This is a genomic window from Nocardia sp. NPDC005825 (assembly GCF_040630175.1).
GTDB lineage: Bacteria > Actinomycetota > Actinomycetes > Mycobacteriales > Mycobacteriaceae > Nocardia.
In genome coordinates, this window is sequence record NZ_JBEXXC010000011.1 from 1 (window position 1) to 230,686 (window position 230,686).

The following is a 230,686-nucleotide window of genomic DNA, read 5'->3' on the forward strand; positions in this document are numbered from 1 at the left end:
TCGCGGCGCAGGAGGTCTCGTTCTTCCCTCCCTCCGCTCCTCCGCTTCGCTCCCCCGCTCCACTCGGTCCAGAACGAGACGCGCCGCGAACCACTCTGCGATCGCCTGAGAAAGGCAGGTCGGAACGGTGTTTTCCGGCACGCGCCTAGGGCGGGGAGCTGCTCGGGCACAGTAGGCTCGCCGGTGTGAGCGAGGAGCAGGCACTGTCCAGCAGATCCGACGAGCCCGGCGGAGTACGGCGGCGCGATGCGGAGGCTGTGCACCCGCTCGTCCGGCAGACCGCGGAATGGTGCTGGCGGCTGCTCATCATTCTGGCGGCGGTGGTCGCGGTCGCGTATCTGGCGCGGCGGCTGTCGACGGTGACGATTCCGATTTCCATCGCGCTGCTGGGCGCGGCTCTGATGGCGCCGCTGGTCAATTGGATGCAGCGGTTCGGGGTGCCGCGGGCCATCGGCGTGCTGGTCGCGCTGATCGGGTCGCTCGGGATCCTGGCCGGGATCATGACCTTCGTCGTGGAACAGTTCGTCTCCGGTGTGCCGCAGCTGTCCGACGAGTTCAAGACCTCCGTGCACCAGGTGCAGGACTGGCTGATCAACGGGCCGCTGCACCTGAGCAACGATCAGATTCGCAATGCGGGCGACACCATCGTCAAGACCGTCGAATCCAACAAGGACGCGCTCACCAACGGGGCGCTCACCACCGCCACCGTCATCGGCGAGTTCTTCACCGGCACGTTCCTGACGCTGTTCATCCTCATCTTCTTCCTCTACGGCGGCGACCAGATCTGGGAGTTCTGCACCCGCATCGTCCCGACCGCGCATCGCGCCCGGGTGCGGGAGGCCGGGCGGCTCGGCTTCGGCACCCTCACCGGCTTCGTCCGGGCCACCGTGCTGGTCGCGGCGGTGGACGCCATCGGCATCGGCGCGGGCCTGGCGATTCTCAATGTGCCGCTGGCGCTTCCGCTGGCCTCGCTGGTCTTCATCGGCGCGTTCATCCCGATCGTGGGTTCCTTCATCGCGGGCTCGGTGGCGGTGTTCATCGCGCTCATGACCAAGGGCCTGGTCACCGCGCTCATCGTGCTGGGCATCACGGTCGCGGTCATGCAACTGGAAGGCCATGTGCTGCAACCACTGCTGATGGGCCGCGCGGTGCGCATCCACCCGCTGGCCGTGGTGCTGGCCATCGCGGCGGGCGTGGTGCTGGCCGGGCTCGCGGGCGGTCTGCTGGCGGTGCCGTTCGTGGCCGTGGTCAATACCGCCATGCGCTCGCTGCTCGCCGATTCGCCCGAGGAGGCGTATCAGGAACTGCACACCGGCGATCCGGACCAACCCATGTACGCCGCCAAACCCGACGGTCCCGACGGCCGAGCGGTCATGGAGGACTGAGTGGGGCGCGGGACCGAACCGGCGCCGAGCGGGACCGGGCCCGATCCCGCCTGGGCCGCCACCGCGCCGCTGTGGCGGGCGGTGCAGGCCTTCCGGCTGATCACCCTGCTGTACGCGGTCGGCCAGCAGGTGGCCTCGGTGCCGCACTACACCAATCAGCGGCTCAGCTGGGCGCTGATCGCGGTCATGGCGGTGTGGTCGGGCATCTCCGCGATCCTGTTGTCGCAGTGGCGGATCCGCAACGAGCCGCGGGTGCGCACCGGGGTGGTGATCGGCGACCACGTGGTGGTGATCGCCCTCATCTTCGCCACCCGGCTGGTCGCGCCGTACGACTGGTACCACGGCCATCAGACCCTGCCCACCACGCTGTGGGCCGCCAATGCCGTGGTCTCCGCGGCGATCCTGTGGGGGCCGTTCGGCGGTATCTGCTCGGGGCTGGTGGTCTCCGCCGCCGTCATCACGGCCCGCGCCCAATGGGATGTCGACGTCTGGCGCGACGCCACGCTGCCGGTGCTGATCTCGGTGGGCCTGGCCCTGGGCCTGGCCTCCAACACCGCTCGCCGCGCCCACGCGCAACTCCAGCGGGCCATCCGGCTCACCGCCGCCGCTCAGGAACGCGAACGCCTGGCCCGTCAGGTGCACGACGGCGTCCTCCAGGTGCTCAGCTACATCAAGCGGCGCGGGAACGAGATCGGCGGGCCGACAGCGGAACTGGCGCAGCGGGCGGGGGAGCAGGAGGTCGCCCTGCGGGTGCTCATCTCCGAACAGGGCGAACCCGCCGACGTCAGCGGGGTGGACGAGGATCTGCGGCCGCTGCTCACCGCGCAGACCACGCCGTCCGTCTTCGTCTCCACGCCCGGCGATCCGGTGCTGCTCGGGCACTGGGCGGCCCGCGAGGTCGCCGCGGCCGTCGCCGCCGCCTTGGCGAATGTGGTTCAGCACGCCGGACCGGGCGCGAAAGCCTATGTGCTGCTGGAGGATATGGGTGACGAGATGATCGTGAGCGTGCGCGACGACGGGCCGGGCATTCCGCCCGGGCGGCTCGCCGAGGCCGAAGGGCAAGGGCGCATGGGTGTTTCGCGCTCCATCATCGGCCGGGTCGCCGCGCTCGGCGGCACCGCGCAGCTGCTGTTCGAAGCGGTGCCCGAGGACGGCGACGAAGGGGCGGGCGCGGAATGGGAGTTCCGGATTCCCGTCGAACGGCCACAATCAGAGCGGAGGCGGACATGAGCGAAGCGGCGGACCGGATCACCGTGATGGTGGTCGACGACCACCCGATCTGGCGCGACGGCGTCGCCCGCGACCTGGCCGAGGCCGGATTCGACGTGGTCGCCACCGCCGACGGCGTCCGCTCGGCCGGAGCCCGCGCCGCCGCCGTCCGCCCGGCCGTCGTGCTGATGGACATGCAGCTCCCCGACGGCAATGGCGCCGACGCCACCGCCGAGGTGCTGCGGGTCTCCCCGCGCACCCGGGTGCTGGTGCTGTCCGCGTCGGCCGAACGCGATGACGTGCTCGACGCCATCAAAGCCGGGGCCACCGGCTACCTGGTCAAGAGCGCCTCGGCCACCGAACTCCTCGACGCCGTGCACGCCACCGCCGCCGGGCAAGCGGTGTTCACCCCCGGCCTGGCCGGGCTGGTGCTCGGTGAATTCCGCCGCATCGCCAACACCCCTGCCGATCGCGGCGAACCCCACCGGCCCGCGCTCACCGACCGCGAGACCGAAGTGCTGCGGATGGTGGCGAAAGGCTTGTCCGCCAGGCAGATCGCCACCCGGCTGGGCCTGAGCCACCGCACCGTCGAGAACCACGTGCAGTCCACGCTGCGCAAACTCCAGCTCGGCAATCGCGTCGAACTGACCCGGTACGCCATCGAACAGGGCCTCGAGTAGGGGAGCGGTTCAGGGATTGCCCTGATGCGATGACCTGCCCGGGCTCGCTAGCCTCGAAGACATGGGAGGTCCTGAAGCGGTTTCCGCGCTCGAGACCGGCACCGTGATCGGCGACCGGGATCTACGGGTATCTGATGTAGAACGCGAACATGTCGGCCGGCTGCTGCAGCGAGCGGTCGGGCTGGGCATGCTGTCGCTGGGGGAATTCACCGAGCGCATGGACACCGCGCTCGCGGCCAAGACCCGCGGCGAACTCAACGCGGTGTTGATCGATCTGCCGGGGGTCCGGCTGGTCGGGCAGCCCGCCCCCGCCGCGCCGCCGTACGTGGCGCCGCAGCCCCGATTCGTGAGCGGGCCGCCGCGCCTGCCACAACCCATGCCCGGCAATGTGATTCGCGCGCGCATGTCGAGCGTGCACCGCAGGGGCGTCTGGCACGTGCCGCCCAGCCTCGTGCTGAACAGCATGATGGGCAGCGTGCACCTGGACTTCACCCAGGCCGTCATGTCCACCCAGGTGGTGGAGATCCACGTGAACGACACCTGCAGCTCGCTGGAACTCATCCTGCCCGCCGAGGCGACCGTGGACCTCAATGCCATCGACCTGATCGGGTCCAGCGCCAACACCAAGGTGCGCAGTGGGCCGCCGATGGGTCCGCTGCACATCATCGTGCACGGGAGCCTGCGGTTCAGCTCCGTCACCGCCAAGCACCCGTTCGGGACGAACTGGAAGCGCTTCCTCAACGGGGCGTGAACCGGTCGGCGGGAGCCGGAGCCGGACGGTAGGGTCACGCCCATGGTGGAAGGCGTCCCGGCCCCCGAGGCAGTGCATCGAACCGGCCGCGGCGAACCGCTGTTGCTGTTGCACGGCGTGCTGCTCACCTGGCAGTCCTGGGGCGGCGTGCTCGACGACCTGGCGGCGAGCCACACCGTGCTCGCCCCCACCCTGCCGGGACATTGGGGCGGACCCGAGGCCGCGCGTCCCGCCACCGTGACCGCGCTGGTCGACCACTGCGAACGGCTGCTCGACGAATCCGGTTGGGACACGGTCCATATCGCGGGCAACTCGCTGGGCGGCTGGATCGCCCTGGAACTCGCCGCCCGCGGCCGGGCCCGCTCCTGCACCGCCATCGCGCCCGCCGGACTGTGGCGCACCCCCGCCGCCGCGGACTCGCTGCTGCGCCGGTTCCGCGCCTTCGGACCGCTCATCGGGCTGGGCCCCGGCCAGCAGCCGACCATGCCGTCGCTGTTGCGCAGCCTGCTGCTGCCGCTGCTCGCCTACCGGCCCGCCGCCGTGCCGAATCCGCTCGCCAAGGCCATGACCGCGGCCATCACCGAATGCGCCATCGTCGACGACCTCGCGACCGACGCGGAGCTGCCCGTCGGGTTCAATCGGCTGGCCGAGCTCGATATCCCCACCACGATCCTGCTGCCCGAACACGACCGGGTGCTGCCCCCGCATGTCTACGCGCCGCTGGATCCGACCGAGTCCGTCGAGGTGCGAAACCTGCCGGACCTGGGCCATGTCCCGATGCTGGAAGCTCCGGACCTGATCACGGCCGAGATTCGAGCCACCATCGCGCGGGCCACCGCACCGCATCCCGCCTGACCCGGTCCCGTTCACCCACCCGGCCAGGGTGGCCGGTGGTCTGATCAGTTGATATCCGGTCACCGGCTCAATACCGTCGGTCAGGTGATCCTGCAACCGATTGCCCGGGCGTCCATCGCGGACGAGGTCTTCGCGCAACTCAGCGAGCAGATCGTCAGCGACGCCATCGCCGCCGGCGAGACGCTGCCGAGCGAGCGCAAGCTGGCCGAGGCGTTCGGGGTGTCGCGGCCGGTGGTGCGCGAGGCGCTGCGCCGGCTCGAACAGGCCGGACTCGTCCAGGTGCGGCACGGTGACGCGACGGTGGTCCGGGACTTCCGGCGCGCCGCCGGGCCGGAACTGCTGCCGCTGCTGGTCGCGCCCGGCGGACGGCTCGACGCCGCGGTGATCGGCAGCGTGCTCGAAGCGCGGCAAGCCATCGGCACCGAGATCGCGGGCCTGGCGGGCCGCAAGGGCGGCACCGAGCAATTGCGCGCCGACCTGGCCGCGGCGGCCGCGGCCGTCGCGGGCGGCGCCGACCCGGTGGCCCGGCAGCGGCTGGCGCTCGAGTTCTGGGAGATCGTGGTCGACCTGGCGGATTCGCTCGCCTACCGGCTGATCTTCAACAGCCTGCGCCGGGTGTACGAACCGGCCATCGAGGCGCTCGCGGCGGTGATGGACGCCGAGACCGGGCGCGCCGACCTGTACGGCCAACTGCGCGAAGCGATTCTGGCCGGGGACGAATCGGGGGCGCGGGCCCGGGCCGCGGAACTCTTGACGCTCGGCTCGAACGCCTTCGCCGCCGCGCTGGCGGAATTGTCCTAGACCAACTCCTCGGTGAGGGGAAACAGCAGCTGGCAGTACTGGTCTTACCACTTGACATCTTACCAATACGCCTTCTAGGTTCGGGCAAGAACCGAATGGAGGCGCACATGCCCACACCACCCAGGAAGCGGCTCCCGCGCGAGCTCGGCGCGGCCGCCCGCGAATTCACCCATCACCCGTCGCCCTGGATGATCGGCGGCATGGCGGTGGCGGCGACCGCCGGACGCCTCGCGGTCGGGGACTGGCAGTACACCGACGCCCTCATCCCCCTGGTCGCGGTGGCGATCTTCCCGTTCGTGGAGTGGGTGATCCACACCAGCGTGCTGCACTGGCGGCCGAAAACCGTTGCGGGACTGACCCTCGACTCCCGGCTGGCCCGCGACCACCGCCGCCACCACGCCGCGCCCCGCGACGTTCCGCTGATCTTCATCCCCTGGCAGACCCTGCTGTGGCTGGTCCCGGTCCTGATCGTCCTCGCCGCGTTCGCCTTCCCGCGCCCGGGGCTCGGACTGACGTTTCTGATGACCGTCGGCGTCATGGGCCTGGCCTACGAGTGGACGCACTACCTGATCCACACCGACTACAAGCCCAAGTCGCGCCTGTATCGGGCGACGTGGATCAACCACCGCCATCACCATTTCAAGAACGAGCACTACTGGTTCACCGTCACCACCTCGGGCACCGCCGACCGGGTGCTGGGCACCTATCCGGACCCCGCCGCGATTCCCACTTCGCCGACCTCCCGCAATCTGTTCGACCTCGAGCCGCAGGCCCCGCGCGCGGGCGGGTAATAGTCGCCCGGCCGCCCGGGTGTTTCTACTCATGTGGTGAAACCGCCAGGTCGGGAGCATTGTCGGCATGAATCCCGCCATCGATCCCCGCCTGATCGCGCGGCTGTCGACCGAGTTCACCTCGCTCGGCGAGCACCTGAACGTCCTCGGCCGCGACCTCGACACCCTGCACAGGCAGGTCCTCGCCGAAGCCATGCGTACCGCGGCACAGACCGAGGCCGGCACGGGCGTCGCCGGAGCGGAGCAGGGCGGACAGCCCGTTCAGGGAACCGTTCCGACGGGGCAGGAGGTACCGGCCTGGAATGCGCCGGGGCCCGGTCCGGCCGGAGCTGTGCCCATGTGGGGGCAGCCACCCGTGGGTGTGCCGGGATGGCCTGTACAGCAGGGGGTTCCGACTCCGCCCGCTCCCGGCTGGATCCCGCCCACGGGTCCGATGGGAATGCCTGCGGGGCAGCCTGTTCCGGGTCCGGTCGGCGCGGCTCGGCCGGGGTGGGCCGGTCCGGGCGCGCAGCCGCTGTCGCCGATGCCCGGGTTGCCGCAGCAGCGGCGCGTGGTGGCCGGGCGGCCGGTTCGGGAGCCGTGGTGGCAGCGGGAAGGGGTGATCAGCCGGGTGCTGGCCGTGGCCGGGGTGGCGGTCACGTTGATCGGTGTGGTCATGCTGCTGGTGCTGGCGGCGCAGGCCGGGTTCTTCGGACCGGTGCCGAGAGTTGTTGCTGGTGGCCTGTTCTCGGCCGCTCTGGTGGGGGTCGGGGCGCGGGTGTTCGCCAAGCCGGGTGGCCGGGTCGGGGGAATCGCGTTGGCGGCCACGGGTATCGCCGGGGGATATCTGGATGTGGTCGCCATGACCACGATGTACCGGTGGCTGGATCCCGTGGTCGGGTATGTGGTGGCGTTCGGGATCGCGGCCGGGGGCGTGGCGCTCGCCATGCGGTGGAACTCCCAGGGTCTGGCCGTGCTGGTCACCGCCGGGGCGGCGGTGCTCGCGCCGTTCGTCTCGACCGAGTTGATGCTGTTGGTCGGCTTCCTGATCGTGTTGCAGATCGCCGCGCTGCCGGTGCAGGTGGTGCGGGATTGGCCGTGGCTGCACGTGATTCGGACGATTCCGGCGGTGCTGGTGACCCTGCTCGCGGTGGTCGGCACGGCCTTCGATTCGGGCGCGGGGCCGGACCGGTATCAGGCGCTGGCCGCGGCGATCGTCATCGCGGTGACCGGGCTGGCCGGTGCGGTGCTCGCCGGGCGGCTGCGGGCGGGCGACGTGACCGCGAGCCTGAGCTTCGGTGCGGCGACCGTGCCGATGCTGGCCGCGCCCGTGCTGTTCTCCGGGCGCACCGGGCCGACGGTGGTGGCCGGCGCCGTCGCGGCGGTACTGCTGCTGGTAGCGGCGCTGCCGTGGGTGCCGAAACTCGGTGCCGCCGTCCGGATTCCGGGCCACCTGGCGGTGGTGTCCGCGCTGGCCGGCGCGGTCGCGCTGCTCGAGGCGTGTGTCGGCGTGACCGAGGTGCAGACGCTGCCGACGGCGCTGTTCGTGGTCGCCATGGGCTTCCTGGCGGTGGCCGGACAGCAGCGGTCGCGGTTCGCGGCGGCGCTCGGCGCGGCGTACGGCGGGCTGGGCGCGCTCGCCTTCCTGTTCCGCGCGGACCCGGCCACCCTGGCCGGGCAGTCGGAAGCCGAAGCGCACCTGGGTATTCCGACCGCGTTGTCGGCGGTGTTCCTGCTCGCGGTGCTGGCGGTCGCGGCCTGGACCGCGCGTCGCCTGGGCCTGCTCGATCGGGAGTCCGACGCCACCGTCCTGTCGGTGTTCGCCGGGATCGGCGGGCTGTACGCGGTGACCGCCCTGACCGTCTCGCTCGGCGTCGCCACCGGCAGCCGCGACGGGTTCCTGGCCGGACACGGCATCGCCACGGTGATCTGGATGGCGGCGGCCACCGCCGCCCTGCTGTTCGGCCTGCGCCGCCTCTCACGCAAGTCGCCGCAGGCGAAGGTGGCGCTGGTGGCGGGCCTGCTGCTCACCGGCGCGGCCCTGGCCAAGCTGTTCCTGTTCGACCTGGCCACCCTGGCCGGACTGCTGCGCGCGGCCGCGTTCCTGGTGGTGGGTGTCCTGCTGCTGATGGTCGGCACCCGCTACGCGCGGGCCTTCGCCGACCTGAACGCCCGCACCTAGGGCGGCGAAAAAGGGAGGCCCGGCCGAGAATTCGGCCGGGCCTCCCCTTTTTCATGTCGCGTCAGTCGTCGTTCTGGCGCCGCAGCAGTTCGTTGACGCTCACCTGCCGCCCCTCACCACCGCGGTGCTTGGCGTCGTCCTCGTCCGGCTTGCCGGGGCGACGACGGGAGGTGCGCAGATCCGACATCCACTGCTCGATGCTGCTGCGCCCGCCGCCGTCCTCGGCCAGCTCACCGGCCGCGTGATGCGCCGGATGGTGTTCCGGGGGAGCGGCTTCCGGCGCGGGCTGCTCGCCCTCCGGCTGCGGCTGGTACAGCTGGGCCCGGGTCGCCGGATGCGGCGCGATCTTCGGCGTGGGCGGCGGGAGCACCCGCTCGGACCCGACCGTGGAGGTGGGCGGTGTCGCCTCGGGCTGCGGGACCGGGGTGGCCGGCGGTGCGGGCTGCGAGATCGACGGCATCGAACTCGGCGGCGTGACCGGGGCGGGCGGGGGCGTGAAACTCACGTCCTGGCTGTACGCCTGGCTCTCGGCGGGCTGTTCGGGCTTGCGCTGCGGCAGGCCGGGGGCGGAACCGCGTGCGGGCGAGGCGAAGTCGCCGATCGGGGTCACCGGACCGCGGGGCGCGGCGGACTCGGCGGGCCCGGCCGGGGCGACCGGCGGGACGGAACCGAGTTCGGTGGTCGGCGCTTCCGCGGCGGCCGCGCTGATCACCCGGCGCGGGGCCAGCGGCGGAACCGACTCCACGGGCGCGCCGTAGGTCTCCGACGCGGTGCCGAAGGTCTCCACGGACGGACCGAAGGTCGCCTCGGTGCTGGGTTCGCTGATGCCCGCGGGCTTGGCGAAGGCCGGGGGCGCGGTGGTCGACGGCGTGACGCCGAAGCCGGGACGCACTGTGGCGGAAGGGAATCCGGTCGGGGGGCGGTGTGCTTCCGGAGCGGGCGCGACGCTCTCCGCCTGCTGCTCCGTGTTTTCCGGCGGTTGCGGCGCGTTGTCGGCGGGCGGCGTGGACTCGGCCGGCGTCACCGTGTCGATGCGCTGGGTCGGGGCCTCGCTGTCCACGTCGACGGTGCGGCGCGGGCGCGGCTTGCGCGGGCGCGCGGGCGTGGAACCGTCGGAGACGATCGGGATCTGCATGGTGACCGGGTCGGTGATCGGGGTGGTCTTGACCAGGTCCACCACCTCGCCGCCGCCGGGCCGCTCATCGTCGAGGATGGGCTCGCCCAGGCCGATCTTCTGCTGGATCTTCTTCATCCACTTGGGCGCCCACCAGCAGTCGTCGCCGAGCAGCTTCATGGTGGCCGGGACCAGCAGCATGCGCAGCACGGTCGCGTCGATGAACAGCGCCGCCACCATGCCGTAGGCGATGTACTGCATCATCACCAGGTCGGAGAACGCGAACGCGCCCGTGACGACCAGCAGGATGAGCGCGGCCGCGGTGATGATGCGGCCGGTCTGCGCGGTGCCCGCGCGCACCGCCTCGGTGGTGCTCGCGCCTTGCGTGCGCGACTCCACCATGCGGGAGAGCAGGAACACCTCGTAGTCGATGGACAGGCCGTAGACCACGGAGATGATCAGCACCAGCACCGGCGACATGATCGGCTGCGGCGTGAAGTTCAACAGACCCGCGCCGTGACCGTCGATGAAGATCCAGGTCAGGATGCCGAGCGTGGACCCCAGGCCGAGCGCGCTCATCAGCGCCGCCTTGATGGGCAGCACCAGCGAGCCGAAGGTGAGGAACATCAGGATGGTGGTCACCAGCACCACCAGCGCGATCATCAACGGCATGCGGTCCAGCAGCGCGCTGATCGAATCCTGTTCGATGGCGGGCTGACCGGTGATCATCATGTCGACGCCCTCGGGCACCTCCATGGCGCGCAGCGAGTCGATGGCGGCGGCCTTGTCCGCGCCCTTCTCCAGGCGGCCTTCCGAGACCCACACGTTGGAGCCGTTCGGCGGCTTCGACGGGATCTGGAACTTGCCGCTGGACAGCAGGCCCGGCGTGCTCGCGTTGGCCTCGCTGATCAGCGGTCCGACACTGCGCGAATCGTCGGTGATGATGACCAGTTGCAGCGGATCGGACTTGCGCATCGGGAACACTTCGTCGAAGTGCTGCTGCGCCAGACGCGTCGAGTTGTCGGGCGGCAGATAGGTTTCCGAGATACCGCCGAACTGCAGGTTCTTCACCGGGATGATGAGCAGCAGCAGGCCGATGGTGATCGGGATGGCCACCTTCAGCGGGTGCTTCATGACCCACGCGGTCATCCGGCCCCAGAAGCCGTTCTCGATCTCCTCGGTGGTCTTCTCCTTGCGGAAGCGCTTGAGGCCCAGGGCATCCACGCGCGGCCCCAGAATGGACAGCAGCGCGGGCAGGACGGTGAGCGCGGAGACCGCGGCCAGCGCGACGGTCGCGATGGTGCCGTACGCCACGGACTTCAGGAAGCCCTGCGGGAACAGCAGCATGCCGGCGCTGGCGGCGATGATCATGGTCGCGGAGAAGACGACCGTGCGGCCCGCGGTCTGCACCGAGCGCCGCACCGCCGATTTGGTGTCGTAGCCGTCGGCCACTTCCTCACGGAAGCGACTCACGATGAACAACCCGTAGTCGATGGCCAGGCCCAGGCCGATCATCGAAACCACCGGGGAGACGAACGAATTCACCTCGGTGAACTTCGTGATCCCCATGACGATGCCGTTCGCGCCGAGCACGGTGAGGCCACCGATGATCAGCGGCAGCGCGGCCGCGACGACACCGCCGAAGATGAAGAACAGCAACACCGCGACCACCGGAATCGCGATGATCTCCATGCGCTTCTGGTCCTGCGCCATGGTGTCGTTCAGGGTGCCCGCGATCGGCTGCATGCCGCCGACCTCGACCGTCACATCCGGAACGGTGAAGGCGTTCTTCACATTCCGGTAGTTGCGCATGATCTCGGTGTCGTTGTCGCCCTTGATGGCGACCGTCGCGAAGGCGTGCTTGCGATCCGGGCTCACCGCCTGCGCCAGCTGCTGACCGGTCTCGGTCTTCCACGGCGACGCGTTGACCTGCGTGATCTCCGGGTGCTGCTTGGGCAGGTCGTTCAGGGACTGGATGACCTTCTGGCTCCACGCCGGATCGTCGACGGTCTTGCCGTCGGGCGCGGTGTACAGCAGCACCACGTCGCTGTTGTGGTCGCGGTTGTAAACCTTGTCCTTGAGCTGCGCGGCCGCGGTCGACTCCGAGGTCGGGTCGTCCCATCCGCTGGAGCTGAGATGGTCCTCCAGCCCGAACCCGAACGCTCCCAACGAGAGCAGTGCGGCGACGACCACACCCAGGACGGTGTAGCGCAGCTTGTAGACCAGGTCGCCCCAGCGGGTGAACACTAAGCGACTCCTTGAGCGGGGCGGGAGGTGAGCAGGGCCGACAGCGGCCGGAACGGCTGCAGCCACGCACCCTCGTCGGGCAGCGAGTCGAGGCTGACCCTGGGCAGCGGTTCACGGAACACGCCCGGGATGTCCTCGAGGTCGATGAATTCGAGAATATCCGACGTGACGGCCCAACTCGCGTGCTCGCGGAAACCCAGTACCTGAACAGGCACGCCGGAAGCGGCGATCTCCTCGAGGGGCGCGCGGAACGCCTGCCCGTCGGCGGAGGCCACCATGATCCCGGCCAGTCCGGCGCCGCGGCGGCGTAGCTCGATGTGGCCGAGCATGTCGCTGTCCACATCGGAGTCTTCGTCGATCTTGGGTTTGGCGAAGACGGCGTAACCGACATTGCGCAGCGCCTCGACCCAGGGTCGCACCACATCGGCGGTGCCGGGGGCGATATTGGTGAAGACGGTGGCCTCGGGCTCCACCCGGGTGGTGCTGCCCACCGAGAGTTCGGCGGTGCGGGCCAGCAGCCAGCGGCCCAGCGCGTCGAAGCGCGGGCGGTAGGCGGCGGTGGGGCGGCCGCCGAGGATGGCGCCCAGGCCCATATCGAGATTCGGTGCATCCCAGACCAACAGCACGCGGCGTACGTCGGTGGCGGTGCCGCCAATGGCTACGGCTGCGTTGCCGTGGAGCCCGGTGGTGCCCTGTAGTCCGGTCGAGTCGCCGCCGTGCATTATTCCGGCAACTTCCGCGACCTCCGGGGTCATCTCACTGACGCTCATGATTCGATCTTCCCCCAGATGAACTCGGTGATGGCGCTACCCGCGCGGAGTCCTTTGTTTTCGAACTTGGTAATCGGACGTTCGAAACCAATCGGTGCCTTGTTTCGATACGCCTCGGGGTCCCCGCCGGTGGGCTCGTTCATGCCGATGAGCTGGGGTTCCGCATTGCCGTACAGGCCGATCCACTCCGCGTAGTCCGCGTGGTCGGTCGCGACGTGCAACACGCCGCCCGGAATCAGCCGACTTGCGATGAGTGCGAAGGTTTCCGGCTGCAACAGCCGCCGCTTGTGATGGCGGGCCTTGGGCCACGGGTCCGGAAAGAACACGCGCACGCCTGTCAGCGATTCGGGAGCAATCATATTTTCCAGGACATCCACGGCATCGCCGCGCAGCAGCCGGAGATTGTCGATCTCCTCGCGCTCCACCCGCTGCACCAGCTGCGCCAGACCCGGCTTGTAGACCTCGATGCCGATCAGGTTGAACTGCGGCTCGGCCTGCGCCATCGCCGCGGTGGCCGTGCCGGTGCCGCAGCCGATCTCGATGATCAGCGGGGCCGAACGGCCGAACCAGGCGTCGGCGTCCAGCTTTTCGTCGGACACGTCCTTGCCGATCACCGGCCACACCCGATCCCAGGCGTCCTGGCGGGCGGGTGACACCGCGCCGCGGCGGGCGCGGAAGCTGGTGACCCGGGGATAGAGCCGGTTGCCGCCGACGGGGCGCTCGCGGCCGGCGGTCTGCTCCGACTCGGCGGCGGGGTTCTCCGGGTGACCGGGGTCACCGGCGGGGTCGGCGGACCGCGGCCCGGGAGCTGGCTCGGCAGAGGGGTTCGCGGCGTCGTTCACGGCGTCCATTGTCCAGTATTCGATCCTTAGCGCAGCAATCGACCACGGGTTCCGACGGCCAAGATCAATCCGGCTGCCAGGCCGGACGCCGCACCGGACACGCCGCTGCGACCACGCGCGATGGTGACTCACCTTGGGGTAGTTGCCATTTCCACCACCTTTCGCGGGGTGCGGGTGAGCCCGCTTCCCCGACCGCGTGGTCTTGATTGTGAGTTCCGTGAGAGTTTTCCGCCCCCACCTCCGCATCCGCCCGTTACGCTGCCCGCGTGCCGCCCCGGCGAACGCCGCGCATCCAGGTCGCCGGCCGCGCTCGCGCCGGAAAAACCACGCTCTGCCGCGCCCTCTCCCTGCTCACCGCCGAGGAAACCCGTCCGATCGACCGTCCCGGCCGTCCGAACCCCACCCTCGACGCCGATCTTCTCCTCTATGTCCTCCCCGGCCACGCCGACGCGGCCGACCGCCGCCTCCTGGCCACCCTCGCGCCCGACCGCACCCTGGTCGTCCTCAACAAGGCCGATGCCATCGGCGTGCGCTGGTCCGACGCGGCCACCGCGGCCGAAGCGCTCGCCTCCGATCTCGATCTCCCCGTCTTCCCCGTGGTCGCCACGCTGGCCGCGCACACCCGCTCGGGCACCCTCACCGACGCCGACCTGAACACACTGCGCCGCCACCGCGACGATCCGGACCCGCCGCTCACCCTCTCCCATGACCTGTTCGCCGCCCCGGACCGCGCCCCCGATCCCGAAGCCCGCCACGCTCTACTCGACCGCTGGGACCTGCACGGCGTCTCGTGCGCCCTGACCGCCCTGCGCCGCGCTCCCGAACTCCCCGCGTGGCGCCTTCTGCAAATCCTGCACTGCGCCAGCGGAATCGATCCGCTCCACCGCGAACTGCACCGCCGCTACGAAGCCGCCACCAGCGGCCGGCGAACCTCTCGCGGCCAAGCCGACCACACCCCCTGAAACGAATCAGCGGTGTTGATGTCAGCACCGAGCTCCGACGATTCACCGCTGCCCGAGCCGAAGCCGGACGCCGCGCGCCCGGATAACGGCCTCGAATTGCCGCCGCCGGTACGTGTTTCGGCAATGCCGGAACGCCGGCCGATGGAGGAGCCCGGTCCCGGGGCGTTCGGCGGTGGGCTGGCGCTGCCGCCGTTGTCCAGGGTGACGGTCACGGAGTCGGAACAGCCCTCGGCAGGTCACCGCAGCGCTGGTGCCGCCTCGAGGGACGTGGTTCCCGGTATCGCTCCGCGCGTGGCCGATGCGGCGGTGCCGACCGCCGCCACGGCGGGCGAGCTGCCCGAAGCAGTGGAAACCATTGTCATGCGCTGGAATCCGCACGGTCTGGCGTTGCTGCGGGGGATGGCGGCGCCGAGGCAGGCCACGGCGGTCGCGCTCATCGGCGGTGACGAATCGCACGCGGCGGCGTTGCGGGTGGAACTGGCCCGGTTCCGGCCGCACATCGATCTCGTCGGCGGTGACCCGGCCCGTCCGCATCGGGTGGCGCTCGTGGTGCTCGATGCCGGTGCCCTGATCGGGGAGGAGCTGCTGGGCCGGGTGCGGGGGTTGTGCGCCGACGGGACGCGGATCGTGTTCGCGTTGGACGGGATTCACGCGCATCGGGAGTGGCGGGAGGTGCGGAAGCTGGATTCGGAGCTGCTGGCCGAGGCGGGTGGCGGCGGGGAGGAGATCGTGCCGGTGTCGGCGCGGATGGCGGCGGTGGGGCGTGCGGCGGGGGATGCGGCGCTGCTGGATCGGTCGGGGGTGGGGTTGTTGCACGCGCGGTTGGTGGCGGCGGCCGGGGCGGGCGCGGTCGGGGATCAGGTGGCGATCGTGCGGGAGCGGGTGCTGGAGGAGACACGGCGGCGGATTCGGGGGCAGTTGGGGAAGGTGCGGGACGGCGGGGACGTGGCGGGGTTGCGGGCGGAGCGGGCGCGATTGCTGGCGGTGGGGGACGGAGGTCGCGGGGCGGCGTTGAGCGTGGTGCGGAATCGGGCCCAGTTGGCTCGCGTGGAGCTGTTGCACGAGGTGGGGGCGCGGATTCGCGGGTTGCACGGGGAGTTGCGGGATGAGATCGACGGGTTGGCGCGGAATGCGCTCGCCGAATTTCCGGCGCGGGTCGGCGATTGTGTGGAAAAACTCACACAGGAGATGGATCGGTCGATTCGGTCCCGGATCGGCGAATTGTGCCGTCAGGTCGAGGAATCCGTCGCGGAGGAATGGCATATATCTTTTCCGGCCGCCGCGGACCGGGTGTCGCGGGCCGCGCCGGCGCCGGGCCCGCGGCTGCGGGGCGTGGAGGACCACCTGATGCTGGTGCTGGGGGCCTCGGCGGGGTTCGGGCTGGGGCGGCTGCTGGTGACGCCGCTGGCCCTGTTGCAGGCCTTCGACTACGCGATCATGCCGATCAGTCTGGTCCTGGGTGCCGCCGGCGCGGGCTGGGTGGTGCGTGCCCGCCGACGCCTCGCCGAGGGCGCTCACCTGCGGCAATGGGTCGCCGACGCACTGGTCGACGCCCGCGCCGGACTGGAACAGCGGGTCGCCACCGCCCTGGTGGACGCCGAGGAGCGGCTCACCGACGAAGTGCTCGGCAGTGCCGCCGCCCGCATGGTGGAAACCGATTTGCGGGTCGGTGAATTGGAGGCGCAATTGCGGCACGCGGCGCAGCGGCGACCCGCGCTCGTGCAGGCATGCGAACGTGACCTGGCCGCACTCGAATTCGGATAGTGGCTGGTCGGAGGTTTCGACCCGGTACCGACTGGACAACCCGATTCCGTACAGCGCGATATATGGCGTTAACCTCTATGGCAGGAACCAGGGCATCCGCCGAGTTCCTGTACGTGCGTCCAGCCGGTATGGGCGCGCGTGCGGGACCGACGGGAGCCTTGCCGCAATTGGTGGCACTCGGTGTCGCGAGCCGCGCTCCTCGGCTCGATGCTCATCGGGGCCGCCCATCTCAGGAGAGTTTTCATGACCTCAGCGACCATTCCTGGTCTTCACGATGGCACCGCGCCCACCGAGCACAAGGAACTGCTTGCCTGGGTACAGGAGGTCGCAGAACTCACCCAGCCCGACCGCGTGGTCTGGTCGGATGGGTCCGAAGAGGAAGCGGCCCGTCTCTCCGAGCAGCTGGTCGCCGCGGGCACCTTCAAGAAGCTGAACGAGTCGAAGAAGCCCAACTCGTACCTGGCGCTCTCCGACCCGTCCGATGTGGCCCGCGTCGAATCGCGCACCTACATCTGCTCCAAGAACGAGGCCGACGCCGGCCCGACCAACAACTGGGTCGACCCGGCCGAGATGCGCGCCACCATGACCGAGCTGTACCGCGGCTCCATGAAGGGCCGCACCATGTACGTGGTGCCCTTCTGCATGGGCCCGCTCGGCGCCGACGACCCCAAGCTGGGCGTCGAGATCACCGACTCCGAGTACGTCGTGGTCTCCATGCGCGTGATGACCCGCGCGGGCCAGGCCGCCCTCGAGAAGCTGGGCACCGACCGCCCCTTCGTGAAGGCCCTGCACTCCGTCGGCGCCCCGCTCGCCGAGGGCCAGGCCGACGTGCCGTGGCCGTGCAACGACACCAAGTACATCACCCACTTCCCCGAGGACCGCGAGATCTGGTCCTACGGTTCGGGTTACGGCGGCAACGCGCTGCTGGGCAAGAAGTGCTACTCGCTGCGCATCGCCTCGGCCATGGCGCACGACGAGGGCTGGCTGGCCGAGCACATGCTGATCCTCAAGCTGATCTCGCCCGAGAACAAGGCCTACTACATCGCCGCGGCGTTCCCGTCGGCCTGTGGCAAGACCAACCTCGCCATGATCCAGCCGACCATCCCGGGCTGGCGCGCCGAGACCCTCGGTGACGACATCGCGTGGATGCGCTTCGGCGCGGACGGCCGACTATATGCCGTCAACCCGGAGTTCGGCTTCTTCGGTGTCGCCCCCGGCACCAACCGCAGCTCGAACCCGAACGCCATGGCCACCATGGAGGCCGGCAACACCGTCTACACCAACGTCGCCCTCACCGACGACAACGACGTGTGGTGGGAGGGCCTCGAGGGCACTCCGGACCACCTCGTCGACTGGAAGGGCAACGACTGGTACGAGCGCGAGTCGGAAACCCTCGCCGCGCACCCGAACTCGCGCTACTGCACCCCGATGTCGCAGTGCCCGACCCTGGCCCCCGAGTGGGACGACCCGCAGGGCGTGCCGATCTCGGCCATCCTGTTCGGCGGTCGCCGCAAGACCACCATCCCGCTGGTGACCGAGTCCTTCGACTGGCAGCACGGCGTGTTCATGGGCTCGACCGTGGGCTCCGAGCAGACCGCCGCCGCCGAGGGCAAGGTCGGCACCGTCCGTCGCGACCCGATGGCCATGCTGCCGTTCATGGGCTACCACGTGGGTGACTACCTGAACCACTGGATCACCCTCGGCAAGAACGCCGACGCCCAGGCGCTGCCGAAGATCTTCTACGTCAACTGGTTCCGTCGTGGCGACGACGGCCGCTTCCTGTGGCCCGGATTCGGCGAGAACTCCCGCGTGCTGGAGTGGATCGTCGGCCGCATCGAGGGCCGCTCCGAGGCCACCGCCACCCCGATCGGCAATGTGCCGGTCGCGGCGAACCTCGACCTCGAGGGCCTGGACGTGACCGCCGCCGACGTCGACGAGGCCCTCGCGGTCAACGTCGAGGAGTGGCGCAACGAGCTGCCCTCGATCGAGGAGTGGTTCCAGTTCATCGGCGACAAGCTGCCTTCCGGCCTGCGCGACGAGTTCGAGGCGCTCAAGCAGCGTTTGGCCTGACGACCGGTTGTGGGGGCTGCCGCCCCCACAACCCAGTCAGGGATACGCGGGGCTCGGCCCCCGCGCCCCCGATAGACGAAAACGGCTCGCCCGCACGGATTGTGCGGGCGAGCCGTTTCGTTTCAGGGGATCAGGAACCCATGGGCATGAGCAGGGACTTGGTCTCGCAGTAGGCGTCCAGGCCCTCGGGGCCGTTCTCGCGGCCGATGCCGGAGGTCTTGTAGCCGCCGAAGGGCGCGCACGCGTCGAAGGCGTACCAGTTGATGGCGTAGGTGCCGGTGCGGACCTTCGCGGCGACGGTCGCGCCGTGCTCGATGTCGGTGGTCCACACCGAACCGGCGAGGCCGTAGTCGCTGTCGTTGGCGATGGCGATGGCCTCCTCTTCGGTGTCGTAGGGCAGGACCGACAGGACCGGGCCGAAGATCTCCTCGCGGGCGATCGTCATGGCGTTGTCCACGTCCGCGAACACGGTGGGCTGGACGTACCAGCCGGGCAGGCCGTCCGGGCGGCCGCCGCCGCGGATCAGGCGCGCGCCCTCGTCCTTGCCCTTGGCGATGTAGCCCTCGACGCGTTCGCGCTGCGCCTTCGAGATGAGCGGGCCGAGCTGAGCGGCCGGGTCGTCGGGCAAGCCGACCGGGAAGAGGTCGACGGCCGCGGTGAGGGCCTCGAGGATCTCGTCGTAGCGGCCGCGCGGGGCGAGGATGCGGGTCTGGGCCACGCAGGCCTGACCGCTGTTCATCAGGCCGGAGAAGGCCAGCTGCGGCATGGTGGCGATGTCCATGTCGGGCAACAGGATCGCGGCCGACTTGCCGCCCAGCTCCAGCGAACAGCGCTTGAGCTGGCTGCCCGCGATGCTCGCGATCTTGCGGCCGACCGCGGAGCTGCCGGTGAAGGTGACCTTGTCGACACCCGGGTGGGAGACCAGGTATTCGGAGGCGTCGGCCTCGGCGGGCAGCACCGAGAGCACGCCCTCGGGCAGGCCGGCCTCGACGAAGATGTCGGCCAGCAGGTTGGCGGCCAGCGGGGTCAGCGGCGCCGGCTTGAGGACCACGCTGCATCCGGCCAGCAGGGCGGGCGCGAGTTTGTTGATGGCCAGGAAGATGGGGACGTTCCAGGCGATGACCGCGGCGACCACGCCGACCGGTTCCCGCGAGACGCGGGAGGTGCCGAACAGGCCGGTGCGGGTCTCGGTCCAGGGGAAGGACTTGCCGAGCCCGGCGTAGTAGTCGAGGGTGGCGCGGCCGGAGACGTAGTTGAGGGTGCTGGCGGCCATCGGCGGCGCGCCGGTCTCGAGGGAGAGCGCGTTGGCGAGGTCTCCGGCCTTCTGGTCCAGCAGCGCGACGACGCGGGACAGCAGGGCGGCGCGTTCCTCGGGCGGGGTGGACGGCCAGGGTCCGCTGTCGAAGGCCCGGCGGGCGGCGGCGACCGCCGCGTCGACGTCGGCGCGGGTGACGACGGGCACGCTGCCGACGGTTTCCAGGGTGGCGGGCGAGACGATGGTGAGGGTGTCGGGGCCGGCCGGCGCGGTCCAGCGGCCACCGATGAACAGACTCTGGTACTCCATGAGAACACGTTACAGTTTTGTGCCCCGGGTTGTCCGCGCCCCGGTGGGCGATTGTCCCGCTGGCCGGGATTTTCTTTGAAATTGGACCCCTCGGTTTCTAAGCACCCTTGTTACCGCCGGGGCAATACGCGGTTTGAAATCGGGGTTGCCCGGCGGTGGCCTATGCTCGGACCAGAACACCTTTCTCCACCACTTCGGTCGGTTGCTATTCCATAGCTCTTCGAAAGGTAGATCCCCCGTATGGCTGATACGCGGCTCGATGACTTCCTGGTGGATGAGTTGTCCGATACCGACTCGCCGGTGATCAGCACCCCCATGCAGCGGGCGGCGGGTCAATTGGAGCGGGTGCTGCCGCCCGGGTGGCGGGTGGAGGTCGTGGAGGCGACCTATCCGACTGTCCGGAAAGGGCAACCGGCACTGCGGCTTCTGATGCCGGCGGACTGAGCTACGCCGGACATGTAGGGACGCAAGCACTTCCGCATACTCGTGGCAAATCATCAGCACCCTCGGCAATCGAATCCCGACCTGTCGGTTCTGTTTTCACCGAACGCACTATTGCATTCGGCAGCCGTAGCGAGCATGCTTTATAGCTACCGTGGATAGCTCGCACGTAACATGAACAGTTACCGCACAGGGGAGTCCGAGTCATGGCGGTGCAAGTGGTCGGCAGAGCGCTGATGACCAGCGATCTCACGCCGCATCAGGCGAAAAGCGTCGGCGCGGGCGGATGGGTGGTGTCCTTCCTACCCGGCCGGACCCTCACCACAGCGCAAGCCACCGCCGCATTACTCGCGGCTGAAGCGGTTGCCGCCGTGAACGCCCTCGCCGGTCAGGTCGGCCTGACCGCGATGGAAACCGTGGGATTGGCTACCCAGGAGTCACCGTGGGGCGAACCCGAACCCTGCACCGGCTTCCGCCGGCTGTGGCGGCGCGGCGTCGCCCTCCGCTGAATCGCGCCCGGGTGGGCTAGCGCGGCCGCTTGGCGGCCACCACCACCAGGTTGCTGACCAGCAGCTCCCGCAGCACGGGAACCCGAACGACCCACCATGCCCAGCGCGGGTGGTAGCGCGGGAACACCGCCAGGATCTCGATGTCGTCCGGTGCCGCCGCGGCCCAGCGCACGCCCTCGGCCGCGCTGACCGCGAACAGCGAACGCCCGAAACGGTTCTTCGGCTCCCGCCCGTGCTTGCGGCGATACCGCCGGGCCGCGTACTCCCCGCCCAGGTAATGCCACGGCCCGGTCTCGTGTCCGCCGAACGGGCCGTGCCACACCGTGTACGAAAACACCATGAGGCCACCGGGTTTCGTCACCCGCAGCATCTCGGCCGCCATCACCCACGGCCGCGGCACGTGCTCGGCCACATTCGAGGAGACGCACACCTCCACCGCGTCGTCGCGGAACGGCAGGGCCATTCCCGACCCGCGCACCGCGCCCGCGACCCGCAATCCGGCGGCGTGCATTTCCGAGGGGTCCGGCTCGACCGGGAGATAGCGCGCGCCCGCGCGACCGAACTCGTCCGCGAAATAGCCGGGCCCGCCGCCCACGTCCAGCACCACGGTGCCGCGCAGCGACTGCCCGGTCAGATCCCGGTAGAAGTCCGACACCAGCTCGGCCGTATCGGTGGCCACACCGCCGTAGAACACGGCGGGATCGGTCTGCTCGAACCGGAAGCTGCCCAGCAGCCGCAGCGAGCGTCGCAGCGTTGCCCGGCGGGCGAATCGCGGACGGCGCACAGTGGTCTGCTCAGCTCGAAGCACGGCGGCAAGTCTCTCACGCGGAGAATCGCGGGCAATCGCAGGTCGGATCGGCACTGCTGGCCCGAGACCGGTCGGCTCGCTATATGGTGGAGCCCATTGTCTGTCCGTCCCCCGACCGTGCCCCCCTGGAGAATCGCCCGTGCGTGAAGTGCTGCTGCTGTGCTGGCGCGACACCGGGCATCCGCAGGGCGGCGGGAGTGAGCGGTACCTGGAGCAGGTCGGCGCGCAGCTGGCCGCGCGCGGCGTGAAGGTGACGCTTCGGACCGCCGGATATCCGGGGGCGGCGCGGCGGGAATCGGTCAATGGGATCGAGATCAGTCGTGGCGGGGGGCGGTTCACCGTGTACCCGCGGGCGCTGGCCGCCATCGCGCTCGGGCGGGCCGGACTCGGACCGTTGAAAGGGCTGCGGCCCGACGCGGTCATCGACACCCAGAACGGGATCCCCTTCTTCGCTCGCACCGTGACGGCCGCGCCGACCGTGGTGCTGGTGCATCACGGGCATCGGGAGCAGTGGCCGGTGGCCGGGAAGCTCGTCGGCCGGATCGGGTGGTGGATCGAATCGCGGCTCTCGCCGCGTGTGCACCGGGGCGACCAGTACCTCACGGTGTCGCTGCCGTCCGCGGAAGAGCTCACCGCGCTCGGCGTGGACGCGCCGCGGATCGCGGTGGTGCGCAATGGCGCGGAGCCCATCCCCGAATGCGTGCCCGCCGGTGACGAATCCGCCCGCACTCCGCATCCGAGCATCGTGGTGCTCTCGCGGCTGGTGCCGCACAAGCAGATCGAGGACGCCATGGCCGCGGTCGCCGGACTGCGCGACAGCATCCCCGGCCTGCACCTGGACGTGGTCGGCGGCGGTTGGTGGGACGAGAATCTGCGCGCGCACGCCCGCGAGCTCGGCATCGCCGACGCGGTCACCTTCCACGGGCACGTCGACGAGGACGAGAAGCATCGCCTGCTGGCCCGCGCCTGGGTGCACGTGCTGCCCTCCCGCAAGGAGGGCTGGGGGCTGGCCGTCATCGAAGCCGCCCAGCACGGGGTGCCGACCGTCGGGTACCGGAGTTCGCGTGGCCTCACCGATTCGGTCGTGGACGGCGTCACCGGGCTACTGGTCGACGACTCCGCCCAGCTCACCGCGGCCGTCGGGGAGCTGCTCCGCGATAGCGAGGCCCGCACCGTGCTGGGGGAGAAGGCGCGGGCGCGGGCGCGTGAATTCTCCTGGGAGCAAACCGGAAACGGCGTCTACGAGGTGCTCTCGGCCGTGACCCGCGGCGAGCGGGTGAGCGGGCTGATCGCGCCCGCGCGCGTCTGATTCGCCGAAGTCCCGGCGCGACGCCGGGATGATTCCTAGCATCGAGGCATGTGGATCATCGTCGTCATCGCGCTAATCAGCGTTGTCGTGATCGGTGCGGGATTCGCGCTCGGCTTCCCGAAGGACTGACCCGCGCCGTACCGAAAGGACTGCGGCGGTGAGGAATCCGCTGGCCAGCAGCGCGGCCCACAGCAGGTGCGCGGCCCCGGCGATCCGGCGGCTGCTCGCGGAAGCCACGTGGGTGGCGATCTCGCCGGGCACCTTGTACAGCTGCACATCTCGATCCGCGTAGACCGGAGTCAGCTGAGCGAGAACGGTTTTCGAGTCACCGACCGGACCGGGCGTACCACCCTCGACCAGCACCCATCCGACGCCGAGGCCCGCCAGCTCGCGTACGGACCCACCGTGCAGCAGCAGACTCTCCACCGTGCGGGCCCGCGCGCCCTCACCGGCCACACTGCCGCCGCGCACCGGAAGTTCCCCGGTCTGCAACACATCTCGCGGCAACATACGCGGCGCGGGATCCAGCACAGGTGTGCTCCCGGAGTACCGGAACTTGCGGAACATCCCGCCCGGCAACACCGCGACATCACCGGGCGCGCCCACTTCGGCCGCCACCTTTCGCCACCCGTCCGGATAGTGCACCGGCCGCAACGCGCCGCCGACGCCCCACGCCATATCCGGCAGTGCCAGGAACAGGATCGCGAGGAAAAGCACTGCGGCCCCACCGGTTCGGGCCCGCCCGTACGGGTCGCTCGCCTCGTCCGCGACCATGCGGGCGATCCAGCGCCCCACCACCAGGCACCCCGCCGCCGCGCACAACGCGTACGCCGGAACCGCCAGCGCCACGTACTTCTGGGTATCCCGCAGCAGCCCGGTCCCCGGCACCTCACGCACCAGGAACTCGCCCGCCGACAGCCCCCACCCGGTCGCCCCGAGCGCGGGCAACACGATCGCCGCGAGCCCCGACCACACCAGTCGGCGACGAACGACGAGTCCGTGGTCGGTCCCGGTATTCGGCACAGCCGCAGCCTCTTCCGGGGTTCGACTCACCACCGCGCGCACGCCGGTCGCCACCAGGGCGAGCAGCAGCAGAGTCCCGACCAGGGCGAAAAAGGTCGTGCGTGAGCCTGGAACAGCCGTGCCGTTCCAGATGCCGCCCAATCCGGCGAGGCTGCCCAGGGTGCCGAGCCAGGGTTCCGCGCGGGCCGCGAAGGCCGCGACGCCCGCCGGATCGGAGGGCTCCGCGGCGGCGCCGGAGAGCGCGGTCGCGGTGAGCCACGGGGCGGCGGAGATGATCCAGAGCGCCACCGCACCGGCCAGATTCCGGCGACCCACCAGCAAGAGCGTCAACGCACCGGCGAGCAGGGATCCGGTGGGCGTTAGCCCCGCCGCGGCCAGGCAGCCCGCCAACCCGGCCCACACACCCACGGAGCTCAGGCGTCGCGGGTGGGGTGACGTGATGCCCGCGATGGGTTGCGCCGGGTCCGAGCCCGCGCGTAACCGCCAGGCGAGCAGGGCGATCCAGGGCAATGCGGCGTAACCGGTGAGCAGGCTCCAATGCCCTTGGAGCAGCCGCTCGGCCACGTACGGATTCCAGATGGCGACGGTCGTCGCGACCAGTTGCGGGCCCAGCGAGACCCGCAACAGGTCGCGGGCCAGGACGGCCGCGCCCCAGCCGGACAACCAGAGGGCCGACAGGAGAATCGCTTTGACGATCAGTCCACCGTCGACGACCGCGGACAGGGTGGCGATCAGCGCGTCCTGCGGTACCGCGCGGGGTGCGGCGTCGCCGAGTCCGAGCGCGGAGTCGGTGAGATACGAGCGAGGGGTGCTGACGGCGTCGCGCAGGAGCAGGTAGCCGGGGCCGAGCAGCGGGCCCAGGACGATCACGGACAGCAGCAGGCTGTACCCGGCCGGGATCAGCCCGCGCCACCGCCGTTCTCCGCCCACCGCGTTCACACCGGCACCCTACGTTCCGGTCGGCCCGAGATCGGGGACCCGCGAAGGGGTCTCGGCGTCGTCGCGGGCCGTGCGCAGGGTGACCGCTGTCAGGACCAGGGTGGTGACGGCCGCGGTGACCGTGGCGATGAGGATCAGGGTGAGCACCGAGTGGGCGCAGGTGAGCATGACCGTCACTCCGGCGCCCAGCCCGATCCAGGTGATCGCCGCGGGCGCGGTGCGGTCCGCCGCGATCGCCGACAACAGCACCGCTTGCAGAACCGCCAGCAGGGCGCCGTCGAGCGCGAACAGCCACAGCAGTCCTTGGATCGGCGCGTAGTCGCGTCCCGCGAACAAGGGGGCGAGCGGGGCGGCCAGCGCGGCGCCGAGCACCGTGACCGCGCCGATCCCCATCAGCACCGCCAGCGCGGACCGCATCGCCCGCGCGGAGTGCTTGGGCTGCGCCATCTGCGGATACAGCACCACGCCGACGGCCTGCGGCAGCCAGAACGCGATCTTGGCCGCGATCGCACCCAGCGCGTACCGCCCGGCATCGTTCTCGCTGAGCACGATTCGCGAGATGAGCAGATCGGCCGACGACAACGCCATCAACGCCGCCTGCACCTGCGCGGCCCGGAAGACCGGCACCACCCCGAGCGCCAGATCACGGGCGCGTTCGCCGACGGGAACGGTGACGGTGTCGGCCACCCGCCGCGCCGCGACGGCAGCGGTCGCGGCTCCAGCTGCGCCCGCCCACAGCGCGGGCGCGGGCCCGCCGCCGACCGCGAGCGCGATCAGAGCCGGAGTCACCCGCAGGATCGCCGCGCCGCCCAGCACCCAGGCCAGCGGCCGGAATCGGCTGCCACCCTGGAGAATCCCTTGTTCGCCCGCGAGCAGGACCAGCAGGGGAGCGGAGCAGAGTGCGCCCGCGGCGGCCACGACACTCACCTTCAATACGAGGGCGACGATCGGCACCAGCACGACCGCGGCCGCCGCGACCAGTGCGGCGCAGCGCAGCGCGAGTATGCGCACGGCCGTCATGGGCGCGCCGCGCACCACTTCGCGCGCCACCACGTTCTGCAAGGCCAGCGCGGGCACCGCGCACAGCACCTGGATCGCCAGCAGGCTCGCGAAGGAGCTGTATCCCGTGACCCCCAGCCAGCGGCTGGCGAGCAATTGCAGCAGATACCCCGCGACATTCGCGGTCATCGCCCCCGCCGTCACCAAGGTCAGGTCCTTGACCACGGGCAGACGGCGTACAACAGACACGCCCGCAATGCTCCCATCCGCCCGGCGGCGACCGTTCCGCCACCCCGGCTGGGCCGCGAACCCGCTCGCGCCGCGGGCCTCGGCCCTCGGCCCGTGCCCCCGAACGACAGCGGCCCAGCATCTCGAAAGATGCTGGGCCGCTCGCTGAACGGGTGCCGCTAGGGGCGCTTGTTCATGTCGATCTGCTGGGTCGGCGGATCGAACGAGCCGGGGCCGGGGCCGCCCGCGGGGGCGGGGAAACGGCGGACCGGGGTCTGGCCGCCCTTGCCGAGCAGGCCGAGCACGATGCCGGCGATCAGGAAGAGCAGGCCGACGACGCCCAGGATGATCGGCAGGGTGCGGCCGTAGAGCGACAGCTTGTCGATGTTCTCCTTGGCCACCGAGATCTGCGACTCGATGGTGTTCTCGTCGAACACCAGGGTCGACTTGAGCGCGGTCACCTCGGGCTTGTCGCCGGTGCGGGCGTAGAACAGGTGAATCTGCTCCTGGCCCTTGATGACGGTGCCGGTGTCCGGCTCGACCCACAGGTCGCGGACGTTGGTGTAGAAGCGCGCCATGGTGACGTCGCCGTCGCCTTCCACGCCCCACTTGGCGGCGGGCAGGGTCAGCTTGTTGGTCGGCGAGTTCGCGACGGTGGACAGGTCGGTGACCGGCGCCGTCATCTGGAAGTGGTAGGTCTTCAGGCTGTTGATCTCGGCCTCGTCGACATAGTTGATGTCGTACGACTTACGCGTGTTGAGGTCGAAGTACGGGTACGTCTTCTTCTCGGTGCCGATCGGGAAGCGGTACTGCAGACCGGTGTGCTGCACCGGGTCCATGACCGACTCGCCCTTCTTGTCGACCGTGACGGCGATCGCGCCGTTCGGGCCGCCGTCCACCGACTCGACCGGCTCACCGGTCTTGCGGTCCACGGTGACGCGGTCGATGCTCGCGGTCAGCAGGCCGGTGTCGCCCTGCTTGTCCGTGCGGCGCAGGGTCTGACCGGCCTGAATGGTCATTTCCGAAGCGTCGGACGGGTTTTCGACGGTGAGGAAGCGCTGCGAGACGAGCGGGACGTTCTGGTCCACCTTCGCCGAGCCGGTCGTCGAAGTCAGCGACTTCGAGTCCAGCACCTCACTGGGCGCCCCGGTCTGCGGGTTGGTCGCGACGGTCGTGATCTCCAGATCCAACGGCGTCTTCGCGAGGCGGCTGACCGTGTAGGTGGGGATCATGATGGCGGCGACGAGCAGCATCGCGCCGAGCCCCACGAGTACGCAGGCAACCGTCTTTCTGGTACCGGCACTGAGTGCCATGCAGGTTCTCCTCGTCGTCGAACGCGTGTTTCTTCCAGTACTGCGGTCGCCGCGCAGCACTCGTGAGCCCAGACACTAACAGTCCGAGCGGTCCCTGAGTGCGGCCGAGGCAGGAAAACACCCCGAAACGCCCCCAAGTCAAAAGCCGGATGATCCGCGGATCACCCGCAAGGCACACTGGGACCCGATGACGACGACCACCCTCACCACCGCGGAGACGCCCGACCTGGACCCGGCGCAGGTCCGTCCGGGCCGCTTCGTTCCCGCACTCGAGGGCATGCGCGCGCTCGCCGCCCTGGGGGTCGTGCTCACCCACGTCGCCTTCCAGACCGGCGCCACCGGACAGCCGGTACTCGGCCGGGTGTGGGAGCGCTTCGATCTCGCGGTCGCGGTGTTCTTCGCGCTGTCCGGATTCCTGCTGTGGCGGCCGCACGCCGCGGCGGCTCGCGGGCACGGGGTGGCACCGAGCGCCGGACGTTATCTGCTGCACCGCGCGGCCCGCATCCTGCCCGCCTACTGGGTGGTCGTGTGCGCGGTGCTGATCCTGCTGCCGAGCGCCGCGCACACCGCCGGACTGCGGGTCTGGCTGTCGAATCTCGGCCTGCTGCAGGTGTTCGTGCCGTTCACGCTGACCGACGGGCTCACCCAGATGTGGAGTCTCTCGGTGGAGGTCGCCTTCTATCTGGTGCTGCCGCTGCTGGCGTTCGCGCTGGTGTGGTTGCGCGGGCAACGGGCGCGACTGCGGGTGCCGGTGGTGCTCGGCCTCGCCCTGATCGGTCTCGGCTGGAACTTCCTGCCCGTCCCCACCCCCGACGGCATCCACTCCGACAACTGGCTGCCCGGCTACCTGCCCTGGTTCGCGGTCGGCATGCTGCTCGCCGAACTCGCCGACCAGCCCGCGCCGACCTGGCGGCGGGTGGCGGGCAACCGCTGGTTGATGTGGCCGCTCGCCGTGGCGGCCATGGTCCTGGCGACCACCGACCTGGCCGGGCCGCGCGGACTGGTGCACGGGCAGCCCTGGCAGTACGCCGCCAAGATGGCGCTCGGCGCGATCGTCGGCTTCGGGCTGATCGCCCCGCTGGTGCTGCGGCCGGACCTGCCGCACCGATTGCTGGAGTGCCGGGTCGCGGCCACCCTCGGCCGCTGGTCCTACGGCATCTTCATCTGGCACCTCGCGGTGCTGTCGATCGTGTTCCCGGTGTTCGGCGTGGTGCCGTTCCGCGGGCATTTCGTGGCCGTCTACGTCTTGACCGTCGTCTTCACGCTGCCCCTGGCCGCCGCCAGCTTCGCCCTCGTCGAGGAGCCGGTCCGGAAGTGGACGCGCCGCCGCTTCGGCTGAGCGGCAGGGCGATTCAGCGGCGCGGCGGCAGGGCCGCGATCCCGACCGCGATGATCGCGACCAGCGCCGGGAACTGCACCCAGAGCGAACCGCCGACATAGCCCTCGAACGACCGCCACGGCCCGGTGGACAGCGCGGCCGCGCACACGGCGGTGCCGCCGCCCGCGAGCGCGACCAGGATGCGCGACCAGCCGCGCGGCCGCAGATGGTCGCCGATCAAACCGAACACGGTGAGCACCAGCGCGACCGGGCCCGCGATCAGACCGGCCCCGGCGGCCAGGCCGAGCCCGGCGAGGGTCCGGCTGCGCCAGGCGCGCGGCGGCGGGCCGTCCGCGCGGACCGGCGACCGCGCGCCTCGGAAGGCCAGCGCCAGCAAGGGAATCAGCAGCAGCAGGCCGCCGAAGATGGCCGCCCGGTACCAGCGGTCGGTGGGGAAGGAGACGGTGATCGGGCCGTGCGTGCCGGCCGGCACCAGCCACGCCTGCTGCCAGCCGTTGATCACCACGGGTTCCAGCGCGGTGCCGTCGGCCGTCGTGGCCCGCCAGCCGACATTCGTGGACAGCGGCAGTACCAGCACCTGGGTGCCGGTCGCCTCGGGCGTCTCCGTCGCGGCGGGCAGGGGAGGGGTCCGGTCGAGGCGCAGCTCGTCGACGGTGAACAGGTCGGTCGGCGCGACCGCGACATCCACGCGCCCGGAGGGGAATTCGAAGGAGTGGTCCTCCGACGCGCCGCCGCCGTTGTCGTCGACCCCGCACACGGTGGCGGGCAGCGGTGCGCCGGAACGCAATTCGGCCGCGGTCCCGGTGACGGTGGTGTGCAGGGTGCGACCGGCGGCCACGATGGTGGGCCCGTGCGCGCAGTCGATGGTGATGGGCCGATTCGGATCGGCGGATGCGGGATAGTCCGGGCCGAGCACGGTCACCTCGGCCAGGCCCGGCGGCTGTTCCTGCGCGAAACCCAGTGCGGTGCGGTCCAGTACGCCGTCCCAGCTCTGCACCGAGATCTCGATGCGGCTGGTGACGGTCGGGTACAGCTCCAGGCGGGTGGTGGCGCCGGAGTCCGGCTTCACTTCCCGCACCTGGGGGCCGTCGCCCAGGTTCACGGTGACGGCGGTCGGGTGCGCGGGGAGATCGCCGCGCGAGGGCGTCACGGTCAGCCCGGTCACCAGGGTGGGGGCCGGAAGTTCGATGGTGAGCGTGGGTTTGGGCCCGGCCGGATTGCGCACCGTGGTCTCGGGCGCGGTCCAGCTGGTGAGCGGGTCGCCGTCGGTGGCGGCGAGCGCGGAGCCGCGCGGGTCCGCGACATCGGCCCGGCCGCGGGCGATGGGCCGGTCCGGATCGGTGAGCAGGGCCTCCAGGGCGGGGCCGGGGCGGGTGTGCACGATCAGGTCCGGGGCCACGGTGACGGGTTCCGGAACCTGGAGGGTGCGCTCGAACAGGCTCGGTTCCTCGGCGGCCAGCGCCAGGCCCTTGCTGCAGCGGATCCGGTCGGGGGAGTCGAAACAGGCGCTGCGGCCGGGGAATTCCTGTCCCAGGTCCCAGCCCGCGACGGTGGCGCCGGCGGGGGCGGGCGGGAGCACGGTGCGATGCCGGATGTCGACGGTGACCGGGTTCTCGCGGTCGGCGTAGTCGTCCAGACTCAGTTCGGCGATCCCGAACTGTCCACCGGCGCTGCCATCCTCGGTGTGCACGGCGGTGATCTTGATCCAGTCGGTGCGGCCCGGCGGCAGCGAGATCGACACGGGTGCACCGGGTTCGGTGATCCGGCCCGCGACGGTGCCCTTGGCGGTCTCGACCTCGACCCACTTGATCGGACTGCCGATGGCGGCCGGGCTGGTGGTCAGCCGCAGCACCGCCGAACTCACCGGCTTGTCCAGGTCCAGCCGAAGCCATTGGCCGACAGCGTGTTCGGCACCGTTGCTGATCCACGCGGTGGCCGGGTCGCCGTCCACCACGGCGGCGGTGGAGCTGCCGGGCGCGGCCCCGCCCAGCTGGGTGGCGTCGCCCGCGGCGCTGGAGGCGGTGACGGTCGCGCCGGACCATTCGCCCTCCACCAGCGGTGCGCCGGGCACCGGATAGTCGGGGACCAGATTGTGGGTGCGGCGGGCGTCGCCGGGCGCGCGCAGCGCCGAGTTGTGGTTGTCGACGCGCCCGAAGTCGGCTTCGCGGTCCATCGGGGTGTCGGTGATGGTGACGCCGTGCTGCGGCAGTCCGGCGGTGTTCGCGTCGGCGGACAGCAGGACCGGTCCGGCGGGCACGGCCGGATTGCGCCGCAATCGTTCCACGACTTCCGGTCCGCCCTGCACGACAGGGAGATTCGCCAGCGGAACGGTGAACGCGCCCGGGAACGAATCCGGCGCGCCCGCGCCGCTGCGCACGCCGGTGGGCGTGCCGGGCGCGGGTACCTCGACGCGGTAGATCTCGACGGCCGGGTAGCCGGGCCGCAGATCCCCGTCCGAGACCAGGCCCTCGACCTTGCCGGTCTCGATGGGATCCCCGAATTCGGTGACCTTCCGGATCCCCGGCGACCCTTCGATGGCGCGGTGCGCCAGCATCGGCCGGGTCGAGCGCGAGGTCTCCGGGTCGAGGTCGTTGCGCAGCACCAGGACTCCGATGCCCTGTCCGGCCAGCGTGGCCGCCAGGCCCGCCGACGGCCGTCCGTCGGCGATGAGCCGCTGCACCGAATCCATGGCGCGGATCGCGCCCGGTGGGTTGAGCGGCACCGCGTCGCGTACCGCCCACGGGGTGCTCGCCAGCGCCTGCATCGGCTCGTCGCGGGTCAGACCCCACACCTGGGAGGCGAACGGCGCGCCCGGCACGATCAGCGCGCGGGTGTCGGAGGCGTTGTGCGCCAGCCAGCCCGCCGTCTGCCGCCAGTAGGCCGGGACCTCGTCGTAGCTGCCGCGCGGTGCGAGCTTGCCGGTCCAGGCCAGCGAGGTGGACAGGGCCAGCGCGGTCAGGATGAGCGCGCCCACCGCCACCATGCGATCGCGTTCCGGGTGCGCGAACGCCCTGCGCCACACCGGCATCGGCACGGAAGCGGGCAGCGGGACCCGGGCCAGCAGGTGCGCCAGCCCGAGCACCAGCGGTAGTCGGATCAGCGGTTCCAGCTTGTGCACGTTCCGCAGGGGCGCGCCGCCGGAGTCCAGGAACAGGCGCACCTGTTCGGCGAACGGCCCGCCCAGCGCGCCCGCGTAGCCCGCGCAGATGCCGGTGAGGCCGACGATCAGGATCAGCACCAGCCGACCGCGATTCGGCATGGCCCGCATGGCCAGACCCGCCATGCCCGCCGCCGCCAGCAGCCCCGTGGCCAGCACCGCCGCGGGCTGGGTGACCAGCACCGCGCCCGCGATGCGCTCCGGCGACACGAACGGCGTCCAGCTGTCGGTGCCGCGCAGCACCTCGCCGAGCGAGGCCCACTGCGTGGTCACGCCCGAGGACTCGATGTAGTCCAGGAACGGCGGACTCACCTTGCCCAGCAACAACAGTGGCACGACCCACCAGAAGGTGCCCAGCGCCAGCAGCGGGATCCAGGCGCGGGTGAACCGCCACCACATCCGATTCGGCCGGTACGACAACCACCACAGGGCCGCGGGCAGGAAGGCCGCCGCCGTGGCCACCGCGTTGACCGAACCCATCAGGGCGAGCGCGAGCGCACTGCCCGCCGGCGTCGCCATCCCGCGCTTCGGTGGTTCGGAGTTCCCGTCCCGCCGCATCGCCACCCCCAGCGCGGCCGGGGCCAGCAGCACCCACGGGGCCAGCATCATCGGCAGCGTCTCCGAGGAGATGGAGCCGAGGGTGGTCAGCACGCGCGGCGACAGCGCGAACGCGACCGCGGCGATCACCCGCGAACCGCGGCTGCCGATGCCGAGGGTCTCGCAGAGCCGGACGATGCCCCAGAATCCGGCGAGCAGCAGCAGCGCCCACCAGATGCGCTGGGTCGCCCACGCGGGCAGTCCGAGCACGTGCCCGAGCGAGAAGAACGCACCGTGCGGGAAGAAGTAGCCGTACGCCTGGTTCTGCACCTGGCCCATCGGGGCCTGGCTACTCCACAGATGCGAGGCGCGGGACAGGAAGCCGAGCGGATTCTGCGCCAGGTCGTACTTGGTGTCGGCGACGGTTTGCCCGGGGGCCTGCAGGAAGGTCAGCAGGAATGCTGCGATGACGCTGCCGAGCAGCCAGCGGCGGCCCAGCGGCGCGGTAGTCGGCGACCGGTCCTCGTCCGGACCGGTCGCGGACTGTGAGTCTTCGGTGTGGTCTGGTTCGGAGGTCGTCCGGTCAGCGCGAGCCGTACTCAACGTTGTTCAGCAGCGACGACGAGGCGTCACCGCTGCGGTCGATATCGGGCCGCTTGTCCTGCGAGGCCGCCATTGTGATGACCAGGACCGCCGCCAGGCCGACGAGGGCCCCACCGACAGCACTCGCTGCACCAGGAACGGCAAACTTCATCGCGGTACTCCCAACATCGGACGCATGCGTAACCCGGCCAACCTAGCAGGTTTTGCGCGCCGGGATTCGCGACGCTCGGTTACTCCGGAATCGCGCAGCCCGGCTACTCCGGAATCGCGCAGCTGAGTCCGCCCAGGAAGGTGCGGAGTTTGGCGGTGGTCTCGTGGAGTTCGGCGACCGGGTCGGAGGCCGCGACGATGCCGCCGCCGGCGGAAGCGTGCAGGGTGCGGGCGTCGGCGGCGAGCTCGGCGCAGCGGATCGCCACGAACCAGTCGCCATCGCCGGCGGCGTCGCACCAGCCGACCGCGCCGCCGTAGAAACCGCGGTCGCCCTCGAGCGCGGTGATGGCGTCCAGCGCCAAGTCGGTGGGGGTGCCGCAGACCGCGGGCGTGGGGTGCAGCAGCACGGCCAGGTCCAGGGCGGTCGTGGCCGGGTCGCGCAGCACGCCGCGGATGGGGGTGGCCAGGTGCCAGACCTCGGGGGTGGATAGCAGTTCGGGGGCGTCGGGAATGGATAGCTCGGAGCACACGGGGGCCAGCAGTTCCCGGATCCAGTCGATCACGTAGGCGTGCTCGTCCCGATTCTTGGTGCTGGCCAGCAAATCCCGGGCTTGCTCGGCGTCGGCGGCCGGGTCGGCGAGCCGGGGCAGGGTGCCCGCCAGCGGTCGCAGGGTGACGGCGCGGCCGTGTCGCGACACCAGGGTTTCCGGGGTCGCGCCGAGCAGGGTGTCGCCCGGTCGTCCGGCGGCGGTCAGGTCGACGGCGTAGACGGCGGCGCGCGGATGCCTGGTGACCAGGTGGGCCGCGATCACCTCGGGTTCCAGCGCCGCCGCCGCCGCCACCCGCAGCGCGCGGGCGGCCACCACCTTGCGCAGCGGCTCCGCGGGATCGGCCAGTTGCTCGACCAGTTTGGCGACCCGCGCGACATGGTCTGCGGCACTCGGTATTTCGGCGACGACCCGTACCTCGGGCAGCTCCGGCAGGGCGGCGGGCCGCCACGGACCGGCGGTGTGGAGGGCCTGCTCGGGGGCGGTCAGCGCGGCCCGCCCGCGCGGATCGAACGGCAGTGCGCCCACGATCAGCTCGGCCGCGCCGGACCGCAGCGCCGTGCTCGCGGCCGCCGCCGAGTCGAACGCGGCCCGGGTGCCGGAAGTACGCAGCACACCGTCCGGGGTCGCGAGCAGAAATCCGTCCATGATGGATCGACGATAGCCCCGCGCCCGCGCGCCCAACCCCCGGGAGCGACGCATCTCTCACCCCGCCGTCGGCGTGGTGAGACGGATCACCGTGCGGCCCAGCATCTTTCCCGCAAGCGGTGCGATCCGGCCCGCGAGTGGGGCGCCGACCAGGGCCGGAGCCTCACCGACCGGCGGTTTTCCGGTCGGGTTCGCGGCCCGGCGGCACCATCAGCACCGGCCGGTGGCAGTGCTTGAGCACGGCGTCGGCGACGCTGGAGTGCATGAGGGCGCGGATGCCGGTCGCCCCGCGGGTGCCCGCCACGATGATGTCCACATCCAGCTCGTCGGCGGTCTCGACGATGGCGGTCCAGATGGTGGTGCTGCACTCCACGGTGCGCGCCTCAGCATTGAGACCGGCCAGTTTGGCCAGCCGCACACCTTCGGCATTGATATTCCGGGCGTCCACGAGCGCGATGTCCTCTATTTCGTCGTCGGTCATCCACTCCGGCTGCATCACCCCGGACAACCCCGACAGCCGCGCGGCCTGTCGCACCATCGGCTCCCACGCCGTCAGCACCACGGCCCGATTCGCGGCCAGGAACCGTCCCGCGTATTCGACGGCCCGCCGGGCGTTCTCGGAGCCGTCGTAGGCGATCAGCATCAAATCGCAGGGCATGACGAACCTCCTGGTAGGAACGCCTCTCTGTCCCCGACAGTACCCCGTGAACCGTCCGTCGAGCCTGAACCGCGAACCGTCCGTCGAGCCTGAACTCGGCGTTCGCGGCCGTCTCGATTCTGGACTGCGGCTCGATAGGCCTCCGCCTTGGAGCGGGGGAGCGAAGCGGAGGAGCGGAGGAGGGAAGAATCGAGACCTCGGGGCCGCGAACCCGCCCGTAGCGGAGCGGAGGGCAAATAGATACGGTCGCAAGTTCTCCACAGTTTGCGAACGATTCACCCAAAGCGGTGGTGCGATGGGGGGTACGGGTTTTCACTGAAATTGTCGGCTGTCGCCGACGATCGACATCGCCGTCGTTGGAGCAGGGCCCGAACGAGGGGTGGATTGTGCGGTTGGACGAGCTGACGACCCCGCAGGAGTGGGCGCGTGTGTACCGCTCCCTTTTCGGTCTCCCCTACGTGCACGTGACCACCCCCGGCTTCGTGGTGCTACCGCTCAACGACTCGATCGCGGCGTTGAACACCCCGGAATCCTTGGGGGGCTTGATCCTTCACGAGATGGTGGGGCGCGGCACGCCCGGCCCGGTGCTGGTGCGCGACAAGCCGCCGCGCCGCACCTTCCTCGCGGTCTTCGACGGCTACCCCGCCGACGACCTGCTGGAGTTGCTGGAGCGCAACAGCGTCGACATCGGCCCGCACCGCAGTAATGTCATCCTGCCCACCGGATTCGGGCGGCACACCCACGAGGGTCGCTGGTGGGCGCGCGAGCCCCGGCGTGACGAATCGCTGCCGCTGCTCTCCGAGGTGGTCGCGGCCACCCGCGCGGTGCTGTGACCGCTGCGGTATCGAGGTGACGATCGAGGCGGCCATGTTCGGCCATCATGAGGCCGACCCCCGTGCCCTGCTGTATTACGAGTGGTGTCAGCGCGCCGAATCCGGTTATGCCGTGGACGACTTCGAGGAAGAAGTGCACGAGCTGGCGAACACCGACCGGCCGGTTCCCGCGGCCTGCTGGCGACTCCTGGACAAGATCGAACACGCGCCCCGGCTCCCGGACTGGCCGTACACGGAGTGGGCCGACGCGCCGCACCCCGGCAATCCAGCCGGGCGCGAACAGGATTCGGCCGGAACACTGCCGGAATCGGAACTGCTGGATCGCCTACACGGCGGCTGGCTCGGCCGCCACACCGCCCGCTCGCGTGCCGCCACCGAGGTCGACTACGCGATGCTCGGCCTGCACCTGCTGGAACGCCGCGGCCTCGACTTCAGCCCCGACGACGTTGCGGCCGAATGGCTCGAGCGCCTGCCCTTCCTGTGGACCTACACCGCCGAGCGGGTCGCCTACCGCAATCTCATCGACGGCTTCGCCCCTCCCGACACCGCCACCTACCGAAACCCGTACCGGGAGTGGGTCGGCGCCCTCGCCCGCGCCGACATCCACGGCTACACCCACCCCGGTCACCCCCGCCGGGCTGCCGACGCGGCCGCCCGTGACGCCTCGATCTCCCACACGGGCAACGGTTTATGGGCCGCCATGTGGTCGGCCGCCCTGATCGCCGCCGCCTTCACCGACCAGGTCCCGGCCTCGGCGCTGACCACCGCCGCGGCCGTCGTCCCGGCCCGTTCCCGCCTCGCCGTGGCCCTGGCCGAGGTGCTTGCCGACCACGCTCGCGACGACACCTGGGAGCGGGCGGTGACCGCCGTCCACGCCCGCCACGGCCACTACAACCGGGTGCACGCCATCGGCAACGCCTGCCTCATCGCGGCCGGATTGCTCTGGGGCGACGGCGATTTCGACCGGACCGTCACCCTGACCGTGCAGGGCGGCTGGGCCACCGACTCGAACAGCGCGACCGCCGGGTCGGTGGCGGGCATCCTGACCGGGGCCGCCGCGCTATCCGCCACCGACGGCAGCGGTCTCGCCGCCCTGGCCGACCGCACCCGAAACCTGTTCGTATAGCCCCGGATACGAGAAAGACGGTGCGATCCGAGGACTCGGGCCGCACCGCCTTCGCGGGGATGACGCGGTGTCGGCTAGCGCTCGACGATGGCGACGACGCCCTGGCCGCCCGCGGCGCAGATGGAGACCAGCGCGCGGCCGCCACCCTTCTCCGCCAGCTGCTTGGCGGTCTGGGCGATGATGCGGCCGCCGGTGGCGGCGAACGGGTGGCCCGCGGCGAGCGAGGAGCCGTTCACGTTCAGCTTGGAGCGGTCGATCTTGCCGAGCGCGCCGTCCAGGCCCAGACGCTCCTTGCAGTACTGGTCCGACTCCCACGCCTGCAGGGTGGCGAGCACCACGGAGGCGAAGGCCTCGTGGATCTCGTAGTAGTCGAAGTCCTGCAGGGTCAGGCCGTTGCGGGCCAGCATGCGCGGCACCGCGTAGGTGGGGGCCATGAGCAGGCCGTCGGGGCCGTGGATGTAGTCCACCGCGGCGACCTCGGAGTCCACCAGGTAGGCCAGCGGGGAGAGGTTGCGCGAGGCCGCCCACTCCTCGGAGCCCAGCAGCACCGCGGACGCGCCGTCGGTGAGCGGGGTGGAGTTGCCGGCGGTCATGGTGGCGTCGCCCAGCTTGGTGCCGAAGACCGGCTTCAGGGTGGCGAGCTTCTCCAGGGTGGAGCCCGGACGCAGGTTGTCGTCGCGGGTCAGGCCCAGGAAGGGGGTGATCAGGTCGTCCATGAAGCCGCGGTCGTAGGCGGCGGCCATGTTCTTGTGCGACAGGTAGGCCAGCTCGTCCTGCGCCTCGCGGGAGATGCCGAACTCCTTGGCGGTGATCGCGGCGTGGTCACCCATGGACAGGCCGGTGCGCGGCTCGGCGTTGCGCGGGATCTCGATGCCGACCATGGACGGGCGCAGGCGGCCGACCAGCTTCACGTAGTCGGAGTTCTTCTTGGCGCGGTTGGCGTCGAGCATCCACTCGCGCATGCCCTCGCTGACGCCGATCGGCGCGTCGGAGGTGGTGTCGGTGCCGCCGCCGATACCGTTCTCGATGCGGCCCAGGGCGATGCCGTCGGCGACGGTGACGATGGACTGCAGGCCGGTGCCGCAGGCGAGCTGCAGGTCGTGGGCCGAGGTGTACGGCGACAGGGTCGAGCCCAGCACGCTCTCGCGGATCATGCCGTGTTCGCCGACGCGCTTGAGCACCGCGCCGCCGACGACCATGCCCAGGCGCTCGCCCTGCAGGCCGAAGCGGGAGACCAGGCCGTTCAGGGTGGCGGTGAACATGTCCTGGTTGGAAGCGTGGGCGTACTTGCCGTCCGACCGCGCGAACGGGATGCGGTTACCGCCGAGGATGGCAACCGGGCGGGCCTGCTTGGTGTTCTTGGCCGCGGCCTTCGCCGAACGGGCTTTGGTGGTCACTCGAGTCTCCAGTGTCTCGTCGGTGGGAGTTTCCGCACGCGCAGCCCCGAGGGGTGCGCGTCAGTCGGTTTACATTAAACTTACTCTGGAGTAAGTTCATTGTCGACACCGTACCCCGCAGATGTGCGCTATGCCGCTTCCCGCGGACCTAGACAAGGAGAAGGTAGGAAACGTGGCTGCCAGCAAGAGCAAGGGCGCTCCCAACCTCTACGGATCTTTCGTTCACTCCGCCCCCGGCGCGTTCCTGGCCTCGAAGCTGGGCCTGCCGCAGCCGGAGACGCTGCGCCGCTACAAGGCGGGCGAAGCCGCCCTCCCCGGCCCCGTGCTGCTCGGCGGCAAGGGCCGCGCCGCGGACGCCGTGCGAAACCTGCTGGGCGACTACACCTTCGTCGACGCCGTCACCCCGGGTGTGAAGTTCGGCGCGCTGGTGTTCGACGCCACCGGCATCCGCACCATCGAAGAGCTGCAGCAGCTGTTCGAGTTCTTCCAGCCCGCCATGCGCAGCATCGCCCCGTCGGGCCGCGTGCTGGTCATCGGCACCACTCCGGAGCTGGCCGGTTCGGTCGACGGCCAGATCGCGCAGCGCGCGCTCGAGGGCTTCACCCGCTCGGTCGGCAAGGAGCTGCTGCGCGGCGCCACCGCCAACCTCGTGTACCTGCACCCCGAAGCCGCCACCGCCGCAACGGGTCTGGAGTCCACCCTGCGCTTCGTGCTGTCGGGCAAGTCGGCCTTCGTCGACGGTCAGGTCTTCCGGGTCGGCTCCGACGACGCCGTCGCCCCCGCCTCCTGGGACAAGCCGCTGGAGGGCAAGGTGGCCGTGGTCACCGGCGCCGCCCGCGGTATCGGCGCCACCATCGCCGAGGTCTTCGCCCGGGACGGCGCGACCGTGATCGTCGCCGACATCCCGGCCGCCGGTGAGGCGCTGTCCGAGACCGCCAACAAGGTCGGCGCCACCGCCCTCGCGCTGGACGTCACCGCCGCCGACGCCGCCGAGAAGCTGGCCGCCTTCGCCACCGAGCGCTTCGGCGGCATCGACATCGTCGTCCACAACGCCGGCATCACCCGCGACAAGCTGCTCGCGAATATGGACGAGGGCCGCTGGAACTCGGTCATCAACGTGAACCTGGCCGCGCCGCACCGCATCACCGAGGGTCTGGTCGCCGCGGGCGCGCTGCGCGCGGGCGGCCGCGTCATCGACGTGTCCTCCATTGCCGGTATCGCCGGTAACCGCGGTCAGACCAACTACGGCGCCTCCAAGGCCGGTGTCATCGGCATGGTGAACGCCGAGGCCCCGAAGCTGGCCGAGAAGGGCATCACCATCAACGCGGTGGCCCCCGGCTTCATCGAGACCGCCATGACCGCCGCCATCCCGCTGGCCACCCGCGAGGGCGGCCGCCTGCTGTCCTCCCTGCTGCAGGGCGGTCAGACCGTGGACGTCGCCGAGACCATCGCCTACTTCGCCTCCCCGGCCTCGAACGCGGTGAACGGCAACATCGTTCGCGTCTGCGGCCAGGCCATGATCGGAGCATGATGTCGCAGACCATCACGCTGTCCGAGGTGCCGAAGAACGGCGGCCTGTTCGTCAAGGCCGCCCTCGGCGCGCTGCCGGTGCCCGGACTCTCGGCCCGCAAGCCGACCCTGCCCGACCGCAGCGTCCGGCTGGAGGGCTTCCGGGTGAACCCGGACCACCTGGCCGCCTACTGCCGGGCCACCGGGCTGCGCTTCAGCGACTCGCTGCCGCTGACCTACCCGTTCGTGCTCAGCTTCCCGCTGGCCATGCAGCTGGTCGTCGCCCGGGACTTCCCGTTCGTGGCGGTCGGCGCGGTGCACGCGGAGAACGTCATCGAGCGCACCCGTCCCATCTCGGTCGCCGAGCCGCTGGACTTCGACACCCACATCGAGAACCTGCGCGAGCACCCGAAGGGCCTGCTCGTGGACGCCGTCACCGAGGTGAGCGTCGGTCGTGAGCTGGTGTGGCGGCAGGTCACCACCTTCCTGCACCAGCAGCGCACCTCGCTGTCCGGCGGGCCCAAGCCGGAGCCGAAGCCGGACGAGGTGCCGCCCGCGCCGCTGCGCACGCTGCGGGTCGATCAGAAGATGATCAACCGCTACGCCGCCGCCTCGGGCGACCACAACCCGATCCACACCTCGGCGTTGGGCGCCAAGGCCTTCGGCTTCCCGAAGCCGATCGCGCACGGCATGTGGTCGGCGGCCGCCATCCTCGGGTCCATCGAGGGCCGGGTTCCGGACCGGGCCACCTACTCGGTGAAGTTCGGCAAGCCGATCCTGCTGCCGTCCACCGTGAACGTGTACGCCGACCAGGTGTCCGATGGGTGGGACTTGTCCTTGAAGCACCCGAAGAAGGGCTATCCGCACCTCACCGCTACGCTGCGCTGAGTACGAGCCTGACACCCGAGGTTTCGGGCGGAGTCGTGATCACACGGCCCGCCCGACGGGGGTGAAGAGCCGCACGCTGAACCGAATACCGGATGTCGCCACGCAGGGGTTTCTACATCCGATACGAAACAGCGTGCGGCTCTTGTCATTTCGTGGGGGCCGACGGTGGTCCGGCGTCAGCAGTTGCAATCGCAACCGCAGTCGCAGCAGTCGCAGTCACAGTCGCAGCAGTCCCCGCAACCGTCACAGCCGTCGCAGCCGCAATTCCCGCAGCCGTCGCAGCAGTTCATCCACGGCTCCTTGCGGCGGCCGCTGCACGGGCCGGTGTGCTCCGCGCAGCACGCGTACCCGGTGCAGTACTGGGTGCAGATGATGCCGAGACCCTCGAGCAGGCTCGGTTTCTTGTCGAGGTCAACCGAATCCGGGCGCTGCGTGAACGCGGCCACCGGCTGCGCGGCGCCGTGGGTGCTGCACGCGCCCGTGGCGCAGGTGCGGACGACGCCCGCGGCGCGGCCGAGCCGCTTGACGACAGTCCCGAGCGGATCGAGCAGCGCCCAGCGGACGGTCGCGGTCCGGTCCAGGGCGACCCGGGTCAGGGCCGCGCGCAGGAGCGAATTCGATTCGGCCACCAGGGCATGCGCCTGCTCCGGCGTGGTTCCGGTGGCGGACAGCGGATTGAAGCGCCCCTCGGCCCGGTCGGCGTCGAGATCCTCGAGCGCGTCCGCGAGATGGGCGATCCGGCCGAAATGCCATCCGGCTTCGCGCAGCGCGTCAGCGTTCTCGGGGCGATCGGCCAGGATCGCGGTGTGCGCGAACAGTTCCGCGGCGCAGACCTGGGTCGGCTCGGTCAGTTCCGCCAGCGAGCTGCCGGGCGAGTTCTCCAGGCGCAGCTGCGATTCGATGGCCGCGATCAGGGGCTCCACGTCCAGGCCGAGCGGCGCGGCGGCCGAGCGGGCCCGGGCGTGCCAGCGGGTGGAGACGCGGGTCAGCGGACGGCGGGCCAGCCGGTAGGCGTCACCGTCGTCCACGTGATCGCGAATCTTGGCCGCGCCCAGCAGCAGTGACGCGGTGGCGGCCAGCCGGACGCCGGGCGCGTCCGCGGCGAGCACCTCGGCCCGGCGCATACCGCGCAGCGGGCACGGGCCCGCGGCCGTACGTGCCGAGGGCAGCGATTGCTGTGCCTCGGTGAGGATCTCGAGCACGATGGCGTCGGTATTGGTGGCCGCGCGGGCCAGCTGGCCGTGCCCGTCGCGCAGGCTCAGGCACAGGCCGCACAGGTGCGCCTGCCACGCCGACGGGTCGATTCCGTGCCGTGCCGCACTGTGCGCGCACGGCTTCAGCAAGCCGAACAAGATGTCCCCGCTCCCCGGCCGGAAGGGCCGTCCTGCAACACGATCGCAGCGAACTGTGGCAGGCGCGCGCCGGGACGGCAAGTCCGGCGGGCCGACCGGATCAGGCGGGCTCGGCCCGCTTCTTGTTGCCGGACAGACCGCGCCAGGCCAGATCGTCGAGCAGGTTCACCGCCACGTCCATGTCGATCTGCCCGCTCGCGACCCGGTCGGCGATGGCCTCGCCGGCGCCGATCACCGCCACCGACACCACCTCGAAATTGGTGCCCGGCTCGGCGTACTTGGCGCTGGACTCCAGCAGTTTCGCGGTCAGTTCGATGATCCGGTCGCGGCTGTTGGCGATCTCGGTGGCGAACGGCTGCTGGCCGAGCGCCTGCCGGTAGAGGACCTGCCAGGACAGCCGGTTCTGGTCCACGTAGGCGAGGAACGCCTCCAGGCCCGCGCGCAGCTGCTCGTGCGGGGTGAGCTTCGGGTTGCCCGCGACCGCGACCGCTTCGATGAACCGCGCGCTCTCGCGCAGGATGCAGGCGCGGAAGAGTTCGTCCTTGGAGCCGTAGTAGAGGTACAGCATCGGCTTGGAGATCTTCGCCTCGGCGGCGATCGCGTCCATCGAGGTGTCGTGGTAGCCCTTGCGCGAGAAGACCTCCACGGCGGCGTCGAGCATCTGCTGCTCGCGCACCGCGCGAGGAAGCCGTTTCGTTCCGCCTGCCATTCACTCTCCTCGGACCGGACAGTCAGCGCTCATCGCAAGCGCCGAAGCCCTTATCTTACTCCATGGTAAGTTCCGCCAGTGTGAATTGCCGGTGATTCGCCATGCCTGGACGGCGGCGTCGGGGCCGATCTCAGCAGTGCGGCGCGGAGCCCTTGAACTTTGCCATGCGCAAGACCGAGGCATCCACCTGGGATCCCGGTAAGCGGCCACTGTTCACCGCCGCCACGAGCCGGTCCAGCACCTTCGGCACCGCGTCCGTGGTGATCCACAGGGCATTGTCGGCGCCCGCGATGAGGGCGGCCTCCACCGCGTCCTCGATGCTCATCCGGCTGGTGATCGCGGCCATGCCGCCCAGGTCATCGGTGAAGATGACGCCCTCGAAGGGTGCTGCGCCGTAACCCGTGCCCTGACGCAGCAGCGCCATCGCCTGCGGGCTGATGCTGGCCGGCACATTCGGGGTGGTCAGACCCGGCACGTCCAGGTGCCCGACCATCACGGCGGCGCCCGAATCCACCAGATTGCGGAACGGCACCAGGTCCGTGGTCTGCATCTGATCCAGCGGCGGCGTGCGCACCGCGCCGGTGTGCGAGTCGCCCGAACCCGAGCCGTGACCAGGGAAATGCTTGATCACACTGCCCACCCCGGCGTCCTTCATGGCCCGGATCTGCGCGCCCGCGTACTGCGTCACCACATCCGGATCGTCGGAGAAGGAGCGGTCGCCGATCACCGAGTCGTCGGGCTGCGCGCTCACATCGGTGTCCGGCGCGAAGTCCACGGTCACACCGAGGGCCCGCAGCTTCTTCGCGCGGTCCAGGCTGAAGGTGTAGAACTCGTCGGGGCTCATGGTCTGGGCGATCACCCGGGCCGAGGGCGCGGGCCCGATCAGGTCCTTGGCCCGCGAGACCCGGCCGCCCTCCTCGTCGATGGTCACCATGAGCGGGGTCCGCGACGCCTGCTGAACGGCGTCGACCTGATGCTGGGCCAGCATGGCCTTGTCGGTCCAGCTGCCGATGAAGATGCCGCCGATCTGCTCGTTCCGCACCACGTTCTCGGCGTCGGCCTCACCGGTCACGCCGACGGTCAGCAGCTGCGCGAGCTTCTGCCGCAGGGTGAACTCCGAGAGGTACCCGGCCGCGCAGTCCTGCTTGCCCGTCGTCGGCGGCGGCGCGACGACGCTGCTGCTGCTCGGTGCCGCGCTACCGCTGGTCGGCGCGGCGTCGGTGGAGTCCTTCCCGCTCGAACAGGCGGTCAGGGCGAGGGCGGTTACCGCGACAACGATCCCCGGTGCAAGGCGCATACTTCGACGGTAGTCGCCCCCGTCGAAACCCATGCCATCGACACCGGGGTGTGGCACCGCCGAAGCCGGGTGTGCCACCGCGCGTGGCGAATTCAGCCCGGCGGCAGTTCGTGATGCCCGCCGAAGGCCTGGCGCATGGCCGACAGCGTCTTGTCCGCGAACAGGGCTTCGCCGCGGGAGGCGAAGCGCTGGAACAGGGCCGCCGACAGCACCGGCGCGGGCACGCCCTCGTCGATGGCGGCGTCCACGGTCCAGCGGCCCTCCCCGGAGTCGGAGACCCGGCCGCCGAAGGAATCGAGATTCGGGTCGGCGTACAACTCGGCGGCGGTGAGATCCAGCAGCCAGGACGCCACGACCGATCCGCGCCGCCACACCTCGGCCACCTCGGGGATATCGATGTCGTAGCGGTAGTACTCGGGATGTTCGAGCGGCGTGACTTCCGCGGAATGCTCATCGTCCTGCTCGTCGCCGACATTCGCCTTGTGCAGGATATTGAGGCCCTCGGCATAGGCGGCCATGGCGCCGTATTCGATCCCGTTGTGCACCATCTTCACGAAATGCCCCGCACCCGCCGGGCCGCAGTGCAGATAGCCCTGCTCGGCCTGGGACGGAGTGCCGCTGCGGCCCGGTGTGCGGGGCGCGGCATCGACGCCGGGGGCGATGGACCTCAGCAGCGGATCCAGGTGCGCGACCGGCTCCGGTTCGCCGCCGATCATCAGGCAGAAGCCGCGGTCGAGGCCGAACACGCCGCCCGAGGTGCCGATGTCGATGTAGTGAATCCCCGTGGGCCGCAGCTTGTTCGCGCGGGCGATGTCCTCGTGGTAGCGGCTGTTGCCGCCGTCGATGATGATGTCGCCGGGTTCCAGCAGCTCGGCGACATCGTCGATGACCGGGCCCGTCGCGCCGGCGGGGATCATCACCCACACCACGCGTGGAGTGTCGAGCATGGCCACGAATTTCTGGAGTTCGGTACTGCCCTGGAACTTGTCGCCCAGTTCCCCCGCGAGTTCCTCGATGTGCCCGGGCTTGCGTTCATATCCGACCGCGGTATGCCCGTCGCGCACGATCCGGCGCACGATATTCGCGCCCATCCGCCCGAGCCCGATCATCCCCAGCTGCATGGCCCAATCCGCCTCTCCGCGCCTCGAGCGGGCGGCTGAGAGCCGTTCACCGTCGTGGACCCGTGCCGGCGGTTGGGAGCCGCACCGACCTTGGGCGTACCCGGTGATTTACCCGCATCTCACGAGATCAGGTGTCGCCTTGATCAGTACGACGATAGCTCGTCCGGATCGATATCCCGATTCGTGAAATGGGTGTGTAACACCCTGGAACCGGTGTCGATAGAACGGGTGGCTCCGTGCTGTTGCCAGACCCCCGACCCGGCAACCGCACGGAGCTCTTTGCATCTCAGGACTGGCCCGAAACCGGACGACCGGTATCGTTGCAGCAGGTTTGCTGAGAGCTGGGGAGATGCTTCGTGACCGGTGAAATTGCTCGCGTACGCCACGTTCTGAATTCGAAGGCCGGGCGTCGCGCCGGAATCGCCGTGGGTGTGCTGGCCGCCGCTGCGACGGTCGGATACCTGGTTGACCTGTCCGTTTCGTCCGGAAATGTGCCGCGCGGTACCCAGGTGGCCGGGATCGATATCGGCGGCGAGGACCGGGCGGCCGCACGGGCCCGGCTGGAACCCGCGCTCGAACAGCGGGCGACCCGCCCGATCACCGTCCGCACCGGGGACACCGCCACCGACGTGGTGCCGCGGGCCGCCGGACTGGGCGTCGACTGGGACGGCACCTGGGACCGGATCGGCGGTCAGCCGCTCAACCCCGTCACCCGGATCGCGTCCTTCTTCACCACCCACGACGTGGAACCCGCCGCCACCGTCGACGCCGCGGCCCTGGACAAGCAGCTGGAGGCCCTGCGGGCGCACGACCGGCGTCCGGTCGAGGGCGGGATCGCCTTCGAGGGCGCGCGGCCCGTCGCGGTCCGCCCGGTGCCCGGCCTGACCCTCGACGCCCCGGCCGCCCGCACTGACCTGATCGAGCACTGGGCCGACGGATCGGCGATGACCCTGCCCATGGTGGAGACCCCGGCCACGGTGACCGCCGACGCCGTCGACCGCACCCTGCAGATGGTCGCCGAACCGGCCGTACGCGCCCCGATCACGTTCACCGGACAGGGCCGCGACGCCACCGTGGAACCGGCGCAGATCGCGGGCGTCCTCTCCTTCCCGCCGGATGGCCATGGCGGACTGAGCCTTTCGATCAACCGGGAGGCGATGATCGCCATCCTGGCCCCGCAGTTGCAGGCCACCGAGACGAAGCCGCAGGACGCGAGCTTCGACCTGAGCGGTTCTCGTGCCGGTGTGCGGCCCGCGGTGCCCGGGCTGCTGGTCGACTGGGACAAGACCCTGGAAGACCTTCCGGCCGTGCTGACTTCGCCCGGGATGCGGGTGAAACCGGTGGCCTACAAGGAGGTGCAGCCCAAGCTGACCACGGAGGAGGCGGGCAAGCTGGGCATCACCGAGGTGATCGGCTCCTTCACCACCGGCGGGTTCAGCGGGCCGTCCGGGGTGAACATCGGCGTGGTCGCCCGCAAGGTCAACGGCGCGCTGGTGCGGCCCGGGGAGACGTTCTCGCTCAACGGTTTCACCGGCCCCCGCGGCGTGGCCGAGGGCTACGTGGAGTCCGGCATCATCAACAACGGCCGTCCCGCCAACGCGGTCGGCGGCGGCATCTCGCAGTTCGCCACGACCCTCTACAACGCCGCCTATTTCGCGGGCATGGAGGACGCGGGCCACACCGAGCACAGCTACTACATCTCGCGCTATCCGGCCGCCCGCGAGGCCACCGTCTTCGACGGCGCGATCGACCTGAAGTTCCGCAACAACACCCCGTACGGCGTGATCATCGACGCCACCTCGGATGACTCCAACGTGACCGTCCGCATGTGGAGCACCAAGACCGTCGACGTCGAATCGATCACCGGCGACCGCTCCAAATACACCGAGCCCCAGACCATCACGCTGCCCGCCGGCAAGGACTGCGTGCCCTCCGGTGGCGGCTCGGGCTTCACCACCTCCGACACCCGCGTCATCCGCGACGCCAAGACGGGCAAGGAGATCTCCCGCAACACCCGCACCGTCAAGTACGACCCGATCCCGGTCGTGCGGTGCCAATAACGACCAAAAGCGATGCGGCCCGGAAGAATCCGGGCCGCATCGCTGTGTGCTGGAGGTTCGGGGGCTGAGCCCCCGGGACCTTCGTCAGAAGGCGGCTTCGTCCAGCTCCATGATGTCGTTGTCGAGGTTCGACAGGACGGTGCGGACGGAGGTCAGCTCCGGAAGCACGTTGCGGGCGAAGAACTGCGCGGTGGCGATCTTGCCGTCGTAGAACTTCTCGGTGGAGCCGGCGTCGAGGGCGTTGATGGCGACCTCGGCCTGCGACAGCAGCAGCCAGCCGATGATCAGGTCACCGACGGCCAGCAGGAAGCGGACCGAACCCAGGCCGACCTTGTAGAGCTCCTTCGGGTCCTGCTGGGCGCCCATCAGGTGCCCGGTCAGGGTGGCGGCCATGCCCTGGACATCCTCGAGGGCGGTGGCGAGCAGCTTGCGCTCGGCCTTCAGGCGGCCGTTGCCACCCTCGCGCTCGATGAACTGCTGGATCTGGCCGGCCACGTGGGCCAGCGCCACACCGCGGTCGCGGGCGATCTTGCGGAAGAAGAAGTCCTGCGCCTGGATGGCGGTGGTGCCCTCGTACAGCGAGTCGATCTTGGCGTCGCGGATGTACTGCTCGATCGGGTAGTCCTGCAGGAAGCCGGAGCCACCGAAGGTCTGCAGCGAGTCGGTCAGGTACTGGTAGGCCCGCTCGGAGCCGACACCCTTGACGATCGGGAGCAGCAGGTCGTTGACGCGGAACGCGGTGTCCTTGTCGGCGCCCGAGACCAGCTCGGCGACGTCGGCGTTCTGGTGCGCGGCGGTGTACAGGTACACGGCGCGCAGGCCCTCGGCGTACGCCTTCTGCATGGCCAGCGAACGACGCACGTCCGGGTGGTGGGTGATGGTGACGCGCGGGGCGGCCTTGTCGGTCATCTGGGTCAGGTCGGCGCCCTGCACGCGGGTCTTGGCGTAGTCCAGCGCGTTCAGGTAACCGGTCGACAGGGTGGCGATGGCCTTGGTGCCCACCATCATTCGAGCGTTCTCGATGACGTCGAACATCTGCGCGATGCCGTTGTGGACCTCGCCGACCAGCCAGCCCTTGGCGGGCACGCCGTGGCCGCCGAAGGTGACCTCACAGGTGGCCGAGACCTTGATGCCCATCTTGTGCTCGACATTGGTGACGAACACGCCGTTGCGCTCACCCAGGGTGTCGGTGTCGAAGTCGAAGTGGAACTTCGGCACGTAGAACAGCGACAGACCCTTGGTGCCCGGGCCGGCGCCCTCGGGGCGGGCCAGCACCAGGTGCATGATGTTCTCGAAGAGGTCGTCCGAGTCACCCGAGGTGATGAAGCGCTTGACGCCCTCGATGTGCCAGGAGCCGTCCTCCTGCTGGATCGCCTTGGTGCGGCCGGCGCCGACGTCGGAGCCCGCGTCGGGCTCGGTCAGCACCATGGTGGCGCCCCAGTTGCGGTCGGCGATCTTCTGAGCCCACTGCTTCTGCTCATCGGTGCCGTTGTTGTAGAAGACCTGCGCGAAACCCGCACCGGCGGCGTACATCTGGGCGGCCGGGTTGGCGCCCAGGACCATCTCGCCCAGCGCCCAGCCGACGACGGACGGGGCGCCGAGGCCACCGAGCTCCTCGCGGACGGGAACCTTGGACCAGCCGCCGTCCTCGAGGGCGCGGTAGGACTTCTTGAAGGACTCGGGGAGAGTGACCGTGTGGGTGTCGGGGTTGAACACCGGCGGGTTGCGGTCGGCATCGGCGAAGGACTCGGCCAGCGGGCCCTCGGCCAGGCGACGGACCTCGCTCAGCATTTCCTTGACGGTGTCGGCGTCGAGGTCGCCGTAGGCGCCCGCGTCGAGGAGCTTCTGGATGCCCAGGAACTCGAACAGGTTGAACTCGAGGTCGCGAACGTTGCTCTTGTAGTGACCCATGGTCGTACTCACTCTCCATTGAGATGGGTGCGGTTCGGTGTGTGCCGTTCCCGCCCGTAAGGTCTCCACCGGGTAGACACCGTAAAGCAGCGCTACTAGCGGGTAACTTATGCGCCATGTTACCGACCGGTAGGGGGCCCGCCAACCCGATCGAGGCCGAATGTGACCGAAAGCACGCGGGTAACCGGGGGCAGGGGTTCCGTTGAGTCCGTGGGGATCCCGTCGTCGCAGGTGAAAGCCCTGCGGGAGATCGATGCCGGGGCGCCGTGAGGCCCTCGACACAGTCCGCTCCGGGCGGGTGGGCAACCCTCGCGCACACCTCCGGTGTGCCGCGCGAAACCGGCCTGTGACGGTGGTTACGGTGCGTATATGCGGATCGAGACGAGTGCCGGACCGGCGGAGGTGGAGATCGCCGAGCCCGGGCGGAAGAAGCCCGGATTCCTGCTGGTGCTCACCCACGGCTCCGGCGGCGGGGTCGATGCGAAAGATTTGCTGGCCGTGCGGGATTCGGCTGTCGCCCGGGGCGGCGCGGTGGCGCTGGTGACCCAGCCCTATCGGGTCGCGGGGCGGCGCGCGCCCGGCAAGGCCGACGTGCAGGACGCGGCCTGGCTGGAAATCATCGCGGCCCTGCGGAAGAAGGTCCGGGGCGCGCCGCTGATCCAGGGCGGGCGCAGCAATGGCGCGCGGGTGGCGTGCCGGACCGCTCGTGCGGCCGGTGCGCGCGGCGTGGTCGCGCTGTCGTTCCCGCTGCATCCGCCGGGTAAGCCGGAGAAGTCGCGGCGCGAGGAACTGCTCGAGCCCGGCGACATCGAGGTCGTCGTGGTCAATGGCGCGCGCGACCCCTTCGGCATTCCCGACGCCGCCGATGCGGCCGAGGTGCATGTCATTGCGGGACAGGCGCATTCGTATCGCGCCGGGTTCGAGGAGATCGTCGCCGCGATCGAGCCGTGGCTGGAGCGCTGGTCCGCGAACTGAGCGGTTGCGCGCCGCCGGACGGGTCCGTCCTGCGGGCTCAGCGGGCCTTGTTCAGGTAGGCGAGCAGGTCGTCGACGAGGTCGGTCGGCGTCGCGTGCCCCTTGCCGTTCGCGTCCAGGTGGCCGGAGGAGGCGAGGTCGGCGGCCCCGTGGGCCAGCGCGCGGACCAGGGAGGCCATCCGTTCGGTGTCGCCGCCGGGCAGGCTGCCCGCCTCCTGTGCCAGCCCGACCAGGGCGATCAAGGCGTTCTGGGCATTGCGGCCGGTCTCGGCGAGTTCGGGGGTCTCGTCGGCCCAGTGGCCGAAGACCAGCTTGAAGCGGGCGGGGTGTTCCAGGGCCCACGCGATGTAGCCGTGCAGCACCCCGCGCAGCATCTCGACCGGCTCCGGGCGCTCCTGCACGATGCGCGCGAAATCGGCTGAGCGTTCCGACAATTCGCGGGCGGCGACCGCCGCGAGCAGCGCGTCCTTGTTGGCGAAATGTTTGTAGGGCGCGTTGTGCGAGACGCCCGCGCCGCTGCCGACCTCGCGCAGCGTGACGGCCTCGACCCCGCCGGCGTCGAGCAGGCGGAGGGCGGAATCGAGCAGCACGGTGCGGGTGGACGGCGGCATCGGTCCATCGTAATCAGCGGTTGACAGTGTCAACCAGCGCGCTTAGGTTGACAATGTCAACCTCTGATGGGAGCGGGTATGGACCGGGGAACAACAGCCGTCGTCACGGGCGCGACGAACGGCATCGGAGAAGCGATCGCGCGGCAGCTGGCCGCGGCCGGTGCGGAGGTGGTGCTGGTCGGGCGGGACCCGGGCCGGCTGCGCGCCGCGCGGGAACGGATCACGGCGGTGGTGCCCGACGCCGTACTGCGGGACGAACTCGCGGACCTCTCGCTGGTCGCGGACGTACGCTCACTCGCGGATCGCCTGCGGGACAGCCGCATCGACATCCTGATCAGCAATGCGGCGGTGGTGGCCGATATCGCCGTCCGCACCGCAGAGGGCTTGCAGCCGACCCTGGCCACCAATCACCTCGCGCCGTACCTGCTGCTGCGCACCCTGGGCGAGAACCTCGCCGACACCGGGCGATCCGCGCGACTGGTGGTGGTCGGTGCGTCACCGACCGCCTTGCGCTCGGTGCCCGTCGATCTCGACGATCTGGGATTCAGGAATCCACGCGCGCTCGGATTCCCGCCCAGTTTCCGGCCTTTCGTGGCCTACGGGCGCACCAAGAACATGAACGCGATGTTCGTCTACAGCCTGGCCGAGCGGCTCGCGGGCAGCGGCGTGACCGTCAACGGCGCGCATCCGGGGATCATCCGGCACACCGGGCTGGGCCGGGAATCCGCGCGCGGGCTGCTGCGGGTCTTCGGCTGGTCGCAGTGGGTCAACCCGCTGCTGCCCGGTCCCGACGCCGGGGCCGATACCCCGGTCTGGCTGGCCACCGCGCCCGAACTCGAGGGCGTGTCCGGTCGATTCTTCGTGCGCCGCAAGGATGTCGCGACAGCCGCGCACACCACCGATCCGGCGCGCCGCACGCGGCTGTGGGACGAGAGCGCGCGGCTCACGGGGCTGACCGTCGACCACTGACGGGTCGCGCGACGGTCAGAACATGTCCAGCGCCGGGGGCTGGGGAACCTCGAGGGCCCGCGGCGCGTCCGGATCCTCGACCGCCGGGCGGGTGGCGACCACCAGGGCGTCGATGGCGTCGCGATCCTCGGTGGGCCGGTGCACGCGGTCGGCGATCTGGACGCGAATGGCCGGTTCGGCGGCGGCGAGATCGGCGATGATGTCGGCCGGGGTGAAGGTGAGGGCCGGATCCTGTTCGCCGCCATAGCCTTCGGCCAGATTGAGGGTGTCGTTGCCGATGACCAGCAGGGTGCCCTCGGGGGCGAGCATCCCGGCCGCGCGCAGCAGCAGGATGCGACGGTCTTCGGGCGGCAGGTGCAGGAAGGCGACCAGGATCAGTTCGTAGGGACCGGTGATGCCCGCGCGGTCCAGATCGGTGACATCGCCGTGCACCCAGTGGATGCGCCCGCGCACCGAGCGGGAGAGCCGGGCGGCGACGGTACGGCCCTTGTCGATGCCGGTCTGGGAGAAGTCGACGGCGTCGACCTGCCAGCCGTGGGTGGCGAGCCAGAGCGCGTTGCGGCCCTCGCCGCAGCCGAGATCCAGTACTCGCGGCAGCTCGGGCCGGCCCTTGCCGACCCCGTGCACGCCGACCGGCACCCGGCGTTCCAGCCCGAAGACCTGCTCGACCACCGTGGCGTTCGGGGGCGCGCCCCACACCAGTTCGGTGGCGGAGTAGTGCTCGTCCCATGCGGCGGCATCCATGGGAACGAGTCTAGAAGTTGTGCCCGCCGACGAAAGCCGCCCGCGAACGGGGGCGTTCGCGGGCGGCGGGTCGAGCGGGGCGGAGTCCCGGGAGTCGGGTCCCGCTAGAGCGTCGTGTGCATCAGCAGCACGTTGTACTGGCTGTGGACGGTGGTGAGGAAGTACAGGTCACGCCCGGTCTGGTACGGGAAGATGTAGGGCGCGTACGCGGTCGGGAGTTCACGGGTGTCGATGAGCACCGACGGGGGGCTCCACGGCCCCTCCGGGCTCGGCGAGGTGTACATGACCACCGAGTTCCACGGGTCCGTGGTCAGCATGATGTATTGCCCGAGGTAGTCGTTCCACATCACCGACATCTCGGAGACGCCGCCGCCCACCACCGGCTGCGCGGCATTGACGTCCTTCTGCCACCTGCCGCCGTCCCAGTACTCGTAGGCGCCGAGATCGGTGGCGGCGCCCTCCGGGACGCGGGCCACGTAGGCCGGGTGGTTGCGCCCGGAGTCGGTGCCGAAGTTGTACAGGAAGCCGCCGCGCTTGACGAAGGCGTTCATCTGGAAGTTGGAGTTGCCGCCGTCGTCGGCGCGGCGGGTGGCCGGCAGTTCGACCCAGTTCTCGCCGTTGTCGCCGGATACCGCGAGGCTGGAGTAGTTGGTGGTCCACTGGCCGACGTCGTCCCAGCTCTTCACCGACATCAGGCTCATGATCTGGGTGCCGCCGACCGAGATGGCCGCGGTGGGGATGCGGCTGATCTCGATGAAGGGGATCTTGGGGCTGGGGATCAGGTCGCGGGCCTGGCCGAAGATGTCCCGCACCACGGAGTCGAAGTAGACGCCGTTGGCCGGGTCCTGGGTGTGCGAGCGGACCAGGATGTTGGAGCGCCAGGCCCAGGTGCTGCCGACCAGCAGGTTCGGCAGGCCCAGACCGGCGGTGTCACCGAAGGCGGTCAGCATTTCGCCGTTGCCGTTGTCCCACATGATGCCCAGGTCGGTGCCGAGCACGTTGTAGGCCTGGGTGTTGTTGGGGCTCGCCATGCCGGTGACCTGGAAGACGGCCTTGGTCCGGCCCGGTAGCTGTGGCAAACCGTTGGTTCCGTTGAGCACGGGAATCGGATTGATGGCGTTGGGGTTCGCTGCGGCCGGTGATGTCATCGCCAGGAGCAAGGCCGTGGCACCGGCCACAGCGGACAGCAGCAGCGGAGCGGTCTTGGTCAATTGCGTGCGTCCTCCGGGTCTCGCCGAATAATGCGCGGACCAAACGGTATGTGGCGGACCGCACAATGCGTTCGACTCGTTGGCAAAGTGTGAAAATGCTAACAGTGATCGCGAGTCGATCGTGACTGCACACCAGTGTGTTTGCCGTGAATTGGCTTACTTTCCATTCCTATCACGTCCGAGGGCCTGTCGGACGATAAGAGGCAGCTGGGTGGCGCGTTCGATCGACAGGGTCCGGCGCACCGAAGTTTGCCAGGTGCGGTCGAACATCTTCTTGGCGGCCGCCACCGCGTGCGGGGAGCGCGTCGCGATCCGATCGGCCAGCTTCTCGGCGGCCGCGAGCGGGTCCGCGGAGACCTCGGTGACCAGACCGATGCGCTCGGCGTAGGCGGCGTCGACCGGGTCGGCGGTCATGGTCAGCAGCAGCGCCTGATCGATGCCGATGAGCCGCGACAGCGTGGCCGCGCCGGTCATGTCGGGGATCAGGCCGTGCTTGGCCTCCATCACCGAGAACTCCGAATCCGGTGTGACGAACCGGAAGTCGGCCGCGAGCGCGAGCTGCAGTCCGCCGCCGTAGCAACGGCCGTGCACCACCGCGATCACCGGCTGCGGCAGCCGCCGCCACGCCCAGCACGCCTCCTGGAAGGTGTTGGTGCCGCGCCACGGCAGCGGGACGAAGTTGCGGACCACGTCGAGTGGGTTGCCCATCGCCTTGGCGACGTCCAGCCCGGAGCTGAAGCTGGGCCCGTTGCCGGTCAGGATGACCGCGCGCACGTCCGGGCGCTTGCCGATCACGCCCGCCACCCGGACCAGCTCCTCGAGCATGTCGATGGTCAGGCCGTTGTGCTTGTCCGGCCGGTCGAGGGCCACGTACGCCCGGTCGCCGTCGATGGTCAGGGAAACGTTGTGGCTCACGGTCATTCCTTATCCGAGCTGGTCCAGGAGCAGTCGCGCACAGCCGGCCGGATCGTCGGAGAACGGCGTGTGGCCGCTGCCGTGCAGGGTGACGTGCCGCGCACCGGGCAGCAGCGTGCGGGCGCGGCGAGCCTGGGTGGCGTACGTGAGCAGGATGTCACGATCACCCCAGGCGATGGTGACAGGGACATCGGCCAGGGCCGCCGGTTCGGGGAGCCGGAAGTTCGTGAAGGAGGCCAGCGCGGCGTCGAAGCCCTCCGCGCCGAGCAGGCCCTCGACGGTCTCCATCGACATCCGGGTGTCGAGCTGCCAGGGCTTGCCGAAGACCAGGCCGAGGGTGGCGGACCGGCCCACGGTATTGCCGACCACGGTGGGCACGGCCGGGCGCACCGCGGTGAGCAGCTGTTTCGCCCGCCCGAGCGCCTGCTGGCACCAGATCCGGCCGGACGTGTCCCAGCAGCCGATGGGGGAGAAGGCGGTGGCCGAGCGGGCCAGGCCGCGGGCGGCCAGGTCCAGGACGATGCCGCCGCCCATGGAATTGCCCGCCAGATGCGGCTGCTCGACCCCCTCGGCGGTGAGGAATGCGGCGAGCGCGTCGGCCAGGGTGGTGACGGTGGTGTCGGCCAGCGGCTCGCTGCTGCCGAAGCCGGGCAGGTCCACGGCGATCACATCGAAGGATTCGGCCAGTGTGCCGATGATCGGCTCCCACACCTCCCAGCGGCTGCCGACGCCGTGCACCAGCACGAGCGGTTCGCCGCTTCCGGTCCGGTAATGGTTCAACGTGGTCATCTGTCACTCCCCAGGCCGCGATCGCTGATGTCACCCTACAGTTGTTGACGTGTCGCCAACAGGCTGGAAAACCGGCCTCCAACGGTACGATAAAAGGTATGGCAACCCGGAAAGTGACCCTGTCGCTGGACGAGGCCGCCTGGTCCTATGCCCAGGACGCCGCCGCCCGCGCGGGCATGTCGCCGTCGGCGTGGATCTCCCGCGCCGCACGCCGCGAAGCCGTGCGGCTGGGGTGCGGCCCGGTGTCGGATCCGGTCGACCTCGCCGCCGCCGACGAGGCGGAAATACTGGCCGCCGAGAAGGAGCTGCGTGCGCAGGGGTGAACTCTGGGTCTACCACCCGCACGGCACCACCCGTACCCGCACCATCGTTCTCATCTCCAGCGACGGCATCAACGAGTCGCCGCGGCCCTGGCTGATCGCGGCCGAGGTCGAGGCCGTCGATCCACAGGACATCCTCGCGGTCCCGATTCCGGGCCACGGCTGGGTGCACGCCGGCAATCTGGGCCGCATTTATCGCGGCTGGCTGGCCGAGCGGGTCGCCGAGGTGGACGCCGAGACGGCCGAGCGAATCGATACAGCGCTGCGCGCCGCGATGGATCTGTGAGAAGGTGCCAGGCGTATTTCTCCCATCGAATCATGAGAGTCGAGGCACCGGTGCGTCTTTCTCTGAGCGGCACAGGCCTGATGGCTGCCGCGCTCGTCGCCCTTCCCCTGCTGGCCGGCTGCGGCGGCGGCGACAAGCCCGCCGACGTCAGCCAGGCGGACGTCTCCAAGGCGTTGCAGGACGGCGGCCTCAAGGACGCGAAGCTCGCCGACTGCGCCGCCAAAGTCTATGTGGATCAGGGTATTTCGCAGGACGGTCTGCGCATCATGATCAAGAATGACGCCAAGTCGGCGGCAGCCACCGATCCGGAGTCGCTCGGCATGAGCAAGGAGGACGCGGAGAAGGCGCGCGCGGCCACCAACAAGATCGTGACCGACTGCCTCAAGCAGCAGTAGCGGGTGGCTCCCCGGCGGCTCCGGCCGCCAGGGGCCTTGGCGGCCTGCGGTTTCCGCGCCGCCCTTGTTAACTCTCCGGTGCCGGTGTGCAATTTCTGAATCGACCGGGATCGACCCGGCATCCGGGAGGGATCACATCATGCGGAAATCCGTCGTCGTGGTGGCGCTGCTCGCGCTGCCCCTACTGTCCGCCTGCGCCAACAGCCAGCAGGCGGCCACGCCCACCCCCACGCCCGCGGGTGTGCCGACGTCCGTGGCGCCGACCAGCGGGTCCGGCCTGCCCACCACCCTCCCGTCCGGCCTGCCCACGCTCCCCTCCGGCGTGACCCTCCCGTCCTCGATCGCGGCGACGCCGGGCGCGGTCGGCGCGCTGACCGCCGCCGAGATCTCGAAAGCCTTGCAGGACAAGGGCAAACTCAGCCAGCAGACCGCCGACTGCGTGGCCGGGATCTACCTTCAGGAAGGCCTGTCCGACAGCGGCATCCAGAAGATCATCGAGAGCGCCAACGGCACCAACCCCACCAAGGTGAGCCTCGGCACCGAGGATCTGCTCAAGGCGGGCAAGGCCGGCAAGCGGATCGCCACCGAATGCACCAAGTAGGGCCCTGACATGCGAGAAGCCCCGCCCGAATCGGGCGGGGCTTCTCGTGAGAGCCGGTGACGGGAATCGAACCCGCAATTCGACCTTGGGAAGGTAGCGTGTTGCCACTACACCACACCGGCACGGTCCTGCTTGCGCACGCGACTCTATCAGACCACTTCTCCGCCGGTGCAAATTCGCGGGCCCGGGCCGCCGGGGTTTCGAGACGGTGGGAGTGCGGGGGCCCGGCCCCCATCCATCACCCGTGTCGGCGCGACGCGCCGAAGATCGCGGAGCTCTTTCGCCGAAGCACCGAGTTCCGCGCGCGGCCGGTCCTACACTGACCCGCAGGGTCGAAAACCCGTCCACCACTGGAAGTTTGGATGCGCTGAACGTTAGCTGGCGCTGGTTCGGTGCTCCTGCTCGGCGGTCGAGGAGGACGTATGACCGCGGTGCCCGCTCGTGAGATTCCCGAGCTCGAACCCGTGCGGCCGTTTCCACGTCGGATGAACCCGCAGGGCTCATACCTGTGGAAGGCCATCACCACCACCGATCCCAAGATGCTCGGGAACATGTATCTGTTCACGGCCATGGCGTTCTTCCTCATCGGCGGCCTGATGGCGCTGCTGATGCGGGCGGAGCTGGCCCGGCCGGGCATGCAGTTCCTGACCCCCGAACAGTTCAATCAGCTGTTCACCATGCACGGCACCATCATGCTGCTGTTCTACGCGACCCCGATCGTGTTCGGCTTCGCCAACGCGGTGCTGCCGCTGCAGATCGGCGCGCCGGACGTGGCGTTCCCGCGCTTGAACGCGCTCAGCTACTGGCTGTACCTGTTCGGGGCGCTCATGGCGACCGCCGGATTCATCACCCCCGGCGGTGCGGCCGACTTCGGCTGGACCGCCTACACCCCGCTCAGCCTGGCCGAACACGCGCCGGGCATGGGCGCGGACCTGTGGATCATGGGCGTGGCGGTGTCCGGTGTCGGCACCATCCTGGGCGGCGTCAATATGGTCACCACGATCGTGTGCCTGCGCTGCCCGGGCATGACCATGTGGCGGATGCCCATCTTCACCTGGAACATCCTGGTCACCAGTGTGCTTGTGCTGCTGGCGTTTCCGATTCTGACCGCCGCGCTGATGGGACTGGAGTTCGATCGGCACCTGGGCGGGCACGTCTTCGACTCGGCCAATGGCGGGGCCATCCTCTACCAGCATCTGTTCTGGTTCTTCGGGCATCCCGAGGTCTATATCGTGGCGCTGCCGTTCTTCGGGATCGTGACCGAGATCTTCCCGGTGTTCAGCCGCAAGCCGCTGTTCGGCTACACCACCCTGGTGTACGCGACGCTGGCCATCGGCGCGCTGTCGATCGCGGTGTGGGCGCACCACATGTACGCGACGGGATCGGTGCTGCTGCCGTTCTTCTCGTTCATGACGTTCCTGATCGCGGTGCCGACGGGGGTGAAGTTCTTCAACTGGATCGGCACCATGTGGCGCGGCCAGCTCACCTTCGAGACACCCATGCTGTTCTCGGTCGGCTTCCTGGTGACGTTCCTGTTCGGCGGGCTGTCGGGCGTCATCCTGGCCTCGCCGCCGCTGGACTTCCACGTGTCGGACTCGTATTTCGTTGTGGCGCACTTCCATTACGTGCTGTTCGGGACGATCGTGTTCGCCACCTTCGCGGGCATCTACTTCTGGTTCCCCAAGATGACCGGGCGGATGCTCGACGAACGGCTCGGCAAGCTGCACTTCTGGACCACGTTCCTCGGCTTCCACACCACCTTCCTGGTGCAGCACTGGCTGGGGAACGAGGGCATGCCGCGGCGGTACGCGGACTATCTGCCCAGCGACGGATTCACCACGCTCAACACCATTTCCACCGTCGGCTCGTTCATCCTCGGATTCTCGATGATCACGTTCGTCTGGAACGTCTTCAAGTCCTACCGCTACGGCGAACTGGCCACCGTGGACGACCCGTGGGGTTACGGCAACTCGCTGGAGTGGGCCACCACCTGCCCGCCGCCCCGGCACAACTTCTACGAGCTGCCCCGCATCCGCTCCGAGCGCCCCGCCTTCGAGCTGCACTACCCGCACATGGTGCCGCGGATGCGCGCGGAGGCGCACGCCACCTGGGGTCTGCGCAAGCCCGAGCAGGTGATCGAGGCCGGGGCAGTCGACTCGCCGACCGATCATTGACATACGCTCTAGCTCGTGCTGCTTAGTGATCGCGACATCCGTAAGGAAATCGCCAATGGACGTCTCGGGCTCGAGCCGTTCGACGAGAAGCTGGTGCAGCCGTCGAGCATCGATGTGCGGCTGGACAGTCTGTTCCGGGTGTTCAACAACACCCGCTACACCCATATCGACCCCGCGCAGCGGCAGGACGAGCTGACCTCGCTGGTCGAGCCCGCGGCCGGCGAGCCGTTCGTGCTGCACCCGGGTGAGTTCGTGCTCGGCTCCACGCTCGAGGTGTGCTCGCTGCCCGACGATCTGGCCGGGCGGCTGGAGGGCAAGTCCAGCCTGGGACGGCTCGGGCTGCTGACCCACTCGACCGCCGGGTTCATCGATCCGGGGTTCAGCGGGCACATCACCCTGGAACTGTCGAACGTCGCGAACCTGCCGATCACGCTGTGGCCGGGTATGAAGATCGGCCAGCTGTGCCTGTTCCGGCTGACCAGTCCGGCCGAGCACCCGTACGGCAGCGCCACCGTGGGCTCCAAGTACCAGGGGCAGCGCGGGCCGACGCCGTCGAAGGCCTACCTGAACTTCGCCTCCCGGCAGTGAGCCGCGACCCCGGCGCGCGTGAGTTGCGTTACGGGGTAGCCGGTTCGGCCGGGTGTCCGGCGGAAATCGGCCGCTGCCTGGACAGTTGACCGTCATGGAATGGCGCTATTACGCCGTCCGGTGGGCGGGTTCACCGGGTGTACGGATGGCCCGGCACGTCGTAAGGTGGCGACGACAGGTAGGTGTGAACGAGATGGGCTGGCGATGAGTTCGGTGCTGGGAGTGTCGGTGGGGGCGGGCGCGGTTCGCGTCGCACGTCCGTACACCGGTGATTCCGCCGAGCCCACCAGGAATTTCGCCGCGCCGCCCGCGCCCGGATACGGCCGGGCCCGTAGCGGATTCGACGGTCCCCCCGACGCGTTCGACGTGCAGGCCGTGCCGGTCGGCGAACGCCGGGTCGACGAGCTGGTCGCCGACGCGGTCGGAGCGGTGCTGGCCGCCGACTCGCGCATCAGCGCCACCGCCATCGCCTATCGCGACGAGAACCACGCGCGCGCCATCCGCGCCGAGCTGGCCCGCCGGCAGTTCACCAACTACGAGCTGGTGCCGGATGTGGTGGCGGCGCTGGAGTTCCTCGAATACTCCGGTGAGCTGCAGGGTTTCGGCACCGTCGCGCTCTACGACCTAGGCGCGTCCGGTCTGTCCGTGACGGTGGTCGACATCGGCACCCGCCAGGTCTGCTTCACCGAGCGCACCAGCGATATCAGCGGCGACTACCTGGACGCGCTCATCCGCGAACAGCAGATCGCCTCCGGGCGCATCGCCCATCCGCCGGATCACACCGGCCTCACCGCCCTGGACAAGCTGTGCCGCGAGGCCAAGGAACAGCTCTCCGGCAGCAGCGCGGTGGCTCTGCCCTCCACCGAGGGGCTGGTCCTGCTGTCGCAGGAGAACTTCGAGGCCCTCATCATGCTGGCCGTCGAATCCTCCGCGCGCATGACCCGCGATGTCATCCTGCGCTCCGAGCAGCCCGTGCAGGCCGTCGCCCTGCTCGGCGGCTGCGCCCAGATTCCGCTGGTGGCAAGGGTTCTGCGGCGCTGGCTGGGCGTCCCGGTGATCGTGCCCGCCGCGCCCGAGACCGTGGTGACCCGCGGCGCCGCCATGCTGGCCCGCCCGGTCATGCCGCGCCCGGCCCCCGCCCCGTTCCCGGCCGCGCCGCGCGAGGAGGTCGCGCCGCGACCCGCCGAGCCCGCCGCGGCCCGGTCGCTGGTCGCGGGCCCGGCCGACGGCCCGGGCCGCCGCCGCGAGGTCAGCTTCGCCGGTGTCGCCGTGGGCGCGCTGGTCGTGGTGGCCGCCATCGGCATCACCCTGGGCTGGGGAACCCAAGTGCTGAGCCACGATTCGCAGCGCCAGGACGCGGTCACCAGCTCGGTCCCGACCAGCACCACCCGCCCGAGCGAACCGGCCACCGTCGCCCCCAGCACCACCGACGCCACCAACGAGGCCCTCGCCGGCCCGCCGCAGCCGCAAAACGCGACCACCACCACCGAGGCCCCCACCACCACGGTCGGCCCCAACACCATCACCCTCATCCCCGGCCTTCCCCCGGTGATCGTGCCCACCCTCCCCCCGCTCTTCCCGCCCGCCCCGGCCCAGCAGCAACAAGCGCGCTGACACGCCGAGTCCGCCCCGTCGACTGCCAAGAAGGGGCGGACCCGGTGGTTCCGGCGCGGATCGCGCCGGTGCGAGGAAGGCTGCGTTCAATCCTCGCTTCCCGGTCCCACCGCCAGAGCTGTCGTGATGATCGCCGACAGGGGTGGGAGTTTGGAGTCTCGGGTGGGCGGGCGCACCCAGTGGCAGCCCTCGCGGGTCCAGCGGCCGAGGCCGGTGGGGAGCATGACCGCGCTGCCGATCGTCGGAATGCCGATGTCGAGGCGGTCCAGGACCTCCATGATCTGGGCGCCGGGGCGTGAATCCGGTTCGGCCAGAAAGCTCCAGCGAATCTGGCGTGCCAGCATGGGGCCGTCGGTCCGGCGCAGTTGCAGTGCGCTGCGGACCTTTTCGGCTCGGGCGACCGGTAGGTGCACGACCGCGACCTGCGTGGTGACGGGGAGCATGACGAATCCGCCGCGCTCGGTGACCGGCAGCCCGAACTCGTGCCGGTAGTAGGAAACCCAGTCGTCGACTGTTCGGAGCTTGTCCGCGTTCACTTCCCCGCCTCCTTCCCCTGGTCACCAGGGTCGCGCGCCGGAGGCGGATAGGAAAATGCCCGCACACCCGCCTTCCACTGCCTTTCCGCCGCCACTGTCGCGGCTACGTATAAAGCCTGGTACCAGCTAGGTTTCGGCTGTGGCCGCGGCCACTTTCCGCTCGTACCCTGGAGTTCGGAGTTCGTTCGGAAGGGATGGCACCGTGGTACGGCACTGGTCAGGCAAAGAGGCCCGTGCCCTCCGTGATGCCAAACGCATGAGTATCCGGGAGTTCGCCGCCCACCTGGGCGTACACGAACGACTGGTCTCGAAGTGGGAGGCCGGGGGCGATCGGGTGCATCCCCGCCCCATCAATCAGGCCGCCCTCGATACCTCCCTTGCCAGGTCCGACGATGTGGTGCGGGCACGGTTCGCGGCCTTGATCGACCAGCCCTCGAGTGGCCCCGCCGTTCCCGGTTTCGATGTGCGCCAAGGCGGTTCCGAGCTGTGGAGCGGCATGCCGGCGCAGGCCAGTTATTCCAGCGACGCGGAACTGCTGGCACTCGTCGACACGGGTGCGATGAGGGGCGATGCGTTAGCGGCGATTTCGGAGAGGGACTTGATCATGGCGGCTGCCCATGAAGCCAGCGAGCACGCCGGCCGGGCCGAGGGCACCAATGTGGGTGCCACCCTGCTGGAACAGCTCGATGCCGATGTCACGCGCATCGCCAACGACTACGTGCACATGCCTCCGGTGCCGATGATGGTGGAGATGTTGCGGGTCCGGCGGCGCGTGTACCGGTTGCTGGAAGGCCATCAGCGGCCGTCGGATACGGCGCATCTGTATCTGTTGGCGGGCACTTTGTCCGGTCTGCTGGCGAATGCCAGCACGGATCTGGGCTATTTCGACGCGGCCGGTGAACAGGCCAGGGCCGCATGGGCTTACGCCGAGCTGTGCGAGCACAATCCGCTGCGCGCCTGGACCCGCGGTATGCAGGCGCTCATCGAGTATCGCTCCGAACGCCCGCGCCGCGCGGTGCTGCTGGCCCAGAGCGGCCAGCGCTACACCGAATCCGCGACCTCGAAGGTGCGGCTGCTGAACATCGAGGCCCGCATCTGGTCGCGGCTGGGCAGCGCCGCCGACACCGAACGCTGCATCCGCGCCGCCGACGAGGCCCGCGACGGCGAATCCAGCGACACCCTGCACGACGACGTCGGCGGCGTCTTCGGCTTCGACCAGCCCAAGAGCCACTACTACGCGGGCGCCACCTACATCCACCTCGGCCAGGCCGAACCCGCGCTGGACGCCACCCGCCGCGCCATCGACCTGTACGTGAACGGCCCCACCGACAAGCGCTCCTACGGCGCGGAATCACTCGCCCGGGTCGACAACGCCGCCGCCCACCTGATCAACGGCAGCCTCGACGGGGCGGCGGCGGCCCTCGAACCGGTGCTCGAGCTGGACGAGGACAAACGCATCGCCCAATTGGAGGAACGCCTGTCCGTTCTCCGTCAGCGCCTCGCCAGTCCCGAGTTCCGCGCGGCGGGCGAAGCCCAAGACCTGGACGAGCGAATCGAGGAGTTCTGCGGCTCCACCGCCGCCCGCAGCGTGTTGCCGCCCGATACCTCGCGGTGAAAAAAGCTGGTTGCGGGCTAATGGCACCATTACTAGCGTGAGCCCTCAGAGTCACCTACCGCATCGGTCCCCGCGCATGCTGGAGCAGTCCACCAAGCTCCAGAACGTTCTCTATGAGATCCGGGGGCCGGTACACGCGCATGCGGCGCGGTTGGAGGCCGAGGGCCATCGCATCCTCAAGCTGAACATCGGCAATCCCGCGCCGTTCGGGTTCGACGCGCCCGACGTGATCATGCGCGACATGATCGCGGCGCTGCCGTACGCGCAGGGCTACAGCGAGTCGAAGGGCATCCTGTCGGCGCGCCGGGCCATCTTCACCCGCTACGAGGTGGTGCCGGGCTTCCCGGAATTCGATGTGGATGACGTCTACCTGGGCAATGGCGTCTCCGAGCTGATCACCATCGTCATGCAGGCGCTGCTCGACAATGGCGACGAGGTGCTCATCCCCGCGCCGGACTATCCGCTGTGGACGGCGATGACCTCGCTGGCGGGCGGCACCCCGGTGCACTACCTGTGCGACGAGTCCAACGGCTGGCAGCCCGACATCGCCGACATGGAATCCAAGATCACCGACAAGACCAAGGCGATTGTCGTGATCAACCCGAACAACCCCACCGGCGCGGTGTACTCCGCCGAGGTGCTGCAGCAGGTGGTGGACCTGGCCCGCAAGCATCAGCTGCTGCTGCTGGCCGACGAGATCTACGACAAGATCCTCTACGACGACGCCAAGCACGTGTCGCTGGCCACGCTGGCCCCCGACCTGCTGTGCCTCACCTTCAACGGCCTGTCCAAGGCCTATCGGGTGGCGGGTTACCGCTCGGGCTGGCTGGTCATCACCGGTCCGAAGGATCACGCGGGCGGCTTCCTGGAGGGCATCGACCTGCTGGCCTCCACCCGCCTGTGTCCGAATGTGCCCGCGCAGCATGCCATTCAGGTGGCGCTGGGCGGACATCAGAGCATCGACGATCTGGTGCTGCCGGGCGGGCGGCTGCTCGAGCAGCGGGATGTGGCCTGGCAGAAGCTGAACACGATTCCGGGTGTGTCGTGTGTGAAGCCGGAGGGCGCGTTGTACGCGTTCCCGCGGCTGGATCCGGAAGTCCATGAGATCCACGACGATTCGAAGCTGGTGCTGGATCTGCTGCTGCAGGAGAAGATCCTGATGGTGCAGGGCACCGGCTTCAACTGGCCGCATCACGACCACCTGCGCATCGTGACGCTGCCGTGGGCGCGGGATCTGTCGGTCGCGATCGAACGATTCGGCAACTTCCTGTCCAGCTACCGCCAATAACTTCCGGGCGGAAATAGCTACCGGTAGGGTTCATGGGGAATCCCGTGAGCCCTCTCGACCTGCGCCTATACGGTTTTGTCCAGGAACGGACACCCTCCCTCGCGGGGTGTGGCGTAGGTGAGACTCTGGCTAAAACAAACCGCTGGTACGAAAAAGTTGGGTTTTTAGAGACTTAGCTAGCGCAAAGAACCGTCTTTTGTGTACAGTGGTCCTCGGCACTTCGAGTGCCCGGCCGGACCGCCTACCCCCCCTGGGCCGTCCGGCCCTGGTTAGTCGGCCTACCCCCCCTGGGCCGCTGACCCCGGGCGGCGGAGACATCCCCCTGCTCTCCGCCGCCCCCTAAAAAATTCTCGCGATCGCGACCGCCTCACCTGGCAAAATGCCGAGACCTCTCAGCATGTCAAAAATCGTTTTCGTTTAGGCTCTCCGCGTGAGCGATCACCATCACCACCATCACGACCACTCGGGACCCATCGCGATCGGAGCCAATGCGGCCAAGGTCGTGATCGGACTGCTCGCGTTGATCGGCGTGGCGGTCGTGGCCGGGTTGATCTGGCTCTGGCCCAGCGCTCAGCACATCGACATCCCCCTGCCCATGCAGAACGGCGGCGGCGGCGCGGTGCAGACCGAGGCCGGCACGGTGATCAAGCAGGACATCGGCCCCTGCGGCAGCCCCTCCAACGGCCGCGTCTTCAGCGACGAACCGCAGGCCCCGCGCGCCAACGGCTACTCCTGCCAGCGCAGCATCGTCACCATCGACTCCGGGCCCAGCCAGGGGGAGAAGACGCTCTTCGAGATCGCGCCCGGGCCCGGGCAACCCGATCTGCGCGCCGGCGACAAGATCCGCATCGTGCGCCAAGTGGATCCGAAGGCGGATCCCAAGGCCGACCCCAGCCTGGTCACCACCTACTCCTTCGACGACTACGCGCGCGGACTGCCGCTGACCATCATCGGCATCGTGTTCGCCGTCGTCATCATCGCGGTCGCGCGGTGGCGCGGGCTGCGGGCGCTGCTCGGACTCGTGGTCGCGTTCGGCGTCCTGGTGGTATTCCTGCTGCCCGCGCTGCTGGACGGAAAACCCGCCATCCCCACGGCACTCGTCGCGGGCGCGGTGATCCTGTACGCGGTGCTGTATCTCGCGCACGGGGTGAATCTGCGCACCAGCTCGGCGCTGCTGGGCACGCTGTCGGCGATGGTGCTGGCGGCCGTATTGTCCTGGGCCGCACTGAAGATCACCCACCTGACCGGGTTCTCCGAAGAGCAGAACACCAATGTCGCCACCTATCTGCAGCATGTGAGCATCACCGGGCTGCTGCTCGCCGGGTTCATCATCGGCTCGCTGGGTGTGCTCAACGACGTCACCATCACCCAGGCGTCCGCGGCCTTCGAATTGGCGGCGCTGGACGAGAAGTCCACGCGGCGCGGGATTTTCGCGGCCGCCATGCGGGTCGGACGCGACCACATCGCCAGTACCGTCTACACCCTGGTGCTCGCCTACGCCGGCGGCGCGCTGCCGCTGCTGATGCTGTTCAGCGTGGCGGGGCGGTCCATGCGCGACGTGCTGACCGGCGACGCGGTGGGCATCGAGATCGCGCGCTCCGCGGTCGGCGGTATCGCGCTGGCGCTGTCGGTGCCGCTGACCACCGCCATCGCGGTGCTGCTGGCGCGGCCGCCGGGCACGGCGCGCGCGGTCGCGGCCACGGGCGGCAATCGGCCGCGGAGTGGTGGGCCGCAACGGAATACGCCGCGGCGCCCCGGCGGACCGGCAGGCGGTCCGCGCACCGGAGGTCAGCCCGCGGCGCGGCGCGGCGGCGATCCGAACGCGCCGCGCTCGGGTTCGCAGTTCGTGGTGCGGCTCGGACCGGATACCGACAACCCGCGCACCGGGCCGCAGCCGGAGCCGCGCCCGGCGCCCTCCGAGTCCGGGAACGGGGAACCGACGGTGCCGAGAACCAGTGTGGTGCAGCCGGGTCCGACTCCGGTCGAGCCCGCGCCGCCGCAGCAGCAGTCGTGGATCGACGGTGGGGCGCCGCCGCAGGAGCCGCGGTACACCACGTCGTCCTGGTTCCATCCCGACGAGCCGTGGTCGGAGCCGGGTGCGCGGCACCCGGGGCCGCCGCCCGAACCGCCGCGTGGCGGGCGGCATTCGCGGCCCGATTCCTGATCGAACGGTCTATCGACGAAAGACAGTGCGAGGGGCGTGTTTCCGCGGAAACACGCCCCTCTCCCGTTTCGCGAGTCCTCTCCGGGTTCGGATTCGGCGGTCACCGAACCCCTCACTCGCGGCGCGGGGGTTCTAGAGCGCCTGCCAGAGGGCGGGCGCGGCGGTCGGCGTCCAGCCCGGGTCGTACACGGTGTGCGCCTGCAGGCAGCGGTAACGCTTGCCGTTGTAGGTGACGACGTCGCCCACCGCGTAGCGGTCGCCGACCGTCCACGCGCCCGCGCTCGGCTGTGCCGTGGTGGTGGCCGGGGGCTGGTGGCTGTGGGTGGTGCTGGGCGGCGGCTGGTGACTGTGCGTCGTGGTCGGCGCCGTCGTGGTGGTGGCCGGAGGCGTCGTGGTCGGCGGTTTCGTGGGCGGGGTGGTGGTCGTGGTGGCGGGAGGCTTTGTGGTGGTGGGTGTTCCGCCACCGCTCCCGATCTGGAGGTCGACGCAGGAGTAGAAGGCGTTGACGGTGTCGCCGATGTTCCAGACGGCCAGCAGTTTCTGGCGGCCGCTGTACTTGCTCAGGTCCACGGTGTGGCTGACGCCGTCCTGGGGCGGGGGATTGTTGCCGCCGTCGAAGACCGCGACCCGGGTGCCGCCGATGAAGTACTCCCAGTTCAGGGTGCGGTGCAGGGCGGTGAACGTCCAGGTGAAAGTCACTGTGCCGCCGACGGATTGCACCTTCCACGGCTTGCTGTCGTCATCCAGTTCCGGGAAGCGGGAGTTGCCGCCGCTGCACTTGTCCGAGCCCTTGGGCGCTTCCACGCTCTGCGGCTCGTATTGGATGTCGCCGCAGGGCAATAGACCTTTCGCGCACTGGGCCTGGCGACTGAGCGGTGACGCCACATAGCCGTGGGCGCTCGCCGAGGCGGCGGGGAGGAGGGCGACGAGCAGCGGTGCGATGCCGGCGGCCCCGAGCAGGGACAGACTTCTTCTAGCTATCAACGTGAAACTCCTGGAGAGAGTGGGGCAGCGGAGGCCGGCGTGCTGTCCCGTGACGGATCTGTGATGTGATCCAGACCACTTTGTAGCAAGAGCGTGCTCAAAAAGATATGACCCGGCAACGCTTTGGTCAAGCGTCCTAGCTCAGATGACCGAATTATCCGTTTGCGCAGCAAACTTCAGGGGTATCACAGCAAACTTGTTGGATCGCAGTGGAGTTCGCGTCCGGTCAGACGGCCGTTCGCGCCGCCTCGCACAACGCCGCGACACCGTCGGCGTCCGTGGCGAAATGGTCGAAACCGCTCGGCACACCGAACTCGGCGAAGCTGACCTCGGTGTCGGGCTGCGGGCGGCCGGGCACCGGAATACGCACGGCCGCATGCAGATCCCGCGTGCCGGTCAGCTCGATCACCCGCCGGGCATTGTCGGCGCGCAGGCCGCCGCAGGCCATCACGTCGATGCGGCCGTCGGACAGGCTCACCATGCGCGCGATCAGGGACGCGCCGTCCAGCACCGACTCCTGTCGGCCGGAGGTGAGCAGTCGGGTGAAACCCAGTTCCAGCAGTTGGTCGAAACCCGCGTAGGGATCGGCGCACACATCGAACGCCCGGTGGAAGGTGACCTCCAGCTCGTCGGCGGCGGCCAGTAGTTCGGTATTGGCGGCCGGATCGACGTGGCCGTCCTCGTCGAGCACGCCGACCACCACGCCGTGCGCGCCCGCCGCGCGGACTCGCTCGACGTCGGCGCGCATGAGCGCCACCTCGTCGGGGGTGTAGCGGAAATCGCCGGGGCGCGGCCGGATCAGCACGTGCACCTGGGTGTGCCCGGCCGCGGCCACGGCCGCCTCGATGAGCGCGGGACCCGGCGTGAGCCCGCCGACCGTCAGGCCCGAACACAACTCCACGCGCGCCGCCCCCGCCTGTTCGGCGATCCGGACCCCGTCCAGAGACTCCACCCCGATCTCGACCCGCACCGCCCGCGCATCCGTCATACCTTGCAGTATGGCGAACTCCCGCCGAGTTTGTTGCCCGAGATTAGCCGCTGGGCGGTGAACGCCTCGTGAACCGGGCCACACCGGTGACCGGAAACGACGAGGGCGGCGCTACCGATTCGGTAGCGCCGCCCTGGTCAATCAGGTTCGGCAGCCCGGTGTTTCGGGCCGGAGCCTAGTTCTTCCGGCCCGGAGCCTTCATGCCCGACTTGAAGCCGAGACCACCCGGCTTCGCGGCGGGCGGGGTCACCCCATTGCCTTCCGACGTGCCATTGGCCTCCGAAGTGCCGTTGCTCTCCGACACGGCCGGTTCGGCCGGGGCGGCGGGCTCGGCCACGGGGGCCGGAGCGGCGACCGGAGCCGAATCGGCCGGAGCCGCAGGCGCTTCCGGCGCCGGCGCGGCAGCCGGAGCCGCGGCGCCCGGAGCCTTCGGGCCGGGGCGCTTCAGACCCGACTTCATGGCCAGACCCTTGGGCGCGATGGACGGCTTGGCCTCCGCGGCCGGGGCAGCGGCCGCAGCGGCGGGAGCCTCGGCGGCCGGAGCCGGAGCGGTGGCCGCGGGAGCCTCGGCGGGAGCGGCCTCGGCGGCGGGCTTGGCGCCCGGAGCCTTGGCGGCGCCCTTCATCTGCAGGCCCTTGCCGCCGGGAGCCTTCAGGCCACCCTTCATGGCGAGCCCGCCCGGCTTCGCGGCCGGAGCCTCCGGAGCGGCGGCGGCCTCGGCCGGAGCCGCAGCGGCGGACGCGGTTTCGGCCTTCGCGCCGGGCGCCTTGGCCGCGCCCTTCATGGCCAGACCCTTGCCACCGGGGGCCTTCAGGCCGCCCTTCATGGCGAGACCCTTGGCCGGAGCCGGGGCGGCGGTCTCCTCGGCCGCCGGAGCGGCTTCGGCGGCCGGAGCCTCGGTCTTCGCGCCCGGAGCCTTGAGCCCGCCCTTCATGGCCAGGCCCTTACCGCCGCCCGGCGGCTTCAGGCCACCCTTCATACCCAGTCCGCCACCGGCCGGAGCGGCCTTCGGGGCGGCCTCGGCGGGGGCTTCGGCGACCGCGGCCTCGGCCTTGACCGGTTCCGGAGCGGGCTCCGGCTCGGGGGCGGCCTTGGGCTGCTGGACGACCTTCAGGTTCTCGGTCAGGATCGCGGCGTCCACACGGTTGATGGACTGCAGCATGAGCTGCGCGACATCGACGACCTCGACGCCCTGGCCGACCTCGCCGCCGTCCTTGCGGGCGGTGACGCCGTCGGTCAGCATGACGCGGCAGAACGGGCAGCCGGTGGCGATCATGGACGGCTCGTTGCCGCCCTTCAGGGTGTCCAGCGCCTCGTCGACCCGGTCGATATTGATGCGCTTGCCGAGCTGCTCTTCCATCCACATGCGCGCGCCACCGGCGCCACAGCACATGGAACGTTCGGCGTGACGCGGCATTTCGACCAGGGTCGAGCCCGAGGCCTCCATGAGCTCACGCGGCGCGTTGTAGATCTTGTTGTGCCGGCCCAGGTAGCAGGGGTCGTGGTAGGTCACGTTCTGCGCGACCGGCGACACCGGCACCAGCTGCTTGCCGCGCACCAGGCGGTTCAGCAGCTGGGTGTGGTGCACGACCTCGTAGGTGCCGCCCACCTGCGGGTACTCGTTGTTGAGCGCGTTGAAGCAGTGCGCACAGGTGACGACGATCTTCTTCTTGGCCTGCTCGACACCCTCGAACACCGAGTTCAGCAGCTCGATGTTCTGCATGGCCAGCTGCTGGAACAGGAACTCGTTGCCCGCACGGCGAGCCGAGTCACCGGTGCAGGTCTCCTCCTGGCCGAGCACCATGAACTTGGTGCCCGCGGTGGCCAGCAGCTCGGCGACGGCCTTGGTGGTCTTCTTGGCGCGGTCCTCGTAGGCGCCGGCGCAACCGACCCAGAACAGGTACTCGTAGCCGTCGAAGCTGTCGGCGTCCTTACCGAAGACCGGAACCTCGAAGTCGACCTCGGAGATCCAGTTCAGGCGGTCCTTGGAGTTCTGACCCCAGGGGTTGCCCTTGTTCTCCAGGTTCTTGAACAGACCGGCCAGCTCGGAGGGGAACTCCGACTCGATCAGCACCTGGTAGCGGCGCATGTCGATGATGTGGTCGACGTGCTCGATGTCCACCGGGCACTGCTCGACGCAGGCGCCACAGGTGGTGCAGGACCACAGCACCTCGGGATCGATGATGCCGTTGACGTCCTCACCGCCGACCAGCGGACGCTCCGCCTCGGCGCGGGCCGCCTCCGAGATCTGCGCCAGCGCGCGCTCGTTCGGCTTGCCCTCGGCGTCGACCAGACCGATCTCGTCGCCGCCCATGTCCTTGCGGCCACCGGCCAGCAGGTACGGGGCCTTGGCGTAACCGTGGTCGCGCAGCGACATGATCAGCAGCTTCGGCGAGAGCGGCTTGCCCGTGTTCCAGGCCGGGCACTGCGACTGGCAGCGGCCACACTCGGTACAGGTGGTGACGTCGAGGATGTCCTTCCAGGAGAAGTCCTCGAACTTGCCGACACCGAAGGTGTCGTTGTCCGGATCGGCGGTCTCCATCTCGATCGCCTTGCCGCCCGACATCATCGGCTTGGCCGCGCCCAGGGCGACGTCGCCGTCGGCCTCACGCTTGAAGTAGATGTTCGGGAACGCGGCGAAACGGTGCCAGGCGACACCCCAGGTGACGCTGCGGCCGACTAGCAGCAGGAACAGCGCGCCGGAGCAGAGCTTGATGAACGCGAAGATCGACACCATGGTCGGGCTGGCAGGCAGCAGCTGGGCGACCTGCTCGGTGAAGAAGTCGCTCCAGGTGTGAGATTCGCCGTAGGTCGCGATCTTGCCGGCCTTCACGAAGACCATGCCGAGGCCCTCGACGAGGACGATGGACTCGATCACATACGCGGGCGCGAACTTCGAACCACTGAAGCGGGACAGTCGCGCGGGCACCCGCGGGTGGTTCAGCTGGCGGATGACGATCAGCACCACGATGCCGATAACCGTTCCGAGGCCGAGGATTTCATCGACCAGGTGGTAGATGCCCCAGCCGCCGATGATCGGCCAGTGGAACTCGCCGTCGAAGGTCTGGCCGTAGGCCTCGAACCACAGGATCATGCCGGCGAGGAAGCCGATCATGACGAGCCAGTGCGCCCAGCCGACCGTGCGGAATTTGTTCATGCGCGTATGCGCGAGGAACTCCACGAGCATGGTCTTGAAGCGGGGGATGAACGGCCGCCACCGATCAGGTGCGGACTGCCCGACCATCACGGTGCGCACGATTTTTCGTGTGCCTCCGATGAACGATGCCCAACAGAAGACTGTGAACACCGCCCCAATCGTGCCCAGTGTCACTGTCAGGGCATTCATGTCGCGACCTCTCTTACGGTTCTACGAGCGTTTCGCGAGGCAGCCTGGTACGCCTCGAGTTGCTCGTATCCTAATGGACGGTAAGTTACCCGCCGGTAACTTAGTTGTCCAGGGTTTCCCACACCGTAAATCCCGGCAAATCGCGCCCTTAACCAAGGGCAGGCTTACTTCCAAACATGGTGGCGTGCAGAAAGAAACCGATCTCGCAAATCGTAATGTGATCGACTAGGCTCACGCTGTCCGACAGCTGTGCGCGTCTTCACATGCTCGGGGAGGACTCGTCCTAGCGCGTAGAGGCATGGCCCGAGGGAAGCCGGGCCTCGCGTGGCGAAGAGCGCACAGCGGATACCTGATGACGGAATGGAAACCAACCCAATGAAGCTTCGCAGTACCACTGCGGCTGCTGCCCTGGTCATCGGCGCAATGACCATCGGGATGACGACCGCCCACGCCGACAACGCTCCCGCACAGCCTGCTGGAATCAACTACTCCACCAAGCTGGTCGACGGCAAGACGATCGTGTCCACCCTGAAGAACGGCACCTTCGAACTCGCGCAGCAGGACGGCGCGACGCCCGAGGACCCGAAGCAGACCGTGGTCAACGTCAAGGACCAGCAGGGCGCGGTCGTGATCTCGTTCCCGCTGTCCTACACCGCGGCGGGCACCCAGATCCCGGTCAAGTCCGAGGTCAAGGAAGACGGCAAGGTGCTCGAGGTCGTTCCGGAGAAGCCGGCCGACTTCAACCCCGGCACCCAGGTGCTGGCCGCCGCGCCGGTCGCCTCCGCCAAGCCGATCGCCTCCTCTGACGAGAACCAGAAGGCGATGAGCTACTTCTCCACCCAGTTCAGCCTCGCGCTGGGCATCGGCAGCTTCGTGGGCACCGCCCTCGGCGCGATCATCGGCTGCGTTGTGACCATCGTCGCCGGCTGCGTGCCGGGTCTGGTCGCGGGCGCCGGCATCGGCGGCATCCTCGGCACCATCGCCGCGGGTGGCCCGACCCTGGTCGCGGCCGGTATCGACCTGCTGAACACCATGCAGGCGCCGGACGGCACCACCAAGTGGGCTCCCGCCGCTCAGCAGCAGCAGGTCACCCCGAACTAGTGACGTCGCCGGGGCATCGCCCCGGCAGGTTCGAACACCAGGCCCGCCTCGCTCGTTGGAGGCGGGCCTGGTGTTTTTTTAGGCGGGGAGGTCCATTCGGCCCTCGAACACCACGGTGTCGCGGCGCCGGCCGAACCGGGCGAAGGTGCGCTCGGTCATCACGTAGCGGCCGTCCTCGCGCACCAGAAGGACTGTGCTGCACCGGGTTCCGTGCACCGGATGGTTGACGAAACGTGCCGAAGCCGAGCGTTCGGTGAGCCGGTCGAGGCCGGTGCGGGGCAGTTCGGCGGCGGGGGCCGCGGTGCGGTCGGCCAGCACCCCGAGGTAGCCCGCGACGTCGCCCGGCGGCACCGCGGCCAGCGCGCGCACGCCATTGCGGACCTTCGGCCACACGGGGGCGTCGGTGTCGGTGACGACCGTGCCGTCCGGTGTCAGCGAACCGACCAGTGCGTTGTTGGAGACGCCGTGGAAACCGGGCGGCAGTTCCCGGGGGCCGCCCTCGCTCCGATTGCTGTGCCACCACAGCGTTTCCAGATCCGAGACCAGCAGATTGAAACCGTTGTAGTCGTCGGGGGCGGCGGCGATGCCGCGCACGAACTTCTCCGGAACCGGGTCACCGCGCAGGAAGTCCATCAGCAGCGCGCCGCGGGAGCGGACGTCGGTGCGGAACTCGCCGGGTAGCCGCACATTGGTGACCGTGGCGAAGCGGTGCCGGTCGGGCAGCACGCCCAGCCAGGTGCCGGGCACCGGGCCGGTCGCACCCTGATCCCGGCCCGCGAGCAGGCCCGGCACCTCGTCCCAGCGGCGCAGCGATTCCGTTGGGCGGGTGAAGAACTCGTCCCGATTGGCGGCCAGGATCAACCGGTAGTCCGGATGGGCCCGCCAGCCGAGCAACGCCAAACACATAGGCTCTATTATCTGCCCTCCGCTTCGCTACGGGCGGGTTCGCGGCCCTGGAGGTCTCGTTCTTCCCTCCCTCCGCTCCTCCGCTTCGCTCCCCCGCTCCACTCAGTCCAGAACGAGACGGGCCGCGAACTTTCAGTGCTGCACACCCTCATGGCGTAGGTAGATGTACCCGGGAAAGCGAAAAGGCCGGTAGCGGTTGAGCTACCGGCCTTTCCGAGGATGCTGTGCCTAGCTGGTGCGTACCCGCAGACCCGGGTTGTCGGAGAGCACCGTGCTGATCGGCTGCGCGAACAGCTGCGGGGTGTTGCCGGTGATCAGACCGATCAGGTTCGGGATCTCGCAGATCGGGTAGTCGGCGACCGAGGAGGCGCTGGAGATGCCCAGGGCCAGGGTGCCGGTCACCAGCGGGCCGCCCGAATCACCGGGCAGGGCGCAGATATTCGAGGAGAACGACTGGGTGAGCAGGCGGTCGCCGACCTGGACGGTCTGGTCGACGGCGTTCACCACGCCGCAACTGAAGCCGGCGCGCGCGCCCGACTTGCAGACCGGAGCGCCCACCACCGGGACGGCCACACCGGTGACGGTGATCGGGGCCGCGTTCGGGACGCTCACCAGCGGGTTGGAGAAGCTGTCCCGGAACTGGTCGTTGATGCCGACGATCGAGTAGTCCTGGTTGCCCAGCACCGACTTCTGGAACGAGCCCATCTGCGGGCCCAGGCTCTCGCCGACCAGCTGGAACACGCCGGGGGAGTTGGCGCCGCCGGTGGCGGGGATGTTCGGGTTGCAGTGGCCCGCGGTGATGTTGACGACGTTGCCGTTGCCGTCCACGCCGTTGAAGCCCAGCGAGCAGCGCAGCGACATGCGGCCGGCCACCGAGGCGAAGGCGTCACCGGCGGCCATGGCGCGCGGGCCGGCTCCGGCGATCTCCGCGGCCTTCGGGACGTCCTGGCCCTCGCCGCCGACCGGCGGGGCGGCCATGACGATGACGCGCGCCGGGTCCACGAAACCGGGCAGCGGGAGGCCGGCCTTGTCCACGCGGACCGCGATGCTGTTGTTCAGGGTGTCGACGGCCACGCCACGGATCGACTTGGACACCGACTCCGGCTGGTCCTTGAGCCACTGCTGGAAGGCGTTCTTCTCGCCGCGCAGGGTGGTCTCGCTCTTGGAGACGTCCTTGGCGGTGAAACCGGCGTCCTGCACGGCCTTGCGGGCCTGCTCGTGCGCGTCGCCGGGGGCGAGCGCCACGATCGCCTTGCCGGTCTCGTCCAGCCAGGCGCCACCGAAGACATCCGGGAACTGGCGCTGCGCGGTGGTGGCGAAGGTGGCCACCTTCTGCGCGACGTCGGCGCGGTTCAGGTAGTCCTGCGGGGAGATCTTGAGGTCGCGGGTGATCGCGTTGATCAGCTCGGCCGGCAGATTCGGGGTCGCGGGGGTCTCGGGCTCCGCGTGCGCGCTCGCCGCCAAGGGTCCGGCGACGAGAACCGCGGTGGCCGCGATCGCCGCAGTTCGGACAAGGGACCGCGGGCGTCGGCCCGCGGCAAGCATGGAGGCGCGCATACGTGGCAGGAGCATGGCCCCGACTATATGGTGTCCGGACCGTTATGCCTACTTATTGCCAGGTGACGTTTCGGTATTCGCAGAGCAAACGGCAGGCATGGGAGATTGACCCTCCAATGCGGGGGATGTCCGATTTTCGCGGCCCGGCGCACCGGGCCGCGAATCCGTCACTCGGCGGGAATCGACGCACGGAGTGAATCACTCACGTGTGCGAGCGAGTCCGCACCTGAATTCCACTGCCGACGCCGCCGCCCGAATTGGCGTCGATTTCGTTCAGAATCGGCCGCAGCGGGATGCCCAGCGACGCGGTGCCGCCGTACTGCGCGAGCTGCGTGTTGGCCTCGTTGCAGTTCGGCGCGTCCGCCGCGTTGGAGCCGCTGGTAATGCCCAGCGCCAGGGTGCCGGTGACGATGGCGCCGCCGCTGTCACCGCCCAGGGTGCAGGCGCTGGAGGCGAAGCCGCGGATCGTCTTCGAATTGCCCTCGGTGGTGTAGAGCTGGGTCTCGACCCGGTCCGCCACCACGAAACCGCAGGTGAACGTGGACGACTGGCCCGACTTGCAGACCGGCGCGCCCGTGATCGGGTCGGCCACACCGGTAATGGTGAGGGTGGTGCCGTTGGCGCCGCGCACCGACGGCTGATCCATGCCCGCCTTCACCGCGTCGTCATTGAGCTTGATGACCGAATAGTCCAGTGCGCTACTACCGCCCAGGTTCGAGGTGACGAAAGTGCCGACCTTCGGACTGGACAACAGGTTTTTTACATTCGGCAGGTACACCTCGGCGCCGGTGCCCTTGTCCACATTCGGATTGCAATGCCCCGCGCTGATGTTCAGCGCATTGCCCGCGGAATCGACGCTGTTGAATCCGAACGAACACACATCCACGCCGTGCAGCGAGGTGTCGAGCGGAGTCGGCGCGGTGATGTAGGTGTCGCCGCCCATCGGCCGCCGCTCCACCGGGCCGCCGGAGTTCGGCGACAGGATCACCTTGATATTGGCGATCAGCGTGGGCAGGTTCAGCAAATGGCCGCCGGGGGTGTTGGCGACGCTGAGCACCAGCTGGCTGTTGAGGAAGTCGATGGCCACCGAATTGATCGCGCCCGAGATCTCCCGCGGCAGCGTGGTGATCCACTGGTTCAGCTGATCGACCGAGTTCTCCAGGCCGTCCGCGCTGATCGGGGCCAGCCGGGTCTGGTACCCGGCGGCCGCGGCGACCTTGGCGGCGTCGAGGGAGGTGACGGCCAGCACCGGCTTGCCGTCGGTCCCGATCCAGGCGCCCGCGAAATCGTCGGGGCGCTGGGTGCGGAATTCGCTGGCGTAGTCCCGCAACTGCTGGGCCTTGGCCGCGCGGTCCAGGTATTCGGCCGGAGTCATCTTCAGATCGCGCTGGATAGCGGTCACCAGTTCGGCCGGAAGGCTCTCGGCGGCAAGCTGATCCGGGGAGACCGGATCGGCCGTGGCGCTGCTCAGAAGGGGCCCGAGAAGAACGGTCGAGGCAACGGCGACGGTGGCTGCTCGGACCGTGGCGCGGCGCGCCATGAACTTGCGCATGGAGTCCCTTCGTAGTGCACCAGCAGACCGGCTTCGGCGGGGAAAGGTTCCGGGTTACCTTCCGGAAGGTCGGTCAGCGCACCACTTTAGGGCACAAACCTCGGATGGTCGCTACGAAATCAACGCTGACTCTGTCCCCACGGGTCCTGCAGCACCGGAGCCGGCGGCAGACCGAATGTCGGTAACGGCGGATTCTGATAAATCGGCGGATACGGGCGGGTGGTGGTACTCGGCACCGTGGTCGCCGGAACCGGCGGCAGGGTGGTCGTCGGCTCCGGTGTGGTGGTCGGCGGCGGCGTCGTGGTCGGCGCCTCGGTGGTGACCGGGGCGTCGGCCGGATCGACCGGCGCGGCCGCGGTCGGGTGCAGCGAACCGGTGGGCGGTAGCAGCGGCGGGGCCACCCCCGCGGTGGCGTCCGGTTCGTTGCGGACCTCGCCGCGCGGCGGGCCCGGGGTGGACTCGTCCTGGCGCAACACCGCCGCCACTCCGACGCCAACGAGCAGCAAACCGATCAGCGCGGCCGCCCCGGCGATGATGTACGGGCCCCGGGAGGCGCGCGGCGCGTGGGTGACCGCGGCCGCCGGAATCGATCGAGTGACCACCGGCTCGGCGGCGGTGGCGGCCGGAACCGCCGCGACCGCGGCCGAATAGGCCTGCGCCAGCGGCTCGGACGACTTCAGCGCGGGCAGCACATCGGTGACGTCGGCGGCGTTCACGGCGGACGCGGTGGCATCGGGCGGGGTCAGCCCGGCCGGAGTGGACAGCACCGCCGCCAGGGCCGCACGGGCCGCGTTGTAGGCGAGGGTCTTGCCGGTCTCCGCGTCCGCCTGCGGTAGGTCGCGCTCACTGACCAGCACCACCGACTTCAGGCCCAGGTAGTCCAGGGCCTCGCGCAGCGAGCGCACGTGCGGGTCGGTCCAGCCGGTCGGGTGCGCGAGATAGAACTCGGCGGGCCCGTTGAGGTGTTCGGCGGCCTGACTGATCAGGCAGAACACCGCGGTGGCCATCAGGTCCTCGGCCCGGTACGCCTCGCCGTCGTCCACCGCCAGCCCGGCCGGGTCGCCGACCGCGCCGACGAAGCCGCGAATGGAGTGCGAATAGCCCTCCGGCGCGTCCCCGCCCAGCACGGCGTCCCCGTCGTCGGACATGTGCAGCACCGATTCACGCACGGTGTAATGCACCGGGAGCGTGGCGTCGTCGCCAGTCACCACGGCTACGACGGATTCGTCGTCCGCGATCCGCAGGCCCACGCCAGTGGCCATCCTCGTTACCTCACTCGGTGCGTCCGGTCTCTCCGCGCCCGGATCAGACCAGGAGTGAACCGTGACCCATGGCGCGGAGCATTGACAATAACTCCGAACGCGACCCCGCACCGATTCGGCGTCTCATCCGGGCCACGTGATGTTCCACGGTTTTGGCCGAGATGTAGAGCCGGGCCCCGATCTCCCGGTACGTCAAACCCAGGAGCACCAGTTCGGCCACCTCGCGTTCGCGTTCGCTCAGCACGGTATCGGTGACCGGTTCCGGACGTGCCTGCGGGGCCGCGGCCTCGGGCACCCGGACCGGGGATTCCGGCGGCCGGGACTGCGCACGGACCGTGCGGGCCAGCTTCAGCAGGGCGGTCGCGGTGGCGGCGTCGCTCGCCGCCAGCGCGGCCTCACTGGCCAGCCGGGCCGCGTCCCAGCGCAGGCCGAGCCCGGCCAGTCGCGCCACCGCGCCCTCGACCCGATCCCGGACCACCTGTCCGCGCAGCACCAGCACCCAGGTGCGGCCCGCGTCGGCCAGTACCGCGGCCTGCGGATCGCCCGCCGAGGCGGCCGTCTTCAGCCGATGGGCGTGCGGCAGCAGGGCTTCCGGGCTCTCCTGGGCGATGGCGGCCTGAATCGCGTACCAGTGGAAGGCATTCGACCAGACCGGCGGTTCGCCGAGGCGGCGCAGCAGTTCGTCGGCGCCGGTCACCAGGGCGGTCATCCGGGCCTCGTCGCGTAAACGGATTCCGGCCAGCCACAGTTCGCCGATGGGCAGCAGTGCCAGCAGGTCCGCCCCGACCTCGTCGAACAGCGGAAAGGCCTGCTGCCAGGCCAGGGCCAGCGCGGCGTGGTCGCCGCTGCGGCGGGCGAGGCCGACGATCACGCCGTGCGCGAGCAGGCGATCCCGCGGATCCAGTTCCGCCACCGGCACTTCCGACATCAGGGCGGCGGCCGACTGCTCGTCGCCACCCAGCATGGCCACCCAGGAACCGAGCACCAGGCTCTGCGGCGTGGGGGCCGCGCCGCGCAGGGCGTCGGCGGCGCGGCGGGGGTCGCCCATGCTCAGGCACAGCAGCACCGCGATCGACACCGCCGAGCACGGCAGGAACCGATCGCCGCCGTCGTCGGCCGGGGCCGGACCGGAGTGCGCCGCGTGGATCAGCGCCGACGCCGCCGAGACGGCCGCGCCGCGGCGAGCCTGCGCCGGATTGGCGAACCGCTGCCCGGCGAGGGTCGCAGGGGGAACAGCCCGCATCTCCGCGGTGAAGCCGGTCGGGGCCGTGACGGTGCCGAAGCTGTTCGGCTGGCCCGCGGCGGATCGCACCGGCACGCCGGGGTTCGCGGGCTGGGTCCGGTCGCCGATGGCCGGCCGGACCACGCCGCCGGGTGCGGCGACCCGGGCGGTCGGGGAGTTGAACGCGCCGGACGCCGCTGGGCGTTCGGCACCGGACTGTCCGTTGCCGTAAGTCCGTGCGGGAGTGCCCTGCTCGTTGCCGCCGCGACCGCCGAAGGTTCCGGCGGCGCCATTGTGCGTCGCACCCGGGCGCTGGGCCGCGGGCGTTCCGGTGGCGCCGATCGAATCGGACAGGGCGTGCGCGATCGACGCCGCCCGGGAGGTGGCCTCGGTGGGCGGCCACTGCCCGGCATTGACCGAGAGCGCCTGCGCGCCACGAACATCGCCGGCCAGGCACAGCGCGGTCGCCGCGACCGCCCAGTCCGCGCCCACCCGGGCGGGACCGAGCCAGGTGTAGAGCTGCGCCGCCCGGTCGGCCAGACCGCGCCGGGTCCAGACGCCCGCGCAGATGCGGACCGCGACGGCGAGATCGGCGAGCGGAATCGACGGATTCGCCAGGCTCGGTTCGGCCAGGCGCAGGGCGGTGTCGCCGTCCCCGCTGCGCGCGGCCGCGTCGGCCCAGCGCACCGCCAGCCCTTCCGGATCCGCACCGGCGGCGGCCGCGGACGCGTAGTAGCGCACCGCCTCGTCACCGGCGCGTTCGGCTGCGGCGCACAGGAATCCGGCCAGCCGCTCGTCCCGGACGCCCGATTCGGCGAGCAGCAGCGCGGTGTGATCGCGCAGCAGTCCGGCATCCAGGCGGGCGTGCAACAGGCGGCGGGCGACGGTCAGGAAGCGGCGGTCGCCGACCAGGGTGCGCAGCGGCGCGACCGCGGGGGTCAGCAGCAGATCGGCATCGGTGACCAGGGCGCTGCCCCGGGCCCGGTCCACCAGACTCTGGGCGTCGGCGGAGGAGAGGTCGAGGACCTCGGTCAGTTCGCCGGTGTCCAGGCCCGCGCCGATGGCGGCCACCACCAGGGCGTCGAGCAGGTCCGGGTCGGAGTCGTCGAGCCGGGTCCGGGCCCACGCGGTCACCGCCTGATCGACCGCTGTCACGCCCGCGTCCAGGCGGGTCGCGCAGGCGGCGGTCAAAGCGGCCACCACGCCGCCGTGGATGCCGCCGGTCTGGCGATGGATGTGCTGGGCCAGGCCGCGCGGCACCATCATGCCCAATTCCCGTGCGAAGGGGGCGATCTCGGTCGCGCCCAGGGCGCGCAGATCGATCACGCGGCCGCGGCGGGCCACCAGATCGGTGAGTCCGCGCAGCCGGGCGTCGTGCGGCCGCGAGCGCAGCGCGATGACGACCGGGAACTCCCCGGATTCGGCCGCGGCGCAGAGCAGATCGAACTCGGCCGCGCCGAGGGTGTGCGCGTCGTCGACGACCAGGGCGGTCCGGGGACGGCCGGTGTCCGCGCCGCCGGGACGCGGCGCCTGCGCCGGATGGTCGGTGAGCGTGACGCCGCGGGCGCGCAGCCGCGCCCGGATCGCGCCCAGCAGGGTGGACTTACCGGTGCCGGAACGGCCGCGGATGAGGTACAGCACCGCACCGGAATCGCCGGAATCCAAGTCCCGGAATATCTCTCGCGCGCCCGGAAGTGAATCGAGCGCGACTGGGGTTACGCCTGTCACGAGGAACCAACTCTCAGCCGTGCGTACCGGGAATTTTCCCGAGTCCGTCGACGGCGTTGTTCAAGGCTCCCGTCGGGAGCTGGGGCGCCGGCACCTGCACGGGGGCGGGCACGGGAGGCTGCGGCAGCTGCATGGTCTGCACCGGCGGCTGCTGCTGCGCCGGGGCGGGCTGCGGCTGGGTCTGCGGCGCGGGTTGCGGCTGCGCCTGCTGGGTCTGCGGCGACTGCTCCGGCGCCGGATTCTGTTGCTGGGCAGGGGTATCCGACTGTCCGACCGGGGCGGCCGGAGCGCCCACGGGGGCGCCGGAGGCCGGTGTGCCGGGCTGGGTGGCGCCGGGCTGCTGCGGGGAGTTCACCGCGGCGATCGGACTGCCCGGCACGGCTGCGGCGGGCGTGCCGGAGGGGGTGACCCCGCCGTTCGGCGCGGCCTTGTCCAGGGCCACCGCGGAGGTCGAAGGGGCCGGTGTCCCCGCGGGATTCGCGGGGGTGGACCGATCGCCGGTGCCCATGGCCAGCGTGCCGGTCGCCACCGCGGCCACCGCGATGGCGGCCGCGCCGAACACGGCCAGCCGCTTCCAGTGCCGGAACCCGCTCCGGGGCTCCTCGACGGGCAGTTCGGGCAGCAGCGGAATACGCGCAGCCGCGGCGGGCGCCGTCGTCTCCTCGGGTCCTGCGGTGGCCGGCCCGGCGGCGTCGGCGGATTCGGGTAAGGAGCCGCCGCCGATGCGGCGGGGCGCGCCCGCGATGGTCCGGGGCGGAACGAGCGTGGTGCTGCCGTCGGCCTCGGCGTAGGTCGGGCCGCCGATCGCGATGGCCGGGTGAGCTTCGGTCTCGGTGATGTCGGCGAGCAGGTCGGCGGCCAGCAGGGCCGCGCCGTGCGCGCTCAGGTGGGCCGGATCGGCGGCGGCCGCGACCGGGACGCCGAACTCGGTGGACAGCAGCTCGGTTACCAGCGGGATGCTCGCGCCGCCGCCGGTGAGCAGGAAGCCGTCCAGGTCAGCGGCGCTCAGTCCCGCGCGGCGCAGCGCCTCGCGGACCAGGTCGGTCGAACCGAGGAGCGGACCCCGCAGCAGCTCCTCGATATCGTCGCGAACCAGTCGCACATCGGCGACGCCGAGCATGGGCAAACGCACCGGCACCATGGTGGCGGTATTTGTGGAGAGAGTTTCTTTCGCAATTTTGCAGCGTTCCCGGAGCGCCGCCAATTCTTGTTCCACTACCGGGTCGAAAGGATCGAAATCTTTTTCGCCGACCGCATACGCGAGGACATATCTCATCGTCAGCAGATCGAATTCCGAACCCGCCACCGCGGTGCTGCGGACCGGTTCGCCGAGCAGGCCCGACATGGCGCCCGTGCGGGCCACCGAGACGGTCAGTCCGGTGGCTCCGAGGTCGTACACCACCATCGCGCCGTCGCGGCTGGAGCCGTGCACGTCCTGTAGCCAGCGCATGGCCGCGGCCGGTTCCGGGACCAGGGCGACCTCGCCCAGACCGGCCTCGTCCAGCGCGGTCCGCTGCGTTTCCACGGTGTGCTGCGACCACCAGGCCGGGTAGCAGGCGACCGCGGCGCCCGCCGGGCCCATGTCCGTCACCACGCGGCCGATGGCGGTCGCCACCAGGTCGGCGGCCCGGACGACGGAGCCGTCACGGGTGCGGATGTCCACGGGATCCCCCACCCGGGACAGGAAACTCTCCGGAACCTCCGTCTCCGCGCCCAGCGTGCTGGGCCGGGTATGGAGCTTGTGTTGTCCCCCCGAAGTTGTCACGGCAACCGTGTTCGACGACCCGACCGTGATGCCGAGCGCCAGCCCCTGACTCATTCGAGTTCCCCTGTCATTACCGGACACGCGGTGGGTGTTGCGCGTGCCGCTCGAAAGCTCTTGGTCCGATATGTCTGAAAACCCTCTGTTAGGCCGGGCGGCCCACCGAGCCTGTCGGTTGCTGGGGGGCTCTCGTTACCGATTCCCCGGCAGGTTTGGGGGAATTCCCCTAATGTTCGCCGAACCCCCAAGGTGATCGATGGGGAAACCGGGGGACTTCACCCCTTACGCGTAACAACTCGTCTTCCTAACGTGAAAGTCAATTCGAGCAGTGCGGGTCAACGGGGCCCGCCCCACCAGGGAGACGATTCATCATGAGCCCCAACGCAATTCTCGAGTTCATCCTCAACCTGCTGCGCGACCACGAGGCCGCCGTCAGCTACTGCACCAATCCGGGCGCGGCGCTCGCCGCCGCCGGCCTGGACAACGTGACCCCGGAGGACATCGCGGCCGTGGCGCCGATGGTGGCGGAATCCGCGCTGGTTGCCGGAGGTTCGCAGCTGTCGAGCATCATCGCCGCGGGCGGGGCCACCGGCCTCGGCGCCGACGCCGGTCTGGACGCCGGACTCGGCGCGGACGCGGGCCTCGGTGCGAACGCCGGCGTGGGCGCGGCCACCGGAGTCGGCGCGAACATCGGCGCCGGTCTCGTCGACAACGCCGCCCTGAACCTCGGGGCCGCTACCCTCGCCGCCACCCAGGTCAACCTCGGCACCGAGGTCGGCACCGGCCTGGAGCTGGGCCTCGCCAACAGTGTCGGCGCGGCGGTGGACGCGGCCGCCGGACTCGGCGCGGGCCTGACCGCCGGACTGGGTGGTGCGCTCGGCGTGGCCGCCGACGTCGCCACCGGTGTCGAAGCCAATCTGGGCGGCGTCCTCGGCGCCCAGGCCGCCGCCGACCTGACTTCCGCCCTCACCGGCGGCCTGGCCGCGGGCGCTGGCCTGGAAACCGGCCTGCAGGGCGCGCTCGACGCGGTCGCCCACGGTGGCGCGGATCTCGCCACCGGCCTGACCGGCGCGATCACCACCGCCGCCGACCTCCAGACCGGCCTCGGCGCGGGACTCTCCACCGCCATCAACGCCGCCACCACCGCGGGCGCGGGCCTGCAGACCGGCCTGAACGGCGCCCTCGACACCGGCGTCGGCCTGCAGACCGGCCTCAACGGCGCGGTGACCACCGGCGCCGCCCTCGGCACCCAGGTCGGCGCCGGCCTGGAAACCGGCCTCTCCGGCACCGCCGACGCGCTCCTCGGCGCGGGCACCCAGCTGGGCGCGGGCCTGGACACCGGCCTGCACGCGGGCGCGGACCTCGGTACCCAGCTCGGCGGCAACCTCGGCGCGGGCGTCGACACCGCGGTCGGCGCCGGCACCCAGCTGGGCGCGGGCTTGAACACCGGACTCCAGGCGGGCGCGGATCTCGGCACGCAACTGGGCGGCGGGCTCGGCGCGGGTCTGAACACCGCGGTCGGCGCGGGCACGCAGCTGGGCGCGGGTCTCGAGACCGGCCTGAACACGGGAGCGCAGCTGGGTACCGGTCTCGACGCCGGGTTGCACACGGGTGCGGATCTCGGGACGCAGCTCGGTGCGGGCCTGAACACCGGATTGCACACCGGTGCGGACCTCGGGACGCAGCTGGGCGCGGGCCTGGACACCGGGCTGCACACGGGTGCGCAGCTGGGCACGGGTCTCGATGCCGGTCTGAATACCGCGGTCGGTGCGGGTACGCAGGTCGGCGCGGGGCTCGAGACCGGGCTCAATGGCGCGGCGACTGTGGGTACCGGGCTCGGCGCGCAGGTCGGAAGTGGTTTGGAGACGGGCATTTCCGGCGTGGGCGGTGCGGCGACCGGAATCGGCACGGGCGTGCAGGGCGGGCTCGACACCGGCCTTCACGGCGCGGTCGGGGCCGGGACTCAGGTGGGGACCGGTCTGGACGCCGGGGTGCACTCGGCGGTCGGTGCGGGTACGCAGGTCGGCACCGGGCTGACCGGGGTCGGGAACGCGGTGGCCGGGCTCGACACCGGGGTCACCGGGGCGACGCAGGTCGGCGGCGGTGCGCAGGTCGGGACCGGTCTGGATGCCGGAGTGCACGGCGGCAGCGCGGTGGATGCCGGGCTGCACGGTGCGGGCGCGAATCCCTGGGCCGGAGTGGATGTTTCGCAGGCCTTCGGCGGCGGGGTGCACACCACCGGTCCGGACGCGTCGCTGTTCGGCGACGGCGGGGCGCACACCGGGGCGGATCTCGGAGCGCACGCGGGCGGCGATATCGTCGGCGACATCCTGCACTCGTGACGCGAGCGGTCGCTCACCGCGGGTTCGCCGCGGTGAGCGACAGTCTCTCGACAGTGCACTCGGAACACGACGGCTGGAGCGGGTCGGTGAGCAAGCTGTGACAGGCATGGTGGCGGCGAATCCGCTGCTGACGATGGTCTCGGAGACCATCGCGGTGGCGCGGGCCGCGGAACGCGGCGACCTGGTCGCCCGGCTGGAGACGGTCGCGGGCAAGGTGCGCGATCCGCGCCGCCGGATCCTGGTGGCGGGCTTGGGGAATCAGGGTAAGAGCCGGTTCGTCAACGCGCTGGTCAATCTGGATGTGTGCCCGGTCGCCGACGATATCGCCACCGCGGTCACCACCGTCCTGTCCTATGCTCCGCAACCGCGCGCGACGGTGGTCGCGGCGGGCGCGGACGGCGGCGAGAACATCCGGGAGGCGGTGCCGTTCGAGGCCGTCCCCGCGCTCACCGCCCGCAGCCCGCAGGGTCGCGCCGTGCTCCGCCTCGAACTCGAGGCCCCGAGCCAGCTACTCGCCGACGGCATCGTGGTGGTCGACACGCCCGGACTGGGTGCGCACGGAACCACCGGCGCGGCCGGCGTTCTCGCGCAGGCTCCGGCCGCGGACGCGGTGCTGGTGCTCACCGACGCCTCCACCGAGCTGACCGATCCCGAGGTGGATTTCCTGCGGCAGGTGCGGGAGTTGTGCCCGGCCGTCGCGGTGCTGGTCACCAAGATCGACCTGTACCCGCACTGGCGGCAGGTGTTCGAGGCGAACCGGAAGCACCTGCGTGCCAATGAGATCGAGATGCCGATGCTGCCGGTCTCGGCGGTGCTGCGCGCCCACGCCATGCGCCTGCAGGACGAGGGTCTCGGCCGCGAGTCCGGGTTCGGCCTGGTCTTCCAGTTCCTGCGGGAGCAGGTGGTGGCGCGGGATCAGGCGGCCATGCAACGCGCGGTCGCGCTCGACATCTCCTCCGCCACGGAGCATCTCGCGCTGGCCTTGGGTAGTGAGCTGATCGCGTTGCGGGACCCGGCGCGCGGTGCGGCCGCCATCCGGGAACTGCACGCCGCCAAGGCCGAGGCGGAGAAGCTGCATCGCCACACCGCGGCATGGCAGCAGACCCTCGGCGACGGCATCACCGATCTGGCGGGCGATATCGACCACGATCTGCGCAACCGGCTGCGGGACATCGCCCGCACCGCCGAGGACTGGATCGACGACCACGATCCCGGCAAGCACTGGGACAGCATGGACGAATGGCTCACGGCGACTGTCGGTTCCGCGGTCGGCGACAACCTGGTGTGGACCGGCACCCGGGCGGTGAAACTGGCCGAGCGGGTCGCCACCCACTTCACCGATCTGGGCGCGGTGGATCTGCCCGAGGTCGGCGACACCCTCGACGACGACTCCCGCACCGGGTCCTGCACACTCGCCGATCTGGAACCGGATCTGGGTTTGAGCCACAAGCTGCTGGTGGGTGTGCGCGGCTCGTACGGCGGCGTGATCATGGCGGGCATGGTCGGCACCATGGCGGGGATGGCGCTGATCAATCCGCTGTCGCTGGGCGCGGGAGTCCTGCTGGGCGGCAAGGCGTTCAGCGACGACAAGAAGGCCCGCCTGGCCAAGCGGCGCGCCGACGCCAAGATGGCGGTGCGCCGCTATCTCGACGACATCGCCTTCCACAGCGGCAAGGAGACCAAGGACCGCCTGCACCGCATCCACCGGTTGCTGCGCGACCATTTCACCGCCATCGCCGACCGCACTCTGCGTTCCATCGACGAGTCCCTGCGCGCCGCCCAGGAGGCCGCGAATGTGGAGGCCGCGCGGCGCACCGAGCGGGCCGCCGAACTGGAACGCCGCCTGCACGTCGTGGGGGAACTCCGCCGCCACGCGGGCGCGCTCCTCGGCCCGGAGTCGCCCGGCGCACTGCCGCCGGGTAATCACCCCCAGCTCCCGCCCGCCGCGCGCTGAACGCCGCGCGCACCGGGCCGCAGGGGGGCTTGGTGCGCGCGGGGAGGCCGCGGCGCCGGCCGGAGCGGCACACCGAGGCCGGGTCGGGGGGATTCGCTCCGGGCCGGGCAAGATCAGGGTGTGGCGGACGGAGTCGTGTCCCCGGGCGGCGCGGGCCGAGGCCCGGGGCTGGGAATCGGCTGTGAGACCCGGCGGGGTCTGATAACGATTCCGCGTGTCCCGGCGAATGCCTTGCGGATGCGTGGAGGTGCGGTGTGCTTCGGAATCGGGAGCCTATGAGGGACGACGCGAGCGGTGTCGGATACGGGCTGGTACCGGAGACGCGCGGGCTGCTGGCCGCGGCCAGGCGGGCGCTCGGCGAGCAGCCGCGGGTGCGGGCTCAGCTGGACGAGTGCGCGCGGCGGTTGGACGAGCCGCTGCGGGTGGCCCTGGCGGGTCAGCTGAAGGCGGGCAAGTCGACCCTGTTGAACGCTCTGGTCGGCCAGGACATCGCGCCCACCGACGCCACCGAGTGCACCCGTCTGGTCACCTGGTACCGCAATGGGACCGCGCCCCGGGTCACCGCGTACAGCGTGGACGGCGCCCGCGCCGATGTGGTGGTGCGTCGCGGCCGCGGGGCCGAGGGGCTGCCCGGCGCGCACGGTCTCACCTTCGATCTGTCGGCGCTGCGCTGGAATTCGCCGACCCCGCGCGAGGTGGATCAGCTGGCGGTGGAGTGGCCGTCGGCGGAGCTGGCGCAGACCACCATCATCGACACCCCCGGCATCTCGTCGCTGTCGCGGGAGGTGTCGGCCCGCACATCGCGGCTGCTGACCCCCGGCGGCCCGGGTCCGGCGTTGCCGCCCGCCGACGCCGTCCTCTATCTCCTGCGCCGTCTGGACGCCGCCGACGTCGATTTCCTGGAGCGGATCGGCGGCGGTCACAGCGGTAACAGCGGTGCGCCGCAGGGCTTCTCGGGTCCGCTGGGCGTGGTCGGCGTGGTATCGCGGGCCGATGAGATCGGTGCGGGCCGCATCGACGCCCTGCATTCGGCGCGCGACGTGGCCTCCCGTTTCGCGACGGAGCTGGAGCGAACGGGGCTGTGCCAGTCGGTGATTCCGGTGGCGGGCCTACTGGCCTTCGCGGCCGCCACCCTCCGGCAGCGGGAGTACGACGCCTTCGAGGCGCTGGCCGCCATCCCCGTCGACGACCTGACCACCGCACTCCTCTCGGCCGACCGTTTCGCCCACCCGGACCTGTCCCTGCCGGTCCCCGCCGACCTACGCGCGCACCTGGCCGCGCGCTTCGGCCTGTTCGGCATCCGGCTGGCCGTCACCCTGATCCGCCTGGGCGTCCGCGGCTCGCAGGCGCTGGCCGCCGAACTCTCCAGCCGCAGCGGCCTCGACGAACTCCGCACCGTCCTGGATGTCCAATTCGCCCAGCGCGCGGACGAATTGAAGGCCCACTCGGCACTGACCGCCCTGGCCCGCATTCTCGCCGCCAACCAGGGTTCCCCCGCCGACGCCCTGCTCCCGCGCGTCCGCACCCTGCTCGCCGACGTCCACGGCTTCGCCGAACTGCGCCTGCTGTCGCACCTGCGCTCCGACGAACTCCCCTTGCCCCCGGAGGATCTCGCGGAACTCAACCGCCTGATCGGCGGCACCGGCGTGGCCCCGACCCTCCGCTTGGGCCTGCCCGCCCACACCGATGTCCCCACCCAGCGCGACGCGGCCTTGGCCGCGGTGCAGAAGTGGCGGAACCGCGCCCGCCACCCCTTGGCCGATCAGTTCACCGCGAACGCCTGCCTCACCGCCGCGCGCAGCGCCGAGGGCCTCCTGGAGATCCTCCACGAGCCCCCGACGACCCCGTTCCCGGCACTGCGCCCCGGCCGATAGCGCCCCCGATCAGGGAGCGGTGCGGTCGCTGCGCGGGTCGATCAGGATCTTGGCGTGAAGCTCGGGTGAGGCGAGGGTCGAGAAAGCGCCGTCGATGCCCGCGAGCCCCACGGTGCCGGTGATCAGCGGTGACGGGTCGACCTTGCCGTCGGCGATCATGTGCAGGGTGTCGCGGAATTCGCCGGGGTCGTAGCCGAGCACGAAGCGCAGCTCGATCTCCTTGTTGATCGCGGTGGCGGGATGGAAGGCGTCCTGCTGCATGCACACGCCGACGACCACGACCCGGGTCAACGGCGGTGCGGCGGTGAGGATCTGGTCGATGATGCCCGGTACGCCGACGCATTCGAAGACGACCGGACCGGAGGGTCCGCGCTGGAGCGTGTGGGCCGCGCGGAATAGGTACCACCAGGGAATATTGGGGATGCGCCGCAGGCGTTCCATGGCGTCGAAGCCGAGGTTGAGGATGTCGGCGGCGCCGGTGATGCGGGACTTCTTCGGCGTCGACTCCCACGGGGATTCGGTGGCGGGGTCGACCACCACATCGGCTCCGCAGGCCGCGGCCAGTTCCCGGCGGCGGGGAGAGAAGTCGCTGGCGACGACGGTGTGGACGCCGGCGGCCTTCAGCATGGAGATGACGGCCAGCCCGATCGGCCCGCAACCGATGACGAAAGCGGTCTGGCCCTTGGTGATCCGGCTCTTGCGGACCGCGTGCCAGGCCACGGCCATGGGTTCGGTGAGGGCGGCGAGGTCGGGGGAGAGCCCGTTGGGGACCGGGAAGGTCATGGGTTCCTGGATCAGGACCTGTTCGGCGTAGCCGCCCGGCGCGTGCGCGGACAGTCCCGTCAGTTCCGGCTGCCGCCCGGTGCGCAGGATCGGCAGGGCGACCACGGGCGTGCCGGGCTTCCAGCGGCGCCGGGTGCCGGGACCGTATTCCTCGATCTCCCCGGTGAATTCGTGACCCATGACGATGCGCTGTTCCGAGCGCATGAACCGGTCGTAGCCGGTGGCGGCAGCCAGGTCGGCGAGTTCGTCGCAGTGCAGGCGGGCATGCAGGTCGGAGCCGCAGATGCCGCAGCGGGTGACGGAGATGAGCACCTGGCCCGGCCCCGGCACGGGAGTCGGGAGGTCCTCGACCTGGAATTCGCCCTTACTGACCACGGCCGCGCGCATGACTGGCTCCTGTCGGAAGTCGGTGATTCGTCTGGAATTCTTCCCCGGAAGCGGCCGCCGGTCCGGGGAATTCCCCGAACCGGCGGCCGTCGCGCGTGGCGGTCAGACCCCGACCAGGTCCTCCTCGGCCGCCATCTCGTGTTGTTCGAGCCGGGTGTCGCCCGGCAGCACCAGGAATCCGACGCAGACCAGGGCCATCAGCCCGATGCCCCACCACAGCGTGTACTGGAAGGTGTGCGCGAAGTTCACCGCATTGGCGTCTTCGCCGGCCCGCGTGAGGATCGCGCCGATCGCGGGGTCCGCGGGAGCGGACTGGCAGCTGGCCGGAACGACCGACGGATCCACCGCACCGGAGCGGTCCCGCACGCAGGCGGAGAAGCCCGCGAGAATCTGCTCCCGCGCACCGTCCGGCACCCCGGCGGTGGCCAGCTCCGTGCGGGTCTGTGCCGCAACGGAATCCACGCCGCGCGCCGAATCGTGATCCAGCTGCCCGAAGAACAGGATCCCGACCAGCGCCACACCCAGCGCCAGCCCCAGCTGCTGTCCGGTGTTCAGCAGCCCGGACGCGGCCCCGGCCTCACGGTCGGGAATCTGCCCGAGCAGCATGTCGATGGTCGGCGCGACCACGATGCCGAATCCGATACCGGTCACCACCAGTGGGAACACCATCTGCCAGGAGGCGAAATCGGACTCGTAGTGGGTGGCGAGCGCACCGTAGAACGCGAACCCGCCCGCGGTGATCAAGCCGCCGACCAGCAGCACCCACTTGCCGAACCGTGGCGCGAGGGCGCTCACCGAGACGCCCGCCCCGATGCCCGCGCCGACCGCGAAGAACGCCGAGGTGAGTCCGGCCCGCATGGGCGACCAGCCGAGCCCGGCCTGCATGAACAACGTCCAGATCAGGAAGAAGCCGCCGAATCCGATCCAGAACAGCAGCCAGCTGGCCAGGCCGACCGTGAACGGACGCGACCGGAACAGCTCCAGATCGACCAGCGGCGACCCGACGGTGCGGGCCCGCCACCGCTCATAGACCAGGAAGGCCACGAAGGTCACCGCCGCCGCCCCGACCATGACGAAAGTCCAGGCGGGCCAATCCAATCGGCGGCCCTCGGTGAGCGGGTACACCAGCAGCAGCACCGCGGAGATGGCCAGCACCATGCCGACGATGTCCAGTCGCGGCGCGTGCGTGGACCGCGAATCCCGCATGACCACGGCGGCCGCGCCGAGTGCGAGCAGCCCGACCGGCACGTTCACCAGGAAGATCGGCCGCCAGTCCAGGCCGAACAGATTCCACTCGACGAGCAGCCCGCCCAGTGACAGCCCGACCGCCGACGCGGACCCGCCGACGCCGCTGTACACGGCGATCGCCTTGGCGCGCTCGTTCTTCGGGAAGGTGACGCGGATGATGGCCAGGATCTGCGGCACCATGAGCCCGGCCATCGCGCCCTGCACGAACCGGGAGCCGATGAGCATTTCGGGCGAGGTCGCCAGGCCGCAGGCCAGGGATGCCGCGGTGAATCCGGCGACGCCGATCAGGAACAGGCGTTTGCGGCCGTAGATGTCGCCGAGCCGGCCGCCGGTGATGAGCACGGCCGCGAAGGACAGCACGTACGCGGCGATGATCCATTCGATCTGCGAGTAGGCCGCGCCCAGGTCCTTCTGGATGCTGGGGACGGCGACATTGACGATGGTGACGTCGAGCAGGTCCATGAATCCCGCGGCCAGCACGACGGCGAAGGCGATCCAGCGGCGTGGATCGAGGGTGGGGGAGGTGTCGGTGTCCACTGCGAACTCTCTTCGATTCGGTGTGGGTGGAGGTCCGCTTCAAACTATGCACCTGAAGTGATTATCAAACAAGGGGGCAATCACTGATTGTGCGCATGGGTCGGGCTACGCTATGCGGGTGACCGACGTGGATCCCCAGCGCGCGCCCCTCTTCAGCAGCGCCGCGTTCCTTTTCGCGCAGCTGGGTTCCCATGCCGCGTACCGCTTCGACCAGCTGCTCACCCCGCTGGGCATCAAGCCGCCGCAGTACGGCACGCTGCGCATGCTGGAGGTCAATGACGGCCGTACCCAGCAGCAGCTCTGCGACGCGCTCGGGATCCACCGCAATGTGATGGTCAGCCTGATCGACGACCTGGAGAAGCGTGGCCTGGTCGAACGCCGCAAACACCCCGCGGACCGGCGTGCGCACGCCGTGCACCTGCTGCCGGCCGGGCGCGAGATGATCGCCCGCGCGTCGGCCTTGGCCGACCAGCTGAACGACGAGCTGCTGGGCATGCTCGACCCGGGCGAACGGTCGAAGCTCCTCGCCATGCTGCAGCGGGCCGCGGTCGGCAACGGCCTCACCCCGGGCGTCCACCCGGCGCTGACGGTCGAGCCGGGCACCGTGCCGATGTATGACACAGGTCACATCTAGGTCCGGTCACAAGCCGTCCCGGCGCGTGTCCAACCAGGTGTAGGCAACTCACCCGGAAGGACACCACGATGGCCACCATCGACATTCTGGACTCGTTCATCAACTACACCGACACCGGCAGCGGTCCCGTTGCGGCCGGCGCCGTTCCCGTCGTCTTCCTGCACGGCAACCCCACCTCGTCCTACATCTGGCGCAACGTGATCCCGCACGTGAGCGGTGCGGTATCCGACACGAGCGCCCGGGTCTTCGCACCGGATCTCATCGGCATGGGCGCCTCCGGCAAGCCGGACAGCGACTACCGCTTCGTCGATCACGCCCGCTACCTGGACGCCTGGTTCGAGGCCCTGGGCCTGGACCAGGTCGTCATCGTCGGCCACGACTGGGGCGGCGCGCTCGGAATGGACTGGGCCGCACGTCATCCCGAACGGGTGCGCGGCATCGCCCTGGTGGAGACCTTCCTGCGCCCCATGATCTGGTCGGACATGCCGCCGCAGGGTGCGGAACTGTTCCGCCGCTTCCGTTCCCCCGAGGGCGAGGAGATGGTGCTCGAACGCAATATGTTCATCGAGTTCAACCTGCCCGCCTCCACCCGCACCCTCACCCCGGAGGCGCTCGACGCCTACCGCGCGCCGTACCCGACGCCGGAGTCGCGCAAGCCGATGCTGGTGTGGCCCAGGGAGTTCCCGCTCGACGGCGAGCCCGCCGACGTGGTCGCCATCATCGAGAACTACGACGCCTGGATGGCGGCCAGCCCGGAGGTGCCCAAGCTGCTCATGCACGTCGAGGACGGGGTCGGGCTGGGCTCGCAGGAGGCGATGGAGTGGGCGGTGCGCACCTTCGCGTCCGCCGAGCTCGCGAACATCGGCCCGGCCGGGCACCACTGCCCGGAGGATCAGCCCGACGCCATCGGCCGGGCGGTCGCCGGCTGGTTGCGTCAGCACGCGCTGCTCACCGCGCCCGCCGTCGCCTGAGCGGCGGCCGGCCTGACGGCCCCGCGATGTCGGACCCGGTCCCTATGCTGGCGGGATGGAGACCGGATCGGAGATCGACGAGCGCGATCTCGTCGCGCGGGCCGTCGGCGGTGATCGCGCCGCCGTCGCGGATGTGGTTCGGCTGCTGCAGGATCCGATCTACCGGCTGGCGCTGCGCATGGTGTGGCGGCCCGCCGACGCCGAGGACGCCACCCAGGAGATCCTGTTGCGCGCGGTCGGCAATCTGGCGAGCTGGCGCGGCGAGGCCAAACTCACCACCTGGGCGTACCGCATCGGCGTCAATTATCTGCTGAATCTGCAGCGGCAGACGCCGCAGGAGCAGCGGCAGCTCAGCCTGGACGAGTTCGGCGAGGGATTGCGGGACGGCTTGGCGGAGGAGGACTATCGCGGTCCGGAGGCCACGCTGCTCACCCACGAGGTCCGCCTCAACTGCAGCCAGGCGATGCTGCAATGCCTGGGTCGCGATGAACGAGTCGCGTACGTGCTCTCCGATGTGTTCGAGGTGAACTCGGAGGAGGCGGCCTGGATCGTCGGCGCGACACCGGCCGCGTATCGGAAACGGGTGGAGCGGGCCAAGAAACGGCTCGGCAACTTCCTGCAGTCCACGTGCGGCCTGGCGAATCCGGAGGCCTTCTGCCGGTGCTCGCGGCGGGTGGAGAAGGCCGTCGAACTGGGTCGGGTGGATCCGCGGCGCCCGGCCTTCGCCGCGCATCCGGTGACGCCGGGCGGGCGGAGCGTGGCGGAGGCGGAGCGGCAGATGATCCGGCTGCACGACGCCGCGGCCGTGCTGGGCGCGCACCCGGATTACGCTGCGCCGCAGGCGAAGATGGAGGCCATCGCCGGGCTGTTGGCCTCGGGCCGGTTTCCGCTCCTGGAGTGAGGTTCGCTCCGGGACGAGGCTCCGCTAGGGGAGCGACGCCGAGGTCCCGTACTTCAATTCGTACGCCCACGGCGCGAGTTCCGCGGTCACGTCCGACAGCTCGGGTGCGGCGTCGCAGTCCGAGCATTCCAGGCGCACCGCGACTTTCCCGCCGCAGCCGGTGTGCCGGTAGGTGACCGGCGGCCCGTCCGGCGCGGCCCAGCGGTCGCCCCATTCGGTGAGCGCGAGGATGACCGGTTTCAGGTCGAGTCCCTTGGCGGTGAGCAGGTATTCGGGGTGGCCGCCGGTGCTGCGCTGCTCGAAGATCCCGGCCTCGACGAATTCGGCGAGCCGTTTGGTCAGGATGTTCGGCGCGATGCCGAGCGCGCGCTGGAACTCGGTGAACCGGGTCATGCCCGCGAACATGGCATTGCGCACGATCAGCAGGCTCCAGCGCTCGCCGACCAGCTCCAGCGTCCGTGCCGCCGAGCAGACCTCCCCTTCGTACATGCGTCCCAACATGACTCCAGGGTGACTTATCCGCTTGTGTGATGCAAGCAACGCCGCTATCGTGATGCAAGTAAGTTCTCGCGAGACAGTCCCCATCAACCCGCTGAACCACTGAGAGAGAAGTCGGGACCTGCCATGACTGATCAGAACTTCACCACCTCCATCACCGTCGACCGCACCCCCGCCGAGGTCTTCGCGGCCGTCCTGAACGCCCGCGGCTGGTGGTCGCCGGGCATCAAGGGCGGCACCGAGCGGGCGGGTGACCGCTTCGTCTTCGAGGCCCCCGGCGTGCACCGCAGCGAGATCGAATTGACCGAGGTGGTGCCGGACGAGCGCGTGGTCTGGCTGGTGAAGGACAACTTCATGTCCTACATCGAGGACCAGACCGAGTGGGTGAACACCGAGATGCGCTTCGATATCGCCGCGACCGACAGCGGCGCCCGGCTCACCTTCACCCACGTCGGCCTGGTGCCGGACTACGAGTGCTACGACGCGTGCTCCCCGGCCTGGACCTTCTACATCACCGAGAGCCTGCGCGACCTGGTCACCACCGGCGTCGGCCAGCCCAGCGAGTTCCCGGGCCAGATCGAGGCCGAGGCCGCCGCCGCGGCCGCGCAGCACTGAATCGGAACCGAGCCGAGTCGAATCAGAACTCCGCCAGCAGCTTTCGCGCGAGAGGCACCACCTGTCGCGCGAACCGCTGCACCTGGTCGACATCGAATCCGGGCGGCCAGTAGATGAAGGTGTCGAATCCGCCCGTGTGGGCGAGGTTCGCGATGATGCCGGCCCATTCCTCGGGCGATCCGTGGATCGGGTCAGTGCCCTGCGGATTCGGGTGCAGCGCGCGGTCGCTGACCACTCCGGGCAGCGCGGCCAGCCGGGCGATGGAGCGGGGGTCGCGGTCGTGCGCGCGGGCGGCGGCGTCGATGCGGGCATTGGCCGCGGCCCACTGCTCCCACGGCATCCAATTCGGCAGTGGCGCAACCCATCCGTCGGCGGTCGCGCCGATCAGGTCGAGGGCGTGCGGGCCCATGGCGCCCAGCCAGATCCCGATCCGGTGTCTGGGCGCGGGCCCGCCCTCGATGCCCTGCACCGTGTATTCGGTGCCGACCACCGACACCGGCTGTCCGGGCAGCCATTCGGCCCGGATGATGGCGATGCCCTCGGCGATGGCCATGAGCGCGGCCCGGCCCTTGCGGGCGGGGCCGCCCATGGCCACCACGCCGCTCTCGAAAGCGCCCGCCCCCAAACCCAATTCGAAGCGTCCGCCGCTGAGGATGTCGAAGGTGGCGGCCTGTTTGGCGAGCATGGCGGGTGTCCGCAGCGGCAGGTTGGCGACCCCGGGATAGAGGCTGACCCGTCCGGTCGCGGCGAGGCACGCGCCGATGACGGCGAAGGCGTCGCCGAACTGCGCGTTGTAGGGGTGGTCCTGGATGCCGACCAGATCGAGTCCCTCGGCGTCGGCGGCGAGGGCCATGTCGATGACGTCCGGCAGCGCGGACGCGACGGGCGGGATCGAAATACCGAACCGGGCCTGCATCGAACCTCCTCTACCAGGGGAAATCCATACTTCTGATCTTCGTGGGCGGCTACGCGCAACCCCGGCATTTCGGACCTCGACACGCTTCCCGGGCGTGTCCGCGGGTATGCCGGGGAAGAGAGGAGGCGATGCCGATGACCGCGCAGGACACCGTGCGCACCCTGCTGGCCCGGGCCGGGACCGGTTATGCCGCCGAGGCCGGAATCCGGCTGGCCGACAAACCCGCGCCGCTCTACCAGCTCCTGATGCTCGCCCAGCTGCTCAGCATTCGGATCTCGGCCCGCATCGCGGTGGCCGCCGCCCGGGAGCTCCGCGAGTCCGGCTACACCACCCCGCACCACGTGGCAGAGGCCGAGTGGTCGGATCTGGTCGCCGCGCTGGGCCGGGCCCATTACGTCCGCTACGACGAATCCACCGCCACCCGCCTGATCGCCAATGCCGCCGAGCTGATCGAGCGGTGGCACGGCGATATGCGCGGGCTCGCAACCGAATCCGGGCACGACCCCGCCGCCTTGGCCGAGCTGCTCCAGGGGTTCCGTGGCATCGGCCCCGTCGGCGCCGACATCTACCTGCGCGAGGTACAGGACACCTGGACCTGGCTCCGCCCCTACTTCGACGAGCGGGCCCGCCGCGGCGCGCGTGACCTGGGCCTGCCCACCGATCCGGCTGCCCTCGCCGCCCTGGCTCCGGCCGGCCACGACGCCGAACTGGCCGCGGCCCTGGTGCGTGTGACGCTGGACCACGGGCTGAAGGACGACCTCCGGATCGGTTGAGCCACGCGATTCAGGCGTGGATAAGGCGCGCGACCGGGCCGGAATCCGTCTACGATCCCCGCGTGAGCTCGACAACGTCCGGATCGGCCGGGGATTCCCCCGCGGCCGGACGTATGCGGGCGCGGGACATCGACCGCGTCAACGCGCGGACGCTGCTCGACGCCGCCTACGCCGAGGGCGAGCTCGGGGCCGAGGAGTATCACCAGCGGTCCGATCAGGCCCAGTCCGCGCAGACCCTCGGCGAATTGCAGCGGCTCATCGCCGATCTGCAGCCGAGCACCAAGACCGCCGACCTCACCCCCGCGCGCAAGTGGTCGCGGCGGTCCGCCTCGAGCGGGTACCCGCCGCGGACGCGGGCCCGCGACGCCGATCGGCAGGCCACCAGCGCCCTGCTCGACGCCGCGCTCGCGGACGGGCAGCTGACCGCCGCCGACCACCGCACCCTCACCGAACTGGCCGGTGAGGCCCGGACCCTGGGCGACCTTTCCCAGCTCACCGACGATCTGCAGCGGCACGCCGACGCCGCCCCCGACCCGGTCCCGCCGAAGTCGCGGCGCGAGAACTGGTTCGCCGCCGGCGTCGCCGCGATGAGCATCGCGGTGGCGGTGGGCACCTTCCTGGCGGTGGCCCGCCCGGCCACCCCGCCCGCCGGGCCGCCCGCGGTGGACCTGGGCATCATCCAGCCGCTGGTGCTGCCCCGGCCGAAACTCACCGAGGCCGAGGGCATCTCGTACTTCCGTGACGTCTACCGGGCGAAGTTCGGCGACACCGTGCTCGACGAGGTGGACTTCTACCCCGGCTACGCGGTGTTCACGCGCGCGACGCAGGCCAATCGGAAGGTGCACTACAACTATTTCGGCGGTTTCGACCAGACCGACCAACCCCAGACCCGGGACCCGAAGACCCCGACCGTGGACCTGGCGGCCTTGAACGTGCAGGCCGTCGCGGCGCTGGCGGCTCAGGCTCCCGCCCTCACCAAGGTCGATCAGGGCGTGGTCAACTACATCGACATCCAGGGCAGCGGCACCGGGCCGGTGATCCGGCTCTATGTCGGCAACCAGGCCAAGGAGACCGGCTACGTCGAGGCCGCCCTCGACGGCCGGGTCACGCGCACCGTGGCGTTCGGGGGATAGGCGAGACCATGGCTGACGCACGCTCCCGGGGAGTCCGGGCCCGCGACACCGATCGCGTGGACGCCTGCACCCTGCTCGATTCGGCGCGCGACGCGGGCGAGCTCACCGACGCCGAACACGCGCACCGGACCGCGAAAGCCATGGCGGCCAAGACCTTCGGCGATCTCGACGGGGTGCTCGACGATCTGCAGGTCCCGGCCAATCTGGTGAATTCGCCGGTGGTGCGGGCGAATCGGCGCGGCCCGTCCACCCGCTGGAAGGTGGCGGCCGCGATCGTGGTGGCGGCCGCCCTGCTGGGCGCGTTCGCGGGCTGCGTGTCCCGGGTAGCCGCGCCGAAGCCGGACCTGCCGGATCCGACCACGGGTCAGGGCCTGGCCAGTTTCGTCGAGGCCTACAAGGACCACTTCGGCGACACCAAGGCCGACGAGGTCACCCTGTTCCCCACCTACGCGGTGATCGAGCGGCGTCCGGCGGATCCGAACGCGCCGCGGGACGACTACTACCGCTACGACGGCAGTTTCCGCAGTACCGGCGACATTCCGCGGTCGCCGGGCACCGACATCATCGACCTGTCGGTCCTGGATCTGAAGAAGATCGCGGGCCTGCTCGCGGGCGCCCCGAAGTCGGCGGGCGTGCCGAACGGCCGGATCAGTCACATCATCATCGGGCGCGGCAAGGACGGCGGGCCGATGGTGACCGTGTACGCCGTGGACGGCGCCAAGTCCGGCTACATCAAGGTCACCGCCACCGGTGAGCCGATCATGCTCAACTGGCCCTCCTGAACGGTCACGATCCGGATCCATCCGTGGTTCCGGACCGGCCGGTATGGACACAATGGCAGGGTCCGCGCCTCGGCCGCGGGCGTCGGGCCGCGCCGCCCCCGAAGAAATTTTCTGTGACTCGTGGAATAGATGACGCGCGCCGCCCGTTGGGACAGGTCAGCAAGGTTGAGCGAGTTCGACTCAAGTTCAAGTTGCGTACCGCCGTCGGCGGAGGCAGGATTGAGCCGACCACGCTCAGTGTCACTGAGATGTAGTGCCAACTAGGAGGAATCACCATGGCTCGTGCGGTCGGTATCGACCTCGGGACCACGAACTCTGTCATCGCCGTTCTCGAAGGCGGCGAGCCGGTCGTCGTGGCCAATTCGGAAGGATCGCGGACCACCCCCTCGGTCGTCGCGTTCGCCAAGAACGGTGAGGTGCTCGTCGGGCAGCCCGCCAAGAACCAGGCCGTCACCAATGTCGACCGCACCATCAAGTCCGTCAAGCGCCACATGGGCGAGGACTGGTCGGTCGAGATCGACGGCAAGAAGTACACCCCGCAGGAGATCTCCGCGCGCACGCTGATGAAGCTGAAGCGCGACGCCGAGGCCTACCTGGGTGAAGAGATCACCGACGCCGTGATCACCGTCCCCGCCTACTTCGAGGACGCGCAGCGCCAGGCCACCAAGGAGGCCGGCCAGATCGCGGGCCTGAACGTCCTGCGCATCGTCAACGAGCCGACCGCGGCCGCGCTGGCCTACGGCCTGGACAAGGGCGACAAGGAACAGACCATCCTGGTCTTCGACCTCGGTGGCGGTACCTTCGACGTCTCGCTGCTGGAGATCGGCGAGGGCGTCGTCGAGGTCCGCGCGACCTCCGGCGACAACCACCTCGGTGGCGACGACTGGGACGAGCGCATCGTCGGCTGGCTGGTCGACAAGTTCAAGGGCACCTCGGGCATCGACCTGACCAAGGACAAGATGGCCATGCAGCGTCTCCGTGAGGCTGCCGAGAAGGCCAAGATCGAACTGTCGTCCTCGCAGTCGACCTCGATCAACCTGCCCTACATCACCGTGGACGCGGACAAGAACCCGCTGTTCCTCGACGAGCAGCTGACCCGCTCGGAGTTCCAGAAGATCACCTCCGATCTGCTGGACCGCACCCGCAAGCCGTTCCAGTCGGTCATCAAGGACGCCGGCATCTCGGTCGGCGACATCGACCACGTGGTGCTCGTCGGCGGCTCGACCCGTATGCCCGCCGTCTCCGATCTGGTCAAGGAACTGACCGGCGGCCAGGAGCCGAACAAGGGCGTGAACCCGGACGAGGTCGTCGCCGTCGGCGCCGCCCTGCAGGCCGGTGTGCTCAAGGGTGAGGTCAAGGACGTCCTGCTGCTCGATGTCACCCCGCTGTCGCTGGGCATCGAGACCAAGGGCGGCGTGATGACCAAGCTCATCGAGCGCAACACCACGATCCCGACCAAGCGCTCGGAGACCTTCACCACGGCCGACGACAACCAGCCGTCGGTGCAGATCCAGGTCTTCCAGGGCGAGCGTGAGATCGCCTCGCACAACAAGCTGCTCGGATCGTTCGAGCTGACCGGCATCCCGCCGGCCCCGCGGGGCGTGCCGCAGATCGAGGTCACCTTCGACATCGACGCCAACGGCATCGTCCACGTGACGGCCAAGGACAAGGGCACCGGCAAGGAGAACACGATCAAGATCCAGGACGGCTCCGGCCTGTCCAAGGAGGAGATCGACCGGATGGTGAAGGACGCCGAGGCGCACGCCGCCGAGGACAAGGCGCGTCGCGAGGAGGCGGAGACCCGCAACCAGGCCGAGTCGCTGGTGCACCAGACCGAGAAGTTCATCAAGGACAACGAGGACAAGGTCCCGGCCGACGTCAAGACCAAGGTCGAGGCGGCCATCGTCGAAGCCAACGACGCGCTGAAGGGCACCGACATCGGGGTCATCAAGACCGCGGTGGAGAAGCTCGCCACCGAGTCGCAGGCGCTGGGCCAGGCCATCTACGAGGCCTCGGCCGCCGACCAGGCCGCGCAGGGCAACGGCGCGGGCGCGCCCGAGTCCGATGACACCGTCGTGGACGCCGAGGTGGTCGAGGAGCCGGAGAAGAAGTGACGAACCAGAACCCGGACAACATGGTCGATCCGGCCACGGGTGAGGTCTTCGAGGCCGCGGCGGACGCCGCCGCGGCCGCGGGGGCCGAGGGGACTCCCGAGGTCAGCGAGGACGCCCTCGCCGACGCGATCACGGCCGAACTGGCCGAGCGCACCTCCGATCTGCAGCGCCTGACCGCGGAATACGCCAACTACCGCCGCCGGGTCGAGCGGGACCGCAAGGTCACCATCGACACCGCCAAGGCCGCGGTGGTCAGCGAACTGCTGCCGGTGCTCGACGATCTGGACCGCGCTCGCGCGCACGGTGACCTGGACAACGGCCCGCTCAAGTCGGTCGCCGACAAGCTGGTCACCGCCCTGCAGAAGCAGGGCCTCGAGGAATTCGGTTCGGAGGGTGAGCCTTTCGACCCGACCCTGCACGAGGCCGTGCAGCACGAGGGCAGCGGTGCGGACCCGGTGCTGGGCATGGTGATGCGCAAGGGCTACCGCTTCGGCGATCGCGTGCTGCGGCACGCGCTGGTCGGCGTCACCGACGGTGTGGCGGATCTGTCTGCGGCGCAGCCGGATTCGCAGAACGCTGGCACCGATGCCGCTGGCACTGATTAACAGCGATCGGACGTACCCCGCGTCCTCGACAACACGGAAAGGAGGAGATGCCCGGTGAATCGAGAATGGCTCGAGAAGGACTTCTACAAGGATCTGGGTGTTTCCTCCGGCGCCACCCAGGACGAGATCAAGAAGGCCTACCGCAAACTGGCCCGAGACCTGCACCCGGACAAGAACCCCGGGGACAGCAAGGCCGAGGAGCGGTTCAAGGCCGTCAGCGAGGCGAACGCCGTGCTGTCGGATCCGGAGAAGCGCAAGGAGTACGACGAGGCCCGCAAGCTGTTCGCGGGCGGCGGTTTCGGCCGCGGCGGATTCCCGCCCGGGGGCGGCTACGGCCAGCCCGGCGGCGGGTTCTCCGGTGGAGAGTTCAACCTGGGTGACATCTTCGGGGCCGGCGCCGGTGGCGCGGGCGGCGCGGATGGCGGCCTGGGCGACCTGCTGGGCGGACTGTTCAATCGCGGCGGCACGCGGGCGTCCTCGCGTCCCCGGCGCGGTTCGGACGTGGAGACCGAGACGACTCTCGGCTTCCGTGAGGCCGCCCAGGGCGTGACCGTCCCGCTGCGGATGACCAGCCCGGCCGCCTGCACCACCTGCCACGGCAGCGGCGCGAAGCCCGGCACCAGTCCGCGGGTCTGCCCGCACTGCAACGGAACCGGCGTGGTCAGCCGGAACCAGGGCGCGTTCGGCTTCAGCGAGCCGTGCGAGGACTGCCGGGGCACCGGGTCGATCATCGACGACCCGTGCGTCGACTGCCGCGGTTCGGGCATCCAGAACCGGACCCGCACCATCACCGTGCGCATTCCCCCGGGCGTGCGCGACGGGCAGCGGATCCGGCTGGCCGGTCAGGGTGAGGCGGGCCTGCGCGGCGCGCCTCCGGGCGACCTGTACGTCACCGTGCACGTCAGCCAGGACAAGGTCTTCGGCCGCAATGGCGACGACCTGACCCTGGTGCTGCCGGTCTCCTACGCGGAACTGGTGCTGGGCACCACGGTGTCGGTGCCGACCCTGGACGGTCGGGTGGGCGTCAAGGTGCCGCCGGGCACCGCCGACGGCCGCACCCTGCGGGTGCGCGGGCGCGGTGTGCCCAAGCGTGACGGCGGCGCGGGTGACCTGCTGGTCACCGTGAAGGTCGCGGTCCCCCAGAAACTGGACGACGATGCCACCGAGGCGCTGCGGCGCTACGCGGAGGCGGAGAAGACCAGTGGGTTCGATCCCCGTGCGGGATGGGCAGGTGCGTAATGAGTTCCGATCCGAAGCATTCCGAGGCCCAGTACTTCCTGATCTCGGTGGCCGCGCAGCTGGCGGGCATGCACGCCCAGACGCTGCGCACCTATGACCGGCTGGGTCTGGTTACGCCGCAACGCACGTCGGGCGGCGGCCGGCGCTACTCGAACCGGGATGTGGAGCTGCTCCGCGAGGTGCAGCGCCTGTCCCAGGACGAGGGCGTGAACCTGGCCGGCATCAAACGGATCATCGAACTCACCAACCAGGTGGACGAGCTGCAGCAGCGGGTGAGCGAGCTGACCGCCGAGGCGGAAAGGCTGCGGGCCGGGTACCGGCCCGCGCATCTGACCCCTCAGCCCAGCACCGCTCTCGTGGTGTGGCAGCCCCGAAACCGGCGCAAGCCGCAGTAGGCGAGACAAGCAGGAAGGCGGCGTCCCATTCGGGGCGCCGCCTTCCCGCTGTTCGGGACCCCGGTTCCCGCTGGGTGGACACCGCCTTCGGTCGTTCGCCCTGTTGCGATTGTTGCGGCCGATGTGCTGAGTTGCGGTACCGGACTGTGTTATTGGCGAAGTCCGGTGCTTGGGAAATAACAAACAGACCGGTAGGTTACAAATTGCTGCCGATCGTGAGTTTTGTCCGTATGCTGCAGGGGAATTCATGGCCTGCACGGTTGCGGCAGGATCGCTGTTTTCCTGAGTCTTGCAAAACGGATCAGCCAGAATCGACGACTGAAAACCCGTGTCGCACGGCGTTTTCCAGTTGATCAGTTGGTTTTCGGCTCAGAAGCCCCGCAACGTTCACGTTTCTGAGGAATAAAGGGCCTGTTATTGAAACGTCCCGTTCCGTTGCTGGCTAACCTCGCTTACACTTGCTTGGCAACGGCTGCTGTCGAGTGTCCCGCAGCACTTCACTCGCCGGTCACGCCTGCGTTCGATTGCGAAATGGGGTTGTGACACAAATGGATTCGCGGACCGTCGCATTGATAAGAACAACGTTCAAGGCGGTTGCTGCGGAAGAAGGTGGCCCCGAGAAACTCGCGCGATCGTTCTACGCCATCCTCTTCACGGAGTACCCCCACGTGCGGGACTTCTTCCCCGCCGCCCTGGACGCCCAGCGCGACCGGCTGGTGAAGGCCATCGCCTACGTGGTGGACCGGCTGGAGGAGCCCGACCGGCTGCTGCCCTTCCTGGCGCAGCTCGGCCGCGACCACCGCAAGTACGGAGTGGTGGCCGATCACTATGAGGCCGTGGGGAAATCGCTCAAGAGCGCGCTCGAGGCCTACGCGGGCACCGAGATCTGGACCGACGAGGTCGGCCGCGCCTGGGACGAGGGCATCGGCATCATCGCCGGCACCATGATCAAGGCCGCCGACGGCGAGACCACCCCGCCGGTGTGGACCGGCACCGTCATCGAGCACCGCGAAGTGCTGCGCAACCTGGCGGTCGTGCGCCTGAAGCTGGACCAGCCCATGCAGTACGCGGCCGGCCAGTACATGAGTGTGCAGATCCCGTCCCGCCCGCGCATGTGGCGCTACCTGTCCCCGGCCATCCCCGCCAATGCCGACGGCGAACTGGAATTCCATATCCGCGGCGTCACCGGCGGCTGGGTCAGCCCGGCCATGGTCGGGCACAGCCGGGTCGGCGAACAGTGGCTGATCGGATCGCCGCTGGGCGGTCTCGGCGTGCCCCGCAACACCCGCCGCAAGATGCTGATGATCGGCTGCGGCACCGGCATCGCGCCGCTGCGCGCCCAGCTCATGGCCATGACCTCGCGCCGATCCAACCCCAAGGTGGATCTGTTCGTCGGCGGCCACTATCCGTGCGACCTCTACGACCTCGAGGTGCTCAGCCAGTTGGCCTGCGCCAACAAGTGGCTCACCGTGCATCCGGTCACCGAGTCCACCGAGAACCCGTGGTGGCACTTCGACAATTCCGAGGAGCCCCGCGAATTCCCCGGCCTGCAGCCGCGGGTGGTCGGTCAGATCGGCAAGATCGTCGCGAGCCACGGTTCCTGGGAGGACCGCGACGTACAGATCGTGGGAGCCCCGTCCATGGTGCAGACCACCAAGTTCCGGCTCATGGCGGCCGGCACCTCCACCGAGAACATCCGCCACGACCCGCTGTTCTGATACCCCGGCCGCGGCGAGGGCTCAGAAGCCTTCGTAGCGAATGGCTTCCGCGGGAGCGCCGATGGCGACGAGCTGGTCGATGGTATTGCGCACCATGGCCGCGCCGCCGCACACCAGGATCTGGTGGTGGTCCAGCGGGCCGAACCGCTCCGGGATGTCGGCGATGGTGCCCGGCATCATCTCCTCCGGCTGGAAGCCGATGTCGACGCGGCACTGCTCGTACCAGGCGTCGACGAAATCCGGGTCGTACTCGTCCTGCACCACGGGAACCACGGTGAGCCAGGGCATTTCGCCGGTCAGCAGGTAGAGCATGTCGGAGGCGTACAGGTCGCGAGGGTAGCGCGCCCCGACGAACAGGTGGGTGCGCGGCGGCTGTTCGCGGCGTGCGAGATCCAGCAGCAGCGCGCGCATCGGCGCCAGCCCGACCCCGTCGGCGATCATGACCACCTCGGTGGCGTCCGGCTCCACCGCCAGCCAGCCGCCGGGGGCGCTGATCCGCCATTCGTCACCGGGATGGGAGTCGGCCACGATGGAACCGCTGCACCAGCCGCCCGGCAGGGTCCGCACATGGAATTCCAGCTTGCCGTCCAGCGACGGCGGCAGCGCGGAGTACATGCGGCGCACCATGTTCGGATGCTGCGGTGTGCGCACCTCCACCGACTGTCCCGCCGCGAACGGCACGAACTCGCCGATCAACCGCACCACCGTGGTGTCCTCGCGCAACCGGTGCGCTCCCACCACCGTGGCGGTCCACTCGGTCTGCGCGTCCAGGGGCAGCGCGCCGGTCTCATCGGGGCCGATCGTCAACGAAACTCCTCATCGAAAAGCCTTGCACCCCGGCCTGCTCGGGCCTGGGCGTACCCGGATCCACACTGTCACACGAGATCCGGTCCCTACCTGATCCGGTCCGTCACACCGGGTCGGAGCTGATCGCGGATTCCGGGGCGCCCACCGCGAGCAGCGCTCGCTTGGTGTCGGCGATCATGCGGGCCGAACCGGCGATCTGGATCTGCCGATCCGCCCAGGCGCCGAAGCTGGCTACCACCGCGCCCAGGTTCCCGATCAGCCGCCGATGCATACCGAAGGGCGGATCGGCGGGCGGGTAGGGATGCCACCAGGGATTGGTCTCGTTCTCGCAGACCGGGATCACCGTGAGCCACGGATTGGACTGCGAGAGCTGCCACATGTTCTCCACGTCGTAGAGGTCACACGGGTAGCGGCCGCCCATGAACAGGTGCACGCGCGGGTTGATGCCGCGCCGTCCCATCTCGATGAGCTGGGCCCGCAGCGGGGCGATACCGGTGCCCGCGCCGATCATGAGCACGTCCTTGCGGCGGCTCAGGTCGACGTGCAGGCCGCCGAGCGGGGCGGCGATCATCCAGCGGTCGCCGACCTGGGTCTCGTTCACGATGCCGGGGCTGACCCAGCCGGTCCGGACCTTGCGCACGTGGAATTCGATCTCGCCGTACGGGTTGGTGGGGATGGCGGGAGACAGGTAGCGCCACATCTTGGGCCGCTGCGGGATGGCGACCGGCACGTACTGCCCGGCCTGGTAGGGGATGGGGGTGTCGGTCTGCAGGCGCACGATGGCCAGATCGTCCACCACCCGCCGGTGCCCGACCACGGTCGCCTCCCAATAGGGTTGCGACTTATCGGAATTCGCTCCGATGGCCATGGACGCCGAGATCAGGATGGTGATGTCGCGCCAGCCCGCCTCGAGCGGCCGCGACCAGTTCGCAACCCCGTTGTAGCTGCGGAAGGCATGCAGCAGGGCGCGCCCGGCGATGTCGTAGTGCGCCGCCTCGACCCCGTACTTGCGGTGGTCGCGGGCGAGTTGCTCCAGGAAGCGCTGGGCACGATCCCAGTCTTCCAGGTTGTCGAGGACGAACGAGATGGCCGTGACCAACCGTTTCGCCTGCATGTCCATGGCGGAGGGGAAAAGTTCCCGCAAAGCGGGGATCTCCGCGAAAAGATGACCGTAGAACGCGCTGATCAGCCGTTCCGGCCCATTGGGGGCCTCGACGACTGTCCGAAAGTTTGCGCGGACCAGCGCTGCCGAACGCGCATCCACGACGTCGAGCTTTCCTTCCTGTCCAACTACCCCGAACCGCCTGCTGCCAGGCGGCCCTCCGCGTCAAGTATCCCTTAAAACCCGGTGGTCGCACGGATATAGCCGGAGGTGGATCGATTTCCGTAACCCAGGGTTCAGATCACCAGCACAGTCTTGCCGCGCGCACCCGACGCGCCGATCATGGCGGGCGCGTCGGCCAGCGGCGGCAGATTGCGGATCGGCACCGTCAGATCGCCGGTCGCGACCAGGCGCAGCAGTTCGCTCAATTCGGCCGTGCCGCCGCGGGATTCGAGGTTGCCGCCGGTGATGCCGCGCGCCCGCAGATCCGCCTCGTCGGCCGATTCGATGGTCGAGTAGGCGTGGCCGCCGGGCTTCACCAGGCTCGCGTTGTCGGCGAACACCGGCGGCGGACTGACCAGATCGAAGACCGCCTCGATGCCGCCCGGATCGGTGATCCGCACCGAGTCGGCGACCGACAGTTGGGCCGCCTCGGCGTGGGTGGGCGAGTCGGTGACGGTCATGCGGCCGTAGTTCACCACCTCCATGGCGCCCAGCCGGACCATGCGGTCGGTGTCGTCGGGGCGGGCGGTCGCGATGACGTGCGCCCCGGCCATGGCCGCCAGCTGCACCAGGTAGGAGCCGACGCCGCCGGACGCGCCGACGATCAGCACCCGCTGCCCGCGCTCGACCCCGGCCGCGTGCAGCAGGTCCAGGGCGGTGATGCCCGCGGTCGGCAGCGCGGCCGCGCGCACCGCGGTGACCTCGTCGGGGAGCTTGACCAGGGTGCCGCCGTCGGCGGTCACCAGGTATTCGGCGAAGGTGCCGTGCCCGAGCGGCGGCGACAGGAACTTGCCGACCACCCGGTCGCCGATGTCGAAGTCGTCGACGCCCGCGCCGACCGCGCTGACGGTGCCCGCGCCGTCGACGCCGGGGATCATCGGAAAGTCATGGGGGAGTTGGCCGTCCAGGAAGCCGTCGATGATCCGCTGGTCGACGGGGTTCACCCCGGCCGCCTCCAGATGGATCTGGATCTGTCCCGGTCCGGGCTCCGGGACCGGCATGTCGGCGGGTTCGGGGGTGCCACCGAATTCTCGGACGACGATCGCGCGCATTGCTGCTCCATTCGTTCGGGCGAACCGGGATGGATGAGCGGGTGTGATGCGTCAACGAATGGGGCCATCGTACGCGTAGCGTGTGGAGGGGCTCCTGGCCGTGAGAGAAAGGGCCTTGGTCACTGGTGCCGCCGCCGGAAATTGGTCAGACTTGAGCGGAACAGACTCAACTTCTACCGCGTTGTAGACAGCAACGACTAGTAGGAAGGTGACAGTGGACTCGTTCAATCCCACCACCAAGACCCAGGCGGCGCTGACCGCCGCGCAACAGGCGGCCTCGGTCGCCGGTAACCCGGAGATCCGTCCGGCTCACTTGCTGGTGGCGTTGCTGGATCAGACCGACGGCATCGCCGCACCCTTGCTCAAGGCCGTCGCCGTCGATCCGGCCACGGTCCGGCGTGAGGCCCAGGAGATCGTGGATCGGCTGCCCCGCGCCACGGGGGCCACCACCACACCCAATTTCGGCCGCGAGGCCATCGCCGCGCTCACCTCGGCGCAGCACCTGGCCACCGAGCTCGGCGACGAGTACGTCTCCACCGAGCACCTCGTCTACGGCTTGGCCGCAGGCGATTCCGATGTCCAGCAGTTGCTGCTGAAATACGGCGCGACCGCGGACGCGCTGCGTGAGGCGTTCACCGCCGTGCGCGGCAACGCCCGCGTCACCTCGCCGGATCCCGAGGGCTCCTACCAGGCGCTGGAGAAGTACTCCACCGACCTGACCGCGGCCGCCCGCGAGGGCAAGCTGGACCCGGTCATCGGGCGCGACACCGAGATTCGCCGCGTCGTGCAGGTGCTGAGCCGCCGCACCAAGAACAACCCGGTGCTGATCGGCGAGCCCGGCGTCGGCAAGACCGCCATCGTCGAGGGCCTGGCCCAGCGCATCGTCGCGGGCGACGTCCCCGAATCGCTGCGCGGCAAGAAGCTGGTGTCGCTGGACCTCGGCGCGATGGTCGCGGGCGCGAAGTATCGCGGTGAGTTCGAGGAGCGGTTGAAGGCCGTGCTCGAGGAGATCAAATCCTCTGCGGGGCAGATCATCACGTTCATCGACGAGCTGCACACCATCGTGGGCGCGGGCGCGACCGGCGAATCCGCCATGGACGCCGGCAACATGATCAAGCCCATGCTGGCCCGCGGTGAACTGCGCCTGGTCGGCGCCACCACCCTCGACGAGTACCGCCAGCACATCGAGAAGGACCCGGCCCTGGAGCGCCGGTTCCAGCAGGTGCTGGTCGGCGAGCCGTCGGTGGAGGACACCGTCGGCATCCTGCGCGGGCTCAAGGAGCGCTACGAGAACCACCACCACGTGCGGATCACCGACTCCGCGCTGGTGGCGGCGGCGACCCTGTCCGACCGCTACATCACCTCCCGGTTCCTGCCGGACAAAGCGATCGACCTGGTCGACGAGTCGGCCTCGCGGCTGCGCATGGAAATCGATTCCCGCCCCGTGGAAATCGACGAGATCGAGCGCGTCGTGCGACGGCTCGAGATCGAGGAAGTGGCCCTGGCCAAGGAGACCGACGACGCGTCCAAGGCGCGCCTGGAGAAGCTGCGCTCCGAACTCGCCGACGACCGCGAGAAGCTCAACCAGTTGATGACCCGCTGGCAGAACGAGAAGCAGGCCATCGATGCGGTGTCGGTGCTCAAGGAGGAGCTGGAGTCGCTCAAGGGCGAGTCCGAGCGGGCCGAGCGCGACGGCGACTACAACAAGGCCGCCGAACTCCGGTACGGGCGAATCCCCAAGCTGGAGAAGGAACTCGCCGAGGCCGAGGCGAAGGCGAAGACCGCCGCCGACGGCGACGTCATGCTCAAGGAGGAGGTCGGGCCGGACGATATCGCCGAGGTGGTGTCGTCGTGGACCGGTGTCCCCGTGGGCCGCATGATGGAGGGCGAGACCCAGAAGCTGCTGCGCATGGAGGACGAACTGGGCCGCCGGGTCGTGGGGCAGAAGGAAGCCGTGCAAGCGGTGTCCGATGCCGTGCGCCGGGCGCGGGCCGGGGTCGCCGACCCCAACCGGCCCACCGGTTCCTTCATGTTCGTCGGCCCGACCGGCACCGGTAAGACCGAGCTGGCGAAGGCGTTGGCGGACTTCCTGTTCGACGACGAACGCGCCATGGTCCGCATCGACATGAGCGAGTACGGCGAGAAGCACTCGGTGGCCCGCCTGGTGGGCGCGCCTCCGGGTTACGTCGGCTACGACCAGGGCGGCCAGCTCACCGAGGCGGTGCGGCGACGCCCGTACACGGTGGTCCTGTTCGACGAGATCGAGAAGGCCCACCCGGACGTCTTCGACATCCTGCTGCAGGTGCTCGACGAAGGTCGGCTCACCGACAGCCAGGGCCGCACGGTCGACTTCCGCAACACCATCCTCATCCTGACCTCGAATCTGGGTGCGGGCGGTGACCGGGACACGGTCATGAACGCGGTGCGCCGCGCCTTCAAGCCGGAGTTCCTGAACCGGCTCGACGACGTGGTCATGTTCCACGCCCTCGACGAGGAGCAGCTCGAGCAGATCGTCGACATCCAGCTGAACCAGTTGCAGAAGCGGCTCGCCCAGCGCCGCCTCACCCTGGACGTGTCCGACTCGGCCCGGTTCTGGCTGGCCGTGCGCGGCTACGACCCGGCCTACGGCGCGCGCCCGCTGCGCCGGCTGATCCAGCAGTCCATCGGCGACTCGCTCGCCAAGGAACTGCTGGCCGGCGAGGTGCAGGACGGCGACACGGTGAAGGTGAACGTCACGCCGGACGGTGACACCCTCATCGTCGGCCGCTGACCTGACGCGACGCGACGAATGGCCCCGAGACGAAGGTCTCGGGGCCATTCGTACGGCCGGAGCGAAGCGGAGGCGAATCAAACACAGCTCGAGTTCGCGGCTGGGTAGCCGTACTCCGCCTACCCTGGAGGCCATGACTGATCCGAGCGATCCGTGGTCGCGGCGGCCGCAACCGGGCCCCGGGGAGGGGCCCGCCGAGCAGGCCGTCCCCGGCGGCCACACCTCGGATAGCGCCGCGGCGTACGGGCCCACCGAGTCCATACCCGCTGGTCCGACCGACTATTTCGGGCAGCAGCCCGGGCCCGAGGCGACCCGGGTGTTCCCGCCCGCCGACGCCGGCTGGGGTGGGTACGACACCGGCGGCGGCTACGAGCCGACGGCTGTCTACCCGGGTCAGCCGGGGTATGCGCCCACGGCGGCCTACGGCGCTCCGGGCTATCCGCCCGCGCCCGGCGCACCCGGCTATCCGGGTGGCGCGGGCATGCCGCCGCCGGGCGGCTATCAGCCCGCGGGTTTCCCGCAGAATCCGGCGCCGCCCCCGCCGCCGCGCAAGACCACCATGTGGATCGCGCTGGGTCTGGCAGCGATCATCGCGGTCGCCATCGTCGGGGTGGTCGTGGGAACGCTGCTGAGCAACAACGACTCCGACAGCGCCTCGGGCCCCAGCACCTCCGGTCTCGGCCTGCCCGCCTTCCCGGGCAACACCTCGTCCTTGCCGCTGCCGAGCGGAGTACCCACCATTCCGGGCCTGGGCGATCTGGACCAGCTCGGCGCGGACATGGGCACCATCGCCTCGAACGACGGCGCGACGCTCACCATCACGGCGCTGTCCGGCAGTACGGTGACGGTGAAGACCGACGACAAGACGCAGGTAATCTCCCTGGGCAGCACCAAAGTCGCGGACCTGCCGGTCGGTGAAGTGGTGATGGTGCAGGGTGACAAGAACTCCGACGGATCCATTCAGGCGAAGTTGATCTTCAGCACGTCCCTGCCGAGCGGGACTCGATGAGCAAGAATGCTGTGGGCGTGCCGGGCATGACGCCCTCACTCTGGATAGGGTAGGCGGCGATGACGGCTATATGGTTCGGGCTGGCGGCGATCGCGCTCGTGGGTGCGATCGTGCTGCTCTATTTCGATCGGCTGCAGCGGCAGCGCACCGGGCATGTGCGACAGGTCTGGGCGAAATCCCAGGGCTACACCTATGTTTCGGTGGAGCCCGCGCTCGCCTCCACCTGGCGGCGCGGCGCGCTCGCCAAGCTGGGTTACCTGTCCGCGGTGGACGTGGTGTCGGGTAACCGCAAGGGCGAGAAGTTCGTGCTCTTCGATCTGGAGGACGCCGCCACCCTGGTCGCGGTGCGCCGTCAGATCGGCTCGGACATCGATATCGACCTGCGGCTGAAGACCGCGGCGCCGCCGAAGGATCACGATCTGGAGCTGCTCGGCGCCATCGGCGACCGGGTGGTCTTCGCGACCAATCCCGATGTCGCGCGGCACGCGGTGGATCAGCGCATGGTGGCGTTCATCGAGTCGCTGCCCGACGAGGTGCAGCAGCTGTGGTCCGAGGGCAACTGGACGCTCGGCATGCTGCCGGTCGGCGCGGTCGCCAAGGACTGGGAGACCGCCATCGACGCGGTGCTGCGGCTGTCCGGCCTGCTGCACGTGCTGCCGCCGGTCATCAATGCCGAACGCGGTCGCGACGAACTGCCCGAACCGGGTCGCTCGCAAGCGGTTCCCGAGGACGACGGCTACGACGGCCATGACGAGTTCGGCGACTACGGCGACCAGGAGCGCGACCCGCGCGCCCAGCGTCCCGCCCGCGACGACCGCCCGCGCGGCGACGCCGATGACTACGACTCCCCGCTGGTCAGCGATATCGCCGGGGGCGGGGAACCGGACGGCGAGCCCGAAAGCTGGCGTCCCGCACTGAAAGTCGTGCCGGATCCGCGCAATCGCCCGCGCCGCAACTGGCCGCCCGCCCCCGAGGGCGAGCAGGACGGCTACGACGCCGACGGCCCCGACCACGAAGACCGTTGGGACGAGCCGGAATCCGGCGACCGGCGCGGCGAATCGGATCCGGACCGCGAGCCCGAGGAGGGCTGGCGCCGGGATCAGGGCCGCAGCGCCCCGCCCGGCGGACCCTTCCATCCGGGCTTCCGCCCCTACCAGGGACCCGCGCCGAGGTGACGCCTCGGCCGTGTCTACGCGCGGCGCGCCGCAGCCACGAGGTGTCTGCGCGAATTCGCCGCGTGTGGGTCGGCCAGGGACCAGAATGAGGGCGCAGTTCAGGTCATCGCCGACCACTCCCCGATCGTGCGAGTGATGGGCCGTCGATGACCGAGAGTTCCCCTGATCAGGTGCGCCTGCCGGGCGCCCGCCGTCCGGTGGCCTTGGTCACCGGGCCGACCTCCGGCATCGGCAAGGCGTACGCCACCAGGCTCGCCGCCCTCGGCTACGACCTGGTGCTGGTGGCGCGGGATGAGGAGCGGCTGGCCGCGCTGGCCCACGACCTGCGGGTGCGGTTCGCCGCGCGCGCCGAGACGCTGCCCGCCGATCTGAGCCGGGCCGCGGATCGCGACCGGGTGGCCGCACGCCTGGCCGAGGGCGTCGAATTCCTGGTCAACAATGCCGGATTCGGCATGTCGGGTGAGTTCTGGACGCAGGACGCCGACGCCCTGCAGCACCAACTCGATGTGAACGTCACCGCTGTCGTGCAGCTCACCCGGGCGGCCCTGCCGCCCATGCTGCACGCGGCCCGTGGCACCGTGGTGAATGTGGCCAGCCTGGCGGGCCTGATCCCCGGACGGGGTTCGACCTATTCGGCCTCCAAGGCCTACGTCGTATCCTTTTCCCAAGGGCTGGCCGGCGGGCTGGCCGGAACCGGAGTCCGGGTGCAGGCCTTGTGCCCGGGATTCGTCCGCACCGAATTCCATGAGCGGGCCGGCATCGAGATGGCCTCGCTACCGCGACCCCTGTGGTTGAGCGTGGACGAGGTGGTGGCCGGTTCGCTGCATGATCTGGACAAAGACCGGGTGATCAGCGTGCCCGGAATGCAGTACAAAGCGATCGTCGCGATCGCCGGGCTCATCCCACGAACCCTGGTGACCCGCCTGAACCGGGGCCTGTTCAACGCACGCGGAAGGACATAGACACAGCAATGCAGGTAACGACGACCGACCGGGACAGACTCGCGGCTCTGGTGCGCGAACTCGCCGTCGTGCACGGGCGGGTGACCCTGTCCTCCGGCAAGGAAGCCGACTACTACGTGGACCTGCGCCGCGCCACCCTGCACCACGAGGCCGCGCCGCTGATCGGCAAGCTGCTGCGCGAGCTCGTGGCGGATTGGGACTTCGACGCGGTGGGCGGGCTCACCATGGGCGCCGACCCGGTGGCGGCCGCGGTCCTGCACGCGGCGGGCCGGCCGATCGACGCCTTCGTGGTGCGCAAGGCCGCCAAGACCCACGGCATGCAGCGCCAGATCGAGGGCCCCGACATCGTGGGCAAGCGGGTGCTGGTGGTCGAGGACACGACCACCACCGGCAACTCCCCGATCACCGCGGTGCGCGCGCTGCGGGAGGCGGGCGCGATCGTGGTCGGCGTGGCCACCGTGGTGGACCGTGAGACCGGCGCGGACGGCATCATCGCCGCCGAGGGTCTGGAATATCGCTCGATTCTGAGCCTCAAGGACCTCGCGTTGGGGTAGGACTTATGTCCCGGGTTCAGCGCGTGTCCTTACCGGACGGTTAACAAGACTTGGCTCTGGGCTGAAACCTTGCTCTGGGTTAGCCTGAGTCCTGGTCTTACGTCCGACAACGGTGTCGACAAATGATTGTGTGAAGGGTCGTGTGAGTCACCTGTGGTGAGCATTGCAATCAACAAGGGTCAGCAGAATATTGCGATGCTCGGCATCGGTGCCTACCGGCCCCAGCGCATCGTCAGCAATGCCGAGGTGTGCGAGGTCCTCGACTCCACCCCCGAGTGGATCTTCGAACGGACCGGCATTCACAACCGGCGCTGGATCTCCGGCGACGAGACGCTGCGCAGCATGGCGGTCGCCGCGGGCGAGCGGGCGCTGAAGAACACCGGCATCGACCGATCCAAGATCGGCGCCCTGATCCTGGCCTCCTCCAGCTGGCTCAAGCTGACCCCGCACGGCGCGCCGACCGTGGCCTCGGACCTGGGCATGAACGGCATCCCCGCCTTCGACCTGGTCTCCGGCTGCGGCGGCTTCGGCTACGGCCTCGGTGTGGCCGCGGACATGATCCGTTCCGGTTCGGCCGAGTACATCCTGCTGATCGGCGCCGAGACGATGACCGTCGGTCTCGACCCGACCGACCGCGGCACCGCCATGATCTTCGGTGACGGCGCGGGCGCGGTCGTAATCGGTCCGAGCGAGGAGAACGGCATCTCCCCGACCGTGTGGGGCTCCGACGGTGAGAACGCCGAGGCCATCGCGCAGGACGTGGACTTCCTGGAGTTCATGAACAAGGCGCAGCGCCTGCAGGGCACCGACCCGTCGGTCGAGGCCGTCGGCCGGATGTCGCTGCACATGGAGGGCCCCAAGGTCTTCCGCTGGGCCGCGGTCACCCTGCCGCGCGCGCTGTCCAGCGCGATCGAGCTGTCGGGTGTGGCCAAGGACGACATCGAGGTGTTCGTCCCGCACCAGGCCAATGCCCGCATCAACGAGCTCATGAAGAAGAACCTCGGGCTCCCCGACGATCTGCCGATGGCCAATGACATCGAGAACACCGGCAACACCTCCGCCGCCTCGATTCCGCTGGCCATCGAGGAGATGCTGGTGACCGGCAAGGCCAAGGGCGGTCAGCTGGCGCTGCTGCTCGGCTTCGGTGCGGGCCTGTCCTACGCCGGTCAGGTCGCGGTGCTGCCGCCCGCCCCGGCCGAACCCAGCTTCTGATGGCCCGCCCGTTCCGTGCCGCCTTCGTCGGCGCGGCCGCGGTCACCGTCTACGGCGCGGTCACCGGCCGCGAGAGATTGCAGTGGGCCGCGAAGCCGTTGCTGATGCCGCTGCTGGCCGCCGACGTGGTCGCCAACGGCACGCGGATGGATCCCGCCGACCGCACCGTGCTGCTCGGCTCGCTGGCCGCGGCCACCGTGGGTGACGTGCTGCTCATCGAACCCGACGACGATCGCCGATTGATCGCGGGCGCTTCGTCGTTCGCGGTCATGCAGACCGGCTACTCGTGGCTGTGGTGGCGGCGTGGGGCCCGGCCCCGGCTCGCCATCGCGGGCCAGCGGCTCGGCGCCTGGCTGGGCGCGGCCACGCTCATGCGGCTCGAGGCCCCGACGGTGGCCCTGCCGCTCACCGTGTACGGCGCGACCCTGGGCACGGCGGCCACCCTGGCCTCGGATCCGGAGCTGGCCCGCGACGCGAAGAACATTGCGGGCGTGAATGTTCCGAACGCGGATCCCCGCAGTCGATTGGGTCTGGGCGCACTGCTGTTCACCGTGTCGGACGGATTGATCGTGCTGCGCCGCATTTTCGCGCGCGGTGAGAAGTCGCGCCGGATCACCGAGGGCGTCATTCTCGGCACTTATGCCGCTGCGCAATATCTGCTCGCTGATCCGCGCGCGCATCGGTAGATATATCGGTCACCGAATAGGTCACTGAATAGGTCACCGGATCCGTCACCCGGAATTCGATACGAAAGAACCCCATCCAGAAATCTCTGGATGGGGGTTCTTTCGTATCTCGTCCCCGAGGGATCAGGGCAGGATCTGCGGAACGGAATTCGGGGCGATCGCGCCGACGAGCAGGCCGACCAGCGCGAGCTGCAGGCCGGGGCCGACGGCGCAGAGCGGGATCAGCGGAATTCCGATAATGGTGACGCCACAGATGACGGCGCCGGTCGCGGCCCCGATAACGAAGCCGAGTGCGGCGGCATTGGCCATCGGGTCGTGATTCTGGGCATTCGGGTCGGTGGCGATGTCCTGCGGCTGCGAGATCTCGGCGGCGGCCGGGGCGACATCCGAGGTCACCGGCTGCGCGGCCTCCGGAGCGATGGGCTGCGAGACCTCGGCCGCGACCGGGACCACCGGGGCAACCGCGGCGACCTGCACGATCTGGGCCGCCTGCGGGGCCTCGACCGGCGCGGTGGCGGAAGCCGTTCCCGCGCTGGCGAAGGTGGCGGCGACCGCCAGCGGCAGTGCCGCGACAACTGCCTTACGACCGAAATTACGAAGGGTGTTACGCATGATTATTCCTATCCTCCCGACCCCCGACGCACGCTGAACTCAGATGGCGTGCAGAACGATTCGCGTCGCGCAATGCAACGGAACAAGTTCTATCGGATGTCAGTCCAGGAATCAAGTTCGAACATTTCGGCAGCGGAATTGAGAATGCGCCTCGAACCTGTTCGGTCCGAGGCGCATTCACGGGTGCGTCAGTTGCTGACGGTGACAGCCGGGGGATTCCAGCTACCGTCGACGACCTTCTGGTCGGGCCAGTAGGTACGGATCATCAGGTTGAAATCGCCGGACTCGGGGGCCGGAAGCCAGTTCGATTCCTTTGCCGCGTCCGGCTTCTCGCGCTGCACGTAGATGTCGACCGAACCGTCGGGGTTCTTCGGCAGCAGTTCACCGCGCACGGCGTACCGGTTGATCGAATTCTCGACGAAGAAGCCCTTGCCGTCGTACATCGTGACCGACCAGAATCCGTGCACCGGCGGAATCTTGTCGGCGGCGAAGTGCAGCACATAGTTGTGCGACGAGTTCAGCTGCTGGTTCTTCTCGTCGACGAAGGTGCCCGGGTACAGGGCGTCCTGAGGCAGATTCGCACCCAGGCCGGCGTAGGAGACGATGGCGCGGGCGCTGTAATCGGTGCCGTAGTCGCCGATGTTCTTGCGGGCGGTCTTCCAGCCGTTGACCGGCGTCGCGCTGATATCGGTCTCGATCTGGCTCAGCGCCTTGGGGAACGCCTCGTTCCATCGGGTGCTGTCGGCGGTCGGAAGCTGCGAGAGGTCCAGCTTCTTGTCCGGGCTCCAGCCGACCTTGGCGAGCTGGTCGAGCAGGGCCTTGTCGTCCGGCCGAGGCTGCGCGTGCGACAGCGACGAGTAGTAGAGGTCCCAGTACTGCTGCGGGCTCAGTTTGTGGATGTACTCGGCGACCGGCTCCTTGGACGGCCAGTCCGGATGGAGGTCGGTGTTCTGCGGCGCGGTGTAGGGCTTGCCGTAGGAACTGAGCGGCACCGCGGTCAGCTGGTTTTGGATGGCGATCACGTTCGGGACGTCCTCGGCGCCGTCGACCTGGATCCGGCCGATCATCCAGCCGGAGTCGGTGGCGATCCGGGCCTCGCGGACGCCCGCGGGCAGTTCGCCCTTCCAGTTCGGGCCGACGATGGCGAATTCGTAGCCCTTCCCGGCGTCCTCGACGGTGCGGGAGCCGACCGAGGCGTCGACATTGGTCCACATGTCGAGAATGGGGAACAGGTGGTAGCGGTTGCCCATCGGGGGCACCTTGATCACCAGCGGTTCGGCGGCCACGTCGTAGAGCAGCGACGTGTAGAGGGTGTCGACGTTGGGGCGGACGACGTTCTTGAAGTTCGCGTCGGGTAGGAAGGCCAGCGGCGCCAACTGGTTCATCGGGGCCACGCCCATGGACGGGTCCGGGGCGGGAACATTCGTCTGTTGCCGCCGCGTCACCTCCACCGACACCAGCGGGTAGGTGTAGACATAGGCGTTCACCATCGCGTCGTCGCTGCTCGCGGCGGTCGTGGTGGTATCGGATGAGGTGGACGAGTTCGACGAGCAGGCCGCGGCGGTGGCGGCTACGGCCATCGTCGCGACCAGTGCCAGCGCGGCGCGGGCGGGGCGAAACCTCGGTGTTCTGGCCAACGCGTTCTCCATCGTTCGGGTGTGCGGTACTCGAAATGACTCAGCCGATTTCTAGCAAATTCTCAGCAAGGCTGGCGAGGATTAAGTGAACCCGATTTTTCTGGACATTGTTAGGCGAATTTCCGGCCCCGATCGGTACCAGCACTCGACGGTGTGCACACTGGAGCGTACGTTAGCAAATTGTTAGCAAGTCGCTGTTGTTGTTCCACCACTCGGTGTGGCCGAGGAAGTAGTCCGTGTACGCGATCTCGGCATTGCCCGTGTTGCCGCCCGGGACGACGGCGAGGAAGTAGTCGATCTCGGAGAGCTCGTATTCGCAGTGCACCAGCGGGAGCAGCGCGGGCAGGGCCCGGCGTTCGGCCCCGGACAGCGTCCGCACGGATTCGTATCCCGTGAGCAGCGCCCGGACCTGATCGGGCCGCGCGTGCGCCGGACCGCCCGACCGGATCGAAATCCAGTCCACCGCACAACGTTCGATGGCGGTGGCCAGATCGTGGACGGCCGTGGTCCGGTCGCACAGGCCGAAATCGATGACCGCCGAGACCGCACCGTCGCGCCAGAGCAGGTTGGTCCCGTGCCAATCATTGTGCGTCCACAGCGGTTCCAGGTCGGCGAGCAGGGGATACAGGCGCTCGTAGGCCGGGAGCTGGACGCGCTCCATATCGCCGCGCCAATCGCGCCGCGTCAGGAACGCCCCCAGCGCGGGTCGCTCGACGGCCCGATGCGCCACGGCCGCAAGGGGATCGGTGGCGGAGAAGACGGTGAACCCGGCCGACAGCGGACGAGGCGGGCGTCGTGGCGCGTCGTATCCCCCGGCGGCCAGATGGAGGCGGGCCAGGGCACGCCCGGCGGCGGCCGCCCCGGTGCGGGAATGATAGGGCGACCAGGAGAACACGCCCGCGTACTCGTCGGCGCCCGCGCCGAGTTCCTGTACCTCGTAGGCGAATTCGCCGAGGTCGATGGTGCGCGACACGGCGGGCACCGGAATCCCGCGCTCGCGCAGGTGATCCATGAACCGGTGTTCCTCGCCGAGCGCCGCGGCGTCCCGCAGCGTGCGGGGCAGACGCTTGACGATGACCTCCCGTGCGTCCGGCAGCCGCACCCGTGCGGTGGCCGACAGCGGTCGCGGACTGCGCCAGACGATGTCGGCGCCCGGGCCGAGGACCGCGTCCACCTCGGCGGAGGTGAGTGCGGGCCAATCGGGTTCGACCAGCGGGTCGAGCCCCATGCCGTAGACCCGGCCGTCGGTCATCCCCGGCGCAGCCGCACCAGGATCGCGGTCGCGGCGGCGGCCGCCAGGAACGAGTACAGCGACGCCGAGGCCCACCAGCCCGGATGCAGACCGAGCGCGTCCTGCGCCTTGGTCCAGCAGTCGCTCCACCAGCTGATCGAACCCGGGTTGAACAGCTGGTAGACGACGAATCCGAACGCCCACGGCAGCAGCATGAGCGGGCGGGTGGGGGCGTGCTCGGTGAGGTCCCAGCCGGTGCGGCCGCGGCCGAAGAAGTAGTCGACGACCAGGACGGCGCACAGCGGCACGAACACCGAGCCGATCAGGAACAGGAAGTTGGCGTAATTGCCGAAGTCGCGCACGGGCAGCGCCAGCAGCGTCACCAGTGCGCCGACCAGGGTCGCCAGCAGCCGCCGATCCACCCGGGGCAGCAGGTTCTGGATGGACATGGCCGTCGAATAGATATTGGCGAAGGACTGATCCGATTCGCGCAGCACCAGCACCGCGAAGAACAGCCACCCCGCGGTGACGCCGAGGAAGGTGTCGAAGATGTGGTCGGCGCTGCCCGCCTGCAGGATCGCGAGGATGCCGAGCAGATAGCACCAGACCTGCGCGACCGAGTAGCCGATCACGGTGGCCCCGGCCGCGGTACGCGCGGACCGCGAGTGCCGGGTGTAGTCGGCGGCCAGCGGCACGAAGGAGATCGACACCGCCAGCGTGCTGTCGACAGCGGGCCAGAATCCGCTCCAGCTGGTATCGGTGGGCATCGGAACCGGTTGGCGCAGGAGCTGAATCGTGAAGTAGACCAGCGCGATACCGACCGCGAGGGAGACGTATCGGCGCAGCGCCCGCACCGCGGACAGCGGCCACACGGCCATCACGGTGGACAGTGCGCCCGCGCCGACGATGACGATCCAGTGCGGCACCCGATCGTGGGTGAGCGCCGAGACGCCGAGCGTGATCACGGTGAGCTCGTACACGCCCCAGCCGATGCACTGCACGATATTGGCGACCGTCGGCACATACGACAGGCGCGTGCCGAACAGTCCGCGCAGCACCGCCATGGCGGGCGCGCCGGTGCGGGCACCGATGGCGGCGGGCCCGGCCACCATGGCCGCGCCGACCACGGTGCCGAGCACGGTGGCCAGCAGCGCTCCGGTCAGCGGCAGGTTCGCGCCGGCGGGGGTGAGCACGACCGCGGCGCCGCTGAACCCGATCAGGCTGACGCCGAGATTCAGCCAGAACGCCGCCTGATCGGTGAAGCCGAGGGTGCGCGGCGGCTCGGTGTCGAGTACCAGCGGCGCTTCCCGGCGGTCCGGTGTGTCGGCGATCGTCATGGTCAGGATGCTACGGCCCGGATCGGGCGAATCGGGCAGGCCGTCCCAGTTCAGAGGCACAGCATGATGCGGTCGCGGTTGCGCGGATCGACGCGGATCGAAATCGTGCCGCCCACAGCGATTCTCGGCTTGACCACGGGTTCGACGTCGAACACGATGCTGCCGTAGTAGGTTTCCGACCCCGGCACCACGAGCTCGAGGTCGAGTTCGGTGAGCTCGGTGCAGTGGTCGGTGCGCTGCAGCGGGTGCACGCCCTCGATGTTCGCCCAGCCTTCGAGCCCGTGCCGCAGCAGTTTCCGGTCCGAGCGGGTGGGGCGCTGGGCGAGCATCATGCCGAGTCCGAGGAAGGTTCCGTACAGACCGACCAGTGTGACGATCTGGACCGGGATGGTTCCGGGCGGGGTGAGCGGGACCAGCCAGCCCAGCCAGAGGCCGAGTGCGACGAGATATGCCGCCGTCACTCCGAGCACGGTTCTGGCTATGCGCGCGTGGTCCATGACACCCTCCAACCACGGCCTCCGGGATTCCAGGATAGTCCCGAATTTTGTCCAGCGTGGACCGATCAGGCGAGGTCAGAGGGTATGCGCGGCAAATCGAGAGCTGTCCGGGATCACACCGAGACGCCAGAGGGGCGTAGCGCGGTGAGCGCGTCCAGGTCCAGGGGCAGGCCGATGTCGTCGAGTTCCAGGGTCACCTGCCCGACATGCTCACCGGTCGGTATGTATCGGCCGTCCCGCAGTCGAAAGGTATACAGCCGCAACGCATCCTCGGTCTCCAGCAGCCAGTAGTGCCCGATTCCGGCCGCCGCGTACTCCGCGAACTTCATCACCCGGTCCACCCGCCGCGACCCCGGCGCCACGATCTCGATGGCCGCCAGCACATCCGGCGGCCGCACCCGGGTGGCGTGCTCGGCCCCGGCCGCCCCGCCGACGATCAGTACGTCCGGCACCCGCACCGTCGGCGGCGTGCCCTCGTCGATCACCAATTCGATGCGCGCCATGGCGGCCATGCGCCGCGGCAGCGCCCGCTCGAGCTGAGCTGCCAAGCGCCACACCGCGAGTTGATGCCGCGGCGGTTGCGGCGCCACCACCAGCACGCCGTCCACCAGTTCCTTGCAGTGCCGATTGTTCTCGGGGAGCAGCGACCACTCCGCGATGGACAACAGGTGATCCGGCCAGTATTCAACCGATTTCAGCAATTCCGCGGAACTCGACCGAGTCATGGTTCCAGTCTTCCACGCCCGGCAACCGCGCAGCGATGTTTCACTCCTCGAACCACGGAAGCGCCCACACCCGTTGCAACGCACCACCACCTAGCATTCAGCACATGACCTACGACGCGCCCCCGCCGGGCTGGGATCCGCAGTCCCAGGGCTACGACAAACAGCAGCCGGGCTATTACCAGCAGCCGGGCTACAACCCTGGCTATCAGCCGCCGGTCCCCGGCTACTACCCGCCGGGCGGCTACTACGGCCAACCCGTCCCGGATCATCCGCAGGCGGTCACCGTCCTGATCCTCGGAGTGATGAGCCTGGTGTTCTGCCAGCTGCTCGGACCGGTGGCCTGGATCATGGGCGGCAAGGCGCGCCGCGAGATCAACGAGTCGAACGGGATGATCGGCGGCAGCGGCATGGTGACGGCCGGCTGGATCTGCGGCATCGTCGGCACCGCGCTGATCGCCCTGACGATCGCGTTCATCGTGCTGATGGTCATCGTGGGCGCGGTCGGGGCGTCCCAGTAGTGATTCGCCCGGCAACTACCATCGCCGGGTGAGTTCCACCCCGATCGCCGACGAATCCGAAGCCCCCGGTCCGACCGAGTGGGGCGAGCATCCGCACGGCGTCGGTCCGTGGCGGGACGAGTTCGGCACCGAGCCGCCCGCCGATCCGCGCCTGGATCCGGAGCTGCTCGCGCACGGCGACCGCCGCAATGTGGTGGACGCGTACCGGTATTGGCGGCGCGAGGCGATCGTCGCCGACATCGACGGCCGGCGGCATCCGCTGCACGTGGCCATCGAGAACTTCGGCCACGACGCCAATATCGGCACCGTGGTGCGCACCGCCAACGCCTTCGCCGCGGCGGCCGTGCACATTGTCGGGCGCAAGCGCTGGAATCGGCGCGGCGCCATGGTCACCGACCGCTACCAGCACATTCGCCATCACCACGACACCGCCGAGCTGTTGGGCTTCGCGGCGGAGGCCGGGCTGAGCGTGGTCGCGGTCGACAATGTGCCCGGCGCGGTGCCGCTGGAAACGGTGCAGCTGCCGCGTGATTGCCTGCTGTTGTTCGGTCAGGAGGGGCCCGGGGTGACCGAGGCCGCGAAAGCGGGCGCGTTGCTGACCGTTTCGATCGCGCAGTTCGGTTCCACCCGCAGCATCAACGCCGGGGTGGCCGCGGGTATCGCCATGCACGCCTGGATCCGGCAGCACGCGGACCTCACTCGGGCGTGGTGAGGCGTACGACTCTCGGTAACAAATAAGCCACGAACACTCTTGTCCGATTGGCATTATTAGTCCCATGACATCGCGGACCGGACGCAATATCGAGCCGACGGCTGCCCTCTGGTCGCAGCGGGCCGATCTCGCCGAATCCGCGATTCTGTCCCGCCACCTGCGCAAACTCTGGGGTTGCCCGGGCACGCAGCTCGGGGTGGTGGGCTGGCCGGCCACCAAACGCGAGCGCACCTTCGCGTTCTGGCACTACTGGTGGCAGGCCCACCTGATCGACTGCGCGGTCGACGCCGCCAATCGCGCGCCGACCCCCGCGCGGCAGCGTCGGCTGTGGTCCATCGCGCACGGCATGCGGCTGCGCAATATCACCGGCTGGACCAACAACTACTACGACGACATGGCCTGGCTGACCATCTCGCTGGAACGGGCCGAGCGCACCCAGGGCGTCGAGGAGGTCCGGGGCGCGCTGCTGATTCTGGAGAAGACGCTGGTCAGCGGGTTCGAGCCGGAGTTCGGCGCGGTGCCGTGGCGGAAAGGCTCGGATTTCTACAACGCCCCCGCCAACGGACCGGTCGGGATTGCCATGGCGCGGCTGGGCCGCTACACCCGCGCCCAGGAACTGGCCGACTTCCTCGACACCAAGCTGCGTGACCAGGAGACCGGTCTGATCTTCGACGGCATCCATCTACCGTCCGGCGAGGTGGAGAAGCCCGTCTACAGCTACTGCCAGGGCGTCGCCCTCGGCCTCGAGACCGAACTCGCCGTGCACACCGGCGAACCCCGGCACGCCGACCGCGCGGTCCGGCTGATCGACGCCATCGACGAGCACCTGACCGAGAACGGCATCGTGGTCGGTGACGGCGGCGGCGACGGCGGCCTGTTCAACGGCATCCTCATCCGCTATCTCGCGCTGGCCGCGCTCATGCTGCCCGGCGACCAACCCGACCGGGTGAACGCCCGCCGCAAGGCCGCCGCCATCGTCCGGGCCTGCGCGACCGCGGCCTGGGAGCACCGTCTCGATGTCGAGGGCGAACCGCTGTTCGGCGCGGACTGGCGGCAACCCGCCCGGCTGCCCGGCATCGCGGGCGCGGGCGTCTTCGAGGGCGGTTCGGTGAGCGCGTCCAGCAGCCCGGAACGCGATCTGTCGGTGCAACTCTCGGGCTGGAAACTGATGGAGGCCGCGCACACGGTGACGGCCGCCGGCCTCTAGCGGCGGATCAGTTGTGCAGCCGGGGGAGCGGCACGGTCGCGGGATCATCCAGATCGACGTCGAAATCCTCGGCGGGTCGCGCCATTTCGGCCCGGTACTGCCGGACGCCGATCACGGTGCCGAGGATCAGCCCCACCACCAGCGTGCCGATCACCGCGGGCATCAGCCAGGAGATGTCCTCGATGAAACTGCCCGCGTAATAGCTGGCCAGCAGGATCACCGGCGCCCAGATCACCGCCCCGATCGACGAGGCGATGGTGTACTTGCGGTGATCCATCCCGGCCGCGCCCGCGACCAGCGGGCACAGCGTGCGCACCCACGGGATCCAGCGGGCCACCAGCACCGCCAGGAATCCGTGCTTGTGCAGCAGTTCCGAGACCCGCGCCAGATTGCGGGTGTTGATGTACTTGCCGTTCTTGCGCGCGACCAGGTGATGCCCGGTGCGCTGCCCGAACACGTACCCGACCTGATTGCCCGCGATGGCAGCGATCATGGTGCCCACCGACAGCGCCCACACGTGGCCCTCGCCATTGACCTGGGAGGCCAGCACCACGCCCGCGGTGATGAGCATGGAGTCACCAGGCAGGAACAGCCCGATGATGAGTGCGCACTCCAGGAACACGAACGTGAGGACGATGGTCCACACGAGCACCGGTCCGGCCGTCTCGAGCGGTCCGAACCCGCCGGAGGCGAGGGTCGTCGTTAGCGGGGTGGTCGGCACCGAATGGCTCAGCGGGTCGACTCGTTCGACGAGGTGGCGAGCTCGGCCTGCTCCGGGTGCTGACCGCGGTGCAGCAGGTTCTTACCGACCGCGATGATGCCCGGGAGAATGGACACGAACACGATCAGCAGGAAGATCGCCTCGACGTTCTTGCGAATGAATTCGACATTGCCCAGGAAGTACCCGAGCACGGTGACGCCGCCGCCCCACAGGATCGCGCCGATGATGTCGACGGTCGCGAACTTGCGGTAGTCCATCTTCGAGACACCGGCCAGCACCGGCATGAAGGTGCGCACGATGGGCACGAAGCGGGCCAGGACGATGGTCTTGGGGCCGTGCTTCTCGAAGAAGGCGTGCGTCTCGGTGATGTAGCGCTGCTTGAAGAAGCGAGAGTCCTCTTTCTTGAACAGCGCCGGGCCGATGCTTCGGCCGATCCAGTAGCCGCTCTGGTCGCCGAGCCAGGCCACGAACGCTGTCGCGGGCACCAGCAACCAGATGTTCATTCCGGCCGGGGGGTTCTCCCAAGCCGCCATCAAACCGCCAGTAAACAGCAGCGAATCACCCGGCAGGATCGGGAAGAGCAGGCCCGTCTCGATGAAGACGATGGCCAGGATCGCCGGGAGCACCGCGTGCGAGAGCCATGTCTGCGTCAGGAGGTGCTCGGGATTCAAGATCGCGGGCAGCGCGGCATGGGTCGTCACGGCATCGGATACGGCCAGCAAGGTCACGGCCACCACAGTACCGGTACCCCGGACATCACACCGAACGTCGAAGCAACCTCACAAACTTGTGGGGTTTCCGATGCCATTGCCCCGGAGAAAAAGGGCTGTCCTATCGTGTCAGCTGACAGAATTCTGTCGTACGCACCACACATACAAACGGAGGTCACTGTGCCCATCGCGACTCCGGAGATCTACGCCGAGATGATTGCTCGGGCCAAGCAGAACTCCTTCGCGTTCCCCGCCATCAACTGCACCTCGTCGGAGACGATCAACGCGGCCATCAAGGGCTTCGCGGACGCGGGCAGTGACGGCATCATCCAGTTCTCCACCGGTGGCGCGGAATTCGGTTCCGGCCTGGGTGTGAAGGACATGGTCACCGGCGCGGTCGCGCTGGCCGAATTCGCGAATGTGGTTGCCGCCAAGTACGACGTCACCATCGCGCTGCACACCGACCACTGCCCGAAGGACAAGCTGGACACCTTCGTGCGCCCGCTGCTGGCCATCTCGGCCGAGCGCGTGAAGAACGGCCTGAACCCGCTGTTCCAGTCGCACATGTGGGACGGTTCCGCGATCCCGATCGACGAGAACCTCGAGATCGCCAAGGAACTGCTGAAGCAGGCGCACGCCGCCAACATCATCCTCGAGGTCGAGATCGGCGTCGTCGGCGGTGAAGAGGACGGTGTCGAGGCCGAGATCAACGAGAAGCTGTACACCTCGTCCGAGGACTTCGAGAAGACCATCGACGCGCTCGGCGCCGGCGAGAACGGCCAGTACCTGCTGGCCGCCACTTTCGGCAACGTGCACGGCGTCTACAAGCCGGGCAACGTGGTGCTCAAGCCCGAGGTGCTGGCCGAGGGCCAGCGCGTGGCCGCCGCCAAGCTGGGTCTGGGCGCGGACGCGCAGCCGTTCGACTTCGTCTTCCACGGCGGTTCGGGCTCGCTGAAGTCGGAGATCGAGGACTCGCTGCGCTTCGGTGTGGTGAAGATGAACGTCGACACCGACACCCAGTACGCCTTCACCCGTCCGGTCGCCGGCCACATGTTCGGCAACTACGACGGCGTCCTGAAGATCGACGGCGAGGTCGGCAACAAGAAGGTCTACGACCCGCGCAGCTACCTCAAGAAGGCCGAGACCTCGATGGCCGCGCGCGTCGTCGAGGCCTGCAACGACCTGAACTCGGCGGGACGCTCGATCAGCGCCAAGTAAGCTCAACGCTCGGGATTCCGCGCAGCGCAGCGGAATCCCGGGCAATTTTCGAGCGGCGGGCGCGCCGCGGTCTCTATCGAGGCAGGTGGCATGACTGTCGATGTACGGGTCCTGGGCCCCGTGCAGCTGTTGGTCGCCGGCCGGTCCATACCGGTCGGCGGTCCCAAGCCCCGCGCACTGCTGGCGGCACTGGCCGTGAACCGGCGGCGTGCGGTGTCCTCCCAGGCCCTGGCCGACATCGTCTGGAACGATGATCCGCCGGACTCCTATCAGGCCAGTCTCCAGGTGTTCGTCTCGAACATCCGCAAGACGCTGCGCACCGCCGGGATCGACCCGGTGGCGTTGCTGCGCACCGAATCCTCCGGCTACCGCCTCGAAATCGAGGACGACGAGTGCGATCTCGGGCGTTTCGAGACGTTGCGCCGCGAAGGCTCCGAGGCCGCCGCGATCGGCGACCCGGCCGCCGCGTCCCGGCTCTTCGGCGAGGCCCTCGCCGAATGGAGCGGGCGGGCGCTCGACGACTTGTCGGGTCTCGGTTTCGCGGAGAGTTTCGCGACCGCCATGGACGAGGAGCGGCTGCTGGTCGCCTCCGCCCGCATCGACTCCGAAATCGCGCTGGGCCGTGCGTCTTCCGTGGTCGGCGAACTGGTGTCGATGACCAACGCCCACCCGCTGCGGGAACCGTTGTGGGCGCAGCTCATCACCGCGCTGTACCTGTCCGGCCGGCAGGCCGACGCGCTCGACGCCTGCCGCCGGGTGCGGACCGTGCTCGCCGACGAGCTGGGTATCGATCCGGGGCCCGCGCTGATCGCGCTGGAACAGAAGGTGCTGCGCCAGGAACCGTTGAGCACCGGGCAGATTCACGAGGTCGAGCGGATGGCGAAGGCCATGACCGAGACCGTCACCGAGATGCCGCGCGCGGTGCGTGCCGGGCAGCTGCGCCTGGCCGACGGACGCGTGGTGCCGATCGGCGCCAACGGCGTGAAGATCGGTCGCATGACCGACAACGATCTGGTGCTCGACGATCCGAAGGCGAGCCGGTACCACGCGCAGATCACGCCCAGCCGGGCCGGGCTGCTGATCAAGGATCTGCACTCCGCCAACGGGATCTACATCAACGAGCAGACCATCGAGTCGGCCGCGGTGCTCGCCGACGGCGATGTCATCCGGATCGGCACGACCGCGATCACCTTCCAGGCCATGCGCTGACCTGTGGGGTAGGGTCCTTGCCCGGATGATGTCCGGATGACCCTAATGTCGAGAGGGTTGAACGCATGGCCAAGCGGCTTGTGGCGGCTGCGGGAGCGGTGATCTTCGGGGCGGGAGTACTGGTCGGTGTGGGCCGGCCGGTGGCGTCGGCGGATTCGGAAACCGGTGCGACACCGGCGGTTCCGGGTATCGGCGCCTGCCGGACCGACCCCAGACCAGTCCACGAGTCGGTGGTGCCCAAGACCGTCGAGGTGCCGGTGGCCTATCCGGTCGTCACGGTCGACACCGGGCCGCTGCCGGAGAACACCCAGCGCGTGCGGATGGAACTGCCGCCCGACCCGTGCGTGAACCCGTGCCCGGACCTCACCGACACACCCGCCGCGCCACCGGGACTCGCCGAGCAACTCGGCATCCCGACACTCATCGTGCGGCCGCAGCCGTTCAATTTCGCACTGCCGAACCCGAATCCGCCCGCGCTGCCGCCCGGGCCCGAACCCGCGCACCCGTCCAGTGAGCCCGCCGAGCGCACCCCCGCCCGGCCCACACCGCAGGTCTCCGACGTGCGCGAGGTGTCCAAGCTGACCGGCGCCAACTCGATCAACCGCACCGACAAGCGCTGGCAGGTGCAGGGCACCGACCTCGGCATCATGTGGCAGAGCGCGCCCGACGAGATCGCCATCGCCTTCGGCGACACCGTCGGCCGGGAATTCCATCCGCCCGGCGGCATGGGCGAGGACTGGCGCTCGAACCTGCTGGCGTTCAGCAAGAATCGCGATCTCGCCAACGGCGTCGTCTTCGACCGCATGGTCGCCGACGACCGCTGCCACGCCTCGGAAGTGCTGAGCAGCCGCAAGCTGGACAATATCGAGATCACCACCATCCCCACCTCGGGGTTCGCGCTCGGCGACCGGCAGTACCTCAGCTACATGTCGATCCGCACCTGGAACAGCCTGCCCGGCAGCTGGTTCACCAACTACGGCGGAATCGCCTACTCCGACGACCACGGCGAACACTGGACCAAGGACCCGTACGCCAAGTGGGAGAACATCTTCGGCGTCTCCAGCTTCCAGGTCGCGTCCATGGTGCCGCAGGGCGACTGGGTGTACATGTTCGGCATTCCCAACACCCGGTTGGGCGGGGTCGGGCTGGCGCGGGTGCCCAAGGAGCAGGTGCTCAACCCGACCGCCTACCAGTACTGGCAGAACGGCTCTTGGGGGCCCGCAGTGAACGGAAACGTCAGCGCCACACCGATCGTCGACGCGCCCGCGGGGGAACTGTCGGTCCGCTACGACGAGAACCGCAAGGTGTGGCAGATGAGCTACCTCGACACCGCCAAGGCGGCTCTGGTTGTGCGGGAATCGGATTCCCCGCAGGGCGTGTGGTCCGACAGCGCGGTCACGGTCAGCGCGCTGCAATTTCCGGAGCTGTACGGCGGATTCATCCACCCCTGGTCGACCGGCGACGATCTGTACTTCACCATGTCGACCTGGAACGACTACAACGTCTACCTGATGCACGCCACGCTGAACTGAATCAACGAAAAGAGCGGGCCGGTACGGATTGTGCGGGCCCGCTCTTTTCGGATTCTGTACTCAGCTGAGCCGAACTTCGGCGATGGCGCGGCCGAAGAGCTTCTTGCCCTCCGAGGTCGCGCCCAGCACGACGGTCGCCGCACCGGTCGCCGCGTCCACCGACTTCACCTTGCCGGTGAACTCGACGAAGGTCGGGGCGGTCGGCTCCACCGGCACGAAACCGGAGAAGCGGACGCTGAACTTGCCCAGCGCCGACGGGTCGCCCAGCCAGTCCACCAGATAGCCGGCGGTCAGGCCCATGGTGAGCATGCCGTGCGCGACCACGGTGGGCAGACCGACCAGGGTGGCGGCGGTGTCGCTGAAGTGGATGGGGTTCGGGTCGCCGGAGACGCCCGCGTAGTTGACCAGGTCGCCCCGGGTGACCGGCACCTTCGCGGCGGGCAGCTCGGTGCCCGCGGCCACGCCCGCGGCGGTCGGGACGGTGTTGACCGGCAGCGGCGCGGCGGGGGCGGCCGGCTCGGCCACCTCCTCCGGGGCCAGCAGGATCAGGCCGTTCGGGTCGGTGTCGAACTGGCCGGGCTCGACGACATGGCCGTGCATGACCACGCCGGACACGGTCTCGACCGCGACCGGGTCGATCTCGACGCCCTTGCGGGCCACGATGGTGGTGGTGGCGACCAGCACCGGCCGCACGTCGGCATCGGTCAGGGTGACCTTGACGGTGATGAAGTCGTTGTCGCCGAAGCCGCGGATGTTCTCCACCACCACGTCCACGCCCAGCCGGTCCCCGGCCAGGATCGGGCGGTGGTACTCGAAGACCTGGTCGGTCTGGAGGATCTGCGAGACGTCGTACTCGGTGAGCACCGAGCCGATCAGCGAGCGGGTGGTGGCCGCGCCGATCACCGAGGCGAAGGTCGGCGAGGCCAGCAGGCCGCCGTAACCGAGCTCGGCGGCATCGGTCTCGCGGTGGTGGGCGGCGTGGTCGTTGCGCACGGCGCGGGCGAATTCGCGGATCTTCTCGCGGCCCACGTCGTAGTGATCGCGCACCCGGAAGTGGCGGCCGACCAGTTCGGCGGCGGTGGCCTTGGTCGACTCCACGATGGTCTCCGCTTCCAGCGCAGCCAGGGTCTCCGCCGTATCCGGCACGATGTGCTCAGCCGTATCCGGCATCCGTACTCAGCTCCTGCATTCGTAACTTTATGGACGGCGTACAACACCGCTGAAGTGCCGGAATGCCGAAATGGCCAGCCCAGACAACCCAGACACCCTACCGACGTGCAGGTCTATTGACCAGGTGTATGTGATGTTCATCGCGAGCACGGGCGAGAACGTGTCAGGCCATTTCGCCGAAGCTGTCGATACCGGATTTCGCCCCGGTCACTGACCGTTCTTGGGCTCACACACCTTCCACGAACCGCCCTCGTTGCGCAGGTCGAAGGTCCGTGAGGAGAACTTCGCAGGATCCGCCGCGGTGAACACAGTCGCCTGCGCCAGCGCGGCATCGCCGGTGACCTGGATGGCGTCCACGCTCTTCACCTGCGGGATGCTCTTCTGCTCCTGGGACGTCTTGTACACGCTCGCGAACTGGTCGGGCGAGATCTTCTGATAGAAGTCGTGCTGCGCACCGCAGGTCACCGCTCGCAGCGTGTCCAGGTTCCCACTGTCCAGGGCATCGACGTACGACGTGATCGTCCGCTGTACCAGCGCTTCCGGTGAATTGTCATCGTTGTGCTTCTTCACCCCGAAGACCACGCCGACGATCGCCACCACCGCGACCACCGCCGCGGCCACGCCGATCCACAACTTCTTCGCCCCGCCACCGGACTTGGCGGCGCCGTCGACCGGCTCGGCCGCCGGAACCCGCTGCGGCTGCGCCAGCCCGCCGATCCCGGGCACGCCCTGTGACCCGCCGATACCGGGCTGCGGCGCACCGAGACCCGGCTGGCCGCCGGGGCCCTGCGGAGCGCCCGAACCGGGCTGTCCCTGCGGCGCATTCGGCCCGTGCGGCGCGTTCGGTCCCTGCGCACCCGGCCCCTGCAGCGCGTTGGGGCCCAGCGGCCCGCCCGGTCCCTGCGGCCCCTGGGGCGCGTTCGGACCCTGCGGTCCGCGCGGACCTTGCGGCGCACCCGCCCCGACCCGCTGCGGCGACGCGATGCGCGGCCCGCCGATCGGCTGGCCCGGCGTGGTCGACTGGGTATCCGCCGGAGACGGCGCGGTCGCGGGACGACGCGGGCCCATCGGAGGAGCCATCGGCGGCCGCGGCGGCGACGGCCGCGTCTCCTCGACGGGCGCGTCCGGAGCGGTCCCCTTCGGCCCGACATTCCGCGGCCCCGCGTTCACCCGGGGCGTCTGCGGCGGCTTGCTGACCGCCCGGCCCTGCGGCCCCGAAACCCGGATCTTCTCGGTCCCGGCCTCACCCGACACCACCGGCAGGGCCGTCGTGGCGTCATCGGCCGGATTCGGGACCCGCTTGATCACGACGGTCGCGGCGTCGCCGGAGCCCTCGTCCCCGGAGCCCTTGCCCCCGGACTCGCCGTCCTTCGCTTCGGCCGGGGTCCCGGAATCGCCGGTACCGCCGGACTTCTCACCGGCCGCGGCGCCATCGCCCGGCTTCTCGTCGTCATCGGCCGAAGCGGCGGGCATGCCCTGCGTCGGAACATCCTCCGGCGCAGCCTTCTCCGACTCCGCGCCCGGACCGGCTGCGTCGCTCGAGGCCGCAGCGGCGCCCGCGGCGCCGACGGCCGCGGCGCCCGCGACGGTCTTTCCGGAATCGGCGGAGCCGGATTGCCCCTGCTCGCCGGGCTTCCCGGTCCCGGGACCGCTCGCACCTTGTCCGGGCCGCTGAATCTTGATCATCTGCGTGGTGGCATCGGCCTGTGCGTCGGCCGACTGCGCGCCTCCGCCCGCCTTCTCGCCGGCGGGCCGCTGAATCGGAATGAACTGGGTCGGAGCGTCATCGGCGGGCGACGGCGCGCCCGGCCCCTGCCCACGTCCGGCCGGCTGCTCGCCCGCATCGGATTGTCCGGCGCCGCTGGGCTTTCCACCGCTCGCGGGCGGCGTGGCGGACGCCGCGGAACCCTGACGTTCCTGGGGCTCGGCTGCCGGGGACTGCCCGGCCGGTCCGGATTGCGCGCTCGCCGAGGGACGTCCGCCCGCGGCGTTCCCGGAACCGGGTGCGGCAGTACCGGATTGCGCGGACGCACCCGGCTGTACGCCCGCCCCGGCGGGCGAGGGCTGCCCGCTCGGCGTGCTCTGCGGCTTGAACTCACCCGAGCCCTGACGAGCCGCCGACGGCTGTCCGCCAGGTCCGCCCTGCGCTCCGGCAGGCGTTCCCGGTAGTCCGCCGGGCGTGCCTTGCGATCCGCTGGGCGCGCCCTGCGGTCCGGCTGCCGTCCCCTGCGGTCCGACGGGCGGTTGCACTCGGCCCGCGCCTGCCTGGTCGGCGGGGGACTGGCCGCGGTTCGCCGCCGGGGGCTGGACGCGGTTCGCGCCTGGAGTGCCTGCGGGCTTGGAGGTTTCGTAGTGGATGGTGGCGAAACCGGAGGGGCCGGACTTGGCGGGCGGGGTCTTGGGTGCGCCGGGGGTGGCGTCTCGCGCTGCGCCGGTGCGGATTTCCTCGGTGCGCGCGTTGGGGGAGGGGATGGCCTCGGTGGCGGCGGTCGGGGGCGCGGCATCGGTGGGCGGCGGGGTGTTCTGGCCGTTCGCGGCCGCGGGGACAGACTGGTCGGCCGGGTTCGCCGGGCGTGCGGGGGTGGCGCTGGTGTCCGTGTCGCCTGCGGCGGGACCCGATGCCTGGTTGGCAGGGCCCTGCTGCTGCTGGTCGTCTTTCGGGTCGGACACGCGCTGCACCCCTCGGATCGGCGGAACTGTGATTCGAAGGTCAGCCTACTGAGCATTCCGGGTACCGGTGCAGAATGATCGGCATGACCTCCTTCGGCGATCTGCTCGGACCGCAGCCGGTCCTCCTTCCGGAAAACATCGACGCGGAGGACGCGCTGCTCCAGAAACAGGACCCGGTGCTGGTCGCCGCGGCCCACCCGACCGCCTCCATCGCCTGGGCCCACCTGGCCGAAGCCGCCCTGGAGCGGGGCGCCGCCGCCGACGGTGATGTCAACCTCGACATCATCTCCGCCTACGCGTTCGCGCGCACCGGCTACCACCGCGGCCTGGACCTGTTGCGCCGCAACGGCTGGAAGGGCTTCGGCCCGGTGCCGTGGAGCCACGAGCCGAACCAGGGCTTCCTGCGCAGCGTGGGCGCCCTCGCCAAGGCCGCCCGGGCCGTCGGCGAGACCGACGAGTACGCGCGCTGCCTGGACCTGCTCGAGGACTGCGACCCGCGGGCCGCCGCCGAGCTCGGCCTCGACTGAATTGACCGGTGGCCTAGGCGAAACCATCGACGCCGCCCGCGAGAGCGGCGTCACCCGCATGCGCAAGGCCGCCGGACGGGTCCGCTCGTCGCTGCTGCCGATCGTGCAGTGCGCCATCGGCGCGGGCGTGGCCTGGTTCATCGCCCACAACGTGATCGGGCACGAACACCCGTTCTTCGCGCCGATGGCGGCGATGATCTCCATCGGCGTCTCGTTCGGGGCCCGGCTGCGCCGCTCGATCGAGCTCATCGTGGGCGTGGCCGTCGGCATCGGCATCGGGGACCTGTTCGTCTCCCGGGTCGGCACCGGCGGCTGGCAGATCATGCTGCTGGTGGTGCTGGCCATGTGCACCGCCGTCTTCCTCGACGGCGGTCCCGTCATCACCATGCAGGCGGCCAGTTCCGCGGTACTGGTGGCGACCCTCTACCCGCCCGGCCAGGGCGGCGCGTCCCTGCGCATGATCGACGCCCTGGTGGGCGGACTGGTCGGCATCGTGGTGGTGGCGGCCATTCCGCTGCACCCGGTCCGCCGCGCCCGGGAGCAGGCGGCCGGAATCCTGGAGGTGATGGGCGCCTCCCTCACCGAATGCGCGGACGGCCTGCTCGAACACGACGCCGCCAAGATCAAGGCGGCCCTGGAGGCGGTGCGCGGCACGCAGGGCGCGATCGACTCGCTGCGCAGCACTCTCGAAGGCAGCCAGGAGATCATTCGAATCTCCCCGCTGTACTGGAACTCTCGCGCCCGCCTGAGCCGGTTGCGCGACGCCGCCGACCCGCTCGACAACGCGGTCCGCAATACCCGGGTGCTGCTGCGCCGCGCCCTCACCTCGGTCCGCGACGACGAGGTGCTCGACCCGGGGCTCATCGTGGAGGTCGAGAAGCTCGGTCAGGCGGTGGACGTGGTGCGGCGCATGATGCTCGCCGACCCCGACGAGAAACCCGATCCCGCCGAGGCGACCCGCGTGCTGCGGTCGGTCGGCAAGGGCGCGACCAAGGATCTGATCGACGGGGCGGGCCTGTCCGCGCACGTGGTGTTCGCCCAATTGCGGTCCATCGTGGTGGATCTCATGCAGGTGTGCGGGGTGCGCCGGCTGTCGGCCATGGCGCTGCTGCCCCCGACCGTCCGGCACCCGTACGTCACGCCGATCGACTGACTCAAAGCCAGAACCGCGTCAACCGGCTGCCCATCGACCACCACCCGCCCGGCAGCCCGGACAGCTCGAACAGTGCGTTCACGCCGTCGAAGAACAACCGGTTCAGCTGCGGCGTGAACAGCAGCGCGAACAGGATCAGCAGGCCGTACGGCTTGATCTGATCCAGCGACCGGCGGGTCTGATAGCTCAGCGACGGCTCCAGAATCCCGTACCCGTCGGTGCCGGGGATCGGCAGCAGATTCAGGATGGTCGCCGAAATCTGGAGGAAGGCAAGGAAACTCAGCCCGAACCAGAACGCCGCGTTCGTATACAGACTGCCCCACACCGACACGATCACCAGCAGCACCACCGCGCACAGCGCGTTCACCGCGGGCCCCGCGCCACTGATCATCCGCTGCGTGCGCGGACTGAAATTGTGCGAGTGCACGTACACCGCGCCACCCGGCAGCGCGAACCCGCCGAGCGCGATGAACACCACCGGCAATCCGATCGACAGCAGCGGATGGCTGTACTTGAGCGGGTTCAGCGTGAGATACCCGCGCATCTCCACTTCCCGGTCCCCGGCCCGCCACGCCACGAACGCGTGCGCGAACTCGTGCAGGCAGACCGTCACGATCCACCCGGCCACCACCAGGATGAACACTCCGAATTGGGCTTGGCGCGAATCGAGGTCGGCGTTCCAGGCGAGCACCCCGCCCAGGACCGCGACCGCCACCACCGCCAGGAATACGGGGCTGGGCCGGACCGCCCCGGAGGCCCGTCTCACCGCGCGCGCGTCATCCACCTGTCACTCCCAACTGGCCCGGCCTCGTTGTCGCTGTGCCGACACCCATTCTGGGGGTGAATCAGCGAACCAGCAGCCAAGGCTCGTGGTGTCGATAGAACGTGGAGCGCTTCACCACTCGGTCGGCGGTGATCCCGTCGCGGGTGACCAGCGCGCCCGGCGTCCCGAGCTGCATGGCGCGCCCGGCGACCCAGCGCTTCTTGCGCAGTCCGCGGTGCACGGTGGCGTGCAGGCCCGGCATCTCCAGCATGGGCGAAACATGCAGGGCCGCGACCTTTCCCGTGAACAACCGGGTGTCGTCGACGTAGGCCTCGCCCTCGAGTTTCGCGCCGCCCTCGCCGACGATGGTGGCGCGGCCGATGAGCACCTTGCCGGTGTCGTCGCGGATCAACGGGGTCTCGACGGCCCGGCCCTCGAGCGCGCGCTTGGCGGCGGCGGACCCGGTGCCGGTCTCGTAGGCGCGGGAGCCGTAGGTGCGGTCGATGGGCACGTAGCCGATCTCCACGCCGAGGCGTTCGGTGCGCATGAGGTGGGTGAGCACCGCGGCCAGTCCGGCGTCCTCACCGAGGACGATGAGGCGCGGCAGGCTGTCCGCCGCCATCACCGGCAGCAGCTCGTCCAGGGTCCCGGTGTCGGGAATGGCGGCGGTCTGCGTGAGGGACAGGGAAGCGAGCGCGATGGGAACGGGTGCGCCGTCGCAGCGGAGAACATGGGTACTCAACTGCCGAACACCCTCCTCTGGCCTGCCAACACCTAATTCCGCCTCGCTGCGTCCCGATGGAACCCCCTGCCGGTCCCTCTCCCCGTGCCACCATAGCCCTGTCTCATTTGCCCTGCTGTCCTCAGTGCGCATCCGTTATGTCTGGCTCACTCGGAGTCGGGGCGTGCACCTGGACGTATGTGGTCATCCAGTAAAGTGTGCCCACGGCCACCGCCTTCTGATGGCGGGTAGCTGCAGCAACATGGGTGCTGCGCGTCGAACCCGTAGGAGACACTCGCATGCCGGCAATCGTGCTGATCGGCGCCCAGTGGGGCGACGAAGGCAAGGGCAAAGCCACCGATCTGCTCGGTGACCGGGTCCAGTGGGTAGTTCGATACCAGGGCGGCAACAACGCGGGGCACACCGTGGTGCTGCCGAACGGTGAGAGCTTCGCGCTGCACCTGATCCCGTCCGGCATCCTCACCCCCGATGTGACCAACGTCATCGGCAATGGCGTGGTCGTGGATCCGGGCGTGCTGCTGGCCGAACTCGCCGGTCTGGAAGAGCGCGGCGTGGACACCTCCCGCCTGCTGCTCTCGGCCGACGCGCACCTGATCATGCCGTACCACGTGGCCATCGATAAGGTCACCGAACGCTTCCTGGGCAACAAGAAGATCGGCACCACCGGCCGCGGCATCGGCCCCTGCTACCAGGACAAGGTCGCCCGCGTCGGCGTCCGCGTCGCCGACGTGCTGGACGAGAAGATCCTCACCCAGAAGGTCGAGGCCGCACTGGAATTCAAGAACCAGGTGCTGGTGAAGATCTACAACCGCCGCGCGCTGGACCCGCAGCAGGTGGTCGACGAGGTGCTGGAGAAGGCCGAGGGCTTCAAGCACCGCATCGCCGACTCGCGCCTGCTGCTCAACGAGGCGCTGGAGCGCGACGAGATCGTGCTGCTGGAGGGCTCGCAGGGCACCCTGCTCGACGTCGACCACGGCACCTACCCGTACGTCACCTCGTCCAACCCGACCGCGGGCGGCGCGGCCGTGGGCGCGGGCGTCGGCCCCAACAAGATCACCACGGTGCTCGGCATCCTGAAGGCGTACACCACCCGCGTCGGCTCCGGCCCGTTCCCGACCGAACTCTTCGACGAGTCCGGCACCTACCTGGCCAAGACGGGCGGCGAGGTCGGCGTCACCACCGGCCGCGCCCGCCGCACCGGCTGGTTCGACGCCGTGATCGCCCGCTACGCCACCCGCGTCAACGGCATCACCGACTACTTCCTCACCAAGCTGGACGTGCTCTCCAGCCTGGACACCGTCCCGATCTGCGTCGCCTACGAGATCGACGGCGAGCGCGTCGAGCAGATGCCCACCACCCAGACCGACTTCCACCACGCCAAGCCCATCTACGAGGAGATGCCCGGCTGGTGGGAGGACATCTCCGGCTGCCGCACCTTCGAGGAGCTCCCGGCCAACGCCCAGGCGTACGTCAAGCGCCTGGAAGAGCTGTCCGGCGCGCGGGTCTCGTGCATCGGCGTCGGCCCGGGTCGCGACCAGACCATCGTCCGCCACGACATCCTGGGCTGACACGCCTCCCCGCGACTTCAGCGGGCGGCAGGGTGCCGTCGCAGGTCGCGCACCCGTGCCGGCGGCCGGGTGCCGAACCTATTCTGGGCGTACCCGGTGAGTTACCCACATCTCGCGAAATCAGTTGTCACTGAACATAAATCCCGCGTCGGCCGCGAATACGGTCGGCGCGGGATTTATGTTCAGTAGGTGATGAGCGGGGCCAGGGGATCGGCCGCGTGCGGAGTGAGGCCCTGGTAGGCCGCGGCGATCGACTTCACCGCGACGCGGATATCGGCCTCCTCGTGCGTGAACGGGAGGCGGATGAACCGCTCGAACGCGCCCTGGACGCCGAAACGTGGTCCGGCGGCGAGCAATACGCCGTGATTGGGCGCGGTGGCGGCGAGCGCCGTCGAGACCGGGGCGGGGAGCTGGGCCCACAGGGACATGCCGCCCGCGCCGGGGGTGACCCGCCAGTCGGGGAGTTCCTCGGCGAGGGCTTCCAGCAGGACCGCGCGGCGGGAGCGGAGTTGCGCCCGGCGGGTGGTGAGGATCTCGTCCTCGTTGCGGAGCAGGTGAACGGTGGCCAGCTGATCCATCACCGGGGTGCCGAGGTCGACGGTGGAGCGGGTGCCCAGCAGTTTGGTGATCAACGGCTGATTGGCGCGGACCCAGCCGACCCGCAGACCGCCCCAGAACGACTTCGAAGCCGAACCGATGGTGACGATCTCCGAACCACGGGCGAAAGCCGCCGCGGGCGGCGGGGATTCGACGCCGGACAGGTTCAGGTCGCCCATCGACTCGTCCACGATCACCGTCATCCGGGTCTCGCGGGCGATGGCGGCCAGCTCGGCGCGGCCCTCCGCGTCCAGCAGATGGCCGGTGGGGTTGTTGAAGTCGGGGATCAGGTACGCCATGCTGGCGGCGGTTTGCCGTGCGGCACTGCGGATTCCGTCCAGATCCCAGCCGTCCGGGCGCATCGGCACCGGCACCGGGCGCGCGCCCACATCGCGAATCGCCTCGATGGCGTTCGGGTAGGTGGGGTGCTCGATCAGCACCCGCTCGGCCGGGGTGGTCAGCACATTGAGCAGCAGGCGCAGGCCGTGCTGCGCGCCCAGGGTGATGAGGATCTGGTCCGGTTCGGTGGGCAGGCCGCGTTCGGTGTAGCGGCGGGCCAGCGCCTCGCGCAGCATGAGCACGCCCACCGGGTCCATGCCGTGCGTGCCCAGATAGGTCGGAAGACCTTGCAGGGCAAAGGAGTACGCCTCGGTCATCTGCGGCGGGGCGGCCATGGACGCGTAGGTCATGTCGATGGTCGGCAGTTCAGGCTGCGCCATCATGGCCAGGATGCTGCGGGCCGGCTTCGCGCCGTCGTGCACCACGGTCGGCGGCAGCGCCACCGTGCTGCGCGAACCCTGACGGCTGATCAGGTAACCGTGTTCGCGCAGTAGCGAATACGCGGAGGTGACGGTGGTGCGGCTGACCGCGAGGCTGGTGGACAGGTCGCGTTCGCTGGGCAGGGCCACGCCCAGCGGGGCGCGGCCGTCGTGGATGAGCAGGCGGATGCTCTCCGCCAGGGCCACGTACGCGGGCCGCGCGGACCGTTTGCCGTTCTCCGCGGCCGCGCCCGGTTCGTCATTACGCCACCTACCCAGGTCGCGGGTGAGGCTGGCCGCGCCGATCACTCGTGTCGCCATACAGGCCAGTATCCAGGCACTGGATATTTTCTTCAAGTCCAGGGTGGGTCCACCATGGGGTCATGGTCGCACTACTCGGTTCCTTCGTGATTGTCGCCGCGTTCGCCGGTCTCGTGTACCGGTTCGCGCCCGCACCCGGCGAGCGCTGGGGTGTGCTGTTGGAGCGGTATCGCCCGCATGCCCCCATGTCGGACTGGTCGGTCGGCGAATATGAAGCGGCCCGCCAGTATTCGGACCTCGCCGCCATCGCCTCCCTGCGCCCCGACCTGCCCTCGGAGCCCGCACGCCGGAGGCCGGGCCGCAGCGCCTCGGCCGCGGCGGCCCTCTCCGCCATCCCCTGCCGCAACGAGTCAGTCCAGTTCTAGCAAATTGGCCTTGAATCCGCGTTCTGTCGGTGCCACCGTGCACACTGGCCTTATGTCCGCCCCGGTCCGCCCCCAGGCGTCGGCGGCGCTCTTCGATACCGCGATCGGCGTCTGCGCCATCGCCTGGAGCGCCACCGGCGTCCTGCGTTTCGCCCTCCCCGACCGCGACCCGGCGGCCACCCGCTCCCACATCCTGCGCCGCCATCGCCGCGCCGATCTCCACGAGGCCGCCCCCACTCCCGAGATGGCCGAGGCCATCGCCCGCATCCAGGCCCACCTGACCGGCGACCTCGACGACCTGCGCTGGATCCCCGTGGACCCCACCCTCTTCAACGACTTCGATCGAGCCGTCTACGAGGTCACCCGGGCCATCGACCCCGGCCACACCCTCAACTACGGCACGGTCGCCAACCGCATCGGCGCCCCCGGCGGCGCCCAGGCGGTGGGCCAATCCCTGGGCCGCAACCCCATCCCGCTGATCATCCCGTGCCACCGAGTCCTCGCCGCCGATCACGCCCTCCACGGCTTCTCCGCGCCCGGCGGCCTCACCACCAAACAGCGCCTCCTCGAAATAGAGCGCACCCCCGGCTTCGGCGAACCCACCCTCTTCTGACCCACCCACCCGGGCGACGACGCCCGCTCCGAACAGGTCGGTGCGGGCGTCGCGACGAAATCAGCTGTCCTCGCCCCTACAGCGCGCCGCCCAGGAAGCCGCCGACGGCAGCGCCCGCCGCTCCGGCCACCGCCCCGCCGGCCAGCGCGGCCGGGATGCCCGCGGCCGCCGCACCGGCAGCCGCGCCGACGCCGCCACCGATGAGAGCTCCGCCGATCATTCCGCCGGGGACGTCGATGGCCGCGAGGCCTGGCATGACCACGGCCGCGGCCGTTCCGAGCCCGGCTCCGACGGCCGTTCCGATGGCGGCGCCCGCCAGTCCGCCCGCGGCAGCGCCGGCCACCGCCGCGGGGACGCCCGCGCCCACCGCGCCGAGGCCCGCGCCGATGGCCGCTCCGCCGAGGGCGCCCGCGGCGATCTTGTCGGAGCGGGTCGGGTTGACGCCGATGGAGTTGAGGCCGGTGGCGAGGCCCGCTTCGGCGTCGGCGGCGACGCCGTTCACGCCGTTGAGGATGTGGTCGGGGAGTTCGTCCGGGGCCGGGGTGGTGAAGTCGCCGATGCGGACGGTGCGCGGGGGCGGCGCGATGGGGAGGACCGGGGCGACCACGGTGGGGGCGTGCAGGGTTTGCACGTCCAGGGCCGGGGCCGCGTCCCGGGTGTTGGGGATGGGACGGAAGTTGGCGGGGACCGGGTAGTCGGCGAGCGGCGGCGACGCGGGCTGCGGGCGGACCGGGACGGTGACGCCGGGCTGCACGGTGGTGACGCGGACGGGATGGTCCTGGTCGCCGGTGGGGACCGCGACGCCCGGCTGGGCGGCGGCGGTGCGCGGCAACGGGAGGATGCCGGGGCCGGTGGCCTCGATGTCCTGGGGGTTCGGCCAGGCGGTTCCGGTCTGCGCGGCATGGTTCGGGGAGCTGTTGCCGCCCGGAACGGTGCTGCCGCTCAGCGGAACAGCGGCCTGGGTGGCGGCGCCGTCGGAGACCTTGGCCGGTTCGCCGTTGGAGCAGGCCACAGCCAGTGCCAGTGGAATGGCCCCGACCGCGAGCGCGCGCCGGGCGACGCTGCTGTTCATTTCACGAATTCGACCACGCACGCCGAAACACCAACCTTCCGAACATATTTCGTTTCACCGGTCCGGCGGACCGCCCATCGATGCCGGTGATTCGCGACCGTCCCGGCGTGAGCGTTGCCGCCAGTCCGGTGCGGCCGCGTTTATGCACGTCACAGCGCCGGATCGGGGGTGCGAAGTTTCTGACTGCGCGGAAGGGCTACTGCGAGCCGTTGGGGGCTGTGCGAATGATCCGACGTCAGGTCAGTTCGCGGTACTGCTGGAAGATGTCCCGCCCCGCATGAGATCCGCCAGTGCCTCGCGATCGGTGACATCGAGCTTGATGCACGCCCGGTACAGATGCCCCTCCACCGTCCGCACCGAGACGGTCAGCCGATCCGCGATCTGCCGGTTCGACAGCCCGGCCGCGACCAGGTTCGCGATCTCCCGTTCCCGCGCGGTGAGCGGCAATGGCTGCGCGGACTGCCGCAGCGCCGGGGTGGAGGCCCCGCCGCAGGCGGCGGCCAGCCGGTTGGCGGTGGCCGCGGATTCCAGCAGGCGGCGGCGATCCCCGGCCCGCTCGTGCGCGGACGCGGCCTGCGCGGCGGCGTCGGCGGCCGACAGCATCGCCCCGATGGATTCGAATTCCGCTGCGGCGGTGTCCAACCCGGGACCGTCGTGCGCGGCGACCGCGACCGCGTGCCGGGCCTGCACCTGCACCAGCCGCCCGTCGATGCGGGCCGCCAGGTCGGCCAGCCGCCCCGCCACCGAGGGGTCGCCGAATCGGGCCGCGGTGTGCAGCGCCATCGCCTCGACCGCGTGCTGGTGGGAGCGCGCGGCCAGGTCCGCGGCCCCGATGGCGAGCCGGACGGCGGGTGTCGCGGTGCCCTCGGCCCCGGCCTGCATGGCGCGCGCGAGCTCGAGCAGCGCTCCGTACACGGCGCTGTGCCGTCCCCCTCGGAAGGACGCTGCCGCAATGGCTTCCGAGGCCTCGGCGGGCCGCCCGAGCGCCGAATAGGCTTCGGCGAGCCGCAATTGCGCGGGGAACATCCAGGCCGCCGCGCCCTCGGTGGTGAGCGCCGCGAGCGCCTGCTCGAGATTGTCGATGCCCTGCGGGAACTTGCCCTGCGCCACGTCCACGGTGCCCTGCAGGATCTTGACCAGCCCCCAGGCCAGGTACTGCCCGGGGGAGGAGAAGGGGTAGGGCCGGCTGGCGCACTTCCGGGCGGTGTCGAGCTCCCCGGTGAAGGTGAGCGCCAGCACCTCGGCGTGCGTGAACATGAACCGGTTCAGTCCGTCGATGTGGGGTTCGACGCTGTGCCCGCGCGCGGCGTACTGCCGGGCCGCCTCGCCGCGCCCCATGAGCGCCAGTGCGAGTCCGCCGCCGAACGCCGCCCAGTACACCGCCCACGGCGGCGCCTCGGGCGTGGACATGACCGATTCGGCGAGGGTGAACGCCTCCTCGATCCGGTTCTCGTTGACCGCGCAGGCGGACGCCAGACCGTCCAGTGCCGCAATGATTTTCGGGTGGCTGACCCGGCTGCGCACCGATTCCAGCACGGCGTCGGCGCGGTCGGCGTCACCCATGGACCACAGCAGGTTCGAGACCCGGGTGCTGCCCCAGCGCGCCAGCTGGACCTCGGTGAGCTGGTCGGGATCGAATCCGGCGAGGGTGCGTTCGGCCTCGATGCGATGCCCCTGCCAGAGCAGGGCGCGGGCGAGCAGATCGGCGGCTTCGACGCCGCCCTGTCGTTCCACGGCGGCGCGCGCGAATCGTTCTCCCAGTGGCAGATTCGCCAGGCTGATGGCGTCGGCGGCCGCGGCCAGGAACAGTTCCAGGTCGGCGGATCTGTCGCTGTCCAAGGCCAATTCGGCGAGCCGGATGCGTTCGGACGCGGATTTGACCGGCCGGTCCTTGAGCGAGGAGTACAGCCGTCCGCGCAGCCGCCGCGCCGACGCGATGCCCAGCCGCCGCCGGATCACCTCGCCGAACAGCGGATGGTTGTAACGCACCAGCAGCTGGTGCCCGTTCTCGACAATCCTGATGAGCCCGCGGGTTTCGGCCGATTCGACGGCTTCCTCGCCCGCGATCTCGGATAACACGTCCAGGTCGATGGGCTCGCAGAAGGTGAGCAGTTCCAGCACCCGCAGCACCGATTCGGGCAGCTGTTCCACCCGATCCTCCAGCAGCGCAGCCAGTTCCGAGGTGACGGCGGCCCGTCCGCGCAGCTGCCACACCCCGTTGACCTGCCGCAGCGTGCCCGCCTCGAGCGCGCCGTCGACGAGGTGGCGCAGGAAAAGCGCGTTGCCGCCGGAGGATTCCCACATCAGGTTGGCGGTGAAGCCCTCGAGCTGCCCGCCCAGCATGGATTCCACGAGTTCGACGCTCTGCCGCTGGGTGAAGGGGGCGAGGTCGATGCGCAGCAGGTGCCCGTCCTTCCACAGCGAGGTGATGGCGTCGGGCACCTGCACCCCGCTGCGCACGGTGGCCACGATGTGCGCGGCCTTGTCGATGGCCAGCTGCAGCAGCAGGGTGGCGGAGAGCTGGTCGAGCAGGTGGGCGTCGTCGACGCCGATGATGGTGTGCCCGTCGGCGAGCAGCGCTTCGCGGGCGGCGGCCATGAAGGTCACCGGGTCGTGGGCGGTGTACACCCCCACCATGTGCGCGAAGACCCCGAGCGGGATGCTGCGGGCGGATTCGGTGCCGGCCACCCAGCGGACATTTCCCGCGGAGGCGGTGGCCATCCGCGCCAGCGTGGTTTTCCCGACCCCCGCGTCACCCGTGAGCACCACACCGACGAAGTCGCCGCCGGTGAGCGCCGACCTGATCGATTCGAGCTCGTTCTCCCGTTCGACCATCGGCCAATTCCGAGCCATGGATCAACTGTAGTTCGCCGGACCCGCCCCGGCGGTCGGAACGCGGGCCTGCGAGCTGCGGTTTTTATTCGTTGACCAGCCGCAATCCAGGGGTTCGGGCGTGTCGGCGGTCGACCAGCCAGATCATGACCGTCTGGTCTGCGGCCGGATCCAGGGTCTCCACTTCGACCTCCACCTCGCCGCGCAGCGGGTGCTGCAGGCGCACCACGACGGAACGGAAGTCGGTGAGCCGGTGCTCACGCCAGCGCCGCTCGAATTCGGGATTGCGGCTCAGGGTCTCGATGATCCCGGCGACCGACGGGTCGTCGGGGAATCGGGTGGCGGCGGCGCGCAGCGCCGAGGAGGCCATGTCGGCGACGTCGGTCCAGTTCAGGAAGGTTTTCCGGGCGGCCGGGTGGTCGAAGACGTAGATCGCGAAGTTGTTGTGCGCCTCGGTGTCGAACATGCCGAGCGGTTCGGCGAAGTCGCGGAAGGACGGGTTCCAGGACAGTAGGTTCAGCCAGCGGCCGAGCACGAAGGCGGGCGTGGGCTGCAGCGCGTCGATGACGGCCTGGATGGTGTCGGAGACCTGTTCGCGGGCCTGTCCGGCGGCCGGGCAGGTGGTCTTCTGTTCCAGGCCCAGGGCCAGCTTGCCGAAGTGGTGCTTCTCGACGTCGTTGAGCCGCAAGGCATCCGCGAGCGCGGCGAGCACGGCGGTGGAGGGGTTGGTGTCGCGTCCCTGTTCCAGCCGGGCCAGGTAGTCTGCGCTGACTCCGGCGAGCGCGGCCACCTCCTCGCGGCGCAGGCCGGGGGTGCGCCGGCGGCGGCCGCTGGGCAGGCCGACATCCTCGGGCTGCAGCTGGGCGCGTCGGGCGATCAGGAACTCGGCGAATTCGGAACGGGACACGCTTCCATACTGCCTGGTCCGAGTTCCGTTATCCCAGCCCTGCCAGTCCCCGGATAACCACGGTGTGGATAAACGGACCAGAGTCCACTTACGGTAGGTGACATGACGACTTCCGAGCAGACCACCCTCGCCCCCGGCTCCTGGACCCTGGACGCCGCCCACTCCTCGGTCAACTTCACCGTGAAGCACCTGGGCATCTCCAAGGTCCGCGGCCGCTTCAACCGCTTCGAGACCGGCTTCGTGGTCAACGAGGCCGGCGCCGCCGCCATCGAGGCCACCATCTACTTCGACTCCTTCGACACCGGCAACGAGATGCGCGACGGCCACGTCCGCAGCGCCGACATCCTGGATGTCGCCAACCGCCCGCACCTGACCTTCCGCATCCCCGAGCCGATCGCCCTCTCGGAGGAGTTCGAGGTCACCGGTGAGGCCACCATCGGCGGCATCACCAAGCCGGTCACCCTGGCGGTCGAGTGGGGCGGCGTGCAGGTCTTCCCGCAGGACAACAAGGAGCACGCGGGCTTCAACGCCACCGGCTCCATCAAGCGCAGCGATTTCGACGTCGCGCCGGGCCTGCCGACCGCCATGCTGAGCGACAAGATCGCCATCGAGCTGGACATCCAGCTGGTCGCCCCGTAATTCCCGAGCCACTCTGCCGCATCGGAAAAGTCAACGCCCCCTGTGGAATTCCACAGGGGGCGTTCGGCCGTCTACCGGAAGGTCAGTCGGCCCAGACGTGCTCGATCGGGGTGCCCTCGTTCGGCGGCGGCGTCGGAACCGCGGCCGGAGTGCGCGAGAAGCGCGGGGCCGGGGCGTGCTGCACGACGCCGTCGATCTCGACCAGGCCGGTGCGGGCCTGGATGTGCGGGTTCTGCTCGGCCTCGGTGAAGGTCAGCACCGGGGTGGTGCAGGCGTCGGTGTGCTCGAAGATCGCCCACCACTCGTCGCGGGTCTTGGTCTTGAACTTCTCGGTGAACAGCTTGCGCAGCTGGTCCTGGCCGTTGGGGTCGAGCTGGTTGGGCAGGCCCTCGGGCGAGATCTCCAGGCCCTGCAGCAGTTCGGCGTAGAACTGCGGCTCGATGCAGCCGACGGCCATGTACTTGCCGTCGGAGGTCTCGTAGGTGTCGTAGAACGCCATGCCGGTGTCGAGCAGGTTGGTGCCGCGCTCGTCCGACCACAGGCCGACGCCCTTCATGCCCCAGATCATGTGCGAGAGCGCGAGCGCGCCGTCGATCATGGCGGAGTCGATGACCTGGCCCTTGCCGGAGTTCTGGCGTTCCACCAGCGCGGCCAGGATGCCGAAGACCAGGAACATGGAACCGCCGCCGAAGTCGCCGACCATGTTCAGCGGCGGGACCGGCCGCTCGCCCTTGCGGCCGATGGCGTTCAGCACACCGGTCAGGGAGATGTAGTTGATGTCGTGGCCCGCGCGGTCGGCCATCGGGCCGTACTGGCCCCAGCCGGTCATGCGGCCGTAGACCAGGCGCGGGTTGCGCTCCAGCGCGGCGTCGGGGCCCAGGCCCATGCGCTCGGTGACGCCGGGGCGGAAGCCCTCGAGCAGCACGTCGGCCTTGTCGATGAGGCCGAGCACCTTCTCGATGTCGGCCGGATCCTTGAGATTGGCCTCGACGATGGTGCGGCCGCGCCACTGCGGGCGTTCCATGAAGCCGGGCAGCATGCCGGGCCGCTGGACCCGGACCACGTCGGCGCCGAGGTCGGCGAGCAGCAGTGCCGCGTGCGGACCGGGGCCGATGCCGGCCAGTTCAACAACCCGGATGCCCGCGAGCGGGCCCTGCTTGGCGGTGGATGGAGTGCTCACGCCCTACCTCGGTTCGTCGTCGAATGCTGCGCACCGGCTCACCCGCCGGTGTTGACGCTATGACAATAACGCGAAGGTTCGGAAGCGCGGAGGGCGCGGCCTATCGATCGATGCGGGGCAGCGGGAGCGTGGCCGGGTGCTGGGGACCGGGTAGTTCCGAGCGCGGCAGCCGCAGCGTCGGCGGTTCCCCGGTCGAGCGGTTCGCGGCGGGGTCCTCGAAGTCGCGGACCTTGGCGGGCAGGCCGTAGAAGGCGCGGGCATTGTCTTCCAGGACCTTGTGCAGATCGGAGCCCACCGAGTCGGCGAGCAGGGAGATGTCGGCGTCGCGGAAGGGCCGCCCGGCCCGGGTGCCCGGCAGGTCGGTGCCGAACATGAGGGCTTCGGGGTTGACCGTGTGGATCTTGCGCAGGGCCGAGCCGACATTCATGGCCACCCGCCCGAACCCGGAGGCCTTCACCTTGGCTCCCCGGTCGACCAGGTTGAGCAGGTACGGCAGGCAGTCGTCGGACATGCCCAGGTGGTCGATGGACAGCTTGGGCAGCTTGGTGATGACCGGTTCCAGCGAGCCCAGCATGGACCCGTCGATGTAGAGCTCGACGTGCCACCCCGCCAGTTCGTAGGCGCGCAGGGCCAGCATGGTGAGCCCGACGATGTCGCCGCCCGCCCGCTTGAGGTTGAACCGGATGGCCCGCACCCCGGCCTTGCTCAGCGCGAGGATCTCGGCGTCGCTCGCGTCGATGTGGAGGTTGGTGACGCCGACCCAGCCCTCGCCGAGTTCGGCGAGGGCGGCCAGCAGATAGCTCTGATCGGTGCCCTGGAAGGACCCGCTGACCACCGCGCCACCGTCGATATCGAAGCGGGACATGCGCTTGCGATAGTCGGCGATGGTGTACGGGTCGGGCAGGTAGCCCTCGTTCTCGACCAGCGGGAACCGCGGATCGAAGATGTGGAGATGGGCGTCGAACACGTGATCAGCATGCCTCAGAACGGTGACAAGTGTGGACAACCTTGTCCGGCAGGCGGATTCACGCTGGTCAGGACGTCGGGTCGATAACCGCTCAGGAGGCCTTGTCGGGCTCGGAGGCGGCCAGCATCTCGTCGCGCTCGACGACCTTGACCCGCTCGCGGCCCTGCGGCTCGCCGAGGGCGCGCTCGTGCGCGTCCAGGCGGTACCAGCCGGCCCAGGTGGTGAACGGGATGCCCTTGCCCTCGAGGAACTCGGTGACTGCCTCGAGCTCCGGCTTGGCGGCCGGGGCGAAGTTGGCGGCGTCGTCGAGCAGGCAGGCGATGGTCTCGTTGGCGTCGCCCTTGGTGTGGCCGATGAGGCCGACCGGGCCGCGCTTGATCCAGCCGGTGACGTAGGTAGCGGGCATGTAGCGAGCCGCGCCGTCGGCGTCCTCGTCGATGATCACGCGACCGGCCTCGTTGGGCACGGTGCCGGCCTGGTCGTCGAAGGGCAGGGCCGGGATGTTCTGCGACAGGTAGCCCACCGCGCGGTACACGGCCTGGATGTCCCAGTCCTTGAATTCGCCGGTGCCCTTGCAGTTTCCGGTGCCGTCGAGCTGGGTGCGCTCGGTGCGCAGGCCCACGACCTTGCCGTCCTCGCCGAGGATCTCCGAGGGGTTCTCGAAGAAGTGCAGGAACAGCTTGTGCGGGCGGTTGCCGACGTCGCGGATGGCCCACTGCTCGAGGGTGTTGCAGATCATGTCGACCTGCTTGGAGTGCCGGCGCGCGGCCTCGGAGCCCTCGTCGTAGTCGATGTCCTCGGGGTCGACGATGACCTCGATGGTCGGCGAGTGGTCGAGCTCGCGCAGCTCGAGCGGGGTGAACTTGGCCTGCGCGGGACCGCGGCGGCCGAACACGTGCACCTCGAGCGCCTTGTTGGCCTGGAGGCCCTCGTAGACGTTCGGCGGGATCTCGGTCGGCAGCAGCTCGTCGCCGGTCTTGGCGAGGACGCGCGCCACGTCGAGGGCGACGTTGCCGACGCCGAGGACGGCGACCTTCTCCGCCTCCAGCGGCCAGGTGCGGGCGACGTCGGGGTGGCCGTCGTACCAGGACACGAAGTCCGCGGCGCCGTAGGAGCCGTCCAGGTCGATGCCCGGCACGCCCAGCGCGCGGTCGGCGTTGGCGCCGGTGGAGAAGATGACCGCGTCGTAGAACTGCTGCAGGTCCTCGAGGGTGATGTCGACGCCGTAGTCGATATTGCCGAGCAGGCGGACCTGCGGCTTGTCGAGCACCTTGTGCAGCGCGGTGATGATGCCCTTGATGCGCGGGTGGTCCGGCGCCACGCCGTAGCGGATCAGGCCGAAGGGCGCGGGCATGCGCTCGTAGAGATCGATGCTCACGTCCGCGTCGGACTTCATCAACGCGTCGGCGGCGTAGATGCCGGCCGGTCCTGCGCCCACGATCGCAATGCGTAGCGGGCGGGTCGCTGCACTCTGTTCGGTCATTCTTCCGCGCACCCTTTGGGTCGAAACTAACTTGCCGTCAAAACTCAGCCGTCGCTCTTAGCTTAGGCTAAGTTGACGCTCTGGCCTCGGCGGCCTCCGTTGGCCCCCGACGCTGCAGCGTTGCTGCGTAGTCTTGCTATTCCCGCGCTGGGGCGGGAAATTCTGCTGATTCTATCGATGGCACGCGGCGGCCCGCACAAGGGGACCAGGCATGATCTACCCATGAGCGACGCCGAGGAGACCCCGATCCGGATCGACCAGAACGAGACCCGCAGCATGTGGCCGTTCCTGGTGGCCGCGGGAATCATCGCGGTGGTGATCCTGGGAATCGTGATCGCTTCGGTCGTGTCGCCGGTTGAGAAGAATGTCACAGATTCCGATCGGCTCTCGCTGGCGGCGACCAAGTTCGTGATGGCCCGCAACGACTCCGGCAAGTACGACCCGGTGCTGTCCTGCAAGGGATTCGACGAGAACGCCTCGCCGCTGAAGGCGGCCACCGCGACCGGCGGCTCGATCGCCTTCGACAAGCTGACCGACGCGGCCGTCACCGGCGACCAGGCCACCGCGCAGGTCACGTTCACCGTCGCCGGGGCGCCGACGACGTCGACGTGGCACTTCGCCAAGGAGAATTCCCGCTGGTTGGTCTGTAATTCGTGAGAACGGCCGAATACCGCATTGGGGTTTGACAGTGGGGACGGTTCTTCGGCAATCTCAATCCCAGGTCATGAGTACCAGCGCCAAGCCCCGGCTGGCTGGTCGGCAACCCTCCTCCGCGGTGGGGTGCTCCGGGTGACGACCTGGCCTCGCATCGGACAGCGGTGCGGCAAGTGCGGATTCTCAGGAGGTACAAGGTGAGCTACGCGGGTGACATCACGCCCAAGCAGGCGTGGGAGTTGTTGCGCGACAACCCCGATGCGGTCCTGGTGGACGTGCGGACCGAGGCCGAGTGGCGGTTCGTCGGCGTGCCCGACACCAGCGGCATCGGCCGGCCGACCGCGCTGATCGAGTGGGTCGACGTCACCGGTACCCCCAATGCCCGGTTCACCGACCTGCTGAGGCAGTCGCTGGCCCACCGGACCCCGGACTCGGACGCGCCCGTCATCTTCATCTGCCGCTCCGGCCAGCGTTCGATCGGCGCGGCCACCGCCGCCACCACGCTCGGCATCACCCCTTCGTTCAATGTGGTCGACGGCTTCGAGGGTGCGCTCGACGGTCAGGGCCACCGCGGCAGCACCGGCTGGCGCGCCGACGGACTTCCGTGGAGGCAGTCATGATCACCGGCGGCTCTTTCGAGAAACCGCTCCCCGAGGGCGTCGGTCCCGCCACCCAGGCGGTGCGCGGCGGCACCCGGCGTTCCGGCTTCGACGAGACGTCCGAGGCGCTGTTCCTCAATTCGGGTTTCGTCTACGAGAGCGCCGAGGCGGCCGAGGCCTCCTTCACCGGCGATATCGAGCACTTCGTGTACTCGCGCTACGGCAACCCGACGGTCGCCATGTTCGAGGAGCGGCTGCGCCTGATCGACGGCGCGGAGGCCTGTTTCGCGACCGCGTCGGGCATGTCGGCGGTGTTCACCGCGCTGGGCGCGCTGCTGTCCGCCGGTGACCGGCTGGTCGCGGCGCGCAGCCTGTTCGGCTCCTGCTTCGTGGTGGCCAACGAGATCCTGCCGCGCTGGGGTGTGGAGACGGTGTTCGTCGACGGCGAGGACCTGAACCAGTGGGAGCAGGCGCTGTCCGTCCCCACCCAGGCCGTCTTCTTCGAGACCCCCTCGAACCCGATGCAGACCCTCACCGATGTGCGCGCGGTCTCGGATCTGGCGCACGCGGCGGGCGCGAAGGTGGTGCTGGACAACGTCTTCGCCACCCCGCTGCTGCAGCGCGGCTTCGATCTGGGCGCGGACATCACCGTCTACTCGGGCACCAAGCACATCGACGGTCAGGGCCGGGTGCTCGGCGGCGCGATCCTGGGTCCGCGGGACTACATCGACGGCCCGGTGAAGAACCTGATGCGCCACACCGGTCCGGCGCTGAGCCCGTTCAATGCCTGGACCCTGCTCAAGGGTCTGGAGACGATGCCGCTGCGCCTGCGCCAGTCGGTGGACTCGGCGTTGAAGATCGCCCAGTTCCTGGAGTCGCATCCGGCGGTGGCGTGGGTGAAGTACCCGTTCCTGTCCTCGCATCCGCAGTACGAGCTGGCCAAGCGTCAGATGTCGGGCGGCGGCACGGTGATCACCTTCGAGCTGAAGGCCGGTGACAACGAGGCCAAGAAGCGCGCGTTCGAGGTGCTGAACCGGCTGCGGATCATCGACATCTCCAACAACCTCGGTGACGCGAAGACGCTGATCACCCACCCGGCCACCACCACCCACCGGGCGATGGGGCCGGAAGGCCGTGCGGCCGTGGGCATTACCGATGGCGTGCTGCGCGTCTCCATCGGTCTGGAAGACGTGGAGGATCTGCTCAACGATCTGGATCACGCGCTGAGCTGAGCCGGCGAGTGGTCGACAGGGCCGGAACCCATGGGGTTCCGGCCCTTCGTCGTTTTCCGGACCTTCATGATCATTGACAGCATGCTGTCAATCATGACAGCATGCTGTCATGATGAAAACAGTGCACATGGCCGTCTACGACACCTTCTCGGACTGGGAGGTCGGCCACGCGACCGCACACATCAACCGCGCACTCTGGCACCGTGACCCGGGAACATGGCAGGTCAAGACGGTCGCCGTCACCGCAGAGCCGATCACCTCGATGGGCGGCATGCGCATCCTGCCCGACCTCGCCCTCGACGATCTGAAGCCGGGCGACAGCGCCATGCTGATCCTGCCGGGCCTGGAGACCGAGCTCGATCCCGAGACCCCCGCCGCTTTCGCCCGCAAGGCCCGCGAGTTCGTGACGGCCGGGGTCCCGGTGGCGGCGATCTGCGGCGGAACCTTCGCGCTGGCGCAAGAGGGGCTGCTCGACGACCGGCCGCACACCAGCAATGCCGCCGAATACCTGGCCTACAGCGGCTACGCGGGCGGCGAGCACTTCGTCCAGGCGCCGGCCGTCACCGGTGGCGATGTGATCACGGCGTCCGGCACCAGCCCGGTCGAGTTCGCGCGCGAGATCCTCGCTCGCCTGGACATTTTCGAGCCGCACGTGCTGGAGGCCTGGTACAAGCTGTACGGAAACAATGATCCGGCGGGCTTCTACACGCTCTACGAGTACGAGCAGCAGCAGGCGGCGGCGCGGTGACGCGCACCGGGCAGGAACTGTTCGCGACGGCGGCGGTCACGTCGTTCAAGCTGAACGGCCAATTCCTCGGTATCGCCGAGGAATTGGCGAGGCCGTCCGGGATCACGGTGGCGTGGTGGCAGGTGCTCGGCGCGATCCTGCACCGGCCGTTGCCGGTGGCGGGCATCGCCCGCGAGATGGGCATCACCCGGCAGAGCGTGCAGCGCATCGCGGATGTGCTGGAGGGCAAGGGATTCGTCGAGTATCAGCCGAATCCGGCGCATCGGCGCGCCAAGCTGGTGGCCATCACCGAGTCCGGTCACGACGCGGTCCGCGCGATCGACCCGCAACACGCGGCGATGGCGAAACGCCTTGTCGCGCAACTGGGCAGGGATGAGCTCGAGCGGGCCGTGGACGCGCTGACCGCCCTGTCGGCCGCCCTCGACGCGCTCGAGGACGACGCGACGGGCGCCACCTGACTACAGCGCGAACGGGTCCTTGGTCTTGCCGACCAGCGAGGCGACCGACGGCAGGATGGCGGTCGGGCGGTACGGGAACTGTTCGACCAGGGCGGGCGTGGAGATGCCGGTGGTGACCAGGATGGTCCGCATGCCCGCCTCCAGGCCGGAGATGACGTCGGTGTCCATGCGGTCGCCGATCATGACGGTGGACTGCGAGTGCGCGCCCAGCCGCCGCAGCGCCGACCGCATCATCAGCGGATTGGGTTTGCCCACGTAGTACGGCTTCTTGCCGGTGGCCTGGGTGATCAGCGCCGCGACCGAGCCGGTGGCCGGGAGGATGCCCTCGCGCGAGGGCCCGGTGGCGTCGGGGTTGGTGGCGATGAAGCGCGCGCCGGCCGCGATCAGGCGGATGGCGGTGGTGATGGCCTCGAACGAGTAGGTGCGGGTTTCGCCGAGCACCACGTAGTCGGGGTTGGAATCGGTGAGGACGTAACCGATTTCGTGCAGCGCGGTGGTGAGCCCGGATTCGCCGACCACGTAGGCGGTGCCGTCGGGTCGCTGGTCCTTCAGGAAGGTGGCGGTGGCCAGGGCGGAGGTCCAGATGGATTCGACGGGGATGTCGAGGCCGGTGTGCTGGAGCCGGGCCTGCAGGTCGCGCGCGGTGTAGATGCTGTTGTTGGTGAGCACCAGGAACGGGATCTGATTGTCGCGCAGTTCGGCGAGGAACTCGTCGGCTCCGGGCACCAGGTGGTTCTCGTGGACCAGGACGCCGTCCATATCGGTCAGGTAGGAGAGGATCGGTTCTCGGCTCGCGTTGGTCACGCGCATATTCTCCGCTATCCGCGGATCGAAAGCTCATATATTCCTGCGGTGTGACCGCTGCCGCACCGTCTTCCGGTGCTGACTAGTGTGCGAAGGAGGCCGTTCGCGCCGACCGGCGCGAGCGCAGCATGGCGACAGGAGTGCCCAGGTGAAGGACCTCAAGCTCGGTTACAAGGCGTCCGCCGAACAGTTCGGCCCGCGTGAGCTGGTGGAGCTCGCGGTGGCGGCGGAGGAGCACGGCCTCGACAGCGCCACGGTCTCCGACCATTTCCAGCCGTGGCGGCACAATGGCGGGCACGCCCCGTTCTCGCTGGCCTTCCTGGCCGCGGTGGGGGAGCGCACCCATCGGATTCAGCTCGGCACCTCGGTGCTGACCCCGACCTTCCGCTACAACCCGGCGGTGATCGCGCAGGCGTTCGCCACCCTGGGCTGCCTGTACCCGGATCGCATCATGCTGGGTGTCGGCTCGGGTGAGGCGCTCAACGAGATCGCGACCGGTTTCCAGGGCGAGTGGCCGGAGTTCAAGGAGCGGTTCGCCCGGCTGCGCGAGTCGGTAGAGCTGATGCGCGCGCTGTGGACCGGCGAGCGCGTGGACTTCGACGGCCAGTACTACAAGACCGTCGGCGCCTCCATCTACGACGTGCCCAAGGGCGGCATCCCGGTGTACATCGCGGCGGGCGGGCCGCTGGTGGCCCGGTACGCGGGTCGCGCGGGTGACGGTTTCATCTGCACCTCCGGCAAGGGCATGGATCTCTACACCGAGAAGCTGATGCCCGCCGTAGCGGAGGGCGCGGCCAAGGCGGGCCGTTCGGTCGACGACATCGACCGCATGATCGAGATCAAGATCTCCTACGACACCGATCCCGTTCTGGCGCTGGAGAACACGCGCTTCTGGGCCCCGCTCTCGCTGACCGCGGAGCAGAAGCACTCCATCACCGACCCGATGGAGATGGAGGCCGCCGCCGACGCCCTGCCGATCGAGCAGATCGCCAAGCGCTGGATCGTGGCCAGCGACCCGGATCAGGCCGTCGAGCAGATCAAGCCCTACCTCGACGCGGGCCTGAACCACCTGGTCTTCCATGCCCCGGGCCACGACCAGCGCCGCTTCCTCGACCTCTTCGAACGCGACCTGGCCCCCCGCCTCCGCGCGCTCGGTGCTTAATTGCCCCTTCGCTTCGCTACGGGGCGGGTTCGGGGCGCTGGAGGTCTCGTTCTTCCCTCCCTCCGCTCCTCCGCTTCGCTCCCCCGCTCCACTCAGTCCAGAACGAGACGCGCCCCGAACACTGGGTGGGCGGCATGTAACTGGACGTGAGGTGGTCTCAGTCGGGGGCGGGCATCGAACCCGGATGCCCGTCCCTGCGGAAAACCGGCCATAACGGTCGGTAGGCTTTCGGCCATGGCTGCCACACCGGTCTCCAGTGTGTACATCGCGTCCCCCGAGGGCGACACCGGCAAGTCGACGGTGGCGCTCGGTGTCCTCCAGGCTCTGGCCGCCACCACCCCGCGGGTGGGCGTGTTCCGGCCGATCACGCGGTCCTCGACCGCGCGGGACTACATTCTCGAGCTGCTGCTCGAATACTCGACCGCCGACGTCGACTACGACCAGGCCATCGGCGTCACCTACGAACAGGTGCACGAGGATCCGGACGCGGCGATCAGCGAGATCGTCATGCGCTATCACGACGTCGCCAAGCACTGCGACGCCGTGCTGATCCTGGGTTCGGACTACACCGATGTGGCCAGCCCCAGCGAACTGCGCTTCAACGCCCGCATCGCGGTGAACCTGGGCGCGCCGGTGCTGCTGGTGGTGCGCGGAATCGGCCGCACCCCGGACGAATTGGGCCAGCTGGTGGAGGTGTGCCGGAACGAACTGGTGGCCGAGCACGCCAAGCTGGTGGCCGTGATCGCCAACCGCTGCGAGCCCGGCCAGCTCGAGGCCGATGCCGAAGCGCTGGCCAAGGCGTGCGCGGTGCCGTCCTGGACGCTGCCGGAGGTGCCGCTGCTGCAAGCCCCCACCATGGAGGAGCTGCGCGAGGCGATCCACGGCGAGATCTACAGCGGCGACCCGGAACTCATGCACCGCGAGGCCCTGCACGTGATGGTGGGCGGCATGACCGCCGAGCACATTCTGGAACGGCTGACCGACGGCGTCGCCGTCATCGCCCCGGGCGACCGCTCCGACGTGCTGCTGGCGCTGGTGAACGCCCATGAGGCGGAAGGCTTCCCGTCGCTGGCGGGCATCATCATGAACGGCGGCATCCGGCCGCAGCCCGCGATCGCCCGGCTGATGGCGGGTCTCAAGCCCCGGCTGCCGATCCTGTCCACCGATCTGGGCACCTACGAGACCGCGAAGGCCACCGCGCTGACCCGCGGCCGGGTGTCGCTGTCCAGCCTGCGCAAGGTGGACACCGCCCTGGCCGTCATGGAGGAGCGGGTCGATCCGCGGGAACTGTTGCGGCAGATCGAGGTTCCGATTCCGAACATCGTCACCCCGCAGATGTTCGAATACCAGCTCATCGAGCGCGCCCGCAACGACCGCAAGCGGATCGTGCTGCCCGAGGGCGATGACGACCGCATCCTGCGTGCCGCGGGCCGGGTGCTGCAGCGCAAGATCGCCGACCTCACCATCCTCGGCGACGAGGCCACGGTGCGCGGCCGCGCCGCGGAACTCGGCGTGAACATCGACGCCGCCGAGGTGCTCGATCCCCAGACCTGTCCGCTGCGCGACGAATTCGCCGAGGAGTACGCCCGCCTGCGCGCCCACAAGGGCATGACGGTGGAGCGGGCCCGCGAATACATGTCCGACATCTCGTATTTCGGCACCATGATGGTGCACATGGGGGTCGCCGACGGCATGGTGTCGGGTGCGGCGCACACCACCGCGCACACCATCCGACCGTCCTTCGAGATCATCAAGACCGAGCCGGGCGTCTCCACGGTGTCCAGCATCTTCCTGATGTGCCTGGCGGACCGGGTGCTGGCCTACGGCGACTGCGCGGTCGTGCCGGACCCGACCTCGGATCAGCTGGCCGACATCGCCATCTCCTCGGCGCGCACCGCCGCCCAGTTCGGCATCGAGCCGCGCGTGGCCATGCTCTCGTACTCCACGGGTGAATCGGGCACCGGCGCGGACGTCGACAAGGTCCGCAATGCCACCAAGCTGGTGCACGACCGCGAGCCGGAACTGCTGGTGGAGGGCCCGATCCAGTACGACGCCGCCATCGAGCCCGCGGTCGCCAAGACCAAGCTGCCGAATTCGGCGGTGGCGGGCCAGGCGACGGTCTTCATCTTCCCGGACCTCAATACCGGCAACAACACCTATAAGGCCGTGCAGCGCAGCGCGGGCGCGGTGGCGATCGGCCCGGTGTTGCAGGGTTTGAACAAGCCGGTCAATGATCTGTCGCGGGGCGCGCTGGTCGCCGACATCGTGAACACCGTCGCGATCACCGCGATTCAGGCGCAGCAGGAGGCGTAAATGAAGGTCCTGGTGATCAATTCGGGTTCCTCGTCGATCAAGTACCAGCTGCTGGAGCCCGCCACGGCCGACGTGTGCGCGCACGGCATGGTGCAGCGCATCGGCGAGGCGGTCGAGCCGGATGTGGTGACGGTCGAACACCACACGGGCGAGAAGACTTTCGAGTACCAGGGTTCGATCGCCGACCACGCGCAGGGCCTGCGGGTGGTGTTCGACCTGTTCATCGCGAGCGGCCAGGATCTGGCGCACGCCGATCTGGGCGCGGTCGGGCATCGGGTGGTGCACGGCGGCGAGGTGTTCTACGAGCCGACGCTCATCACCGACGATGTCGTGCAGGCCATCACCGACCTGTCCGCCCTGGCGCCGCTGCACAATCCGCCGAATGTGATCGGCATCGAGTCCGCGCGGGCGCTGCTGCCGCGGGTGCCGCAGGTCGCGGTGTTCGACACCGCCTTCTTCCACAATCTGCCCGCCGCCGCCAAGACCTACGCCATCGACGCGGAAACCGCCGCGGCGCACGGGGTTCGCAAGTACGGGTTCCACGGCACCTCACACGATTACGTGTCCGGGCAGGCGGCGGAGTTCCTCGGCAAGGATCGCGCCGAGCTGAACCAGATCGTGCTGCACCTGGGCAATGGCGCGTCCGCCTCCGCCATTCGCGCGGGGCAGGCGGTGGACACCAGCATGGGCCTGACGCCGTTGGAGGGCCTGGTCATGGGCACCCGGTCCGGGGATCTGGATCCGGGCATCATCTTCCATCTGATCCGCACCGCCGGCATGGATGTCGACGATGTGGACGCCCTGCTGAACCGGTATTCCGGGATCAAGGGCCTGTCCGGGGTCAATGACTTCCGCGAGCTGGGGCGTCTCATCGAAACCGGCCATCCCACCGCGAAACTCGCGTTCGATGTCTATATCCACCGGCTGCGGCGCTACATCGGCGCGTACCTGATCGAGCTGGGCCGGGTGGACGCGATCACCTTCACCGCCGGGGTCGGCGAGAACGACGCGCGGGTGCGCGCGGAGGCGCTGGCCGGTCTGGAGCGCTACGGCATCCGGATCGACGCGGACCGGAACACCGCGAAAGACCGGACCGCACGCCGCATTTCGGCCGAAGACTCGGAGATCTCGGTGCTGGTGGTGCCGACCAACGAGGAGCTCGCCATCGCCCGCGCGGCCGCGCGGCTGGTCGGCTGAGGCTTCCTCACGAAAACATCATGATGCGTTCGGCACAGTGGTGTCCGGACCCGGTTCCCGCCGGTCCACCGGAACCCGTGTCGCACCACGCACAACCGCGGTGGTGGCCGAAAATCCCTCGCCGGTCACTTGGTCTCAGGCTGCCCTCGAGACCGCCGCGGGCGGCACGGGACTCCTCCGGATTCCTGAGAACGGTTGTCAGAACCAGGATTTGGCGCGCACCGCGTTGGCCAGGTCCACCAGCGCGTACCGGTGAGTGCGTTCGGGCGCGGACCGGGCCAGCCCTCGCAGCCCCGTTTCGATGCCGCGCCGCAGATCCCGCTCTGTGAACGGCGACCCGAACAGCGTGGAGCCGGCCGACTTCGGCATGTTGCCCGCCTGCACCCAGCCCAGCGCGATGCCCATCGACAGGATCCGCAGTTGCACCGCGCGCCCCTCGCCCGGCGGCAGGTCCTGTACGCGCGCCGCCGCCACCTGGAGGGTCGACTCGTCGAGTTCCGCGGCCGGAGCACAGGTCAGCAGCATGAGGATGGCCGTCATCCGGGCTTCCGCGTAATGCCGGGAGGCGGGCGGCACCTGGTCGAGGGCGTGTACCGCGGCGGTGATGTTCCCGGCCGCCGCGAGCTGCCGGGCCAGACCGAACGCGGCGCTCACCACGCCCCGGTCGGTGCGCCACACGGTGGCGTAGTAGTTCTCGGCGTAGGAGCGCCATTCCTCGGGGTCCGGCGAATCCCAGTGCTGGAGTATGAGTTCCGCGGTGGCGGCGAGCGCCAGCTTGGGCGCGATCTCGCCGGGCAGCGCCTCCAGCACCGCGTCGAAGCGGGCGAAGGCGCGTTCGTACTCCAGTTCGAGCAGTTCGGTGAGCCCGAGATACCAGTCGATGCGCCAGTCCCAGGCGGGCGGCTCGGGTTCGTCGGTGAGGCGGGCCAGCAGCATGCGCGCGGCCGCGGGCTCGTTCAGGTCCAGGTGCGCGCGGGCCTCGGCGAGGGTGACCTCCAGTTCGAGGGTCTCGGGCGCGCCGCCGGGTTCGGCGGCCCCGCGCTGGCGGGCGTGCCGCAGCTCCTCGAGCGAGTGCCGGGGTTCGGGGTGGGCCGCGCCGGCCAGCAGCGGCGCGGACGGGTCGGCCGGATCGATGATGGGCACCGGCAGCGCGGCCACCACGTCACCGGGTCGCAGCAGGGTGCCGCGGCCGACGCCGTCGATGATGCCGTCGGTCTGGGCGATGAGTTCACCGGTGCCGAAGCTGGTGCGCGGTGGGCTGAACAGCGTCGACAGCTGCGGATGCTCGTTGCCGGTCTCGGCGGCCAGGATCTCGCGCAGCACGCCGGTGAGCTGGGCGGCCAGCACGCGCGCGGACGGGAAGCGGCGATCCGGATCGGGGTCGGTGGCGCGCAGCAGCAGCCGGTAGAGGAACGGATGCTGGGCCAGCATCGGCTCGTCCTTGGGATCCGGGATGCCGTCGACGTAGGCGCCGCGCTCCATCGGCAGGTGCAGGGTGAGCACGGCGAGCGCGCGGCCGACGGTGTAGATGTCGGAGGCCACGGTGGGCCCGGTGTGCGCGATCTCGGGGGCCTGGAATCCCCTGGTGCCGTACAGGTTTCCGTACGCCTCGAACTGGCTGACCGCGCCCAGGTCGATGAGCTCCACCCGGTCGCTGGTGATCATGATGTTGTCCGGCTTGAGGTCGTTGTAGGCCAGCCCCACCGAATGCAGATAGTCCAGGGCCGGAAGAATTTCCAGCAGGTAGGCGATGGCCACCGAGACCGGCATGCGGGCGGGCGCGTAGTGGTCGAGCAGGTGGCGCAGCGGGTGCCCGCCCACGTACTCCATCACGATGTAGCCGATCGGCGTCCCGTCCGGACCCGGATGCTCGACGAAGTTGTGGATCTTCACGATGCTCGGGTGCACCACTTCGGCGAGGAACTGCCGTTCGGCCAGCGCGACCGCCTGTGCTTCGGCGTCACCGGCGTGCAACAGGCCCTTGAGCACCACCCAGCGGTCGCTGACATTGCGGTCGATGGCCAGGTAGATCCAGCCGAGGCCGCCGTGCGCGATACAGCCCTGGATCTCGTACTGGCCCGTCACCCGGTCGCCGGGGTAGAGGGAGGGCCGGAAATCGTAGGGGGCGCCGCAGGTTTGGCAGTCGCCCGCCGTGGTGGACGGCAGCGTCGGGGTGGCCCGGCCGACCGGTTTGCCGCAGCGCCAGCAGAAGCGGCGGCCCTCGGCGACCACCGGATCGTCGAGCACCGCCTTCTCCGGATCCACCGGCTCCACGGTCGGGATCGGCACCAGGCCCGCGCCGAGCCGCCGCACCACCGGGCGCGGACGGGCCATGCGCGCGGTGCGCTGGGACGGCCGGGTGGGGGTGCGCGGTTCGCCCTCGGAGACCGGAACCTCTTCCGCCGGGGAAACTTCCGGTTCGTCCTCGATGCGCGGTGCGCGCTGGGTCATCTCGGTGCGCGGGGTGGCCTGGGTGGCGGCGGGCCCGTCCGGCTCGACGGCGTGGCGTGCGCGTTCGCCCGGTGGGGGCGCCTGCCGGGTGGTGACCTCGGTGCGGGCGGGCCAGTGCGGTCCGACGCTGGTGGCGTGGGTCGGGACGCCCTCGGCGTCGCCGCGGTCGGGGTGCTGCGGATCGGACGGAGTGCTCATCGTCAGTCCTGATACCTCGGGGGCGGCGGGATGGCGGCGTCGCCGAGTTCGGCGCTGAGCCAGCGGCGGTAGAGCCGGTTCCAGGTGCCGTCGGCGCGAATGCGTTCCAGCGTGCCGTTGACGAAGCGCACCAGATCGTCGGAGCCCTGCGAGATTCCGATGCCGTACTGCTCGGTGCTCAGGTTGGGCCCGACCACCTCGATGGCCGGATCCTGCTGGGCCAGCCCGGCCAGCACGGTGTCGTCGGTGCTGATCGCGTCGACCTGCCGCTGCTGCAGCACCACCAGGCAGTCGGCCCAGCTGGGGACGGTGAGGATGGAGACGGCGGGCTGGGTGCGCCGCACCAGGTCCAGGGAGGTGGTGCCGCTGACCACGCACAGCCGCTTCCCGGCCAGGTCGGTGAGTCCGTTGATACCGGAATTGCGCACCGCCAGCACGCGCTGGTGCGCTTGGAGATACGAGGTGGAGAACGTGACCCGTTGCCGCCGTGCGCAATTGATGGTCATCGTCTTGACCACGACGTCGACGGTGTGTTCCTGCAGCGCCTTCTCGCGGTCGGCGGAGCCGAGGATCCGGTATTCGATGGCGCCCGGATCGCCGAGCAGGTCGCGGGCCAGTTCCCGGGCGATCTCCACGTCGAAGCCAGCCAGCGCCCCGGTGGTGGGGTCGCGGAAGCTGAAGAGGTTGCTGCCCGGGTCCAAGCCGACCAGCAGTCGGCCCCGGGCCCGGATGGCGTCGAGCGTCGGCCCGCTGCGCACGCCGGTGGGGCGCAGGCTGGCGGTGGGGTCGCCGCAGTCGGTCACCTCGGGCGGCGGGGTGGCCTGCGGCTGGGCCGCGACCGCGCCGGAGGGCAGCGGTGGTTCGACGTAGCTGGGGACCCGGGTCGAGGGCGCGGGCGGGGGAGGGCTGTTGTCCCCGCAGGCGGCGGTGGCGGCCACGGTCGCGGCCAGGGCCGCCACGGCCAGGAAGCGGACCGGTCGGCTGGTCATCGGTACTCCCGCAGTCGCGGCCAGAGCCCGACCGCGATCAGCACGGCGGCGGCGGTGCTGAGCACCAGCGCGCCGGGGCCGAGCAGATCCAGGGTGCGGGCGGCGTGGGATGTGTCGGCGCGCAACTGGTTCCGGGTGTCGGCGATGCCGTCGCCGAGCGCGCGGTCCAGGGCGTCGGTCTGGGCGGCGGCCTCGACCGCGCCCGGCCCGGTGGCCACCGCGGCCGCGCCGATGAAGTCGCCCTTCGAGAGGGCGTCGTTCATCCGCTGGTGAGCGGCCCGCCAGCGGTCCAGAGCGGCCGCCGCGACCTTCACGTCCCCGCTGCCCGGCGCGTCGGATCGGTAGCCGGACAGGATGTTCCGCAGTTTCTCGATGGCCTGGTCGTAGGTGCGGTCGTAGTCCGCGCTGGTGTCGCGGCGCACCAGTTTCAGGGTTTCCGCGGTGCGGGCCTGCTGGGCCAGGATGCGGCTCTCGGTGAGCGCGGTCGTCGGCACGCTGCCCTTGTCGCGGGCGTGGGTGGTGTCGACCGCGGAGATGAAGCCCGCGATCACCGTCCAGGACAGCAGCACCACCATGGTCGCGGTGGCCAGCAGCAGCCCGAAGTTCAGCACCCGGTGCCAGCGCCGGAACAGGAGCAGCTGGGCCGCGATCAGCGCCGCCACCGCCAGCAGCGGCAGCAGGATGGCGGGCCACGGCGGTCGCACGTGATTGCGCTGGGTCTCGGTGATGGCGGCGGCCCGGTGCTCCTGCAGTTCCTGCGCCATCGGCAGCACCGACTTCTGCATGAGGTTGGAGGCCTCGCTCAGATAGGCCGCGCCGACCGGCTGCCCACTGCGATTGTTGGCCCGCGCGGTCTCGACGATGCCGGTGTAGACCGGCAGCCCGGTCGCGATGCCGGTGCGCAGTTGCGCGTCGGTGTCGGCGTCGCCGCCGGTGGACTGCACCACCAGTTCGGCGGCGGCCTGGCCGACGGCCTGGTTGTAGCGGTCGCGGACCGGCTTCGGTTCCAGCCCACCGGAAATGAAGGCGGTGCCGGCGGAGGCGTCGGCCACCGACAGCGAGGTGTAGAGCCGCTGCGCCGAGTAGGCGTCGGGTTCGGACTGGTCGAGCAGGACGTCGAGCGCGTGTTGCCGATCGGTCACCGCGGTGGCGGTGACCATGCCCGCGGACACGCACAGGGCGAGCAGAACCAGCCCGACCGCGATCAGCTTCGCGGGCGACGATTCGGCGAAGGCGCGCAGTTCAGTGGTAGCGAACCGTTCGCGCCACGCTGCCGCGGCGGCGCGCGGGGAAAGCTCGTCCAGCCTCAATTCCTCGGCTCGAGCCATCCTCACCTCCCACTGACCGAAATCGAACGACCGACTTGTTCCTGCCGGATGAGCTTATTGTGGACGTACCGCCGCCGTGACGCGGGAATCCCCGTGGTAGTTCTCGGCGCGGTCGGACGATGGGATTGCGAAGATGCGTGGTGACGGCGACGGGTGGGCGGAGAGCTCGGACGGCACCCGCCAATGGGGTCGTTTCGGGGCTGCCGGATTGTTGCTGCGCGCCCCGCTGGCCGATGGTGGTTCGGCAGTGCTGCTGCATCACCGGGCCGCCTGGACCCATCAGGGCGGCACCTGGGCGCTGCCCGGCGGCGCCCGCGACTCGCACGAGACCAGCGTCCACGCCGCGGTCCGCGAGGCCGAGGAGGAGGCGGGCATCGCGTCCGGCTCGATCCGGGTGCGGGGTTCCCGGGTGACCGCGACCGCGCCCAGCGGCTGGACCTACACCACGGTCATCGCCGACGCCGCCGACCGGCTGCGCACCCGCGGCAATCTGGAGAGCCAGGATCTGGTGTGGGTGCCCGAGGACGAGGTCGTGGACCGGCCCCTGCACCCCGGATTCGCCGCCGCCTGGCCCACCCTGCGCGCCACCCCCACCCGGGTCAGCCTGGCCGGGATCAGTGACAGCGGCGCGGTGGCGGCCGCGTTGCCGCGCACCCTGGATCTGGCCGAATTGGGTTTCCTGTGGCTGCACTCCGCCGGCGACGGGACCGGCCGCACCGCCCGGATCGGGACCGCCGAACCCGGCCTGGAACAGACCGATTTGGCCGGAAATGTGTTGTTCCTCACTCTGGATCAGGTGTTGTCTTGAGGCGTGAGCACGCGCGAGCTTCCCACGTACTGCCGGATCTGTGAGCCGCTCTGCGGCCTGATCGCCACCGTCGAGGACGGCAGGCTGGTGCGGTTGCGCGCCGACAAGGACCATCCGCTCTCCCGTGGCAATGCCTGCCCGAAGGGCATCGCCTTCACCGAGATCCAGAACGACCCGGACCGGGTGCTGTATCCCCTGCGGCGCACGGCGTCCGGTGAGTTCGAGCGGGTGTCCTGGGATACCGCGCTCGACGAGATCGGCGTGCGGCTGCGCGCGCTGATCGGTGAGCACGGAATCGACAGTCTCGGATGGTATTTCGGCAATCCGTCCACCTTCTCCTACTCGCACACGTTGTGGATGGTGGGTTTCCAGCTGGCCGCCGGGCTGAAGCACGTGTATTCGGCGGGCTCGCAGGACATCAACAACCGCTTCGTGGCCAGCGAACTGCTCTACGGGTCCGCGACCTCGGTGCCGGTCCCCGATCTGGACCGCACCGGCTTCCTGCTCATGCTGGGCGCGAATCCCCTTGTCTCGCACGGCAGCGCGATGAGCGTTCCCCGGGTCCGCGACAAGCTGACCGGGATCACCAAGCGCGGCGGCCGGGTGGTGGTGGTCGATCCGCGCAAGACCGAGACGGCGAAACTCTTCGAGCACGTCGGTATCCGGCCCGACGGGGATGCCTGGCTGCTGGCCGCGCTGCTCCAGGTGATCTTCGCGGAGGGCCTCCAAGACGAGCAGGCGCTCCGCCGTCAGGCGCGCGGCGTCCGCGAATTGCGCTCCGCCGTCAGCCGTTTCACCCCCGAGGCGACCGCCGGGATCACCGGCCTGGACCCCGATCTCGTCCGCGCCCTGGCCCGTGATCTGGCCCGCGCCGACTCCGCCGCAGTCTACGGTCGCACCGGCACCTGCCTGGGTCGCCACGCCACCCTGGTGGCCTTCCTCGTCGACTCGCTCGCCCTGGTCACCGGCAATCTCGACAAGCCGGGCGGCAGCGTCTTCGGCAAGGAGCTGGTGGCGGTCTCCGAACTGAGCGCCCGCCTGGGGTTCGCGGGCTACGGCCGCAACCACTCCCGGGTCGGCGGATTCCCCGACGTCCTGGGCACGTTCCCCGCCGCCGTCATGGCCAAGGAGATCACCACCCCGGGCCCGGGCCGCCTGCGCGCCCTGTTCACCTCCGCGGGCAATCCGGTCTCCTCGGTCCCGAACGGGCGCGAACTCGCCGCGGCCCTGCCGGAACTGGACCTGTTCGTCTCCATCGACCTCTACATCAATGACACCAACCGCATCGCCGACTACGTCCTCCCCGCGACCACTTTCCTCGAACGCGACGACATCCCGCTCCCGTTCACCGCGCTCTCGCCGACCCCGTACACCCAGTACACCGAGCGGGTCGTCGAACCCTACGGCGAGGCCCGCGAGGAATGGCGGATCATCGACGCTATCGCCACCCGAATCGGCGTGCAGCCCTTCGCGGTAGGCCCCGCCCGCCCGCTCGGCCGCGCGCTGAGTTCGGTGCGCCGCCGCATACCCGGCCTGGCGTCGGCCCGTCCGACCCCGCCGCTCCTCGCCGATCTGGCCCTGCGCACCGGCCCCTACGGCGACCGTTTCGGTCTCCGCCGCGACGGCCTAAGCCTGCGCATGCTGCGCCGCCACCCGCACGGCGTGGTCCTGGCCGACAGCATCGCCACGGGCGTCCTGCGAAACATCGTGCGCCACAAGGGCAGCCGCGTCCGCCTCGACCCCGACGAGATCATCATCGAACTCCGCACCCTCACCGACCGCCCCGCCGACCCCACCTACCCCCTGCGCGTGATCGGCCTCCGTGAACTCAAGTCCCACAACTCCTGGATGCACAATGTCGAACCCCTCATGCGAGGCGACCGCGAACACGCCGCCCGCATCAACCCCAAAGACGCCGCGGTAGCGGGCATCTCCGACGGCGACCGCTGCCGAGTAACCTCCCCCCACGGCTCCATCGAAGTAACGGCCCGCCTCACCGAAGATCTCACCCCCGGCGCCATCGCCATCCCCCACGGCTGGGGTCACACCGGCGGCTGGCACCGAGCCAACGCCGCCGGTGGCGCCAACGTGAACGACCTGATGTCAACCGATCTCGCCGACGTAGAACGCCTGGCAGGCATGGCCAACCTCAACGGCATCCCGGCCCGCCTGGATCCGGTGAACTGACCGCGAATGTCGCGGCGTGTCAGCCGGCGCTGCCGCTGCCGATCTGTTTCGGTTCGCCGCTGCCGGTGGAGAGGAAGGTGGCGGAGAGCTGGGTGTCGCCCTGTTTGACGGTGACGCTGTGGACGCCGGCGGCGAAGAGGGGGATGCTGGCCCAGTAGTGCTTGCCGTCGATGGTGACGGGGGTGGCGGGGCTGCCCGGCATGAGTTTGCCGTTGTCGTAGAAGTACACGGGGGCGGTGCTGTCCACGTCCGCGGCGAGGTTGGATTGGGCGTCGCTGACCTGCTGGATCCAGATGCGGGTGACCGACGCCTGTGCGGGCGCGGCCGTGATGACACTGCCGACCGCGGTGGCGGTCAGCAGTAGCGCGCCGAATCCATTGCGTACCACAGAACTTGCGAGCATTGGCAACCTCCGGAGGATGCGGCGATCGGGCTGATCGCCATCGCAGCCGAACCTAGGCGATATCCGGATCGTTGAAATGCCGCCAGTTCCAATGGCACGACGGAAGTTCGCGCCACCCGACAGCACTCGAGATCCGTGTTACCGGTCGTTCTCCAGGATTCGCTGCTTGATCGCACGGGCGGCGGCTTGGGGGTTGTCGGCGGCGGTGATGGCTCGGACCACGACGATGCGGGTAGCGCCGGCGGCGAGGACTTCGGGGAGGGTGTGCTCGTCGATGCCGCCGATGGCGAACCAGGGGCGGGTGGGGTGGGAGTCCGTGGTGGAGCGGACGAAGTCGAGGCCCGCGGGGGTGCGGCCGGGTTTGGTGGGGGTGGCGTAGACCGGGCCGGTGCAGAAGTAGTCGATGTGTTCGTCGATGGCGGCCAGGCCGGCTTGGGCGCGGTTGTGGGTGGAGCGGCCCAGGACCACGTCGGGGCCCAGGATCTGGCGGGCGTACCAGGGTGGGAGGTCGCCCTGGCCGAGGTGGAGGACGTCGACGCCGGCGGCGAGAGCGATGTCGGCGCGGTCGTTGCAGGCGACCAGGGCGCCGTGGCGGCGGGCCACCGCCTTCAGTTCGGCGAGGGCGGCGAGTTCGGCCTTCGCCTCGAGCGGGCCGAACTGCTTCTCACCGGCGGAACCCTTGTCACGGAGCTGGATGATGTCGACGCCGCCGGCGAGGGCCGCGTCGGCGAAGTCCGCCAGGTCGCCCCGGTCGCGGCGGGCGTCGGTGCACAGGTAGAGCCGCGCGGTCGCGAGGCGTTCCCGTGGGGTGGCGGGCCGGTTCGGGTGGGGTTGCACAGGGGTGACGGTAGTCGCGCTACGGTTGTCGGGTCGAAACGACCCGAGGGAAGCGCTTTTCCTCGCGGCCGATGTTTCGCATCGGATATATGCGGGTCCCCGAGAATGCGGGGACGAGTTAGGCGGATTCACATGCGGACTCTGGCCGTCGTCGGCGGCGGTGTGATCGGACTGTCGGTGGCCTGGCGGGCCGCCGGAGCGGGCTGGACCGTCACCCTCTTCGACCCGGCCTCGGGTACCGGATCCTCCTGGGTCGCGGGCGGGATGCTCGCGCCGCTGTCGGAGGGCTGGCCGGGGGAGGACGCGGCCCTCGCGTTCGGTGCCGCCTCGCTGGTCCGCTGGCCCGGGTTCGCGGGTGATCTGAAGGCCGTCACCGGGACCGATGTCTTCGTCGCCGACGCCACCCTCACCGTCGCCCTGGACGCGGCCGACGCCGCCGACCTGCGCACCATCGCCGACTGGGTGAACGCCCGCGGCCACGAGCTGAGCCTGCTGGATCGCGCGGGCGTCCGGGCGGCCGAGCCGAGCCTGGGCCGCGGCGTGCGCGCCGGACTGCTGGCCGCCGCCGAACCCGCCGTCGACAACCGGGCCCTGGTGAACGCGCTGAAATTCGCCTGCCTCGAGGCCGGGGTCGAGTTCCGCCGGGAGCGGATCGAGGACCTGGCGGCGCTGCCGCACGATCGGGTCGTGCTGTCCGCGGGCGCCGCCTCCGCGCAGCTGTGGCCGGGCCTGCCGGTGCGTCCGGTGAAGGGTGAGATCCTGCGCCTGCGCCGCCGCCCGAGCGCTCCCGCCCCGCCCAGCCGGGTGATCCGGGCCCGCGTGCACGGCCGCCCCATATATCTTGTGCCGAGGGCTGACGGGATCGTCCTGGGTGCAACACAATACGAAGTCGGGTTCGACAACGCCGTCACTGTCGCCGGCGTCCGGGACCTGATCACCGATGCCGAGGCCGTGCTGCCGGGCCTGGGCGAATACGAGTTCGCCGAGGCCGTCGCGGGTTCGCGTCCCGGCTCGCCGGACAATCTGCCGTTGATCGGATACCTCGACGACAAGGTGATCGTGGCCGCGGGCCACGGCCGCAACGGCATCCTGGACACCCCGGTCACGGCGGACGCCGTACTGGCCCTGCTCGCCGACACCGAGCTGCCCGAGGCGCGAGCCGCGGACCCGCACCGTTTCATCTCAGGAGGAGTTCGATGACCGCAATTCCGGTCGGCGTCACCGTCAATGGTGAGGACCACGTGTTCCCGGCGGAGCTCACCGTCCGCGAGCTGCTGGAGCGCCTGAACCTGCCGTGTCAGGGCGTGGCGCTGGCGATCGACGGCGCGGTCTTCCCGAAGTCCCGCTGGGACGAGCCGGTGGGCCGCGGCTGGGAGATCGAGGTGCTGACGGCGGTGCAGGGTGGATAGCGCGGTCGAGCCGCTGGTCATCGCGGGCCGCGAGTTCGGTTCGCGCCTGATCATGGGCACCGGCGGCGCGGAGAACCTGGCCGTGCTGGAGGAGGCGCTGCTGGCGTCGGGCACCGAGCTGACCACGGTCGCCATGCGCCGGGTGGACGCCGCGGGCGGCACCGGCGTGCTGGACCTGCTGAAGCGACTGGAGATCGCCCCGCTGCCGAACACCGCGGGCTGCCGCACCGCCGCCGAGGCCGTGCTCACCGCCCAGCTGGGCCGCGAGGCCCTCGAAACCGATTGGGTGAAGCTGGAAGTCATCGCCGACGAGCGCACCCTGCTCCCGGATGCCATCGAATTGGTGTCCGCCGCAGAGCAATTGGTGGACGACGGCTTCACGGTGCTGCCCTACACCACCGACGACCCGGTGCTGGCCAAGCGCCTCGAGGATGTCGGGTGCGCCGCGGTCATGCCGCTGGGTTCGCCGATCGGCACCGGCCTGGGCATCGGCAATCCGCACAATATCGAGATGATCGTGGCCGCCGCGGGCGTCCCGGTGATCCTGGACGCGGGCATCGGCACCGCCAGCGATGCCGCACTGGCCATGGAACTGGGCTGTTCGGCGGTGCTGCTGGCGACCGCGGTCACCCGCGCCCGTCAGCCCGCGGTGATGGCGGCGGCCATGGCTCGCGCGGTGGAGGGCGGCTGGCTGGCCCGCCGGGCGGGTCGCATCCCGAAACGCTTCTGGGCGCAGGCTTCCTCGCCCGGTTTCTGATTGCCCGGTCCGCGGCCTGAACCCGGAGCCGGGTCCGGGCCGTAATCATCCCCGAGGATGAGCGACGCGCGACCTTTTAGCGATAGTGCGCGCTCACGACATGGGGAAGACTGGGCAGCATGATCGAACTGAGAGGCCTGACCAAACATTACGGCCAGACCGTCGCGGTGTCGGATCTGTCGTTCACGGTCCGTCCGGGGCAGGTGACCGGCTTTCTCGGCCCGAATGGGGCGGGCAAGTCGACCACCATGCGCATGATCCTGGGGTTGGACACCCCGACCTCGGGGACCGCGCTCATCGACGGCAAGCCGTACCACGACCTGAAACGTCCCCTCGACACCGTCGGCGCGCTGCTGGACGCGAAGTGGGTGCACCCCAATCGTTCCGCGCGCTCGCATCTGCGCTGGATGGCCGCGTCCAACGACATTCCGCTGTCCCGGGTGGAGGAGGTGCTGCGCCTGGTCGGCCTCCACGAGGTGGCCGGGAAGAACGCGGGCGGCTTCTCGCTGGGCATGTCGCAGCGGCTGGGCCTGGCGGGCGCGCTGCTCGGCGACCCGCAGGTGCTGCTGTTCGACGAGCCGGTGAACGGCCTGGACCCGGAGGGCATCCTCTGGATCCGCCGTTTCATGCAGCGGCTGGCGTCGGAGGGCCGCACCGTGCTGGTGTCGAGTCACCTGCTCTCCGAGATGGCGCAGACCGCTGAGCATCTCGTCGTGATCGGCCGCGGGCGGCTGATCTCCGACACCTCCACCAAGGATTTCATCGAGAAGGCGTCGGAACAGTCTGTGCGCGTGCGCAGTCCGCAGCTGGATCAGCTGCGCAGCCTGCTCACCTCGAACGGCATGACGGTGCGCGAGGACGGCGCGGAGGCGGACGGCCCGGCGCTGATGGTGGCGGGTGTGACCAGTGACGCGGTCGGAAAGCTGGCCGGGGCCAATGACATCACGCTCTACGAGCTGTCCCCGCAGCGCGCGTCGCTGGAGGAGGCGTTCATGCGCATGACCGGTGGTGCGGTGCAGTACCACGGCGAAGGCTTCGATCAGGTGATGGGAGGTGGCCTCTGATGGGAGTGCTCACCGCGGAACGAATCAAACTGACCTCGACCAAGTCGCCGGTGTGGTGCACGGTGCTGCTGGCGGTGTTCGCGCTGGGGATCGCCGCCCTGTTCAGCCTGGCCTTGAACGCGTCGTGGCGGGTGTTCCAGGACCAGCTGGCCGAGGGCAAGATGCACCCCTCGGACGCGCCGTACGCGGAGAACTCGATCGCGGGGCTGGGTATCACGGGTCTGGCGCAGGGTATGCCGGGCTTCGGCTACCTGATGGTGATGATCCTGGCGGCGCTGGCGGTCACCAGTGAGTACCGCTTCGGCACCATCAAGACGACCTTCCTCGCGACCCCCAGCCGGACCACCGTGCTGCTCACCAAAGCGGGCCTGATTGGTGTTGCTATGGGTTTGCTGAGTTTGGTGCTGACCTTCCTCGGCTTCTTCATCTTCAAGGCCATGGTCACCCACGACGCGGGCGCCCACCTCAGCCTCACCAGTGGTGACCTGCGGGTCTTCTACGCCGTCCCCATCTTCATCCTGCTCATCGTCTTCCTGGCGGTCGGCGTCGGCACCCTGATCCGGCAGTCGGCGGGCGCGCTCTCGCTACTGATCGTGTGGCCGGTGATCCTGGAGCCGATGGTCGGCGCGTTCGGCAAGGTAGGCCGTGAAATTCAGGTGCTGCTGCCCTTCCAGAACGCGGGCCTGTTCCTCGGAACCGTGGACGAGAAATCCGAGTATTGGCATTGGGGTCCTTGGGGTGGTCTCATCTACTTTGCGGCCTTCGTCGCAGTCGTGTTCGGAGCCGCTCTCTTCGTGGTGAACAAACGCGATGCCTGACTCGTGTTACGAGTGATATAGACCCTGCCCGGGGAGCCGCCGGCCACTGCCCGGCACGGCGGCGCGCATCGGCCCGATACGGATTCCGTATCGGGCCGATGTCATTCGGCGGGGTGGTTCATACCGGGCCGAAAGTGTGGTCCAGCTAACGTTTGATTCGGGCCGTGGTGGTGTGGCGCGTTGTGCTGGACGGTCGGTAGCATCGGTTCAGCAACCAAAACACTCAAACCTTCGGCGGGTCCAACGATGTGGCCGCTAGCACCGATCGGGAGGTGTCCGGTGGCAATCGTTGATCCATCCCATGACGGAGCGCTGGGATACGCTCTGGGCGTGAGCGAACGACCCTCCGACGGCGGAGACCGCGCCAAAGACGCGAACCGCACGGACGGACTGGGGACCGATCGCAACCGCTCGCGTGACGCGGGCGGGAACCGGGGGCGGGACCAACCGCGTATCGACCCGGATGTGGTCATCCCGCTGATCCCCGCAGAACTCTCCGAGGACCCGGAGGACCCGGACGAGCTCGATGGGCAGCCGCGCCGCCGCGGCCGCTTCCCGGGCCAGCTCTCGGCCCTGGTCAATGCCGCCAATCAGCGCGGCGACATCATCGGCGCCATCCGTAAGGCGCGCGAGAATCTGCCCGGTGACCCGGGTTTCGGCGATCCGCTCTCGGTCTCCGGGCCGGGCGGGGTGCGCGCGGTGGCCCGCGCGGCGGACAAGCTGGTCGGCGATTCGCCCAGCGCCGCACGCGAATTGGGGCTGGGCGCGCTGCAGGTGTGGCAGGCCATGCTGGAGCGGGTCGGCAAGGGCCGCGGCAGCGACGAGATCACCATCATGTTCACCGACCTGGTGGCCTTCTCGAGCTGGTCGCTGGCGGCGGGCGACGAGGTGACCCTGGACCTGCTGCGCCGGGTGGCCAAGGCCATCGAGCCGCCGATCGTGGATCGGGGCGGTCAGGTGGTCAAGCGGATGGGTGACGGCGTGATGGCTGTCTTCCCGTCCGCGGACCGGGCCGTACGAGCCGCCATCGCGGCCAAGGAGAATCTGTCCGCCGTGTCGGTGGACGGCTACCGCCCGCAGATGCGCCTGGGCCTGCACACCGGCAGCCCCCGCGAGATCGGCGGCGACTGGCTCGGCATCGACGTGAACATCGCGGCTCGCGTCATGGAGGCGGGCGGCAATGGCAACACCATGCTCTCGGGTGCCACCCTGGACGCCCTGAAGCCGGAGACCCTGGAAGAACTCGGCCTGGGCGTGAAGCCCTACCGCCGCAGCTTCTTCGCAGCCCCGCTCAGCGGCGTCCCCGAAGACCTGCGCATCTTCCGCCTCGAAGCGGAATAACTAGTTCGCCATCCACAGGATCGCGCCCACGGCCGCGAGCACGCCACAGACGGCGAGTGCCACGGCCAGTGGGCGCGAGGTCTTGAACAGCGAGTACGCGCCGCCGAAGAGGAATCCGGCGAGGGCGAGCAGGATGAGCGCGCTGACGTCTGTGGACACCCGTTCAGTCTGCCTGACGGTTGCTCGCGCCCCGGTACCCGGCCCTGACCGGGCTTTTTCGCAAATAACAAGCACGCGGGCTTGATTTTTTCTGCTCCTGATGTGACCCTGTAACCGACCGCAGCACCGAGGCTGCGCCGGCTTCGGGCGCACACAGGGAGGCCCTTCATGAGTCAGCTCGCCGACACTCCGGATCTCATCCGGATCGGCAACTGTTCCGGGTTCTACGGCGATCGCATGAGCGCCATGCGGGAGATGCTCGAGGGCGGTCAGCTCGACGTGCTCACCGGCGACTATCTGGCCGAGCTCACCATGCTCATCCTGGGTCGCGACCGCATGAAGGACGAGAACCTGGGCTACGCCAAAACCTTTGTGCGGCAACTGGAGGACAGCCTCGGGCTGGCCCTGGAGTCGGGCGTCAAGATCGTCGCCAACGCGGGCGGCCTCAACCCGGCGGGCTTGGCCCAGCGGGTGCGCGAGGTCGCCGAAAAGCTCGGTCTCGCACCGAAGGTCGCGTACGTGACCGGTGACGACCTGCTCGCCCGCGCCGGGGAACTGGGCCTGGGCGCACCGCTGACCGCCAACGCCTATCTGGGCGCGTGGGGCATCGCCGAATGCCTGACCGCCGGCGCGGACATCGTGGTGACCGGCCGGGTCACCGACGCCTCCGTGGTGGTCGGCCCGGCGGCCGCGCACTTCGGCTGGGCCCGAACCGATTACGACGCCCTGGCCGGCGCGGTGGTAGCGGGTCACGTCATCGAGTGCAGCACCCAGGCCACCGGCGGCAATTTCGCCTTCTTCACCGAGATCGCGGATCTGGGCCGCCCCGGCTTCCCGATCGCCGAGGTGCGCCGCGACGGCAGCAGCGTCATCACCAAGCACGAGGGCACCGGCGGCGCGGTCACCGTGGACACGGTGAAGGCGCAGCTCATGTACGAGATCCAGAGCGCGCGCTACGCGGGCCCGGACGTCACCACCCGCCTGGACAGCATCCAGGTGAGCCAGGAAGCCCCTGATCGGGTGCTGATCAGCGGCGTGACCGGTGAGGCCCCGCCGCCGCGGACCAAGGTGTCCACCAACACCATCGGCGGCTTCCGCAACGAAATGCAGTTCATCCTCACCGGTTTGGACATCGAGGCCAAGGCCGCGCTGGCCCAGCGTCAGCTGGAGTCGTGGCTGACGGTGCGTCCCGCCGAACTGGACTGGACGCTGGCGCGGCTCGACCGCCCCGACGCCGATACCGAGGAGCAGGCCAGCGCGCTGCTGCGCTGCGTGGTCCGCGACCCCGACCCGAACAAGGTGGGGCGCGCGTTCTCCAGTGTCGCGGTGGAATTGGCGCTGGCCAGCTTCCCCGGCTTCTCGCTGACGGCCCCGCCCGGCAATGGCGGTCCGTACGGCGTGTTCACGCCGGGATACGTGGATTCCAAGGAGATCCCGCACACCGCCGTGCTGGCGGACGGCTCCGAGGTGGCGATCGCGCCCGCCGGGGAAACCCTGGAACTGGACGTGGTCGCGGAACCCGCACTGCCGCAGCCGCTTCCGTCGGGCGCCACCACCCGCGCACCGCTGGGCGCCATCGCCTTGGCCCGCAGCGGCGACAAGGGCGGCAACGCGAATATCGGCGTCTGGGTGCGCACCGACGAGCAGTGGCGCTGGCTGGTCCACACCCTGACCGTCGAGGAGCTGCGCCGCCTGCTGCCCGAGACCGCCGACCTGCCCGTCACCCGGCACGTGCTGCCGAACCTGCGGGCGCTGAACTTCATCGTCGAGGGCCTGCTCGGCGAGGGCGTGGCCTATCAGGCCCGCTTCGATCCTCAGGCCAAGGGGCTCGGGGAATGGCTGCGAGCCCGGCACATCGAGATTCCCGTGGAGCTGCTGCCATGAGTTACGTGAGTCCCTGGAACACCCCCGAGCGTCGCGAACTACGCGCCACCGTCCGCGGTTTCGCCGAGCGCGAGGTGCTGCCCTACCTGGACGACTGGGAGCGTGACGGCGAGATCCCGCGGGAGCTGCACAAGAAGGCGGGCGCGCTGGGCCTGCTGGGCATCCAGTTCCCGGAGTCCGCGGGCGGTTCCGGCGGTGACGCCATCGACGCCGCCATCGTGGCCGAGGAGATGCACTACGCGGGCTGCTCGGGCGGCCTGTTCGCATCCCTGTTCACCTGCGGTATCGCGGTGCCGCACCTCATCGCCTCCGGCAATGCCGAGCACATCGAGCGCTGGGTGAAGCCGACGCTGGCGGGGGAGAAGATCGGCTCGCTGGCCATCACCGAGCCGGGCGGCGGTTCCGATGTCGGGCACCTGCGTACCGCCGCGGTCCGCGACGGCGACGACTACATCGTGAACGGCTCCAAGACCTTCATCACCTCCGGTGTGCGCGCCGACTACGTGGTGACCGCGGTGCGCACCGGCGGTCCGGGCGCGGCAGGTGTGTCGCTGCTGGCGGTGGAGAAGGGCACGCCCGGTTTCACGGTCAGCCGCAAGCTGGAGAAGATGGGCTGGCTGGCGTCCGACACCGCCGAGCTCTCGTATGTCGACGTGCGGGTGCCGGCCTCGAACCTGGTGGGTCCGGAGAACAGCGGATTCGCCCAGATCGCACAGGCTTTCGTGAGCGAGCGGGTGGGCCTGGCGGTGCAGGCGTACGGTCACGCGCAGCGCTGCCTGGACCTGACCCTGCAGTGGACCCGCGACCGGGAGACTTTCGGCCGCCCGCTGATCAGCCGCCAGGCGGTCCAGAACACGCTGTCGGAGATGGCCCGCCGCATCGACGTGGCCCGCGTCTACACCCACGTGCTGGCCGAGCGCGCCGCGCAGGGCGAGACCGATCTGATCGCGGAGGTCTGCTTCGCCAAGAACACCGCGGTGGAGACCGCCGAATGGGTTGCCCACCAGGCGGTGCAGCTGTTCGGCGGCCTGGGCTACATGCGCGAGTCCGAGGTCGAGCGGCATTACCGCGATGTCCGCATCCTCGGCATCGGCGGCGGCACCAATGAGATTCTGACCAGCCTCGCGGCCAAGCGATTGGGGTTCCAGTCTTGAGTATTCTGCGCACATCCGTGGACCCGAGTTCGGCGGAGTATCAGGCCGCGGCCGAGGCGATGAGCACCAAGCTCGCCGAGGTCGAGGTCGAGTACGCCAAGAACATCGCGGGCGGTGGCCCCGACAAGATGGCGCGGCACCGCAAGCGCGGCAAGCTGACCGCGCGCGAACGCATCGAACTGCTCATCGACGAGGATTCGCCGTTCCTGGAGCTGGCCCCGCTGGCCGCCTGGGGCAGCGACTTCCATGTGGGCGCGAGCGTGATCGCGGGCATCGGCATCGTCGAGGGCGTCGAATGCATGATCGTCGCGCCCGACCCGACGGTGCGCGGCGGCACCTCGAACCCGTGGACGCTGCGCAAGACGCTGCGGATGAACGACATCGCGCTGGAGAACCGCCTGCCGTGCATCAGCCTGGTGGAGTCGGGCGGCGCGGATCTGCCGACGCAGAAAGAGGTCTTCGTCCCGGGCGGACGCATGTTCCGCGACCTGACTCGGCTCTCGGCGGCCGGGATCCCGACCGTCGCACTGGTTTTCGGCAACTCGACGGCGGGTGGCGCGTACATCCCCGGCATGTCGGACTACACGGTCATGATCAAGGAGCGCTCCAAGGTGTTCCTGGGCGGCCCGCCACTGGTGAAGATGGCCACCGGTGAGGAGTCCGACGACGAATCGCTCGGTGGCGCGGAAATGCACGCGCGCGTGTCGGGTTTGGCGGACTACCTGGCCGTCGACGAGCAGGACGCGATCCGCTTGGGCCGCTCCATCATCAAGCGCCTGAACTGGTCCAAGCAGGGTCCGGCCGCGCGCCCGCTCACCGAGGTGATCGAGCCGATCTACGACCAGGACGAGCTGCTCGGCATCGTGCCGGGCGACCTCAAGATCCCCTTCGACCCGCGCGAGGTCATCGCCCGCGTGGTGGACGGCTCCGACTTCGACGAGTTCAAGCCGCTCTACGGCTCCAGCCTGGTCACCGGGTGGGCCGAACTCCACGGCTACCCGGTCGGCATTCTCGCCAATGCCCGCGGCGTGCTGTTCTCGGAGGAGGCGCAGAAGGCCACCCAGTTCATCCAACTGGCGAATCAGTCGAATACGCCACTGCTGTTCCTGCACAACACCACCGGCTACATGGTCGGCAAGGAGTACGAGCAGAAGGGCATCATCAAGCACGGTGCGCAGATGATCAACGCGGTCTCGAACTCGAAGGTCCCGCACATCTCGCTGCTCATGGGCGCGTCCTACGGCGCAGGCCACTACGGCATGTGCGGTCGCGCCTACGACCCGCGCTTCGTATTCGCCTGGCCCAGTGCGAAATCCGCCGTCATGGGCGGCGCCCAGCTGGCGGGCGTCATCTCCATCGTGGGCCGGGCCGCCAATGAGGCGCGCGGCATCCCGTTCAACGAGGAGCAGGACGCCGGGCTGCGCGCCATGATCGAGGCGCAGATCGAGGCCGAATCGCTGCCCATGTTCATGTCGGGCCGCCTCTACGACGACGGCGTCATCGACCCCCGCGACACCCGCACGGTATTGGGAATGGCCTTGTCCGCCATCCACAATGCCCCGATCAAGGGCGCCGAGGGCTTCGGCGTCTTCCGGATGTGAGGCCAGACATGGAGATTTCGAACGTTCTGGTCGCCAATCGTGGCGAGATCGCGCGGCGCGTGTTCGCGACCTGTCGCCGGATGGGTATCGCCACGACCGCCGTCTACTCGGACGCGGACGCCAACGCGCCGCACGTCGCCGAGGCGGACGCGGCGATTCGCTTGCCGGGCAACACTCCTGGCGAGACCTACCTGCGCGGTGAGCTGATCATCGAGGCCGCACTGGCCGCCGGCGCCGACGCCATCCACCCCGGCTACGGATTCCTGTCCGAGAACGCCGAATTCGCGAAGGCGGTACAGGCCGCCGGGCTGACCTGGATCGGCCCGCCGGTCGCGGCCATCGAGCAGATGGGCTCCAAGGTCGAGTCCAAGAAGATGATGGACGCCGCCGGTGTCCCGGTGCTGAAGCAGCTGGACCCGGCCGAGGTCACCGCGGACATGCTGCCCGTGCTGATCAAGGCGTCCGCCGGTGGTGGCGGCCGCGGTATGCGCGTGGTGCGCGATGTGGCCGAGCTGAACGATCAGATCGAGGCCGCGCAGCGGGAAGCCCAGTCCGCCTTCGGTGATCCGACCGTGTTCTGTGAGCGCTACCTGGAGACCGGCCGCCACATCGAGGTGCAGGTCATGGCCGACACCCACGGCACCGTGTGGGCGGTCGGCGAGCGCGAGTGCTCGATCCAGCGCCGCCACCAGAAGGTCGTCGAGGAGGCCCCGTCCCCGCTGGTCGAGAAGATCGACGGGATGCGGGTGCGGCTGTTCGAGGCGGCCCGGCTGGCGTCGGAGGCCATCGGGTACGAGGGCGCGGGCACCGTGGAATTCCTCGCCGACGAGAAGGGCGACTTCTTCTTCCTGGAGATGAACACCCGTCTCCAGGTGGAGCATCCGGTCACCGAGCAGGTCACCGGCCTGGACCTGGTGCGCCTGCAGGTGCAGGTGGCCGCCGGTCGCCCGCTGCCCACGCGGCAGCCGGAGATGCGGGGCCACTCCATCGAGGTGCGGCTCTACGCCGAGGACCCGGCCCACGACTGGCAGCCGCAGTCCGGCGCGGTGCACCGCCTCGACATCCCCGGCACCCTGGGCGAATTCACCGTGCTGACCGAGCCGGGCGTGCGCCTGGACACCGGCATCGTGGACGGCTCGGTGGTGGGCGTGCACTACGACCCCATGCTGTCGAAGGTCATCTCCTTCGCCGAGACCCGCGACGAGGCCGCGCATCTGCTGGCTTCCGCCTTGCAGCGGGCCAAGATCCACGGCCTGGTCACCAACCGCGATCTGCTGGTGCGCGTGCTGCGGCATCCGGCGTTCCTGGCGGGCGACACCGACACCGCCTTCTTCGCCACCCACGATCTGGAGAAGCTGTCCGCACCACTGGTTTCCGAGGCGGACGAGCAGCTGTCCATCGTGGCCGCCGCGCTGGCCGAGGCCGCCGCGAACCGGCGCACGGCCCGGATCGGCGGCGGTCTGCCCAGTGGCTGGCGCAACCTGCCGTCGCAGGCGCAGTCCAAGTCCTACGAGTCCCGCCTGACCGGTCGCCACGACGTGCGCTACCGGATCACCCGGTCCGGCCTGGAGGTCGAGGGCCACGAGGGTCTCGAATTGCTGGAGGCCACACCGGATCTGGTGATCCTCCAGGTGCCCGGTGAGCGCGGCCCGGTGCGCCGCCGGTTCGAGGTCGCCCGCTACGGCGATCTGGTGACGGTGGATTCCCCGCTCGGCCCGGTGGCGGTGCGCCGCCTGCCGCGCTTCGAGGATCCGGCCGACCAGGTGGCCGAGGGCTCGCTGCTGGCCCCGATGCCCGGCGCGGTCATCCGGCTGGGCGCGGCCGCCGGCGACCGGGTCGAGAAGGGGCAGCCGATCCTCTGGCTGGAAGCCATGAAGATGGAGCACACCATCGCCGCCCCCGCCGCGGGCGTGCTCACCGAATTGAACGTTTCCGCCGGCCAGCAGGTCGAAGTCGGCACGGTGCTCGCCGTCGTCCACAGCGAAGATCAGGAGTAGGCAATGGGTTTCATCGAGACCGACGAACAGAAGGCGCTGCGGGAGGCGGTGGCCAAGCTGGCCGCCAAGTACAACTTCCGCGACTACGCCGGGCCCAAGGCCCGCAAGGGTGAGCCGTTCGACGAGCTGTGGGACGAGGCCGGCAAGCTCGGCTTCCTGGGTGTGAACCTGCCCGAGGAGTACGGCGGCGGTGGCGCGGGCATCTACGAACTCGCCCTCGTCCAGGAGGAATTGGCGGCGCAGGGCTGCGGCCTGCTGCTCATGGTGGTCTCGCCCGCCATCTGCGGCACCATCATCACCAAGTACGGCACCGAGGCGCAGAAGCAGGAGTGGCTGACCAAGCTGGCCGACGGTAGCGGCAAGATGGTCTTCGGCATCACCGAGCCGGACGCGGGCTCCAACTCGCACAAGATCACCACCACCGCCCGCCGCGACGGCGAGGACTGGATCCTCAACGGCCGCAAGATCTTCATCTCCGGCGTGGACCAGGCCGAGGCCGTGCTCATTGTGGCCCGCACCGAGAACGCCAAGACCGGCAACCTGCAGCCCGCCCTGTTCATCGTCCCCACCGACACCCCCGGCTTCGTGAAGACGAAGCAGGAGATGGACATCATCGAGCCGGACAACCAGTTCACCCTGTTCCTCGACGACGTCCGGCTCCCGGCGACCGCGCTGGTCGGCCAGGAGGACGCGGCCATCGCGCAGCTGTTCGCGGGCCTGAACCCGGAGCGCATCATGGGCGCGGCCATGGCGGTCGGCATGGGCCGCTACGCCATCGACCGGGCGGTCTCCTACGCCAAGGAGCGCGCGGTGTGGAAGGGCGTGCCGATCGGTGCGCACCAGGGCATCTCGCACCCGCTGGCCCAGGTCAAGATCGAGCTCGAGCTGGCCAAGGTGATGGTGCAGAAGGCGGCGTTCCTCTACGACGCCGGTGACGACTTCGGCGCCGCCGAGGCCGCCAATATGGCGAAATACGCCGCGGCCGAAGCCAGTATCAAGGCGCTCGACCAGTCCATCCAGACCCACGGCGGCTCCGGCCTGACCTCCGATGTGGGCCTGGCGGGCATGCTGGCCGCCGCCCGCATCGCGCGGGTGGCTCCGGTCAGCCGCGAGATGATCCTCAACTTCGTGTCCCAGCACTCGCTCGGTCTGCCGCGGTCGTACTGACCGCGGTGCCGGGTGGCGGTGTGCGCGCGGCCACCGCCACCCGGCTTCCAGTGTTCGAAAGCCACACAGCAGCAGGAGTATTCGATGACCGACCCAGCCGGCGCGGAGGCGCCGTTCGTCCGCTACGAGGTGAGCGACGGATTCGCGGTGCTGACCCTGGACTCCCCGCACAATCGCAATGCCCTGTCCTCGCGGCTGGTCACCGAACTGCTCGCGGGCCTGGAGCGGGCGGCCGCCGATGACGCGGTGCGCGGTGTCGTGCTCACCCACACCGGCAACACCTTCTGCGCGGGCGCGGATCTCAAGGAAGCCATGGACGCCGACCCGGCGGCCGCCGCCGAGATCCGCACCCGCTGGATGATCTCGGTGCTGCGCGACATCCTGGCCATGCCGAAACCGGTGCTGGCGCAGGTGAACGGCAATGTCCGCGCCGGCGGCATGGGCATCATCGCCGCCTGCGACCTGGTCGTCGCGGGCCGCGACAGCAGCTTCGGCCTCACCGAGGTCCGGATCGGCCTGGCCCCGTTCATGATCTCCCTGACCCTGCTGCCCCGCATGTCCCCGCGCGCCGCCGCCCGCTACTTCTCCACCGGCGAGACCTTCGACGCCGCCGAGGCCGAACGCAACGGGCTCATCACCGTGGCCGCCGACGACCCCGCCGCCGAGGTGGCCCGCCTGCGCGCCGAACTCCGCAAGGGCTCGCCGCAGGGTTTGGCCGAGGCCAAGCGTCTGGTCAATACCGACCTGCTCGAGGTCTTCGACCTGCGGGCCGAGGAACTGGCCAAACGCTCCGCAAGCTACTTCGGCACCCCCGAGGTGATCGAGGGCATGACGGCCTTCCTGCAGCGCCGCCCACCGAGCTGGGCACAATAGGTCACCATGGCGACACCTCACGAACCCAAGCAGGACCGCAGCCGGGCCACCCGGCAGCGGCTGCTGGAGGCGACCATCGACTGCCTGTCCCAGATGGGCTGGGCGGCCGCCACGGTCGCCGTCGTCGCCGAACGAGCCGGGGTGTCCCGAGGCGCCGCCCAACACCACTTCCCCACCCGTGAAGACCTGATCACCGCCGCCCTCGAGTACATGTTCGAGACCCGCATGGCCCAGGCGAAGGCGGACGCGCTCGCGGTGGCCGAGGTCGCCGAGGGCGTCGCCCGCACCGAAGCAGTCGTAGCGGGCCTGGTCGAGTCCTACACGGCCCCGATCTTCAAAGCGGCGCTCCAGGTGTGGACGCACGCCGCCGCGGACCCGGTCCTGCGCGAACGAATCGTCCCCATGGAAGCCCGCTTCGGACGCATCTCCCACCGCATGGCGATCGAAGCCCTCGGTGTGGACGACGCCGACCCGGTCACCCACCACCTGGTCCAGGCCACCCTCGACCTCGCCCGCGGCCTCGGCCTGGCCGACGTCCTCACCGACGACTCCCTGCGCCGCAAGGAAATCGTCCAGCAGTGGGCCGCCACCCTCCACACCGCCCTCCGCGCCCGCTGACCCTCACCCCGGCCGGCGGGCGCGGAAGCCGAGGGTCAGCCCGCGATCAGGTAGCTGTGGATCGGTTCGAACGAGATGCGGGGCTCGGTGGTGATGCCCGCCTTCTGCAGGGCCGGGGCGAGTTGTTCGTTGGCGAAGCGCTGGAAATCCTCGGCCGAGCTCCAGACGTCGGTCACCCGGAGTCCCCGGTCGGTGGTGGTCGCCCAGTGGAAGAGTCCGCCCGTAGCCATGGGGCCGCCGGGCGCGAATCCCAAGATCTCGAGTATTGCGTCGTACTCCTCGACCGTGGTGTCGTCGAGTTCGACGATGACGGCGACGGCCATGATGATCTCCTTTCGCGGTAGCGGCCCGACGCGGGTGCAGGGCCCTGGGTCGAGAGTAGATCCGGCCTCCGGACACACCGATGACTTTCCGGGCGATTCGTCGTCTGTACAGCGGGGTGAACCGACAGACAGGAGTTCGGCATGACGGGACCGATTCGTATGGGCGTGACCTCGGTGCGGGCGAACGGTGTGGACCTCGGCATCGAGAGCTTCGGCCGGGCCGACGATCCGCTCGTCGTCCTGGTCGGCAGCCCGACGATGCTGTCCTGGCCGGACGAGTTGTGCGGGCGGCTCGCGGCGGGCGGACGGCACGTGGTCCGCTACGACCTGCGCGACTCCGGTGCCTCGACGACCATCGACCCCGAAAAGCCGGGCTACGACCTGCGGGATCTCGTCGCCGACGCGGCCGCGCTGGTCGGGGCGCTCGGCGCCCGGACCGCTCATCTCGCCGGGATCGGCGTAGGCGGCATGGTCGCTCAGGTCGCCGCGCTGGACCACCCGGACGTCTTCACCGCGCTCACCCTCGCCAACACCCGCCCGGTCGCCCCGGGCCCGGTCGACGACGACCTGCCCGACCACGACCCCGCGGTCATGGGCGCGCTGTTCTCCAGCCCCCAGCCGGACTGGACCGACCGCGACGCAGTCGCGGCATTCGCCGCCGCGGGAGCCGAGCTGATGAGCAACGACCCGGAGGACGCACGGGCGACCGCGACCCGAATCTGGGACCGCACCCCATCGGCCGATCCCGCGGTCCACCAGGCCAACCAACTCGGAATGGCCTTCGCCCGCATCGATTGCACCCCACGCTGGCGCTCCCGGCTCGCCGAGCTCACCATCCCCACACTCGTGGTGCACGGCCGCGCCAACCCGTTCTTCCCGGTCGGCAACGGCGAGGCCCTCGCCGCCGAAATCCCTGGGGCACAACTACTCGTCCTCGATGGCGTGGGTACCGCCCTGCCCGACAACGCATCCGACCGGATCGCCGTCGCGATGCTCGCGCTCTAACCGCCCGATCGGGCCCATCCGGGCTTTAGCGGCTGCTACCGGTACCGCTGAGCAGCAGGGGGATTCGGGCTGCCATGTCGACCGGGAGGTAGGTGGTGGCGCTGGTGGTCCAGGCCTGCCCGGATTGGGTGTCGTACTGATTGGGCATGGCGATCCCGGCGGGGGCATAGGCGTGAAGGCCGTTGTTGCGGGTGGTGTACGTAGCGCGCCACAGGTGGTCCTTGAAGGCGATAACGCCTGCCACATCGGTGGATTGGGTGGTGGCACGGAGCCCGGAGACCTTCTTGGCCACGCCGTCGGTGGACAGGTAGGTCAATGTGCCGTCCGGATTGCGGTCCGCCTCGATCGGAATGACGTCCGTCATCCCGTATTTGGCGCGGAGCACGTCGGCGATGACGGTTTGGGCGTAGACCGGAATGGCCCTGGTGCCCCGGGCAGCGATGACCGCGTCGGCGAGGGCTTCGTTCACCGGGCCAGGCTCACCCTCGGTGCGAGCGGGATCAGCGCCCGCGGGGATGCGATTGCCGAAGCTGTAGGCGATCAGGTACGTGAACTGGTCGGCGGACGCAGTGGGAACGGGCCACAGGTCACTGGACCCGGAGGCCGAACCACTGGCGGAGCCGGACGCGGAGGAGCCGGTGTCGGCCAGGGCGATGGGTGCTTGGGCCATGAGGCCGACGGCGAGAGCAGCGACCAGGGCAACACGTGAAGACCTCATGTCCGCGGAACCTAACAGCACCCATTCGACCCGCAGCCATTTCACCTTCGCTCGCCCACTCATCGGGACGCGCGGCTCTGAGACTGTGGATAAGGGCGCGCAGGATTGAGGCTCTGTGCCAGAGGGGTTCTCCACCCGTTCCGACGGGTCACCGTATCGCCTCGCCGCGGGCCAAGACGCTCTGCTGCTGAATGCAGCTGATCAAGCGTGCGGTCGGGCTGTACAAGCTGTGTTGTGGGGCAACCGGAGTTGGCTCGAGCAGTCTCTGCCGAGCAGGGCAGAAATTTCCGAAGGCCGGTGTAAAGAGTTCGCTCGCGGCGCGCCACTTAGTAGGTGTACAGCCGTGACACCGAGAGCTCGGCGGCAGATCCTGGAAGGAAGTGCCTCGAGATGATGGAACTCGTGATGGTCATCGCAGTGATCACCTGCGCCCGCAGCGTGTCTCAACTGACGGATGCTCTTGCGCGCCGACTGGAGGCACCTCCACTGAGCCCGACATCTGGCCGCCGGTCGCGGAGACCGCGCGGGACAGCGCGCGGTTAGCAGGCAGGGCCGGAGAATGAGCGAGGAGGCCGATCTCTGTGGCGATGTCCCGCCGATGATGGAGTTCGGGGAGTTCTATACCAGATACCGGGGGCGGGTGCTGCGCTTCGTGCGAAAGATCGCGCACACCAACGACCTTGCCGAGTCGCGCCTCGACGCCGAAGGCGTCGTTCAGGAGGCATTCGAGCAGGCGTGGCGAACCTGGGACAAGATCGAGCACCCTGAGCGGTGGATTTTCCGGGTCGCTGCCCGGATAGTGCAAAAGCTGGCCCGTGCCGAGTGGGCCGAGCAGCAGCGGCTCCGACAGAGATGTCCCCTGCGGCTCAACTTCTCGGTTGCCGACACCGACCCTGTCCACACCTCGGTGGTAGCGAAACAGGCGATGAACCGGATCCTGACCTTGCCGACCAACCAGCGCATCGCCACCTATCTGCACCATGTCGAGGGATGGAAGGGCAGCGAGATCGCCGCACTGCTCGAGATCTCACCCGGTACGGTCGCCTCGCACATCCACCGTGGAACGGCACGTACTAAAGACGCCCTCCTCGACGAGCGCTACCCCGTGCGTAGAGCCTGGGCTGACAGCGACGACCTTCGCGACTCTGGGCGGGATCTGTTCTCGTGGGAGATCGATCGACCACTTCCTGTCTGGGTTCGGTCTATTCCGGTGGCGATTCTGGTGGGGCTGGTACTGGCGGTCGTGTATGGACCGACACTGCTGGCCTGGATCGCCGGTCTGATCCTCGGCACGGTGATACTAGGTCCGGTATTGCTGGTCGCTGGGTTGCGCGGACAGCAACCCGGTTCGTGGGGCGGCCTGCGCGACCGGCCCTCTCACGAGCTTGGTAACGGCGCCCTCGGAAGGCTCCCGGGCGTATACGGCTTCTCCTTATCCGGACGAGAGGCCGGCACGCTGACCGCGTTGGTCAGCGCGATCACCGGCATGACAGGGCGTTCGTGGATGACCGTTTCTGTTGGAAGGACAGACTCATCCGTTCCGCGACGGAAACTGGGCATCGATTGCCGACCAAACGGCAATCATGATCGGGCATCAGATCCCCAACGCGCTCGATGAAGCCGATGCCAGTTGCGGGACCACGTGTGAGGTACACGGTGTCGGGTGTGGCATGCGTTAGTTGGAGCGCCTGGGGATGCCGGTCTCGATGATGGTGGTCGCGGCAAGGACCAGCGATTGCGGGGTGACGGTATCCGGTCGCATGGCATCGGTGCGCAACGCGACCGACAGCATGCCGTTGAGCATTCCCCAGAGGGCGGTGGCGGCGGATTCGGGGTGCAGGTGGGCGGTGAATTCGCCGGTGTCGATCCCTTCGCGCAACAGGTCGGTCAATCGCTGGTGCTGTTCGGTGGCCAAGGCGGCGATTTTCTCGACGGACTCGGGGTCCTCGGGTGGGTTCGCGAAAATCTTGAATGCTTGCGGCCGGTCGAACGCCAGCCTGATGTAGGTCTCACCGACCCGGCGGAGCCGCTCGGACACTGACCCGTCACCGTCGTAGGCGGTCTGCATGAATTCCCGAGTTTGTTCCAGCGCTCGTTCGGCCACCGCCAGCAGCAGCGCCTGCTGGCCGCCGACGCGGTTGTAGACCGTCTGCAGCGAGACATCGGCCCTTTGGGCGACCACTTCCGCGGTCACGGCTCGAGCTCCGCCCTCGAATAGCAAGGTTTCGGCGACGTCGACCAGCCGGGTGCGCATCTCGGTGACGCGGCGCTGCATCCGCGTAGACGTTCCAGAGGTCTCGGACCTTGACTGCAGAGCCATGCGTTGACTATAGCCCACTCCAATATTAGAGTCGACTCGAATATTAGAGTTAAATCCATTTCTGGAGGTTCCGGCCATGTCCACACGCACCACCATCCAGTTCTCCTCTCACGGCGAACGCTGCACCGGGTGGCTGTACCTGCCCGACACCTCGACTCTGCCGCCGGTGATCGTGATGGGGCACGGACTGGGCAGCGTGCGCACCATGCGCCTCGATGCCTACGCCGAACGGTTTGCCGCCGCCGGATATGCCTGCCTGCTGTTCGACTACCGCCACTTCGGCGACAGCGATGGTGAACCTCGCCAACTGCTCGACATCACCAAACAACTCCAGGACTTCGCCGCCGCGCTGGCCTACGCCCGCACCCTTCCGTCCGTCGACAGCAACCGAATCATCGTGTGGGGCACGTCATTTGGTGGCGGCCACGCCATCGCTACCGCCGCTGAGGACGGCCACGTCAGCGCGGTGATCGCCCAGTGTCCGTTCACCAGCGGTCAGGCCTCTGCTCAGGTGATACCGGCTTGGACCTCGCTCCGCCTGACCACTCTGGCCGTCATCGACCAAATCCGCGGCACCCTGGGCGCTGCGCCGCTGCTGGTGCCCACTGCCGGAGCCCCCGGGACAGTCGCAATGATGACCGCCCCGGACGCCGAAGCGGGTTACCTGAACCTGGTACCCGCCGATGGTGCCGGCGGCTTCGAGAACAAAGTGGCCGCCCGGATCGCGCTCAACCTGGTGCGCTATTCCCCGGGCCGCCGCGCCGCCGACATCACCGCCCCGATCCTGTTCGCGGTCTGCGACACCGACTCCGTCGCTCCCGCCGGACCGACCCTCAAATACGCGCGCACGGCCCCCACCGGCGAGATCAAGCTTTACCCCGAGGGTCACTTCGATATCTACGTCGGCGAACCGTTCGAGCGCGTCATCGCCGACCAACTCGACTTCCTGGCCCGCACGGTCCCCGCCAACTGAACGCCCCCAACCGCACCCGCCCTCACCGTGAGGAGACCGCAATCATGGCAGCCGCCAGCCTACTGACCAGGCTGTTGTTTCCCGCCTGCGCGCCCGACCCGCATCGCCCCACGCCCCTTCAGATCGACGGCGTCACCGTATATTTCCGCCTCCAACTCCAACCGCACCGCACCAGTGCCGACGTACGTCGAGCTCTCGCCCCGCTCCTGGCCCCCGAATCGACGTCTCTCGCCGCACTGGAGGCTACGCAGGTCTACCTGTACAGCGACGCCACCCACCGCGGTCTGGAACTGGCACCGTTCATCCTCGGACGCACCCACACCGCGCTGACCCTGCTCAGCAAGGCCGCCGGAAAACCGGTACCGCCGAAATTCACCACCCACGTCGCACCGGCGCCAGCAGCAATGCTCGAGATTCAATTCGACGCACCACTGACCAGCCCGCAAGACGAAGCGCTCGACAAGATCAAAGCCGCAATCGCGCCGCTGGCGAACCACCTCAGCAGCGTCGAATGCGACCGCCGCTACATCGTTGTGGACAGCCGCGCCAGCGGCCCCCGAGCAGCGTTCCTGACCGTCCTGACCCGAGTGCCGTGGAACCGCACCCTCGATCAAGCCCAGCACTACTGGATCAACGAACACGCCGCGCTCGTGCACGACAACCTCTCCCGCACCAACATGGTTGGCTACATCCAAGTGCACACCACTGCCGACCCGCGCAGCACCTATGACAACCACTTCGCCGGCGTCGCCACCATCGAATTCGACACCATCAACGACTATCGGCGCCAAGGCCTACGGCCAGCGTCCATGGGTTTCAACAACACCCTGGCCCTCGATGAAATCAATCTCACTGTCGACTCCGAGATCTATCTCTGTCACCGCGCCGCCCTACTGACCGCAGCCACCGACTAGACAAAATCCACCCAAACCACGAGCCATCACCAACCACCAGCAATTTCGATGGGCCAATGCGCGATGGCCAACGGTGTTTCCTACCAGGAGGACTCCCATGCGGGTGCTGATGCCCTTGCCTGACACCGATTTCGATGTCACCGAAGTCGCCGTGCCGTGGCGCCTGATCACCGACGCCGGGCATCAGGTTGTGTTCGCCACCGAGCACGCCGGGGTAGTGCCACAAGCTGATCCGCGCCTGCTGAGCGGCGTGCTGTTCGGACAACTCGGCGCTGAGCCCGAAGCAAAGAAGTTCTATCGCGAACTGACGGACTCGCCCGAGTTTCACGCCACACGCTCGTGGCCGGAGCTGGACGTGACGCAGTTCGACGGGGTGATCCTTCCAGGCGGCCACGCACCAGGCATGCGGCAATACCTCGGCTCAGAGTCGTTGCAGCGCCAAGTCGCGCAATTCTGGAGCCTGAACAGGCCAGTTGGTGCAATCTGCCACGGTGTCCTCGTCCTCGCCCGCGCCCAGGACCCGATGACCAACACCAGCGTCCTGGCAACCCGCAACACCACCTGCCTGCCCAAGTACATGGAACGCAGCGCGTATTTCGCGACCGCTTGGCGACTGGGCCGCTACTACCGCACCTATCCCGCCTACGTAGAGGACGAAGTCCGAGCGGCGCTCACCAACCCGCGAGCGCAGTTCCACCGAGGTCCGCGCGAACTCTCCCGTCGTGGAACTGCCACCGATCACACCCACGCATTCACGGTCACCGATGGCAACTACCTCTCCGCCCGCTGGCCTGGCGATGCGTACTTGTTTGCCGATCGCTACCTGGAACTACTCACCGCGAGTCACTGATAGGCACCGGCACGCACGGACGTCGCTCGAACAGCTCACTGCGACTGACGGCAGGGAAGGCGACCGACCACGGCATACGGGACAGGCCGCCCGCAATGTCCAGTGCCACACGCTCCCAAAGAAACCCCGCGATTTCGGCCTGCCGCAAAAGCCTGGACCGGACCACTTTCGACGTGAACCCCGTGTGGTTCTCACAAGAGGTCAAGGCTCTGCACCATGCTCAATTCGGCATTCTGGTGCGTTTGCTCGCTTTGAGACGCACCCACGACTGGAAGCTCCATTGAGCCGCAGGCCCACTGAAGGGCACTCCAGCCATCGCTGAATCCGACTTCGAACACTGACACTTGGCGTATCGGCCTGACGTTTCGGCGGAGTTGCGGATTCGATGGCAACGGTGCGGACGGGGTCAGAAGCCGAAGATCTCTGCCAGGGTGATGGATTCGTCGTCCCAGCGGGATTCGATGGCCGAGCGGTCGGGGTCGGGGAGGAGGGGGTCCCATCCGGCCTTGCGCCAGAAGGCTTCTCGGTGCTCATCGGGGAGGGGGTGCGGGGTGCTCATGCGGGGTCCCTGAATCGTGACTGGCGTCACATAATTCTATCCAGCGGAGCTGAGCGCCTGGACCGGATCGGTCCAGGCGCTCAGTCCTTTTCGCGGCGGGGGCAAGCCCGCCGGTCAGTTGGTTTTGGGGGCGGTGAGGTCGTAGAGGGTGATGCCGTCGACTTCCTCGGCGGTGAAGTGGTCCTTGACCCAGGCGGTGATCTGGGAGCTGGTGCCGTTGCCGCCGCGTTCGCCGCCCATCTGGCTGCCCGCGATGAAGTAGTGGATGCGGCCTACCTGGACGTACTCCTGGAACTGGGCGAGGGTGGGGGAGGGGTCGCTGCCGTTGAAGCCGCCGATGGGCATGACCGGGAGTTCGGTCGCCAACTGGAAGCCGGCCGCCGAGTTGGAGCTGACGGTGGCCGCCACCCAGGTGTAGTCGGAGCCGTCGGCCTTCAAGAGGGCGGTGACCTTGGCGCTCGGGCGGCTCGCCATCATCATGTTGCCCGCCGCGCCGCCGAATCCCTCAGGCCCGCCGGGGGTTCCGCCCGGGCCGCTGTTCGTGGAACCGCCGTGGTTCATGCCCGCGCCGTGCTGGCTGCCGCCGGGCTGGCCGCCGTTACCGCCGTTGCGCTGGCCGCCGTTCCCGCCGTTGCCGGGCGCGAATCCGTTCCCTTCGCCGAAGGCGTTGCCGGGGAGCCCGTTGGGACGGTCGCCGCCGCGCGGTCCGCCCGGACCCCAGCCGCCGCGGACCGCCGGACCGGCCGAGGGCATCGGTCCCTGGTGTGCGGTGGCGATCCCGTCCACGGCGTACGCGGTGGGAGCCGCCAGGCCCAGGATCACCGCGGCCGCCGCGACGGACAGACCGGCCTTGCGGGGCAGTCGGAGGAGCAGCAGCAGGGTGACGGCGATGCCGCCGACCAGGACCGTCCAGCGCAGCCACGGCACGAAGGAGATGCTGCGGGACAGGATGATCCACGCGGTGGCGGTGGTTAGGGCCATGGCCGCGACCAGGGCCAGCCGCACCCGGAGTTGGTCGCGGTGCCGCCAGGCGAGCACCGAGCCCGCGCCGATCACCGCGGCCACGCCGGGGGCCAGCGCCACCGTGTAGTACGGGTGGAAGATGCCCTTCATGAAGCTGAACACCAGTCCGGTGCCGACCAGCCAGCCGCCGAACAGGATGAGTGTGGCGCGCTGCGGGTCGGTGCAGGTCAGCTTGCCGCGCAGGACGATTCCCGCCACCAGCAGGACGAGTGCCGCCGGGATGAGCCAGGCGATCTGACCCGCCTGCTGCGGCTCGAACAGTCGCCCGATGCCGGGCGTGCCCCACATGCCGCCCCCGCCGCTCGGCATGTCACCGCCGAAACCGCCGACGCTGCCCCGCTCCTCACCGTTCAACCGGCCCAGGCCGTTGTAGCCGAGGGTCAGTTCGATGATCGAATTGTGCTGCGAGCCGCCGAAGTACGGCCGGTCCGCGGCGGGCCACAGCTCGGCGAGCAGCACCCACCAGCCCGCACCGGCCACCATGGCGGCGCCCGCCGCGAACAGCTGCGCGATCCGCTTGCCCAGCGCGGGCGGCCCGGCGATCAGGTAGGTCAGCGCCAGCGCGGGCACCACCAGCAGCACCTGCAATTGCTTGGCCAGGAAGCCCAATCCGATGAACGCGCCGGTGAGCGCCAGCCAGCGCCACCGCCCGTCGGCGACCGCCCGGGTCATGGCCCAGGCCGCCGCGAGCATGAGGAACACCAGCATGGCGTCGGGGTTGTTGAACCGGAACATGACGGCCACGATGGGAGTCAGCGCGAGCACCAGCCCCGCCAGCAGTCCGGCGGTCGCCCCGAAGTTCCGGCGCACGATCGCCCACAACAACGCCACCGACGCCACACCCAGCAGCGCCTGCGGCAGCAGCATGCTCCAGCTGTGCAGCCCGAAGATCCGCACCGAGATCTCCATGGGCCACAGCGACAGCGGCGTCTTGTCCACGGTGATCGAATTGGCCGCGTCGGAGGAGCCGAAGAAGAACGCCTTCCACGACACCGAACCCGCCTGCACCGCGGCCGAGTAGAAGGAGTTGGCCCAGCCGTTGGCGGACAGGTTCCACAGGTAGGCGACAGCCGTGCCGACCAGGAGGACGGCCAGGGTCAGGTACTCCCGGCGGTCGCCGCGCGCGGCGGGCGGCTCGGCCGAGGGCGGGGCGACCCGGGCCTCGGTCAGTGTCGCGGTCATCGGTCGCCTCCTCGGCTGATTCGATCCTGTGGATCGTCGGGGATGGTCCAGAAGGGCAGTTCGCCGTGTTCGGGGCGATGACGGTGCGGGAAGTCGACAGCGGTGAGCCGGAAGCCGTCCGGAAGTCCTTGCCGCGCAGGGGAGAACGAGGTCAACGCGTCACCTCGGGCGTGGTGTGCTTCCCGGCATTGCGGAACACCCAGCGCAGTCCGACGAACCGCAGCAGCGTGGCGACCAGGTTGGCCACGACCAGCACCACCAGTTCCAGGTGGACGGCCGCGTCGGGAGCCCAGTGGTGCAGAGCGAACAGCGAGCCGGAGGTCAACGCCAGCCCGACACCGAAGATGGCCAGGCCCTGGAAGTGATGCGACACAGCCTGATTGGACCCGCGCACCCCGAACGTGAAGGCCCGGTTGGCGGCGGTATTGCCGACCGCGGTGATCAGCAGCGCCAGGAAGTTGGCGGCCTGCGCCCCCGTAATCCCTTGCAGCAGTACATAGAGCAGCAGATACGCCAGCGTCGAGGTGACACCCACGATGCCGAACCGCACCAACTGCCCGACCATGCCCAGCGGCACGCCCTCGACCAGCGGTTCACGCCCGATGGCCGCCCGCAGTTCGTTGATCGGCAGCCGCCCGGTGGTGAGCGCGCGCCCGACCCGCCAGATGCCGAGCAGGTCCTTGCGGGCGGTGTCGACGATGTCGACCCGCGAGTCGGGGTCGTCGATCCAGTCCACCGGCACCTCGTGGATGCGCAGCCCGATCTTCTCGGCCAGCACCAGCAGTTCGGTGTCGAAGAACCACTCGCCGTCCTCCACCAGCGGCAGCACCAGCTTGGCCACCTGGGAGCGCATGGCCTTGAACCCGCACTGCGCGTCGGAGAACTTGGCCTGCAGCGAGGTCCGCAGGATGAGGTTGTAGCAGCGGGAGATGATCTCGCGCTTGGGTCCGCGCACCACCCGGGACTGGGAGGCCAGCCGGGTGCCGATGGCCACGTCGGAGTGTCCGGACACCAGCGGCGCGACCAGCGGCAGCAGCGCGTTCAGGTCGGTGGAGAGGTCCACGTCCATGTAGGCGACGACCTGCGCGTCGGACGCCTGCCACACCTCGCGCAGCGCCCGGCCGCGGCCCTTGCGGTCCAGGTGCACCACGCGCACCCCGTCCAGCTGGGCGGCCAGCTGCCGCGCCACGGTGAGGGTGGAGTCGGTGGAGGCGTTGTCGGCGATGGTGATTCGCGCCGTGAACGGGAAGTTCAGGGTCAGGAAGGCGTGCAGCCGGCGCACGCAGGGGCCGAGGTCGACCTCTTCGTTGTAGACGGGAACGACCACGTCCACGACGGGCGCGGTCACTGCTGCAGTGGGTTCCGCCGCCCGGACGGCGGTCACGGTGTCGTTCATGGTGACCAACCTCGATCACCAGACTCACATCAGCCTGCGCCCTGCCTGGGAGGTTCCTGGGAGCGGGATTCCGCCAACCGGCGAGCTCAGACGTGCAGCCGCCACAGCGGCGACACCGGACCGTGCCCCGCGCCCAGGTCGTAGGAGGCTTCCAGGCAGCGGAAGGTCCACTCCTTGGCGAAGGCGACCGCGTCGGGCACCGAGTACCCGTGGGCGAGCGCGCAGCAGATGGCCGCGGCCAGGGTGTCGCCGCCGCCGTGGTCGTTGCCGGTGGCGAGGCGCCGGGCCGGGAGTTCGTGGTAGGTGTCGCCGTCGAAGAGCAGGTCGGTGGACTGCTCGGAGGTACGCAGGTGCCCGCCCTTGACGATCGCCCACTGCGGGCCGAGTGCGATCAGCGCCTCGGCGGCCTTGCGCGCGGACCGGTCGTCGACCACCTCGATGCCGGTGATGAGCCGGACCTCGTCCAGGTTCGGGGTGACCACGGTGGCCAGCGGAATCAGCGTGTGCCGCACCGCGTCCAGCGCCTCGGCGTGCAGCAGCGCGTCGCCGTGCATGGAGGCCGCGACCGGATCCACCACCAGCGGGATGCTGCCCTGCCGCCCGATGCCGACCTCGCGGCACACCTCGGCGACCGCCTCGATGATGGCGGTGGAGGCCAGCATGCCGGTCTTGGCCGCGCCGATCCCGATGTCGCCGACCACGGTTCGCACCTGGTCGGCGACGATCTGCGGCGGGATCTCGTGGAACCCGCTGACACCCAGGGTGTTCTGCACGGTCACCGCGGCGACGGCCACGCACGCGTGCACGCCGCACAGGGCCATGGTGCGGGAGTCGGCCTGGATGCCCGCGCCGCCGCCGGAGTCGGTGCCCGCGATGGTGAGGGCGCGAACCGGGGTGGTGCCATTCGGGGCAAGCGGTAGGAACTGCACGTCACAGACCCTACCGATACCCGCGCGGACCCCGATTTCCCGTCCTCCGCGGCCAGTTCCGGGCCGTCCGAAAATTCCTTCCGAATGAAATGATCAAAACTAAAACACGTTCTAGTCAGACCATGCATACTGGCGGCGTTTAGTTCGGATTGTCCGGTTCCGTCGATGTGACCGGGCGTAAGGAGTCCCTGTGAACCATTCGTCCAAGCGGCTCGCCGTCGTGCCCGTCACCGGCGCGGCCATGCTCGCCGGGGTGCTGCTCACCCCGGGTACAGCGAGCGCCGGTGACACCAGCTTCACCAGCTCGTGCCAGGCGAAGTCGATCATCACGGTCGACAAGTCCGTCGCCGCCACCATGAGCGTCACCGCGCCCGCCTCGGTCGCGGCGGGGGAAACCTTCACCTATCGCATCCAGCCCAACGCGTCCTCGTACCCGGACAAGGACTCCGGCGCGACCACCACCAACCTGTCGCGCATCAAGTACGACTACGCGATTCCCGACAACGCGACCTTCGTCAGCGCGGCGATCGTGCCGGGCACCGCCGTCAATATCGACAATGTGGCCCCGAACGTGCTGCGCGTCAACGATTCCGGCGCCGTCGACAATGCCGGCGGCATCCTGCGGCTGTCGGGCAATAACGAGGTCGTCGGCAACAGCCCGACCAGCAGCACCAATTCCGAGGGCGGCATCCGCGCGCCGAAGCTGAAGAAGAACCTCGACGGCACCGCCAACGGGGCGGGCGAATCCTGGTACCGGCTGCCCGCCGTCGACGTCACCGTCACCGCCGTCGCGGCCGGTGTGATCACCCCGAAGGTGCGGACCGCGGGTAGCGCCGCCAGCTACGGCAACGACCAGAACTTCAGCACCTCGCTGGCCAAGGCCTCGCTGCTGGGCACCCAGTGGGCCCCGACCCGCTGCATTCCCAGCGACGACAAGAGCACCCTCAACGCGGGCGCGGGCCCGCTGGCCACCATCACCGTGACCGGCGCGGTCAACAGCGACACCACGACCACGCTGACCGCGCCCGCGACCGCGACCACCGGCCAGGCCGTCACGCTCAGCGCCACCGTGGCCCCGGCCGCCGCGACCGGCACCGTCCAGTTCAAGGACGGCGACGCCAATCTCGGTGCGGCCGTGCCGCTGAACAACGGCACCGCGACGCTCTCGCAGAGCTTCACCACCGCCGGCGCGCACTCCATCACCGCCGTCTACAGCGGTGACTCGAAGAACCACCCGTCGACCTCGGCGGCCTCGGTCGTCACCGTCACGGCCGCGATCGTCGACACCACGACCACCATGAACGTCCCGAGCACCGCGACCACCGGTCAGGCCGTGGATCTGTGGGCGACGGTGAACGGTCCGGGCAATGTCCCCGCGGCGGGCGGCACCGTGCAGTTCAAGGACGGTGGCGCCGACATCGGCGGCCCGATCGCTCTCGCCTCCGGCGGCGCGAAGCTGACCTACACCTTCAATGCCGCGGGCGCGCACGCGATTTCGGCGGTGTACTCCGGCGCCGAAGGCTTCAACCCGTCGACCGGCGCCGCCACCACCGTGACGGTCAGCGATCCGGCTCCCGTCGAGCTGAACACCACGACCACCCTGACGGTTCCGGCCTCGGCCACCAAGGGTGACGCGGTGGCCTTCACCGCCGAGGTCAAGACCGAGGCCGGCGCGGCCGTCACCTCGGGCACCGTCCGATTCATGGACGGCGGCACGCCGATCGGTGACGCGGTGACCGTGGTCAACGGCAAGGCGACCCTGCAGTACACGCTCGGCCAGACCGGCAATCGGGTGATCACCGCGGTCTACACCGGCGGCACCGGGTACAAGGGCTCGACCTCCGCGCCCTCGACCCTGAATGTCAAGGACGCCACCACGCCCGGCGGCGGTGGCGGTTCCTTCGGTCTGCCCGGTCTGCCGACGGGCTCTCTGGGCAAGTGATCGAACGCTGATCTGATCGAACGCCGAACGCCCGGCCGGACTTGTTCCGGCCGGGCGTTTCGCATTTCCCGGACTCCTATCGTCTGCTGCAAATGAAAACCGTTACCATTAACGCCATGATTTCGAATCCGCAGACCCAGCCCCTGCCCGTGACCGTGCTGTCCGGCTTCCTCGGCGCGGGCAAGACGACCCTGCTCAACCACATCCTGGCCAATCGGGAGGGTCGCCGGGTGGCGGTCATCGTCAACGACATGAGTGAGGTGAACATCGACGCGGCCCTGGTCGCGGGCCAGGGGCACCTGGACCGGACCGAGGAGAAACTGGTCGAACTCACCAACGGCTGCATCTGCTGCACGCTGCGCGAGGACCTCATCGAATCGGTGGGCACGCTCGCCCGCGAAGGGCGTTTCGATCAGCTGGTCATCGAATCCACCGGCATCTCCGAGCCCATGCCGGTGGCCGCCACCTTCGAGTGGGAGTTCGAGGACGGCTTCCGGCTCGGCGAGCTCGCCCGGCTGGACACCATGGTGACCGTCGTGGACTGCTCCACCTTCCTCGCCGAAGTCGTCAAGGGGCAGGCGCTGGCGGAACGGAATCTGGAGGCGGGGGAGGGGGATGCGCGCACCATCGCCGACCTGCTCATCGAACAGGTGGAATTCGCGAATGTGCTGGTGCTCAACAAGACCGACCTGGTGAGCGCGAACGCGGTGGGCACGGTGGAGGCGACCGTGCGGCGACTGAACCCGGGCGCGCGCATCGTGCGGTCCGCGCGCGGCGTGGTCGATCTCGCCGAGGTGCTCGACACCGGGCGCTACAACCCGGATCTGGCGGCCCAATTCGACGGCTGGACCGAGGAATTGGCGGGCGGGCACACCCCCGAGACCGAGGAGTACGGCATCGGCAGCCTCACCTTCACCGCCGATCGCCCCTTCCATCCGCAGCGTCTGGACGCGGCCCTCTCCCAGCTGGAACGGTTGCTGCGCAGCAAGGGCTTCTTCTGGCTGGCCAGCCGTCCGGACCTGGCGGCCATCTGGTCGCAGGCCGGTCCGAACCTGACCTTCGAGCCGGGTGCGCACTGGGACGCGCTGGATCTGGCTCCGGGACAGGAGATCGTCTTCATCGGGGTGAAGCTCGACCGGCCGCATGTGCGGGACCTGCTGACGGCCGCGCTGCTCACCGACGCCGAGTGGGAGGCCGGGCCGCAGGCGTGGCTGCGGTACCCGGATCCCTTCCCGTCCTGGGGTGACATGCACGAGCACGCCTGACCTGATCAGTGCGAAATGCCCGGCGTGCGACGCACATACACGGTGTCGGTGAGCTGTTCGACCAGGAACCCGGCCACGTCGGCGCGCGAGATCTTCAGCTTCAGACCGGATTCCGTGCCCGGGAAGCCGCGGCGGTAGTCGCCGGTGGCCGGGCCGTCGGTGAAGGCGCTGGGCCGCACGATGGTCCAGTCCAGATCGCTGGCCAGCACGTACTCCTCCTGCCGCACGTGGTCGGCGAAGGCCGGGCGCAGCAGCATGCCGAACATGATGTACTTCCAGACGAAGTTCAGGTTCCCCGCGCTGTCGCCGACGCCGAGCGAGGACTGGCAGATCAGCCGCTTCACCCCGGTCCGGTTCATGGCCTCGATGACGTGGCGGGTGCCCTCGGCGCGCACCACACCCTTGCGGCCCGCGCCGAGCGCCACGATCACCGCGTCCTGTCCGATCACAGCGCGCTCGACCGCGGCCGGGTCCAGGACGTCGCCGGTGACGACCCGCAGCCGCTCGTGGGTGACGGTCAGTTTGGCCGGATCGCGGACCAGGACGGTGACCTGGTGCCCGGCCGCGAGGGCCTGGGTGACCGCGTGGCGGCCGACGGTTCCGGTGGCTCCGAAAAGGGCGATGTTCATGTCTCTCACCTCGGGTTATTCGTTGTTGCGAAGGTGAAATAAGTACATCAACGGAAGCAGTCGGGGAACATCGCCGCGCGTCTCGCGAACATGCGCGGGGGTCCAGACATGCGACGGGCCCGCAACCCCGGGGGGTGCGGGCCCGTCGGCGACGAATCAGCGCAAACCGGCGAAGAATCCGCGGATGTCGGCGACCAGCACGTCGGTCGCCTCGTGCGCGGCGTAGTGCCCGGCGGCGTCGTTGGCGCTCGTCGAGGTGGACGAATTCACGTCGTACGCATGCCAGCTCACGATGTTCTTGTGATCCCGCTCGGCGAAGCGGCGGATCGACTGGAAGTCACCCTTGAACATGGCCAGCCCGGTCGGCACCGTGGTCGGGCCCTGCGGCTGCTCGGCGTGGGCGTCCTCGTAGTAGAAGCGCAGCGACGACCCGGCCGTGCCGGTCAGCCAGTAGATGGCCGTGTTGCCGATGACGAAGTCGTTGTCCAGGCCCTCGCTGAACAGCTGCGCGTTCCAACCCAGCAGGCCCACCGGCGAATCCGCGAGCGCGAACGCGATGGTCTGGGGCTGCTGGCTGTGCAGGGTGTTGAAGGCCATCTTGTTCTCGTAGAACCACTGCAGGTGCGCCAGCGCCGCCATGTCCTCCTCGGACAGGCCGGCCATCTCGGCCGGATCGCCGGACGGGAACGAGAACAGCTGTGTCACATGGACTCCGACCACCTGATCGGGAGCGATGCGGCCGATCTCGGGGGAGACCATCGAGCCGCCGTCATTGCCGATCGCGCCGAATCGCTCGTACCCGAGCCGGTTCATCAGCTCCACCCAGGCGCCGGCGGTGCGGTAGCGGCTCCAGCCGGTGGACCGGGTCGGGCCGGAGAAGCCGAAGCCCGGCAGCGAGGGGATGACCACGTGGAAGGCGGGCGCCTCGGCGTCCTCGGGCTCGGTGAGCGGCGCGATCACGTCCAGGTACTCCAGGACCGAGCCGGGCCAGCCGTGGGTGAGGATGACCGGGGTGGCGTCCGCCCGCGAGGACCGCACGTGCAGGAAGTGGATGTCCTCGCCCTCGATCTCGGTGGTGAACTGCGGGTAGGCGTTGAGCTTCGCCTCCAGCGCCCGCCAGTCGAACTCCTCCAGCCAGTACTTCGCCAGCCCGCGCACCCGGTCGTTGGTGACGCCGTAGGCGTCCGCGACGCCGGGGAGCTCGTTCGGCCACAGGGTCTTGCGCAGGCGGTCGGCCAGATCGTCCAGCTGGGCCTGGGGGACGTCGATGCGGAACGGGCGGATCGCGGTGGTGGCGGTGGTGGGCTGGGCGTTCATCATTCTCTCCTTTTTGGAACGGAATGCTTCGTTCTGTTTAAACCATAACGGAACGGATCGTTCCGTTCAAGTGGTATTCTCGATTCATGTCGAAAACAGCCGAAACCACAGCTCAGCGGGCCCTGCCCGGGCGCAAGGCGCAGGCCGCGCGCAATGACGAACTCATCCTGGCCGCGGCCCGCGACGTGTTCCTCGCCGAACCCAAGGCCCCGATCTCGGCGGTCGCCGAGCGCGCGGGCGTCGGCATCAGCGCGCTGTACCGCCGCTATCCGAGCAAGGAGGACCTGCTGCGCACCCTCTGCTACAGCGGGTTGCGTCGCTACAACGCGGAAGCCGAAGCGGCCCTGGAGAATCCCGACGGCTGGGCGGCGCTGGTGGAGTTCCTGCGCAATGTCGTCGACGCCGACGTCCACTCGCTGGCGGTGCACCTGGCCGGCACCTTCACCGCCGACGACTCGATCCTGCCCGATGTGATGCGCAGCGCCGAGCTCAATGACGAACTCCTGCGCCGCGCACAGGAATCCGGCACCTTGCGCCCGGAGGTCACCGTCGCCGATCTGGGCCTGATCCTCGAGGCCTGCGCCGCCGTCACGCTGCCGGATCCGGAGCGCACCGCCCAGCTGCGCCGCCGTGTGCTGGCTCTGCTCGTCGACGGCCTCACCGCCACCGGCGACCTGCCCGGCCCGCCGCCCGCCCCAGGCGAATTCGCGCACCGCTGGCAGCGTCGTGAGCAGTGACCGGTAGCGCCGTGACCTGTGAACGGTAGCGTTGGCCGGGTTCTCGCCGACATTCGTTTGTCCCCGTAATCAATTCGAGGAGTCGCGATGCGCTGGATCCGTCCCCTGTTCGCCCTGCCGCTCGCCGCGGCCGCGCTGTTCGCGGCCACCGGCACCGCCGCCGCCGACCCGGTCACCACCTTCACCCCCGCCTACACCGCCGGGTCGGGCGCCTTCCCCTGCTTCGGCCAGATCCAGGCGTTCCACGATCCCCAGAACACCTACTACGGCAAGCAGACCGTCTGGGTGCGTGCCGAATTCACGTTCCTGCCCATCCCGAACCCGGGTTGCGGCGCGACGGCGACCCTGAGCTGGCGCAATCTGGATACCGGTGCGAGCGGCAGCTTCCCGCCGGTTCCGCTGGGCGACGGCACGCCGTTCGGGCCGAGCAACGCGCTGTGGGTGCCGGAGACGCTGCCGACCGGTCCCGGACGGGTCGAGGTCACCATCGACACCGATCTCCCCCACATCGCGGGCAAGGGCACCTTCTACTCGCCGGAGTGACGCCCTCGGGCGATACCCTGGGTGCATAGGCCGGGCCGCGATCGAAATCGATTGCGGCACTGGCGGAAAGCGCGTGGGGAGAGCGATGACAGCGCCGGGGGTTCCGGTCAGGAATTCCGGTCCCGCCGTGCTGACCTGCGGGGATATCCCTCCTGGCGGGGGCATGCACTGGACCGTGTGCCCGCCCGGTTCCATCGTCGAACCATGTACAAGCTCGTCACCACCCTGGCCATGACCGGCGTCGCCCTGCTCGCCTCGGTCGCTCCCGCCAACGCCTACACCTACAACCACGGCGCGATCTCCATCGGCAACAACGGAACCTACGCCGCCATCGCGGTGGACTACCCGACCTGGCAGGAGGCCGCGACCGCCGCCGACAACCGCTGCGGCTACACCGACTGCGGCTGGGTCATCACCTTCATGAACCAGTGCGCGGCCGCGGCCGTCTCGTCGTCCGGCCACTGGGGCTGGGCGCGGGAATCCTCGCTCGGCTACGCCGACCGGGTCGCCCTGGACTGGGCGGGGGCCGGAGCCTCCGTGATCGTGCACGGTTGCACGTCCGGCGCCTGAACCGGATCGCGGGGGTAGCGTTCACGATGATTTCCGTGCTGTCGCTCCGACTACTGGGAGAAACACTCGATTCGGAAGGATCCGCCGTGAATTGGACACTCGAAGTGGTGATCGTCCCGGTGTCGGACGTGGACCGTGCCAAGGACTTCTACGCCGGCAAGCTGGGGTTCCACGTCGACCACGACACCCAGCCCGCGCCGGGGATCCGGATCTGCCAGCTGACGCCGCCGGGGTCGGGGTGCTCGATCATGATCGGCGAGGGCGCCGTCCCGAAGATGGAGCCCGGGTATCTCAAAGGGCTGCAGCTGGTCGTGTCCGACCTGAAACAGGCGCACGCCGAACTGGTCGAGCGGGGGGTCGAGGTGAGTGACATCCAGGTGCTGCCGGGGCCGACCACCGAGGGAGATCCGTTGAACAACAACGGGTTCGTCTTCTTCGACGACCCCGACGGCAACAGCTGGGCCGTTCAGCAGATCTCGAATCGCGCCTGAGCCGGATCGGGGCGGGCGGCCCGAAAGCCACCCGCCCCGACTCGGATTCGATCGTGACTACACGACCGGCAGGTACACCTTGTTCCCCGCATCGGCGAATTCGGCCGACTTCTCGGCCATTCCGGCCTCGATGGCGTTCACGTCGGTGAGGCCGTGCTTCTCGGCGTAGTCGCGCACGTCCTGCGAGATGCGCATCGAGCAGAACTTCGGACCGCACATGGAGCAGAAGTGGGCGGTCTTGGCGGGCTCGGCCGGCATGGTCTCGTCGTGGTACTCCCGCGCGGTGTCGGGGTCCAGCGAGAGGTTGAACTGGTCGGTCCAGCGGAACTCGAAGCGCGCCTTGGACAGCGCGTTGTCGCGGTCCTGGGCCCGCGGATGCTGCTTGGCCAGGTCGGCGGAGTGGGCGGCGATCTTGTAGGTGATCACGCCGACCTTCACGTCGTCGCGGTTCGGCAGACCCAGGTGCTCCTTCGGCGTCACGTAGCACAGCATCGCGGTACCGGCCTGGGCGATGATGGCCGCGCCGATGGCCGAGGTGATGTGGTCGTAGGCGGGCGCGATATCGGTGGCCAGCGGGCCGAGGGTGTAGAACGGAGCCTCCTCGCAGAGCTCCTCCTCCAGCCGCACGTTCTCCACGATCTTGTGCATCGGCACGTGGCCGGGGCCCTCGATCATCACCTGCACGCCATAGGATTTCGCGATCTTGGTGAGTTCGCCCAGGGTGCGCAGCTCCGCGAACTGGGCCTCGTCATTGGCGTCCGCGATGGAACCCGGCCGCAGACCGTCACCCAGGGAGAAGGTGATGTCGTACTTCGCCAGGATCTCGCAGAGCTCGCGGAAGTTGGTGTACAGGAACGATTCCTGGTGATGCGCCAGACACCACGCGGCCATGATCGACCCGCCGCGGGACACGATGCCGGTGACGCGCTTGGCGGCCAGCGGCACGTAGCGCAGCAGCACGCCCGCGTGCACCGTCATGTAGTCGACGCCCTGCTCGGCCTGCTCGATCACGGTGTCGCGGTAGATCTCCCAGGTCAGCTTGGTGGGATCGCCGTTCACCTTCTCCAGCGCCTGGTAGATCGGCACGGTGCCGATCGGGACCGGGGAGTTGCGCAGGATCCACTCGCGGGTCTCGTGAATGTTCTTGCCGGTGGACAGGTCCATGATGGTGTCGGCGCCCCAGCGACTGGCCCACACCATCTTCTCGACCTCCTCGGCGATGGAGGAGCTCACGGCCGAGTTGCCGATGTTCGCGTTGATCTTCACCGTGAACTTCTTGCCGATGATCATCGGCTCGGACTCGGGGTGCTTGTGGTTGGCGGGGATCACCGCGCGACCGGCGGCCACCTCGTCGCGCACCAGTTCGGGCGAAACGCCTTCGCGGGCGGCGATGTAGTGCATCTCGCTGGTGATGACGCCCTGGCGCGCCCAGTTCAGCTGGGTCGGCGGGCCGTCGACCTGCGGCTTGGCCCACTCGTCGCGCAGCTTGGGCAGACCCGCCTCGAGATCGATGGTGGCGGTGTCGTCGGTGTACGGACCGGAGGTGTCGTACACGTCGAAGTGCTCGCCATTGGTCAGGTTGATGCGCCGCACCGGAACCCGCAGCGTGGCGCCGTCGACCTCGACCTGTTCGTAGTGCTTGACGCTGCCCTCGATGGGGCCGGTGGTCACGGTGTCGACCGGGGCGGCCGAGCTGGAGACACGACTCGATGACATGGCAGATCCTCCCTACGCCGGCATTACCCGGTCAGGTTCATACGGTCGACGGCCCGCTAGCCGTCCTCTCAGCCCGCTGGTGCGAGCCCCCGTTGGCAAACTTTTTCCGAGCCGACCATACCCGGCCCCGGGGTACGGCAACCCCGGGACCGTGGAATATACGATCCGGTCTGCTCCGGGCGGGTATCCCGCCGCTCAGTTCTCGCGCGGCCCGATCGGCCAGCCCAGCGCGCCGAAGAGGGCGTTCAACTGGATCTCGGTTTGGGTCGCGAGCGCGTCCGGACTGCCGAGCATGGTGACCACGTCCTCGGTGCGGCAGCCCACCGGATCGGGTGCCGCCGGGGCCAGGCGCGACTTCACCCAGTTGAAGGCGTCCGCCATGCCGAGCGTGGTCAGGGTCAGGTGCTCGCTGAGGTGGTCGCGCTTGTAGTAGACCGGCGAACCGCCGTCACACCAGCGCCGCACCATGCGGTCGTTCGTGAACCACGGCACGGCTTCGTCGTACACGCCCTGATAGACCATGGTCGGCGCGGTCGGCGGGGTGCTGCCCAGCACGGTCGCGTCGAAGACCTCGCGGATCTCCGGCAGGGCCAGGTAGTCCGCGATCGGGATGGTCAGCAGGCGCTGGTAGTCGGTGAACATGAGGGTCAGGGCATTGCGCACCAGGCACTGGCTCGCGGTGCGGTCCATGAGCGCGCGGCCCTCGGGGGTCAGGTATTTCTCGGTGGTCTCCGCGAACCGCGGGTACGCGTTGCGCAGCGACGCGATGCCCACGCCGATGAGGGCGGCGAACATGGAACCGTTGACGTGCAACAGGGATTCGACATCCGAGACCGGCGCGCCCAGTGCGATGCCCTTGATGTTCAGCTCCGGCGCGTACCCCGGCTGCATCTCCGCGGCCCAGCCGCTGCCCATGCCGCCGCCGGAGTAACCCCACAGTGCCACCGGGGTATTCGCGCCGTCCAGGCCCAGCGGCGCGAAGCTCTCGGCGGCGCGGACGCTGTCCAGAATCAGGTAGCCGGGCTCCTTCGCCACCGCGAGATGCCCGTCCACTCCCTCGTAGTCGGGGATATTGATCGCATAGCCCTGGCTGATGGAGGCCGCGAGTTCCAGGTACTCCGTGGTGGAGTGGATGCCCTCCAACGCGGGTAGTCCGCCACCCTCTTGCAGTACATAAGACGGCGCACAGGCCGGTGAGGTGCTGTCGTAGAAGAACTGGTGCGAGACCAGCGGCCGACCGTGGGAGGTGTTCGCCCCCTCGGGAACCGCAACGGTGGTAGCCGCCACGGCCGGCTGCCCGAACAGGTCGGTGGTGCGGTACAGCAGCTGCCACGACCGCACCTGCACGGGCAGCACGGTGAGTACCGCGAGTCGCACCTCGCGCGTGCGCAGCACGGTGCCCGGCGCGGTCGATTCGAATCCGTCCGGCGCTCCGTAGAACGGATCCTGGTTGACCGGAAGTGGTTGCGCTGCAGCGATTCCCGAGTTCGCGCCGCCCAGTAGTACGGCCGCGCTGGCCGTCAGCGCCGTCGCGAGCGCGGCCGCGAGCAGCCGCCCCCCTCGCGGTCGGCGGTCCCCATCGATTGCCACGTCCCTGTTCCCTTCCTCGACGTGACAGCGATTACAGCACGGCCTCGGGTTACCAACAAGATGTCTTTCTGAAATGTGCTTGGCTATCGTTTAGGTATGTCCCGCAGCAAATCTGCCGCGTCGACCGGCGCGCCCCCCGTCCGGCGTCGCATCCGCGGCCTCGACGCCGGCGAGCGCAGCGCCCAGCGCCGCCGTCAGCTCCTCACCGCCGCCACCGAACTCTTTGCCCGGCAAAGCTATTCGGGCACCTCCATCGAACAGATCTGCCAGCACGCCTTCGTCGGCACCAAGGGGTTCTACGACCACTTCGACAGCAAGGAGGCGTGCTACACGGCCCTGCTGGAACAGATCACCACCGGCATCCAGCAACGCGTCGCCGAGGTGGCCGTCGAGACCGCCGACGCCGACTGGCCCGCCCGCCGCGCGGCCGTCCTCGCGGCCTTCGTCCACGCCATCGCCGACGACCATCGCCTCGCGAAGGTCACCTTCGGTGAAGCGGGCGGCATCTCACCCGCCGTCGAGGCCATGCGCCGCGCCAACCGTCGCTGGTCCGCCGAATTCCTGAAACATCAATGGCTGCAAGCCGACCCGCACGAGGAACCCCGCCTGCCGGCGCTGGCCCTGGCCACCATCGGCGGCATGTTCGAGCTCGTCGCGGACTGGCTGCATCACCACGACGACGGTGGCGCCACCGAATCGGTCGACACCCTCATCGCGGACCTGGAGAACTTCGTCGCCGTGGTCGACGCCGGCCGCGCCGCCCGCCGCTAGCGGGCCAGCGCGACCTCGCGGTCCTCGTCGTCGGCCGCCGCGCCCGGCTCCTCCTCCAGCCCGATCCGCTTGTGCAGGGCGGCAAGGGGTTTGGGAGCCCACCAGTTGGCGGTGGACATCAGGCGCATGAGGGCCGGGGCCAGCAGGCCGCGGATGACGGTGGCGTCGGAGACGACGGCCAGCGCCAGGCCGATGCCGAAGAGCTTCATGGGGGCCACTTCCGAGGTGGCCACCGCCAGCAGGACCACCGCCATCAGCCCCGCGGCGGCGGTGAAGATGCGGCCGGTGCGCGCCACGCCCAGCGCCACCGAGCGGGTGTTGGCCTCGGGCGAGCGGTCCGAGGCCAGCCACTCCTCGCGGATGCGGGAGAGCAGGAAGACCTCGTAGTCCATGGACATGCCGAAAGCCAGGCAGATCATCAGGATCGGCATGAACAGATCGATGCTGCCCGTCGAGGTGAAGCCCAGCAGGCTCGCGCCGTGACCCTGCTCGAAGACCCAGATCATGGCGCCGAAGGTGGCGGTCAGCGACAGCAGGTTCAGCAGCAGGGCCTTGATCGGGAGGACCACGCTGCCGGTGAACAGGAACAGCAGGATGAGGGTGATGATCGCGATGATCGCGCCCGCCAGGGGAAGCCGGGTGATCACCGAATCCATGGTGTCCTCGTTCAGGGCGGCCGCGCCGCCGAACAGGACGTCACCGGGGGCGGGCACCGCGCGGAGTTCGGCGAGCTGCTGCTTGCCCTCCGCGGAGTACGGGGCGAGCCGGGTGCCGACCGACAGGTACGCGCCGTCCGGTCCGGCCATCTGCTGCACGCCGGGAGCCATCTTCGCGCCGTTCACGTAGACGCCGTCACTGGACAGCACCGCCGGAACCCCCGGCACCTGCGACAGCCGGGCGGCGTACGCGCCGATCTCCTTGGCCTCCCCGTGGAATCCGGGCAGCGCCACGACGGCGCTGGAAGCCATATCGGCACTGAAGTCGTGCCGCAGCGCGTCACCGACCTGACGACTGGAAGCGAAGGTGCCGATCACCCGGTCGTCCGGCGTACCGAAATGCGCCTTCAGGAACGGGGATCCGAGCGCCAGCAGCACCGCCGCGGTGACCACGGCGACCGGCAGCGCCCGCCGCATCACGCCGGTGACCAGCTTGTACCAGAAGGTCTCCTCCGGCTGCTTCGGCGCGGGCTCGCCGCGACCCAGCAAGCGGCGCACCGGCTTCCGCAGATCCCAGGCATTGACGCGATCGCCGAGCAGCATCAGCGCGGCGGGCAGCAGCAGCACCGACGCGCCCACGGCCGCGACCACCACGGCGACACCGGCGTAGGCGAAGGACTTGAAGAACGGCTGCGGGAACACCGCCAGCGCCGCCAGCGCCAGCGCGACGGTCAAGCCGGAGAACACCACGGTCCGCCCGGCCGTCTGCACCGACCGCAGGATCGCCGCCCGGGTATCGCGGCCATGGGCCAGCTCCTCCCGGTACCGGCTCACGATGAACAGGCTGTAGTCGATGGCCAGGGCCAGGCCCAATGCGCTGGTCATGTTCAGCGCGAAGATCGACACGTCCATGAACGTGGTCATGGCGCGCAGGATGCCGAGGGTCGCGGCGATCGCGAACAGGCCCACGCCCACCGGCAGCAGGGCCGCGATCACGCTGCCGAACACCAGCACCAGCAGCAGCGCCGACACCGGCACCGCGATGGACTCGGCCAGCACCAGATCCTTCTCGACCTGGTGGTTGATATCGGCGAACGATCCAGCCATGCCGCCGACCCGCACCTGCACGCCGCCGCGATCGCCATTGAGCTCGGTGGACAGGTCCGCGGCCCGGCTCTGCACCTCGGTGTCGGTGCCGGTCACCGTGGCCATGATCAGCCCGCGCTGCCCGTCCTTGCTCTTCAACGCGGTGGCCAGATCGGGCCGGGTGGCGCTGTTGGCCCAATAGGACTGCACGCCGGTGACCGTCGAGTCGTGGCTCAACGTGTCGGTGATGCGCTGCGCCTCCGCGCGCACCTCCGGACTGTTGACGCCGCCGTCACCGCTCACCATGACGATGAGGTTCGGATTGCCGCCCGGGAAGCTCTTGGTGATGAAGTCGTTGGCCTGCACCGACTCCAGCTCGCCGGTCAGGTATCCGCCGCCGACCATGTGCGATTTCACGGTCGCCCCGAAGCCGCCGCACACCAGCATCAGCAGCAGCGCGGCCACCAGCACGGCGCGTGGGCGCGCCATGGCGAACCGGGCAGAAGTGGTCAACATCGACGCCGCCCTCCGAAAGTCCCAAACTTTCGGAACGGTACTTTCCCTGATCGACCGACCGGTAGGTTCAGTGACCATGCTCATGGGCATGCGCTCCGGCTATTACTCGGCTTTCGCTATGCGCCCGCGGACTTCGCCCAGCTCCAGGCGTCCGCCGCCGACCGCCGGGGCGGTTGCCGTGAGCACCACCTCATCGCCGTCCTGCAGGAACGTCCGCTGCACGCCGTTCAATTCGAGGGGCTCGGTGCCGCCCCAGCTGATCTCCATCAGCGACCCGCGCTCGCCGCGATCCGCGCCCGAGATGGTGCCGGAGGCGAACAGGTCGCCGGTGCGGGTGGAGGCTCCGTTCGCCGTCAGGTGCGCCAGCATCTGCGCCGGCGACCAGTACATGCGGCGGTACGGGGGAGTGGAGACCAGCTGCTCGTTCCAGGCCACCCGGACCGTGATGTCCAGACCCCAGGCCGCCGCGTCGCGCAGATACGGCAGCGGCTCGGGATGCTGCGGCGGGAGCGGAATGCGGGCCGCGGCCAGGGCGTCGAGCGGAGTCACCCACGCCGACAGGCTGGTCGCGAAGGACTTGCCCAGGAACGGGCCCAGCGGCTGACCCTCCCACGCCTGGATGTCGCGCGCCGACCAGTCATTGACCAGGGCCACCCCGAAGACGTGGTCGGCGAATTCGCCGGTACCGATCGGCGTGCCGAGCGGGGAACCCGCGCCGACCACGAAACCCATTTCCGCCTCGATGTCGAGGCGGCGGCTCGGCCCGAAATCCGGTGTGCCGGAGTCGGTCCGGCGCTGCCCGTGCGGCCGGATCACGTCCGTCCCCGACACCACCACGGTGCCCGCCCGGCCGTGATACCCCACCGGCAGATGCCGCCAATTCGGCAGCAGCGGTTCACCGTCCGGGCGCAGCATGCGACCCAGGGCGGTGGCGTGATCGAGGCTCGCGTAGAAGTCGACGTAGTCGCCGATCTCGATCGGCAGATCCAGGCGGACCGCGCGCACCTCGTGCACGGCGGCCGCGGGGAGTTCCGCTTCCGCGGCGGTCCGCACCCGCTCCCGGATCTCGCGCCAGCACCGCGGTCCCTGGGTCATGAAGGCGTTCAGGCTGGGCTGATGGAACATCGGATCGTCGAGCGCCACCGCCAGATCGATCACGGTGTCGCCCAGCCGCGCGCCCACCCGGGGTTCCAGGCCGGCGGGGCGGAATACGCAGTACGGCAGATGATCCAGGCCGAAGCCGGAATCCGCGGGGACCTCGATACGCACCCGGCTGCTCAATTCAGATCCATTCCGACGGCCCCTTACCCGACCAGGTCCACGCGTAGCGCGGGTCCTCACACGCCAGCGCGCCCTCACCCAGCTGCAACGGATGGAAGGTGTCCACCATGACCGCCAGTTCGTCGAAGAAGTCGATCCCGATGCTGCGCTCGTAGGCTCCCGGCTGCGGACCGTGCGCGTACCCGCCCGGATGCACCGACACCGAACCCTGCCCGATCCCGGATCCCCTGCGCGCCTCGTAGTTTCCGCCGCAGTAGAACATGATCTCGTCGGAGTCTACGTTCGAGTGGTAGTAGGGCACCGGGATCGACAGCGGGTGGTAGTCGACCTTGCGCGGCACGAAATTGCAGATCACGAAGTTCTGGCCCTCGAACGCCTGATGCACCGGCGGCGGCTGGTGCACCCGGCCGGTGATCGGTTCGAAGTCGGCGATGTCGAAGGTGAACGGGTACAGGCAGCCGTCCCAGCCCACCACATCGAAGGGATGGGTGGCGTAAACCATGCTGGTGCCGACGATCTCACCGGCGGGACGGTGCTTGACCAGCACCTCCACATTCTCTCCGTCGGCCTGGACCGGCTCGGTCGGCCCGTGCAGATCGCGCTCGCAGTAGGGCGAATTCTCCAGGAACTGACCGTATTTCGAGAGATACCGTTTCGGCGGGGTGATGTGGCCCGAGCCCTCGATGATGTAGGCGCGCAACGGTTCCGGGCCGTCCGGAATCCAGCGGTGGGTGGTGGCGCGCGGCAACAGCACCTGATGACCCTGCCGCACCGGCAGCGTGCCGAACACGGTTTCCACTCGCCCCGAACCGGATTCGACATAGGCCAGCTCGTCGCCGATGGCATTGCGGTACAGCGCCGATTCTCGTAGCGCCGCCACGTAGGAGATGCGCACGTCGGCATTGCCGAGCAGCAGCCGCCGCCCGGTCACCACATCGCTGTCGCCCGGCTTGTCGCCCAGGAACAGTTCGTGCAGCTTCAGATGCCGGTGCCGCAGTGGATGATTCGGGAACAGCCGCTGCTGCGGCAGCACCCACACCGACGAATCCACGATCGCCGGTGGTAGTCCGCGGTGATAGAGCAGCGAGGAATCGCCGGAGAAGCCCTCTTCTCCCATCAGCTCTTCGTAATAGAGCCGGCCGCTCTCATCTCGATGTTGCGTGTGCCGCTTGGGCGGCACCGAACCAACCTGCCGATAGAACGTCATGGCGTCCTCCCGCTGACCGATGGTCGATTTCCATCGTAGTCAGGCGTGACGCAGCGCGCGGTAGACCGCCGCGCCGACGAACTCTCCCAGAGTGTCGGGATTCCAGCCGCCCGGCTCGGTCAGCAGCGTGCGGACCGCGCCCTCACCGGCCGACACCCACAGCTCGACCAGCGCCGGAAGCTTGTGTTCGGCGTCGGCGGTGCCCCAGGCCGCCAGGGTCGGGCGTAGTCGGCGGGTGCAGCGTTCCACCGCCAGCAGACGGCCCTTGCCGAACGAATCCGCCACGGCCGGATCGGGATTGCCGTACAGCAGCCGCCAGGTGTCGGGGCGCCGGGAGACCGTGTGCAACAGGGCGCGGAAGCCCTCCACGAACACCGCCTCGTCCGCTTCCACCCGGCGGCGGGGCAGCGTCTCCAGCACGCCCTGCACCAGGTAGTCCTCCTCGCGCCGGATGAGCGCCTCGAGCAGCTCGACCCGATCGGCGAAGCAGGCGTAGACCACCGGGCGGGTGACCTTCATGCGGTCGGCCACCGCGGCGATGGTGACCGCCGCGATGCCGTCGGCGACGGCGATCTCCAGAGCGGTGTCGAGGACCTGCGGGCGACGACGTTCGGGACCCAGATGCCGCGCGCGCTGGCGTGGTCGTGTCGCCGAATCGGTGCCCATGCGCACCGACGATAGCAGTGGCCTCGGAGATCATTTCCTGCAGTCGTGAACAAAAATGCTACATTCACGAATGAAAGCACCCGGAGGAGCCGAGCGAGCCCCCGGCCGGAGGAGAATAAGACTCATGACCCAGTCCCTGTTCAACCCGAAGACCTGCGAATTCACCGAATTCGACGCGGAGACCCGGCGACTGCTGCGGGCCACCGTCGACTACTTCGAGGCGTTCGGCAAGGTCCGGCTGCTGGCCGAGAACCGCGACCGCGTCTGGTACGCCGACTTCCTCGACTTCATCAAGCGCGAACGGATCTTCGCGACCTTCCTGACCCCGGCCGCGCAGGCCGGCGGCGACCCGCACAAGCGCTGGGACACCGCCCGCATCGCCATGATGAGCAAGATCCTCGGCTTCTACGGCATGCAGTACTGGTACGTCTGGCAGGTGACGATCCTCGGCCTCGGCCCGATCTGGCAGAGCGCCAACGCCGAGGCCAAGGCCCGCGCCGCCGGACTGCTGGAATCCGGCGAGATCTTCGCCTTCGGCCTCTCCGAACAGGACCACGGCGCCGACATCTACTCCACCGACATGGTGCTCGAGCCGACACCGCGCGGCGGATACACCGCCACCGGCGGCAAGTACTACATCGGCAACGGCAATCTCGCGGGCATGGTGTCGGTCTTCGGCCGCCGCGCCGACAAGCCGATCATCGACTCGTCCGACTTCCTGCGGAAGATGACCGACGAGGAGTACTCCGGCTACCTGTTCTTCGCCGCCGACTCCCGGCACAAGAACTACAAGCTGCGCAAGAACGTCGTCGACTCCCAGATGTACGTCGCCGCCTTCGATCTCGACGAGTATCCGGTCGCCGAATCCGACATCCTGCACACCGGCCGCGCCGCCTTCGACGCCGCCATGAACACCGTCAACGTCGGCAAGTTCAACCTCGGCTTCGGCGCGGTCGGGGCCTGCGAGCACGCCATGTTCGAGGCGGTGACGCACGCCGAGAACCGAATCCTGTTCGGGCACCGCGTGACCGAGTTCCCGCAGGTGAAATCGCTGCTCGCGGACAGCTACGCGCGTCTGATCGGCATGAAGCTCTACAGCGAGCGCGCCATCGACTACCTGCGCTGCGCCGACGAGAACGACCGGCGCTATCTGCTGTTCAACGCGATCGAGAAGATGTCGGTCACCCGCCACGGCCAGCAGCTGTACGAGGACCTCGCCGACGTGATCGCCGCCCGCGGCTTCGAGAACGACATGTACTTCCCCATGGCCATGGTCGGCATGTTCGGGCTGCCGCGGCTCGAGGGCACCGTGCACGTGAACATGGCATTGTCGCTGAAGTTCATGCCCAACTACATGTTCCATCCCGCCGACGCGGGCCTGGCCGCGCTGCGCTACCTGCCCGGCGCGGGTCTCGCCCCCAAGGGCGCGGTGCGCGCGGTATCCGGCGCGCTGAGCTGGACCAGCCGCCGCGCCACCGGTCCGGCCGCCAAGGCCGTGCCCGCGCTGAAGACCGAATTCGCCCGTGCCGCACACGCTCCCGTGCCCACCCGCCGCGACGCCGCCGACGACGAATTCCTGTTCCGGCAGGGCCCGAGCAGCGGGCTGGGCAGGATCCGCTTCGCCGACTGGCGTCCGGTGTTCGAGAAGTTCGCGCACATCCCGAATGTCGCGGTCTTCCTCGAACAGGCCCTCGCCCTCCAAACCCTGCTGGCCGCGGCCACCCCGACCGCCGAACAGCAGCGGGACGTCGACTTCCTCTTCGGCCTCGGCGAGCTGTTCACCACCCTCCCGTACGCGCAGCTCATCCTCGAGCAGGCCGAGATCGCGGGCGCCGACGAGGCCGTCCTCGACCAGCTCTTCGACCTGTTCGTGCGCGAATTCTCCGAGCACGCGCTGACGCTGCACACCAAACCGACCGCCACCAAGGCCCAGCAGGTCCGCGCCCTGGACCTGATCCGCCGCCCGGTCGCCGATCCCGCCCGCGCCGAGCACGTCCTCACCCAGGTCCGCGCCCTGGCCGGAACCTACGAGATGAACCCCTGACCCGAGACCGCGGCGTGGATGGAATTGGTCGGATGACCGGTCTGCTTCTTGCGGAACATATGCGAGCCCGGGTTCCCGTGAATCCGGTCACGGTCACTCCGCAGCAGGCCAACGAGTTTTTCGGACGCATATCCAGCTCGAGCGCATAACGGCACGGTTAACTTTTCGGGATCGGGCCGGGTCGGCGAGCGCCCGAAAGGTTAAGACGTCTACCTACGCTTGCGTAACAGGACAGGCGTACGGCAACGTTCGGGTCGATCCCAGATCTTGATCTGCAGACCCGCGTCGAAAATTCAGCCGAGGAGGCCCTTCCGTGTCCCATTACAAGGCGAACCTACGAGATATCGAGTTCAACTTGTTCGAAGTACTGGGGATCGGGGAACTGCTGGACGGGGGCGCCTACGGCGACCTCGACGGCGACACCGCACGGGAGATGCTCGCCGAGGCCAAGCGCCTCGCGGAAGGCCCGATCGCGGAGTCCTTCGCCGACGCCGACCGCAACCCGGTCGTGTTCCTGCCCGAACAGCACACCATCACCGTGCCCGAATCGCTGAAGAAGACCGTGGCCGCGGTCAACGAGGCCGGCTACTCCGGCCTGGGCATGGCCGAGGAGATGGGCGGCGTGGCCGCCCCCAACGCCCTCATCTGGGCCATCCAGGAGATGCTGGTCGCCGCCAACAACTCGGCCTCCTTCTTCAACATGGGCCCGCTCATGCACAAGGTCCTCTTCGACGAGGGCACCGCCGAGCAGCAGCGCTGGGCCGCGCACGCCTGGGAGAGCCGCTGGGGCGGCACCATGGTGCTCACCGAGCCCGACGCCGGCTCCGACGTCGGCATGGGCCGCACCAAGGCCATCGAACAGGCCGACGGCACCTGGCACATCGAGGGCGTGAAGCGCTTCATCTCCGGCGGCGACGTCGGCGACACCGCCGACAACATCTTCCACCTGGTGCTGGCCCGCCCCGAGGGCGCCGGCCCCGGCACCAAGGGCCTGTCGCTGTTCATGGTGCCGCGCTTCCTGTTCGACTCGGAGACCATGGAACTCGGCGCCAAGAACGGCGCGCTGGTCACCGGCGTCGAGCACAAGATGGGCATCAAGTCCTCGCCCACCTGTGAGATCACCTTCGGCGGCGACATCCCGGCCGTCGGCTACCTGGTCGGCGGGGTGCACAACGGCATCGCGCAGATGTTCAAGGTCATCGAGAACGCGCGGATGATGGTGGGCACCAAGGCCACCGGCGCGCTGTCCACCGGTTACCTCAACGCCCTCGAGTACGCCAAGCAGCGCGTCCAGGGCGCGGACCTGACCCAGATGACCGACAAGGCCGCCCCGCGCGTCACCATCACCCACCACCCGGACGTGCGCCGCTCGCTGGCCACCCAGAAGGCGTACGCGGAAGGTCTGCGCGCGCTGTACATGTACTGCGCCTCCTACCAGAACGCCGATGTGGCGCAGGCCAATTACGGCGCCGACGCCGAACTGGCCGAGCGGGTCAACGACCTGCTGCTGCCGATCGTGAAGGGCTGCGGCTCCGACCGCGCCTACGAGTCGCTGACCGAATCGCTGCAGACCCTCGGCGGCTCCGGCTACCTGCAGGACTACCCGATCGAGCAGTACATCCGCGACTGCAAGATCGACTCGCTGTACGAGGGCACCACCGCCATCCAGGCGCAGGACTTCTTCTTCCGCAAGATCATTCGCGACAAGGGCGTAGCCCTCGGACACGTCGCGGGCCTGATCCAGCAGTTCGTCGACGGCGGCCCCGACCAGTTCAAGATCGAACGCGGACTGCTCGGCGCGGCCCTGGCCGACGTGCAGGCCATGGCGGCCGCGCTCACCGGCTTCCTGATGGCCGCGCAGCAGCAGGTCGACGAGCTCTACAAGGTCGGCCTCGGCTCGGTCCGATTCCTGTACGCCGTCGGCGATCTCGTCATCGCGTGGCGACTGCTCGAGCACGCCGCCATCGCCCAGGCGGCGCTGGACGCGGGCGCGGCCGAGAAGGACAAGAACTTCTACACCGGCAAGGTCGGCGTGGCGTCCTGGTTCGCCAAGAACAAGCTGCCGCTGCTCAGCGCCTCGCGTTCGGTGATCGAGAACCTCGACAACGACATCATGAAGCTGGACGAAGCGGCCTTCTGATCCGTGCTCGACATCCGGCCCCGCACCCGTGGTGCGGGGCCGGATGTCGTTGGGGGATCAGATGACACACCGTCATGACACGCACACTTCATTTCTGACCCGGCGATACGTGTCGTGCCGAGCGGGTACAACTACGGCATGGTCTTCCCGGTTACCTTCGGCTGGATCCAGATCGTGCTGTTGGTGCTGGGCATCGCGGCCATCGGATTACTGGTCTCGGCCGTGCTGAAAGCCCGCACGGTCGGCTGGCGTGTGCTGGTCGGACGCGGCATGGGCGCAGCGGGTCTGGCGTTCGTCGCGGTCGTGATCCTGTGGATCACCACGCTCCTCCAAGCCTTCCTCGGACTCACCGGGGAAGTGAAAGCCGCGCACATCGAGGTCAAACCCGTTGCGGGGCAGGAACACCTGCTGGACGTGAACCTCACCCTCTACGGCGACGAAGGCCACGACGACCAGCACAAGACCTATCAGGTCGAGGGCGACATGTGGGTGCTGCAGGCCAATATCGTGGAACTCGAGGCGTGGGTGAACGCCCTCGGCTTCAACGCCGGATACAAGGTGACCCGGCTCTACGGCCAGCGCCTCGACGGCGTCGCCACCAAACAGAATCAGATCTTCCTCAACGGCAGCGACGCCGACTTCTTCCAGGACATGAAGGACAAGACCTGGTACACCAGGCCTTTCGTGCGCTCGACCAACGGCAATGCCGTCATCGCCGTCCCGGGCGCCTACGACGTCTTCATCTCCCGCGACGCCATCAAGGCCCGGCCGGTCTAGCCGGGCCCCGGCCGGACTAGTCCGCGAGGACGGCCGTCACCGGCGCGTGATCGCTGGCGCCCTTGCCCTTTCGCTCCTCGCGGTCCACGTTCGCGTCGGTGACGCGCGCGGCCAGGGCGGGGGAGGCCAGGATGAAGTCGATGCGCATGCCCTCCTTACGGGGGAAGCGCAGCTGCGTGTAGTCCCAGTAGGTGTAGACGCCGGGGCCCGGGTGGAAGGGCCGCATCACATCGGTGAAACCGGTCTCGCCGAACGCGTCGAAGGCGTCCCGTTCCCGTTCGGACACATGGGTTTTGCCCTCGAAGAACTCCGGCGACCACACATCCAGATCGGTCGGGGCGATATTCCAGTCACCCACCAGCGCGATCTGCGCGTCCGGATCCTCCGACAGCCACTTGGCGCCCGCGGACCGCAGTGCGGCCAGCCACTCCAGCTTGTAGGCGTAGTGCGGGTCGTCGAGCGCGCGGCCGTTCGGCACGTACAGGCTCCACACCCGCACCCCGCCGCAGGTCGCGCCGATCGCGCGGGCCTCCACCACCGGTGTGCTCAACAGGGATTCGCCCGCGTCCTTGTCGAAGCCGGGCTGATCCGGGAAGTGGATCTCGACATCGTCCAGGCCCACCCGGGACGCGATGGCCACCCCGTTCCACTGGTTCAGGCCCACGTGCGCGACCTCGTACCCGGCCGCCTCGAACGCCTCGAACGGGAACTGCTCGTCCTTGCACTTGGTTTCCTGCATGGCCAGCACGTCGATATCGGCGCGGTCCAGCCACGCCAGCACCCGATCCTGCCGGGTGCGGATCGAGTTCACATTCCAGGTGGCGATACGCACAGCGGTAAACCTTTCGGAACTAGTGTCTTACGCGAGCGGGCGGGCGCGATCAGGGCGCGGCGTACCGGTAGCTGTGATGCTCCACGAAGCCCATCTCCTGGTACAACGCCAGCGCCGCGTCATTCTCGTCCGACACCTGAACGTAGGCGTGGGTGGCCCCGTGCGTGCGGCCCCAGCGGATCATCTCCGCGCACACCAGCGCGCCCAGCCCGTGCCGTCGATGCCCGGACGCCACCGCCACGCAGGTCAGGCCCACCCAGCGGCGGCCGTCGGGAGCCGTGGTCACCGCGGCCCGGCCGATGGCGATCGGCGCGGGCAAACCCAGTGTGGCGAAGGTGAGCTCGCCGTCGCGGACCGCGGTCAGCACGTCCACCACCGGGCTCGAGCCGACATCGGTGTCCCCGCCCCGATGCCGGTGCATGGACAGCCACGCCCCGTCCGGTTCGGGGGTGAACCGCACCATGGACGGGCCCGACGGCAGCGGCATGGTCTCGATGTCGACCGCCAGCACCCGGGTCTCGTGCCAGGTCCGCCACTCCGCGGGCCGGGGCGCCAGCCGATCGGGCAGCTGCAGTTGCAGCGGCAGGCCGTGCGCGGTGTACCACTCGCCGATGCGGTGCAGGGTCTCGGTGTTCATCAGCGCCGGTCCGTCCGTACCGCCCAGCGGCACCGCGGAATTCGCGCGATAGGTGTAGCCGTCCCCGGCGCGCAGCAGCCAGCCGTCGATCCAGGATCGCATCAGGCCCGGCCAGCCGTCCGCGGCCGCCGCTTCCAGGGACCGGATCTCACTGGTCCGAATGGGCCTGGGGCCGAGCGGTTTCCAGGCCACCACCTGATCCCGGGCGACCGACACCACCTGACCGTCGGCGGTCCGCACGGTCAGCGGGTCGGCGGCGATCAGCTCGCCGATCACATCCGTCAACGGCTGCGGATAACCCGCGGGTAGGCGGTAGCGCACCACCACCCGCTTGCCGAGCGGCGGGAGCGCCCCGGCGCCCTCGGGGCCGGGCTCGGAATCGGTCATGACCGATCAGTCGTCGAGATCGTCGTCGTCGTGCCCGAAGGGGTCCGGCACGGTGCCCGGGACCCAGCTCAAACCCGGCTTGCCCCAGCCGTTTCGCTTGATCGCCTTCTTCGCGGCGCGGGCATTGCGGCCGATCAGCACGTCCACATAGAGGAAGCCGTCCAGGTGACCGGTCTCGTGCTGCAGCATGCGGGCGAAGAAGCCGTGGCCCTCCAGCTCGACCGGCTCCCCCCGCTCGTCGGTGCCGGTGACCTTGGCCCAGTCGGCGCGGCCGGTCGGGAACTGCTCGCCGGGCACCGACAGGCAGCCCTCGTCGTCATCGTCGGGATCCGGCATGGACTCGGGGATCTCGGAGGTCTCCAGCACCGGATTCACCACGCAGCCGCGGCGGCGGACGGTCTTGCCGTCCTCGGTCTCGTCCGGGCAGTCGTAGACGAAGAGGCGCGGGGACAGCTCGTCCTCGTCGGCGATGATCACCTGATTGGCGGCCAGACCCACCCCGTGCGCGGCGTCCATCGTCTCGTACATATCCGCGATCAGCTGCGCCAGCTCTTCCGGGGTCTGCGTGACCGGAGTGGTCGCGCGGTGCAGAACCGGGTCGCCGACAATGCGAATCGGGAGAATAGCCATGCTCAGCACCCTATATGGCGGCGTTTACCGGGGTGATCACACCCTGGGGACGTGTCCGGATCGCTGCCCGGAACCCCCGACACGCCGGGGCCTACGTCACATAACACGCCGATCGGTACGCATCGCGTTGTCTGCGGCGCGTGGTTGAATGACACCGACGCACAAGCACCATATTCGTCTGGTGACCACTCGGCGAGGGAGCACTATGGACAGCGCAGCGGCACGCGACATGCCCGCAAGCGAGGACGGTCCTTCCGACGAGGATGGCGCGCACGGGCTTTCCCGCCGTGAGCTCGAGATTCTCGACTTCGAACGCAAATGGTGGAAGTACGCCGGTGCGAAGGAAGAAGCCATCCGCGAACTGTTCGACCTCTCGGCAACCCGCTACTACCAGGTCCTGAACGCGGTCGTCGACAAGCCCGAAGCGCTGGCGGCGGACCCGATGCTGGTCAAGCGCCTGCGGCGGCTGCGCGCCAGCCGTCAGAAGACCAGGGCCGCACGCCGTCTCGGTTTCCAGGTGTGAGCCGCGCCGCGACCGTGAGCCAGGTCTCCGCCCGGCCCGCGTCCGCGCTTGATCCCGCGCGCGCGGCCCCGCACCCATTAGGCTCGACGCCGTGAGCAACCCGAATTCGCCGACCGGCGGTCCGCCGCTGCGGGCCCTGGCGATGGTCCTGATCGCGCTGGCCATCGTGTTCGCCGGGATCGGCGCGATGTCCCTGTCGAGTTCGGACTCCTCGGACAGCAGCGCCGGATCGACCTCCCAGGCCGCCACCACCACTGCGGCGCAGCAGAATTCGACCCAGGCGAGCACCCCGCCGGTGGCGTCCGCCGCCAGCGCGCCCGCGACCACCACGGCCGCTCCCACCACGACCGCCGCCGCGCCGACCACCACCGCGGCCGCGGGCGTCGACAAGTCCCTCCCGGTCCGGGTCTACAACAACGGCACCGTCGCCGGACTGGCCAAGAAGACCGGCGACCAGCTCAGCGGTGAGGGTTACAACATCACCGAGGTCGGCAACTATCCCGGCGGCGTCATCCCGAAAACCACCGTGTACTACGGCAGTTCGCCCAAGGAGCAGGCACTGGCCAAGGCCATCGCCGCGGAACTGGGCTGCGCCGCCGAACCCCGCTTCCCCGGGATCTCGGATTCGCCCACCGGCGTCATCGTCATCGTCACCGGCAGCTGAATCGTTGTCCGTCGGCCGCCGGACCGCCGCCCGAAAGAAACCGTGCGGCCCCTCCACGGAACACAGGCACGGCTCTGGCATCATCTTGTCCGGTACGAACCTTGTCCACTCTGCTTTCCCGATAAACTCGGACTCGTAAAGGAGTTCCCCGATGGCCTCGTCCTCAACTCGTCGCCCGTCCTGGTGGACTGTTGCTCCGGTGCTCGCGGTCGCGGCCCTGGGGCTCACCGCCTGCTCCAACAGCCAGGAATCGAGTGACGTCAAGGGGACGACCCCGCCGGTGTTCACCAGCTCGCCCGCTCCTGCGGGCGGTGCGACCGGCCACGGCACCGAGGGCGACACCAACGCCCCCCGGGAGTCCACCTCGGTCACCCTCAAGGACCCCACCGGTGGCACCGTCGGCACCGCGTCCGTCGTGAAGGTGGGCAACCACCTCGAGATCACCGTCGAAGCCCACGGCCTCAAGCCCGGCTTCCACGGCCTGCACATCCACCAGTTCGGCAAGTGCGAGACCAACTCCACCGCCCCCTCCGGCGGCGCGCCCGGCGACTTCCTGTCCGCCGGCGGCCACCTGCAGGTCGGTGAGCAGAACGCGCACCCCGCCAGCGGCGACCTGGACTCGCTCCAGGTGCTCAAGGACGGCACCGCCAAGCTGGTCACCACCACCGACGCCGTCACCCTGGAGGAGATCAAGGGCAAGGCCCTGATCATCCACGCCGGCGCCGACAACTTCGGCAACATTCCCACCCGGTACGCGCCCGCACCGGATGCGGACACCCTCGCGACCGGCGACGCGGGTGCACGGGTCGCCTGCGGCGTCGTCGCCTGAACCCCTTGAGGTGAGCATGGCCGGGGCAGGCATTTCGAAGGTCCCCTTCAATTCATCGCCCCGGCCCACGCTCGGCGTGGAATGGGAGGTCGCGCTCGTCGACAAGACGACGCGTGACCTGTCCAATACCGCCGCCGCCGTTTTCGAAGCCTGCGGTGATCTGCGCGCCTGGGACGGCACCCCGCAGATCACCAAGGAACTCCTGAAGAACACCGTCGAACTGGTCTCCGGCAAGCACGACACCGTGAGCGAAGTCGTCGACGAACTGCGCGCCACCCAGGACGCCGTGCGCCGCGCCGCCGACCAGGTCGGTGTCGACCTGTTCTGCGCGGGCACCCACCCGTTCGCGCAATGGTCCACCCAACAGCTCACGCGCAGTGCGCATTACGACGAACTCATCGAGCGCACCCAGTGGTGGGGCCGTCAGATGCTGATCTGGGGCGTGCACGTGCACGTGGGAATCTCGCACCCGGACAAGGTCTTCCCGATCCTCAACGCCATGCTGCCGTCGTACCCGCACCTGCTGGCGCTGTCCGCCTCCTCACCCATGTGGGCGGGCGTCGACACCGGCTACGCCAGCAACCGGGCCCTCATGTTCCAGCAGCTGCCCACCGCCGGACTGCCCTTCCAATTCGACAATTGGGGCCAGTTCGAGGGATTCGTGCACGACCAGATGAAAACCGGTGTGATCGAACAGATCGGCGGCATGCACTGGGACATCCGGCCCGCACCCAAATGGGGCACCATCGAGGTGCGCATCTGCGACGGCATCCCCACCAAGGCCGAACTGGCCGCCATCGTGGCCCTGATCCACTCCCTCGTGGTCGATCTCGACCGGCGGGTGGAGAACGGTGAAGCCCTGCCCGCCATTCTGCCGCCCTGGCACGTGCAGGAGAACAAGTGGCGCGCAGCGCGATACGGACTCGACGCCATCATCATCACCGACGCCGACAGCAACGAGCGGCTCGTCACCGACGACCTCATGGACCTGCTCAACCGGCTCGAACCGACCGCCAAGAGCCTCGGCTGCGAGAACGAGCTCGCCATGGTCGCCGACATCCCCAAGCGCGGCGCGTCCTATCAGCGACAGCGCCGGGTGGCCGCGGCCGCGCAGGGCGATCTGGTCGCGGTGGTCGACTCGCTGGTCCACGAACTCGAGCAGTGACGGCGGGGCGGGACGCCTCACCGCCGCGAGTTCCATTGCTGTGATTTCGATTACGCGGTTCTGCGGCCGCTGTACGCCGTGGCCAGCGGCGATATCACGCTGACCGGGGGCTGTTCATCCGGGGTGGGATGCGGCGTTCAACTGTCTATGGGGTCGGCGTTCACACGGCGTTTACTATGGCTGGATGTTGCTCGACGATCCGCGTTCCCAGACCGGCGGCGCAGCACGCCGATCAGGGATGCGGATGCCGTCGCCGCGCGTCCGGCTGACGGCCGTGCTGACCGTCGGCGCACTGGCGCTCCTGGTCCTGCAGATCGTCGCCTCCCAGCATCACTTCACCGGTCCGCTGGAGAGCATCTGGGCCGACTTCGCGGGCAATGCCAAATCCTTCACGGTGCCGTGGGCCGGACTCGGCCTCGCGCTCATCGGACTGAACTGGCGGCGGCGTTTCGTGGCCGTCGGCACGGCGCTCGGCATCGACGTCGCCTACCAGACGATTCGCGGCCTCTCCGGCGGTCCGCTCGCCATGGGCAACGGGCCGGTGCTCGTGCTGCTCGGCATCCTCGGGCTCGCCCTCTGGCAATGGCAGGGCAAGGATCGCTCCAACGCGCTGCACGCCGCCGCGCTCGGCATCCTGCTGGTGCTGTCCAGCAAGGTCGCCGACGTCTGGCTCGGCATCACCGTGCTCGCCGGACCCCGCGTCCTCGACGAGCACATCGTGCTGGTGGACCACGCCCTCGGCGACCCCTCCTGGATGGTCGGGCAACTGCTCGAATGGCTGGGGCCGGTGGCTTCCGCGGTCCTGCACTGGGTGTACATCGAACTGCCCGTCGGCGCGATGATCGTGACCATCTGGCAGCTGCGCAACGTTGTGAAGACGGGGCAGTGGCCGGGGCACTACCTGGTGCGGACCTTCCTGGTGATCGGGCTGATCGGGCCGCTCTTCTACGTCATATTCCCGGTCGTCGGACCGATCTTCGCCTACGGCGCCGAAGGGCACGCCTTCTCGCTCGGCACCTACTGGCCGAATGTGGTGCCGCCGGTGGACCTCTCACCCGGCTCGATCGCCTTCGACCGATTCGCCCCGCGCAACTGCATGCCGTCGCTGCACACCGCCTGGGCGCTGTCGATCTTCGTCCACTCCCGCCGCGACCCGCTGACCGGCGCGCCCGCCCCGACCTGGCTGCGCTGGGGCGGAACCTTCTGGCTGCTCGCCACCATCGGGGCCACCCTGGGCTTCGGGTACCACTACGGCGCGGACCTGGTCGCGGGCGCGGTGCTGTGCCTGGCCATCGAATCCGCGCTGCGCGCACCCGAACGCGGCTGGGACCGCGCCCGCGTCCAGCTGGTCGGCGCGGGGGCCGCGCTGTTCACCGGACTGCTGCTGTCCTACCGGTACCTGTCGGTCGAATTCGCCGAGCACCCGGTCCCGGCGGGCGCCCTCGTGATCGGCCTGTTCGCCGCCTACGTGACGGCCTTCTACCGGACCTGGTTCGCCGAACCCGCCACCGCTCCGGCCGCGCGACTGGACCTCGCCGCAAACGCCTGACCCGGTCTAGCCGGCGGTGTTCCCGTTCGACGCCCCCTCGGGCGGGGTGGCCGCGGACGGCACCGGCAGCGGCCGCAGCCGCCGCAGCAGGAACATGCCCGCCAGACAGCCGCCCGCCACCAGCACCGAGGTCCAGCCCGGCGTCGCGGTGGACCCCGAGCTGACCGCGCACATCCCCGAATTGCCCGACTGCATCGCGTAGTCGCCGCGCGCCACGTAATCCCGCATGCCCAGCACCGCCGACGGCACGAACAACAGGGAGGTCCCCAGCACCCGGCTCGGCACGTACCGCGGCCGGGCCGCCAGCAGGCCGAAACCGAGCAGCCAGGACACCAGCGCCGCGCTGCCCACGATCAGCCACGCCTCGGAGGAGTCGCTGGTGAGCGCCGTCGACACCCCGACCAGCATGGACAGCCACAGGGCCGGCATCGGCGCGGACACCTGACTGCCCGCCCACATGCCGGACGCGCCCACCGCCACCAGCAGCGGGATCGACCAGGCCGGCATCTCCGCCGCGATGGTCGCCGCGCCCACCGCGCCGACGCCCACCGCGATCAACACGATCTCCCCGTCCCGCCCCGGCAACAGCATGGACGCGATCATGGCGGTGCCGACCGAGGTCACCACGGCGAGCACGATGCCCGCCACGCTGCCGCCGTGCCGGGCCAGCCACTCCGCGCTGAACAAGGTGATCAGCACCAGCAGCAGGCCCGCCAGGATCGGGGCCAGCGGCAGCTCGATCGACAGCCGTTGCGCGGCCGGTCCTTTCCGATTGATCAGCAGCGAGAACACGGCCAGTGCGAAGGCCAGCAGCACCATCCACATGGGCGGCATGTCCGAGGCCTGCCAGTGGTCCTTCAGGTTGTCGGTGATGCTGCCGCCGCCCACCCGCGGCACCGGATTCACCGAACCCAGCAGCAGGCTGATCAGAACGCCCAGCGTCCAGGCGAAGGCGGGCAGCTTGTGGTGCAGCACCGCCGCGCCGAGCGCGCCCAGGATCACGCCGCCCGACAGCGAGTCGATGAAGTTCATCGTGGACAGCGAGGAATTCGGGTCGTTCGCGTGGCCCAGGGTGTGGTTGGCGACCAGCACCAGCAGCCCGCCCACCGTGGTCGACCAGGCCACCGACGGGCTGCCCATGGTGGTGATCAGCACCGCCACGATCATGGCGATGAGCACGCCCGCCGAGATGGCGCGGGGCAGGCTGTAGGCGAGCAGATCCAGTTGCAGAGCGGAACTCTGTGAGGTCCAGCCGAAGTCGATGGGCAAGGTCAGCGCGAGGCCAGCAACCAGTGCTGCGACCAGCGCGGTGATCGTTTCGGTAGCGACCTTGTACGACCTCACCTGCGCAAAAGTACCGGCCCTCGGGGTGTCGATCGGTCCGACTCGCTTACTTTGTAGATTTTTGGCGAACTTCTGGCCACATTCGGGCGTAGGCGGAGGAATCAGACCGGGCACATCAACTCAGACATAGCCCGACGGGTCGCCGGGCGGACCCGACATCTCCCGCTTCGCCGCGAACAAGCGCAACGACTCCACCTGCACCGGATCCAGCGACGGCCGCACCGCCTTGCGCGCGGACGCCACATCCGCCGCCGTCACCTCCCCGGCATCCACATCGCGGCGCATGGCGGCCAGCGCCGCCTCCCGCAACAGGGCCGAACAGTCCGCCGCCGAGTAGCCGTCCAGCTCACGGGCCAGCCGCCGCAGATTCACATCCTTGGCCAGCGGCACCGATGCGGCCGCGGTGCGCAGGATCTCGGCCCGGGCGTCGGCGTCCGGCGGCGGCACGAACACCAGCCGCTCCAACCGGCCCGGCCGGGTCAGCGCCGAGTCGATCAGATCCGGGCGGTTGGTCGCGCCGACCACCACCACGTCCCGCAGCGGCTCCACCCCGTCCAACTCGGTGAGCAGGGCCGCCACCACCCGATCCGACACCCCCGAATCCGAGGACTGCCCGCGCTGCGGCGCCAGCGCGTCCACCTCGTCGAGGAAGATCAGCGACGGCGCGGAATCGCGTGCGCGCTGGAACAACTCGCGCACCGCCCGCTCCGAGGACCCGACCCACTTGTCCATCAGCTCCGCGCCCTTCACCGCGTGCACGCTCAACTGCCCGGACCCGGCCAGCGCCCGCACCAGGAAAGTCTTGCCGCAGCCCGGCGGCCCGTACAGCAGCACCCCGCGCGGCGGCTCGATCCCCAGGCGCGCGAACGAATCCGGATGCTTGAGCGGCCACAGCACCGCCTCCGTCAACGCCTGCTTGGTCTCCACCATGTCGCCGACATCGTCGAGACTCAGGTTGCCGATGGACAATTCCTCCGAGCCGGACCGCGACAGCGGGCGGATCACCTCCAGCGCCCCGGCCAGATCCTCCTGCCGCAGTACCGGATCCACGTCCTGACCGCTGTCGTGGTGTTCGCGGCTGGCCCGGGCCGCCGCCCGCAGCGCCGCCTCACGGACCAGCGCCGCCAGATCCGACACCACGAATCCCGGTGTCCGCAGCGCGATCTCGTCGACCTTGAGGTCCTCGGTGGGGGCCTTGCGCAACAACTGCTCGAGCAGCGCGGCCCGTACCACGGCGGTCGGCAGCGGCAGCGACACCTGCCGGTCGAACAATTCGGGTCCGCGCAGCCGCGCGTCCAGGCCCAGCGGATTCGAGGTGGTCGCCAGCACCGCCACCGCGGGCAGCGCGATCGCCCGGCGCAGCTGGTCCAGGATCATGGTGGCCACCGGCTCGGCCTCGGCCGGCAGCAGCGCGTCGATATCGGTGATCAGCAGGACTCCGCCCGCGCCGGAACCGATCTCCTGCATGGTGTCGCCGACATCGCGGAAACGTTGGCCGCTCTCGGTCGCGCCGACCGCCGGGCCGTCCAGTTCCACCAGTCGCCGCGAACCCACCACCGCCCGCGCCAGCGTCGCCTTGCCGACGCCCGCCGGGCCCGTGATCAGCACGCCCAGCTGCGAACTCGCGCCCAGCGCCTTCAGCAGCTCGGGCTCGTCCAACGCCAGATTCAGCCATTCCCGCAGCTTCGCGGCCTGGGCCTGCACCCCGGCCAGATCGGCGACGGCCACCGCCGAGGTCGGGGCGGTCGTCACCGGGCGCTCGGCGGCGACGATCGGCGAGCTGTCGAGCGGGACGTCGTCGAGCAGGCCGAGCGGTGCGTCGGTCGAGCTGAAGGTCGTACCCAGCGTCACCGCCGTACTCGGCAGGATGGTGACCGGGCCCGGATACGGCTCGGTGGCCACCACCGTCAGCACCTCGGAGGTCCAGGCGATCCCCAAGCCCTTCAACGCCTTCCGGGCCGCGGCCGGATTGTCGCTGGGCAGCAGGTCACGCGGGAGCAGGGTGACGGTGTCGCCCACGGTGACGATCTTCCCCAGCAGCGCCTGCCGCAGCGTGGACTCCGGAATCGCGGCCATGGCCAGCGACGAGCCCGTCACCGAGACGCGGCGGGCGTCGGACTCGGTGGCCGGGGCGATGGTGACGTCACCGCCGTCGCGCACCTTCGCGTTCGACAGCGTCACCTCGTCGAGCAGGGCGACGCCGGTGCCGAAGCCCTGCGACGGCTTGAACGTCCCCACCACGGCAGTGGTGCGCCGCCCGCCGGTCAGGGTGACGCCCTGCCCCGGGTGCAGGGCCAGCGCCATCAGGACTTCGGGGTGCAGGCGCACCAGCCCCCAGCGGGCGTCGCCGCCCGAGGAGTTGCGTTGCGCGGTCAGCGTGAATTCCGGCACCCGTCAATTCTGCCCGCGGGAACCGGCCGCCGGTGGCTATCCGCGCGGGCCGGTCATCCGCGCTGGCCGGGACGGCGTAGCCGCAGCCGAGCGGTCGACACCCGCGGCACCCGTCCGGCCAGGGGCCGTTCGCGGCGCTGGGCCTTGCGCTGGGCGCGGCGCTCGGCGGGCTTGTGGTTCCAGGTTTCCGGCCGTGCGGCCACCCAGCGCGCGGAGTGCACCGCGAACGGGATGTGGCCCAGGTACATCACCACCAGCGCCATCATCAGGATCAGCGGGTAGGTGACCAGCAGCGCGGCCGCCAGGGCGACCAGCACCAGCAGGATCGGCGCGGTCCGCGGTGCCACCGACACCGACTTGACGGCCAGCGTCGGCAGCGTGCTCACACACAGCAGACCGGTCAGCACGGTCCACACCGCCACCATCGGGAAGCTGACCCACCAGCCGTCGCCGAACTGCTCCGACAGCGCGATGGGCGTCAGCACGATCAACGCGCCCGCGGGCGCGGGCACCCCGACGAAGTACTCCCGCTGCCAGTCCGGCCGGTTGTCGTCGTCCATCAGGGTGTTGAAACGGGCCAGCCGCAGCACCATGCAGACCGCGAACATCAAGGCCAGCACCCAGCCGATGCTGTCGGCGTGCAGGA

The 230,686-nt window shown here is 69.4% G+C and carries 195 protein-coding genes, 1 tRNA gene, 2 pseudogenes and 2 riboswitches (1 of these 200 cut by a window edge); of the genes and pseudogenes, 110 read left to right on the plus strand and 88 right to left on the minus strand.

The genetic code is table 11. The features are described from left to right. Window positions 1-203: 203 nt before the first annotated feature. From ABZ382_RS26715 to ABZ382_RS26750, 8 genes are all read left to right on the plus strand, one after another. On the plus strand, window positions 204-1,385 hold the full coding sequence (locus ABZ382_RS26715; RefSeq protein WP_357094637.1) for an AI-2E family transporter: 1,182 nt from the start codon (window positions 204-206) through the stop codon (window positions 1,383-1,385). A gap of 69 nt (window positions 1,386-1,454) precedes the next feature. Beyond that, entirely contained in the window at window positions 1,455-2,615 is a 1,161-nt protein-coding gene (locus ABZ382_RS26720) for a DUF5931 domain-containing protein (protein ID WP_357094640.1), read from the plus strand. Further along, window positions 2,612-3,274, plus strand: coding sequence for a response regulator transcription factor (locus tag ABZ382_RS26725; protein ID WP_357094118.1), 663 nt, complete (start codon window positions 2,612-2,614; stop codon window positions 3,272-3,274). The genes ABZ382_RS26720 and ABZ382_RS26725 overlap by 4 nt, the downstream gene beginning before the upstream one ends. Before the next feature lie 106 nt (window positions 3,275-3,380). Beyond that, window positions 3,381-4,025 (plus strand): DUF1707 domain-containing protein, encoded by a 645-nt coding sequence (locus ABZ382_RS26730; RefSeq protein WP_357094643.1) that lies wholly within the window; start codon window positions 3,381-3,383, stop codon window positions 4,023-4,025. Window positions 4,026-4,067: 42 nt separating this feature from the next. Continuing rightward, window positions 4,068-4,880, plus strand: coding sequence for an alpha/beta fold hydrolase (locus tag ABZ382_RS26735; RefSeq protein ID WP_357094120.1), 813 nt, complete (start codon window positions 4,068-4,070; stop codon window positions 4,878-4,880). A gap of 84 nt (window positions 4,881-4,964) precedes the next feature. Continuing rightward, entirely contained in the window at window positions 4,965-5,681 is a 717-nt protein-coding gene (locus tag ABZ382_RS26740; RefSeq protein ID WP_357094122.1) for a GntR family transcriptional regulator, read from the plus strand. Between the two features lie 107 nt (window positions 5,682-5,788). Then, complete coding sequence (locus ABZ382_RS26745) at window positions 5,789-6,472, plus strand: sterol desaturase family protein (protein WP_357094125.1); 684 nt, start codon at window positions 5,789-5,791, stop codon at window positions 6,470-6,472. 67 nt (window positions 6,473-6,539) lie between these two features. Next, on the plus strand, window positions 6,540-8,633 hold the full coding sequence (locus tag ABZ382_RS26750) for a DUF2339 domain-containing protein (RefSeq protein ID WP_357094126.1): 2,094 nt from the start codon (window positions 6,540-6,542) through the stop codon (window positions 8,631-8,633). A 61-nt stretch (window positions 8,634-8,694) separates the two neighbouring features. Here ABZ382_RS26750 and ABZ382_RS26755 read toward each other — a convergent pair whose 3' ends face one another. The 3 genes from ABZ382_RS26755 to trmB are packed head-to-tail and all read right to left on the minus strand — an operon-like array spanning window position 8,695 to window position 13,615. Then, complete coding sequence (locus ABZ382_RS26755) at window positions 8,695-11,994, minus strand: MMPL family transporter (RefSeq protein WP_357094129.1); 3,300 nt, start codon at window positions 11,992-11,994, stop codon at window positions 8,695-8,697. Next, window positions 11,994-12,764 (minus strand): NYN domain-containing protein, encoded by a 771-nt coding sequence (locus tag ABZ382_RS26760; RefSeq protein WP_357094131.1) that lies wholly within the window; start codon window positions 12,762-12,764, stop codon window positions 11,994-11,996. Before ABZ382_RS26760 ends, ABZ382_RS26755 begins: the two co-directional genes overlap by 1 nt. Beyond that, window positions 12,761-13,615: a tRNA (guanosine(46)-N7)-methyltransferase TrmB gene (gene trmB / locus ABZ382_RS26765; RefSeq protein WP_357094645.1), complete on the minus strand. Its 855-nt coding sequence runs from the start codon at window positions 13,613-13,615 to the stop codon at window positions 12,761-12,763. Before trmB ends, ABZ382_RS26760 begins: the two co-directional genes overlap by 4 nt. A 257-nt stretch (window positions 13,616-13,872) precedes the next feature. On the opposite strand from trmB, the gene ABZ382_RS26770 reads away from it, so the two are divergent. From ABZ382_RS26770 to ABZ382_RS26780, 3 genes are all read left to right on the plus strand, one after another. After that, entirely contained in the window at window positions 13,873-14,568 is a 696-nt protein-coding gene (locus ABZ382_RS26770; protein ID WP_357094133.1) for a GTPase domain-containing protein, read from the plus strand. A 291-nt stretch (window positions 14,569-14,859) separates the two neighbouring features. Further along, window positions 14,860-16,332 carry a hypothetical protein gene (locus ABZ382_RS26775; protein WP_357094135.1) on the plus strand — a complete coding sequence of 491 codons (1,473 nt, stop codon included), beginning with the start codon at window positions 14,860-14,862 and terminating at the stop codon, window positions 16,330-16,332. Window positions 16,333-16,575: 243 nt separating this feature from the next. Beyond that, complete coding sequence (locus tag ABZ382_RS26780) at window positions 16,576-18,402, plus strand: phosphoenolpyruvate carboxykinase (GTP) (RefSeq protein ID WP_357094138.1); 1,827 nt, start codon at window positions 16,576-16,578, stop codon at window positions 18,400-18,402. Window positions 18,403-18,532: 130 nt separating this feature from the next. Here the strand turns inward: ABZ382_RS26780 and ABZ382_RS26785 are convergent, their stop codons facing one another. Then, window positions 18,533-19,966 (minus strand): aldehyde dehydrogenase, encoded by a 1,434-nt coding sequence (locus ABZ382_RS26785; RefSeq protein WP_357094140.1) that lies wholly within the window; start codon window positions 19,964-19,966, stop codon window positions 18,533-18,535. Window positions 19,967-20,206: 240 nt separating this feature from the next. Here ABZ382_RS26785 and ABZ382_RS26790 point away from each other — a divergent pair, with 240 nt between their 5' ends. Together ABZ382_RS26790 and ABZ382_RS26795 are read left to right on the plus strand one after the other, a co-directional pair. Beyond that, window positions 20,207-20,410, plus strand: coding sequence for a hypothetical protein (locus ABZ382_RS26790; RefSeq protein ID WP_357094143.1), 204 nt, complete (start codon window positions 20,207-20,209; stop codon window positions 20,408-20,410). 203 nt (window positions 20,411-20,613) lie between these two features. Further along, window positions 20,614-20,916 carry a hypothetical protein gene (locus ABZ382_RS26795; protein WP_357094145.1) on the plus strand — a complete coding sequence of 101 codons (303 nt, stop codon included), beginning with the start codon at window positions 20,614-20,616 and terminating at the stop codon, window positions 20,914-20,916. A gap of 16 nt (window positions 20,917-20,932) precedes the next feature. On the opposite strand, the gene ABZ382_RS26800 is transcribed toward ABZ382_RS26795, so the two are convergent. Further along, window positions 20,933-21,724 carry a class I SAM-dependent methyltransferase gene (locus ABZ382_RS26800; RefSeq protein WP_357094147.1) on the minus strand — a complete coding sequence of 264 codons (792 nt, stop codon included), beginning with the start codon at window positions 21,722-21,724 and terminating at the stop codon, window positions 20,933-20,935. Window positions 21,725-21,863: 139 nt separating this feature from the next. Between ABZ382_RS26800 and ABZ382_RS26805 the strand changes: the two genes are divergently transcribed. Further along, a complete protein-coding gene (locus ABZ382_RS26805; RefSeq protein ID WP_357094150.1) occupies window positions 21,864-23,033 on the plus strand; it encodes a glycosyltransferase family 4 protein in 1,170 nt (389 codons plus the stop codon). A 72-nt stretch (window positions 23,034-23,105) separates the two neighbouring features. Here ABZ382_RS26805 and ABZ382_RS26810 read toward each other — a convergent pair whose 3' ends face one another. From ABZ382_RS26810 to ABZ382_RS26820, 3 genes are all read right to left on the minus strand, one after another. Continuing rightward, entirely contained in the window at window positions 23,106-24,995 is a 1,890-nt protein-coding gene (locus ABZ382_RS26810; RefSeq protein WP_357094152.1) for a hypothetical protein, read from the minus strand. Between the two features lie 9 nt (window positions 24,996-25,004). Beyond that, entirely contained in the window at window positions 25,005-26,183 is a 1,179-nt protein-coding gene (locus ABZ382_RS26815) for a polysaccharide biosynthesis protein (protein WP_357094648.1), read from the minus strand. 218 nt (window positions 26,184-26,401) lie between these two features. Beyond that, window positions 26,402-27,535 (minus strand): DUF3068 domain-containing protein, encoded by a 1,134-nt coding sequence (locus tag ABZ382_RS26820; protein WP_357094155.1) that lies wholly within the window; start codon window positions 27,533-27,535, stop codon window positions 26,402-26,404. 277 nt (window positions 27,536-27,812) lie between these two features. Here ABZ382_RS26820 and ABZ382_RS26825 point away from each other — a divergent pair, with 277 nt between their 5' ends. Further along, on the plus strand, window positions 27,813-28,874 hold the full coding sequence (locus tag ABZ382_RS26825; protein ID WP_357094651.1) for an acyltransferase: 1,062 nt from the start codon (window positions 27,813-27,815) through the stop codon (window positions 28,872-28,874). A 13-nt stretch (window positions 28,875-28,887) separates the two neighbouring features. On the opposite strand, the gene ABZ382_RS26830 is transcribed toward ABZ382_RS26825, so the two are convergent. The 4 genes from ABZ382_RS26830 to ABZ382_RS26845 all read right to left on the minus strand — a co-directional run bounded on the left by ABZ382_RS26830 (window position 28,888) and on the right by ABZ382_RS26845 (window position 35,175). Further along, on the minus strand, window positions 28,888-33,066 hold the full coding sequence (locus ABZ382_RS26830) for an alpha-(1->3)-arabinofuranosyltransferase (RefSeq protein ID WP_357094654.1): 4,179 nt from the start codon (window positions 33,064-33,066) through the stop codon (window positions 28,888-28,890). An 85-nt stretch (window positions 33,067-33,151) separates the two neighbouring features. Then, window positions 33,152-33,322, minus strand: coding sequence for a DUF2613 domain-containing protein (locus ABZ382_RS26835; RefSeq protein WP_071812209.1), 171 nt, complete (start codon window positions 33,320-33,322; stop codon window positions 33,152-33,154). 103 nt (window positions 33,323-33,425) lie between these two features. Next, window positions 33,426-34,517: an isochorismate synthase gene (locus ABZ382_RS26840; protein WP_357094158.1), complete on the minus strand. Its 1,092-nt coding sequence runs from the start codon at window positions 34,515-34,517 to the stop codon at window positions 33,426-33,428. A gap of 163 nt (window positions 34,518-34,680) precedes the next feature. Then, window positions 34,681-35,175: a universal stress protein gene (locus ABZ382_RS26845; RefSeq protein ID WP_357094160.1), complete on the minus strand. Its 495-nt coding sequence runs from the start codon at window positions 35,173-35,175 to the stop codon at window positions 34,681-34,683. A 392-nt stretch (window positions 35,176-35,567) separates the two neighbouring features. Here ABZ382_RS26845 and ABZ382_RS26850 point away from each other — a divergent pair, with 392 nt between their 5' ends. Then, the gene (locus ABZ382_RS26850) at window positions 35,568-36,008 is read left to right on the plus strand and encodes a hypothetical protein (RefSeq protein ID WP_357094163.1); all 441 of its coding nucleotides are present in this window, start codon (window positions 35,568-35,570) and stop codon (window positions 36,006-36,008) included. Window positions 36,009-36,024: 16 nt separating this feature from the next. After that, window positions 36,025-37,134: an ADP-ribosylglycohydrolase family protein gene (locus ABZ382_RS26855; RefSeq protein ID WP_357094166.1), complete on the plus strand. Its 1,110-nt coding sequence runs from the start codon at window positions 36,025-36,027 to the stop codon at window positions 37,132-37,134. Between the two features lie 74 nt (window positions 37,135-37,208). Here ABZ382_RS26855 and ABZ382_RS26860 read toward each other — a convergent pair whose 3' ends face one another. Further along, entirely contained in the window at window positions 37,209-38,531 is a 1,323-nt protein-coding gene (locus tag ABZ382_RS26860; RefSeq protein ID WP_357094168.1) for an acetyl-CoA C-acetyltransferase, read from the minus strand. A 130-nt stretch (window positions 38,532-38,661) separates the two neighbouring features. On the opposite strand from ABZ382_RS26860, the gene ABZ382_RS26865 reads away from it, so the two are divergent. Then, the gene (locus tag ABZ382_RS26865) at window positions 38,662-40,062 is read left to right on the plus strand and encodes a 3-oxoacyl-ACP reductase (RefSeq protein ID WP_357094171.1); all 1,401 of its coding nucleotides are present in this window, start codon (window positions 38,662-38,664) and stop codon (window positions 40,060-40,062) included. Continuing rightward, on the plus strand, window positions 40,059-40,928 hold the full coding sequence (locus tag ABZ382_RS26870) for a MaoC/PaaZ C-terminal domain-containing protein (protein ID WP_357094173.1): 870 nt from the start codon (window positions 40,059-40,061) through the stop codon (window positions 40,926-40,928). Before ABZ382_RS26865 ends, ABZ382_RS26870 begins: the two co-directional genes overlap by 4 nt. A gap of 176 nt (window positions 40,929-41,104) precedes the next feature. Here the strand turns inward: ABZ382_RS26870 and ABZ382_RS26875 are convergent, their stop codons facing one another. The 4 genes from ABZ382_RS26875 to gnd all read right to left on the minus strand — a co-directional run bounded on the left by ABZ382_RS26875 (window position 41,105) and on the right by gnd (window position 45,407). Next, window positions 41,105-42,280: a DUF5685 family protein gene (locus tag ABZ382_RS26875; protein WP_357094175.1), complete on the minus strand. Its 1,176-nt coding sequence runs from the start codon at window positions 42,278-42,280 to the stop codon at window positions 41,105-41,107. Window positions 42,281-42,380: 100 nt separating this feature from the next. Further along, window positions 42,381-42,989, minus strand: a complete 609-nt coding sequence (locus tag ABZ382_RS26880) for a TetR/AcrR family transcriptional regulator (protein ID WP_357094177.1) — start codon at window positions 42,987-42,989, stop codon at window positions 42,381-42,383. Window positions 42,990-43,119: 130 nt separating this feature from the next. Then, complete coding sequence (locus ABZ382_RS26885) at window positions 43,120-44,286, minus strand: glycoside hydrolase family 3 N-terminal domain-containing protein (protein ID WP_357094180.1); 1,167 nt, start codon at window positions 44,284-44,286, stop codon at window positions 43,120-43,122. 92 nt (window positions 44,287-44,378) lie between these two features. After that, window positions 44,379-45,407 (minus strand): phosphogluconate dehydrogenase (NAD(+)-dependent, decarboxylating), encoded by a 1,029-nt coding sequence (gene gnd / locus ABZ382_RS26890; protein WP_357094183.1) that lies wholly within the window; start codon window positions 45,405-45,407, stop codon window positions 44,379-44,381. A 356-nt stretch (window positions 45,408-45,763) separates the two neighbouring features. Between gnd and ABZ382_RS26895 the strand changes: the two genes are divergently transcribed. Further along, window positions 45,764-47,467, plus strand: a complete 1,704-nt coding sequence (locus ABZ382_RS26895) for a VanW family protein (protein WP_357094185.1) — start codon at window positions 45,764-45,766, stop codon at window positions 47,465-47,467. 84 nt (window positions 47,468-47,551) lie between these two features. Here the strand turns inward: ABZ382_RS26895 and ABZ382_RS26900 are convergent, their stop codons facing one another. Further along, window positions 47,552-49,378, minus strand: coding sequence for an acyl-CoA dehydrogenase (locus tag ABZ382_RS26900; protein WP_357094187.1), 1,827 nt, complete (start codon window positions 49,376-49,378; stop codon window positions 47,552-47,554). A gap of 369 nt (window positions 49,379-49,747) precedes the next feature. Between ABZ382_RS26900 and ABZ382_RS26905 the strand changes: the two genes are divergently transcribed. Next, window positions 49,748-50,353: an alpha/beta family hydrolase gene (locus ABZ382_RS26905; RefSeq protein WP_357094190.1), complete on the plus strand. Its 606-nt coding sequence runs from the start codon at window positions 49,748-49,750 to the stop codon at window positions 50,351-50,353. Window positions 50,354-50,390: 37 nt separating this feature from the next. Here ABZ382_RS26905 and ABZ382_RS26910 read toward each other — a convergent pair whose 3' ends face one another. Continuing rightward, window positions 50,391-50,963: a TetR/AcrR family transcriptional regulator gene (locus tag ABZ382_RS26910; RefSeq protein ID WP_357094192.1), complete on the minus strand. Its 573-nt coding sequence runs from the start codon at window positions 50,961-50,963 to the stop codon at window positions 50,391-50,393. Window positions 50,964-51,041: 78 nt separating this feature from the next. Between ABZ382_RS26910 and ABZ382_RS26915 the strand changes: the two genes are divergently transcribed. Then, window positions 51,042-51,932 carry an SDR family NAD(P)-dependent oxidoreductase gene (locus ABZ382_RS26915; RefSeq protein WP_357094195.1) on the plus strand — a complete coding sequence of 297 codons (891 nt, stop codon included), beginning with the start codon at window positions 51,042-51,044 and terminating at the stop codon, window positions 51,930-51,932. A 15-nt stretch (window positions 51,933-51,947) separates the two neighbouring features. On the opposite strand, the gene ABZ382_RS26920 is transcribed toward ABZ382_RS26915, so the two are convergent. The 4 genes from ABZ382_RS26920 to ABZ382_RS26935 all read right to left on the minus strand — a co-directional run bounded on the left by ABZ382_RS26920 (window position 51,948) and on the right by ABZ382_RS26935 (window position 55,591). Continuing rightward, window positions 51,948-52,676, minus strand: coding sequence for a class I SAM-dependent methyltransferase (locus ABZ382_RS26920; RefSeq protein WP_357094197.1), 729 nt, complete (start codon window positions 52,674-52,676; stop codon window positions 51,948-51,950). 104 nt (window positions 52,677-52,780) lie between these two features. Then, a complete protein-coding gene (locus ABZ382_RS26925) occupies window positions 52,781-53,887 on the minus strand; it encodes a DUF4185 domain-containing protein (RefSeq protein WP_357094199.1) in 1,107 nt (368 codons plus the stop codon). A 156-nt stretch (window positions 53,888-54,043) separates the two neighbouring features. After that, window positions 54,044-54,802 (minus strand): crotonase/enoyl-CoA hydratase family protein, encoded by a 759-nt coding sequence (locus ABZ382_RS26930; protein WP_357094202.1) that lies wholly within the window; start codon window positions 54,800-54,802, stop codon window positions 54,044-54,046. Window positions 54,803-54,811: 9 nt separating this feature from the next. After that, entirely contained in the window at window positions 54,812-55,591 is a 780-nt protein-coding gene (locus tag ABZ382_RS26935; protein WP_357094204.1) for an alpha/beta hydrolase, read from the minus strand. 98 nt (window positions 55,592-55,689) lie between these two features. Between ABZ382_RS26935 and ABZ382_RS26940 the strand changes: the two genes are divergently transcribed. From ABZ382_RS26940 to ABZ382_RS26955, 4 genes are all read left to right on the plus strand, one after another. Then, window positions 55,690-55,914, plus strand: coding sequence for a hypothetical protein (locus ABZ382_RS26940; RefSeq protein WP_357094207.1), 225 nt, complete (start codon window positions 55,690-55,692; stop codon window positions 55,912-55,914). Further along, window positions 55,901-56,197: a hypothetical protein gene (locus ABZ382_RS26945; protein ID WP_357094209.1), complete on the plus strand. Its 297-nt coding sequence runs from the start codon at window positions 55,901-55,903 to the stop codon at window positions 56,195-56,197. The genes ABZ382_RS26940 and ABZ382_RS26945 overlap by 14 nt, the downstream gene beginning before the upstream one ends. A 32-nt stretch (window positions 56,198-56,229) precedes the next feature. Beyond that, window positions 56,230-56,592 carry a hypothetical protein gene (locus ABZ382_RS26950; RefSeq protein WP_357094211.1) on the plus strand — a complete coding sequence of 121 codons (363 nt, stop codon included), beginning with the start codon at window positions 56,230-56,232 and terminating at the stop codon, window positions 56,590-56,592. A gap of 139 nt (window positions 56,593-56,731) precedes the next feature. Further along, window positions 56,732-57,193 (plus strand): hypothetical protein, encoded by a 462-nt coding sequence (locus ABZ382_RS26955; protein ID WP_357094213.1) that lies wholly within the window; start codon window positions 56,732-56,734, stop codon window positions 57,191-57,193. 51 nt (window positions 57,194-57,244) lie between these two features. On the opposite strand, the gene ABZ382_RS26960 is transcribed toward ABZ382_RS26955, so the two are convergent. Further along, a tRNA-Gly gene (locus ABZ382_RS26960) sits at window positions 57,245-57,315 on the minus strand. A gap of 300 nt (window positions 57,316-57,615) precedes the next feature. Here ABZ382_RS26960 and ctaD point away from each other — a divergent pair. The 3 genes from ctaD to ABZ382_RS26975 all read left to right on the plus strand — a co-directional run bounded on the left by ctaD (window position 57,616) and on the right by ABZ382_RS26975 (window position 61,569). Continuing rightward, window positions 57,616-59,367, plus strand: a complete 1,752-nt coding sequence (gene ctaD, locus ABZ382_RS26965) for a cytochrome c oxidase subunit I (RefSeq protein WP_357094216.1) — start codon at window positions 57,616-57,618, stop codon at window positions 59,365-59,367. 15 nt (window positions 59,368-59,382) lie between these two features. Further along, window positions 59,383-59,955, plus strand: a complete 573-nt coding sequence (gene dcd / locus ABZ382_RS26970) for a dCTP deaminase (protein WP_357094219.1) — start codon at window positions 59,383-59,385, stop codon at window positions 59,953-59,955. 204 nt (window positions 59,956-60,159) lie between these two features. Further along, window positions 60,160-61,569, plus strand: coding sequence for an Hsp70 family protein (locus ABZ382_RS26975; RefSeq protein WP_357094221.1), 1,410 nt, complete (start codon window positions 60,160-60,162; stop codon window positions 61,567-61,569). A gap of 86 nt (window positions 61,570-61,655) precedes the next feature. Here the strand turns inward: ABZ382_RS26975 and ABZ382_RS26980 are convergent, their stop codons facing one another. Further along, window positions 61,656-62,105 carry a hypothetical protein gene (locus tag ABZ382_RS26980; RefSeq protein ID WP_357094224.1) on the minus strand — a complete coding sequence of 150 codons (450 nt, stop codon included), beginning with the start codon at window positions 62,103-62,105 and terminating at the stop codon, window positions 61,656-61,658. 256 nt (window positions 62,106-62,361) lie between these two features. Here ABZ382_RS26980 and ABZ382_RS26985 point away from each other — a divergent pair, with 256 nt between their 5' ends. From ABZ382_RS26985 to ABZ382_RS26995, 3 genes and pseudogenes are all read left to right on the plus strand, one after another. After that, complete coding sequence (locus ABZ382_RS26985; protein WP_357094227.1) at window positions 62,362-63,720, plus strand: ABC transporter C-terminal domain-containing protein; 1,359 nt, start codon at window positions 62,362-62,364, stop codon at window positions 63,718-63,720. A 76-nt stretch (window positions 63,721-63,796) separates the two neighbouring features. Then, window positions 63,797-65,008, plus strand: a complete 1,212-nt coding sequence (locus ABZ382_RS26990) for a pyridoxal phosphate-dependent aminotransferase (protein ID WP_357094657.1) — start codon at window positions 63,797-63,799, stop codon at window positions 65,006-65,008. Between the two features lie 430 nt (window positions 65,009-65,438). Continuing rightward, a pseudogene (locus ABZ382_RS26995) lies at window positions 65,439-66,686 on the plus strand (YibE/F family protein); the annotation flags it as partial. A 618-nt stretch (window positions 66,687-67,304) separates the two neighbouring features. On the opposite strand, the gene ABZ382_RS27000 reads toward ABZ382_RS26995, so the two are convergent. The 3 genes from ABZ382_RS27000 to ABZ382_RS27010 all read right to left on the minus strand — a co-directional run bounded on the left by ABZ382_RS27000 (window position 67,305) and on the right by ABZ382_RS27010 (window position 72,490). Then, on the minus strand, window positions 67,305-68,156 hold the full coding sequence (locus tag ABZ382_RS27000; protein WP_357094229.1) for a lytic polysaccharide monooxygenase: 852 nt from the start codon (window positions 68,154-68,156) through the stop codon (window positions 67,305-67,307). Between the two features lie 226 nt (window positions 68,157-68,382). Then, a complete protein-coding gene (locus ABZ382_RS27005; protein ID WP_357094231.1) occupies window positions 68,383-69,144 on the minus strand; it encodes a copper homeostasis protein CutC in 762 nt (253 codons plus the stop codon). Window positions 69,145-69,319: 175 nt separating this feature from the next. Continuing rightward, window positions 69,320-72,490: a heterodisulfide reductase-related iron-sulfur binding cluster gene (locus tag ABZ382_RS27010; protein WP_357094234.1), complete on the minus strand. Its 3,171-nt coding sequence runs from the start codon at window positions 72,488-72,490 to the stop codon at window positions 69,320-69,322. Between the two features lie 375 nt (window positions 72,491-72,865). Here ABZ382_RS27010 and ABZ382_RS27015 point away from each other — a divergent pair, with 375 nt between their 5' ends. Continuing rightward, window positions 72,866-73,591, plus strand: a complete 726-nt coding sequence (locus ABZ382_RS27015) for a hypothetical protein (RefSeq protein ID WP_357094237.1) — start codon at window positions 72,866-72,868, stop codon at window positions 73,589-73,591. A gap of 78 nt (window positions 73,592-73,669) precedes the next feature. On the opposite strand, the gene ABZ382_RS27020 is transcribed toward ABZ382_RS27015, so the two are convergent. From ABZ382_RS27020 to ABZ382_RS27045, 6 genes are all read right to left on the minus strand, one after another. Beyond that, window positions 73,670-74,497 (minus strand): NRDE family protein, encoded by an 828-nt coding sequence (locus ABZ382_RS27020; protein WP_357094240.1) that lies wholly within the window; start codon window positions 74,495-74,497, stop codon window positions 73,670-73,672. A 228-nt stretch (window positions 74,498-74,725) separates the two neighbouring features. Beyond that, window positions 74,726-76,069 (minus strand): S1 family peptidase, encoded by a 1,344-nt coding sequence (locus ABZ382_RS27025; protein ID WP_357094243.1) that lies wholly within the window; start codon window positions 76,067-76,069, stop codon window positions 74,726-74,728. Window positions 76,070-76,256: 187 nt separating this feature from the next. Continuing rightward, window positions 76,257-77,606, minus strand: a complete 1,350-nt coding sequence (locus ABZ382_RS27030; protein WP_357094245.1) for a S1 family peptidase — start codon at window positions 77,604-77,606, stop codon at window positions 76,257-76,259. Window positions 77,607-77,725: 119 nt separating this feature from the next. Continuing rightward, entirely contained in the window at window positions 77,726-78,868 is a 1,143-nt protein-coding gene (locus tag ABZ382_RS27035) for a hypothetical protein (protein ID WP_357094248.1), read from the minus strand. Window positions 78,869-78,911: 43 nt separating this feature from the next. Then, window positions 78,912-81,755, minus strand: a complete 2,844-nt coding sequence (locus ABZ382_RS27040; RefSeq protein ID WP_357094251.1) for a LuxR C-terminal-related transcriptional regulator — start codon at window positions 81,753-81,755, stop codon at window positions 78,912-78,914. 76 nt (window positions 81,756-81,831) lie between these two features. Further along, a complete protein-coding gene (locus ABZ382_RS27045; RefSeq protein WP_357094254.1) occupies window positions 81,832-83,637 on the minus strand; it encodes an Hsp70 family protein in 1,806 nt (601 codons plus the stop codon). Window positions 83,638-83,951: 314 nt separating this feature from the next. On the opposite strand from ABZ382_RS27045, the gene ABZ382_RS27050 reads away from it, so the two are divergent. The 3 genes from ABZ382_RS27050 to ABZ382_RS27060 all read left to right on the plus strand — a co-directional run bounded on the left by ABZ382_RS27050 (window position 83,952) and on the right by ABZ382_RS27060 (window position 89,750). Continuing rightward, window positions 83,952-85,922, plus strand: coding sequence for an IniB N-terminal domain-containing protein (locus ABZ382_RS27050; protein WP_357094257.1), 1,971 nt, complete (start codon window positions 83,952-83,954; stop codon window positions 85,920-85,922). A 106-nt stretch (window positions 85,923-86,028) separates the two neighbouring features. After that, on the plus strand, window positions 86,029-87,876 hold the full coding sequence (locus ABZ382_RS27055) for a dynamin family protein (protein WP_357094660.1): 1,848 nt from the start codon (window positions 86,029-86,031) through the stop codon (window positions 87,874-87,876). Between the two features lie 275 nt (window positions 87,877-88,151). Further along, window positions 88,152-89,750: a dynamin family protein gene (locus ABZ382_RS27060; protein ID WP_357094260.1), complete on the plus strand. Its 1,599-nt coding sequence runs from the start codon at window positions 88,152-88,154 to the stop codon at window positions 89,748-89,750. Between the two features lie 9 nt (window positions 89,751-89,759). On the opposite strand, the gene ABZ382_RS27065 is transcribed toward ABZ382_RS27060, so the two are convergent. Together ABZ382_RS27065 and ABZ382_RS27070 are read right to left on the minus strand one after the other, a co-directional pair. Continuing rightward, a complete protein-coding gene (locus ABZ382_RS27065) occupies window positions 89,760-90,920 on the minus strand; it encodes a zinc-binding dehydrogenase (protein WP_357094263.1) in 1,161 nt (386 codons plus the stop codon). Window positions 90,921-91,022: 102 nt separating this feature from the next. Beyond that, window positions 91,023-92,705 carry an MFS transporter gene (locus ABZ382_RS27070; protein WP_357094266.1) on the minus strand — a complete coding sequence of 561 codons (1,683 nt, stop codon included), beginning with the start codon at window positions 92,703-92,705 and terminating at the stop codon, window positions 91,023-91,025. Between the two features lie 118 nt (window positions 92,706-92,823). Here ABZ382_RS27070 and ABZ382_RS27075 point away from each other — a divergent pair, with 118 nt between their 5' ends. The 3 genes and pseudogenes from ABZ382_RS27075 (at window position 92,824) to ABZ382_RS27085 (ending at window position 95,211) form a co-directional block, all read left to right on the plus strand. Continuing rightward, on the plus strand, window positions 92,824-93,339 hold the full coding sequence (locus ABZ382_RS27075; RefSeq protein WP_357094269.1) for a MarR family winged helix-turn-helix transcriptional regulator: 516 nt from the start codon (window positions 92,824-92,826) through the stop codon (window positions 93,337-93,339). A 65-nt stretch (window positions 93,340-93,404) separates the two neighbouring features. After that, window positions 93,405-94,310, plus strand: a pseudogene (locus ABZ382_RS27080) (haloalkane dehalogenase); the annotation flags it as partial. A 55-nt stretch (window positions 94,311-94,365) separates the two neighbouring features. Next, window positions 94,366-95,211 (plus strand): RNA polymerase sigma factor, encoded by an 846-nt coding sequence (locus tag ABZ382_RS27085; protein WP_357094271.1) that lies wholly within the window; start codon window positions 94,366-94,368, stop codon window positions 95,209-95,211. 24 nt (window positions 95,212-95,235) lie between these two features. On the opposite strand, the gene ABZ382_RS27090 is transcribed toward ABZ382_RS27085, so the two are convergent. Then, the gene (locus tag ABZ382_RS27090) at window positions 95,236-95,712 is read right to left on the minus strand and encodes a helix-turn-helix domain-containing protein (RefSeq protein ID WP_357094274.1); all 477 of its coding nucleotides are present in this window, start codon (window positions 95,710-95,712) and stop codon (window positions 95,236-95,238) included. Between the two features lie 123 nt (window positions 95,713-95,835). Here ABZ382_RS27090 and ABZ382_RS27095 point away from each other — a divergent pair, with 123 nt between their 5' ends. Next, window positions 95,836-96,324, plus strand: a complete 489-nt coding sequence (locus ABZ382_RS27095) for an SRPBCC domain-containing protein (protein WP_357094277.1) — start codon at window positions 95,836-95,838, stop codon at window positions 96,322-96,324. Window positions 96,325-96,346: 22 nt separating this feature from the next. Here ABZ382_RS27095 and ABZ382_RS27100 read toward each other — a convergent pair whose 3' ends face one another. Continuing rightward, entirely contained in the window at window positions 96,347-97,240 is an 894-nt protein-coding gene (locus ABZ382_RS27100; RefSeq protein ID WP_357094280.1) for an LLM class flavin-dependent oxidoreductase, read from the minus strand. A 128-nt stretch (window positions 97,241-97,368) separates the two neighbouring features. Here ABZ382_RS27100 and ABZ382_RS27105 point away from each other — a divergent pair, with 128 nt between their 5' ends. The 8 genes from ABZ382_RS27105 (at window position 97,369) to ABZ382_RS27140 (ending at window position 105,999) form a co-directional block, all read left to right on the plus strand. Beyond that, the gene (locus ABZ382_RS27105) at window positions 97,369-98,013 is read left to right on the plus strand and encodes an endonuclease (RefSeq protein WP_357094283.1); all 645 of its coding nucleotides are present in this window, start codon (window positions 97,369-97,371) and stop codon (window positions 98,011-98,013) included. Window positions 98,014-98,075: 62 nt separating this feature from the next. Next, window positions 98,076-99,146 (plus strand): DUF1707 domain-containing protein, encoded by a 1,071-nt coding sequence (locus ABZ382_RS27110; protein ID WP_357094286.1) that lies wholly within the window; start codon window positions 98,076-98,078, stop codon window positions 99,144-99,146. 8 nt (window positions 99,147-99,154) lie between these two features. Further along, a complete protein-coding gene (locus ABZ382_RS27115; protein WP_357094289.1) occupies window positions 99,155-99,928 on the plus strand; it encodes a DUF1707 domain-containing protein in 774 nt (257 codons plus the stop codon). A 275-nt stretch (window positions 99,929-100,203) separates the two neighbouring features. After that, a complete protein-coding gene (gene dnaK, locus ABZ382_RS27120) occupies window positions 100,204-102,042 on the plus strand; it encodes a molecular chaperone DnaK (protein ID WP_357094292.1) in 1,839 nt (612 codons plus the stop codon). Next, window positions 102,039-102,647, plus strand: a complete 609-nt coding sequence (grpE, locus tag ABZ382_RS27125; protein ID WP_357094294.1) for a nucleotide exchange factor GrpE — start codon at window positions 102,039-102,041, stop codon at window positions 102,645-102,647. The genes dnaK and grpE overlap by 4 nt, the downstream gene beginning before the upstream one ends. A 54-nt stretch (window positions 102,648-102,701) precedes the next feature. Further along, window positions 102,702-103,886 (plus strand): molecular chaperone DnaJ, encoded by a 1,185-nt coding sequence (gene dnaJ, locus ABZ382_RS27130; RefSeq protein ID WP_357094296.1) that lies wholly within the window; start codon window positions 102,702-102,704, stop codon window positions 103,884-103,886. Beyond that, on the plus strand, window positions 103,886-104,281 hold the full coding sequence (locus ABZ382_RS27135; RefSeq protein WP_357094298.1) for a MerR family transcriptional regulator: 396 nt from the start codon (window positions 103,886-103,888) through the stop codon (window positions 104,279-104,281). Before dnaJ ends, ABZ382_RS27135 begins: the two co-directional genes overlap by 1 nt. A 548-nt stretch (window positions 104,282-104,829) precedes the next feature. After that, window positions 104,830-105,999 carry a globin domain-containing protein gene (locus ABZ382_RS27140; protein ID WP_357094301.1) on the plus strand — a complete coding sequence of 390 codons (1,170 nt, stop codon included), beginning with the start codon at window positions 104,830-104,832 and terminating at the stop codon, window positions 105,997-105,999. A gap of 21 nt (window positions 106,000-106,020) precedes the next feature. On the opposite strand, the gene ABZ382_RS27145 is transcribed toward ABZ382_RS27140, so the two are convergent. The 3 genes from ABZ382_RS27145 to ABZ382_RS27155 all read right to left on the minus strand — a co-directional run bounded on the left by ABZ382_RS27145 (window position 106,021) and on the right by ABZ382_RS27155 (window position 109,182). Continuing rightward, on the minus strand, window positions 106,021-106,770 hold the full coding sequence (locus tag ABZ382_RS27145) for an FAD-binding oxidoreductase (RefSeq protein WP_357094663.1): 750 nt from the start codon (window positions 106,768-106,770) through the stop codon (window positions 106,021-106,023). 139 nt (window positions 106,771-106,909) lie between these two features. Further along, window positions 106,910-108,070, minus strand: a complete 1,161-nt coding sequence (locus ABZ382_RS27150) for a globin domain-containing protein (protein ID WP_357094304.1) — start codon at window positions 108,068-108,070, stop codon at window positions 106,910-106,912. 134 nt (window positions 108,071-108,204) lie between these two features. Continuing rightward, window positions 108,205-109,182: an NADP-dependent oxidoreductase gene (locus ABZ382_RS27155; RefSeq protein WP_357094306.1), complete on the minus strand. Its 978-nt coding sequence runs from the start codon at window positions 109,180-109,182 to the stop codon at window positions 108,205-108,207. A 214-nt stretch (window positions 109,183-109,396) separates the two neighbouring features. On the opposite strand from ABZ382_RS27155, the gene clpB reads away from it, so the two are divergent. The 7 genes from clpB (at window position 109,397) to ABZ382_RS27190 (ending at window position 117,550) form a co-directional block, all read left to right on the plus strand. Next, complete coding sequence (gene clpB / locus ABZ382_RS27160) at window positions 109,397-111,952, plus strand: ATP-dependent chaperone ClpB (protein WP_357094309.1); 2,556 nt, start codon at window positions 109,397-109,399, stop codon at window positions 111,950-111,952. Window positions 111,953-112,085: 133 nt separating this feature from the next. Next, window positions 112,086-112,961, plus strand: a complete 876-nt coding sequence (locus ABZ382_RS27165; RefSeq protein WP_357094311.1) for a DUF5666 domain-containing protein — start codon at window positions 112,086-112,088, stop codon at window positions 112,959-112,961. A gap of 59 nt (window positions 112,962-113,020) precedes the next feature. Then, window positions 113,021-114,136: a hypothetical protein gene (locus tag ABZ382_RS27170; protein ID WP_357094314.1), complete on the plus strand. Its 1,116-nt coding sequence runs from the start codon at window positions 113,021-113,023 to the stop codon at window positions 114,134-114,136. A gap of 146 nt (window positions 114,137-114,282) precedes the next feature. After that, a complete protein-coding gene (locus ABZ382_RS27175; protein WP_357094317.1) occupies window positions 114,283-115,098 on the plus strand; it encodes an SDR family oxidoreductase in 816 nt (271 codons plus the stop codon). Window positions 115,099-115,106: 8 nt separating this feature from the next. Next, complete coding sequence (gene pyrE / locus ABZ382_RS27180; RefSeq protein ID WP_357094320.1) at window positions 115,107-115,652, plus strand: orotate phosphoribosyltransferase; 546 nt, start codon at window positions 115,107-115,109, stop codon at window positions 115,650-115,652. Window positions 115,653-115,805: 153 nt separating this feature from the next. Continuing rightward, complete coding sequence (locus ABZ382_RS27185; protein WP_357094323.1) at window positions 115,806-116,864, plus strand: beta-ketoacyl-ACP synthase 3; 1,059 nt, start codon at window positions 115,806-115,808, stop codon at window positions 116,862-116,864. Continuing rightward, window positions 116,864-117,550: a lysoplasmalogenase gene (locus tag ABZ382_RS27190; RefSeq protein WP_357094325.1), complete on the plus strand. Its 687-nt coding sequence runs from the start codon at window positions 116,864-116,866 to the stop codon at window positions 117,548-117,550. Before ABZ382_RS27185 ends, ABZ382_RS27190 begins: the two co-directional genes overlap by 1 nt. 123 nt (window positions 117,551-117,673) lie before the next feature. Here ABZ382_RS27190 and ABZ382_RS27195 read toward each other — a convergent pair whose 3' ends face one another. From ABZ382_RS27195 to ABZ382_RS27220, 6 genes are all read right to left on the minus strand, one after another. Further along, entirely contained in the window at window positions 117,674-118,162 is a 489-nt protein-coding gene (locus ABZ382_RS27195; protein WP_357094328.1) for a hypothetical protein, read from the minus strand. A 188-nt stretch (window positions 118,163-118,350) separates the two neighbouring features. Next, window positions 118,351-119,799 (minus strand): DUF1254 domain-containing protein, encoded by a 1,449-nt coding sequence (locus ABZ382_RS27200; protein WP_357094330.1) that lies wholly within the window; start codon window positions 119,797-119,799, stop codon window positions 118,351-118,353. Window positions 119,800-119,971: 172 nt separating this feature from the next. Then, complete coding sequence (locus ABZ382_RS27205; RefSeq protein ID WP_357094333.1) at window positions 119,972-121,051, minus strand: phosphotransferase; 1,080 nt, start codon at window positions 121,049-121,051, stop codon at window positions 119,972-119,974. Then, window positions 121,048-122,367 (minus strand): cytosine permease, encoded by a 1,320-nt coding sequence (locus ABZ382_RS27210; RefSeq protein ID WP_357094336.1) that lies wholly within the window; start codon window positions 122,365-122,367, stop codon window positions 121,048-121,050. The genes ABZ382_RS27205 and ABZ382_RS27210 overlap by 4 nt, the downstream gene beginning before the upstream one ends. Before the next feature lie 50 nt (window positions 122,368-122,417). Continuing rightward, complete coding sequence (locus ABZ382_RS27215) at window positions 122,418-122,864, minus strand: hypothetical protein (RefSeq protein ID WP_357094338.1); 447 nt, start codon at window positions 122,862-122,864, stop codon at window positions 122,418-122,420. 113 nt (window positions 122,865-122,977) lie between these two features. Then, window positions 122,978-123,589: a Uma2 family endonuclease gene (locus tag ABZ382_RS27220; protein ID WP_357094341.1), complete on the minus strand. Its 612-nt coding sequence runs from the start codon at window positions 123,587-123,589 to the stop codon at window positions 122,978-122,980. A gap of 104 nt (window positions 123,590-123,693) precedes the next feature. Between ABZ382_RS27220 and ABZ382_RS27225 the strand changes: the two genes are divergently transcribed. The 3 genes from ABZ382_RS27225 (at window position 123,694) to ABZ382_RS27235 (ending at window position 126,026) form a co-directional block, all read left to right on the plus strand. Then, window positions 123,694-124,107 (plus strand): DUF4190 domain-containing protein, encoded by a 414-nt coding sequence (locus ABZ382_RS27225; RefSeq protein WP_357094344.1) that lies wholly within the window; start codon window positions 123,694-123,696, stop codon window positions 124,105-124,107. A 28-nt stretch (window positions 124,108-124,135) separates the two neighbouring features. Continuing rightward, window positions 124,136-124,819 (plus strand): TrmH family RNA methyltransferase, encoded by a 684-nt coding sequence (locus ABZ382_RS27230; protein WP_357094346.1) that lies wholly within the window; start codon window positions 124,136-124,138, stop codon window positions 124,817-124,819. Window positions 124,820-124,883: 64 nt separating this feature from the next. Next, window positions 124,884-126,026: a glycoside hydrolase family 76 protein gene (locus tag ABZ382_RS27235; protein ID WP_357094348.1), complete on the plus strand. Its 1,143-nt coding sequence runs from the start codon at window positions 124,884-124,886 to the stop codon at window positions 126,024-126,026. Window positions 126,027-126,033: 7 nt separating this feature from the next. Here the strand turns inward: ABZ382_RS27235 and ABZ382_RS27240 are convergent, their stop codons facing one another. Both ABZ382_RS27240 and ABZ382_RS27245 read right to left on the minus strand, forming a co-directional pair. Next, a complete protein-coding gene (locus ABZ382_RS27240; protein WP_357094351.1) occupies window positions 126,034-126,747 on the minus strand; it encodes a DedA family protein in 714 nt (237 codons plus the stop codon). 8 nt (window positions 126,748-126,755) lie between these two features. Then, a complete protein-coding gene (locus ABZ382_RS27245) occupies window positions 126,756-127,475 on the minus strand; it encodes a VTT domain-containing protein (protein WP_357094353.1) in 720 nt (239 codons plus the stop codon). Here ABZ382_RS27245 and fbaA point away from each other — a divergent pair. From fbaA to ABZ382_RS27260, 3 genes are all read left to right on the plus strand, one after another. Continuing rightward, window positions 127,437-128,675, plus strand: a complete 1,239-nt coding sequence (gene fbaA / locus ABZ382_RS27250; RefSeq protein ID WP_357094356.1) for a class II fructose-bisphosphate aldolase — start codon at window positions 127,437-127,439, stop codon at window positions 128,673-128,675. The two genes, ABZ382_RS27245 and fbaA, sit on opposite strands and share 39 nt — an antisense overlap. A 90-nt stretch (window positions 128,676-128,765) precedes the next feature. Next, window positions 128,766-129,884: a BTAD domain-containing putative transcriptional regulator gene (locus ABZ382_RS27255; RefSeq protein WP_357094359.1), complete on the plus strand. Its 1,119-nt coding sequence runs from the start codon at window positions 128,766-128,768 to the stop codon at window positions 129,882-129,884. Between the two features lie 65 nt (window positions 129,885-129,949). Continuing rightward, on the plus strand, window positions 129,950-131,416 hold the full coding sequence (locus ABZ382_RS27260) for a DUF4185 domain-containing protein (RefSeq protein WP_357094361.1): 1,467 nt from the start codon (window positions 129,950-129,952) through the stop codon (window positions 131,414-131,416). Between the two features lie 60 nt (window positions 131,417-131,476). Here ABZ382_RS27260 and ABZ382_RS27265 read toward each other — a convergent pair whose 3' ends face one another. Together ABZ382_RS27265 and ABZ382_RS27270 are read right to left on the minus strand one after the other, a co-directional pair. Beyond that, on the minus strand, window positions 131,477-132,586 hold the full coding sequence (locus tag ABZ382_RS27265; RefSeq protein ID WP_357094362.1) for a fused (3R)-hydroxyacyl-ACP dehydratase subunits HadA/HadB: 1,110 nt from the start codon (window positions 132,584-132,586) through the stop codon (window positions 131,477-131,479). Between the two features lie 207 nt (window positions 132,587-132,793). Continuing rightward, a complete protein-coding gene (locus ABZ382_RS27270; protein ID WP_357094365.1) occupies window positions 132,794-135,256 on the minus strand; it encodes a hypothetical protein in 2,463 nt (820 codons plus the stop codon). 83 nt (window positions 135,257-135,339) lie between these two features. Between ABZ382_RS27270 and ABZ382_RS27275 the strand changes: the two genes are divergently transcribed. After that, entirely contained in the window at window positions 135,340-135,783 is a 444-nt protein-coding gene (locus ABZ382_RS27275) for a DUF3151 domain-containing protein (protein ID WP_357094366.1), read from the plus strand. A 58-nt stretch (window positions 135,784-135,841) separates the two neighbouring features. Continuing rightward, the gene (locus tag ABZ382_RS27280; protein ID WP_357094666.1) at window positions 135,842-136,936 is read left to right on the plus strand and encodes an FUSC family protein; all 1,095 of its coding nucleotides are present in this window, start codon (window positions 135,842-135,844) and stop codon (window positions 136,934-136,936) included. Between the two features lies 1 nt (window position 136,937). Here the strand turns inward: ABZ382_RS27280 and ABZ382_RS27285 are convergent, their stop codons facing one another. Together ABZ382_RS27285 and ABZ382_RS27290 are read right to left on the minus strand one after the other, a co-directional pair. Further along, window positions 136,938-137,720, minus strand: a complete 783-nt coding sequence (locus ABZ382_RS27285) for a site-2 protease family protein (RefSeq protein WP_357094369.1) — start codon at window positions 137,718-137,720, stop codon at window positions 136,938-136,940. A gap of 61 nt (window positions 137,721-137,781) precedes the next feature. Further along, a complete protein-coding gene (locus tag ABZ382_RS27290; protein WP_357094372.1) occupies window positions 137,782-138,441 on the minus strand; it encodes a hypothetical protein in 660 nt (219 codons plus the stop codon). A 278-nt stretch (window positions 138,442-138,719) separates the two neighbouring features. Between ABZ382_RS27290 and ABZ382_RS27295 the strand changes: the two genes are divergently transcribed. Next, complete coding sequence (locus ABZ382_RS27295) at window positions 138,720-140,009, plus strand: adenylosuccinate synthase (RefSeq protein ID WP_357094375.1); 1,290 nt, start codon at window positions 138,720-138,722, stop codon at window positions 140,007-140,009. Between the two features lie 182 nt (window positions 140,010-140,191). Here the strand turns inward: ABZ382_RS27295 and ABZ382_RS27300 are convergent, their stop codons facing one another. Further along, entirely contained in the window at window positions 140,192-141,685 is a 1,494-nt protein-coding gene (locus ABZ382_RS27300) for a PLP-dependent aminotransferase family protein (protein WP_357094377.1), read from the minus strand. 62 nt (window positions 141,686-141,747) lie between these two features. Between ABZ382_RS27300 and ABZ382_RS27305 the strand changes: the two genes are divergently transcribed. Both ABZ382_RS27305 and ABZ382_RS27310 read left to right on the plus strand, forming a co-directional pair. Further along, window positions 141,748-142,050: a hypothetical protein gene (locus tag ABZ382_RS27305; protein WP_357094379.1), complete on the plus strand. Its 303-nt coding sequence runs from the start codon at window positions 141,748-141,750 to the stop codon at window positions 142,048-142,050. Between the two features lie 52 nt (window positions 142,051-142,102). Further along, window positions 142,103-142,663: a methylated-DNA--[protein]-cysteine S-methyltransferase gene (locus ABZ382_RS27310; RefSeq protein WP_357094382.1), complete on the plus strand. Its 561-nt coding sequence runs from the start codon at window positions 142,103-142,105 to the stop codon at window positions 142,661-142,663. Between the two features lie 76 nt (window positions 142,664-142,739). Here ABZ382_RS27310 and ABZ382_RS27315 read toward each other — a convergent pair whose 3' ends face one another. The 3 genes from ABZ382_RS27315 to ABZ382_RS27325 form a co-directional block, all read right to left on the minus strand. Then, the gene (locus tag ABZ382_RS27315) at window positions 142,740-143,735 is read right to left on the minus strand and encodes a hypothetical protein (protein WP_357094385.1); all 996 of its coding nucleotides are present in this window, start codon (window positions 143,733-143,735) and stop codon (window positions 142,740-142,742) included. Window positions 143,736-143,975: 240 nt separating this feature from the next. Beyond that, window positions 143,976-146,588, minus strand: coding sequence for a LuxR C-terminal-related transcriptional regulator (locus tag ABZ382_RS27320; protein ID WP_357094387.1), 2,613 nt, complete (start codon window positions 146,586-146,588; stop codon window positions 143,976-143,978). A gap of 64 nt (window positions 146,589-146,652) precedes the next feature. Then, a complete protein-coding gene (locus ABZ382_RS27325; protein WP_357094390.1) occupies window positions 146,653-147,474 on the minus strand; it encodes a helix-turn-helix domain-containing protein in 822 nt (273 codons plus the stop codon). A 102-nt stretch (window positions 147,475-147,576) separates the two neighbouring features. Here ABZ382_RS27325 and ABZ382_RS27330 point away from each other — a divergent pair, with 102 nt between their 5' ends. After that, the gene (locus ABZ382_RS27330) at window positions 147,577-148,113 is read left to right on the plus strand and encodes a YceI family protein (protein ID WP_357094393.1); all 537 of its coding nucleotides are present in this window, start codon (window positions 147,577-147,579) and stop codon (window positions 148,111-148,113) included. 82 nt (window positions 148,114-148,195) lie between these two features. Here the strand turns inward: ABZ382_RS27330 and ABZ382_RS27335 are convergent, their stop codons facing one another. From ABZ382_RS27335 to ABZ382_RS27345, 3 genes are all read right to left on the minus strand, one after another. Next, window positions 148,196-149,293, minus strand: a complete 1,098-nt coding sequence (locus ABZ382_RS27335) for a CaiB/BaiF CoA-transferase family protein (protein ID WP_357094397.1) — start codon at window positions 149,291-149,293, stop codon at window positions 148,196-148,198. Window positions 149,294-149,393: 100 nt separating this feature from the next. Beyond that, window positions 149,394-150,260 (minus strand): amidohydrolase family protein, encoded by an 867-nt coding sequence (locus ABZ382_RS27340; protein ID WP_357094400.1) that lies wholly within the window; start codon window positions 150,258-150,260, stop codon window positions 149,394-149,396. A gap of 91 nt (window positions 150,261-150,351) precedes the next feature. Beyond that, complete coding sequence (locus ABZ382_RS27345) at window positions 150,352-151,743, minus strand: FAD-dependent oxidoreductase (RefSeq protein ID WP_357094403.1); 1,392 nt, start codon at window positions 151,741-151,743, stop codon at window positions 150,352-150,354. A gap of 222 nt (window positions 151,744-151,965) precedes the next feature. Between ABZ382_RS27345 and ABZ382_RS27350 the strand changes: the two genes are divergently transcribed. The 5 genes from ABZ382_RS27350 (at window position 151,966) to ABZ382_RS27370 (ending at window position 155,434) form a co-directional block, all read left to right on the plus strand. Continuing rightward, the gene (locus ABZ382_RS27350) at window positions 151,966-152,400 is read left to right on the plus strand and encodes a hypothetical protein (protein WP_357094405.1); all 435 of its coding nucleotides are present in this window, start codon (window positions 151,966-151,968) and stop codon (window positions 152,398-152,400) included. A gap of 63 nt (window positions 152,401-152,463) precedes the next feature. After that, a riboswitch (SAM riboswitch) is annotated at window positions 152,464-152,579 on the plus strand. A 15-nt stretch (window positions 152,580-152,594) separates the two neighbouring features. Next, a complete protein-coding gene (locus tag ABZ382_RS27355; RefSeq protein WP_357094408.1) occupies window positions 152,595-153,017 on the plus strand; it encodes a rhodanese-like domain-containing protein in 423 nt (140 codons plus the stop codon). Beyond that, window positions 153,014-154,228: an O-succinylhomoserine sulfhydrylase gene (locus ABZ382_RS27360; protein ID WP_357094411.1), complete on the plus strand. Its 1,215-nt coding sequence runs from the start codon at window positions 153,014-153,016 to the stop codon at window positions 154,226-154,228. The genes ABZ382_RS27355 and ABZ382_RS27360 overlap by 4 nt, the downstream gene beginning before the upstream one ends. Before the next feature lie 109 nt (window positions 154,229-154,337). After that, window positions 154,338-154,976, plus strand: coding sequence for a type 1 glutamine amidotransferase family protein (locus ABZ382_RS27365; protein ID WP_357094413.1), 639 nt, complete (start codon window positions 154,338-154,340; stop codon window positions 154,974-154,976). Further along, a complete protein-coding gene (locus ABZ382_RS27370; RefSeq protein ID WP_357094416.1) occupies window positions 154,973-155,434 on the plus strand; it encodes a MarR family transcriptional regulator in 462 nt (153 codons plus the stop codon). Before ABZ382_RS27365 ends, ABZ382_RS27370 begins: the two co-directional genes overlap by 4 nt. On the opposite strand, the gene ABZ382_RS27375 is transcribed toward ABZ382_RS27370, so the two are convergent. Then, window positions 155,435-156,193 (minus strand): HAD-IIA family hydrolase, encoded by a 759-nt coding sequence (locus ABZ382_RS27375; protein WP_357094669.1) that lies wholly within the window; start codon window positions 156,191-156,193, stop codon window positions 155,435-155,437. A 193-nt stretch (window positions 156,194-156,386) separates the two neighbouring features. Between ABZ382_RS27375 and fgd the strand changes: the two genes are divergently transcribed. The 3 genes from fgd (at window position 156,387) to ABZ382_RS27390 (ending at window position 160,910) form a co-directional block, all read left to right on the plus strand. Next, window positions 156,387-157,400, plus strand: coding sequence for a glucose-6-phosphate dehydrogenase (coenzyme-F420) (gene fgd / locus ABZ382_RS27380; protein ID WP_357094419.1), 1,014 nt, complete (start codon window positions 156,387-156,389; stop codon window positions 157,398-157,400). Window positions 157,401-157,634: 234 nt separating this feature from the next. Continuing rightward, on the plus strand, window positions 157,635-159,713 hold the full coding sequence (pta, locus tag ABZ382_RS27385) for a phosphate acetyltransferase (RefSeq protein ID WP_357094422.1): 2,079 nt from the start codon (window positions 157,635-157,637) through the stop codon (window positions 159,711-159,713). Beyond that, entirely contained in the window at window positions 159,714-160,910 is a 1,197-nt protein-coding gene (locus tag ABZ382_RS27390) for an acetate kinase (RefSeq protein ID WP_357094425.1), read from the plus strand. 198 nt (window positions 160,911-161,108) lie between these two features. Here ABZ382_RS27390 and ABZ382_RS27395 read toward each other — a convergent pair whose 3' ends face one another. The 3 genes from ABZ382_RS27395 to ABZ382_RS27405 are packed head-to-tail and all read right to left on the minus strand — an operon-like array spanning window position 161,109 to window position 165,876. After that, window positions 161,109-163,559, minus strand: a complete 2,451-nt coding sequence (locus ABZ382_RS27395; protein WP_357094428.1) for a tetratricopeptide repeat protein — start codon at window positions 163,557-163,559, stop codon at window positions 161,109-161,111. A gap of 2 nt (window positions 163,560-163,561) precedes the next feature. After that, window positions 163,562-164,548: a transporter substrate-binding domain-containing protein gene (locus tag ABZ382_RS27400; RefSeq protein WP_357094431.1), complete on the minus strand. Its 987-nt coding sequence runs from the start codon at window positions 164,546-164,548 to the stop codon at window positions 163,562-163,564. After that, window positions 164,545-165,876, minus strand: coding sequence for a hypothetical protein (locus ABZ382_RS27405; RefSeq protein WP_357094434.1), 1,332 nt, complete (start codon window positions 165,874-165,876; stop codon window positions 164,545-164,547). The genes ABZ382_RS27400 and ABZ382_RS27405 overlap by 4 nt, the downstream gene beginning before the upstream one ends. 133 nt (window positions 165,877-166,009) lie before the next feature. Between ABZ382_RS27405 and ABZ382_RS27410 the strand changes: the two genes are divergently transcribed. Both ABZ382_RS27410 and ABZ382_RS27415 read left to right on the plus strand, forming a co-directional pair. Then, a complete protein-coding gene (locus ABZ382_RS27410) occupies window positions 166,010-166,684 on the plus strand; it encodes an NUDIX domain-containing protein (protein WP_357094437.1) in 675 nt (224 codons plus the stop codon). Between the two features lie 3 nt (window positions 166,685-166,687). Then, window positions 166,688-168,871, plus strand: coding sequence for a molybdopterin-dependent oxidoreductase (locus tag ABZ382_RS27415; protein ID WP_357094440.1), 2,184 nt, complete (start codon window positions 166,688-166,690; stop codon window positions 168,869-168,871). A gap of 19 nt (window positions 168,872-168,890) precedes the next feature. Here the strand turns inward: ABZ382_RS27415 and ABZ382_RS27420 are convergent, their stop codons facing one another. Next, window positions 168,891-169,274, minus strand: a complete 384-nt coding sequence (locus ABZ382_RS27420) for a hypothetical protein (protein WP_357094443.1) — start codon at window positions 169,272-169,274, stop codon at window positions 168,891-168,893. A 138-nt stretch (window positions 169,275-169,412) separates the two neighbouring features. Beyond that, window positions 169,413-170,111 carry a thiamine phosphate synthase gene (gene thiE, locus ABZ382_RS27425; RefSeq protein ID WP_357094446.1) on the minus strand — a complete coding sequence of 233 codons (699 nt, stop codon included), beginning with the start codon at window positions 170,109-170,111 and terminating at the stop codon, window positions 169,413-169,415. A gap of 132 nt (window positions 170,112-170,243) precedes the next feature. Here thiE and thiO point away from each other — a divergent pair, with 132 nt between their 5' ends. The 6 genes from thiO to ABZ382_RS27455 all read left to right on the plus strand — a co-directional run bounded on the left by thiO (window position 170,244) and on the right by ABZ382_RS27455 (window position 175,500). Continuing rightward, window positions 170,244-171,311 (plus strand): glycine oxidase ThiO, encoded by a 1,068-nt coding sequence (gene thiO / locus ABZ382_RS27430; protein ID WP_357094449.1) that lies wholly within the window; start codon window positions 170,244-170,246, stop codon window positions 171,309-171,311. Beyond that, window positions 171,308-171,520, plus strand: coding sequence for a sulfur carrier protein ThiS (gene thiS / locus ABZ382_RS27435; protein WP_357094452.1), 213 nt, complete (start codon window positions 171,308-171,310; stop codon window positions 171,518-171,520). The genes thiO and thiS overlap by 4 nt, the downstream gene beginning before the upstream one ends. Continuing rightward, window positions 171,513-172,277 (plus strand): thiazole synthase, encoded by a 765-nt coding sequence (locus ABZ382_RS27440; protein ID WP_357094455.1) that lies wholly within the window; start codon window positions 171,513-171,515, stop codon window positions 172,275-172,277. The genes thiS and ABZ382_RS27440 overlap by 8 nt, the downstream gene beginning before the upstream one ends. Before the next feature lie 119 nt (window positions 172,278-172,396). Further along, window positions 172,397-173,341, plus strand: a complete 945-nt coding sequence (locus tag ABZ382_RS27445) for an ABC transporter ATP-binding protein (RefSeq protein ID WP_357094458.1) — start codon at window positions 172,397-172,399, stop codon at window positions 173,339-173,341. Then, the gene (locus tag ABZ382_RS27450; RefSeq protein WP_357094460.1) at window positions 173,341-174,159 is read left to right on the plus strand and encodes an ABC transporter permease; all 819 of its coding nucleotides are present in this window, start codon (window positions 173,341-173,343) and stop codon (window positions 174,157-174,159) included. Before ABZ382_RS27445 ends, ABZ382_RS27450 begins: the two co-directional genes overlap by 1 nt. Before the next feature lie 480 nt (window positions 174,160-174,639). Then, window positions 174,640-175,500, plus strand: a complete 861-nt coding sequence (locus tag ABZ382_RS27455; RefSeq protein ID WP_357094671.1) for an adenylate/guanylate cyclase domain-containing protein — start codon at window positions 174,640-174,642, stop codon at window positions 175,498-175,500. On the opposite strand, the gene ABZ382_RS27460 is transcribed toward ABZ382_RS27455, so the two are convergent. Then, entirely contained in the window at window positions 175,501-175,659 is a 159-nt protein-coding gene (locus tag ABZ382_RS27460) for a hypothetical protein (protein ID WP_357094463.1), read from the minus strand. A 168-nt stretch (window positions 175,660-175,827) separates the two neighbouring features. On the opposite strand from ABZ382_RS27460, the gene ABZ382_RS27465 reads away from it, so the two are divergent. The 7 genes from ABZ382_RS27465 (at window position 175,828) to ABZ382_RS27495 (ending at window position 184,953) form a co-directional block, all read left to right on the plus strand. Then, complete coding sequence (locus tag ABZ382_RS27465) at window positions 175,828-177,543, plus strand: acyclic terpene utilization AtuA family protein (protein ID WP_357094465.1); 1,716 nt, start codon at window positions 175,828-175,830, stop codon at window positions 177,541-177,543. A 5-nt stretch (window positions 177,544-177,548) separates the two neighbouring features. Further along, window positions 177,549-178,697, plus strand: a complete 1,149-nt coding sequence (locus ABZ382_RS27470) for an acyl-CoA dehydrogenase family protein (protein WP_357094674.1) — start codon at window positions 177,549-177,551, stop codon at window positions 178,695-178,697. After that, window positions 178,694-180,298, plus strand: a complete 1,605-nt coding sequence (locus ABZ382_RS27475) for a carboxyl transferase domain-containing protein (RefSeq protein WP_357094468.1) — start codon at window positions 178,694-178,696, stop codon at window positions 180,296-180,298. The genes ABZ382_RS27470 and ABZ382_RS27475 overlap by 4 nt, the downstream gene beginning before the upstream one ends. Window positions 180,299-180,306: 8 nt before the next feature. Then, window positions 180,307-182,295, plus strand: coding sequence for a biotin carboxylase N-terminal domain-containing protein (locus ABZ382_RS27480; RefSeq protein ID WP_357094471.1), 1,989 nt, complete (start codon window positions 180,307-180,309; stop codon window positions 182,293-182,295). A 3-nt stretch (window positions 182,296-182,298) separates the two neighbouring features. After that, window positions 182,299-183,462, plus strand: coding sequence for an acyl-CoA dehydrogenase family protein (locus ABZ382_RS27485; protein WP_357094473.1), 1,164 nt, complete (start codon window positions 182,299-182,301; stop codon window positions 183,460-183,462). 84 nt (window positions 183,463-183,546) lie between these two features. Beyond that, on the plus strand, window positions 183,547-184,335 hold the full coding sequence (locus ABZ382_RS27490) for an enoyl-CoA hydratase family protein (RefSeq protein WP_357094476.1): 789 nt from the start codon (window positions 183,547-183,549) through the stop codon (window positions 184,333-184,335). A 6-nt stretch (window positions 184,336-184,341) separates the two neighbouring features. Continuing rightward, window positions 184,342-184,953: a TetR/AcrR family transcriptional regulator gene (locus tag ABZ382_RS27495; protein WP_357094479.1), complete on the plus strand. Its 612-nt coding sequence runs from the start codon at window positions 184,342-184,344 to the stop codon at window positions 184,951-184,953. 35 nt (window positions 184,954-184,988) lie between these two features. Here the strand turns inward: ABZ382_RS27495 and ABZ382_RS27500 are convergent, their stop codons facing one another. Then, on the minus strand, window positions 184,989-185,276 hold the full coding sequence (locus tag ABZ382_RS27500) for a hypothetical protein (RefSeq protein WP_357094482.1): 288 nt from the start codon (window positions 185,274-185,276) through the stop codon (window positions 184,989-184,991). A gap of 141 nt (window positions 185,277-185,417) precedes the next feature. On the opposite strand from ABZ382_RS27500, the gene ABZ382_RS27505 reads away from it, so the two are divergent. Beyond that, the gene (locus tag ABZ382_RS27505) at window positions 185,418-186,281 is read left to right on the plus strand and encodes an alpha/beta hydrolase (protein ID WP_357094484.1); all 864 of its coding nucleotides are present in this window, start codon (window positions 185,418-185,420) and stop codon (window positions 186,279-186,281) included. 25 nt (window positions 186,282-186,306) lie between these two features. On the opposite strand, the gene ABZ382_RS27510 is transcribed toward ABZ382_RS27505, so the two are convergent. After that, window positions 186,307-186,999: a hypothetical protein gene (locus ABZ382_RS27510; RefSeq protein ID WP_357094486.1), complete on the minus strand. Its 693-nt coding sequence runs from the start codon at window positions 186,997-186,999 to the stop codon at window positions 186,307-186,309. 559 nt (window positions 187,000-187,558) lie between these two features. Here ABZ382_RS27510 and ABZ382_RS27515 point away from each other — a divergent pair. Then, window positions 187,559-188,617, plus strand: a complete 1,059-nt coding sequence (locus ABZ382_RS27515) for an RNA polymerase sigma factor (protein ID WP_357094488.1) — start codon at window positions 187,559-187,561, stop codon at window positions 188,615-188,617. A 57-nt stretch (window positions 188,618-188,674) separates the two neighbouring features. Here ABZ382_RS27515 and ABZ382_RS27520 read toward each other — a convergent pair whose 3' ends face one another. Next, a complete protein-coding gene (locus ABZ382_RS27520; protein ID WP_357094490.1) occupies window positions 188,675-189,253 on the minus strand; it encodes a WHG domain-containing protein in 579 nt (192 codons plus the stop codon). Window positions 189,254-189,395: 142 nt separating this feature from the next. Here ABZ382_RS27520 and ABZ382_RS27525 point away from each other — a divergent pair, with 142 nt between their 5' ends. The 3 genes from ABZ382_RS27525 (at window position 189,396) to ABZ382_RS27535 (ending at window position 192,056) form a co-directional block, all read left to right on the plus strand. Further along, entirely contained in the window at window positions 189,396-190,292 is an 897-nt protein-coding gene (locus ABZ382_RS27525; RefSeq protein ID WP_357094492.1) for an alpha/beta fold hydrolase, read from the plus strand. A gap of 44 nt (window positions 190,293-190,336) precedes the next feature. Further along, the gene (locus ABZ382_RS27530) at window positions 190,337-191,206 is read left to right on the plus strand and encodes a hypothetical protein (protein WP_357094495.1); all 870 of its coding nucleotides are present in this window, start codon (window positions 190,337-190,339) and stop codon (window positions 191,204-191,206) included. A 97-nt stretch (window positions 191,207-191,303) separates the two neighbouring features. After that, entirely contained in the window at window positions 191,304-192,056 is a 753-nt protein-coding gene (locus ABZ382_RS27535; RefSeq protein WP_357094498.1) for a type 1 glutamine amidotransferase domain-containing protein, read from the plus strand. Window positions 192,057-192,462: 406 nt separating this feature from the next. Here the strand turns inward: ABZ382_RS27535 and ABZ382_RS27540 are convergent, their stop codons facing one another. The 4 genes from ABZ382_RS27540 to thiD all read right to left on the minus strand — a co-directional run bounded on the left by ABZ382_RS27540 (window position 192,463) and on the right by thiD (window position 197,145). Beyond that, entirely contained in the window at window positions 192,463-192,615 is a 153-nt protein-coding gene (locus tag ABZ382_RS27540; RefSeq protein WP_357094500.1) for a hypothetical protein, read from the minus strand. 114 nt (window positions 192,616-192,729) lie between these two features. Further along, a complete protein-coding gene (locus ABZ382_RS27545; RefSeq protein WP_357094503.1) occupies window positions 192,730-194,820 on the minus strand; it encodes a glycosyltransferase family 39 protein in 2,091 nt (696 codons plus the stop codon). Window positions 194,821-194,971: 151 nt separating this feature from the next. After that, entirely contained in the window at window positions 194,972-196,216 is a 1,245-nt protein-coding gene (locus tag ABZ382_RS27550) for a glycosyltransferase (protein WP_357094506.1), read from the minus strand. A gap of 86 nt (window positions 196,217-196,302) precedes the next feature. Next, window positions 196,303-197,145, minus strand: coding sequence for a bifunctional hydroxymethylpyrimidine kinase/phosphomethylpyrimidine kinase (gene thiD / locus ABZ382_RS27555; protein WP_357094509.1), 843 nt, complete (start codon window positions 197,143-197,145; stop codon window positions 196,303-196,305). 190 nt (window positions 197,146-197,335) lie between these two features. Between thiD and ABZ382_RS27560 the strand changes: the two genes are divergently transcribed. Beyond that, complete coding sequence (locus ABZ382_RS27560) at window positions 197,336-199,087, plus strand: Ig-like domain-containing protein (protein WP_357094512.1); 1,752 nt, start codon at window positions 197,336-197,338, stop codon at window positions 199,085-199,087. A 116-nt stretch (window positions 199,088-199,203) separates the two neighbouring features. Further along, a complete protein-coding gene (locus ABZ382_RS27565; RefSeq protein ID WP_357094515.1) occupies window positions 199,204-200,352 on the plus strand; it encodes a GTP-binding protein in 1,149 nt (382 codons plus the stop codon). A gap of 5 nt (window positions 200,353-200,357) precedes the next feature. Here the strand turns inward: ABZ382_RS27565 and ABZ382_RS27570 are convergent, their stop codons facing one another. Next, complete coding sequence (locus tag ABZ382_RS27570) at window positions 200,358-200,981, minus strand: SDR family oxidoreductase (protein WP_357094517.1); 624 nt, start codon at window positions 200,979-200,981, stop codon at window positions 200,358-200,360. Window positions 200,982-201,137: 156 nt separating this feature from the next. Next, window positions 201,138-202,298, minus strand: coding sequence for an epoxide hydrolase (locus ABZ382_RS27575; RefSeq protein WP_357094520.1), 1,161 nt, complete (start codon window positions 202,296-202,298; stop codon window positions 201,138-201,140). 86 nt (window positions 202,299-202,384) lie between these two features. Here ABZ382_RS27575 and ABZ382_RS27580 point away from each other — a divergent pair, with 86 nt between their 5' ends. From ABZ382_RS27580 to ABZ382_RS27595, 4 genes are all read left to right on the plus strand, one after another. Continuing rightward, window positions 202,385-203,035 carry a TetR/AcrR family transcriptional regulator gene (locus ABZ382_RS27580; RefSeq protein ID WP_357094523.1) on the plus strand — a complete coding sequence of 217 codons (651 nt, stop codon included), beginning with the start codon at window positions 202,385-202,387 and terminating at the stop codon, window positions 203,033-203,035. Between the two features lie 87 nt (window positions 203,036-203,122). Beyond that, the gene (locus ABZ382_RS27585) at window positions 203,123-203,578 is read left to right on the plus strand and encodes a hypothetical protein (protein ID WP_357094526.1); all 456 of its coding nucleotides are present in this window, start codon (window positions 203,123-203,125) and stop codon (window positions 203,576-203,578) included. A 204-nt stretch (window positions 203,579-203,782) separates the two neighbouring features. Then, a complete protein-coding gene (locus ABZ382_RS27590; RefSeq protein WP_357094529.1) occupies window positions 203,783-204,148 on the plus strand; it encodes a DUF4189 domain-containing protein in 366 nt (121 codons plus the stop codon). Window positions 204,149-204,234: 86 nt separating this feature from the next. Then, the gene (locus tag ABZ382_RS27595) at window positions 204,235-204,639 is read left to right on the plus strand and encodes a VOC family protein (protein WP_357094532.1); all 405 of its coding nucleotides are present in this window, start codon (window positions 204,235-204,237) and stop codon (window positions 204,637-204,639) included. Between the two features lie 57 nt (window positions 204,640-204,696). Here the strand turns inward: ABZ382_RS27595 and thiC are convergent, their stop codons facing one another. Together thiC and ABZ382_RS27605 are read right to left on the minus strand one after the other, a co-directional pair. Continuing rightward, the gene (gene thiC / locus ABZ382_RS27600; protein ID WP_357094535.1) at window positions 204,697-206,355 is read right to left on the minus strand and encodes a phosphomethylpyrimidine synthase ThiC; all 1,659 of its coding nucleotides are present in this window, start codon (window positions 206,353-206,355) and stop codon (window positions 204,697-204,699) included. After that, window positions 206,348-206,458, minus strand: a riboswitch (TPP riboswitch). It overlaps the preceding gene by 8 nt. Before the next feature lie 92 nt (window positions 206,459-206,550). Beyond that, window positions 206,551-207,945: a lipase family protein gene (locus ABZ382_RS27605; protein ID WP_357094538.1), complete on the minus strand. Its 1,395-nt coding sequence runs from the start codon at window positions 207,943-207,945 to the stop codon at window positions 206,551-206,553. Window positions 207,946-208,041: 96 nt separating this feature from the next. On the opposite strand from ABZ382_RS27605, the gene ABZ382_RS27610 reads away from it, so the two are divergent. After that, a complete protein-coding gene (locus tag ABZ382_RS27610; protein ID WP_357094540.1) occupies window positions 208,042-208,716 on the plus strand; it encodes a TetR/AcrR family transcriptional regulator in 675 nt (224 codons plus the stop codon). Here the strand turns inward: ABZ382_RS27610 and ABZ382_RS27615 are convergent. The 4 genes from ABZ382_RS27615 to ABZ382_RS27630 all read right to left on the minus strand — a co-directional run bounded on the left by ABZ382_RS27615 (window position 208,713) and on the right by ABZ382_RS27630 (window position 214,128). Next, window positions 208,713-210,974 carry an MMPL family transporter gene (locus ABZ382_RS27615; protein ID WP_357094543.1) on the minus strand — a complete coding sequence of 754 codons (2,262 nt, stop codon included), beginning with the start codon at window positions 210,972-210,974 and terminating at the stop codon, window positions 208,713-208,715. The genes ABZ382_RS27610 and ABZ382_RS27615 overlap by 4 nt on opposite strands. Before the next feature lie 102 nt (window positions 210,975-211,076). Beyond that, complete coding sequence (fahA, locus tag ABZ382_RS27620; protein WP_357094546.1) at window positions 211,077-212,255, minus strand: fumarylacetoacetase; 1,179 nt, start codon at window positions 212,253-212,255, stop codon at window positions 211,077-211,079. Window position 212,256: 1 nt separating this feature from the next. Continuing rightward, entirely contained in the window at window positions 212,257-213,462 is a 1,206-nt protein-coding gene (locus ABZ382_RS27625; protein ID WP_357094549.1) for a homogentisate 1,2-dioxygenase, read from the minus strand. 39 nt (window positions 213,463-213,501) lie between these two features. Next, complete coding sequence (locus ABZ382_RS27630; protein WP_357094552.1) at window positions 213,502-214,128, minus strand: TetR family transcriptional regulator; 627 nt, start codon at window positions 214,126-214,128, stop codon at window positions 213,502-213,504. Between the two features lie 124 nt (window positions 214,129-214,252). On the opposite strand from ABZ382_RS27630, the gene ABZ382_RS27635 reads away from it, so the two are divergent. The 3 genes from ABZ382_RS27635 (at window position 214,253) to ABZ382_RS27645 (ending at window position 219,089) form a co-directional block, all read left to right on the plus strand. After that, window positions 214,253-216,172, plus strand: a complete 1,920-nt coding sequence (locus ABZ382_RS27635; RefSeq protein ID WP_357094555.1) for an acyl-CoA dehydrogenase family protein — start codon at window positions 214,253-214,255, stop codon at window positions 216,170-216,172. 313 nt (window positions 216,173-216,485) lie between these two features. Beyond that, window positions 216,486-218,312, plus strand: coding sequence for an acyl-CoA dehydrogenase (locus ABZ382_RS27640; RefSeq protein WP_357094558.1), 1,827 nt, complete (start codon window positions 216,486-216,488; stop codon window positions 218,310-218,312). Between the two features lie 138 nt (window positions 218,313-218,450). Further along, window positions 218,451-219,089 (plus strand): hypothetical protein, encoded by a 639-nt coding sequence (locus tag ABZ382_RS27645; protein ID WP_357094560.1) that lies wholly within the window; start codon window positions 218,451-218,453, stop codon window positions 219,087-219,089. Window positions 219,090-219,105: 16 nt separating this feature from the next. On the opposite strand, the gene ABZ382_RS27650 is transcribed toward ABZ382_RS27645, so the two are convergent. Genes ABZ382_RS27650 through ABZ382_RS27660 form a run of 3 tightly spaced genes read right to left on the minus strand, consistent with a single transcriptional unit; the run spans window position 219,106 to window position 221,575 of the window. Then, complete coding sequence (locus ABZ382_RS27650; protein ID WP_357094563.1) at window positions 219,106-219,921, minus strand: exodeoxyribonuclease III; 816 nt, start codon at window positions 219,919-219,921, stop codon at window positions 219,106-219,108. Window positions 219,922-219,970: 49 nt separating this feature from the next. Continuing rightward, window positions 219,971-220,945, minus strand: a complete 975-nt coding sequence (locus tag ABZ382_RS27655; RefSeq protein ID WP_357094566.1) for a GNAT family N-acetyltransferase — start codon at window positions 220,943-220,945, stop codon at window positions 219,971-219,973. A 6-nt stretch (window positions 220,946-220,951) separates the two neighbouring features. Continuing rightward, the gene (locus tag ABZ382_RS27660; protein WP_357094568.1) at window positions 220,952-221,575 is read right to left on the minus strand and encodes a peptide deformylase; all 624 of its coding nucleotides are present in this window, start codon (window positions 221,573-221,575) and stop codon (window positions 220,952-220,954) included. A 229-nt stretch (window positions 221,576-221,804) separates the two neighbouring features. On the opposite strand from ABZ382_RS27660, the gene ABZ382_RS27665 reads away from it, so the two are divergent. From ABZ382_RS27665 to ABZ382_RS27685, 5 genes are all read left to right on the plus strand, one after another. Next, complete coding sequence (locus ABZ382_RS27665; RefSeq protein WP_357094676.1) at window positions 221,805-222,098, plus strand: DUF3263 domain-containing protein; 294 nt, start codon at window positions 221,805-221,807, stop codon at window positions 222,096-222,098. Between the two features lie 91 nt (window positions 222,099-222,189). Further along, window positions 222,190-222,762: a LytR C-terminal domain-containing protein gene (locus tag ABZ382_RS27670; RefSeq protein WP_357094571.1), complete on the plus strand. Its 573-nt coding sequence runs from the start codon at window positions 222,190-222,192 to the stop codon at window positions 222,760-222,762. Window positions 222,763-222,913: 151 nt separating this feature from the next. Next, a complete protein-coding gene (locus ABZ382_RS27675; protein ID WP_357094574.1) occupies window positions 222,914-223,591 on the plus strand; it encodes a superoxide dismutase family protein in 678 nt (225 codons plus the stop codon). A gap of 16 nt (window positions 223,592-223,607) precedes the next feature. Beyond that, the gene (locus ABZ382_RS27680) at window positions 223,608-224,756 is read left to right on the plus strand and encodes a glutamate--cysteine ligase (RefSeq protein WP_357094577.1); all 1,149 of its coding nucleotides are present in this window, start codon (window positions 223,608-223,610) and stop codon (window positions 224,754-224,756) included. A gap of 184 nt (window positions 224,757-224,940) precedes the next feature. After that, window positions 224,941-226,305, plus strand: a complete 1,365-nt coding sequence (locus tag ABZ382_RS27685; RefSeq protein ID WP_357094579.1) for a DUF5933 domain-containing protein — start codon at window positions 224,941-224,943, stop codon at window positions 226,303-226,305. Window positions 226,306-226,311: 6 nt separating this feature from the next. On the opposite strand, the gene ABZ382_RS27690 is transcribed toward ABZ382_RS27685, so the two are convergent. The 3 genes from ABZ382_RS27690 to pssA all read right to left on the minus strand — a co-directional run. Continuing rightward, window positions 226,312-227,649 (minus strand): hypothetical protein, encoded by a 1,338-nt coding sequence (locus ABZ382_RS27690; RefSeq protein WP_357094581.1) that lies wholly within the window; start codon window positions 227,647-227,649, stop codon window positions 226,312-226,314. A gap of 120 nt (window positions 227,650-227,769) precedes the next feature. Further along, a complete protein-coding gene (locus tag ABZ382_RS27695) occupies window positions 227,770-230,040 on the minus strand; it encodes an AAA family ATPase (RefSeq protein WP_357094584.1) in 2,271 nt (756 codons plus the stop codon). 53 nt (window positions 230,041-230,093) lie between these two features. Beyond that, window positions 230,094-230,686 carry the 3' portion of a CDP-diacylglycerol--serine O-phosphatidyltransferase gene (gene pssA / locus ABZ382_RS27700; RefSeq protein ID WP_357094587.1) on the minus strand. It continues 298 nt past the right edge of the window, so only the last 593 of its 891 coding nucleotides appear in the window; its start codon lies off the right edge, out of view; it ends in the stop codon at window positions 230,094-230,096.

Bases quoted from the DNA above. Each gene is read 5' to 3' on its own strand.
- ABZ382_RS26725 (WP_357094118.1), top strand. From the start codon at position 2,612: ATGAGCGAAGCGGCGGACCGGATCACCGTGATGGTGGTCGACGACCAC.
- ABZ382_RS26735 (WP_357094120.1), top strand. From the start codon at position 4,068: ATGGTGGAAGGCGTCCCGGCCCCCGAGGCAGTGCATCGAACCGGCCGC.
- ABZ382_RS26745 (WP_357094125.1), top strand. From the start codon at position 5,789: ATGCCCACACCACCCAGGAAGCGGCTCCCGCGCGAGCTCGGCGCGGCC.
- ABZ382_RS26750 (WP_357094126.1), top strand. From the start codon at position 6,540: ATGAATCCCGCCATCGATCCCCGCCTGATCGCGCGGCTGTCGACCGAG.
- ABZ382_RS26760 (WP_357094131.1), bottom strand. From the start codon at position 12,764: ATGAGCGTCAGTGAGATGACCCCGGAGGTCGCGGAAGTTGCCGGAATA.
- trmB (WP_357094645.1), bottom strand. From the start codon at position 13,615: ATGGACGCCGTGAACGACGCCGCGAACCCCTCTGCCGAGCCAGCTCCC.
- ABZ382_RS26780 (WP_357094138.1), top strand. From the start codon at position 16,576: ATGACCTCAGCGACCATTCCTGGTCTTCACGATGGCACCGCGCCCACC.
- ABZ382_RS26785 (WP_357094140.1), bottom strand. From the start codon at position 19,966: ATGGAGTACCAGAGTCTGTTCATCGGTGGCCGCTGGACCGCGCCGGCC.
- ABZ382_RS26790 (WP_357094143.1), top strand. From the start codon at position 20,207: ATGGCTGATACGCGGCTCGATGACTTCCTGGTGGATGAGTTGTCCGAT.
- ABZ382_RS26795 (WP_357094145.1), top strand. From the start codon at position 20,614: ATGGCGGTGCAAGTGGTCGGCAGAGCGCTGATGACCAGCGATCTCACG.
- ABZ382_RS26815 (WP_357094648.1), bottom strand. From the start codon at position 26,183: ATGACCGCGAATGTCGCGGGGTATCTGCTGCAATTGCTCGCCAGCCGC.
- ABZ382_RS26820 (WP_357094155.1), bottom strand. From the start codon at position 27,535: ATGGCACTCAGTGCCGGTACCAGAAAGACGGTTGCCTGCGTACTCGTG.
- ABZ382_RS26825 (WP_357094651.1), top strand. From the start codon at position 27,813: ATGCGCGCGCTCGCCGCCCTGGGGGTCGTGCTCACCCACGTCGCCTTC.
- ABZ382_RS26835 (WP_071812209.1), bottom strand. From the start codon at position 33,322: ATGAAGTTTGCCGTTCCTGGTGCAGCGAGTGCTGTCGGTGGGGCCCTC.
- ABZ382_RS26840 (WP_357094158.1), bottom strand. From the start codon at position 34,517: ATGGACGGATTTCTGCTCGCGACCCCGGACGGTGTGCTGCGTACTTCC.
- ABZ382_RS26845 (WP_357094160.1), bottom strand. From the start codon at position 35,175: ATGCCCTGCGATTTGATGCTGATCGCCTACGACGGCTCCGAGAACGCC.
- ABZ382_RS26865 (WP_357094171.1), top strand. From the start codon at position 38,662: ATGCCGCTTCCCGCGGACCTAGACAAGGAGAAGGTAGGAAACGTGGCT.
- ABZ382_RS26870 (WP_357094173.1), top strand. From the start codon at position 40,059: ATGATGTCGCAGACCATCACGCTGTCCGAGGTGCCGAAGAACGGCGGC.
- ABZ382_RS26880 (WP_357094177.1), bottom strand. From the start codon at position 42,989: ATGGCAGGCGGAACGAAACGGCTTCCTCGCGCGGTGCGCGAGCAGCAG.
- ABZ382_RS26885 (WP_357094180.1), bottom strand. From the start codon at position 44,286: ATGCGCCTTGCACCGGGGATCGTTGTCGCGGTAACCGCCCTCGCCCTG.
- gnd (WP_357094183.1), bottom strand. From the start codon at position 45,407: ATGCAGCTGGGGATGATCGGGCTCGGGCGGATGGGCGCGAATATCGTG.
- ABZ382_RS26900 (WP_357094187.1), bottom strand. From the start codon at position 49,378: ATGGGTCACTACAAGAGCAACGTTCGCGACCTCGAGTTCAACCTGTTC.
- ABZ382_RS26905 (WP_357094190.1), top strand. From the start codon at position 49,748: ATGCGGATCGAGACGAGTGCCGGACCGGCGGAGGTGGAGATCGCCGAG.
- ABZ382_RS26910 (WP_357094192.1), bottom strand. From the start codon at position 50,963: ATGCCGCCGTCCACCCGCACCGTGCTGCTCGATTCCGCCCTCCGCCTG.
- ABZ382_RS26915 (WP_357094195.1), top strand. From the start codon at position 51,042: ATGGACCGGGGAACAACAGCCGTCGTCACGGGCGCGACGAACGGCATC.
- ABZ382_RS26920 (WP_357094197.1), bottom strand. From the start codon at position 52,676: ATGGATGCCGCCGCATGGGACGAGCACTACTCCGCCACCGAACTGGTG.
- ABZ382_RS26935 (WP_357094204.1), bottom strand. From the start codon at position 55,591: ATGACCACGTTGAACCATTACCGGACCGGAAGCGGCGAACCGCTCGTG.
- ABZ382_RS26940 (WP_357094207.1), top strand. From the start codon at position 55,690: ATGGCAACCCGGAAAGTGACCCTGTCGCTGGACGAGGCCGCCTGGTCC.
- ABZ382_RS26950 (WP_357094211.1), top strand. From the start codon at position 56,230: ATGAGAGTCGAGGCACCGGTGCGTCTTTCTCTGAGCGGCACAGGCCTG.
- ABZ382_RS26955 (WP_357094213.1), top strand. From the start codon at position 56,732: ATGCGGAAATCCGTCGTCGTGGTGGCGCTGCTCGCGCTGCCCCTACTG.
- ctaD (WP_357094216.1), top strand. From the start codon at position 57,616: ATGACCGCGGTGCCCGCTCGTGAGATTCCCGAGCTCGAACCCGTGCGG.
- ABZ382_RS26975 (WP_357094221.1), top strand. From the start codon at position 60,160: ATGAGTTCGGTGCTGGGAGTGTCGGTGGGGGCGGGCGCGGTTCGCGTC.
- ABZ382_RS26985 (WP_357094227.1), top strand. From the start codon at position 62,362: ATGAGTATCCGGGAGTTCGCCGCCCACCTGGGCGTACACGAACGACTG.
- ABZ382_RS26990 (WP_357094657.1), top strand. From the start codon at position 63,797: ATGCTGGAGCAGTCCACCAAGCTCCAGAACGTTCTCTATGAGATCCGG.
- ABZ382_RS27005 (WP_357094231.1), bottom strand. From the start codon at position 69,144: ATGACGGATGCGCGGGCGGTGCGGGTCGAGATCGGGGTGGAGTCTCTG.
- ABZ382_RS27010 (WP_357094234.1), bottom strand. From the start codon at position 72,490: ATGAATGCCCTGACAGTGACACTGGGCACGATTGGGGCGGTGTTCACA.
- ABZ382_RS27015 (WP_357094237.1), top strand. From the start codon at position 72,866: ATGAAGCTTCGCAGTACCACTGCGGCTGCTGCCCTGGTCATCGGCGCA.
- ABZ382_RS27020 (WP_357094240.1), bottom strand. From the start codon at position 74,497: ATGTGTTTGGCGTTGCTCGGCTGGCGGGCCCATCCGGACTACCGGTTG.
- ABZ382_RS27025 (WP_357094243.1), bottom strand. From the start codon at position 76,069: ATGCTCCTGCCACGTATGCGCGCCTCCATGCTTGCCGCGGGCCGACGC.
- ABZ382_RS27030 (WP_357094245.1), bottom strand. From the start codon at position 77,606: ATGCGCAAGTTCATGGCGCGCCGCGCCACGGTCCGAGCAGCCACCGTC.
- ABZ382_RS27035 (WP_357094248.1), bottom strand. From the start codon at position 78,868: ATGGCCACTGGCGTGGGCCTGCGGATCGCGGACGACGAATCCGTCGTA.
- ABZ382_RS27045 (WP_357094254.1), bottom strand. From the start codon at position 83,637: ATGAGTCAGGGGCTGGCGCTCGGCATCACGGTCGGGTCGTCGAACACG.
- ABZ382_RS27050 (WP_357094257.1), top strand. From the start codon at position 83,952: ATGAGCCCCAACGCAATTCTCGAGTTCATCCTCAACCTGCTGCGCGAC.
- ABZ382_RS27055 (WP_357094660.1), top strand. From the start codon at position 86,029: ATGGTGGCGGCGAATCCGCTGCTGACGATGGTCTCGGAGACCATCGCG.
- ABZ382_RS27060 (WP_357094260.1), top strand. From the start codon at position 88,152: ATGAGGGACGACGCGAGCGGTGTCGGATACGGGCTGGTACCGGAGACG.
- ABZ382_RS27065 (WP_357094263.1), bottom strand. From the start codon at position 90,920: ATGCGCGCGGCCGTGGTCAGTAAGGGCGAATTCCAGGTCGAGGACCTC.
- ABZ382_RS27085 (WP_357094271.1), top strand. From the start codon at position 94,366: ATGGAGACCGGATCGGAGATCGACGAGCGCGATCTCGTCGCGCGGGCC.
- ABZ382_RS27090 (WP_357094274.1), bottom strand. From the start codon at position 95,712: ATGTTGGGACGCATGTACGAAGGGGAGGTCTGCTCGGCGGCACGGACG.
- ABZ382_RS27095 (WP_357094277.1), top strand. From the start codon at position 95,836: ATGACTGATCAGAACTTCACCACCTCCATCACCGTCGACCGCACCCCC.
- ABZ382_RS27100 (WP_357094280.1), bottom strand. From the start codon at position 97,240: ATGCAGGCCCGGTTCGGTATTTCGATCCCGCCCGTCGCGTCCGCGCTG.
- ABZ382_RS27105 (WP_357094283.1), top strand. From the start codon at position 97,369: ATGCCGATGACCGCGCAGGACACCGTGCGCACCCTGCTGGCCCGGGCC.
- ABZ382_RS27115 (WP_357094289.1), top strand. From the start codon at position 99,155: ATGGCTGACGCACGCTCCCGGGGAGTCCGGGCCCGCGACACCGATCGC.
- dnaK (WP_357094292.1), top strand. From the start codon at position 100,204: ATGGCTCGTGCGGTCGGTATCGACCTCGGGACCACGAACTCTGTCATC.
- ABZ382_RS27135 (WP_357094298.1), top strand. From the start codon at position 103,886: ATGAGTTCCGATCCGAAGCATTCCGAGGCCCAGTACTTCCTGATCTCG.
- ABZ382_RS27140 (WP_357094301.1), top strand. From the start codon at position 104,830: ATGGATTCGCGGACCGTCGCATTGATAAGAACAACGTTCAAGGCGGTT.
- ABZ382_RS27155 (WP_357094306.1), bottom strand. From the start codon at position 109,182: ATGCGCGCGATCGTCGTCCGAGAATTCGGTGGCACCCCCGAACCCGCC.
- ABZ382_RS27165 (WP_357094311.1), top strand. From the start codon at position 112,086: ATGACTGATCCGAGCGATCCGTGGTCGCGGCGGCCGCAACCGGGCCCC.
- ABZ382_RS27170 (WP_357094314.1), top strand. From the start codon at position 113,021: ATGACGGCTATATGGTTCGGGCTGGCGGCGATCGCGCTCGTGGGTGCG.
- ABZ382_RS27175 (WP_357094317.1), top strand. From the start codon at position 114,283: ATGACCGAGAGTTCCCCTGATCAGGTGCGCCTGCCGGGCGCCCGCCGT.
- pyrE (WP_357094320.1), top strand. From the start codon at position 115,107: ATGCAGGTAACGACGACCGACCGGGACAGACTCGCGGCTCTGGTGCGC.
- ABZ382_RS27190 (WP_357094325.1), top strand. From the start codon at position 116,864: ATGGCCCGCCCGTTCCGTGCCGCCTTCGTCGGCGCGGCCGCGGTCACC.
- ABZ382_RS27195 (WP_357094328.1), bottom strand. From the start codon at position 118,162: ATGCGTAACACCCTTCGTAATTTCGGTCGTAAGGCAGTTGTCGCGGCA.
- ABZ382_RS27205 (WP_357094333.1), bottom strand. From the start codon at position 121,051: ATGACCGACGGCCGGGTCTACGGCATGGGGCTCGACCCGCTGGTCGAA.
- ABZ382_RS27210 (WP_357094336.1), bottom strand. From the start codon at position 122,367: ATGACGATCGCCGACACACCGGACCGCCGGGAAGCGCCGCTGGTACTC.
- ABZ382_RS27215 (WP_357094338.1), bottom strand. From the start codon at position 122,864: ATGGACCACGCGCGCATAGCCAGAACCGTGCTCGGAGTGACGGCGGCA.
- ABZ382_RS27220 (WP_357094341.1), bottom strand. From the start codon at position 123,589: ATGACTCGGTCGAGTTCCGCGGAATTGCTGAAATCGGTTGAATACTGG.
- ABZ382_RS27225 (WP_357094344.1), top strand. From the start codon at position 123,694: ATGACCTACGACGCGCCCCCGCCGGGCTGGGATCCGCAGTCCCAGGGC.
- ABZ382_RS27235 (WP_357094348.1), top strand. From the start codon at position 124,884: ATGACATCGCGGACCGGACGCAATATCGAGCCGACGGCTGCCCTCTGG.
- fbaA (WP_357094356.1), top strand. From the start codon at position 127,437: ATGGGTCGTCACGGCATCGGATACGGCCAGCAAGGTCACGGCCACCAC.
- ABZ382_RS27255 (WP_357094359.1), top strand. From the start codon at position 128,766: ATGACTGTCGATGTACGGGTCCTGGGCCCCGTGCAGCTGTTGGTCGCC.
- ABZ382_RS27260 (WP_357094361.1), top strand. From the start codon at position 129,950: ATGGCCAAGCGGCTTGTGGCGGCTGCGGGAGCGGTGATCTTCGGGGCG.
- ABZ382_RS27265 (WP_357094362.1), bottom strand. From the start codon at position 132,586: ATGCCGGATACGGCTGAGCACATCGTGCCGGATACGGCGGAGACCCTG.
- ABZ382_RS27275 (WP_357094366.1), top strand. From the start codon at position 135,340: ATGACCTCCTTCGGCGATCTGCTCGGACCGCAGCCGGTCCTCCTTCCG.
- ABZ382_RS27280 (WP_357094666.1), top strand. From the start codon at position 135,842: ATGCGCAAGGCCGCCGGACGGGTCCGCTCGTCGCTGCTGCCGATCGTG.
- ABZ382_RS27295 (WP_357094375.1), top strand. From the start codon at position 138,720: ATGCCGGCAATCGTGCTGATCGGCGCCCAGTGGGGCGACGAAGGCAAG.
- ABZ382_RS27300 (WP_357094377.1), bottom strand. From the start codon at position 141,685: ATGGCGACACGAGTGATCGGCGCGGCCAGCCTCACCCGCGACCTGGGT.
- ABZ382_RS27305 (WP_357094379.1), top strand. From the start codon at position 141,748: ATGGTCGCACTACTCGGTTCCTTCGTGATTGTCGCCGCGTTCGCCGGT.
- ABZ382_RS27310 (WP_357094382.1), top strand. From the start codon at position 142,103: ATGTCCGCCCCGGTCCGCCCCCAGGCGTCGGCGGCGCTCTTCGATACC.
- ABZ382_RS27315 (WP_357094385.1), bottom strand. From the start codon at position 143,735: ATGAACAGCAGCGTCGCCCGGCGCGCGCTCGCGGTCGGGGCCATTCCA.
- ABZ382_RS27320 (WP_357094387.1), bottom strand. From the start codon at position 146,588: ATGGCTCGGAATTGGCCGATGGTCGAACGGGAGAACGAGCTCGAATCG.
- ABZ382_RS27330 (WP_357094393.1), top strand. From the start codon at position 147,577: ATGACGACTTCCGAGCAGACCACCCTCGCCCCCGGCTCCTGGACCCTG.
- ABZ382_RS27345 (WP_357094403.1), bottom strand. From the start codon at position 151,743: ATGACCGAACAGAGTGCAGCGACCCGCCCGCTACGCATTGCGATCGTG.
- ABZ382_RS27350 (WP_357094405.1), top strand. From the start codon at position 151,966: ATGAGCGACGCCGAGGAGACCCCGATCCGGATCGACCAGAACGAGACC.
- ABZ382_RS27360 (WP_357094411.1), top strand. From the start codon at position 153,014: ATGATCACCGGCGGCTCTTTCGAGAAACCGCTCCCCGAGGGCGTCGGT.
- ABZ382_RS27365 (WP_357094413.1), top strand. From the start codon at position 154,338: ATGATGAAAACAGTGCACATGGCCGTCTACGACACCTTCTCGGACTGG.
- ABZ382_RS27375 (WP_357094669.1), bottom strand. From the start codon at position 156,193: ATGGACGGCGTCCTGGTCCACGAGAACCACCTGGTGCCCGGAGCCGAC.
- pta (WP_357094422.1), top strand. From the start codon at position 157,635: ATGGCTGCCACACCGGTCTCCAGTGTGTACATCGCGTCCCCCGAGGGC.
- ABZ382_RS27390 (WP_357094425.1), top strand. From the start codon at position 159,714: ATGAAGGTCCTGGTGATCAATTCGGGTTCCTCGTCGATCAAGTACCAG.
- ABZ382_RS27395 (WP_357094428.1), bottom strand. From the start codon at position 163,559: ATGAGCACTCCGTCCGATCCGCAGCACCCCGACCGCGGCGACGCCGAG.
- ABZ382_RS27400 (WP_357094431.1), bottom strand. From the start codon at position 164,548: ATGACCAGCCGACCGGTCCGCTTCCTGGCCGTGGCGGCCCTGGCCGCG.
- ABZ382_RS27405 (WP_357094434.1), bottom strand. From the start codon at position 165,876: ATGGCTCGAGCCGAGGAATTGAGGCTGGACGAGCTTTCCCCGCGCGCC.
- ABZ382_RS27410 (WP_357094437.1), top strand. From the start codon at position 166,010: ATGCGTGGTGACGGCGACGGGTGGGCGGAGAGCTCGGACGGCACCCGC.
- ABZ382_RS27420 (WP_357094443.1), bottom strand. From the start codon at position 169,274: ATGCTCGCAAGTTCTGTGGTACGCAATGGATTCGGCGCGCTACTGCTG.
- thiO (WP_357094449.1), top strand. From the start codon at position 170,244: ATGCGGACTCTGGCCGTCGTCGGCGGCGGTGTGATCGGACTGTCGGTG.
- thiS (WP_357094452.1), top strand. From the start codon at position 171,308: ATGACCGCAATTCCGGTCGGCGTCACCGTCAATGGTGAGGACCACGTG.
- ABZ382_RS27445 (WP_357094458.1), top strand. From the start codon at position 172,397: ATGATCGAACTGAGAGGCCTGACCAAACATTACGGCCAGACCGTCGCG.
- ABZ382_RS27450 (WP_357094460.1), top strand. From the start codon at position 173,341: ATGGGAGTGCTCACCGCGGAACGAATCAAACTGACCTCGACCAAGTCG.
- ABZ382_RS27465 (WP_357094465.1), top strand. From the start codon at position 175,828: ATGAGTCAGCTCGCCGACACTCCGGATCTCATCCGGATCGGCAACTGT.
- ABZ382_RS27480 (WP_357094471.1), top strand. From the start codon at position 180,307: ATGGAGATTTCGAACGTTCTGGTCGCCAATCGTGGCGAGATCGCGCGG.
- ABZ382_RS27485 (WP_357094473.1), top strand. From the start codon at position 182,299: ATGGGTTTCATCGAGACCGACGAACAGAAGGCGCTGCGGGAGGCGGTG.
- ABZ382_RS27490 (WP_357094476.1), top strand. From the start codon at position 183,547: ATGACCGACCCAGCCGGCGCGGAGGCGCCGTTCGTCCGCTACGAGGTG.
- ABZ382_RS27495 (WP_357094479.1), top strand. From the start codon at position 184,342: ATGGCGACACCTCACGAACCCAAGCAGGACCGCAGCCGGGCCACCCGG.
- ABZ382_RS27500 (WP_357094482.1), bottom strand. From the start codon at position 185,276: ATGGCCGTCGCCGTCATCGTCGAACTCGACGACACCACGGTCGAGGAG.
- ABZ382_RS27505 (WP_357094484.1), top strand. From the start codon at position 185,418: ATGACGGGACCGATTCGTATGGGCGTGACCTCGGTGCGGGCGAACGGT.
- ABZ382_RS27510 (WP_357094486.1), bottom strand. From the start codon at position 186,999: ATGAGGTCTTCACGTGTTGCCCTGGTCGCTGCTCTCGCCGTCGGCCTC.
- ABZ382_RS27515 (WP_357094488.1), top strand. From the start codon at position 187,559: ATGAGCGAGGAGGCCGATCTCTGTGGCGATGTCCCGCCGATGATGGAG.
- ABZ382_RS27520 (WP_357094490.1), bottom strand. From the start codon at position 189,253: ATGCGCACCCGGCTGGTCGACGTCGCCGAAACCTTGCTATTCGAGGGC.
- ABZ382_RS27525 (WP_357094492.1), top strand. From the start codon at position 189,396: ATGTCCACACGCACCACCATCCAGTTCTCCTCTCACGGCGAACGCTGC.
- ABZ382_RS27530 (WP_357094495.1), top strand. From the start codon at position 190,337: ATGGCAGCCGCCAGCCTACTGACCAGGCTGTTGTTTCCCGCCTGCGCG.
- ABZ382_RS27535 (WP_357094498.1), top strand. From the start codon at position 191,304: ATGCGGGTGCTGATGCCCTTGCCTGACACCGATTTCGATGTCACCGAA.
- ABZ382_RS27540 (WP_357094500.1), bottom strand. From the start codon at position 192,615: ATGAGCACCCCGCACCCCCTCCCCGATGAGCACCGAGAAGCCTTCTGG.
- ABZ382_RS27545 (WP_357094503.1), bottom strand. From the start codon at position 194,820: ATGACCGCGACACTGACCGAGGCCCGGGTCGCCCCGCCCTCGGCCGAG.
- ABZ382_RS27550 (WP_357094506.1), bottom strand. From the start codon at position 196,216: ATGAACGACACCGTGACCGCCGTCCGGGCGGCGGAACCCACTGCAGCA.
- ABZ382_RS27565 (WP_357094515.1), top strand. From the start codon at position 199,204: ATGATTTCGAATCCGCAGACCCAGCCCCTGCCCGTGACCGTGCTGTCC.
- ABZ382_RS27570 (WP_357094517.1), bottom strand. From the start codon at position 200,981: ATGAACATCGCCCTTTTCGGAGCCACCGGAACCGTCGGCCGCCACGCG.
- ABZ382_RS27575 (WP_357094520.1), bottom strand. From the start codon at position 202,298: ATGAACGCCCAGCCCACCACCGCCACCACCGCGATCCGCCCGTTCCGC.
- ABZ382_RS27580 (WP_357094523.1), top strand. From the start codon at position 202,385: ATGTCGAAAACAGCCGAAACCACAGCTCAGCGGGCCCTGCCCGGGCGC.
- ABZ382_RS27585 (WP_357094526.1), top strand. From the start codon at position 203,123: ATGCGCTGGATCCGTCCCCTGTTCGCCCTGCCGCTCGCCGCGGCCGCG.
- ABZ382_RS27590 (WP_357094529.1), top strand. From the start codon at position 203,783: ATGTACAAGCTCGTCACCACCCTGGCCATGACCGGCGTCGCCCTGCTC.
- thiC (WP_357094535.1), bottom strand. From the start codon at position 206,355: ATGTCATCGAGTCGTGTCTCCAGCTCGGCCGCCCCGGTCGACACCGTG.
- ABZ382_RS27610 (WP_357094540.1), top strand. From the start codon at position 208,042: ATGTCCCGCAGCAAATCTGCCGCGTCGACCGGCGCGCCCCCCGTCCGG.
- ABZ382_RS27615 (WP_357094543.1), bottom strand. From the start codon at position 210,974: ATGTTGACCACTTCTGCCCGGTTCGCCATGGCGCGCCCACGCGCCGTG.
- ABZ382_RS27625 (WP_357094549.1), bottom strand. From the start codon at position 213,462: ATGACGTTCTATCGGCAGGTTGGTTCGGTGCCGCCCAAGCGGCACACG.
- ABZ382_RS27630 (WP_357094552.1), bottom strand. From the start codon at position 214,128: ATGGGCACCGATTCGGCGACACGACCACGCCAGCGCGCGCGGCATCTG.
- ABZ382_RS27635 (WP_357094555.1), top strand. From the start codon at position 214,253: ATGACCCAGTCCCTGTTCAACCCGAAGACCTGCGAATTCACCGAATTC.
- ABZ382_RS27645 (WP_357094560.1), top strand. From the start codon at position 218,451: ATGGTCTTCCCGGTTACCTTCGGCTGGATCCAGATCGTGCTGTTGGTG.
- ABZ382_RS27655 (WP_357094566.1), bottom strand. From the start codon at position 220,945: ATGACCGATTCCGAGCCCGGCCCCGAGGGCGCCGGGGCGCTCCCGCCG.
- ABZ382_RS27660 (WP_357094568.1), bottom strand. From the start codon at position 221,575: ATGGCTATTCTCCCGATTCGCATTGTCGGCGACCCGGTTCTGCACCGC.
- ABZ382_RS27665 (WP_357094676.1), top strand. From the start codon at position 221,805: ATGCCCGCAAGCGAGGACGGTCCTTCCGACGAGGATGGCGCGCACGGG.
- ABZ382_RS27675 (WP_357094574.1), top strand. From the start codon at position 222,914: ATGGCCTCGTCCTCAACTCGTCGCCCGTCCTGGTGGACTGTTGCTCCG.
- ABZ382_RS27680 (WP_357094577.1), top strand. From the start codon at position 223,608: ATGGCCGGGGCAGGCATTTCGAAGGTCCCCTTCAATTCATCGCCCCGG.
- ABZ382_RS27685 (WP_357094579.1), top strand. From the start codon at position 224,941: ATGTTGCTCGACGATCCGCGTTCCCAGACCGGCGGCGCAGCACGCCGA.